Below are 230,686 nucleotides of genomic sequence, written 5' to 3'. Positions count from 1 at the left end.
CGCATCGGTCACGGTTTGCTGGTCCTGCTCGGGATCGAGACGGGCGACACGCAGGACGATCTCGAATGGCTGGCGGGCAAGGTGGCACGGATGCGGATCTTCCCGGACGCCGAGGGTGTCATGAACCTTTCGGTGCAGGAAGCCGGCGGCTCGGTGATGGTGGTCAGCCAGTTCACCCTGCTGGCCAGCACGCGCAAGGGCAACCGGCCCTCCTACAGCCGGGCCGCCCCGCCGGAAACCGCCGAGCCCCTCTACGAGGAGTTCGTCCGAAGACTTTCACAAATGCTCGGGCAACCGGTGGCCACGGGCAAGTTCGGCGCCATGATGCAGGTTCATTTGGTCAACGACGGACCGGTCACCCTGATCATGGACAGCCGACTCCGGGAATGAACACCACCAGCCCGGCAGCCCTCTGCACGGCAGCCCCCTGCCGGAGGCGACCGGCGCAGGTGATCGGCAGAGTCTTCAGCCCCATGCATGAACCCTGAATCCCCTTCCCCCGCAATGACCGAACGACTCACCGTGCAACGCTGCCGGGAACTCCTGGCTCGACGCGAGGTCTCCGCCCGTGAACTCACGCAACACTTCCTGGCACGCATCGAACGGCTCGAACCGCGCCTGCACTGCTTCATCGAATGGGATGCGGCCGATGCCCTGGCCCAGGCAGACGCAGCCGACGCCGCTCTGAAGGACGGCGTCACCCATGACCGCCGTCCCCTGCTGGGTGTGCCGGTGGGCATCAAGGACAACATTGCCGTGCGGGGGCAGGCGCTCCGCTGTGCCTCACGGATCCTCGGCGACTTTCGTTCGCCCTACGACGCCACCGTGGTGGAGCGGCTCCGAGCGGCGGGCGCCATTCTTTTGGGGCGTTTGAACATGGACGAATTCGCCATGGGCAGTTCCACCGAGAACTCCGCCTTCGGTCCCACGCGGAACCCGTGGGATCCGGATCGAACGCCGGGCGGCTCCTCGGGTGGATCGGCGGCTGCGGTTGCCGCCGGGGAATGTCCCGCAGCGCTGGGCTCCGACACCGGCGGTTCCATTCGCCAGCCGGCCGCCTTCTGCGGTTGTGTAGGTTTGAAACCCACTTACGGGCGCGTTTCCCGATATGGTCTGGTGGCCTTTGCATCCTCACTGGATCAGATCGGCCCGCTGGCCACCACCGTGGAGGACGCGGCCCTTTTGCTGAAGGTGATCGCCGGTCACGACCCCCGCGACGCCACCAGCCTGCCGGATCCCGTTCCGGACTACACAGCTCCGACCGAGCCCGATCTGCGCGGGGTGCGGCTCGGCCTGCCACGCGAGTATTTCGGCAGCGGACTGGCTCCCGAGGTGGAACAGTCGGTGCGAAAGGCCATCGAGCACCTTCGAGGCCTGGGCGCGGAGATCCTGGAGGTCTCGTTGCCCCACACGCCTCATGCGCTGGCCACCTACCACGTCATCGCCACGGCGGAAGCCTCGGCGAACCTTGCCCGGTTCGACGGCATCCGCTACGGCCTGCGCGTGGAGGGGCAGGACCCCATCGAACTTTACGAGCGGACGCGCGGCCGGGGCTTCGGTCCGGAGGTAAAACGGCGCATCATCCTGGGGACATTCGTCCTCAGCAGCGGTTACTACGACGCCTACTACCTGCGCGCGCAGAAGGTCCGCACGCTGATTCGCAGGGACTTCCTGGAGGCGTTCACCCGGGTGGATGCGCTGGTCGCGCCCGTCACACCCACGGTGGCCTTTCGGCTGGGTGAAAAGATCTCCGATCCGCTCCAGATGTACCTCACCGACGTGTTCACCCTATCGTGCAATCTGGCGGGTATTTGTGGCCTGAGCATCCCCTGCGGCTGGACAGCATCCCCGTGCCTGCCGATCGGATTGCAGCTCCTGGGGCCCCCGCTGGGTGAACATACGCTGCTGCGCGTGGCCCGGGCCTATCAACTGACGACCGATTGGCACCGGCGCCAACCCCCGCTGGCAACGGACGGCTTCTGAGGGCTGCCGGCGCTGGCGCGGCCGGCCGATGGCCGGCGCCGCTGCCGATCCCCGGCGTCCGTGCCTGCCGTGGACGGTCCGATCTTCGATCGGGCTTACTCGACGCGTTGACGCGCCCGCCGGCCCGGGTCGTCGCCCGGCTCCAACGGTTCCAGCCGGAAGCGGTATTCACGCGGCTGACAGGGGATCAGATACTGGCGATGCGGCCAGGCGCCCCAACTGTTGTCGCCACCCACACCCTGCTGCATCAGGTCAAGATTCAGCACGACAAACTCGCGGAATGGCAGTTGGAAGGGATGCTCCGCGGACTGCAGGTCGTCGGTCGTGTGATGCAGGGCATTGACGCTCAGGAGCGGTTCGGCCACCACCAGCAGGCCGCGGCCGCGCCGATCCGTCAGGGCCACCCAGCGCACGTCCACCTTGTTTCCACTCTCGCCGGGCTCGGAGTAATCGTAACAGAACTGCTCGCGGACCCGTCCCCGGTAGCGGCCCACGCGGGCGTCCTTGCGATCGCAGTAGGTCTCGTGGGGGCCGGGGCCCAGCCACTCGATCCGGTCGAAGCCCTCGGGCAGGGTCATCTGCATCCCCAGGCGCGGCAGGGGCGGCAGGTTGGTCCGACCGGGTTCGAAGGCCGCCCGGACCTCGACCACTCCGGCGGGATGCACCTCGCAGGTCATGTTCCAGTGCGCCTCGACTGACGGGAGGAACCAGCGCACGGCAATCTCGACCTTCCCGTCTGCCGCCGGCTGGTGAACTTCGAACGCCTCCAACCGGGCGTTTTCATGTGCCCGGCGCCATACCCCCTGCGCCCGCTCCATGTTGCGGCCGCGATCGTTGTCGGTCGGCGCCCGCCAGAAGTCCGGGCGCAAGGGCGTGCGGATCCGTTCCACACCGCGATGCTGCCAGGAGACCCACTGTCCCGTGGTGCGATCGAAAGCAAGCGTGAAATCGCGGCCGCGGATGCGGACCTGACCGCCTTCCTCGGTCACGGTCAGCGGCGCCACGGGATCCGACCGGCGCAGCACGGGCGGCGCCGCATCCGGCAGGCGGAACTGGTCCCATGCAACCTCATGTCCGCGCGGCCCCCACGGAGTGTCCTTTTTCAGGGTGAAGCGGATATCCAGAAAGTACTCGAGTCCGGGTGCAGGCTCGAACGGTTTGACCGGGATCCGGAGTGTCGTCGCGGCCCCGGGCGCCAGGTCCAGCTCGGGCAACCGACCCGACTGCAGGGGTTTGCCGTCGGCGCTCAATGTCCACTCGGCGCGCAGCAGGTCGTTGAGGTTCAGGAAATCGTAGCCGTTGCGAATCTCCACGGTCCGCTCTGCGCCGTCCACGAGCCGGGTCCGCACCGGCTGATAGACGTGTTTGACCTCGAACAACGTCGGGTGAGGCCGGCGATCCGGCGTCACCAGCCCGTTGCAACAGAAGTTCTGGTCGGAGGGCGTGCCCGGCGGGCCGAAATCTCCACCGAAGGCCCAGAACGTGGGCCGGCCCTTGCGGACCGGTTCGAACCGCGGCTTCGGCAGAGGCCCTTGTTCCTGGCGCAGGCCCTGATCCACCCAATCCCAGATGAATCCCCCCTGCAGGTGCGGGCGAGAATAGATGAGGTCCCAGTAAAGCCAGAGGTTGCCGCAACTGTTGCCCATGGCATGGGCGTACTCGCACATGATGAAGGGCCGGGTCTGCGGCTGCTCCGAGTACTGCGCCAGTTCGGACGGGGGCGGGTACATGGGACAGACAATGTCCGTATGGGGCCGGCGCCCGGCCTGCTCATAGTGCACGGGCCGGGATGGATCGCGCTGTTTGATCCAGGCAGAGGTGGCCTCGAAATTCGGTCCGTCACCCGCCTCGTTGCCCAGGGACCAGATGATCACCGCAGGATGGTTCTTGTCCCGCTCGACCATCCGCCGGGTCCGGTCCAGGTGCGCATCTTTCCACTCCGGCCGCCGCGCCAGGGTGCGCGCTCCATAACCCATGCCGTGACTTTCGATATTGGCCTCGTCAATCAGGTACAGCCCGTAGCGGTCGCACAGATCGTACCAGGCGGGCTGGTTGGGATAGTGGCTGGTGCGAACCGCGTTGATGTTGTGCTGCTTCATGAGCCGGATGTCGCGGATCATGCTCTCCACGGTGATGGCCTGACCGCGGTCCGGGTCGTGTTCGTGGCGGTTGACGCCCTTGATGAGGATTCGCCGCCCGTTGACCAGGAGGTTCCCGTCCCGGATTTCCACTTCGCGGAAGCCGACGTTCGCAGGGATGACCTCCAGCACCTTGCCGTTCCGATCCTTCAGGGTGAGCAACAGCTTGTAGAGGTGGGGCGTTTCCGCCGACCACAGACGGGGCTGCCGGATCTTCTGGGTGAGCGTGGCTTGAGCGTTGCGGCCGTCCGGCTCCACGGCGAGGTTGATACTTCCCCCCGCCACGGTGCGGCCGTCCGGATCCAGCAGTTCCAGCTCGGCAGTGACCGGTGCGGTGCGGTCGGTGTGGTTCTCGACCTCGACCGCGACGGTCAGTATCGCGTCGCGGTAGGCCTCGTCCAGGTCGGTGCGCACCTCGAAGTCGCGGATGTGCACCTTCGGCGGCGACCAGAGATAGACGTCACGAAAGATGCCGCTCAGCCGCCAGAAGTCCTGGTCCTCGAGATAGGAAGCGTCGCACCAACGATAATTCTCGACGGCCAACAGGTTGCGTCCCGGCTTCACGTAGGGCGTGATGTCGAATTCCACCGGAGTCCGGCTGTCCTTGCCCAAGCCCACCCAATGTCCGTTCACCCAGACTTGGAACGCGCTGTTGACCCCGTCAAAGGTCAGCAACACGCGTCGTCCCTCCCACGACCGCGGCACGGTGAATTCCAGCCGGTATTGGTTGACGGTGTTGTTCGGGTCGTCTCTCGGGACCTCCGGCGGATTCCACGGCTCCGGCCAGGGATAGCGAATGTTCACGTAGATCGGGATGCCGTGGCCGTGCATTTCGACATTCGACGGCACCGGCAGTTCCACCCAATCGCGATCGTCAAAGTCCGGCCGCCAAAAGTCCGGGACACTGGCCAGGTGATTGGACGCATAATGGTACTTCCATCTGCCGTTGAGCGAACGGTACCAGGGTGACTTGACCCGTTCCTGGTTGCAGACCGGGCCAATGGAGAGGGCCGTCCGCCGGTCGGGACAGATCACCATCGTCACGTGCGGAGCCAGATGATTCCGACCGGTCACCCGGGGATTCTGGAAATCCGCCCAGTCCGCCCGCCCCTGGGATGAAGCAGGCACCAAACCCAACAGCATCCCGACAACCCACCACCACCCGCCTGCAGCTCCGATGCAGCGCGTTTTCATCACGAGTTCGATCCCTTTGAGGGTTGGTTGTTCGACCGGTTCCCGGACGGTTCGGCCGTGACGGACCCGGCTTCACTCTGCCTCCGTTTATAGTGCACATCGGGCAGCGCGCGCAATCTTGCCGCCGCCTGTTCGGGCGTGAGGTCCCGTTGCGGTTCGGCCAGCATCTCGTAACCGACCATGAATTTCCTTACCGTGGCCGAGCGCAGCAGGGGCGGATAAAAATGCGCGTGCAACTGCCAGTGCGGTTGCGGCCGGTCCCGATCAGGTCCCGTGGGTGCGCCGTGCCAGCCCATGGAGTACGGGAACGAAACCTCGAAGAGGTTGTCGTACCGGACGAGCAGCTTTTGGAGGATTTCCGCCAGCGCCACGCGTTCCACGGGCGTGAGCTCGGGCAACCGGCCGACGGGACGCAACGGCATCAGCAGGACCTCGAACGGCCAGACCGCCCACCACGGGACCACCGCCAGCCAGTGGGCATTGGCTGTGACGACCCGTTCCCCCGCATCGAGCTCCCGGCGGGCATAATCCAGCAGCAAGGGCCGGCCGTGCGTCCGGTACCACCAATCCTGCTGTTCGTCCTCTGCCGCGGCTTCCCGCGGCAGAAAATCACCGGCCCAGACCTGCCCGTGCGGATGCGGGTTGGAACAACCCATGATGGCGCCCTTGTTCTCGAACACCTGCACCCAGCGGTGGCAGGTGCCCAGGTCGGTCACCTGGTCTGCCCACATCTCCACCACTGCGGCGATCCCTTTGACGGGCATCTCAGCCAGGGTCAGATCATGCCGCGGAGAAAAGCACAACACGCGACATTCTCCGCGGACCGGCGCCGCGCGAAGCAACGGATCCGTGGTTGCGCCTGTTTGCGGCGCGTCCGGCAGCAAGGCGGCGAAGTCGTTGGTGAAGGCGTAGGTGCCCGTGTAGGCGGGGTTCACCTGCCCCGAGGCACGCCGGTTGCCGGGGCAGAGGTAGCAGTTCGGATCGTAGGCAGGGCGCTGCTCCGGAGCCGGTTTCTCGGTCTGTCCCAGCCAGGGACGCCGTGTCCGATGCGGCGAGACCAGGATCCACCGTCCCTGTAACAGGTCAAAGCGGCGATGCGGCCAGTCGGCCCAGTTCGCTTCGATCATCTCCCCCATAACCCCCGACATCGAACCAGGAACCGTGCGAGCGGCCGGAAGATCTAGCGTTGAACCACCCGTGCGCCCTGCCCGGCCCTCGTCACGAACAGCGTCGGTTCGATCCCGGTGCGGGCACGGTACGCCGCCTGGATGTGCGCCTGCACGGCCGGCACCGCACCGGTCCGGACCAGGGCAACGGCGCATCCACCGAAGCCGCCGCCGGTCATGCGGCACCCGAACACCCCACCCTCCACACCGCGTTCACGGGCCAGTTCCACCACCAGGTCGAGTTCGGGGCAACTGACCTCGTAATCGTCCCGCAGCGAGGCGTGGCTGGCGTACATCAGTTCGCCGGCCCGGACCCAGTCGCGGTTCCGGAAGGCCTCCGCGGCCTGCAACGTGCGGGCGATCTCGCCGATGACGTGTCGGGCGCGGCGATAGACGACCGGATCCAACTTCGATCGAGCGGTCTCAAGCTGATCCGGGGTGGCGTCGCGCAGGGCGGGCACCCCCAGAGTGGCAGCGGCCTGTTCGCACTGTTTGCGCCGGGTGGGATACTCGCTGCCGGTCAGCTCGTGCTTCACCTGCGTGTTGATGACCAGAACGGCGACGTCCGGATCCTGCATGGGCACGTGCTCGAAGTTGCGCGAACGGCAATCGAGAAGCAGCGCGTGGTCGGCCCGACCCAGCACGGCAATGAACTGGTCCATGATCCCGCACGGCATGCCGGCAAAGCGGTGCTCGGCCTCCTGGCAGAGCAATGCCTTTTCCACGGGATCCAGTTCGATGCCCAGCGCAGCCTCGCACAAGGTGGCGATGGCGACTTCGAGTGCCGCGCTGCTGGATAACCCGCCGCCCAACGGCACCGACGAGTGAATCCACACGTTCATGCCCGGCAACCGGTGACCGCGCCGGGCAAAGCCCGCCAGAACACCCAGCGGATAGTTGCCCCAGGAACCTTTGGGCAGTGGCTGCGGCTGCTCCCCGGCCGGCAGTTCGACCACCGAGGCATCCGCCGAGCTGGCCAGGCAGATTCGGCCGTCGTTCCGGGGCGCCCCAAGCGCCACGGTGTACCGTTCCAGGGCCATCGGGAAAACATACCCGTCATTGTAATCGGTGTGCTCGCCGATGAGGTTGACGCGACCCGGCGCCGCCGCGATCCACGTCGGAGCCGTTCCGTACCGCGTTTCGAATGCGTTTGCGCCCTCTCTCAACAAGTCGTCCCACTGCATAAAGTGACTCGTACCTCCTTGCGCCGATGCGGATGGTCCTGCGACCGTGCGCGTGTGCCACGCGGAATCCTCACAGGGTTCCGAACCGGTAAAAGGTCGTCTGCCGGTAGACCTGTCCCGGCCGAAGGATCACGCTCGGGAAATGCGGTATGTTCACCGCGTTGGGAAAGTGTTGCGTTTCCAAGCAGAGCCCCGCATGACGCTCGTACCGCCAGCCGCCCTTCCCGACCAAACTACCATCCAGCCAGTTGCCGGTGTACAATTGCACCCCCGGTTCGGTGGTCCAAACTTCCATGAACCGACCGCTCCGCGGCTCTTCCACCCGCGCGCAAAAGGCCGGGCGCCCCGGGCGCCCGCGGCAGACCTCCGTCTGGTTCCAACCCCCGGCGTCCCCGCGAAGCACGAAATTGTGATCGTAACCCGGCGGATCCTCCCCAGCCTCCGTCAGCCGGGTGCCGATCCAGCTCATCTTCCGGAAGTCCAGGGGCGTGCCGGCCACCAGCCGGATCTCTCCCGTGGGTACGTTGTCGGGTCCCTTCGGCGTGTAAAAATCGGCGGCGATCTGCAGACGGTGCCGGTGGATGGTCCCTTCACCGGCAAGGTTGAAATACCCGTGATGCGACAAGTTGACCGGCGTGGGGCGATCCGTCCGCGCCTGGTAGTCGAACCAGAGCTCGTTGTCCGGAGTCAGGCTGACGGTCAGCGTCACCACCAATCTGCCCGGAAACCCCTGGTCGCCATCGGGACTGACGTGCCGAAACCGAACGGACGCGGGTCCGACCACCCGCGCCTGCCAGAGGGCCTTGTCAAAGCCGTTCGGCCCACCGTGCAGACAATTCGTACCGTCGTTGGCGGGCAGTTGGTGGGTCTGACCGTCCAGGACGAACCGCGCCCTCGCGATCCGATTGGCCACCCGTCCTACCGTGCACCCAAAATACGGGTGCCCCTGGAGGTACGGCTCCAGCCGGTCAAAGCCCAGCACCACGTCCGTCAGCCGGCCCCGCCGATCTGCAACGTGCAACTCCGTCACGATCGTGCCGTAGTTGGTGATCCGAGCCACCGTTCCCTGCCGGTTCCGGAGCGTGAACAGACGTGCCTTCCGGCCGTCCGGCAACGTGCCGAACGTACGCACCTCCACCCCGCGCCCCTCCGCCGCGACGCCGCTTTCGCAACCGGCCCGACTTACAGAAGGCCCCACTGCCCTTGCTGCCATGCCACCTCCCTGTTTGGTCGTGCAGATGCGGGCCCGCACCTCAGCGGGCCACGCCCCACGGACTGAAGATCGCGTAGAGTGAGAGCGTGATCACGATGACAACCAACCCGGCCAGTTTGGCCCCCTGCGAACTTTCGAGTGCGATGGCGGACTGCTGCTTGAACTCCACCGGCTGGGGCAACGGCCGCGCCAGCGTGATCGCGCCCATGACCAGGAGGCAGAGCCCGAAACAGACCGCCATCCGGTTGAGGAACTGCAGCTCGGGAACCAGCAGCTTCAACGTGCCGTAGGCCACCATGTTGGTTAGCAGACCGGCCACGCCACAGATCGCCGGACCCCGCCGCACAATCAGACCGAACACGAACACGGCCAGAATGCCGGGCGAAATGAAGCCCTGACTTTCCTGGATGATCGTGAAAATGCTGTTGCTGATCTTCGGGTTCCCCAACTGCGGTGCCAGAAAGACGGCGAGCGCGGTGAATGCGACCACGGAAACGCGGCCCACCCACACGATCCGCTCCTGGGACGCCTGCGGATTGAGGAACTTCTTGAAAACGTCCATGGCGAAGATGGTGGACGCGGCGTTGAGCATGGCCGCCAGTGAGCTCACCACCGCGCCCAGCAGGGCTGCCATCACAAACCCCACCACGCCCACGCCCTGGGGCAACACGTGACCCAGCAGTTGCGCCAGCGCCGTGTCGTACTTGAAGGCAATCAGCTTCTCCACCGCAGGTCGTTCACCCGCCTGCCGGGCCGCCTCTTCCACACGGGCATTGTAGGTGTCCAACTCCTCGGCCAGCCCGGGATGCACCGCACGCCAGGAATGATCCTCCGTCGTGAAAACCTGGAACCGGGCCGGTTGAAGGGAGTCGTACACGCCCCGCGGAATCGGCAGGACCCACGGATTGTGGACCTTCACAGCCCGCACGGCCGCTTCATCCGGGTAAACCGCCAGCAAATAACGGCCCTCCGGCCAGGTCTTCAACTGCTCGTCAGAAGGTGCCTCGGCCAGTTCCACGAACCGGGTGCCGGGATTGGCCTTGAAATACAGGGCCATGCTTTTGGCCGTGTCCTGGACCGCCGCCAGCCGCATCTGGTTGCTGTAAAGGTTGAACGCAATGATCCCGGGGATCACGATCACAAAGGGAATCAAAAGCTTCATGAACGCGGCGAACACGATGCCTTTCTGTCCCTGGGCCAGTGAGGCCGACCCGAGCGTCCGCTGCGTGATGTACTGATTCAGGCCCCAGTAGTAGAAATTCGGAATCCACAATCCCAACAGAAGGGCCGTCCAGGGCAGGATCGTGTCCGTGGCCGGCAGGAACATGTTCATCCGCGGCCGGTTCAGTTCCCAGAACCGCTCGACGGCTCCGGCGTCGGGCGACAGCGTCACCATGGCCACGGCACCCGTCTCCGGACTCACCACGGTGGCCGCCTCCGTTGCCGCACCCAGCTTCTGGAACGCGAAGATCATGATCACCGCGCCGCCCAGTATGAGTGCGCTTCCCTGGATCAGGTCGGCCCAGGCACAGGCCTTCAAACCACCGGCCGTCACATACAGCATCGCAATCAGACCGATGATCAGCGCACCCGCGGCCAGCGAAAGATGGTGCCCCGCCTGGCCCGCCAACGTGCTCAAGGTGAGCGCCCCCGAGTAGGTCACCGCGCCCAGCAGCAGGAGGTAGATGAAGATGGTGGCCACGGCCATGATGGTCCGGGCCGCGCTGCTATACCGGTATTCCAGGAACTCCGGCATCGTGTAGATCCCCGCCCGCAGAAAGTACGGCAGAAACCCGAAAGCCACGACCACCAGCGTGATGGCGGCCATCCATTCATAGCTGGCGATGGCCAGGCCGACGTGCATGGCGGCGTTGCCGCTCATGCCCACGAATTGTTCGGTGGAAATGTTCGCCGCGATGAGCGAGAACCCGATCAACCACCAGCGGAGACCGCGCCCGGCCAGGAAGTAATCCTCGCTGCCCTTCTCGTCGCGGCTTTTCCACAAACCCACCGCCACCACGGAGATGACAAAGAGGACGAAAATGGCGATGTCCGCCCACGTGAACTGGAAGGAACCGTTCATAAGCTGCGCTGTATGGCCGCAAAGGCTTGTGTATCGGCCGGCCGTTCGGGTTTGCCACCCGGCGCTTTGCCCATCCTCCAGCCGCCGGCCCGGCTGTCCGCCCGACGTGCGTCGTTAAAGTGAGCGGGGGCGCCCGAAGGGGTGGACGCCCCCGCCGAACCAGTTAGTCCTCAACCATTAACCTCCTTGGCAAAGCCGTCAGGCCCTGGCCCTCTGCCCCGCAAGAGTTGCCGGGCCCTACCGCGGACCCCGGCATTCCGGCGCCTCGGGCGGTCTCGAGCTTCCGGAACCCACGTCCGCAGTTCCATCAACCGCGGGCATTGTACCGCAACCACCCACCCCTGCAAGGTCATGATCGTGCTTTTTTTTGAAGAAATTCGGTCGGACGCGATGCCGGGACCAGGGCCGGCCGGGGTGACCCGCCCCGAGGTCCGGTCCCCGGAGTGGGCAGCGAATCACCCCGCCTCTGCAATGAGCTGATGACGAACGGGTTGTGGCGCCGGATGTCCCGCCCACCGGCAGGCCCGCGGTAGGGGGCCGGTTCCACGGCGGGAGTTCCCGCCGGGCCGGCAGGTAGCGGAACCTCGCTCCGGGTGGGGTGAAAGCGAGCCCTGGCTTTGTGGGATGGCCGACAGCGGATTGGGCGGGCACCACGGCACATGACGCCCCTGCAGGCGATTGCTCACCCCGCGGGGTGCCGCTTGACAGATGGGTACGGGGCTGCGAGGTAGTCCGAAGTTCATGGATCCGGTTTTGAAACTGTCCGCACCAGCCAGTCGGGGGTTTTGGGAAATCCGCGTCCTCTACGAGGACGAGCACCTGCTGGCGTTGGACAAGCCGGCGGGCCTGCTGAGCTCGCCTGACCGGTACGATCCGAGCCGCCCCAATCTCATGCGTCTGCTCCAGGAAGGGATCGCCCAGGGCAGGCAATGGGCAGTGGCCCGCGGGTTGACCTACCTGGCCAATGTGCATCGCCTGGATTTCGAGACCAGCGGTGTGCTGCTCCTGACGAAAGACAAGGAGTCGCTCACGCATCTGATGCGGCAGTTCGAATCGGGTCAGACGGAAAAACGCTACGTTGTGTTGGTGGAGGGGGCGGTCACCGAGGGCGAATTCCGTGTTGCAGCGCGGTTGGCGCCTGATCCGGCCCGGCCCGAACGAATGTGCGTGGTGCGGAAGCGGGGCAGGGAATCCGTGACGGATTTTCGTGTCCTGGAGCGGTTCCTGGGTTACACGCTGCTGGAATGCCGGCCGCGGACGGGCCGGACCCATCAGATTCGTGTGCATCTGGCGCATCGGGGGTGGCCGGTGGTGGCCGACAAACTGTATGGCGGGTCGCCGCTGTGGTTGTCTCGCATCAAATCCGGTTACCGCCTGGCCAGGGGCGGGCAGGAGCGCCCGTTGTTGGACCGGCTCGCCCTGCACGCCGAGGCCCTGGGGGTGACCCATCCGGTCACGGGCCGGTGGGTGGAGATTCGGTCGCCCTGGCCCAAGGACCTGCAGGCGGCGGTGAAACAGTTGCGCCGGCATGCGGCGGTGCCGGGCGCCTCGGGTCCCGCCGGCGCCACCGGCGCGGCCGGCTCCGGTGGCTGAGCGCCGGACTCCCGGCCGGGCCTGCGGCCTCATGGTGCGGACGGGAGCAACGCCTCCAAGATCGGGCGGACCCATTGGTCGCGCTGCATGTCCCACACGATGAAGTCCCCGTCGAACTGCCAGTAGGCCCAGCTCCAGCCGCGTGCCTCGGCCTCGCGGGCGACCGTTCGGATGTAGCGCACGCGCGCCTCCAAGGGCGCGCGATCATAGGCGCCGAATTCGCCGAGGAAGACGGGGCGTTGATGTTTCCGTGACCAGTCGGCGACCTTGTCGAAGTCCTGTCGGATGGCGTTCACCTCCTCAGCGGTACCGCGCCAGTCTATGCCCACCTTGTCCTGCTGCCCGGTCCAGGAGGCGCCCTGATGGGTGAAGGCCATCGGCTTGTAGTAGTGCACGGTGACGATGATGTGCCGATCGTCCGCAGGCAGGTCCAGTTCCTCCAGATGATCGACGGAGTTCCAGAATGCCGGTCCTATGATCACCGGCCGTTGCGGATGCTGCTGGCGGACGATCGCCAGGGCTTCGCGCAGCCACTGGTTCCAGAGCGCAGGGGTCAACTTTTTGCAGGGCTCGTTCAACAGCTCGAAACAGACCGTGTCCGGCCATGACCGGGCCGCGATCTGGCGCCAAAAGGCCAGGAACCGGTCCTTGTGGCCTTCCGGGTCCTCGCCGATGGCATTGAACTCGTGCAGGTCGAGTATGACGTTCAAGCCGCTGGCGGCGGCGTTGCTGACGGCCCAGTTCAGCGTGGCCCACCATTCCGGGCGCAGCGCCCGGTCCGGGTCAGGGCTCATGTGCCGGAACGGGTGGAGGTTGATCCGCACGGTTTGAAATCCGGCCTCGCGGATCAGGCGGAAATGTCGTTCCTGGAAACGCGCCCGGGTTCGATCCCGCCAAATGGGGTCGTATCCCAGGATGTTCACTCCCCTGCCCAACCGCCGGTTTTGTTCGAAGATATCGGCCCCGGTGGCCGGTCCGGTCGCCACCAGCACCAGCGCCGCAACGCTCCACAGCCAGCTCGTTCTCATACCAGCGGCTGACGGTCCGGTGCGTCTGGCTATTCAAAGCCGGCGGGCAAGGTGTCCACACGACCCGGGCCGGTCCGGGACAGCGGGTGCAGCGCGGGTGATGGTCCGGCCAACCAGGCAGTGGGCGGCGGCTCGGCGGCCGTCTCTGGATCGGCGCATTGCCTCGAGGCGGCCGGGTGCTCATGTTGGAGCCCGGAAGCTGATCAAGTCATGGCTACGTTTTACGACACGCATGTGCATCTGGCGGACCGGGTGTTCGAAGCGGATCTGGAAGCGGTGCTGGAACGGGCCCGCTCGGCCGGGGTGACGCGGATGGTGGTTGTCGCCACCGACTTTGATGACAGCCGCCGTTGCATCGAGCTGGCCGAACGGTACCCGGAGCTGTTTGCGGTGGTTGGCTGGCATCCCAACGAAGCAGCCCGGGCACCGGAAGACCTGCGCCCCGTCCTGCGTGAACTGGCGCAGCATCCGAAGGTGGTGGCCCTCGGCGAAACCGGGATGGACGCCTTCCGCCTTCCGGCGGATCCGGCCCGCCGGGAACCCGTTCTCCAGCTTCAGGAGCGGCTGTTTCGCCAGCACCTCGAGGTGGCGGCCGAGACCGGCTTGGGCTGCGTCATCCATCAACGTGCGATCTTCGACCGTACCCTGGCCGTGTATGTCGACTATGCGCCGCATGTGCGCGGCGTGTTTCACTGTTTTGCTGAAACGCCGGTGCACCTCGACCGGGTGTTGGCCACCGGGGCCATCGTCAGTTTCACCGGGCTGGTGACCTTCCGAAACGGTCAGGCCGTTCGTGAGACGGTGGCGGCCACGCCCCCGGCAAGTTTCATGTTGGAGACGGACGCCCCCTACCTGGCGCCCGAGCCGCACCGCGGACGGCGCTGCGAACCGGCGCACCTGGTGGAGACGGCCAAGGTCATTGCGGCGGTGAAACAGCTCACTCTGGAGGAGCTGAGCCACCATACCTGTCGCGTGGCGGAGCGGTTCTTCCCGAAGCTCCAAGCCGGTGCCTGAGCGGATCTGCATCGGACGGATCTGCTCGCGGAACCGGGCAGGGCCGCTCGTCCCGGGAGCGGTGCCGGGCCCACCATCGGTAAACGCGCGCCGCCATGCCACGGATGCCGGGCAATTCCAGCCACACACCCAGCGGCCACAGCCAACCCACCCTGCGACACAGCCACGCAACCGCTGCCGCCCCTCCCAGCGATCGCCCGTCAGGCAAAAAGAGTTTCATTTCTTCCGGTACAGCCGTCTGTTGCGGGTCGATCAGCTTTCGTGCCCGGGGACCGTCGAAAGGGACGAAGCGAAAGCCGCGTCGTTCCCACAACCAGCCCCATCGTGAGACCCAGCGCCGACAGCTCCCGCACCGGCCGTCGTAAACGATCCATCCGCGGCAGACTGCCTCGTTCCCGGCGCCGACCGGTTGGACAGCCTCGTTCTGCACGGAGGTAAAATGGCAGAAGCCGCGCATGCTGCAAACGGGTCGTGCTTTTTCCGCCGGGGATTGTCCGCGCCGGTGCGTCTGCGGCGGGTCGAAACCGGTCCGGGCGGTCGGTAGCCCCGTTCTGGCGAGCCGGCGGCGGTTTACAAGGGAAAATCGGGATCGCTCGCAGGCGCGGTCTCCCGCCGGGTGCCTTCACGAGGAAAGCGGGAACCTTCAAGCGGAGCCGCCCCGGCCGCGCCAGAAGGTGTCTCCCCGGATTCCGCGGGCTGGGGCTGTGTCCCAGCCGGTTTGTCCGGGGATTCTCCCCCCGGGCCGGTTGGGCCGGGCTCTGCTGTTTGTTCGACCCATGCGCGCGGCTGCGCAGGTGCCGGGGAGGCGGCTGTGCAGACGGTGGCCGCAGCGTGCAACTGCCCGGTCTCCGGCGCGGTCACCTGCGGGTACGCTCTCATCCGGGCCACGAGTTCGCGCAAGGTGACGGCGGAGGCCACCTGTTCCTCCGCAGCCAGGACGCGGGCGTACTGACTCCACACCTCGCGGGTGGGGTCCGACTCTGCGCCGTCCCAATCCGTTCCGTTTCGACTTCGCATGGCCCGTAAAACGTCGTGGAGGGTGATGCTCTCCAAGGGGCGCGCCGGCATGTAGGCGGGCGGCTCCCCGACCAGCTCCAAAACCAGCCCTGCCCCCTTCAACCGGTCCAGCACGTCCAGGCAGAGCCGGGGCACGGCACCGGAAGCGACGGAGAGGTCTTCCACGGAAGGGGGTCTTTCGGCGTTCTGGAAGGCGCGTCCCACCTCGGCCATCAACCGGAGCGCCAGCAGCTCACGGCCGCGCTGGTCCAACTGGACGGTCAGGTGCGCCTGCGCCGCGTGAACGCGGTGCTGCCATGTGTACGATACCTGCGCGCCCAGCAGCACGATCACCCAGGCAATGTACAGACCGACCATGAAGACCGGCACCAGTCCCAGGCTTCCGTAGATCTTGAAGTTCGTGACCACGCGGGAGACGTAGAGCACGTTCAGCAGGTTGTTCAGGTGCCACAACAAAGCGGCGAACCCGCCCCCCACCAGTGCCGCAGACCATTCGACCCGCGTGTTGGGCACCAGGCGGTAGAGTCCGGCAAACAGCATCCAGAGCAGCAGCAGGGGCAACGCGCGGAACAACAGGCCGCCCACCAACGGCATGCGGGCCAGCCACTCCCGGGGGGTTTCCCAGTAGGGTCCGGAGGCCAGCGCCACCGCACCCACCACCAACAGCGGTGCGAGTGTGAGGCAGGCCCAGTAGAGCACCACCCGCATGAACCACGGCCGCCCCTCCGGCACACCCCAGATGTCGTTCATGGTGTTCTCCACCCTGGCCAGCAGCAGAATCGCCATCAGCAACAACGCAATGCTGCCGGTGACGCCCAGCTCCGCACTGCGGGTGTGTTGAATGAACTCGCGCAGCCTCTGGGCCACCACGCGGCGCAGGTCCTGCGCCGTCGTGGGCGCCACTTCGGGCCGGCCTGCGGACCCCGCGGCCGCCGTGGTCTCCTTGTCCGGCGGTTCCGAGGCATGCTGGTCCGGCGGGGCGGTCCCATCCGGCCGCGACTGGCCGGGCAACGCCAGCGTCAGCCCCGGCGCCCACCACCGGGCATGCAGCTCGGTCGTCCAGAACTCCGCCTGCAATGCCGGTGGAAGGTTGGTGGAGGTGGCCGGGGGCATGACCGCCTGAACCAGCCGGTCCACGAACGCCTCGATTTGCGCCTCGCTGCGTCCTTTGAGCAGGGTGCTGGTGACCCCGAGCACCAGGGCCAGGAGCGGCACCAGCGAAAGCAGCGTGGCATAGGACAGGGCTGCTGCGCGGACGAAACCGCGGTTGCGATTGAATTCACGCAGGACGGCGCCGCAGAAGCGCACTGCTTGGAGCCAGCGCGATTCGGAAGCGCCCGCGCCCAACGTGGCGCCGCTCCATGCCGCCCACAACCGGGTGCGCCAGTCGGAAGGACGGTTTTCTTTCGCAGCCGGGCTCCGCACAACGCGACGCTAACAAACGCCCCCGGAGTGTCAACGGCGGGGCCCATCGGCCCGGCTCCGGCGCATCGGCACGCTCTCTGGCATCTCTCCAAGCCGCCAGATGATCGATAGGGGCCGATCGAGTAAACTTGAGGAAATCCCGCCGGTGTGGAACGCTACGGCCGGAACCCGTGCCAGGTCTCATGGATCCGGATTTGGCCCAGGCCGGATGGATTCGAGTCGCGCCGGACCCCTTTGCCCGGAGTTTGATTTCGCGTCGGTGGCGTCGGTGGTGGGAGGCGTGGTGGGGGTTGCTGTATCCGCGAGTGTGCCAGTTGTGCCGGAGCGAACCGGCCACGCCGCGCTGGGGATGGGTGGGACGGCGGTGTCGCAGGCTGGTGCAGCCGCTGCGTCCGCCCTGGTGCGAACGTTGCGGGTTGCCGATCCCGGGCGAGGCCACCGTGCAGTTCGAGTGCGCCAACTGTCGCGGGCGCGATCTGCCGTTCTCCACGGCGCGGGCGGCCGTGGTGGCCGAAGGCCCCGTCCTCGAGGCGATCCACCGTTACAAGTATCAGGGCGCACTCTGGTTCGAGCCTTTCCTGGCACGGCTGCTGGTGCGGGCGGCCGCCGACGCCGTACGGGAGGGGGGATGGGACGCCATCGTGCCCGTGCCGTTGCATCCGGTGCGGGAACGGGAGCGCGAGTTCAACCAGGCCGCCCGCCTGGCGCGCCACCTGGCACGGGCCACCGGTCTTCCACTCGAAACCGGCTGGTTGCGGCGGGTGCGCCCCACCAAGATGCAGGCCCTGCTGAGTCGCGACGAGCGGCTGCGCAACGTGCGGCGGGCCTTCCAGCTTCGCGCGGGTGCGGTGGTGCGCGGGCGCCGGCTGGTTTTGGTGGACGACGTGTTCACCACCGGCGCCACCACCGGAGCCTGTGCAGGGGTGCTGCGTCAGGCAGGCGCGGCGGAGGTGTGTGTTTGGACAGTTGCACGCGGGCTTTGATCCGTTAGAATGCCGCCAAACGCGAGGATCCCAGCGTCGTGTCAAAAGCAAAACCGAAAGCGTCCATGACAGACACCTCGTCCACGCGCACATCCGGCACCGCGCCGGCCGGTGCACCGCAGGCGGCGCCGGCTCCGGCGTCCGATCCGGGCACGTCCTTCGTGAAGAAGCCGAAGCTGGCCGGGCGCTCGCGCAAACGGGACATTCCCGAAGGCTTGTGGACCAAATGCCCGAAATGCGCGGTGATGGTCTTCGACAAGGAACTGGACGAGAACCTCAAGGTCTGTCCCAAGTGCGGCCATCATTTCCCGATGAGCGCCCGCGAGCGGATCCACTCGCTGGTCGAGACCTGCACGTTCGAGGAGATGGACGCCGATCTGGTGAGCGTGGACGTGTTGGGGTTCACGGGAGTGGCCAGTTACACCGCCAAATTGGACGAGTACCAACGGGCCACCGGGCTGAAGGACGCCATCGTGACGGGACTGTGTCGGATCGGCCCTCATTATTGCGGCCTGGGCGTGATGGACTTCGGTTTTCTGGGCGGGTCCATGGGCTCGGTGGTGGGGGAAAAGGTGACCCGCTTGGTGGAGGTGTGCACGGACCGCGAACTGCCGGTGATCCTGATCTCCAGCAGCGGCGGGGCCCGGATGTACGAGGGCCTTTTCAGTCTCATGCAGATGGCCAAGACCTGCGGCGCCCTGGCGTACCACGCGCGGGCCCGCCTCCCCTTCATCAGCGTGCTGACCCATCCGACCACCGCAGGTGTCATGGCCAGCTTCGCCAGTGTGGGCGATCTCATCCTGGCCGAGCCCGGCGCCATGATCGGCTTTGCCGGTCCGCGGGTCATCAAGGACACCACGCAAAGCGAGCTGCCGCCCGGTTTTCAGACCGCCGAATTCCTCCTGGAACATGGTTTGATTGACGCCATCGTCCCGCGACCTCAGCTCCGCTCCAGGCTGATCACGTACCTCAACTATCTGACCGCAGGCCGCCGTACCGTCTCACGGGCTGTTTGATCCGGGTCCACACGATGTTTTACCGCCGCTTTGGCCGCACCGGTTTGTCCATGCCCGTGCTTTCCTGCGGTGGCATGCGCTTCCAACATTCCTGGAAGGATGCCGATGCGCCGGGCATCCCCGCGGAGAATCAGCGGAACCTGGAGGCGTGTGTCTGGCGGGCGTACGAACTGGGGATTGTCCACTTCGAAACGGCCCGCGGGTACGGCACTTCCGAACTGCAGTTGGGCCGGATCCTGCCCCGACTGCCGCGTGACCGGATCCTGGTTCAGACCAAGGTGGCTCCCCGGGCGTCGGCCGAACTGTTCCTGCGGGACTTCGACACCTCGCTGCGCAACCTTGGCCTGGATTACGTGGATCTGCTGGCCATCCACGGGATCAACAACCGGCAGTTGTTCGAGTGGACCATGCGACCACGCGGTTGCCTGGCTGCCGCCCGCCAGCTCCAGCGAGAGGGCCGCGTCCGGTTCATCGGTTTCTCCACCCACGCACCCACCGACCTGATTGTGGAAACAATTGAGACGGGCGAGTTCGACTACGTCAACCTGCACTGGTACTTCGTCAATCCGCTGACCTGGCCGGCGGTACGCGCCGCGGCCGAGCACGACATGGGGGTGTTCATCATCAGTCCCAACGACAAGGGGGGCAAACTCTACGACGCCTCGGCCCGGATGCGGGCCCTTTGCGCGCCGCTGACGCCCATGCAATTCAACGACCTGTACTGTCTGGCGCGCCCGGAGGTCCACACGCTCAGTTGCGGGGTGGCGCGCCCTGCCGATTTCGACGAGCACGTGGAGGCGCTGCAACACCTGCCCCGCGCTGCGGAGGTCATCGCGCCGATCGAGGCCAGGCTTCGGGCCGTGATGAAAAACGAGCTGGGCGCCGACTGGTGCGCCCGCTGGTTCGAGGGCATCCCCGAGTACACCGAGGTGCCCGGCCAGATCAACATCCTGGAAATCCTCCGCCTTTGGACCTATGCCAAGCCGCTGGATCTGCTCGCCTGGGCGCGCATGCGTTACAACCTTTTGGGCCAGGCCGACCACTGGTTCCCCGGGCAGAATGCCGCGCGGGTGGACGAGGTGGATCTGGGTCCCTGCCTGGCCGGCAGCCCGTTCGCCGATCGGGTTCCGGACATCCTGCGGGAGGCGCACCGGCTGTTTGCCGATCGCCCGGCTCAACGCCTCGGCAATCATTGAGGGAACCGCTCAACTGCGCTCTGGATTGCTTTCCCAAGACATCCTTCTATAGTGCCAGCCATTTTTGAGCGAGACGACCAAATGAGCCAGCCGACCGATGCAAGGCAGTCCTGGGACATCGCCCGAGCCCGGGAGCTCTATCACATTGATCGTTGGGGCGCGAAGTACTTCGACATCAACGAGGAGGGGCACGTCGTGGTCCGCCCCCTCCAGGAGGCGGGTGCCACGGTGGACCTGACCGACGTGGTTGAAGAAGCACGCGCACGGGGGCTGAAGTTCCCGTTGTTGATTCGTTTTCAGGACATCCTGCGGCACCGGGTCGAGGCCCTCAACAAGGCCTTCCAACAATCCATCCATGAGTTCAACTATCAGGGACGTTACCGCGGGGTCTTTCCGGTGAAGGTCAACCAGTTGCGGGAGGTGGTGGAGGAGATCCTCGACGCGGGGCGCCCGTACGACTTCGGCCTCGAGGTGGGCAGCAAACCCGAGTTGTACGCCGGTCTGGCCTTGCAGCCGGCGGTGGGCAGTCTGATCGTCTGCAACGGGTACAAGGACGCCGGTTTCATCCGGATGGCCCTGCTGGGGACCAAGCTTGGCAAGACGGTGATCCTGGTGGTCGAAAAGCTCGAGGAGCTCCGCCACATCATCGCCCAGTCACGGCAGGCCGGCGTGGAGCCGATCATCGGGCTGCGGGTCCGGCTGCTGGCCAAGGGATCCGGCCGCTGGGCAGGCAGCGGCGGTGAAAACGCCAAGTTCGGTCTCAGCACCGCCGAGATCCTGGCCGCGTGCGAGATCCTCCGGTCCGAAGGGCTCGCCCACTGCCTGAAACTGATTCACTTTCACATCGGTTCCCAGGTGACGGACATCCTCACCATCAAACGGGCCGTGCAGGAGGCGGCCCGCTACTACGCCAAACTCCGCAAGATGGGATTCCCGTTGCAGTACCTTGACGTCGGCGGCGGTCTGGGCGTGGACTACGACGGGAGCCGTTCCACCTTCGAGAGCTCCACCAACTACACCCTGCAGGAGTATACGAACGACGTGGTGTACTACATCGCCGACGTGTGCGACGCCGAGGGGGTGCCGCACCCGGATATCATCAGCGAGAGCGGCCGGGCCATTGTGGCCCATCACAGCGTGCTGGTCGTCGAAGTGTTCGGGTCCATCGAGAAGTGCCCCCCGGAGGCGCGGTTCGAATTCGGCGAAAAGGAGCATCCCCTGGTGCACGAATTGCTCGACATCCGGCAAAACCTGGAGCGACTGAACAAGCTGGAGGCCTACCACGACGCCCAGGAACGGCGCGAAGACGCCCATCACATGTTCATCCTTGGCCTGATGGACCTGCCCGACAAGGCGAAGATCGAGACGCTCTACTGGGACATCAGCCGCGCCGTGGTGGCCCATTACAAGGGGCGCCCGCACGTTCCCGAGGAAATCCGCAAACTCGAGGACAGTTTGAGCGATCAGTACCTCTGCAACTTTTCGGTGTTCCAGTCCCTGCTGGATCACTGGGCGCTCGGGCATCTGTTCCCCATCATGCCCATCAGCCGGCTGAACGAGCCGCCCACACGCGAGGCCACGCTGGTGGACATCACCTGTGATTCGGACGGGCAGGTCAACCAGTTCATCGATCTGGAGGACGTCCGGGACACCCTCCCTCTGCACGCGCTGCAACGCCGCAACAATGGCAACGGCCGGCCGGGCGCCGTGGAGCCCTATTACCTCGGCTTTTTCCTCATGGGCGCCTACCAGGACATCATGGGCGATCTGCACAACCTGTTCGGCCGCGTCAACGAGGTGCACGTGTTCCTCGACCCCGACGAGCCGGCCGGCTACTACATCGAGGAGATCATCGAGGGCACAACCATCGTGCAATCCCTGGCAGCCGTGCAGTACGACGAGAACGAACTCAAACGCCAGATGAAGGCCCAGGTGGACGAGGCCATCCGGTCCGACCGCATGAAACCCTCCGAAGCCATGCGGTTGCTGGATGAATACGAGCGGGGCCTCCGCGAGTACACCTATCTGTCTTTTTGAGGACCCGACCGGCCCGGAACGCGGCCGGTCTCCCCGGCAACCCGGTCACAGATGGACGTGTCCCACGCCCCTTCCCAACTTCCGGCCCGGGCCCTGCCGGGGTTGATCCAGGGTTTGGCCGGTCTGGCTTGGGCCCTGCCGCTGGGCATGGTGGTTTGCGTGCAGACGGCCCGGCAGATCGGTTTCTGGAGCCTGGGGCCCTGGCCGGCGGTTGCCGTCACCGGCTGGCTCTATCTCTGCACGCTGCGCCTTCCATCCTCCTTCAACCCGGGCAGCTCCTGGGATGGCTCGCTCCGGCGCAGTCGTTCCCTGGCACTGTTGCTGTGGGGCTTGAGCCCGTTCCTCTACTGGCACGCGCGCTTGCCCGATCATCCGTGGTTCACCCTGATGACCGGAATCACCGGCGTGGCGGGGTGGTGGCTCCTCATCGAGGTCAATCGGTTCCTGCCTGCGGCGGCCGCGTCTTTCGAAGATCCCCGCCTGACCCATGAGGTACGTGGCCTCTGTCACGTGAACCGTGTGATCTTCGTGCTGGGGGGGCTGGTCTGGCTGATGGTACGGGTTCTGGCACAGGCCGACTCCCTCCCGGCGCCGGCGGAACGATACGGCCTGTTGCTGCTCCGATTGGAGGCGCCGCTCTGGATGTTCTTTCTGGTGGCGCCGCTGGCCCTGACGCTCGCCTGCCTCTGGAAGACCCGCGAGGCCGCCTGGCGGGAGCTGTTGCGCCGGGCCGGCCTGCAATAGGCGATCTGCCCACCCTTACTGGCGTTCGTATTCGCCCTTGCCAATCCGTTTGAAGACGGTAAAGCCGGCTTTTTTGGCGTCGGAGATCGAGAGCGGCTTGAGTTTCTGGGGCGTGTTGAAGGTGCTGATGACCTTCCGCACCGGCCGCTTGCAGGCCGGACAACGCGTCAGCTCCGGCGCGTTCACCGGCCGCATGAGCGTGAAGCGGCCCCCGCAAACCGCGCAGTCGCCTTCGCACAATTCGTACTCGTAGAGCGGCATGGTTCCCCTTCCTCCCGTTGCCTCCCAGAGTTTCCACCAGCGCACGGAACTTTGCAACCGCCCCTGCCGGCCCGGCGCTTTTTCGCCGCGGCGCCGGGCGCGGTTGGAAAGGCGGCTCCGGGGCTGCGGGTGTTCAGCCGCCGCTCTTGCGTTGGTTGAAGACGTTGAAGAGTTCCAGCGGCAGCGGCACAAACGTGGTGGTGCTGTGCTCGCTGGCGATCTCCCGCATGGTCTGCAGATAGCGCAGCTGGAGCGCGATCGGTTCCTTGGCAATCATCTGCGCGGCCTGGACCATTTTCTCGGCCGCTTGGAACTCGCCTTCGGCGTTGACGATCTTGGCCCGCCGTTCCCGCTCCGCCTCGGCCTGTTTGGCCATGGCGCGTTTCATGCCGTCGGGCAGCGCCACGTCCTTGACCTCCACGGCGGTCACCTTGACTCCCCAGGGATCCGTCTGGCGGTCAATGATTTCCTGGAGTTTCTGGTTGATCTTTTCTCGGTGGGCGAGCAGTTCATCCAGCTCGGCCTGCCCCAGCACGCTGCGCAGTGTGGTCTGGCCGAGCAGCGCGGTTGCCTTCCAAAAATTCTCCACCTTGACCACCGCCGCCACCGGGTCCACCACCCGGAAGTACAGGACGGCGTCCACCGTCACGGGCACGTTGTCACGCGTCATGATCTCCTGGCGGGCCACGTCAATCGTCACCACGCGCAGGTCCATCTTGACCATGCGATCGATGATGGGGATCAGGATCACCAGGCCCGGCCCCTTGGCGCCGATCAGCTTGCCGAGCCGAAAGATCACGCCCCGCTCGTACTCGCGGAGCACGCGGAACATCTGCGGCAGGGCCAGGGCGCCCACAATGATGATGGGCACCACCCACGATCCCAGGTTCAACAGTTGCAGGATGAGCTTTTCCATGTCTGTTCTCCTTTCTTCCGAGCAGAGTCGAAAAACCCGTGCTGGCGACGGCTCACACCGGTTTCTGGCCGGGGAGCGGCCGGACCTTCAAGGTCAAACCCTCCACGGCCACCACCTCCACACGGGCGCCTTCCTGTACCGGTTCGTCGCTGACGGCGTTCCAGTACTCGCCCTCCACGAACACCCTTCCACCATGTGCGTCAATGGGGGTGAGCGCCGTGGTTTGCAGACCGATCATGCTCTCGCGGCCCACCCGCACGGGTAACCATTGCGCGCGAAGGCCCTTGGCCACCACCCATACGAAAAAGGCCGTCGTGACCACCGCCCCCGGGAGGATATAGGCCCACGAGAGGCGAAAACCGGGTTCCACCCCCTTGAACAACATCAGGGACCCCAGCAGAAACGAGACCACACCCCCGACCGTCAGCACCCCGTGGGAGGGGGCAAACACGTCGGCTATGAACAGAATCACCGCCAGCACGATCAACGCCACGCCTGCCAAATTGATGGGCAGCACCGACGCCATGTACAAGACCAGAATCAGGGCGATCGCCCCGACCACCCCGGGGAAGATCGCCCCGGGATTGCTCAGTTCACCGATGATGCCGTAAATGGCCACCAGCATCAGGATGAAGATCACCTCCGGCCGCCAGAGCCGCTGAAACAAGCGTTCCCGGAGGATCATCGGGATTTCCCGGACCTCCGCACCGGCCGTTTCCAACGTGCGCCCTTCCACGCTGCGCCCGTCCAACTGCTGCAGCAGATCTGCCAGGTCCCTGGCAATGATCTCGATGACGTTCAGTTCCCGCGCCTTTTCGGAGGTGATGGAGGCACTTTCCCGGACGGCGGCGCGGGCCCATTCCACGTTGCGTCCCCGTTTCCGGGCAATGGCTTCGATGTAGCTGGCCGCGAAGTTCTCCAGCTTCTGCTTCATGACGTCGTCGGTTTGCTGTCCCCCGCCCATCGGGTTGAGCGCCACCGGATGAGCCGCCCCGATGCTCGTGTTGGGTGCCATCGCAGCCACGTGGGCCGCCAGGGTGATGAAACAGCCCGCGCTTCCGGCATTGGCGCCCTCCGGCGCCACATAAACGACCACGGGAACCTTCGACGCGTAGAAGGCTTGAACGATCTCCTTGGTGGACTCCAGCAACCCGCCGGGCGTGTCCAACTGCACGACCAGACATTCGTCCCCGGCCTCCTGCGCCTCGCCGATGGCGCGCTCGATGTAGCTGGCCGTGGCGGGCCCGATGGGACCGTCAATCCGGATCAGGCCCACCGTGGCCGCCATCGCGGCCATGGTGCCCGCCCACCAGGCGGCACACATGGCCCAAGCACCCCGCCGATGCGTCCTCCCTCTCATGTGCCGTTGTTTTCAAGCCAACGATACCGCCCCGGGCGGCCCGGGCAAGGTGATTCGATTCGCCCAAGCGGGTCGGCGCGCCGGCCTGGCGGGCCCCTGCCATCCGTCATGGACTTTTGCAGCGCCAAGCCGCACAGTTGCAACCCGCCATGCAGTTGGGTCCTCCTATCCGCGGGATGCAATCGGCAACGCCCGCCACAGGATCGCCCGGGGAAACGGTGCCGGCCGGGGTCGCCCGGTCAGGGTTCCGCCCACCCGCCACCGGCCGGTGTCGCCTTCCCTCCCACGGAGCCGCCCTGCTCCTGCTGTTGGCGTCAGGACGCACTCCTTGCGCGGGCGAACCTCCCCCCGTCGCCGGCACCGAGGCGTTCCTGGACTCGCTTGGCGTGGTCAGCGCCGTCTCACGCCGCGGGGAACGGCTGGATCGGACGGCCGAGGCGCTGCGTTTTCTCGGACTGCGCTGGGTCCGCTCCGGCTACGAAAGCGGCGTGTCCGTGGGCGATCTGCTGGAGCTGCACCGCCTGACCGGCGTGCGGTTCAGTTACGGCCTGCTCAGCGGTGGCAACGACCTTGACCGTTTGCTGACCGGGGCGCGCAAACTCGCCGAAGCCGGCGCGCTTCTGGCACTGGAGGGCAACAACGAACCCAACAACTGGCCGGTCACCTACCAGGGACGCAAGGGCGGCGGTACGAATTCCTGGGTGCCCGTTGCCCTGCTCCAGCGCGATCTCTATCGAGCCGTGAAGGCCGATCCCGTGTTGAGGCGCTTTCCCGTCTGGACCGTGTCGGAACCCGGCGCGCAGACGGACAATGCCGGGCTGCAATATCTCACCATTCCACCCGGCGCCGGCACCCTCCTGCCCGCAGGGACACGTTTTGCGGATTTTGCCAACGTGCACAACTACATCTATCACCCGGCCGCCCCGCGGCTGGAAGACAACAAGACCTGGAAGGCCGCCGATCCGTCTCCGGCCTGTCCCGTGGACGGCCTCTACAAGAATTTCGGTCGCACCTGGCTGAAGGGCTTTGCCGGCCACCCACCCGAGGCGCTCGAACGACTCCCCCGCGTCACCACCGAAACCGGAGTGACCGTGGGCGGCGAAGTGGACGAGGAAATCCACGGCTGGCACCTGCTGACGATGTACCTGGCCCAGTTCAAACGCGGCTGGCGTCACACCGCCGTTTATCTCTTGCGGGATCGAACGGACGAGGCGGGGAACCAGCGGTTCGGGTTTTACCGGCCCGATTACACGCCCCGGCCGGCGGCGTGGTATCTGCACCGTTTGACCGGGTTGTTGCAACCGGCCGGACCCGCCGCATCGGATCCGCAACCGCGCCCGCCGGCTTATCGAGCGGATCCCGCACCCTCCACGCTGCACGATCTCCTGCTCCACCGCCCCGATGGCGTCTGGATCCTGATCCTTTGGAACGAACGGGTTCACGGTACCGACCGGGTGACGGTTCACTTCGACCGGACTCACTCACAAATCCACGTGCACGATCCGATGGCAGACCCGACCCTGCTGCAGACGTTCAGCCAGGCTTCCGAAATGGTCCTGGACCTGGGTCGCCATCCGCGGGTGCTCTGCATCGCCGAGTGATGGTTGCCGACGCGGTCTCGACCGGCCCTCGGGAGGTCCGCTGCGTGCGACCGCCCCCGCTTGCGTTCATTCCTCCGACCTGACATGTTTCGTCGCGGCTGGTCGCAGACCCTTTTCGCCTGCGGCCGGCGCGGTGGGAGGAGAGATTCTTCGATGCCCGAACGACCGCTACGGATCCTGGTCGTCGAACACGACGCGGTCACTGCCGAAACGTTGGTCACCCAACTTCGGCAGGCTTGGGAGACTGCGCCGGAGGTCGTGCTTGTGCCGTCGCTGGCGGAGGCGGTCCAACGGTTGGGCAAAGAACCGTTCGACGTGGTGTTGCTGGAGTTCGGCCTGCCGGACGGAGCCGGCCTGGGCAACCTGCCTCTGCTGAAGGGCGCGGCCCCCCGCGTGCCGGTGGTGGTGCTGGGCAGTGCCGACGAGGAGGCCCTGGCCGTCGAAGCGGTGCACGCCGGCGCCCAGGATTACCTGGTGAAATCGCAGTTGGACGTCCGCTGGCTGCGCCGTTCCATCCGCTACGCCATGGAGCGGCACGCCGCCGAGATGGCCCTTCTGGACGCCGAGGCCCGGTACCGCGAGGTCTTCGATCACCTCACCGAGGGCATCTTTCGCACCACCCCGGAGGGACGGTACCTCATGGCCAACAAGGCCCTGGCCCGCATCTACGGCTATTCCAGTCCGGAAGAGCTCATGCGGTCCATCACCGACATCGGTTCCACCCTTTACGTCCAGCCCGGCCGGCGCGAGGAATTCATGCGTTTGATGGAGCAGCACGACGTGCTGACCAATTTCGAGTCGCCGGTCTTCCGGCGGGATGGCCGGATCATCTGGATCAGCGAGAACTGCCGCGCGGTGCGGGATGCCTCCGGCAAACTGCTCTACTACGAGGGGACCGTTCGCGACATCACCGAACGGCGCGCGGCCGAGGAGCGCCTCCGGAACTCGGAGGCCCTCTACCACTCGCTGGTCGAGACGCTCCCGCAGAACATTTTCCGCAAAGACATCCAGGGCCGCTTCACCTTCGCCAATCAACAGTTCTGCCGCACCCTGGGCAGACCGTTGGAGGCGATTCTGGGCAAGACCGACTTCGATTTCTACCCGCCCGAACTGGCCAGCAAGTATCAGCGTGACGATGCCCGGGTCATAGCCACCGGCCAGACCCTGAATTTGGTGGAGGAACATCGCCTGCCGGACGGCCGCACACTGTATGTGCAGGTCGTGAAGACCCCCCTGCGCGGTGCTCACAACCAGATCATCGGGCTGCAGGGCATCTTCTGGGACATCACCGAACAGCGCCTGGCCGAACAACGCATCCGCCAGGCCAACGAGGAACTGGCCCGCAGTCAGGCCGAGCTCCAGCGGAAGAACGCGCAAATGGCGGAGGAACTCCGGATGGCCCGCGAGATTCAGATGTGCCTCCTGCCCCAGCACGCGCCGGTCTTCCCGCCGGAGGCCGGGCCGGGGCACGGCGCCTTTGCCTTCACGCAGCGTTACCTGCCCACCGGCGAGGTCGGCGGCGATTTTTACCACGTGGCCGCCCTGTCCGAGACGGAGGCGTCCGTCTTTCTCTGCGACGTGGCGGGGCACGGGGTCCGGTCGGCCCTGGTAACCGCAGTGATCCGGGCCTTGTTGGAAGAGCTCAAACCCCTGGCCCGGGATCCGGGAGCGCTGCTGACCCGACTCAATCAGGAGCTGCTGAGCATTCTTCGCCACGCCGACGCCAGCATCCTGACCACGGCCTGTTGCCTTGTGGCCAACGCCGTCACCGGCGTGCTCCGATACGCCAACGCCGGTCATCCCCGACCGTTCCACGTGCGCCGCAGCACCGGCGAGGTGACCCCCCTGCCGCGGCCCACGCCACGGCCCCAGCCCGCCCTGGGTCTCATCGAAACCGTCGCCTACCAGAACGCTGAAATCACCCTTGCCCCGTCCGACCTGGTGATGCTCTACACCGACGGCCTCTACGAGGTCCACAACGCCAGCCAGGAACTCTACTCCACCGAACAACTCGAGGAGGCCGTCCGGGCCCGGTTGCAGGAGCCCACACCCGACCTCTTCGACGCCCTCCTGGCGGAGGTGCGCAGCTTCTCCGGAACGGCACAATTCGAAGACGACGTCTGTCTGCTGGGGGTGGATTTCCTCCAGCCGCTGCACGAACCATGAGCGGCGGGGGCGCACCTCGACAACCCGCCTACCCGGTTTTATCGTTTCCCCGATGAGCCACGCAACCGACACGACCGAAAAGGTGCAACCCACACCGGACGTCTCCGACCGTCCCGCCCCGGAGACCGACCCGGGCTGGTTGGTGGTCTGTTGGAACGATCCGGTCAATTACATGGACTACGTCACCCACGTCTTCCAGCGGGTCTTCGGCTGGCCCCGGCACAAGGCCGAGTACCACATGCTCCAGGTGCATCATCAGGGACGCAGCGTTCTGACCCGCGAAACGTTGGAGAAGGCGGAGCACTACGTCCACCAGCTCCAGAGCTACAACCTCCACGCCACCCTCGAACGCGCCGAATGAAACTCCTCGAGGCGGACGGCGATCGGTTCAGTTTTTACCTCACCCCCACCGAACGAGCGGTGCTGGCCGAACTGCTCGAGGCCTACCCCTGCGTGCCGCCGGCCCACGCACGGCACCGGGCGCTGACCCCGGAAACGCCCGACGGCACCAGCATCCAACAACTGCTCGACGAGGCACTGGCGGAACAGCGCCAGGCCACGCGCCGGCAGATCCGGCAGTGGATGCGCCAGCCGGACACCCTCCAGCGGCACGGGCATGGCTGGAAACTCCAACTCCGGCCGGGCGAGGTCGAAATGCTGCTGCAGGTGCTCAACGACGTCCGCGTGGGCAGCTGGATCGCCCTGGGCAGCCCGGATCCGTTGCCCCAGGAACTGCCGCGGGACCCCGAGCGCGCCCATGCACTGGCCACCATGGAACTGGCCGGCTGGTTCGAGATGAGCCTGCTCCAACAACTGCACGAACCTCCCCCGCAGGCGTGATGCGCCCGCGGCATCGTTCCTGCCATGCGCGCATCCCCGCACGTGCCCGCCCTGCTCAGCCACCGGCTGTGGTTTCCCGACCCCCGTCTGGCCGACGCAGACGGGCTGGTGGCCATCGGCGGAGATTTCTCCCCGCAACGCCTGCTTCTGGCCTATCGATCGGGCATCTTTCCCTGGACGGACAACCCCATCACCTGGTGGTCGCCCGACCCGCGCGCCATCTTTGAGTTCGATCGCGTCCACATCCCCCGCAGCCTGCGCCGTCTGCTGCGCAAGAACCCGTTCCGCATCACATACGACCGCGCCTTTCGCGCCGTGATGGAGGGTTGTGCCCAACCGGCCCCCGGCCGCGAGGAAAGTTGGGTCACACCGGCCTTCATCCAGGCCTACACGCGTCTGCACGAGCTCGGTCACGCCCACAGCGTGGAGGTCTGGCAGGGCCACGCATTGGTGGGCGGCGTCTACGGCGTGGCCATCGGCGGCTTCTTCGCCGGTGAATCCATGTTCCACCGTGTCAGCGACGCCTCCAAGGTGGCGCTTGTCCACCTGCTGGAGCACCTGCGCGGCCGCGGCTTCGTGCTGTTTGACACGCAGATGCTGACTCCCGTGACCCGACTTCTGGGCGCCGTGGAAATCCCGCGCGACGAGTACCTGCGCCGACTGGCCGAAGCCCTCCCCCTGGATCGCCGGTTCTGATGCGGACGGATCGGGATCCCGCGCCCGATACGAAGAGCCGGCTGCTTGGAGTTCTCTTTCAACCCGGGCCCGGCCTGCCGGGTCGGCCTGCCGGGCGCAGCGGCCGTGCGAATGTCGCCCGGCCCGATCCCATGGTCGTGCGCGCCCGAATCCGGGGGCCGCGCATGGGGCTCTGGATCCAGGTCACCGGCCGGAAAAGGAAAACGGGCCGTTCCACGCTAAGGAACGGCCCGTGTCGTTGGGTTTTCAACCCGACGACCAACCCTGTTTCCCTACCCTCGCCTGCGGAACCAAAGCATCAAGCCGCCACCCAGCAGCAAAGCCAGCGCGTCGGGCTCGGGCACTGCGTACAAGCGCACGTTGTCGAAATAGAAGTTCACCGGCATGTTGTCGGGGGAGTTGGCGCCGGTCCACAACTGGAACCATGTGTCTCCGGGCTCCCAGCCCAGCCACGAAAACGGCTGGTCGATGTGCAGGGTGTAAAGATTGTTGTCGCTGGCGTCGTGCCAGCCCGTGACGGTGAACTGGTTCTCGCGCTGGGTCCAACCGGCGGCTCCATCGCTGTTGCCCACGATGGTGAGCTGGAACCAACCCGAGGTGTTCGGCGGAAAACTGCCGCCGTCCACCATGACGTCAAAGCTGATTCGAGCCAGGTCACCCAGGTTGGCCAGCTCTTGCATGGCCAGTTGCTGGTTCTCCACGCCGCCGCCCGGTCCCCACGAAAACTCCTTGGTCAACAAGTTTTGCCATCCGCCGGCGGTATGGTTCTGCTGGATGGTGGCGCCACCGCCCCATCCGGCAGGCGCGTCCGCCTTCCGTACCACGTTCTGGAAGCCTTCGACGTCCGAATCGAAGGTGAACAACAATTGAGGTTGGGCCTGCAGGCCCCCGGCCGCCAGACACAGGGCCGCACCGATCCATGCTCGCGCTTTCATGGTATGCATGGCCGCCATGGGTTTCGTCCAACGATGTTGCGACCCCAGTCTCGGCCGTAAAACGGCCGATGTCATGTCATCAAAACGCACGACAGGGCCCCGCCCTGCCTCAATCGCGCAACCGCCGGATGGCCTCCAGACAGGCCCGCGCAGAGTGGTAGGGAGCCTTCCACTCGCTGGACTTCGGGAGGGACCGATCCGGCTGACCCTGTTCGTTTACGCGCCAGAACCAGTCCCCGTGCACCGGGTCGGCCACCCGGGTTTGGATGAATTCCCAAACCCGCCGGGCGGCCTGCAGAAACCTCTCGCGACCGGTCAACCGCCAGGCGTGCAGAAAACCGACCAATGCCTCGGCCTGAACCCACCAGTCGCGATCCGTCCGGGTCACTTTGCCATCCCTGCCTTCGTAGGCCACGCCCCCGTCGGGGGCCATCGCCTCGGCCAGGACCGCCCCGGCCATCTGCACGGCCGTGCGCTCGACGCGGCGCTTCAGATCCGGTTCGCCCAGCGCCTCCGCAGCCTCGCACAGCAGCCAGGCCGCCTCGATGTCGTGTCCGTATGTGTAGCTGGCGTCGCCCACCGGCTGCCAGTCGGGCCGGAAAAAGGCCCGCAGGTGATGCGTGGAAGGGTCCACGATCCTGTCCAGGAAAAGCTCCAGCAGCTCCCGCACGCGCCGGCGCAGGTCTTCGTCCGGCCAGGCGCAGTACAGCGTGGCCCAGGCCTCCAGGACATGGAGGTGGGTGTTCATCGATTTGACAGTGCCCAGGTGGCTTCCCCCCACCAGCGATGGCGCGGGTCGGGACCAGTCACGCACGAAGGCCTCGCCATAGCCGCCGTGTCCCGCATCTCGCGCCCGGGAGTCCACCGTCCGGTACCAAGAGCGGGCCCGGTCCAGAACCTCCGGTGCGCCAAAGGCCAGGTGATACTGTGCCAGGGCGTAAACCCCGAATGCCTGCCCGTACACCTGCTTGGTATCGTTGCGAACGCGGCCGGAACGATCCAAGTGCCAGTACCCGCCCCTGTAGTCGGCATCCCAGAACCGGTCGCGAACCCATTCCAGCGCCCGGTCCGCCAGTGCGTGGAATTCGGCTTCCTGGCGCAGGTCGGTCACCGCGGCAAACGTCCACAGGATGCGCGTGTTCTGCACCAGGCCGCGGGGCCGGGTGGGATCCGGTTCACCCGTGACCGAGAGCCACCCGTGAAAACCACCGGCCTCCCGGTCCACGGCGGGTCCGGCCCAAAAGGGCAGGATGTGCCCGAACAGGTGCCGTTCAATCTCCTCCGCCCAGGCGATGCGTTCCTTTGCTTCCATGGTGGTGACAAGCGGGCCGGCCACCGGCGGCCACCGGCCGTCCGGTCGTCACGCGACTCTTTCCGGGCCCCGCAGTCAAGTCCGGAAACTCGAGCCGTGCGAAGCCGCGCGAACGGAAGCCATGCTTTGCCGTTGCCCGGGACCGGGGCGTTTTGCAGTTTGGTCTGGCCCATGATCGAGCGCGACGCCGAACTCGGAACGTTGCTGCGGGTCACCCGGCAGTTTCAGGTCCACGGCGACCTGGTGCACGCCGAGCCATGCGGGATCGGCCACATCAACCGGACCTACATCGCCACCTACAACCAGGGCGGCGCGCGGGTCCGGTACGTGCATCAAAAGATCAACCGGCGTGTGTTCCGCGATCCCGGGGCGGTGATGACGAATCTGGAGCGTGTGTGCGCTCATCTGCGCCGGAAGCTGGAGGAACGCGGTGAAAGCGACATCAGCCGGCGCTGCCTGACCATCGTGCCCACGCGGGACGGCCGCTCGCATTACGTGGACGACGATGGCGAGTACTGGCGCACCTACGTCTGCATCGAAGGGGTCCGCTCCTGCCAGGCGGTCACCGATCCCGACCTCGCCTGGGAGGCCGGTCGCGCTTTCGGCGAATTCCAGGCCCTGTTGGCGGATCTGCCCGGGCCCCGCCTGCACGATACCATCCCGGACTTTCACCACACCCGGAAGCGTTTCGCGGCGTTCGCCGAGGCGGTGCAGAGGGACCCTCTCAACCGGGCCCGCCACGCCCGGGCGGAGATTGAATTCGCGCTCCGGCATGAACCGCTCGCCGGCGTGGTCCTCGACGCCCTGGCGTCCGGACGCATCCCGGAGCGGATCACCCACAACGACACCAAGTTCAACAACGTCCTGCTGGACGAACGAACGAACCGCGCGCTGGCTGTGGTGGATCTGGACACGGTGATGACCGGCAGCGTGCTGTACGATTTCGGCGACATGGTCCGCACCGTCACCAGCCCCACTGCCGAGGACGAACGCGATCTGAGCCGTGTCCGGGTCAGTCTGCCGCTCTTCGAAAAGCTGGTCCAAGGGTACCTGGGGAGCGCCGGTTCGTTCCTGACCCCGGCGGAGCGCGAGTTGCTGGTGCCGGCGGGGAAATTGATCACGTTCGAGACCGGCCTGCGGTTCCTCACCGATTATCTGCTCGGCGACACCTACTTCCGCATCCACCGCCCGGGTCACAACCTCGACCGGTGCCGGACGCAGTTCCGGCTGGTGGCCTCGCTGGAAGAACATCAGGATGCACTCGAAGAGATCGTCCGCCGCGCCAATCATCACGCTCCGGCACCCGTCCGCTAGTCCGGCCGGTCCGCGACACGAACCCGCGGAGAGAAGCCGGCCTCCTCCACCCGAATCAACCAGCGGCTCCGGATGGCCCGCTCTCCGGCCAAAGCACGGTCACCACCGTACCCCGCTCCGGCCGGCTATCCAGCGACAGACCGCCGCCATGCACCTCGGCCAACCGCCGGCAGATGGTCAGGCCCAGCCCGAGCCCTTGTTGCTCGCGCACCTTCCGGTTGAACTGCACGTAGGCGCCCATGCGCGAGAGTTGTTCGGGCGTCATACCGCACCCGTGATCCCGGACGCGGAGCCGGATGCCGGTGGCATCCCGGCCCAGCTCCACTTCCACCGGGGTCCCCGCCGGCGAGAACTTGAACGCGTTCCCGGCCAGTTCCTCCACCATGCGGGCCAGGTACTCCTCGGCCATGGGCACCGTCACCGGCTGCAGCCGGAGCTGCAAATCCGCCGGACGCCCGGCCTGCGCCGCCACCTCGCGCGCCCGCGCCTCCACCACCTCGCGGGCATGCGGCGTTTGCTTCTGCCGCAGTGCGGCCATCCGGTCCGAATCGGCACTCAGCAGTTCCAATTGCGCGTAGATCAGGAAATTCTCCACCAGGCGGGTCAGTCGCCGCCCCGATTCGAGGATCACCTGCCCCATCTCGGCCACCTCTTCCGGTTGCAGGGACTCCGCGTCGGTCGCCAGGAGTTCGGCATAGGCGAGGATGCCGTTCAATGGCGTACGCAGTTCGTGGGGGAGGGCCAGGCTGATGCTGTCGCGCAGGTCGGCCAGTTTGCGTTCGGCGGCCTCGCGGATTTGCTGCGCCTTCCGGAGGCGGGCCTCCACCGCGGCATGCAACTGCTCGGGGGTGAACGGCTTGGGCAGGTAGTCGTCCGCGCCCAGTTCCATCCCGTGGCGCATCCCGGCCGGGTCGGCGTATCCGGTCATGAGGATGAACGGAATGGCAGCGGTGGCGGGATCGTCGCGCAGCGCCGCCAGGGTCAGATACCCGTTCATGTGCTGCATGTTGATGTCGCACAGGATCAGGTCCGGGTGTTGCTGGCGCGCCAATTCCACCCCCTCCCGCCCGTCGGGTGCCTCGATCACCGCGTACCCTCGCCGGGTCAACACCGCGTTGACCATTTCCCGCAGGCCGGGTTCGTCGTCTATGACCAGAATCTTCTTCATCCTCCACTTGGCGCCGCCCCGACCAGTAGACCCGGGGGTGCCCTGCCCGCAGAGCCGAACCACTTCTTCGATCTGAGGGACAGGACCCGCCTTGCCAAGGCTATCCACGGGGCCCCGGCGCGGCAACTCGAAGCACACGCCGGAACTCCCTTTCCGGTTCAAACGGTCGGCCGGCCCCCGCATCAGGATCGGCCACAATCCCTTCCATGTATCGGCACCAATGCCGGGTCTCCCAAGTACAAATTCCGTCTGCCCCTGCCTCCACGACCCGCGCCGCCGCTCCCGGTACGCTTTCGACCAGGCAGAGGCCCGCAACGGGCCCCAACACACTGACCGCCGTGGAGAGCGCGTCCGCGGTCATCCCGCGTCTGGCGATCACGAACACCAGACTCCGGTTGGTCAGCCCGACGCCGGTCCGCGGATCCACAATGTGGGAATACCGAACCCCGCCCAGCTCGACGTACTGGTACAGGTCTCCGGACGTCGCCAACGCTCGTTCCCGCAGGACGACGGATGCGTCTGCACCGGAATCGGCGGGCTTCAAATCCGTGAGGCGGACCCGCCAACCCGGGCGCCCCGGCGGCGGTTCGCCCACCGCCAGGTCACCGCCCGCCTCCACCATGGCCCGGCGGACCCCAAGCGCGCGCAGCGTGTCGAGGGCTTCGTCCAGGACAAAACCCTTGGCCAACCCGCCGAGGTCGAGCCGCATGCCCGGCTTGGCCAGCCGCACGGCGCGTCGGGAACGATCAAGCTCCACGCCGCCCCAGCCCACCGCCGCTCGTGCCCGTTCCAGCCGGACCGGATCCGGCAGTTCCCTCTGCCGGCGGGCGCGGCGCCACAATTGCACGACCGGCCCCACCGTGACATCGAAGGCACCATCCGTGCGGGCGGCCATCTGCTGCGCGTACTGCAGCACCTCCCACAGCTCGGTGCTCACCTGCACCCAGCGCCCGCTGCCGGCGCTGCGGTTCAGGAGGGTCAATTCACTGTCCTCTTCATAATCGCTGAGGATCCCGTTGAGCTGTCGCACCCGGGCGAAGACTGCACTGGCCGCCTCTCTCGCCGCGGCTTCGCTCGGCGCATAGAGGACCATCCGGAATTCCATCCCCATCTCGGGCCGGGCAAACTCATACCGGGCCAGGTCCCGTTCCGGCAGGCGAGTAGCACAGCCCGGGCCGGCCGCCAGACAAACTGCCACGCCCGCCACGGCAGAGACTCCGACGAACCGTGGCATGCACCCGAACCTGTTCCTTGCGCGCGATCTCACAGGGTCAGTTTCCCCAAAAAGCCGCGTTCCAACAACCCGGATCCCGACCCGGCAAAGGACCGGCGCGATTGCATCTTTCCGAGGCGTACAGCCGGACCGACCGGGAGGAGCCTGCCCCTCTGGCCGGCAGGATCGATGTGTCCGGGCCGGGGCGGGCTTGACCCGTGGGCGCGGGACGGGAAGTCTGCGGGGCAGTCAAGGACAGCGGCGAGGGTTCGTTATGACCGACGCGGCGCCAACCCAACATGAACAGGATCGCTGTGCCCTGGTGCTGGGCGTGGGCAGTTTTGCCCAGAGCACGGCCACGATATTGCGCGACAACGGTGTCCGGGTGCTCACGTACCTGACGCGGGACTACGGTCATTGGCCGCCGCGGCTTGCCGGCCCTGCCTTCGCGGCCGACGAACTCCCCAGCCCCGTGCCGCTGCTGCAGCGGGAAAACGTCGGTCTGGTGATCCCGCAGTCCATTGACTGGGCGCGCGCGCCGTGGGCGGAGGAACTGATCCGATCCGGTGTGCCGGTGTTGTGTCCCACGGGCGAGGGGCTGCGCCTGGAACGGGAGCGGGATTATGCCCGGGCACTGTGCGAGCGGTTCGGCATCCCGTTTCCGAGATCGGTTGCCGTCCGGGACCGACGCGAGGCCTTGAGCTGGCTGGAGGCCCATCCGGGCCCGTACGTGATCAAGAATCCCCTGTGCGGCCCGTTCAGTCCGGTGCACACCATCGTTTGTGAGAGTGCCGGTGCCACACGGGCCTGGTTGGAGCGGGTGGACGATCGCGAGGGCCTGTTCCTGCAGAAGTACATGGGCCGGGCCGAGGTCGGACACATCGTGCTGGTCAGTGCGGGCGAGATCTGGTCGCTGGTCACCAATCAAGAATACAAACGGGCCTTCACGGGCAACCTGGGGATCGTGGCCGGTGCGCCGTTGGGCGGCATTGTGGAGGCCGATCCGGAGGACCGCTACGGGCTGGCCCGGTCGCTGGTGCACCCGCTGTTGCCCTGGTTGCGCGAGGTGGGCTTTCACGGCCCGCTCCAGGTGACCGCCGCACGTGCCCGGGACCGGTGGTGGGTTCTGGAGTACAACGTGCGAATCGGCGTGACCTCGGGAGCGATGTTTCTGCGGATGTTGGCCGATCCGTGGGAAACCTTGCATCGCGCGGCGCGAAACCTGAAACTGGAACCGCGCCTAGTTCCGGAACGGCGGTACGGTTGCTCGATCACCCTGGCCGGTTACGGGTATCCGTATGTCCAATTGAACGGTCCCGAAGTGCCAGTGGAGCTGACCGAGCCCCTGGAGCAGGAGGAGGCCGATCTCTGGTGGAACGAGGTGCGCCAGGACGAACAGGGCCGGCTCTGGGCCACCGGACACCGTCTGGCGGATGTCATCGGGTTCGGCACCACCTTGGAAACGGCCGTGGCCCGCGCCTACCGGAACATCCGGCGTCTGCGCAGTCCGGGCAGCTATTATCGGACGGACATCGGACAATGCCTCTGGCCGCCGGGTTGCGAGTAGGCCGCAGGGGATGTGCACCCGCACGAGGATGGACCGGCGGCAGGGAGGGGTCGCATGGGCGCGACGACACACATGGCGACAGAACGAGAAGTCCTGACCGGCCCGGCAAGGGCCGAAGACCGATCGGTGACCGCCGGAACCGGTGCGCCGGTGCGGACCTCCCCGGCCGGGCCGCCCCGCCCGGCGTGGGTCGAAGTGGACCTCGGCGCGGTGGCGCGGAATTATGCGCGCATCCGGCAGGAGGCACCGTCAGGGCTCGGGTTGCTGGCCGTGGTCAAGGACGATGCCTACGGACACGGTGCCGTGCCGATCGCGCGTCAGGCCATCCGCGCGGGAGCGCAGTTCCTGGCCGTGGCCACCCTGGCCGAGGGGATTCAACTTCGCGATGCCGGCATCCAGACACCCATCCTCCTGCTGGGCGAACGCCACCCGAGCGAGTTCTCGTGGGCCGTGCGTTACAACCTGACCTGTGTGCTGGGCGAACCACGCCTGGTGCCTCACCTGGCCCGGGCGGCCGAGGAGGCGCAGAAGCGGGTGCCCGTCCATGTCAAGATCAACACCGGGATGAACCGCTACGGCGTGCGCTGGGACGAAATGCGCGTCATGATCGAAGCCCTGAAGCAGGAGCGGGCCCTGCAGTGGGAGGGCGTGCTAAGCCATTTCGCCCAGTCGGACGAGACGGACAAGTCCTTCGCGCGCGAACAGCTCCGGCGGTTCCGAGAGGCTTTGGACGAACTCGAACGGTGCGGGATCCGGCCCCGCTGGCGGCACCTGTGCAACACGGGCGGGTACCTGGACCTGCCGGAGGCGCATTTCGACATGGTCCGGCTCGGCCTGCTGCCGTTGGGCGTCTATCCCTCGCGCGTGTGCCGGAGAATCGCCGGGTTGGAACCGGCCCTGTCGGTGAAGGCCCGCATCGTGGCCCTGCAACGGCTGCGCCCCGGCGACACCGTGGGCTATGGCATGCACTACCGGGCCCCCACACCCCGGCGCATCGCCGTGTTGCCGGTGGGATACGGCGATGGATTCCCCAGGGTCCGCAACGCGGGACACGTGCTCATCCGTGGCCGGCGGGCGCCCATCGTGGGCGGGGTCGCCATGGACGCCTTTGCCGTGGACATCACCGAGATTCCCGAAGCCGATCTGGGCGAGGAAGCGGTCCTGCTGGGACGCCAAGGGACGGAAACGATCACCGCGCTGGATCTGGCCGCACTGCGGCAGTCGGTGGTTTACGAGGCCCTGGTATGCTGGCAGCCTCGGCTGCCCCGACACTACCTCGACAGCGCGCCCGCGTCATGAAACTGCTCTTCTCGGAGGCCCGACCCGATTACGATCACTACATCTTCCCCTACGCCGTCTGGGCGTTTCCCGAACCGGGCGAAACACCCGCCGCCTTTTTCGCCGCCGGTTTTCTGCCCTCCTCCCGCCAGTTGGACCGCTTCTACCTCTGCCGCCAGATCCGGGTGGACCTGACCCGGTACCGTCCCTCCTCGGAAAACCGTCGCATCCTGCGGCGGGCCGAGCTCTTCGACGCCGAACTGCTGCCGCGCAGCCGGTTCGACTGGACGCCCGGCCACCGGGAACTCTGCCGCCGCTACGCGGAGACCCGTTTCGGGCCGGGCCGCATGACCCCGGAACGGCTGGACGAGCTCTTTCACTGCCCGATGACCACCCATGTGCTGCACGTGCGCCTGCGGAACGGGCAGCAGACCGTGGGACTGGCCACCCTCTACCTCGAGCCGCCACTGGTGGCGTACTACTCCTACGCCTTCTACGAATGGGAATGGCGCAAAGCCCAGCTCGGGATGTTCATGATGACCCACGCCGTGGACACACTGGCCCGGGCCGGCCTCCGCCACCTCCACCTGGGCACCTGCTACTCGGCCCGCGCCCTCTACAAAACCCAGTTCGCAGGGGTGCAGTTCTTCAACGGGTTCCGCTGGTCGGACAACCTCGACGAGCTGCACCATCTGCTCGAGCGGGACCGGCGCCCCGTGTTGGAAGGGCATCTGCTGGAAAGTCCGGATTATCGCGAACGATTCGGCCCGGACACATTGGCGGATCTGGCCGAGCGGTGGGGGATCACTGTCCGCTCCGTCCCGGCGGCAGCCGGTTACGATTCAGCGACCGAGCCCGCCCCGCATTGACGCTGCCCGCACGGGCCCACTAGGATGTTGGCCGGGGCAACGTCATGCTGGAAGCTCTGGAACAACTGTTGATCCTTCAGGATCGGGACCGCCAACTGCTGCGGGTGCGCGAGGAATTGGCCCAATTGGAACCCCAACGGGCCGCCCTGCGCGAGAGGCTCGAAACCGCCCGCCAGACACTCGAGGAGGCCCGGCAACGATTCCGCCAACTCGAAAACGAGCGCAGGCAATTGGAACTGGACGTCGCAGGCAAACAACAGCTCATCGAGCGCTACAGCCAGCAACAGTTGCAGACCCGGAAAAACGAGGAATACCAGGCGCTCACCTTGGAGATCAACCGGCTGAAGGAAGCGATCCGCCAGATCGAGGATCGCGAGCTGGACCTGATGGAACAGGCCGAGCAGGTCCAGAAAGAGATCCAATCCGCCCAGGACGCCCTGCGGGAAACCGAGGCCCGGGTGCGTGAGGAGGAAAACCTGCTGCAGCAACGGGAAAAGAACCTGAAGGCCGAGGGCGAACGTCTCCAGGCCGAGCGCACGCGTCTGGCCGAGGCACTGGACCCCGCCCTGCGGCAACGTTACGAACGTCTCCTGCGGACCCGCGGCGGCAATGTGGTGGTGGGCATCGCCCACGGTGTGTGCGGCGGCTGTCACATGCGGCTACCCCCGCAGGTGGTGGTGGACTGTCGGTCCGATCAGGACATCGTCACCTGCACCCACTGTGGCCGGATCCTTTACTACAGCCGCGAGATGAACATGGAGGTGGTGGACTGAGCGCAGGGGCGCCCGCGCCTCGCGCCGGGAGTGCCCGCGGCCGGGTGGCACGACCCGCCGCAGCACGAACCCGGGCCAGGCCGGCCCTTTCCCCCCGGACCGCCCACCTCCGCCCTTCGAACATGAGCCGCAAATCGCCAAGCCGTCGCCCAGCCGTCTCCACAAACAGCGGCGCCGAGTCAAAGGGCGCGCCGGCCGAGCCGGCCCGCGCGGCCCGTCCCCTGCAGGGCGAACCGGTCGTGTTCGGCCCCGAACATTTCATCAACCGGGAACTGAGCTGGCTGGAATTCAATCATCGCGTGCTGGAAGAGGCGATCCGCCCCGACAATCCGTTGCTGGAACGGCTGAAATTCTTCTGCATCGTCAGCAGCAACCTGGACGAGTTCTTCGAAATCCGGGTGGCAGGGCTCAAACAACAGATGGAGACCGGGTCCATCGAAACCGGCCCGGACGGGTTGACCCCGCGGCAGACCCTGCTGGCGATCCGGCGCCGCGTCCTGCGCATGGTCCGGGAGCACAACGCCTGCTGGCGCAACCAACTGGTGCCCGGGCTGGCCCGGCAGGGCATCCGTTTCCTGGGCCCGAAGGAATGGACCGACGCGGACCGTGCCTGGCTCGAGCAGTATTATCAAACAGTAATCCGACCCGTGCTCACGCCCCTGGCCATAGACCCGGCCCACCCTTTTCCGCTTCTGCTGAACCGGGCGTTGAACCTGGTGGTGCGGCTCGGGCGGACCGGGCGGCAGCCCACGGGGCCCCGCCTGGCGGTTCTGGAGGTGCCGCGGGTCCTGCCCCGGTTGCTCCGATTGCCGGGACGTGAAGGCCGGGCCGATTACGCGTTCCTCGGCGAGGTTGTGGGGCATTTCCTGACCGACTTGTTCCCCGAGCGGACGGTGCAGGGCTGGTGGCCCTTCCGCGTCACCCGCAACAGCGAGCTCTACATCGACGAGGAAGAAGTGGCCAACCTCCTGGCCGCCGTGGAGCAGGAATTGCAACGCCGGCGGCGCGGTGCAGCCGTGCGTCTCGAGGTGGCTCGCAACTGCCCGGCCGAGGTGCGCAGCGAGCTGCTGGAAAAACTCGGCCTGGGCCCGGAGGACCTCTACCTCGTGGACGGTCCGTTGAACCCCGCCCGGCTGATGGTCTTGTACGACGAACATCCCCGGCCGGAACTCCGCCACCCCACCTGGGTGGCGCCCGTGGCCCGCGCGCTTCAGGGTCGCGACGACCTCTTCGCCGCCATCCGGGAACGCGACATCCTGCTCCATCACCCCTATGAATCCTTCGAGAGCATCGTCACGCTGCTCCAGCAGGCCGCCCAGGATCCGGACGTGCTGGCCATCAAACAGACGCTCTACCGCACCGGGGGCGATCCCCGGATCGGCGCGGCCCTCATCGAGGCCGTCCGCAACGGCAAGACGGTCGCAGCCGTCGTCGAACTGCGTGCCCGCTTCGACGAGGCCAACAACATCCGGTGGGCCCGCCAACTCGAAGAGGCCGGCGTCCACGTCGTCTACGGTCTGGTGGGCTACAAGATCCACTGCAAGGCCACGCTCATCGTCCGCCGCGATCCCGACGGCATCCGGCGCTATGTCCACCTGGCCACCGGCAATTACAACCCCACCACCGCCCGGCAATACACCGACATCGGCCTGCTCACCTGCCGGCCCGACATCGGGGAAGACGTCACCGACCTTTTCAATCTCCTGACCGGCATGACGCAGTTCCAACCGCTGCGCCAGCTCTGGGTGGCGCCATTCGACCTGAAGACGCGGCTACTGTCCCTGATCGAACGCGAAAGCCGGCACGCCGGGGCCGGACTGCCCGCACGCATCATCGCCAAGATGAACTCCCTCGTGGACCGCGAGGTGATCGAGGCACTGTATCGGGCCTCCGGACAAGGCGTGTCCATCGACCTCATCGTTCGCGGCATCTGCTGTCTGCGTCCCGGACTGCGCAGGATCAGCGAGAACATTCGCGTCCGCAGCATCGTCGACCGATTCCTGGAGCACAGCCGCATTCTGTACTTCGAAAACGGCGGGCAGCCCGAGGTGTACCTCAGCAGCGCAGATTGGATGCCCCGTAACTTCCATCGCCGCATCGAAACCACCTTTCCCATCCTCGACGGCAACCTGCGCGACCGGATCATCCATGAGTTGTTGGCCCTCCCCCTGGCCGACAACACCCGCGCGCGGCTGTTGCAACCGGACGGCACCTACCGCCATGCGCGTCCCGCACCCGGCGAGCGTCCGCGCCGCAGCCAGTTCGAATTCCTCGAACGAGCCCGTTCCGGCCAAACCGGCCCCGGCCCGGGGCATCCATCGGGCTGGCCCAAAGTGCAGCTCCGGCCCCGGCCGTTCTAGCCTTCGGCCACCCCCCACCGCAAAGCCCGCGGCGCGCCCCGTTCTCGCTCAGCAACCGCCCTCGTCCTCGTCGAATTCCGACCGGACGATTGCTGCAAACACCAGGGCCGCCGTCTCGCTCCGCAACACTCTCGGCCCCAGCCCCACCGGTTCCACCCCGGCCGCCTCCAACGCCGCGCATTCCTCCGGCGAGAAATCCCCCTCCGGCCCCACATACGCAGCCACCGTCTCCGGAGGACGTTCCTGGTGCGCGGCGCGGTAGCGAAGGAGCCGGTGGCGCAAGGTCGCACCGACACGCCCCAGCGCACCGTACATCTCCAGGTCGAACGCCGGTCGCTGTTCCAGCCAGAGGCGCAGCGGCATCGGCCTGCCGATCTCGGGCAGCCAGGGACCCCCGCACTGCTTCAGCGCGTCCACCGTCACCCAACGCCATTTTTCCAGGCGCGCCTCCATCTCAGCCGGCCGGATGTGCACCACCGTGCGGGCGGTGAACACCGGCTGCACCCGGGCCACGCCCAGCTCGGTGGCCTTTTCCAGGATCTGTTCGAACGCACCCCCCTTCACCAACCCCACCACCAGCGTCAGCCGCCCGCGCGGGCGCGCATGCCGTCGCCGCTGCCGCACCCGGAGTCGAACCTCGCGCCGGCCGGTGCCGATCACCTCGGCCAGGGCGACCTGTCCCATCCCGTCCAGCAACTCGACCTGCTCCGATGACCGGACGCGCAGCACGTGCAGGGCATGATGCGTCTCCCGCGGACACAACGTCACCGTTTCGTCCGCCAGTTGCTCCGTTGCCACGTAGAATCGGTGCATGATGAACGAACCCGGCCCGATTGTTGAACCTGCCGGCCTCGCGCCGGATCTGCGGGAACGCCGCCCCGTTCTTTCGCACGGGCGCGCAGCCCGGCCGGGTCAGCGGAAGAATCGTTTGGCCTTTTCGAAGAACCGCTGCACGCCGGGAGTTTCCTGTCCGCTGCACAGGGCGGCGAACTCCTCCAGCTTGGCGCGCTGGGCCGCGGTGAGTTTCGTGGGCACCTCCACCGTCACGCGCACATGGAGGTCTCCACGACCCAGGCCCTGGACGCTGGGCACTCCCTTGCCCTTGAGCCGGAAAACCGTGCCCGGCTGGGTGCCCGGCGGAATCTTGATGGTCGCCTTCCCGTTGAGCGTGGGCACCTCGATCTCTCCCCCCAGCGCCGCCTGCACAAAGCTGATCGGCACCTCGCACAGGAGGTCGTCGCCCTCCCGATGGAAGATCTCGTGCGGCCGGACGTGTACGAACACGTACAGGTCGCCGGGCGGCCCGCCGCGCCAACCGGCCTCGCCGTTGCCCGCCGATCGCAACCGCGCCCCGGTGTCCACCCCCGGCGGGATCCGCAGTTTGATCCGCGTGGTGCGCTCCCGCCGGCCCGTGCCGCGGCAGGCCCGGCAGGGCCGCTCCACAACCACGCCCGCCCCCTGACAATGCGGACAGGTCTGGGCGATGCTGAAGATGCCACGGCTGGTGAAGACCTGGCCGCGCCCGCGACAGGTCTCGCAGGTGCGGGTGCGGGACCCGGGTTCCCTCCCCAGCCCGCGACAGGCCTCGCACCGTTCGGGCTTGGTCAGGGTGATCTCCTTCTCACACCCGTGAACGGCCTCCTCGAAGTCCAGCTCCAGATCGTAGCGCAGGTCGTCCCCGCGCTCGGGGGCCAGCGGATCGGCCCGCATGCCGCCTCCGAAGAACTCGTCGAAAATTGTCCCACCGGCCGACCCGAACACCTCGCGGAAGATCTCGAACGGATCGTGGAAACCGCCGCTCCAACCGGCCCCCGCCCCGGCAGCCCGTGCGCGGGGATCGAACGCCGCATGACCCATCTGGTCATAGGCGGCCCGCTTCTGCGGATCGCTCAGGACCTCGTAAGCCTCCGCGATCTCCTTGAACTTTTCCTCGGCCGTTTTGTCCCCGGGGTTCCGGTCGGGGTGGTACTTCAAGGCCAGCTTCCGGTACGCCTTCTTGATCTCTTCGACCGAGGCGTTCCGATCCACCCCGAGGACCTCGTAGTAATCCCGCTTGGCCATGGTTCAGCGGAACTCGGTTCAGTTGGCGGAAGCCGTGCCGGGTTGCTCCTTCTTGGGCGCCTGCGCCACCACCACACTGGCCGGGCGCAGCAGTCGGTTCCGCAGCTTGTAGCCCTTGCGGATTTGCCGGACCACGTGATGGTCCGGCACATCGGTTCGCTCCTCCACAGCCACCGCCTCGTGAAGGGACGGATCGAAAGGCTGCCCCGTGGCGTCAACCTCGGTCAGACCCGCCTCCTGCAAAACCGATCTCAGTTGTTGCCAAACCAACCGAACACCCTCCTCGAGCTTGTCCTGGGCCGGTTTCTCCGGCGAGCCCAACGCCGCCAGGGCCGCTTCGAAGCTGTCCAGGACCGGAATCAACTTCGTCAGCAGCGCCTGATGCGCATGGTCCAGAACCTCCTGCTTCTCGCGGGCGGTCCGTTTCCGGTAATTGTCGAAATCCGCCGCCGTCCGCAGCAGCCGGTCGCGAAATTCCTCGGCCTGGTCCGCTCGCCGGCGCAGGTCCTCGAACTCCTGCGCCGTCAGCGTGACCGGTTGGCCGTCCCCCGAAGAAGACGCGCCCACCGCCTGCACCTCCTCTCCGGCCGGGGCAGCCGGAGCGGTCTCCCGGGGACCTTCCCCCTGCGCCGCCGCCGCGGCAGTTTGCGACTCCTTGTCCTGATCGGGTTTCGATTGTGGGTCCTGCATCGCCATCTTCCAAAAACGCTTCCAGTTCAAACACTGAGAGAATAGGCCATCCACGCCCGGGGGGCAACCGCCGGTGCCGCCCGCCTCACGCGGCCGTTTCCACGCGCACGGACGGAACGGCTTGCATCGGCCGCATTTATCCACATCTTTTGACCCGTTTGTGCTATGGAGGAAAGCCTCATCAGCTCGTGCGTCATCGGACAGGGGCAACAGCCGGTTCAACCCTGTTCCATCGTCCTGTTTGGAGCCAGCGGCGATCTGACCCGCCGCAAACTCATGCCCGCACTTTTTCACCTCTTCCAAGCCGGGCAGTTGCCGGACCCCTTCCGTATCATTGGCGTGGCCCGCCGTCCCTACACCGACGACTCGTGGCGCGAGGAACTGCGTGCGGCAGTCCAAAAACACGGCCGCCCGCCGGGGCCGTCCGACCAGGAGTGGGAACGTTTCGCCGCGCGCATTTTCTACTGCCGGGGCGACCTCGACGAGCCCGAGACGTATCGTCTCCTGGCCGGACGCCTGCAGGAGGCCGAGTCCGACGAACTCCGACACAACATCCTCTTCTACCTGGCCACCCGCCCCAGCCAGTTCGCCGAAGTGGTGGAGCACCTGCACCGGCAGGGCCTGGTTCAGTCCCGCCCCGACAAGGGTTGGCAACGCATCGTCGTGGAGAAACCGTTCGGACATGATCTGGCCTCGGCGCGCGCGCTGAACGAGACCCTGGCCCGCTTCGTTTCGGAGGAACAACTCTTCCGCATTGACCACTACCTGGGCAAGGAGACCGTCCAGAACATCATGATGTTCCGGTTCTCCAACGCGGCGTTCGAACGGTTGTGGAACCGCGACGCCATCGAACAGATCCAGATCACCGTCAGCGAGACCGCCGGCGTGGGCGACCGCGCCGGTTACTACGAGGAGGCCGGCGCCCTCCGCGACATGCTGCAAAACCACCTCCTCCAGGTCCTGGCCCTCGTCACCATGGAACCGCCCGTCTCCCTGGAGGCCGAATCCATCCGCGACGAAAAGGTCAAGCTCCTGCGTTCCGTGCGGCGTTACACGCCCGACCAGGCCGCCCGACACGTCGTCCGTGGCCAGTACACCGCCGGCCAGGTGGACGGCCGGGCGGTGCCCGCCTACCGGGAGGAACCGCGCGTCCGACCCGATTCCTGCGTGGAAACCTATGTCGCCGCGAGGCTGTTCCTGGACAACTGGCGCTGGAGTGGTGTGCCCATCTACCTCCGGACCGGCAAACGCCTGGCCCGCACCGTCAGCGAGGTGCGCATCCAGTTCCGGCCCACGCCGCACGTCCTCTTCGCCGCCCAATGCTCCCCCACACCGGCCCCCAACGCCGTCACCCTGCGGCTCCAGCCGCGTGAAGGAATCTCCCTCCGCTTCAACGGCAAGGTCCCCGGACTGGACCTGCGCGCCCGGCCCGTGCGCATGCATTTCGATTACAACGCAGAGTTCGGCGCCTACACGCCGGAGGCCTATGAACGACTCCTCCGCGACGCCCTGGCCGGCGACGCCACGCTCTTCCTCCGTCGCGACGAAATCGAGGCCGCCTGGGCCATCGCCGACTGCCTCCGCGCCGGGTGGGAAGACCGGCCCCTCACAGACTCCGAGTTCTACCCGGCCGGCAGCTGGGGACCGCCGGCCGCCGACACCATGATCGCCGCCATGGGCCACACCTGGCACGAACCCCTCTGGATCCCGTGAAATCATCGTACGATCTGGCCACGTTTCCCGACGCCGCCGCCCTGGCCGCCACCGTGGCCGGTGAGTTGACCGCCCGGCTCCGTCACCTCCACACCACCGGATCCCGCGTGGCAGTGGCGCTCTCCGGCGGGCGGATTGCCGTCCCTCTCTTCAACACCTTGCGATCGCACCTGGAAATGGAGACCGGCTGGCGCGACACCGTGCATTGGTTCTGGGCAGACGAACGGCTCCTGCCACATGACGATCCCCGGAGCAATTACCGGCTCGCGCGCCTCCACCTCCTGGATCCATTGAACGTGCCCGCTGAGCGGCGGCACCCGGTCCCCTGTGCCCGCGATCCCGTCGCCGCCGCCCGTCAGGCGGACGAAGAACTGCGGCAGGCCCTCGGGTTCGGACAACCGGACGTCCCGGTCCTGGACCTGGTCCTTCTGGGCATGGGTGAGGACGGACACATAGCCTCGTTGTTTCCCGGTGTGCCGGTTGAGGTTCCCCGTCCACACGCGGCATTCGCCGGTGTCCGAGGCGCGCCCAAGCCACCACCGGACCGGGTCACGCTTACCTGGGAGGCTCTCGCCGCGGCACAAACGGTATGGGTCCTGGTCTCCGGGCCGGGCAAGGGTGCGGCGCTCCAACGGGCGTTGAAGGGCGACGACGAGGTGCCCTTGGGACGACTGCTGCAGCTTCGGTCCGGCACCCGCCTCTTCGTGGAGAAGGCAGCCCTGCCCTCCTGAGCCACCCGCCGCACCACGCAGGTCGGCCCTGCCAGCAGGGGCTGTCAGCACGCGGTGACCCCGGGTATGGCGGAAGCCAGCCGGGAAAGTCCCGCACGAAACACGATGCAGAAGGCAACGTGGCGGTTTCGCCCGGCCGAATCACCATTCCACAATGGCCGCCGCCCAGGTCAGGCCGGCTCCAAAGGCCACCAGCATCACCAGGTCGCCCTTCCGGATGCGTCCGGCCTGCACCGCCTCGTCCAGGGCGATGACCACCGAAGCAGCCGAGGTGTTGCCGTAGCGGTCCAGGTTCACGAACATCTGCTCGGGCCGGGCTCCGAGCCGTTCGGCCACCGCGTCAATGATCCGGCGGTTGGCCTGATGGGGAATGATGCACCTCAGATCCTCCACGCGCAGTCCGCAACGGTCCAGGGCCGCTTGCGCCGCCTTGTGCATGGCGGTGACGGCGTTCTTGAAGGTCTCGCGGCCGTCCATGCGGAGGTAATGAAGCCGCGCGGCCACGGACTGTGCGGTGGCCGGGCATCGGCTGCCCCCGCCCGGCATGCAGAGGGCGTCGGCCCGGCTTCCGTCGGCTCCCATCACGGTGGTCAACAGTCCGTGGGAGTGGGGTCGGTGTTGGAGCACCACCGCACCGGCACCGTCGCCGAACAGCACGCACGTGTTCCGATCCGTCCAGTCAATGATGGACGAAAGCTTTTCGGCGCCGATGACCAGGACCGTGTCGCAGGTCCGGGAGATCACGAACTGCTGTCCGACCTCCAGACCGTAGAGGAAACCGGAGCAGGCCGCCTCGAGATCAAACGCCGCCGCGCGTGTGGCGCCGATGCGCGCCTGCACCAGACAGGCCGTGGCGGGAAAGGGCATGTCCGGTGTGATGGTGCAGACGATGATGAGGTCCACCGCCTCGGCGGGCACGCCGGCGTTTTGAAGGGCGCGCCGGGCGGCCTCGGTGGCCATGTCGCTGGTGAATTCGTTCTCGGCCGCCAGGCGCCTTTCCTTGATGCCTGTCCGGGTGGTGATCCACTGGTCGGTGGTCTCCACCATTTTTTCGAGGTCCGCGTTCGTCAGCACGCGGGCAGGCACGTAGCTGCCCACCCCGGTGATGGAACAGGTGCGGCCGAGAAACTGATGCTGCGCGCGCGGGTGGCGGACCCGACCGGCGGTGGGCGGTGTCATGGCAGGCTGGGGGCGGATGGGGCCGGCCGATCCTCCAACAGTGCGTTGGTGGCGGCGATCTGCTCGGCGATGGTTTCACGGACGTGATGGCGGAGGGTCTGGGCGGTGATCAGCAGGGCGCTGCACCAGGCCCGTTCGCGAGCCGAACCATGGACTTTCAACACCGTGCCCCGGAAGCCGAGCAGCGGCGCGCCGCCGTAGGCTTCCGGGTCCAATCGCCGCCGCAGCGTGCGGAACGCGTTGCCGGCCAGCATGGCCCCCAACCGCCGCTTCAAATTGCGGTTCAACTCCCGCTTGAGCATGCCGAACATCGCCAGGGCCAGACTTTCACAGGTTTTCAGGATCACATTCCCCACGAACCCGTCGCACACCACCACATCCACCCGGTCGGCAAACAGATCGTGTCCCTCGATGTTGCCCACGAAATTCAGCGGGGTCCGCTTCAGCAACTTGAACGCCTCCTGGGTCAGTTCGTTGCCTTTGCCGTCCTCGCGGCCCACGTTCATGAGCCCCACACGCGGAGAGGCCACCTGCAGCACCTCCCGGGCATAGACGCTGCCCATCACCGCGTACTGGACCAGATGCAGCGGCTTGCACTCGATGTTCGCCCCGGCGTCCACCAGGACGAACGCCCGTTCGGGGGTGGGTATCACCGCCGCAATCGCGCCCCGGTCCACACCCGGCAATCGACCCAGCTTGAAGGTCGCCGCGGCAAAGATCCCGCCGGTGTTGCCCATGGAAATGGCCGCATCCGCCTCTCCGGCTGCCACCAGCTCCAGGGCGCGAATGATGGAACAATCCGGCTTGCGGCGCAGCGCCTGAACCGGACGGTCGTCCATGGTGAGGACCTCCGCCGCGTGGACCACCCGGAGACAGTCATCCTGCAGCCCCTGATCCCGCAGCTCCTGCTCGATCCGGTCCTGCTGCCCCACCAGAAACACCACGCCCGGCCGGAACCCGGACCGAAGCGCCATCCGCAGTCCTCCGATCACCACACCGGGGCCGTGGTCGCCCCCCATGACATCGACCGCAATCCGCATAAAGCGACGGCGGCGGTAACCACCGCTACCGCCGCCCTCTCCGCCCGCCAGCCGCTCAATCGCCGGCGGTGACACTCACAATCTGACGGCCCTTGTAATATCCGCACGCGGGGCAGACCCGGTGCGGCCGCGTCGGTTCCCCGCACTGAGGGCAGGGATTCAACTGCGGCAGCCTCATCACACTGTTGTAAGCCCGGCGCATCCGCTGCCGGCTGCGCGACGGTTTGCGTTTCGGTACACCCATAAGCCTTCCTTTATTCCAAATTCAACTCGTCCAGCTTGGACCAGACCGAGGGCGCGGCCCATCCTTTCCAAGGATCCGCAAGGGCAGCCCTCCCCGGCTCCGAATGCAACAGTCCGGGGCATCCCGGCTCGCACAACGGATGGAGCGGAAACGCCAGCAGAATATCGTCGCGCACGTAGGGGGTCAAGTCCACCAGGTCACCCTCCGGAATCGCCCGTTCCGGCCCGGTCAGCGGCACCACGCAGCGCCACTGTTCCAGCAGCACCCGATGCCGCACCGGACGCAAACAGCGCACACATGTACAGTCCAGTTCCAACTCCAGCCGGCCTTCCAGCAACAGGTCGTGGGAAACCCGGCTCACCTGAAGCGCATATCGCAGGGGCCCGCCCACGGCAATCATCGCGTCCCGGGTCTCCAGCTCGAGTTCCTCGGCCGTGAGGGTGCCCGCCAGACGGATGTCCTCCCGGACCAGCCGTTCCAGACTCACCTGCAGCGGTTTCATGACTCGTTCCTCCGAACCTGCAGTTTCTGCCGCAAGGCCCGCTCCACCACCGGCGGCACGAACGGACGGATCTCACCTCCCAACGCGGCAATCTCCTTGACCATCCGCGAGCTCAGAAAGGTGTAGCTCTCGTTCGGCATCATGAAAATGGTCTCGAACGCCTCGTTCAATTTCCGGTTCATCAACGCCAGCTGGAATTCCCACTCGAAGTCCGAGACCGCCCGCAACCCGCGCACGACCGCCTGCGCTCCGCGCCGCCGCACATAATCGGCCAGCAACCCGCCAAACGCATCGGCCTCGGCATTGGGAATGTGCGCAATGGCCTCCCGCACCAGCGCCAGCCGCTCCTCGATGGTGAAGAGGGGGTTCTTGCCGTCATTCCGCGCCACCGCCACCACGACCCGGTCGAACAGGCGGGCCGCACGCTCCGCCACGTCCACATGGCCGTTGGTGATGGGGTCGAAACTCCCCGCATAGACCACCAGTCGCATGCGCCGCAATGTAGCACGCCCCCGGCGGCTTCCCAACGACAAAGGCAGACGGACCCCGGCCCCGCAAACTGCCCCGGCTCCGCCCGCACCAAGCCGGGCAGCCCGCAGTTCCCGGGTCGAGCTCCGGATGCCCGGTCCCGTGCCTTGGCCCCGCTGCTTCACGCCCGGCCCCTGCCATGCCCCGGGCCGCGGCACACCGCAGCCACCCGGACGGCCGGACCGGGCGCCGGGCTTCAGCCCTGGGGCAACTCCTGCTTCAGCAGCTCCAGGAAATGCTTCATCGCGGGTGAGAGCACCTTGTTCTTCTTGATGATCGCCGCCATGGGCCGTTCGATCCGGCCGTCCTCCAGCGGAATGGCCACCAGCGTCTTGTTGGCGACCTCCTGGGACACGGTGGTCCGGGGCACGATGGAGATGCCGGCGCCGATCTCCACGGCCCGCTTCACCGTCTCGATGTTGTCAAACTCCATCACGTACCGAACCGAGACCCCCTGCTCGCGCATCGCACGGTCCAACGCCTTGCGCGTGGGAATGTCCGGGCGGAATCCCACGAACCGTTCCCCCTCCAGCGCCTTCAGTTTGAGGTTCTTCGCCTTCGCCAGCGGATGATCCGGCGCGCAGATGACCACCATTGGCGTTTTCCGCAGCGGAATGATCTCCAGCTTGTTGTCCCGCCACGGATACGCCACCAGCCCCATGTCCACCACGTTGCCCTGCACGTCCTCGTACACCTGATCGGCGTGGCGGTAGTCCACCTGCACCGTCACCGTGGGATAGGTCTTCATGAACTGCTTGATGTACGGCGGCAGGTCGTGCAGGCCGATGCTGTAAATCGTGGACACCCGGACCGTGCCGGAAATGATGTCCTTCAGCTCCTGCAGCTTGTGATGGAGCGCCTCGTAGGTGGCAATGATCTGTTTGCTGTACTGATAAAGGACCTCCCCTTCCCGCGTCAGCCGGAACCGCTTCTTGCTCCGCTCGATCAACAGCGACTTGAACTGCCGCTCCAGCGAGCTGATCTGCTGGCTGACCGCCGACTGCGTCACGCCGTTGATCTGAGCCGCCTTCGTGAAGCTCTCCGTCTCCGCCAAATCACAGAAAACTTTCAAACTTTCGATTTGCATAAGGAAAGTAGAGGCTAATTGAGGCAATCAGTCAATCATGTTATTTAATGATCCGGGCGGTCTCCGGAAAGGAGCAGGCCTGCCCTAAGCCGGGCGCCCGGTGCCCGGGGCGGCGGGCGAAAACCCCGGTTCAAAGCGTCCGAAGGGCCGCCTCGTAGGCCCTTCGGAGTTCGGAGAATCCCCGCCATCGCGGGAGGGGGCGGCCATCCAGTTCGCAAGCCTCCACCGGGCCCAGGCTGCTCAGGGTGAAGAAGAGACCCTGTGCATCCCGCACCTGCTCGAGCGGGAGCGTCCCCTCCCGCACCGTCCAACCCAGCTTTCTGCAGTGGTCCGCCACCCAACGTCGTGTGATGCCGTCCAGGGCGCCCTCGTGCGGTCCCGGTGACCAGAGCTCCTCGCCCCTGACCCAGAATACGTTGGCACTGGCCCCCTCCACCACCCGGCCTGCCTCGTCCAGAATCAACGCCTCGTCGGCCCCCGCGGCGTCCGCGTCGGCCCGGGCCAGGATCTGCGGAAGCCGGTTGCAAACCTTGTAGGGGGCGAGCATCCGGGGGCCGGTTCCCCGGATGCGCGAAGTGACCACGCGCCAGCCCGCGGGTGCACCCGTTGCCGGGGGCGCGGGATGAAGCGTGACCAGCAAGGTGGGCGGTCCCGCTCCACGCGGCGAGTACCCGCGTGGTCCGGGGCCGCGCGACAGCGTCATTCGCAACACGCCGTCCCGGGCGTGGTTCAGCCGGAAAAGTTCCTGCCACACCCCGGCCAGCTCCGCGTCGGACCATGCCAGCGGGATCCCCAGAAAAGCCGCCCCGGCCCGAAAGCGCCGCAGGTGTTCGGCAGCCAGAAACGGCCGCCCGTCCACCACCCGCAACGTTTCGAAGATGCCGTCCCCGTACAGGAATCCGCGGTCCAGGGCCGGCACCCTTGCCTCCCCGACAGGAAGGAACCGCCCGTTCAGAAAGACCATCATGGTACGCGCGCCCCGGTGAGATTCACCAGGTCTCGATCCCGTGCCGCACCCGCCTGCAGCGCCTCCCACCATCCACGCGCCTTGGCGAGCGTCTCCTCGTATTCGGCTTCCGGGTCCGAATCGGCGACGATCCCGGCCCCCACCGGATGATGGATCCGCCCCCCTTCGCAGCATGCCGTGCGGATGATCATCTGCAGGCGGCTCTCCCTGTTGAATCCCAGAGCGCCGAGGGCGCCGGTGAAGAAGCTCCGGTGCACCGGCTCCAGCTCCTCGATGATCTGCCTGGCCCGCACCTTCGGCGCGCCCGTGACGCTGCCGCCCGGGAACACGGCCGCCAACGCCTCCAGATGCGACACTTCAGGCCGCAGTCGTCCTTCCACCGTGGAGACCAGGTGATGCACCTGCGGATGACTCTCCACACAGGCCAGTTCCGGCACGCACACCGATCCGAATTCGCAGATCCGGCCCAGATCGTTCCGCAGCAGATCGGTGATCATCACCAGCTCGGCGTTCTCCTTGGGACTGGACCGAAGTTCCCGCATTCGGGCCTGGTCCGACTCCGGGTCGTCGCCCCGCGGGCGGGTGCCCTTGATGGGGCGCGTGACGATGTGCGCGCCGCTCATGCGAAGAAACAGTTCCGGCGAGGCGGAGACCAATTGAAACGATCCGCCGTTCAAATACGCCGAACCCGGTGCCGGCGTAACGGAGCGCATCCGGCGGTACAGGGTCCAAGCCCGGACCCTCCCGCATACCGTCAACCGATGCGAAAGGTTCACCTGGTAGATGTGCCCCAGTCGGATGTACTCGAGTGCCCGCCGGACCGACCGCACGAATCCCTGCCGGCCCAGGCTGGACCGGACCGGACCGCAGGGTGCCGGTTCCCCTTCCGGCTCCCCCGGGACACGTTCCTCAGCGATCGCCTGCCAGCCGGCGATCTGTTCCCGCGCCCGCCGGCTCGAGCGCGAACCGTCCGGTCCCAGTCCCGTGGCCACCACCCAGGTCTTGCCCAGCAGATGGTCCCAACAGACCAGGCTCTCGTACAAGCCGACCCATGCATCCGGCAGCTCCAGATCCCTGCAGGCACGCGGGACGACCGACGGTTCCACGAACCGGCCCAGTCCATACCCCCAGAACCCGAACATCCCGCCCAAGGGAAACGGCAGGTCCGGCTCGTCAGGCAGCTCGTATCGGGACCACAATGCCTGCAGCCATTGCCAGGGGTTTCCATAAACCACCCCCGCCGGTCCGCAGCGGCTGCCGGCATCGCGGCCGCACCATTCGATCCGCGATCCCCAGACCGACACGCTCAGAAAAGGCCGGGTGACCAGGAAGGAAAACCGGGCCTGCCGGGCATCAGGCCAGCCGCCCTGCAACAGAATCGTCCCCGGCTCGTCCACGACCCGGGCAGCCAGCTCCTCCGGGGTCGGCGCCCCCTTCCAATCGAGGATGCGCACCTGCATCGGCATGCTATCTTTGTCCCTTGACGCCGGTCAGGCAAAGGCCTTCGAGGCACGCCGCGGGACGCCCTTCTCCTCCCGATAGGCGAGGATGGCCTCGACCGCCTCTTCCACACTGTCGGTGACCAGGAAGAGGTCGAGGTCCTCCGGCGAGATGAACTGGCGGCCCAGCATCTGCCTGCGCATCCAGTCGAGCAAACCCCGCCAGAACGGGCGTCCGAACAGGATCAGGGGAAATCGCGGAATCCGTTCCGTCTGCACCAGCGTGGAGATCTCGGCAAACTCATCCAGGGTGCCGAACCCGCCCGGCATGAACACAAACCCGCAACTGTACTTCACGAAGCAGACCTTGCGGGCAAAGAAATAGTGAAAATGCAACGGCACGTTGGCGTACCGGTTGCCCTTCTGTTCCCGGGGCAGCTCGATGTTCAATCCGACGGACCTGCCCCTGGCCAGGGCCGCCCCCTTGTTGGCCGCCTCCATGATGCCCGGGCCGCCACCGGTGATGACGGCAAACCCGTGACGGGCCAGTTGCCGGGCCAGCTCCACAGCCGCCTGGTAATAGGGGTCGGAGCGTTTCATGCGCGCCGACCCGAACACCGAAACCGCGGGGCCGATCCGTGACATGACCTCGAAAGATTCCACGAACTCCGCCATGATGCGGAAGATCCGCCACGGGTCCTCCTTGAAGAAGTGGTTCTGCTGATTGTCGCTCGGCTGTACGTCCGTTGCCATGGCCGGGAGCATAGAGGGGAACGGGGCCGTTGCAACCTCCGGAAACAGTGCCCGCCCGGACCGGCCGCAGCCGGACTCAATCGCCATCGAGCATCCGGCCCAGTCCGCCCAACACGGATCCCTCCTCCCGGCCGCCCCTGCCCGGCCCGGGCACAGCAGCCGCCAGGCGATCCGCCATGCGACTGAGCGGCAGTGATTGCAACCAGACCCGGCCCGGACCCTTCAGCACCGCAAAAAAGAGGCCCTCGCCACCGAACAGCGCCGATTTGATCCCGCGAGCGAACTGGATGTCAAAGTCCACGGTCGGTTGAAAAGCCACCACACAACCGGTGTCGATCCGCAGGACCTCCCCCGGTAGCAGCGTGCGCTCGGCCACACTCCCGCCGGCATGCAGGAACACCCAGCCGTCGCCCTGGAGCCGTTGCATGATGAAGCCCTCGCCGCCGAACAGACCGGTACCGATGCGACGGTTGAAGGCAATCCCCAGGCTCACGCCCCGCGCAGCGCACAAAAAGGAGTCCTTCTGCGCCCACAGCTCGCCGCCCACCTCGGCCAGATGCACCGGAATGATCGTGCCCGGATACGGTGCCGCAAACGCCACGCGCCGCTTCTGCTGCGCCTGGTTGTAAAACACCGTCGTGAAGAGTGACTCCCCCGTGAGCAACCGTTTGCCCGCACTGACCAGCGCGCCCAGGAACCCGCTCCTGTCACCGGAACCGTCGCCGAACACGGTTTCCATCCCGATGCCATCCTCCATGTACATCATGCCCCCGGGCTCGGCCACCACCGCCTCGCCCGGATCGAGTTCCACCTCCACGTACTGGGTCGTGTGCCCGTGGATCTGGTAGTCAATCTCATGCATCTTCGCCATGCGTTGCCTCCTGCCTGTTTGTGGCCGCCGGGCCGTGACTGCGGGTGCCGCTTTCAGGGGTTGGCCGGACCCAAAACCCGCACCCGACTCCCGGCCACCTCGTGCCGACAGTCTGGGCCCTCGCGTCCTTCCGCACAAGTGTCGGGCCCCGTGAACATGCCGGGGAACGGTTGCGCGGGCCCGTCCCTTTCCCCACACTGCCGGTCCTGATGCAGAGGAGACTGACGCATGCCCGCCATTCAGAGACGTTGAGCCGGGCAGACGGGCCGGCCGCCCGCTGCGTCGCGCGCCCGGCAGGAAGGGCTTCGGACAGGAACGGCCCATGAGCAGTCACCCCGGCTTTGGCGCGCACACCGACCCGAGCTTCCGGTCCGCCCCGCGCCCGACCCGGGAGGTCGTCCGGCGCGTGTCCGTTTACCTGAAACCCTACTGGTACATGGCGGTGGGCACCGTGGGGTGTGCCCTGGTGTCGCTGGCGGCCGGACTGGCTTATCCCAAACTGACCCGGCTGCTGATCGACGAGGTCATCGTGGCCGGCCGCCGCGAATGGTTGACACCGGCGGCGCTGGGTCTGCTGGGAGCCTTCTTCGTTCGCGAGGCGTTCAACAGCCTCCGCATCCGCATCAACAACCGGCTCGAACAAAACGTCATCTTCGACATGCGTTGCCAGCTGTACGCCAGGCTGCAACGCCTGCCGGTCAGCTGGTTCGATCAACGCGCCACCGGCGACGTGATGACCCGCGTGATCGAGGACGTGAACCAGGTGGAGCGCCTCCTGATTGACGGGACCGAGCAGGGCTCGGTCGCGCTGCTGAGCATTGCGGGCGCACTGGTCTTCATGTGGCTCTACAGTCCCACCCTGACCTTGGTGGCCCTGGCTCCGGCCCCGTTTCTGGTCGCCGGCGCCCTCTGGTACACGCTGACGGCCCACCGGCGCTACCGGCGCCAGCGCGAAGCCGCCAGCGCACTGAACGCGCTTCTGATGGACAACCTCCAGGGCATCCGTGAGGTCAAGGCCTTCGGACGCGAGGCTTACGAGGACCAGCGGTTCGCCCTCCGGGCCGATGCACTCCGGCGGGGAACCCTCACGGTCATGCTGGCCTGGGCCTGGTACGGTCCGGCCATGCAGTTCCTGGGCGCGCTGGGGATCGGCCTCATCCTCTGGGTCGGTGGCGGCCAGGTCCTGGAAGGCCGCATGGAAGTGGGTCAGCTCGTGGCCTTCATGCTGTATGCGGGCATGTTTTTCTACGAACCGATCGGCCGGCTGCACGGCCTGAACCAGATGCTCCAGGCCGCCCGCGCCGCGGCGGCCCGCGTGTTCGACATACTCGACACGGAGCCCGAACGTCCCCATCGCACAAAAACCTTGCGGGTGCCCGTGCGGGGCGAGGTTGTTTACGAGGACGTCTCCTTCGCCTATCCCGTCCACGACGACCCGGGCCGGCCCCGGCCGGGCCGGCCCGTCCTCCGGCACATTTCCCTGCGGGCCGTGCCCGGCCAGATGATCGCCCTCGTGGGCCCCACCGGCGCGGGCAAATCCACGCTGGTCCAGCTCCTGCCCGCGTTTTACGAGCCCACCGGCGGCCGGATCTTGATTGACGGACAGGACATCCGGGATGTCCGGCTCGATTCCCTGCGCGCCCACATCAGCATCGTCAATCAGGAACCCTTCCTCTTCAACGGCACGGTGCGCGAAAACATCCTCTACGGCCGGCTCGACGCCACGGAGGAGGAACTCCTGGCCGCGGCGCGCGCGGCCAATTGTCACGAGTTCATCCTCCGGCTGCCCGAGGGGTACGACTCCCGCGTCGGCGAACGGGGGGTCAAACTCAGTGTGGGCGAAAAACAGCGCATCAGCATCGCCCGGGCCCTCCTCAAAAACGCACCCATCCTGATCCTCGACGAAGCCACGGCCAGCGTGGACACCGCCACCGAACGCCTGATCCAGGAGGCGCTGGAACGGCTGATGGCCGGCCGCACCAGCTTCGTCATCGCCCACCGGCTCAGCACCGTCCGGCGAGCCGACCAAATCCTGGTGCTCCGGCAGGGCGAAATCGTCGAACGCGGCACGCACGAAGAACTGCTGGCCGCGGGCGGATTGTACGCGCGCCTGGCCCGAATCCAGGACACACGCTCCATCGAGGAGGGCTTCCTCCGGCTCGGTCTGGCGTAGGCAGGTTCACAGGGAACCGGGATTTGCCGGTCCGTGGCCGGCCGCACAGCCGGGCTGTCGGCCCGGCAGTGCCGCCCTGCTTTTCCGTGTGACGAGGCAGGCCGTGGCGGTATGCTCCCCGTCGTGCAAACGTTGGTGGAAGATTTCCTGGTGCACCTCCGCCACGAGCGCGGCCAGAGCGAGGCCACCCAGCGCACTTACGCTCATGCCCTCGGCCGGTTCGTCCAATGGGCGGCCGAACAGGGCGTGAAGGACTGGCGCGAGGTGACCCTTCACCACCTGGTATCCTTCCTCCAGCACGAGCATCATCGGCCGCTCAAGATCCCGCACGCCGAGCCGGGTCGCCGGCTCAGCAGCGAAAGTCTCTACCTGACGATCGCCGCCCTGCGCGCGTTCTACCGCTACGCCGTGCGGGAAAGGCTCCTGCCGATGAATGTGGCCGAAAACCTCAGCCTGCCCCGCCGTTGGCTGCGCCTGCCCAAGGCGCTCTCGCTCGACGAGGTCCGCCGCTTGCTCGAACCGCCGCCGGTCCCCGAAACACCCGGGTCGCTCTGCGATCAGGCCGTCCTCGAACTGGCCTATGCCTCGGGATTGCGTTTGAGTGAACTGTGCCGGCTCCGGCTCGAACAACTTCACCTGGAAAGCGGCTTCGTCACCGTCATCGGCAAGGGCAACAAGGAACGGGTCGTGCCCGTCGGCAGGAAGGCGGTCGCCGCCCTGCAGGCCTGGTTGACGCGCGGCCGACCACGGACCGTCCGACCCCGTTCACCGGGCACGGTCTTCCTCACCAGCCGGGGCACGGCCTTTCACCCGACCACCCTGTGGCGGCGGATCAAGAAACGGGCGCGCCTGGCGGGATTGGACAGGCCTCTCACACCCCACATGCTGCGCCACAGCTTTGCCACCCACCTGCTGGAACACGGCGCGGACCTGCGGGTCATCCAGGAGTTGCTCGGACACGCCAGCATCCAAACCACCGAGATCTACACCCACGTCGGCACCGCGCGACTCCGCGAAATCCATCGCCGGTACCATCCCCGTGCATGATGCCGCACACCGGCGCGCTCCGACCCACTCAGTCCAGCCGGCCGACCACCCTTTCGAGAATCTCGATCCCTTCGCGAGCCTCGGCCTCGCTCAGGTTCAACGGCGGCAGCAACCGGATCACATGCGTGCCGGCGGGAATGACCAGCAGACCCTCTTCCAGCAAAAGCTGCGTCAACCGCACGGCCGGGCTCTGACCGGCCCCGGTCAGCCCCGCCGGTTCGGGCTGAAGCTGCAGGCCGATCATCATCCCCATACCACGCACACCGGCCCACACGCGCGGATGACGCTCCACCTGACGCCCGAGCTCCATCAACAGCCGGTCACCCAGGCGTCGCGCGTGCCCGGCCCAATCCTCCTTTTCGATCACTTCCAACACCGCCAACGCCGCCGCACAAGCCAGCGGCGTGCCGCCAAACGTCGTGCCGTGACTGCCCGGGCCGAGCAGGTCCGCGTACGGTTCGCGCACCCAGAACGCCCCGATGGGGAAACCGCCGCCCAACGATTTGGCCAGCGCCACCCCGTCCGGAAGAAAGCCCTCCCCACCCGGCGCGCCCTCCAGAATCCGCTGCCAGCTGGCGAACCGTCCGGTGCGGAAGCAACCGCATTGAACCTCGTCCATCAACAGCAGCAACCGCCGCTCCTCGCACAGGCGTCGCAAGCCCATCAGGTACTCCGGCCGGGCCGGATTCACCCCTCCCTCGCCCTGAATACCCTCGATCAAAACCGCAACTGTCGCCGGCGAGATCGCCTTCTCCAAGGCTCCCAGGTCGTTGAACGGCACGTGGCGAAACCCGGGAACCAAGGGGTCGAACCCCTGTTTGACCTTTTCCTGGCCGGTGGCCGAAATCCCGGCCAGCGTCCGGCCATGGAACGACTGCAACGCGGTGAGGATCTCGAAACGCCCCTCGCTGTGCCCGAACCGCCGGGCCAGTTTGAACAGGCCTTCATTGGCCTCCGCACCACTGTTGCAAAAGAACACCTTGCCCGGACCGATGAGCCGGACCAGCTCGCGCGCCAGCCGCCCCTGGGGCTCGGAATAGTAATAGTTGGAGCAGTGAATCAACCGCCGCGCCTGTTGTTCGATCGCCGACACCAGCGCCGGGTGCGCGTGCCCCAGGGCGTTCACCGCGATCCCACCGCCCAAATCCAGGTACCGTCGCCCCCGCTCGTCAAAGACATGACTGCCGGTCCCGTGCGTCAGGACCACACCCATGCGGGCATACGTGGGGATCACATACCGCTCATACAGAGCCCGGACGCCGTCTGCCTCCGGCACGGGACCGCACCCGGCCGCGGGACCCGCCGCCCCTGAAACTCGTTCAACCATATCGGCCCGCCATCATGGCCTCGGACGCCTGTCGTGCAAGGGGAATCCTGCCCTTCACCCGGGCCGAAATCGCCACACCTCAACTTGTCCGCTCAAGGCGCCCAGACTGCTCGGAACCGCGCGGCCGGTTCAACCCAGCCAGACAAGCCGCCTACGCACAGGAAACCCCGGGTGCATCAGGCGCACCGATGACCCGACCGGACTGCGTCAGCCCCGGCAGACCGGCCACGGGATCCACAATCCTGACTGGCGAACCCTGCCCACAAGGGAAAGTGGAAAACCTTCCGACACAGCGTCGGAAACGTTTACACTTTCCCAATCAGCTCTGAGGGCGAGCCGAACGACAGACAAGTGACTTGTAGAGAGCAACTTGACCACAGCGTGCGGGTCGGGTCCCGACCCGATCCCGGGATCGGGCGACCTACGGATCGTCGGCCGACTTTACACTTTCGCAAGGCCGTGGTGTCTGTACCGTTGACGAGCCGGCGGGGGCGCAGGAGGTGAAGATTCTTTGTCTGACATGCAACATGCTGGTGTATAGCAGGATACACTCTCGCTGGGAACCGGCGGGGCTGGGTGGGTCGAGTGTTTTCGGTTTTGCTGGTCCAAATCCTGCTTGTTGCGGCGAAGAAACCAAACCGAAAGGAAGTTCTATGAAGCGAACCAGTTGGATCTTGGGATTGGGCATGACCGTGGCAGCAGCGGCTCTGCAAGCCGGGCCGATCGTTCCGACCTACACGACGTTTGGGACCTTGTCAGGTGCCACCTTCGGCGGCAGTGGCATTCCGAACGATGCGGTGGCCATCACCACCATCGGCAACGTCACGCTGGGCCTCACGGCGCATCAGCGCTACAGCAACCCGGCGGTGGGCAACAACGGCGCCGGGGATTTTTATGCTGTGAACGGTCCGGATCTTTATTCATCCCCCCCGCAGCCGACGTACGCACGTTGGAACTTTGCATTCTATGTCAAAAACGCGGGAAGTACCTGGTATACGCTCGAACTGTTGTACGACTTCGATCCGGGCGCCGGGACCGACGAGGGAGATCACGGAAAGCTCAGCACTCTCCTGCCCGGGTATACCACATGGCAGGACTCTTGGAACCTTGGCATGAGTTTCCTCGGGACGGCCGCCAGTGGCATGGGTTGGTCCCTCACACCGCCCACCTATTCCGGCTTCGATCCGAATGCGACTGGCGAGTACACCTTCGCGCTGATCCTCCGGGACGGCAGCGGTGCTGAAATCGGTCGTTCGGCCATCCGGGTCAACGTCGTGCCCGATGCCGGGGCCACGGTAACCTTGCTGGGTCTGGGCTTGGCGGGTTTGTCCTTGGCTCGACGTCGGTCGTAATCGGCGTCCTTTCGAAGGTCAGGGTTCCTCCGAAGTCCGCGGGCCGCTCCTGACATGGAGCGGCCCCTCTCTTTTCAGCCGCCCCGCGGATTCTCAACCGGCCGCCCCACGCTGTTGCCGTGCTGTTCCTGCCGTACTGTTCCCACCGACATGGCGGTTCGTTCGGCCGTCTCAAAGAAGATGCGATGCCCGCCCCGGGGGACCGGTGCGAAGCCGATTGCCGGTCTGCCGGCCGCCGGACATCCCAAGGCCGCCCGGTCCTTTCAGCCCATCGGCTCGGGCCTTTGCCTATGGTGCCTGCGAGATTGTCGTGCGTCTTTTTCAGCCGAATGCCGATGGCAGGGCGGGTTGACATGGGAAACTGTTGAAAAGCGGCGTGAGGTGCATATGAACAGCGGCGATCCAGCAACCCCCACAGTCACCCAGAGCTTCAAAACCGTGCTGTTGTACGACGACGTGGCGTGGGCGCGCGTGGCGCGGGCCGCCGTCAGTCGGATTGCCTTCGAATGTGGTCAGACCCGGACCTCCGTGGTGCCGTGGCGGGCCGATCTGCTGGAGCAAACGCGGTTCGCTGAGGCGGCCCTTGCGGAGGCGGTGGACGCCGATCTGATCCTGCTGGCGCCCGCGCGGACGCTGTTCCTGCCGGTCTGGCTCAACCGATGGCTGGACGTGTGGGCCACGTGCCGGACCGTTCCCGACGCGGCGGTGGGCCTGTTGGTCCCGCCCGGGGTATCGGATGCGGTCCTGCGGGCGGAGCTTGAACCGTGGGCGCGGCGAAACGGCCTGACCTGGCTGGGCGATCTCGGATCGGACGACGCCACGGTGGCGGAAGCCGATGCGCTCGCCATGAAAAGTGACCTCGCCTGGCGCGAACGCGCAGTGAGCCCGGTGCTGCGAGAGATCATGGCCGGACCGGCCCCCTACCGGTTCTTCGGATTGAACGAGTGATCCCGGCACGCGCGGTCCCGCCCCGCGACCGGGCGCTCGTCCACCTGTCCCGGCCTTACCCAGCACACCGGCACTTGCGAATCCGCGTCGGGGGGTCTCCGGCCCAGCCGGCGGCCGGGAGCGGACCCCTACGCGTCCCTTCGAGTCCGACCCGGCCGGCGCACGCCGTCGGCGCGCTCCGTCACGGCCCTTTCTCCTACGGCCGCTTCCGCCTCGGCGGGGACGCACGCCTTTCGATGGCGCGGGGGCCGGCGAGAGGCCTGCAAGGATCTTCGGTCCGTGCAACCGCTGACTTGACAGGTCTGTGGAAACGCAGATCGTCTGCGACCGTGAGACGACAAGCTCGCTCAGCCGGCCGTTTGCGGATGGTCTTTCAGGTCTGCGTCGCCTGCATCCCGGGCCTGGCGGGGATTCCGAACGCACAGGCGAACACCGCCTCGGTTCGGTTTGCCTGTCTTTCGCTCCGGTTCCACCAGGGGAGTGAACCGTTCGACCTCTTCAAGTTGGACCTTTCGTCGCTGCCCGCCGGCATCAATGGTGAGCTGTTCCCGATCTTCCAAGCCGCGCCGTACACCCATGCGGCCGTGTTGAGGCTCACGGATACCACTTTTTTCGAGGAAGTCCCCGGCAACCTGCTTTTGGAGCTTCCATTGGCTGACGGCGACACCAATGGGATCCCGGATTTCTTTCAGGTGGAAATGAGCGTACAGGCGACGAGTCCTGGGACATACGCGATTCAAGGCTACGGATCGGGAGCCGTCGAGGCACGGTGGTCGCGCGCCGCCGGCAGCGCGGTCGGCACCTGTGTGCTGGACTTCAAGATGAATGCGTTCCAATCCCTGGCGGTGTTCACCCATTCGTTCGAGTTGTGGGAATATCGTGGGACCATCCGGTATGAAACCGCCGCGTCGAACGTGTGGTTCTCCCTGGAGGCCGAACGCACGGGGTCCGCACCCGCCCGATGGGAGGGGCACGGCTCCCTGGTCCGCGCGCCCTCGGAGCCGCAGAATCACCTGGTGCTGTTGCCGGGCAGTTGGACCAACCAGACCGGCGAGGCATGGTCGTTCTCCACGAACCATCTTTTTCGCATGGAACACTCCCCTGAGACCTATGCCGCCTTCTTCGAATTCGCTGACGGCGATCCTTCCACGACGGAACCCGACTATTTCACCTGGGCCTGGTCCGTGTACGACGCCAACGATGCGGATCAGGACGGGATTCCGGACCTGAGCGACGACCCCGCCGCACTGCAACCGTCCCTCCGCCTGTGGATCCGCCGGCCCGGCAATGCATTGGAAATTGGCGTGGAAGGGCCTGCCGGCGCCCGGTGCCGGCTCCTAACCACGACCCACCTGGCCGGCGGTCCCTGGGCGGAGGTCTTGGCCGTCACCCTTACCAACTCGACGCAGTTGCTGCTCCGCCAGGCACCCGACGAAGCAAGCCGTTTCTGGCGGGTGCTCCTGCAGTAGATCCCCATGTCACAGAATGCCTCGGGATCGGCTTCTCCCCGGTTGACCCCGGCCCAGCAACAGGCCGTCACCGCCACGGGCAATGTCCTGGTGATGGCCGGGGCCGGCACCGGCAAGACGCGCACCCTCGTGGAAAGGGTTCTGCGCCTGTTGCTGCCCGACCGCACCCCGCACGAGAGGGCAAGGCAACCGGCGCGGGTGACCGATCTGCTGGTGGTCACGTTCACGGAAGCGGCTGCGGCGGAGCTGCGGGAACGAATCCGACACCGCCTGGAGGAAACCGCCCGGCAGGAGGATTCGCCCTTCTGGCACGAACAACTGGCCCTCTTGGACACGGCGGCCATCGGCACCCTGCACAGTTTCTGTTACCGCCTCATTCGAGAACATTTCGCCGAACTGGACCTGGACCCGCGCCTGACCGTCCTGGAGGAAGGGCAGGCCCGGCTGCTCCAGCACGAGGTGTTCGATGAAGTGCTGGAAGCGGTCCTGGGTGAACCCGGCCGGGAATCCGACCAGTTACGGGCGCTATTCACCGACACTTTTGCCGCCGACGTACGCCGGCTGCGCGAGCGGGTGCTCGAAATCCATGATTACATCCGCAGCCTCCCCGATCCGGACCAATGGTTGGCTGAGCAATCGAGCTACCTGGACGATCCGAATCCCACGAAATGGCAGGAATGGCTGCCGGAAGCCTTCGAGTTCTGGCGCGAACGCTGGCAGGCGCGGATCGAAGCCCTCGCCAACGCAGGCAATCCGGCGGCGCGGCTGCTGCTCTCCGGCCTGCCGGGCCCCCAACCGGACCGGCCCGCACCCGCCGCAGGTCTGGACGCATGGCGCCGCTACACGCGGAACGCCCTCCGATCCCTAGAGGAAGGCCTCTCCAACCGCAGCATCCTCAAAAAGCATCAAGAGGAGCTTCGGCACTGCATCAGAGACCTCCAGCTCCTGGCCCGATGGGCCGGCGAATCCGGAACCGCCACGGGCCCGCAGGGCAGCGCATCCGCGCTGGCAACCGATTGGCAACAGATGCGGGTGCCCATGCGGGCCCTGCTCGAGCTGACGCGCAGATTCGCCCGGGCACTGGCAGAACGGAAACGCGAACGCGGTTGGCTGGACTTCTCCGATCTCGAACAGTTCGCGCTCGACCTCCTCTGGGACCGGGAGAAAGGCCGGCCGACCGACCTGGCTGGACGCCTGCGTGCGCGTTTCCGTTGGGTATTCGTGGACGAGTACCAGGACATCAACCCGGCCCAGGACCTCATTCTTCAGGCCCTCAGCTCCGAGCCGGGAAACCGTTTCCTCGTGGGCGACGTCAAGCAGAGCATCTACCGGTTCCGACGTGCCGACCCGGCCATCTTCCGAAGCTACGCCAGGCGCTGGGCTGGAGAAAGGAGCGCACGGGTCATCCCCCTTCAGGAAAACTTTCGCAGCCTTCCCCTCCTGCTGAAGTTCGTCAACGCCGTGTTCGAGAGGATCATGCAAGAGGCCGTGGGAGGAGTCGGTTACGGACAGGACGCGCAGCTGCTGCCCGGCACCCCCGTCGCCGACGGGTCCACGGCCCCCGGTCCGGGCGAATCATCATCGGGGGGCGAGCCGCCCGTCGAGATCTGCCTGTGGCAACCGCCCGGGGCCAACGTTCCTCGAAATCCGGCCTCAGGAAACTCCGGGGAAACCGCAGAAGACTCCGATGCAATTGCTGAACTGAGCCGGGCCGAGGAAGAGGCACTCTGGCTGGCCCGGCGCCTGCGCGAGCTGCGCGAGCAGGGGTTCCAGGTCCGGGATCCGCAAACCGGCCGGCCCCGGCCCATCCGGTACGCCGACATGGCCGTGCTGCTGCGATCGCCCGGACCGAAAAGCGAGATTTACCTGCAGCAGTTCGAGGCTGCCGGTGTCCCGTTGGAAGTGTCTCGCAAGGAATTCTTCGGCGCCCTGGAGGTCAGTGATCTTCTGAATCTGCTCCGGCTGCTGGACAATCCCCTGCAGGACCTGCCGTTGCTGGCCGTGTTGCGATCGCCCATCGTCGGACTAACCCTCGACGAGATGGCCTGGGTTTGCGCCCACCGCCGCGATCTGCCCGTATGGCAGCGACTGCGGCGCTGGCTGGAGGAGGACGGGACCGGCCCCGCCGGCGGCCCGGTTGGAGACAGCCTGCGCCGGAAACTTCAGCATTTCCTACAACAGCACGCCCGCTGGCGCCAGTGGGCCCGGCTGGGGTCGGTCAGCCGCTGTCTGGAAGTCATCCTCAGCGACACCCGGTACCTCGCATGGGTCGAATCCCAACCGGCAGGGCGTTTCCGCCGCCTGAACGTGGATCGCTGTCTCGAACTGGCCCGCGACTTCGACCGCATCCACGGCGAGGGCCTGACCGGTTTTCTCCGGCGGATCGAGGCCTGGGAAGAGACGGAGACCGAGCCCGAAGTTGCTCCCGAGCCGGGCACGGACGCCGTTCGTCTGCTGAGCATCCACCAGAGCAAGGGGCTGGAATTCCCCCTGGTGGCCGTGGCCGACCTCGGCAAGCCCTTCAACGTGCAGGACCTCCACGCGCAGGTGATCGTGGACGAGCGTTACGGCCCGGCCTCGCGCATCCTCACCCCCGACGGCCGGTGGTCCTATCCCAGTCTCGCATCCTGGCTGGCCCAACAACGCCAGCACAAGGAAAACCTTGGCGAGGAAATCCGGCTGCTCTACGTGGCATTCACCCGTGCCCGGGATTATCTGCTGCTGGTGGGCCAACCGCAGAGCCGCACCGCACCGCAAACCGGTCCGCAGCCCCCGCCCGCGCACCTGCTCGAGGCGCGCTCGCCGCTGGACTGGCTCCTGCCGGTCTTCACGGAACTCGGGCTGGCGCCCGCACGGACCTCTCCACAAGGCCGGGCACCGCTTTTCCGCTGGCGCTGGATCACCCCCGAAGAAAGGAGCACCCTGAAGGCTTCACCCGCCGCAGAACCCACGGGTCCGGCGGCCCGCGGCGAGGCCACGGAGAGCCCGGAAAGGGCCGAGGCTCCGGCGGAAAACCTCTGGAGCGAGATCACCCGCCTCCGCCAGCTCGATTACCCCCACCGACGTGCCACGGTCGAACCGGCCAAAACCTCCGTCACGGCCGCCCAACGGCGATGGACGGAAGAGGAACCTCCGGCCGTGCTCTTCCGCACCGCGGGTCCTCGTGAACGCCGTTTCCCCGTCCCGCCCCTCACCGCGGTGGAACGCGGGGCCGCGCACCACCGGTTCCTGCGATTCTTCAACCTCGACACTGCCTCCACCCCCGACCTGCTTCGGGCCGAGGCCGACCGACTCGTCCGGGCCGGGCGCCTCACGAGGGAAGAGGCCGGGGCACTGGACTTTCCGGCCCTGGGCCGGTTCTGGCAGTCGGATGTGGGCCGTCGGATCCTCCAGCACCGCCACGCCGTCCGGCGCGAGCTGGAATTCACCCTCCGGCTGCAAGTCAACGAACTGCGCCAGATCGCCGGCGGCCAACCCGTTCCCGACCTGGCGGAGGAATTCGTCGTGCTCCAGGGCGCTGTGGATCTGGCGGTGATCCTGCCCGGTGAACTCTGGCTGCTGGATTTCAAGACCGACGACGTTCGTGACGATGAGCTGGACGCGAAGGTGCGAACGTATGCAACTCAACTGCGTCTGTACGGTTTGGCGCTCGAACGGATCTACCGGCGCCCTGTCCGACATCGGTGGTTGCATTTCCTCCGGCCGGGGCGAACGGTCGAGGTCACCGGTCGCTGATCCCTCCGGCCGCTGTTCCCCGACCTTGACCTGCCTCCGACCCTGCGGGCCCGGACGGTCGGACCTTCCGCCATCCGGGTCGTGAGAGGGCACGAAGCGGCGCCCGCACGGGCCGGCGTGGATTCGGCGGTCCCCGGACCGGGTCCGCGGTCACCCGGTCAAGACCCTCACGCGCTCGGCGTGGCGAAGTACTGATCGCGCAGCGGACGGAGGTAGCGGTCGCTCAACGTGGTCAGAATCTCGCGCGCCAGGGTGAACTGTTCGGCCAGCCGTTCCAGCACCGCCACCGGTGCAGCCGGTTCAGCCTGTTGGGCCGCCAAGCGGTAGAAGTAGCGTCCTTCCCGTTCGTAGTCGGCCAACGTCCGCCGGTCGCGGAGCTGCCGCCGGACACCCCGCCAAAGCCGGGTAAGGTGGTCGGGAAACACCCCGCTCAGGAACAGTGCAATGTCACCGATCCGACGATACAGGCGCGGGCGCCATTCCGGCGCCACCAGGTGGCACAATGCCACCATGTCGTCGAGGTCCATGTCACTGAACTTTCGTTTGCGCCAAAGCCCGCGTTCCTTCCAATAAACCGTGCCACTGTGGATCCGAACGAAGGAACAGAGCAGGTCCACGAGATAATCGAACATGCCGGGCTCGTCCAGAAGGTCCCGGGCCTGTGAACCGGCGAAGACGGGCAACCGATACTCCCCCTCGCGTTCGTACACGATGCCCTGATCGGCGAGGTCCAGCCGGAGGCGCCGGAGAAGGATCGTGAACAACAGGCGCGGACTGATCCGGGCCAGGGATTCTTTTTCGTCCCGCAGCCGTTCGCTCAGGCGCGGGTCGTCCAGCAAAGGCGCCACCAGGTCAGGCTTGTCCCGCACCAATTCCACGATCCGGTCGCGGTCCCGGCGCCGGGTGACCACCGTTTCGACGACGAACCTCAAATCTGTGTCGTTCCACTGCATGGCTCGGGATGAGTGGACCTCCCACAGGTCGGTCTGCCGCTCCCCACCTTACCACCGGCGCGCGGCCGCCCGCAACCGGTCCAGGGGTTTGCCCCGCCCTGCCCCGCCGCGACAGCTCTGCTGGCTTCCACTCGCAAGGCCCGTTGCGCATGCTGAGGCTCATGCTGAATCCGCACACGTCCCTGGTGGCGCTGATTGATGTACAGGAGCGGCTGGCACAGGTGATGTCCGACCGCGAACGGCTCGTGGAAAACCTGCGGCGACTGATCCGGGGCGCACAGGTCCTGAACCTGCCGGTGGTCTGGGCGGAACAAAACCCGGAACGACTCGGCCCCACCGTGCCCGAACTGCGTGCCCTGCTGGAGGGGCATCGGCCGGTGGCCAAGATGACCTTCAATTGCTGGGCCGACCCCGGCTTTCGCCGCGCCATCGAGGCCACGGGCCGTCACCAGGTCCTGTTGGCCGGCATCGAAACGCACGTCTGCATCTATCAAACCGCCGTGGCCATGCAGGCAGAGGGATGCGAGGTTGAAGTCGTGGCCGACGCGGTCTCCTCACGGTCGCCCGAGCACAAGCAGCTCGCGCTGACGAAGCTCCTGTCCCTGGGCGTCCGCCCCACCTGTGTGGAGATGGCACTGTTCGAGCTGCTGCAGACCGCCGAAGCGCCCGCTTTCAGGGAGATTCTCTCCCTCGTGAAATAGCCGGCAACCCGCCGCCGCGGGCTTCCGTGGAAGGGGCTGGGCGCCCCCTCACCGACTGCGGGCATTCAATCGGCGCCCGCCCGGACTGCGCAGGGAAGCAAGTCCCGCAGGGGACACGCCTCGCAACGCGGTTGGCGTGCACGGCAGTAGTGTTTACCGATCATGACCAGTTGGGCGTGGTAATCCTGCCAGTAATCGAGTCGCGCCGGACCGCGCTTGTGGTTGAGCACCTGCTGGCAGAGCGCCTGCAGGGCCTCGTAACTCAGGGCGGGTTCGGCCCGGTCCGGCAGCGGCAGCGGTGCGCGGGCGGACCCCGGGCCGGCAGGAGACGCCGCCCCGCGCAGGCCCTGGAGCCACACCGGGCTACCGGCGTACCATCCATGCCGACCGAAGATGCGGCGCGTGTAGGCGTCCACCACGAACACCTCGTGTCCTCCGGCGTACAACAGCATGCTGTCGGCCGTTTCCGGGCCCACGCCGGGGATCTCCAACAGCCGCGCCCGGACTGCCGGCGTGGGGCCGCACCAGAGCCGTTCCAAATCCCCGGCGCATTCCTCCACCACAACCCGGAGAAAGGCCCGCAACCGGCGCGCCTTCACACGGAAATACCCGGCCGGGCGGATCAACTCCGCCAGGTCGGCCTCGGGAAGGGCGAAAAGCCGGCGCGGATCCAGCAGCCCGGCCCGCTTCAGGTTTGCCAGTGCCCGCTCCACGTTCGACCAGGCCGTGTTCTGCGTGAGGATGGCGCCCACGCAAACCTCGAACGGTGTCTCCGCCGGCCACCAGTGCTGGTGACCGAACCGCGCGCGGGCCCGGCGGTACGCCTCGCGCAGATCGCGCACAATGGCGGGCGGCGGGCACTCCGACACCCGTGTCTCCCTCACGCCCACGGTTTGCCGTCGGCACGCGTGCCGCAGAGATGCACGCGAATCCCCAACGCGGAGGCCATGCTGGCCTTGGTCAACAGCGCCAGGTCCGCCGCCTCCGCATTGTGGGCGTAGGCCACCTGGATGTGATTCGATTTGTGCCGGGCCATCATCTGGTCGCGGGTGACGCCGTACGTCACGGCGTGCATGATGGGCCATTGCGGCGTGGTCGCCTGCCAGCGCCGTTCGGTTTCCGATCGGGGCAGGGCCACCACCTTGGCGCGGCCCAGGTCCATGTGCAACGCGTCCTCGGCGATGTAGATCCGCGACCAGACGATTTCGCCCGGTTTGGAGATCCCGCGGAGGGTGCTGCCGCCCTTGGGAAAATACATGGGCGGCTGGCGAAAGCCCTCGGCACCCTTCCACCCACCGATGAAATGGGCCGGGGGCGCCGCCCCGCTGATCTCGAACACCCAGACATAATCCTCCACCGTTCCGGAACGGTCCCAGTCGCCCCAGCGCACATCGTGCAGGGTCGTCTCGACCGGCTGGGCCAGCGCGGCATGCACACGCGCGGTCATCAGACCGTCCAACCCCGCGCATTCGTCCACCTCGTTGAAATGGACCAGCGGACGACCGGCAAACAACACGCGGCGGCCGTCCCGGGACCGGACCGGCGGCCGCTGCGTGTTGTTGAGCGTGCCCTCCACCAGATCGCTGGCGGGCAGGAGGTCCTTGAGCCCCTGCTGGTACTGGATCCCGATGGCGTCGCAGCCGAAGTCATCCGCCATGCGCACGGCGGCGATGTACATCTTGCACTGCCAGAGGATCTGCTGGTCCGTCAGATCGGTCGCCTCGTCCGGTCCGGTGTGGAATTTCATCCCTCGTTTCTCCATCCAGTCGCGGACGGCCCGGGCCTCTTCGTCACGGACCTGCAGGGTCTCGTAGTAAAGGGCGGACTGGCTGAGCCGTTCCTTGAACACCCCGGTGGCGTGCAGCAGGTCGTCCGGGACGATGGCGTTGAACATCCCCATGCAACCCTCGTCGAACACGCCCAGGATCGCCTTGTTCCGGATCAGCTCGGCGGCGAGCTTTTCCCCGATCCGGCGTGCCTGTTGCGGGACCTTCACCCGGTCCCATTCCACCACGTGTGAGGTGTCGTGCTCGCAGCGGCCGGTGGTCAGCCAGGCTCGCAGCCGGGTCCGGAAATAGTCGTCCTGGAAATCCTCGCTCCACAGGGTGGAATACTTCACGCCGGCCTTGGTCAGCGATCCGTTGAGGTTCAGCATGCCCACCAGACCCGGCCACTGGCCCGACCAGTTCGCCACGGTCAGGATCGGTCCTCGATGGGTCGTGAGTCCCGGCAGCACATGATGGGAATACTGCCAGACCGCCTCGGCCACAATGAGCGGTGCGTCCGGGTCAATCTGCCGGAACACCTCCAGCCCTTCGCGTTGCGAGGCGATGAAGCCGTGTTTCAACTGCCGTTTGTACGGATGGCCGCGCACGACCCGGTATCCCTCGGCCTCGATGGCGGTGGTGAGCGCCTTTTCCATGGCCGCCTGGGCGGGCCAACAGACCTGATTAGCCGACAGCCGCAGATCTCCGCTGGCCACCAGCACCACCGTCCGGTCCCGACTGGACCCGGTTCCGATCCGTTTGACACGCTTGGTTTTCATGGTCTCCAAACAGGTCTTTGCAGGTTTCGTTCTTCCGGGCGCGGGGTGCCTCCCGTCAGGGCAACGGGTCACCCCCGCGCTCCACGTTGGTCCGGTCGAAAACCCGCGATCCCAGCACGATGCGTTTCGGCACCGGTTCACCCCGCAGGATGCGCAGGGCGGTTTCGACTGCTTGCTCGCCGCCCGTTGGGTATTGGAACGTGGCGTCCAGGATCCCCTGGCGCACATAAGCCACGCCCTCGTGCGGGAGGGCGTCAATGCCCACGAACAGCATCTCCTTTTCCCGACCGGCGGCCCGCGCCGCCAACCACGCACCGTGCGCGCCGGGATCGTTGTGCGCATACACAAGGTCAATCTTCGGAAACCGGGCCAGGGCAGATTCCATCTCCCGCCGCGCCTCCGGTTCCAGCCATTTCATGTCCGCCTCGAAGACCACTTCGATCTCCGTGCCTGCGAGGGCCTCGCGAAACCCGCGGTGCCGGTCCTGGGCGGGGATCGAGGTCATGAGGCCCTTCAGTTCCACCACGCGTCCCCGGCCGCCCAACCGCCGTTTGATCCATTCACCGGCGGCCCGGCCGATCCTCACGTTGTCGGCTCCGATGAAACACGTATAGCGGTCGCCCAACACCGCCCGGTCCAGCACGATCACCGGAATCCCGGCCTCCATCGCCCGGGCAACCGGTTCCGTCAGCGGCGCCGCTTCCTTCGGGCTGATGATCAACAGGTCCACCCGCACGTTGATGAACTCTTCCACGTGTGCGCGCTGGCGCAGCGTATCGTTCTGGGCATCCTTGAAGATGACCCGCAACTCCGGATGTCGGGCCGCCGCGGCCTGAATGTCGGCGTTCATCTGCACGCGCCAGGGTTCACCCAGATTGCACTGGCTCATGCCGATGGTGAACACGCGGGGCGCGGCGCGGTTCTCTCCGGTGTCTGTGGGAGAAACGGACGCCGGCCGGTCACAACCCGCCCACGCCACCAGCAGAAGGACAACGGCAAGACCACGAGCTGCCCGCAATCCAGTCTCATGATTCATGGCTCGTATGGATTCGCTCGGGAGCCGGCTCGGGAGGCCCGCCCCGCCGTGATTCAACGTCTGCCCAACCCCTGGGTCAACACCGCAAGCACAATGAGGACCCCCATCAACATCAGCCGGCCGGACTCCGGAACGGCATGAATGCTCAGAATCTTCTCCAGGTAACCGACTGTCAGCACACCCAGCAAAGTCCGCCCGATCCCGCCCTCGCCGCCGGTGAGTTTCGTCCCTCCCATGACCACCATGGCAATGGCGATCAGTTCGTACCCCGCGCCCGTTTCGGGGTCCCCCTGTTGCTCCTGCGCAGCCTGGCAGATGCCCGCCACGGCAGCCAACAAACCGCTCAGGACGTACGCCCCCGCCTTCATCCGCTCCACCGGCACGCCCGAGCGTCGGGCCGCTTCCTCGTTCCCGCCGATGGCGGACCACCACCGGCCCCAGGCATGCCGGCCCAGCAACATCCCGCAAAGCACCGCGCAAGCGAGAAAAAGGATCGTGACCACCGAAAGATTGCCCCCCAACACGCGCGTGTCGATCCATCGGAACAGCGCCGGCACTTCCAGGTACCGAAAGGAACCGTCCGGCTCCGGCACCGCGGTGGACACCTTCATCCCGCCCGAACTCCACTTGGCCAGTCCGCGCGCGAAGACCATCGTCGCCAGCGTGGCAATGAACGGCTGCAGTCCCAGTCGCGCAGTCAGCCATCCGTTCACACCACCCAGCAACGCGCCCACCGCCAGAGCGGTCGTCACCACCAGCCACGCGGGCCAGCCGAGGTGGATCGCCAGCCGCGCCGTCACCACGGCCACCAGCGCCAGCACGCTGCCCACCGAAAGGTCAATGCCCCCGCTCAGGATCACCACCGTGAGGCCACAGGCCAGAATGCCGTAAACCGAACTTTGCCGGAGCGCATCCCGGTGGGTCGCCCACTGATGGAAGGCGCCGTCGGCCGGAAACACCAGGCCCAGCGCCAACACCAGCACCAGCGCCAGCCAGGCACGCCCGGCAGCGCCATGCCACCCGGCCTGCCACCGGCCCGCTTTTTCACCCGCCGCGCCTGGATGTTCGCCTCGCACGCGCCAACTTTCCCCGCCAACCCGGTCCACCGGCAAATGCGCCACGCCGGCGTTTCCAGAAGACTTCCGCAGATTGAAAGACCCGCCGCGCTCCGCGCAATGGCAAAACCGGTCCGCCCGACTCAAACGGCGCCGGCAGGGCAGGCTGCGGCGCCGTGATCAGCCTTCCGGCCCTTTGCTGAACGGGGCCCGGCCGCCCGTTCGGAACAACCCTGATTCGCCGTGCCCGCACGCCTCGGCCCGGATGAGATGCACCGCCGGGGCCTTGATCCATGCCTGCACCGACTGTCCAGGCGCCAGACCGAGTTCCTCGCACGCCGGCCGTGTGACAAGGGCCGTCAGGGGGAAACCGGCGTCCAGTTCCACCCGCCAGAGCGGATGCCCCGGGTCCACCCGCAGCACACGCGCCGGCAACCGGTTGCGGGCGCTCGATCCGCCCCCGGCCTCGCCGGTCAGCAGGACATCCTCGGCCCGGATGCTCACCAGGACCGACTCGCCCGGTTGGGCGTCGCCCAGCGCCTGCAGCCTCGCCCGGCCCACCTCCACCGTCACCAGGCCCTGACCGGCCGCGAGCACCCTCCCTGGTTGCAGCGTCTCCACCCCGAGGAACTGTGCCACCGCGGGTGCTGCCGGCCGGCCATACACAGCCGCCTTGTCACCCTGCTGGATCACGCGGCCTTCCAGAAGCACGGTCACCCGGTCGGCAAGCACATATGCCTCGGCCAGGTCATGCGTCACCAGCAGCACGGTCAGCCCGTGCCGATGTTGCAGCGTCCGCAACAGCCACCACAATTCGCGCCGCAGACTCTCGTTCAAAGCCGCAAAGGGTTCGTCCAGCAGCACCAGCTTCGGTCGGAATGCCAATGCCCGCGCCAGGGCCACCCGCTGCCGTTCGCCTCCGGAAAGTTGGTTCGGCCGCCGCTCCAGCAGGCCGCCCAGACCGGTGACGTCAACCAGCTCCTCCACCCACCTTTCCCACTCCGCTCCCCGGCAGCCCCTGGCTTCCAACCCATACCGGATGTTTTCGCGAACGGTCAGGTGGGGAAACACTCGCAACTCCTGCGGCACGTAACCCATGCCCCTGCGCTCCACAGGCCAGCGGGTGATCTCCTGCCCGTTCAGGGTCACCGAACCCGATTCCACCGGACGCAGGCCCAGCACGCCATGCAGCAGGGTCGTCTTGCCGCAGCCGGACGGGCCCAGCACCGCGTGGCACCGGCCGGGTTCCACCCTCAGGGAAACTTCCCGGAGACGAAACGTTCCCGCGCGAACGGTCAGCTCCCGCACCTCAAGCATGCGACCTCCCGCCCGACAACCACCGCACACAGATCAAAGCCCCCAGCCCCGCGATCACCAGCAACACGATCAGCGCCGCCGCACCCGGCAGGTCGGCCGCTGACAACCGCAGGTACACCGCAATCGGGAGCGTCTCGGTCCGCATCGCCATGGTGCCGGCGATCATGATCGTGGCTCCGAACTCGCCCAGTGCCTTGGCCCAGCCCAGCACCAGCGCAGCCGCCAGGCCCCGGCGCGCCAACGGCAGCGTAACGGTCCGAAACACGCGCGCCGGCGAGGCGCCGAGGGTGCGGGCCACCGTTTCCAATTCGACCGGTACGCCGTCGAACGCCGTCTGGGCCAGCCGCACCATCATGCCCAGCACCGTCACGAACTGGGCCAGAACCACGCCGGCCACGGTGAACACAAAACGCACCGCGTGCTCCTGCAACCACTGGCCGGCAGGATGACTCAACGCCATGAGCAGCATCGCACCCAGCGCCGCTGGTGAAACCACCATGGGCAGCTCCAGCACCGTTTCCACCCAGCCCCGTCCGCGAAAGCGGTAACGCGACAGCGCATAACCCGCCGGCAGTGCGCACAGCAGGCCCAGGACCGACGCGGCCGTGGCCGCCCCCAGGGACAGACGCACCGAATACCAGGTTCGGGAAGAACTCAGAACCGACAGCAGCCCGCCAGGCTCCACGAACGTCAGCGCGGCCGCGATCAAACCGGCGTAAACCACCAGCACGGCCCAGGCCGCCACCACGGTCGGCGCAAACGAGCGCCACCCGAGCCTGCCGGGCCGTTCCCGGTCCGCGGCGCTCCCACCGATGCCGGCGTCGTTCATCCTTTCACGGAGCCAGCCAGGACCGCGGCACTTCATACTCACCGCCCACCGGTCGTTCCGCCCCCAACCAACGCCACGCCGCCTCCGGGCTCTCGAAATAGCCGTACTTCCGCCATACCGGCCGGGCCTCGGGCCCGGTGAGGTACCGGAGGAAATCCTCCGCCTCGGCCAGACGCACGCTGTACCGCCCCACGGCCCCGGCCAGATACCCCACCCTGCGCACCTGCACGGCCGGCAGCCGGACCGTCTCAAGGCGGCCCGGCAACCAGTGTTCGAACACGTGCCATCCGATGGTGGCGTCGGCCAGCTTCAAGGCCACCGCGGTGGCCGTGCGCTCGCAGGAGTCGGTGTAATTCACGATGTTCCGGCGTAACGCGGCGCACTGCGCCGGGGAGAGCGAGTGCTCGAAGATCTCCACCGCGTACGCCCCCAAGCAGACCGTCTCCGGTTGAGCCAGCAGGACCCGGACGCCGGGTCGCGTCAGGTCCTCCAAGGTCCGGATGCCGGCAGGATTGCCCTTGGGCAGCGTCAATACGGGAACGAGCCACGCGATCTGACGCTCGGTCTCCGGCCGGACCAACCCCTCGCGCCGCGCGCGAATCATGTAGTCGGACGAGCCCGGCAGATACACATCGCCCTCACGCGCCAGTCGCATCTGCGCAAGGACCGTGCCGGACCCGCCCAACACCAGCTCCACCTCCACCCCGGTCTTCTTTTCATACAGGCGGGCGATCTCCTCGAGGGGCGGCTTGGCCGCCGCGCCGGCGAACACACGGAGCGTTGTCCCCTCCGCGCCCACGACCCCTGCCAGCATCGCCACCACGACGACGATCCACCCTGGGGAAGGGCCGCTGTCCGTTCGTTTGCCGAACCGTCCGTTCATGGTGAGGCCCTTTCCGCACGGTCCCCGGGGCGCTCCCCCGCGGCGCCGGCCTCGCCGGAGCCGGCCTCGTAGTGGATCACCTTGACCTTTTCCAGCGTCACCAGCCCGCCCTGCATCATCGGTTCCAAAACAGGCAGGAAGTCGCGGATCTTCTCTTCCCCGTCCACGATCTCAATAACCACGGGCAGGTCCATGGACAACCTCAGGATCTTCGCCGTGTGCAACCGACTGGACTTGCCGAAACCCATCGGCCCGCGCAGGACCGTGGCACCGGCCAGATGCATCTCCCGCGCCTTCAGCACAATCGCCTCGTACAGCGGACGGTGTTCCCACCGATCGCTTTCCCCCACGAAGATCCTCAACAAAACAGCGTCCTCGGGCAGTTGCATGGTTCTCAACCCCTCCAGGTTTGCAGCCACACACCCAGGGCATGGCCGATCCACACGCCCACCAGACAGAGCCCCACCGACAACACCACGTTGCCGGCCGCGTCCCACCACTGGCCGTCCTGCAACAGTGTCAGCGTCTGCAGACTGAACGACGAAAACGTGGTGTACCCACCGCAAAAGCCCAGGATCAGAAAGGCCCGCACCTCGGGCGGGGCCCACCATCGTCCTTCGGGACTCAACAGGCCCGCCAGGAAACCCACGAAAAGCGACCCGGTGACGTTCACCACCATCGTCCCCCAGGGAAACGTCTCTCCCACACGCGCCGCCACCCAACCGGACACCCACCAGCGGCAAAGCGCGCCCAGTCCCCCTCCCACGAACACGCACAAGCCCTGTGTCATAGCTCGCCCCCAAATTAGACTGCCTCCCGCCACAGCGCAGCCGCAATTCAGCCCATCCCTTCCCCCCTTGCACGCCGTGACGGCACCGCGGCCGACCCGACGGCGGATCCGAACCCGCCGAAAGGGCCCGTCCGGAGGTCCCGCCCACTTCAACGCCAGCGGCGCAACTCGATCCTGGTCACCCCTTGCACGGAAAGAACCAGCCGCCCGCCGTTTGGTTCCCAGTTTTCACCGGCCGCCAGCACGCAGGGTTCTCCGTTGGACCGGACTTCCGGCAGACGCCGACAACCGTGTATCAGCACCCAACACCGTTCCTCCGGCCACGGCTCGATCCGCAACAGGAGTCGCTCCGGTTCATCCCCTTCCACGAAAAGCCGGCCGGGCACGTGCACGCGCAATCCCGCCGGGCGCAAGACCTCACGCGTGTACGGAACGGGCGCATCATACGCGCGAATGGCCGGCAGCAACACAGTGGCCGGGTTGATGGCCGGTCCGTCCCGGAGCTGCTCCTTCAAGAGGAAGAAATCCGGAAGCAACCCGCCGCGGGCGCGCTCGTTCTCCGGCCAGGTCTGCTGCACGCCGCTGAAACTGATCCCCCGGGCCAGACGCTCCCACGGACCTGCCGGATCCCACCTGGCCAGTTGCCACAGGGCATCCGCATAGACCAGCCCGCACCACTGAACCGGCCGGCCCAACCAGACCGGTGCGCGCCAGCCGGTCGCTCCGTAGACGGGGATGGTGGCGTACAAACCCACGCGGCCCGGGCAGGGTTGCGCCAGATAGACAAACGGCACACCGGTCCAGGCCCAGTAACGCGCGCGCTCCAGCCACCGTTGTTCCCCGCTGAGCTCGTATCCCAGCACGAAAGCCCGAACCAGATGGGCCGCGGCCAGGATGTCGGGTGTGTGCAGCGGGATTTCCCATGTCTGCGCCCCGCGCGGCACGCCATCAGCGAATTTGCGGTCCAACACCTCCAACTTCTCCAGAGCGGCTGGAATCAGATCCGGGTCGCCCGTCCACAGGGCCGCCTCCAAGACCGCCGCCACCCGTTCGGCCATCAACCCGCTCGCCTCCCGGGAGGTGTGCGTCCGACCCAGGTCCGGTCCACCCGCCTGGGGCCGGTAGGGGAGCGAACCATCGGGTTCGAACTCCCGCAACCAGGCCCGCGCCTGTTCGGCCGCGTTGAGAACCTCGGCCATCACGTCTCCGAACACGAGCGCCGGCAACGGCCAGCGCACATGACCGATCTGGTGCTGATTGCGTCGCCCCGCCGGCACGCGCGCCACCGCCCCGCGGGCTGCCTCTTTCAACCGCCGCGCCAGCTCCGGATCGTCCACCCGGCCGGCCAGCCATTTCATCGTCCACGCCGCGTCGGCCGCCGGCTGCGGCGGGAACCCCGGCCAGACAGCGTGCCGGTAAAGGTCGCCCACCCGGATGTCCGACTCCAACCAGCCGCGGGCAACCAGCCGAAAGTACTCCCCGGCTGCCAACCCCGGCTCGGGCGGGGCCGGCCAACCCATCACACCCATCGCATGCCGAAGCGCCGGCACGACCGTGGAAGCCTCTCCCCCCAGAATCCATCCCCGCCATTCCACCGGCCGGCCCGCGCGCAGTTCCACCGGGCCGTATGGAAGCAGGCTGGACTCATCCCGAATCCGCCCGTCCGAGCCCGGGTGGATCCACCCCATCAAATGGCCGCCGCTGCCGAAGAACCGGTCCGGGGAATCGAACACCGCAGCAACCTCGTCGCCCGCCCGCTCCCACAGGACGCCCAGGTACCGGTCCCGGGCGACCACCACCGCCAGAGGGATCGTCCATTTCACCGCGTCGGGCACCTGACGATCCGACGCCGGAGGCAACAGGTCTGCCGTGGAACTGCTGGGTTCGTCCTCCAGATACTCCAGCCCCGCAAACAACCCCTGTTGTTTGTGCGTGCCGAAGGCGCCGGGACCGGCCACGATCCACAGCAGCGGCAGGTGCAGTACCTGCCGGTCCCGATCACACGCCACGCGCACCGCCACGCGTATCGTTCCCTCCCCCACGCCCACGAGGGTCTGCTCCATCGTCCATGTCCCGCCATCCGGATCCCGAAACCGCGCCTGCAGTCTCAGCCCCTTCCCGCCTCCGACGGGCAGCAGCGAAACGGTCGAACGGTTCGATGACCCCGCAGCGTCCGAGGAAGCCGCCCCAGCATCGGAGGACCAAGAAAACCACCGCGTCCGACCTCCGACCTCACAGCCCACCAGGGCACGGGTATGACCGAAACCCATCCGCAGCCCGTTCACCCACAGCTCGAAATCTCCCGGGCCGGCCTGACCGTGCCGCAGCCGCAAGGGACCCTGCCCGATCTCCCGGACCGGTGGGGCCAAGCGCGGTTCCTCCGGGACCGGCCATTCCGGCGCCTGCGGGACCCGCCGCTGCCGGACCTTCAGGTACGCCAACACGCAGCGGCCCGTGGTGCCGGGCGGATCGAACCGGAACCGCGTCTCCGGCGCCAGCGGCGGCAGGGGCAACCGCGCCTCGTGCCAGCGCCCGGCCGGCACCTCGAACCGCACGGAATCCTCTTCCCGCGCCTGGTCCGTGAAGTAAAAGACCTGCGCGGTCCCACCCTGTTCGGACCACAACCGCACCTCCAGCCACACGGGGGTGGTGCGCGGCAGTCGCAATCGCGGCCCGGCACAATACGGATCAGACCCCGTGATCTGCATCTCCATCCCCCCGGCCACGTGTCGCAACGGCGCCAGATCGTGCGTCGGTTCCCATTCACTCACGACCGCCGGATCCTGAAAATCGAACCCGGCCAGGAGATCGCGCTCTTCCCCGGCGGCAAGCCTCCCCACCCAGATTGCAAGTCCCAAGGTCAGCAGCCGCTCCACGACCCGGAACAGCCTCGAGCCGGGTCTGCACCGATCCTCGTTCATGGTCCATCCCCTGGTTGGCTTCCCACCGCTTCGCCTGCCCCGGACAAAGCCGCACGGATCCGGCCCAACACGCCGTCCGGTTCACACACCGTCGAAGTCCGTGTCTGCAGATCCCGGACCTGCGCCCGGATCGTGCCATCCGGGTCGCGCGCCAGGCTCACCACGAATCTTGCACCGGCATCCCGCGCGCGTTTGAACTGCTTGTCCGGTTTCTCGGGCCCCAGCGGATGATCGACCGCCAAACCCGCGTCGCGAAGCTGCTGCACCAGGGGCAGGGTCGGGGCACGGAGCGATTCGTCCTCCACGAGGCAGAAGACCTGCACCCGCGGCGGCGGCGCGGGCGCCAGGCCGCGGGCCCGGATCAGTTCCGCCAGCACCACGTCGCCCATGCCGAAACCGAGCGCCGGCAGATCCACGCGGCCGCCGCTGATCAACCGGATCAGATGATCGTATCGTCCGCCGCCGGCGATCGCCCGGAACCGGCCTTGCCGATCGAACGCCTCGAATACTATGCCGGTGTAATAGGCCAGCCCGCGGATCACCCGGTAGTCCACCTGCACGTACTCCGACAACCCGCGCGCACGCAGGTTCTCCAGGACAGCCGTCAGTTCCTGCGTGGGCACCGACTCCTGCAAAAACCTCTCCACGCTCTCCCAGCCGATGCCGAGCTCCATCAGCTTCTTGCGCGTTTCCTCAGGAGACGTGCGTTCCCATTTGTCAATCACCTGGTAAAACGCATACTCCCGCTCCGGACCCTGAAGCTCCGCGGGCGTGTGCCGGCGATAAAACTCCTGCCAGGCTTGCCGGCTGCTGATCCGCACCACCACGTCGGCCGGTTGAAAACCGAACGCCCGCAACGTGTCCACCAGCAGGGCGATCACCTCCGCATCGGCGGCCGGGTCCGACTCCCCCACAATGTCTGCATTGAACTGGAAGTGCTCCCGCAACCGCCCTTTCTGCTGCCGTTCGTACCGGAACAACTGGGGGATGGCGAACCACTTCAGCGGCTTCTTGTACTGCCGCGCCTGACTGGCGACCATCCGCGCCAACGTGGGGGTCATCTCCGGCCGCAGCGCCACCTCCCGATCCCCCTTGTCCACGAAATGATAAAGCTGCTGAACGATCTCCTCGCCGCTCTTGACCTTGTACAGCTCCAAAGGCTCCAACGGCGGCCCGTCGTACTCCGCAAAACCGTACCGCTGCGCCACCCGGCGCCAGGTCGAGTGGATGTGCCCGCGCAAACTGGCGCTCCAGGCAAGCGCGTCCCCGGACGGAACCGGTTCCGGATAAAAATCACGAAATCCCGGCAATCGTTCCATAGCGAGCGCAGAGCTTACGACCAGGCCGGTCCCGCGGGAATCGAAAACACCCTGCCCCCCGCCCGAACAACGGTGCATGGGATCATGCTCCCCCGATCCGGCCCGGCCGCGACACCGGAAAACCGGCCGGGCTCACCGCCGCTCCGGGGACTCCGTCCGTCCGTCCGATGCACGGCCCGCCCTGACCGGTGGCGCAAAATCGCCCGCCGCCCACCGGCCCGACCCCGGGCAATGAAACAAGACACCCCCGTGCCGGGGACCAGACGACTACCCCGCACCCGTGCCCGGCTGCCCGCCAAGCAGGCTCGAAACCCTCTCCTGAATCCCCGCCGGAGACCGCTCCCCGACAACCACCACCGGCCAGGACGTCATGTCGCGGCGCAAGGTCAATCAGTAGAGGGACTTGCCTGGCCCGGCGTAAGCTTGAGCACCGCTTCTCGCAGGTCCTTGCCCGGTTTGAACCGGACCACGGCGCGGGCCGGAATGGGGATGTCCCGCTCCGGCTGGTGAGGGTTGCGGCCGACGCGTGCCTTGCGAATCTTCACTTCGAACACGCCGAATCCCCGCAACTCGATTTTGTCCCCGCGCGCGAGGGCCTCGAACATTTGATCGAGGACCGCTTGGACCACGTCCTGCACCTCCTGCTGGTGCCTGTCCAGCTTGTCGGAAATGGCAAGGACAAGATCCCGTTTGGTAACAGTCATAAGTGTGTGTTCCCGGCCGCTTGCGTTTGGTGCATCGCCCTTTTAGTCCCGATGAACCGACGCGGTCAAGTGCTTTTCGAACAATCGTCAAGCCCATTTTCCCGGGCCCGCCCTGCCCCCGCGCGGTTGCCCGGCCACCAGCGGCTCCACGGAGGGGCCGACATAACAAGCCGCGCATCACCTCCACACCAGCCCAGCAAACACGTGAGCAGAGTCCCTCGCTCTTCCAGACCAAAAGACTCATCGGGTGGACCCTGGCACCCCGGACGGCCCAACCGGCTGACGCAGAAAGGATTGTGACCGTGTCCAGCTGCCGGCGTCACGGTCTGTGCATGCACCCACCACGGTGGGCAACCGTATGGCACATGCCGCCCCAACTGCCGGGGTCGGTCACCAGTCGTTTGTACCCGCCCGTGTCCCGACCGCGGTGCAAACAAACCCCGCCGCAGGGGAGGCCGCATGCACCGTCCAACGCACCCGGCGGGACCGGTGTCCGCACGCCGCAGGCCAGTTCAAGGTTGCAGCAGGTGCGGTCGGCTCTATAGTTGGCTTCACGTGAACCGAAAGGGCCTCTTGAAGATCATTTTGCCGGGGCTGTGCCTCGTGCTCTGGGTGGGAACGGGCTGCGGCGGGTTCAACGCCAACGTGCCCGTCTCGCCGATGTGGTTCATCCGGCAGGAGGCGCCCGTCCATCCTGCGCCGGACACACCCCCGGACGCCAACGCCGACAAGGTGGCATCCCTGAGCTGATTCCTACTCATGCGTTTCCCTCTTGCACTCACCCTGAAAATCGCCGGGCACATCCTGAAGCACAAACTGAAGCGGACCCCGCGCTTCGCGATGGTGCTCCAGCTCGAACCGCTGCACACCTGCAATCTCACCTGCACCGGCTGCGGCCGCATCCGTGAGTACTCCACCAGTCTCAAGGACATGGTCCCGCTGGAACGTTGCCTGGCCGCGGCCGCCGAGTGTGACGCCCCCATGGTCTCCATCTGCGGCGGGGAACCGCTGATCTATCCCCGGATCGAGGAACTCGTGGAAGGGCTGCTGCGGCAGGGGCGAATCGTCTACCTGTGCACAAACGGCGTCTTCATGCGACGCAAACTCTGCGATTACCTGGCCGCCACCCACAGCCCGGCCCGGGAACCGCTCCTCGAACAACTGGTGGCCGAAGAGCTGATCACGCCCGCACAGCGGGACACCATCCGCAAGGGCAAGAGCGACAACCGCCCCGTCATCCGGCCGACCAAATGGTTTTACTGGAACGTTCACATTGACGGCCTGGAGTACACCCACGACCTGATCGTGGAACGCGAAGGGGTGTTCCGCGAATGCGTGGCCGCCATCCGACTGGCCAAACGACTCGGTTTCCAAGTGGCCACCAACACCACGGTCTACCGGGAAACCGACGTCCAGGAAATCGAGGACATGTTCAAGTTCTTCTCCTGGCTGGGCGTGGACGGACACACCATCTCGCCCGGCTACGACTACGACGCCGCGAAGAAGGACATGATCCGCCGCCTGGGCAAGAACCCCGCCGATTTCTTCCTCACCCGCGACGCGACCCGGCAAAAGTTCGCCCGCATTTTGGATTGGGGCCGCCGTTTCAACCTCCTGGGCACGCCCGTCTACCAGGAATTCCTGGCCGGCCTGCGCGAACTGACCTGCACCGCCTGGGCCATCCCCACCTACAACATCAAGGGCTGGAAGGCCCCCTGTTACCTCATCACCGACGCCCACTACCCCACCTACGCCGAAATGCTCGAAAAGGTGGACTGGGAAAAGTACGGCGTCGTGAACGGCGTGGCCCGCGACCCTCGCTGCGAAAACTGCATGGTCCATTGCGGGTACGATCCCAGCGGCGCCCTGGGCACCAGCTACCAACCGGGCGATCACTGGAAGAATCTCGTCTACAATCTCCGGCCCCGCCCCAAACCGTGCCCGGACGGCGCAAAGGTCCGGGCGTTCAACGGCTGTTCCATCGGCCGTGGACATCTCTCGGCCGCACGCAAGGCCGCAGACTCGGCGGCGAACGCGCCCGGCAACAACGGGGCCTCCACACCCGCGTCGGCCCCGTGCTGCGCCTCGCCCGCTCCGTCCACCAACCCCGTCACACGCACCTCCTCCAAGCCGGCCTGAGGCCCGCGCCGGCAACCGGCCATGACGCCGCGGCACCGGTGGATTTGCACCGCGCCGGTTCTTGTGCCAAAATCGGGGTCCTGCAGCCGCCCGAAACCGGCCGTGGACCCGGCTGATCGGGACGTGCGCAGAAGCAGCAAGCTGAATCAGATGGGAAACAACCGCCCGGCGGTTCCCACCGGCCCGTTCCAACAGACAGGGGCCGCAACGGAAAGGCACCGGGCAAAGCGAGACAACCATGGCTGGAGAACCGATTCTGGAAATCGTTGACCTGAAGGCAGGTGTCGAGGGCAGACAGATCCTCAAAGGCGTGAACCTCACCATTCGCGCCGGTGAAGTGCACGCCATCATGGGGCCCAACGGCAGCGGCAAAAGCACACTGGCCGCCATCCTCGCCGGCCGCGAAGGTTATGAAATCACCGGCGGCGAGGTCCGTTACTGCGGCCGGGACCTACTGGAGATGGACCCCGAGGAACGTGCCCGCGAGGGCCTGTTTCTGGCCTTTCAATACCCCGTGGAGATTCCGGGGGTGAACACCACCTACTTCCTCAAGGCCGCCCTGAACGAGATCCGCAAACACAAGGGCCTGCCCGAACTTGACGCCATGGAGTTCCTCGCCCTGGTCAAGGAAAGGGTCAAGCTGCTCGACCTGCCCGAGGAACTGCTGAAACGCTCCGTCAACGAAGGGTTCTCCGGAGGCGAAAAGAAACGGGCCGAGATCTTTCAAATGGCCGTGCTGGATCCGAAGCTGGCCATCCTGGACGAAACCGACTCCGGCCTGGACATCGACGCGCTGAAGATCGTGGCCAACGGCGTCAACAAGCTCAAACGGCCCGACAATGCCCAGTTGGTCATCACGCACTACCAGCGCCTGCTCAACTACATCATCCCCGACTACGTCCACGTCCTCGTCGACGGGCGCATCGTCCGATCGGGCGATCGTCAACTGGCCCTGGACCTCGAAGCCAGGGGCTACGACTGGATCATCAAGGAAACCGCGGTTCCCGCCTAAGGCCCTCACCGCCCGGCCCTGCCACGGGAGGACCGGCCCTTCCGGCCCGTCGCAGGGCCGGTTCGTGTTCCGACCGGCGGCCCGTTCGTCACCCGACGCGCCGGTTTCTGCCTCTCCTTGCCGGAAGCCGGCCGGGTTCTCCCGGACTTTCCCCGGTGCCAATCCCGTGTTTACCCTCCACACCGTCAAATGCGCGTGGAAGATTTTCACTACGACCTGCCCCCGGAACTGATCGCCCAGCGGCCGGCCGACCGCCGCGATGCCTCCCGTCTGCTGGTCCTTCACCGGCAGACCGGCCGGCGCGAACACCGGCGGTTCACAGACCTGCCCGAGTACATCCGGCCCGGCGACGTGCTCGTCCTGAACGACAGCCGCGTCATCCCCGCGCGCCTCCACGGTCGGAACCGGCGCACCGGCGGGGCGTTCGAGATCCTGCTGTTGGAAGAAACCCAGCCCAACCTCTGGCGCGCCCTGCTCCGCCCGGGCAAACGCGCCCGGCGCGGCACCGGCATCACCGTGCTGGATCTCCAAGGGCAACCCACCTCCATCTGGGCCGAGGTCTTGGACAAGGGAGACGGATTCGAACACACCCTTCGCTTCCACGGCACCGATCAACTGTTGCAGGACCTGGACCGGCTCGGTCACATGCCCCTGCCTCCCTACATCCAACGAGCCGACGGCGCCGAGGAGGTCCTCGACCGCGACCGCTACCAGACCGTTTACGCACGGGTGCCCGGGTCCGCCGCCGCACCCACGGCCGGACTCCATTTCACCCCCGAGCTCCTGGATACGCTCCGGTCGCGCGGAGTCCAAATCACGTTTGTCACGCTGCACGTGGGGCTCGGGACCTTTGCCCCCGTGCGCGTCAGCCGCGTCGAAGACCACGTCATGCACGAAGAGCGCTTCGAGCTCTCCGAGGAAACCGCCCGCATCCTGCAAGCCGCCCGGGATGAAGGACGCCGCATCCTCGCCGTGGGCACGACCACCGTCCGCGTCCTCGAAACCGTGGCCTCCTGGTACGACGGGCGAATCCAGCCCGTTCGCGGGCGCACGCGGCTGTTCATCTACCCCCCCTACCGGTTCCGCGTGGTCCAGGGCCTCATCACCAATTTCCACCTGCCCGGTTCCACCCTGCTGATGCTCGTCAGCGCCTTCGCCGCCCCCGGCGAAACCCGGGGACGCGAGCTCATCCTCGAGACCTACGCCGAGGCCGTGCGCGAACGCTACCGCTTCTTCAGCTACGGGGATGCCATGCTCGTCCTATGAAGGCCGTGCGCCCGGTCCCGATCCCCTCCCAAGCCGCCGGCTCGCGCTTGCGGGTCATGGTGAACATGGCCATCACCGCCGACGGCAAGATCGCCACCGCCAACCGACGCATCGCCACCTTCGGCAGCCGCACCGATCACGAACATCTGCTGACCCTCCGCGCCACCGCGGACGCCGTGCTGGCCGGCGCCCGCACGGTGGAGTCCGGCCCCATGGACCTCGGTCCCGGTCCCGAGCGGTTCCGCCGGCTCCGCCTCCGGCGCGGACTCGCCGAATACAACCTGCGGATCATCGTCAGCGGCTCCGGCTCGATCGCCCCGGACGCCCACATTTTCCGCAAGCGATTCTCCCCCATCCTCATCCTGACCACCGGGCGCGTCCCGGCCCGCCGGCTTGACCGCCTCCGCCGTCTGGCCGACGCAGTCGGAATCTTCGGAACGGACGAACTCGACTGGCCGGCCGCCCTCACCTGGTTGTACCGAGACTGGGGCGTACGCCGCCTGGTCTGCGAGGGAGGCGGGACCGTCAACGACAGCCTCTTCCGAGCCGGCTTGGTGGACGAACTGCACCTCACCGTCTGCCCCTTCGTGGTCGGCGGCCGCCACGCACCCACCATCGCCGACGGAAGAGGGTTCCCCAACCTCGCTGCGGCCGCCCGCTTCCAACTCGTCCGGCGCCGCAGAATCGGAGACGAAATCTTTCTCCACTTCACCGCACAACGCCCGTGAGCCCGGCCGGCCGGCCGCCGCGGAGAAGCTTTCCAGCGGCGTTTGACCCGCCTTGACCCCGGGCATCAGCTTGCCCCGGCCGGGGACCCTCCGGAACAATGGCCCCGCTATGAGCGACCACACCGGCCGATTGCGCCGTTGCGTACAGAGACTTCAGGCGGTCTGGTGGTGGCTCCCCGACCAACTCTGGAAATGGGAGGCCCGCCTCCGGGGCATCGAGCTGGCCCCGGACGTGCGGTTTCGGGGGCGCCCCTGCCTCGCCCGCGCACCGGGTTCGCGCATCGTGCTCGGACCCGGCGTCCGCCTGAACAGCAGCTTGCGTAGCAATCCGCTCGGGTGCAGTCGGCCGGCCACGTTGCGCACGCTCCACCCGGGAGCGGAAATCCGGCTGGAGGCCGGCAGCGGCCTCAGCGCCGCCGTGATCTGTGCCGCCCGATCGGTCATCGTGGGCGAAGCCACCCTCATCGGCGCGGAGGTCATGATCATGGACACGGATTTTCACGTCCGGGCGGACGACGGCACCTGGGCGGTGGCCACCGCCGAGCACGCCCGACCGGTTCGGATCGGCCGGGGCGTGTTCGTGGGCGCCCGGGCCATCGTCTTGAAGGGCGTGACCATCGGCGACGGCGCGGTCATCGGTGCGGGCGCGGTTGTCACCTGCGATGTTCCGCCGGGTGCCCTGGCCGTGGGGAATCCCGCCATCGTCCGACCCGCCAGCGCACCTCGCCGGGCCTGAGCCGGTCTCACCGCCTCTTCGCACGCGGGTGCGTGAGACCCGGGCGCCCCATTCTTCAACGCAAGCCCGACCCGTCGAAAACGGTTATCTCCGGCTCCAAACGCACCGGGATGCCGCGCCCGGCCAGATAGTGTTTGACCTGGCCCACGGTGTAATCGCCGTAGTGAAACACGCTGGCCGCCAGGACCGCGTCAGCCTTCCCCTCCAACAGCACCTCGGCCATGTGCTCCAGCGAACCGGCCCCACCACTGGCCACCACGGGCACCCCCACCGCTTCGCTCACCCGGCGCGTGATCTGCAGGTCGTAACCGGCCCGGGTCCCGTCGGCATCAATGCTGTTGAGGACGATTTCTCCGGCGCCCAGGCGCACGGCCTCCCTGGCCCATGCAACGGCTTCCCAATCGGTCGGCCGCCGGCCGCCGTGGGAAAACACCTGCCACCGGTCCGGCCCCACCCGCTTGCAGTCGATCGAGACCACGATGCACTGGCTGCCGAATTTCTCCGCACCCGCGCGTATCAAGCGGGGGTTCGCCAGCGCCGCGGTGTTGATGCTGACCTTGTCGGCTCCGGCACGCAGCATCACCTGCATGTCCTCCACCGTCCGGATCCCGCCACCCACCGTCAGCGGCATGAAACACTGCTCCGCCGTCCGTTCGATCACCTGAACCATCGCCGCGCGTCCCTCGGCACTGGCCGTGATGTCGAAAAACACCAGCTCGTCGGCTCCCTGTTCATTGTAGCGCAGGGCCAGTTCCACCGGATCGCCCACGTTCCGCAGCTCGCCGGCCTCGGCCCGCCCGAACCGCACACCGCGGGTCACCTGACCCTGGTGAACGTCCAGGCAGGGAATGACTCGTTTCGCCAACATGCCTCCATTCAATCCGCTGCCCGGCGATGGGGCAATCCGGTTTCCCAGCCCGCCCCCAAGCCCCCCGCCGGCTCACGGGACCCGAACCCGCCAGGCCCAGGGCGGCGCGATGGATGAAAAATTTTGAACTTTGCGCACGGGGACTTGTCTTCCCTTTAAAAGGTCGTAGGATAGCAACGACCGCTTGGTCCGAAATGGAGATGATGTACCATGGACCTGCACCATCCGATCCTCAAGGAGTTCCCCGAATACCGCGACACCATCCGCTACCTCAAGGGAAGTGACGAGCACTTCCGGAAGATGTACGACGAGTATCATCGGCTGGATGACGCGGTGTACCGGATCGAGGAGGAAATCGACTTCGCCACTGATCAGGAGCTCGAAGAGCTCAAGATGCGGCGGGCCAAATTGAAGGATCACATCTATCACATGCTGCGCCGCGCACGGCACGTCTGGCCCGCTGCCCACGGTTCCGCTCCTTCGGAATCCGGCACACCGGCGGCCTGAAAACCGCCGGACGCGCCGCGCACGCGTGTGCCCGGCGCTCCATTTCTGGCCGGATTTCGGCCGGGCGCCTTCGTCCCAAGACCGGCCCGGTATCGTCCCCTGCAGCACCCGCCGTGCACGGCGGGGTCGCCGGGTCCCGACCGAGCCCTCGGTCCTCTTCCCGGCACGGGAAAGGCCCCTACCCTGTCGCCTGTGCCTCGGGCGAACCCCTCCCGAGAGGGCCGACCCAACCCGCGTGCTCCTGCGCCCTCCGCGGCCCGCCCGTGCCCGGCCGCCCAGCCGTAGCACCGCCCCAGCTCGGCCGGTCGTTTGCCGTCCGACCTGTCCAGACACGCCAACCGCTGACCCGGAGCCCTCCCGCGGGTCGGATTACAGATGTGACGGGAGCACCAAGGCGAAACCTCCAACGGCCGGTCGGCAAGTCTTCCTGCCTCCCGCTTCCGGCGGCTGCTTCCGCCCGGCTTTCTGGCTCGGCTGCCGGAGGAAGTTCTTTTCCTTCGTCCATCAGCCCGCTTAAATGCCCGGCCATGAAGGATGAACCACGTTCGGTCCCGACCGTGCGGCCTCGCCAGTTTGCCAGCGACAATTACGCCGGCGTCTGCCCCGAGGCATGGGCCGCCATGGTGGAAGCCAATCAGGGACACGAACCCAGCTACGGCGAGGATCGTTGGACGCAGAAAGTCTCCGACCGGTTGCGCGAGCTGTTCGAAACCGATTGTGAGGTGTTCTTCGTCTTCAACGGCACTTCGGCCAATTCGCTCGCCCTGGCCACGCTCTGCCAACCCTATCACAGCATCCTCTGCCACGAGCTGGCCCACGTGGAGACCTCCGAGTGCGGCGCCCCTGAATTCTTTGCCAACGGAAGCAAGATCCTTCTTCTGCCGGGCGCGCACGGCAAGGTCCGTCCCGAGGCCGTCGTGGACGCCGTCACCCGGCGCAGCGACATCCACTATCCCAAACCACGCGCGCTGAGCCTCACCCAGGTGACCGAACTGGGCACGGCCTACACCGTCGAAGAGCTGGGCGTGCTGTGCCAGACCGCCCGCCGCCACGGACTGCGGGTGCACATGGACGGCGCGCGTTTTGCCAATGCAGTGGCGCATCTCGGCGTGGCCCCGGCCGACCTCACCTGGCGGGTGGGTGTGGACGTCCTCTGCTTCGGCGGGACGAAAAACGGCCTGGCCGTCGGCGAGGCCGTGGTGTTTTTCGACCGGGAACTGGCGCGTGAGTTCGATTACCGCTGCAAACAGGGTGGACAACTGGCCTCCAAGATGCGGTTTCTTTCCGCCCCATGGCTCGGCCTGCTGGACAATGACGTCTGGCTCCGCAACGCACGCCACAGCAACGCCATGGCCCGGCGGCTGGCCCGGGGTCTCCAGGGCCTGCCCGGCGTGGAGATCTGTTATCCGGTCGAGTCCAACGCCGTTTTCGTGCGTCTGCCGGCGGGCGTGCCCGAGGCGATGCACGAACGCGGCTGGCATTTCTACACGGGCGTGATCTCGCCGGGCGAATCCCGCCTGATGTGCAGCTGGGACACCACCCCGGAAGATGTGGACGCCTTTCTGGCGGATCTGGGCGAGGTCCTTCGGCAGACTGCGCCGCCGCCCCCGTCGGCCCCCGCTTCGACGGCCCGCGGCCCGCATCCGGTCCACCGGTCGCCTTCCAGCCCCACCGGCCCGCTGAAATGATCCCTCAGATCACCGTCCCGTGCGGGATCACCGCGTCCTTGGGAATCACCACGATCCCGTCCCGAATGTAGTACAGCTCGTGATCGAGGTTGGGCGGCTTGCCCGACGGCGAGATGACCACGTTGTCGCCAATCCGGGCGTTCTTGTCGATGATCGCGTTCTCGATCCGGGTGTTCCGGCCGATGCCAATCCGTGGGATGCCCGCCTGTTCGTGCGCCCGGACGGATTCATCCGACTCGTAGTAGTCGCAGCCCAACAGAACCACCCGGCGCAATTCGCAACCCTCCGAAATGACGCTCCGCATCCCCACCACGCTGTGCGAAATGCGCGAATGATCAATGATGCAACCGTCCGCCACCACCGCGTGGTCCACGTGGGCACTGTTGAGCTTCGAGGCCGGCAAAAATCGGGGCCGGCTGAAGATCGGTGCCGTCATGTCAAAGAAGTTGAACTTGGGCAGGTCGGTGGTCAGATCCAGGTTCGCCTCGAAAAAGGCCCGGATGGTTCCGATGTCCTCCCAGTAGCCCTTGTGCAGAAAGGCAAACACACGACACTGCCCGATCATCGCCGGAATCACTTCCTTGCCAAAATCCACCAGCGTGTTGTCCAGGGCCTTGCGGATCATGTCGCGGTTGAACACGTAGATGCCCATCGAGGCCAGCACCACCTCGCTCGGCACGGTCAGCCCCAGCCGGGCCTGCCACGCAGGATCCAGCTTCAACGAATCCTGCACGGCGGGGTCCTTGGGCTTTTCGACGAAACGGTGAATCCGCCAGTCCTCGGTGACCTGCAACACCCCGAAATGCACGGACTCCTCCTTGGGCACCGCCACCACACCCAGCGTGATGTCCGCCTGCCGCTCCACGTGATGGGCGATCAGTTCACGGAAGTCCATCCGATAAAGCTGATCGCCGCTGAGGATCAGGAGGTAATCCCATTCGTGGTTCATGAAATGCACGAGGTTCTTCCGCACCGCGTCGGCCGTCCCTTGGTACCATGAACTGTCGGTCAGGGTCTGCTGGGCCGCCAACACCTCCACGAACCCCGCCGAAAACTGGTCGAACTTGTACGTCTGCGACAGATGCCGGTGCAACGAAGTGGAATTGAACTGGGTCAACACATAGATCCTGCGAATCCCTGAATTGATGCAGTTGGAGATCGGGATGTCCACGATCCGGTACTTTCCCGCCAGCGGCACCGCCGGTTTCGCCCGATACTTGGTCAGCGGAAACAGGCGCGTGCCCTGTCCTCCGCCCATGACGACCGCCAGAACGTTGCTCCCGTGGTAGGACTGCTTGGAAGTGTAGGGTGCCATAAGAATGCCCTCGAACGCGGTTTCCGCGCTCACTCTAGGGGAATCCCGGAAGGCGCACAAGAGGAGACACCCTTCTCGCAGGCGCCCGGTCCCTGACGTCCAGCCGTGACAACTCACATGGTCTTTTTTCTCTCCCGGTCTCCCTGCGCACCCTTCAGGAACCGCACGTTCGGTCCCGGGCGGTTCCGGTTCCTCCGGACTTGACGAACGGACGCAGCGGTTTCGATATGTGTGGAGGCATGGAACCGCGGCATCAGCAAGGGTTCACTCTTCCGTCCACCGCCGCTACCACCTGTCCGGAGCCGGGCCGTTCCGGCGCGCGTGGCACCCGGGCAACGAGACCGCGGGAGTCGCCCCGCCGTCATGTGAGCGGCCTCCCCTGGACCACCATCCCATGACCAGTTGCCGACCCAGTCTGAAGTGGACCACCTCCCCGCGCGTGGCGCGGGAGCTCCAGCTCCAGTTGGCTGCGCAGGTCAGACTCACTCCGTTGCCGCGGGACGTCCGGTGGGTCGCCGGATTGGACGCCACGGTCAGCCCAAACGGCCGGTGGATGATCGGCGTGGCCACGCTCTGGGACCTTCAAGAACAGTGCGTGGCCGAGGGAAGATCCGCCTGGCTTCGGCTGCGGTTCCCTTACGTGCCCGGACTGCTGTCCTTCCGGGAGGCCCCGGTTTTGCTGGCCGCGCTGCGCAAACTGCGGAAAAAGCCCGATCTGCTCCTGTGTGACGGTCAGGGACGGGCCCATCCCCGGAGGTTCGGCCTGGCCTGTCACCTGGGCGTGCTGTGCGACCTCCCCTCGGTCGGCTGTGCCAAAACCCGGCTCGTCGGAGAGGCAACCGAACCCGGTCCGGCGCCCGGTGACTGGGTGCCTCTCCTCGACCAAGGAGAAGTCGTCGGTGCAGTGGTCCGAACCCGTCCGAGGTCCAAACCGGTGTACGTGAGTGTCGGTCATCGGTGCACCTTGGAGGACGCCATTCGCGTGGTCCTGGCCTGCTGCCGGGGGCACCGGCTTCCGGAGCCGACCCGGCGTTCCGATCGGACGGCCCGGCTCGTGCGCCGGTTCCTGCCGGCCGGGCGGTTGACCTCCTGAGGAACCACCCGGTGCCCGGAGCTACACGGGAATCAGCCGGCTCCGGCTTCTCATCCTCTCGGAGGGGACCAAGCCCGCCGGCGCTTCCCCCGCGACGGGCCCCGCCCCGTGTTGCAGGATTGATCAGGATTTTGCGCGTGCACCCGACACGCCGGTTTCCATAATGTTGCCCGCATGACGATCTGGATTCTGGTCGTGGTGTTGATGGCGAGCGTCACCGCGCTGGGATACCGGCAGGGCGCCGTGCGGGTGGCCTTTTCCCTGGTCGGCATTCTCCTGGGTATGTGGCTGGCGCTGCCCCTGTCACCCTGGGTGGGCAAAGTGCTGGACTGGGTGGGCGTGAAACATCCGTTCTGGGCCTGGATCCTGCCGTCGGTGATCGTCTTCTGGATCATCAACGGACTCTTCAAAGCGATCGCCTTCCAAGTGCATCGCAAGGTGGACGTGTTCTTCAAGTACCATGCGGGCGATCTTCATCGCGCCCTTTTCGAACGGTTGAACGCCCGGCTGGGCGCCTGCCTGGGCTTGGTCAATGGCACCCTTTACACCGTTCTGGTCTGTCTCGGCATCTACGTCTTCGGCTACTGGACCACGCAGCTGGGGAGCGAGGAGGGCGACCCGTGGACCATGCGGCTGTTCAATCGGCTGGCCCGGGATTTGGAGGCCACCCGATTGCATCGTGCCGTGGCCGCGCTCGATCCGCTGCCGGACATTTATTATCAGGCGGCTGATTTCGTGGGTCTCGTCTTCCACAATCCCATGCTCGAAGGCCGATTGGCGCGTTACCCGGCCCTGCTCGAGATCGCGGAGAGGCAGGAGTTCCAGGGCTTCGCCCGGGACACCTCGTGGGCCCAGCTCCGTCAGGCACGCGCCCCTTTGCGGGAGGTCCTGGCTCATCCCCAGGTGACCACGATCATGCAGAACCTCGATCTGTTGCGCGAAATCTGGGGGATCGTGGAGCCGGACCTGATTGATCTGATGGCCTACCTGGAGACCGGTCGCTCGCCGAAGTACGAGAAGGAACCCATCCTGGGCGCCTGGGCCTTTGATTTTCGCAGCGCGTTCATCCTTTACCGGAAAGCCAATCCGCGCATGACCGCCCTCCAGTTGCGCGAAGCCCGCAAGTACCTGTCGGGCATCTTCCTGAACACCTCGTTGATCGCCGCGCCGTCCGGTTTTGTGGCCCTCAAGAATTATCCGGTCTCCCGGCCGCCTCGCCCGGGTGAAACCGGACCGGTCATCGAACACCGCAAGCTGACCGGCCGTTGGAAGTCGGAAAACGGTCAGTACATCATCGAGGTTGAACAGGACGGCCAGACGCTGCAGTGGCCGGCGGAAGTTTCAGGAGACAAACTGCAGATCCCATCCGCAAATCCGCCCCTGGCCTTCGAGCGCGATACCGTCTGATCGCGGAAACGGCATTGCGCTTCCCCGCGCAGCCTACTCGGCGAACCGGTAGGTGCGCGGTCCCCAGCCGCCCGCGGTCGCCAGACCCCGCGCGAAGCCGATGTAGGCCGCCAGGGTCAATCCCCCGCACACCAGCCAGGCCAGTGCGGGTCCCGGCACGAACCGCCACAACACCGCACTCACCAGGTTCACCAACGTCAGGGGCAGCAAAAACTTCCATGCCAAACCCATGAGCTGGTCCACGCGCAGTCGTGGCCAGGAACCGCGCACCCAGATCGCCACGCCGATCAGGACCAGCAGCTTGGCAAAAAACCAGAACCACGAGGGCATCCACGCCAGGCTGCCCACCGGTGCCTGCCAACCTCCCAAAAACAACGTGATCGCCAATCCCAGCGCGGCAAACAACCCGAGGTACTCGCCCAGGAAAAACAGCGCGAACTTGAACCCCGAGTATTCGATGAAATAGCCGGCCACGATTTCGGATTCACCTTCCGGAAGGTCGAACGGAGACCGGTTTGCCTCCGCCAACGCCGCCGCCAGAAACAGCAGAAAGCCGGCCAGGCCCCAGGGCGTGGCGATGAACCAGCCGGTCCAATTCCCCACGGCAGCCTGGGCCTCCACGATCCGGACCAACGACAGCGATCCCGCGGCCATCACCACCGGCACCACCGCCAGCACCAGCGGCACCTCGTAGCTCAACATCTGGGCAATGCCCCGCATCGCCCCCAGGAGCGAGTACTTGTTCCGGCTGGACCACCCCGCCATGAACACCGCAAGCTCCGTGGCCGCCCCCACGGCGAAGAAGAACAACAGGCCCGCCTCGAAGTCCACCGGCACACAATGACGTCCGTAGGGCAGCACCGCCAGGGCCAGCAGCGCCGGAATCACCATCACCACCGGGGCAAGGAAATGGACCACGCGATCAGCCGCGCGCGGAACCACGTCCTCCTTGGTCAACGCCTTGATGCCGTCGGCCAGGAACTGGCCAAACCCCGCCAGCCGCACCGAAGTCAGCGGAATCCCCACCCGGTTCGGCCCGTAGCGGTTCTGCATGCGGCCCAGTCCCTTCCGCTCCAGCACGGTCACGACGCCGAACAACAGCCCGAACACGGCCACAACCCCCGCAGCAGACAGCAAACCCGAAATCCACGGTTCGGCCCATGCGGGCAGAAAGCGCATCAGCACCTGCAACAACAGCTCCTTCAGGGCCACCGGCAGATTCTCCAACATGGCATCTCCCCCCTCCCGTCCGGGTCACCCTTTGACGGCAGCCGGCGCAGCCGGCTTTGCGGCCCCACCGGCCCTGGCTGCGGCAGCTTTGGCCCGCGCAGCCGCAAGCCGGGCGTCCACCTCGGCCGCTTCCGTGGGATGGATCTTGTGATAGTAACTGTTCGGTTTGCTCAGTTGTTCCTTGTGCAGCAGCAGCCCTTCGAAACGGTCGTGCGTGCTCCATTCGTAGGCCACGTCCATTTTGATGGCGTCGAACGGGCACACCTCCACGCAGATCTGGCAGCTCATGCAGACCGAGATGTCAATGTCGAAAATCAGCGGCTGGTTTTGCAGTTTGCCGGTGTGATCGGGTTTCTTGGCCTTGTCCTTCACGATGTAGATGCACTGCGGCGGGCATTCCGTCTCGCAGATCTTGCAGGCCACACAGCGCAAGCCGGCCACCGGATCGTCCCCGTCGTACACCAGGAAAGGGAACGACCGCGCCGCCTCCGGCAGCGGACGGCGTTCCTCCGGGTACTGCACCGTCACCAGCCGTTCCCGTGACACGTAGCTGCCGACGAAGTTCTTCGCCGTCGTCAGGAGCCCCTTCGCCAGACCCTCACCCAGCATGCCGTCACCATACCAAAGCGCCGGACCAAATCCAGTCCCGGGGAAGCCGGCCGGGCACGACCCGTCTCCGCTCCCAAGCTACTCCCGAACCATGGATCCTCACACGGCGGGTCGGCAGCCCAGCCGCCAAAAAGGAGAGCCGCCCTCTCAGAGGGTCCAGCCTTCCCGATAGGGCGTGCGCAGGTACTGGTTGGCCTCAGTCACGTTCGTGAACCGCATTTGTGCGGCATCCCATTCCAGTTTCACCCCCGGCATCTTGATCGCCACGATCCCCAGCATGGCCAGCTCCGTCAGCGGACCGCCGTAGGCCGCGAAATCCGAGCCGGCTTTCCGCCCCTGCCGGATCGCCTCGATCCAATCGCGGTGATGCTCCAATCCGCGCGGCAACCGACGCGGCGGGGGCTGAAACTCCTTCATCAATTTGTCCGGGACCAGATGCACATGCGACGCCCCGTGCGAACCGTACACCAGCATGCCACGGTCCCCCACCACGATCGCGCCCGTGCGCACATCGGGTTCCTCCGGATCGAACCCTTCCGGCCGGGGAATCCTTTCGGTGCCGCTGTACCAGTGCAGGGTGACCGGCCCGCGATCCCCCTTGGCCGGGAACTCGAAGGTCACCACGTCCCCCTTGGGATACGCCTCCCCCTGCGTCCGCGGATCCCAGTCCCGGACCTTCGCCACCACCGACCGCGGCGCTCCCAGGTCCAGCGCCCAAAACACCGGGTCCACCACGTGGCAAACCCAGTCCCCAATGGTGCCGCTGCCGAAGGCAGTCCACCCGCGCCACGCCCCCGGCAGATAAGCGGAATGATACGGCCGCCACGGCACCGGCCCCAGCCAGAGGTCCCAATCCAACGTGGGCGGCACCGGTTGGCCCTGCTTCACCTCGGGCAGGCGGTCCAAACCCGAGTTCACAGCCTCGCAACCACAGTAAATCGTGTGCACCCGGCCGATGGCACCCGCCTGCAGCCATTCCACACAATCCCGGATCGAATCAAAGGAATGTCCCTGGTTGCCCAGCTGCGTGACCACGCCCGCCTCGGCCGCCGCCCGCATCAGGGCGCGCACCTCGTAAACCGAATGCGCCAATGGCTTCTCGCAATAGACATGTTTCCGATGCCGAATGGCCATCATGCTGGCCACCGCATGCGTGTGATCCGGCGTCGCCACCATGACGGCATCGAACTTGTCGGACATCTCCTCGAACATCCGGCGGAAATCCTTGAACCGCCGTGCCGAGGGATAACGCGCGAAAGTCTCGGCTGCCCGCCGCTCGTCCACGTCGCACAATGCAACGATGTCGCAGTACGGTGCCAACGCTTGAAGATTTGCCGCCCCCATGCCCCCCACACCGATCCCGGCCAACCGAATCTTGTCGTTGGGCGGCGTCCGCCCCGCCCCACCCAACACCCGCGCCGGCACCACCATCGGCACAGCCGCGGCGGCCGCGCCCGCGGCCAACCGTTCCAAAAAGCCTCGCCGGGTCAGTCCCGAATGCAAACGGCGTCCTGCAGAGCCACGGACTGTGTCGCCACCGCCGTCCGGCCTGAACTTCGATGTGGAGGTCTTTCGGAAGGTTTTCATCGTTCGTCGGTTGAGGCGCATGGTTGTTGTGGGCACAGCCCGCCCGGGGCGTTTCCGGGGTTCCGCCCGCCCCGGCCGCTCTTCCGGCTGCGCGGGCAACCGCCGGCCACGGATCAGGAGCGCCCCGCGGCATCAGCCAGTCGAGGCCATTCTGCTCCCCGGCCGCCCACCGTGTCCAGCCCGGATCCGGGCGCACACAGCCGTGCCGACCCCCGCCATGACCCGCCCGCCGCTCCCCGCACCTCCCGAGCGGTCGCCGGTGCCCGGCGGCCCCTTTGTTCCGGCGCCTTGGCCGGAGAGCAGACTCCCCACCGGCGCGATGCCCCTGCCAGGAAGTCCCGGAGCCACCGGGGGACCGGGCCACCTCAGGCGCCCCGACCTCTTCCCCATCTGGCCAAGCCCGGGATGGGCTTCGCGGCCGGGCACTCGAGTCAATCGGCAGGCAAGGTTCCATCCACCTCCAATTCCTCGATCAGACTGCAGTACTCTGCCGAAAGGCACCGCTCGGGAGTTCGTTCGCGCTTCCAACGTGCGAGTTGCCGGCGCAGGGCATCCCGTGCGGCGGTCAGTTCGGCCAGCTGACGTTCGATCTGTTCCAAGTGCTGCTCAACGAACCGCAACACCGAACTGCACGGCAACTCTCCCCGGCCGCGTTGACCCAGAATCGAGCGGATCTCCCCCAAAGACAGCCCCAGTCGCCGGGCTTTCCGGATGAAGCGCACGCGGGAGACCATGGATTCGCCATAGAGCCGGTAACCCGCTGCCGTTCTCGGAGGCGCCGGCAACAAACCCAGCCGTTCGTAGTACCGCAGTGTGTCGGGGGTCGTGCCGGCAACCCGCGCCAGCTCGCCAATCCGCATCGTCCTACTCTCCCCAAAGCCGGATTCTGACATGCCAACCTGAGGTTGCCCCCGACCGTACCGATGTGCAAGCCGCCGCCTGGCGCCCGACCGATGGCCGGGCCATGCCCCCTAGGCCGTCGAGCCCCGCGCGGCCCGCCCGGGCCGCACCCACGCCCGGCAACCCGGCCGCAAAAGTCCTTGCCGGCTGCTTGACCTTGGAGCGAGCTCCAGGGTGTAGAGTGGCTGCATGAACGCGAGCATGGTCCATCCCCACAGCGGGCATTGTCCCGTCTGCGGTCAGCCGGGCAAACCGGTCAAACCGATCACGCTGGAGTCGCTCCTCCGCCCCTCAGCACGCGCCCGCATGCCGGCCGGGACCCACTGGCATTTTTGCGCCAACCCGGACTGCGCCGCCGTGTATTTCGCGGGATCGGACGCACCGGTGTTCACCAAGGCCGACCTCACCGTCCGCGTGGGCATCAAGGAACGCGAGGCACCCCGCCCGGTCTGTTACTGTTTCAACCACACCATCGAAGAGATCGAGGACGAGATCCGGCGCACCGGCCGGACCACCGTGCAGCAGGACATCCAGACCCGGATGAAAGAGGCGTGCTGGTGCGAAATCAAAAGCCCCTTGGGCTCCTGCTGTCTTCCCACCGTGACCCGACACATAAAGGCCGCGCTGGAAAAATACGGCCGGCCCGCGCTCCCCACACCGGGACCTCGGGCGGAGGGCTGCGCTGCGGGCGCAAACGGTGAAGAAAATCCCGGAACGCGGCCGTCAGACCCATCAGGCGTGGGACCGACCGGGACCGCAACACCTGGTTGCAGGCATCAGGCGCGCAGCGTTTCCGGAACGCATCGAGCGGGCACGCTCCCGCTCATCGGCGGTTTGCTGGCTGCGGTTCTCGCTTCGGCATGCTGCTGGCTACCGCTGTTGCTGTTGGCCCTCGGAGTGTCCGGCGTGGCCGTTTCAGCGACGTTTGAAAAGTATCGCCCGCTGTTCACGACGTTGACCTTCATCCTTCTGGCCGCTGCCTTTTACTTCGCCCACCGGCCGCTGCCCCGGGAGGTCGGTGACGCGGCGGAACAAGAGGGCGTTCGTGGCGCCGTGCCCGCCCCCGGTGAAGCCTGCTGTCCACCGGCGGACGGACGCCGCCGGACCTCCCGGAGCTCCCGTCGCGTCCTTCTCTGGCTGGTCATGGCCGCCGCGCTCCTGCTCGTTTTCCTCCCGAACTGGATCGGCCCGCTGGTGGGCAGAAGCAGCGGGGCCGGTTTCGGCCCGAACGTGGACTCCTACATCGTGGCCGTGCAAGGGATGGATTGCCCCGCCTGCGCGGCCGGACTTGAAGCGCAGCTCAGGGCTGTTCCGGGCGTCGTCGCTGCGAAGGTCAACCACCAAAAGCAGCAGGCGGTCATCGCGGTTCCCAAGGGCGTCCCTCCGCCCCGCGAGGCGATCCTGCGGGTCATCACCCGGGCAGGTTTCACCGGGCACTGGCCTCCCGGCTGAGCAATCCCATGCGGACTACCCGGGGTTCCGGGGCCGCCACCCACGCATCAGATGCGCCACTTGTTGCGTCCTCCATCCCACACGAACGGCGCAAAACCTGGGACACGGAAAGCGCACTTTCCGCCACGGCCCCGGATGAGCATGGGTCATTCCCACCTGCCCGTCCCCGCCGGACTGCCACACTCGGGTCGACTCAACCGCCCCACCCACCCGATGACGAGACGCAGATTCGTAACAGAAAACCGCTTGGGCGCACGCTGCACTCCCGGTGTAATAAGGGCATGTCGGCACCGCGCCTGGCAGCCATAGACGTGGGCACCAATTCGGTGAAGCTTCTGGTGGCCGAAGTCGGCCCTCACCTTCGACCCATCCTCGAGACGGGCATCCAAACCCGACTGGGCGAAGGTTTTTACCCGGCCCGCCGACTCCAACCGCACGCCATTGCCCGCACCGTGGACGCCGTGCGCCAACTGGTGGAACGCGCCCGGTCCCTGGGCGCCACCCGGTTTCGGCTCTTCGCCACCAGCGCGGCACGCGAGGCGGCAAACCGGGAAGAGCTCCGTGAATCCTTGGAAAATGCCACCGGCCTGCCGCTGGAAATCATCTCCGGCCTGCAGGAAGCCGAGTGGGCCTACCTGGGGGTCCGGTCCCATCCCCGGCTGGCCAGGGGCATGGTCACCGTGGTCGAAGTCGGCGGCGGTAGCACACAACTCGTGTGGGGTCGGGACCTGCAGATCCTGCTCTCCCTCAGTCTGCCGTGGGGCGCCGTGCGTTTGTGGGAACTGTCGAGGCTGTCGGATCCGCCCGGCCCGACCCAGCTGGGTGACCTCCGCCGGAATCTCCGGCAGGAAATGGAAACGCACCTGGTTCCCGCGTTCCGGCAAGTCCTCTCCTCCTCATCCGCGTCGCCGGACGAGGGCCGGCAGCTCGTGGCTGTGGCTGTGGGCGGTACGGCCCTCACGCTCGCCCGCATTCACCTGCGCGCGGAATCCTGGGACCGCGAAGCCCTCGAACACCTGCGGCTCACTCGCGAGGAATTGAAGGCTCTGGTGGATCGGTTGGCGGCCCTTCCGTTGACCGAACGGCGCCAACTCCCCGGGCTGCCGTCCGAACGAGCTGACATCATCCTCACCGGCGGTCTGATTTACGAGCAGATCACCGACACCCTCGGTCTCGAAGCATGGCGGTTCAGCACGCGTGGCCTCCGGTATGGCGCTTTACTTTCGCTTCTGAAGGACCGGCCGCCCCGGTCACCCGAAACATGCACTGACACCACCCTGCGCCACGACTGACAAGGCCCTTGTCGGGTCGGCTGAGGCCGGACCGGCACCGCCCATGCAGTGGGACGCCGAAAGGTGCTTCAAAAAAGCGGGGAAGTAAAGGCCCGTCACTTAGCGCTGGATGCCCAGGGTCTTCTCGAACTCGGCAGAGAACTCCGCCATGGCCCTGGAGATGCGCGCGGGCTGGTCGGCGAGGGTGGCCAACCGCCGTGGCGCGTCCTCCGGTTTCAACCGGATCATCTCCACCGCCGCCATCATCAGCGAAAGGTAGTTGTTGATGTCGTGGCGCATCGTGGAGAGCTTTCGATTCAGCTCCGCGATTTGCTCCGGCGTCAACGTCACGGGTTGCTCGGGCAGTACCATGCAGGGCGCCAGAATGATCCAGCCACCCTGCCTGCGGCAAGGGCTTTTGTCAGTCGCCCGGTGCCGCTCGGCGGATGGTCCGCCCCGCCCACGAGAGATTCGCACGCTGCCGCAGGCCTTCAGCCCTGCGCCCCGGCCGGCCGCCCGAGGCCGACAACCACCGGCAAGCTCCGCGCGGGCAGCCCCGGCCCACGGACACCTTTACGGGACCCCGTCCTGTCGGATCAAACGAACCCCGAAGATGCCGGCCACGATCTGGCCCTCGGGCGCCTCGAATCGGAGGACCAAACTTTGCCGGCCCTCCAGGAGAGAGGCCGGGACCTCGTAAATCACGTCCTCGAACCGTACGACCTCTTCGGGACTGCGCCTCCGGACCGACTGTTCACCCACTTTCCGGCCGTTGATCAGGACATTGAATGTCGTGTGGCGCGGTGTGTCGTTGGCGTAGGTGACCACGACCGCCCATCGCCCCGGCCCCAACACCGGCAGTTCATAAGAGAACCATCGCTCCGCCTGGCGACCGGGCCGACCCTCCGTCCGGACCACACTCGCTCCCCCGCCCTCGAACCGGTACGGTTTTTCGCTCTCCGGATCGCCGGGCCGGATATGGACCACCGTGGCCGCCTCCAGGCGCCTTTGGGCCGCCTGACGCTCCTCATGCGCGGCGCGTACCCGGGCCCACTCCCCGGGGGTGTACCGGTCCCAGTACACGGCGTAACGGCGGCGGGCCAGGAGGTACAGCGGCCGGAAGGTCACCTCCGTCTCGGTGGCTGTGTGGGTCGTGCGGAACGTGCCGGGTTCACCCTCCACCGTGCGCAACCATTGCGTAAGCGGATCGGACACCACCAAAGCAAACCGGGCCGGATCCACCGCCTCGGGCCCCTGCTCACGCCGGCGCCGTTCGGCCGCCGGCCCGAGGTCGGCCGCCAACACCAGGGGTCCCCACAACAGGGCGAGGCGATGGGGATTGTCCGGCAGCGCTTCCTCGCGCAAGGTCTTGGGCAACGTCAGCCTCACCGTGTCACCGTCCCGCCACGTGCGCTCCAGGCGGACGTACGTGCCGGGCTTGGCCGTGGCTTCTGCCGGTTGCCCGTTTACCCGGATGGCAAAACCGGGCCCGGCCCACAAAGGCCGGCGGATCGCCAGTGTCAGCCGCTTGGGTTCGTTAAGCCTCAGCCTCACCGTGGCCGTCTCGCCCAGGGGGAAGTCGGTCTCCATCTGCACCTGCACCCCCTGACGCACCCAATCCGCTTCAGAAGGGGCAAAAAAGTTGATCCAGAGCGTGTCGCCGGACTCGTAATACAGCCCGTGAGCGTGCAGGGCGTGACTTTCCATCCCCGTCCCCACGCAGCAGGTGAAACTCCGAAACATGTCCTGGTACTCGTGCTGCACGTCCCGGCCCACCGGGACCATGTAGCAAACCCGGCCGTCCTCTGGGTCCATTGAGGCCAGGATGTGATTGAACAGGGCGCGCTCGAGAAACTCCGCATACCGCGCGTCCGGCTCCACCGCAAACAGCCCCCGCGTCAGCTTCAACATGTTGTACACGTTGCAGGTCTCGGCCGTCCGCCCCTCGATCATGTCGTTGAGCCGGTCCGGCGCACCAAAGTACTCGTTCCGGCCGTGGCCCCCCGTCACAAAGCTGTGATGCAAGGCCACCTGTTCCCAAAAGAACCGCGCCGCCCTCAGATGAAACGGGTCGCCCGTGTAGAGGTATCGCACCAGGTGCCCGTTCAGCTTGGGCACCTGCGTGTTGCCATGCAGATGCTGCAGGATGTCTCTCCCCTCGGCCAGCGGATCCACCACCGTCCGGTGATGAAACTTGTCCGCCAGGCGCAGCCAGCGCTCGTCTCCGGTGTCGGCGTACAAATCCACCAACACCTCGTTCATCCCGCCGAATTCCGTCCGCAACATCGTCTGGATCTGCTCCTCGTTCAGCGGGGCCAACACCCGTTCGACCCAACCGGCATAGGCCTTTTCCACCTCCAGCGCCGTGCGATTCCCCGTCAGCCGATAGGCATCCCGCAACCCGGCAAACAACTTGTGATGCACATACCAGGGAGACCACAGTCCGTTCAGGTCGAACCCCGCGGCCCGGATGCGGCCCTGCGCCAGTTCTTCCAGCAACCGCTTGCCCGGTGTGCCGTCCCGATCCGTCTGCGCGCCCAGGTAGCCGTCCCCGTGCGCCTGTTGAATCTCCCGCAATTCCGCCACCAGGTAATCCGCCCGTTCCTTGAATCGTGGGTCACCCGTGGCGGCGTACATGAGGCTGACCGCTGAGAGGTAGTGCCCGGCAATGTGACCACTCAGCTGGCGTCCACGACCGTCCCAGCCATCGTAAGGGTCCGCCTTGGCCTTCAATCCGGCGGCCTCCCGCAGGAGGGCCAGCATCCGATCCGGCTCCAGCTCCAATAAGTACCGCGCATCCAGTTCCTGGGCCCGTTTCAACGGACCGCCCGTCAGCCGGACCCGGTTGAGTGGCAGCGGGTAGGCTCGACAAGTGATGTTGGATACCACCGGCCGGCACTCATCGGACAGGTACAGAGCCTGCACCGGCAGCAAGTCGGCGAGAAACCATCCCAGCAGGAGGCATCCTGCCCAACGGATCGAACTTCGGCGGAACGCGTTCATGGCGCGTGATCAAGCAGGGGTTCGGGGCTGTACCGTTTCGCCCCCCAAATTACGTCCGGCCGCCCCGGCCGTCAAAGCCGCGCGCACCGCGCACCGGGCCCCTGCTGTCCGTGCCAACCCACCCGCCGGCTCGAGGGACCGTTGCCATCCCGACACGCCGCGCTGCAATTCCAGCAGCCGAGGCTCGGTGGAAAGCATTGCCCGGGCCCCCGGGCGCCACACCGGGCGGGCACCCAGCGCGGCATTCCCATCCACCGGGGGAACCGGGCGCGAAAGAAGGGCGCCTCACCAGCAAGTTGCGCACCCGGCCGATCTGCGGGATATTGGTCCGGAGCCTGCCATGAAATGGTCCTGGACATTGCTGGCCGACATTGCGATCGCCCTTCTGCTGTTGGCCGGTTTCGCGGGAGTCCTCAAAGCTTGGCTGCGCCGATCCCGGGACGATCCAGCCGTCCTGATCCTGAAATGGTGCGCCACCGGGCTGTGCGTTCTCGCCATCCTTTATGCGACCGCTTTTGCATTGCCATATGCCCCTCTGGTCGCTGCCGTCTGCGGGGTTTTCCTCTCCATGCTCTGGACCCCCAACATCGTGGAAACGCTTTTCAAACCGCTCTGGCACGCTTGGACGGGCGCGGACGAGCCGCCCGAGCCGAAACCGTTTTATGCCATCGCACGCGCCAAACGCCAGCGCGGTCAGTACGCCGCTGCCCTGGCCGACGTGCGCGCGCAACTGGCGAAATTTCCCAACGATTTCGAGGGCCACATGCTGGCCGCGGAAATCCTGGCGGAGAACATGCTCGATCTGGACGGAGCCGAGCTGACCGTGAACCGACTCTGCCACATCCCCGCCATCACCCCGCAACAAAAGGCCTACGCCCTCTCGACACTCGCCGACTGGTACCTCCGCATCGGCCAGGACCCCGAAAACGCCGAACGCATCCTCCGGCAACTGGTGGAAAACTACCCGGACACCGACCTCGCCACCACCGCCCGGCAGCGATTGGCCCGTCTCCCGACCGCCGAACACCTGGCTGACCGGCGTGAACCCGCCCGTATCAAGCTGCGCAAGGGCATCGAGAATATCGGACTGCAACGAACCCCGGTCACCCTCGAACCGCCGCCCGAACCTCCGCAAAAACTCGCCGCCCGCTACGTCGAACAACTCGAAAAACACCCGGACGATTTCGACACCCGGGAAAAACTGGCGGTCCTCTACGCGGACGCCTTCCAGCGGCTGGACCTGGCCGAGGATCAGCTTGAACAATTGATTCAGCACCCCGCCGCCAACCCCGGTCAGGTCGTCCACTGGATCAACCTGCTGGCTGACCTCCAGATCCGGCACGGCAGGGACCGGGACACCGTCCGCGCCACGCTCGAACGCATCCTCGAGCTCTTCCCGGGCTCGCCCTACGCGGAACAGGCCGAACGCCGCATCAACCTCCTGGCCCTGGAGTTCAAACGAAGGGAGATCGCCCCCACCGTGAAGTTGGGGGTTTACGAGCAAAACCTCGGCCTCAAAGGCCGGCTACCGCGTTAGCTGGAGGGCGATCTGCTTTTCCAGTTCGTGCGCCAGGTCGAGGTCCTTGCCCCCCGCAGGCGTGCGCACCTGCACCACCACACGCGTCACTTTCGGATCCAGCGGTTCCACACGCACCCAGACCGAGCGCTGGTTCACCTTGCCCTCCAAAACCCGCACCGTGTTGGTCTCTCCGTGCTGGGTGCTCTCCCGGATCAACGTGCCGTTGTAGCGGATCACCTCCCGCGCAGCCGAATACACGCGTTCCACCGGACGCTCGTACCGGCCCTCGACGGAGTCCTTCACAAACGGCACACCCGCTCGGTGGCGGCCGTCCAATGTCCCGACACACCCGCTGACCACCAAAGCCAAACCCAGCAACCCAGCCCACATCGCGCTTCTCATGCCCGCCATCCAAGTCGCCGCCCAAAGCGCAGTCAAGCCCGGACTGGGCTCGCTGCAACCGCCCTCGGCCGGGACGACCCTGGTGCCCATGGCCCGACCGGGCCCCGGTTCCTCTGCCCGTGGAGCCCCGGCTTCGCCCATCGACACCCCGGAGGTTGCCTCAACAAGCCGTTCCCTTGAGACATCCCGCAGGGGATCCGGGAGGCCATCCAGCACGGGACCTGTTCGCGCTCGCGCACGGCAACGGCCGGTCCATGCTCCAAAAATGCCCAAAAATCGCGCAGAAAGGTGTTGCACTACCAACCCGGAGCCTGTAAACAAGCGGCCGAATTGCACCGAGTTCGTGCAGAGCCGGTCGCGAGCAAACCAGCGGCCGGATCTGCAGTGCGATCGGAACCATTGAAACCAAACCTGAGACGGAGGAACTACATGAAACTGAATCAGTGGACGTTGGGATTGGCGGCTGTGGGGGTGATCAGCCTCCCTTCGGCCCTGCAAGCTGAAGAGGCGGCCGTGCCCCTGATGACGGCTCTCTCTTCAACCACCATCAGCGGTTACGTGGACACCTCGGCCCAGTGGAATCCGGGCACGGGCACGGGCGGCAGCCTGATGCCCACCCTGTTCGGCGGGCAGGACAAGGTCGACGGGTTCAACCTGAACGTCGTCCAGCTCTCCATTTCCAAGCCCCTGGACGAGACCGACTGGGCGGCCGGCTACCGCGTGGATCTGTGGCTGGGCCCGGACGCCAACACGCTGGGCACCCAGTCCACCCTGAGCACCGGCAGCAGCGACCTCGCAATTCGCCAGGCCTATGTGGCCACCCGCGTGCCGGTCGGGACAGGCTTGGACCTGAAGATGGGCGTGTTCGACAGTGTCATCGGCTACGAGTCCATCGCAGCCGTGGACAACCCGAACTTCACCCGCTCGTACGGCCGCACCATCGAGCCCACCACCCACACCGGTCTGCTGGCCTCCTACCGGCCCCACGAGCTGGTGAGCGTTGCCGCAGGCGTGGCCGACACGGTCGGGCCCCAGATCAACAGCCGGGCCTGGCCCGTGAAGGCCGAGTCCTACAAGACTTACATGGGCGCCGTGGCCATCACGGCACCTGATTCCTGGGGCTGGCTGGCAGGTTCGACCCTCTACGGCGGCGTCGTCAACGGCTTCAGCGGCGCAATTACCGACAACCAGACCAGTTGGTACGTCGGCGCGACCGTCGCCACGCCGGTCGAAGGTTTGCGGCTCGGCGCCAGCTGGGACGTGCTGGACCTGCATGATCAGACGGGTGACCTCTGGGCGGTCAGTGTCTACGGCTCCTACGCCGCCACCGACCGGCTCAGCTTCCACGCCCGTGGCGAGCTGCTCACCAGCGTCGCCGACGCCGGTGGCAAGGACAACATGCAGATCTGGGCCCTGACCGGAACGGTCCAGTACGATCTCTGGCAGAACGTGCTGACCCGTGCCGAGGTCCGCTGGGATCACGCCGACGAGGGCACCTACTTCAGCTCCGACAGCGGCTGGAACCGCCGGAACTCCCTGCTCTTCGCGGCCAACGTGATCTACAAGTTCTAAGGAGCTGAGGCAGCTTCTTCACAACCCTCCCGGGCAACCGACCCGGGAGGGTTTTTTCGTTTGCGACCGCAACGGCCGAAGCAGGCCCGACCCCCCGGACGCCCCAAGAAGAAGGCTTCAACGCCAGAAATCCAATGCGCATGCCGCGATCGAACACCTGCGATCCTCAAGCCCACGTCACGGCGCCACGGGCAGAATCCAAAATCCAAGGCCCCACACCCGCCTCCCTACTGCCGGGCCGGCTGACGTGCAAAGGCATTGACCATCCGGATCCCGGCCTCCCTGGCGGCGTCCATCACCCTGATGATCTGGCCGAACGGGGCTTTCTCATCGGCACTCAGAGCCAGACGGAGGTTCGGTTGCCGGGCGGCCTCGGCCTTCAGCCGGGCCGCCAGCGTGGCCGGGTCAATGGGTGTACCCTCCGTCCCCCACCACAACCGACCCTCCGCATCCACCGCGATCACCAGCGGCGTCTCCTCGTGGGCCTCGGTGCGCCGCGCCTGTGAAGATTCCGGCAACGCCAGTCGCACAGCCGGCTGCTGTTTGAACGTGGTGGTGACCATCAGGAAGATGATCAGCACGATCAACACATCAATCAGCGCCACGATGATGATCGTGGGCGGACGACGCTGGTATCGAACGCGGAATTGCATGGCTGCCGTTCCGACGAAGCTTCAACCGGGCCGGCCCGACGCCCGTCCCGCCGGGGACGCAGCCCCGGCCACCGCCTCGCCCGGCAAGACCCGTTCCCGTGTCACCCGGTATTGACGCCGCAGAAACTCCTCGCAGATCGCCTCCATCTCCACCGCCAGTGTCTCCACTTTCCGGTTGAAATAGCTCCAGGCGATCAACGAAGGAATCGCGATCATCAGTCCCAACAGCGTTGCATTGAGGATCAGCGCAATCCCCTGCGCCAACCGGGCTGCATCACCCAGGCCCGCCTGGCCGATGTTCCCGAACAGTGTGATCATGCCCACGATGGTGCCCACCAGTCCCAGCAGGGGCGCCACCCCCACCGCAACCTCCAGCACCACCAGCCCCCGTTCCAACTGCACGACCTCGTGCCGGGCCCGTGTCTCCAAAGCCGACACCGTCTCCTCCCGCGGCAGTGCCAGGTGCTCGATGGCCAGCAAAAGCAGTCGGCTCAACGGCGAGGGATGTTGTTCGCACACCCGCCGCAGCATGGGCACGTCCTCACGGCCCTGGCAGGACTCCACGGCCGCCTCCACCTCCGGCGGCACGACCCTGCGCCAACGCAGCGCAAATCCTCGTTCAATGATGAAGGTCAGACTGACCAGCGAGGTCAGCACCAACAACACGTACACAACCGTTTCCATAAAACTCCGCCAGGCCCCGCGCACCTTCCTCGCCAGGGTACCGAATCCTCAACCTTCAATTGTAATAAAAGGTGAACTGAACCTTTCGCACCCCGCCCTGCACCAGGCGACGGAGTTCGATCGGCCAGGGAGCATACGGCGCCGGATCCAACACCGCCATCTCACACAGCAGGGAAAGGTCCAGCCCCACGGTGGACTCCACCACTTCCAGGTCGGTCACCCGCCCGTCGCTGTGCAGGAGGAACCGCACCACCACCTTGCCACGCTGATAGCCGGCGTACCGCTTGGCGTCCAACAGCGCGTACCACCGATCCGCCACCGCCCGCACAAACGCCGCATCGTAATCCCCGAAAGGCGTCGCCTTCACGTCCAGCGATTCAAATTCGAGTCGGGCGCGGACACCCCCCTCCTGCCTCATCCGTTCCCCGGGCAACGCGTCCAATCCCCGGCGGGCGCGAGCCTCCGCCAGGGTCCGGGGCCGGGATGGCGCTTGCGGTCCCTCCCCCACCACGGGCGGTTTCGCCTCCGGCTGAACGACGGCGACGTCGCCCTCGGGCCGCGGTTCGGCCGGCACCTGCAACGGGGGCGAAGGCGGCGGCGCCTCTGCAGGCACGGGCCGCGCCACGGCCGGTCGGAGCGGCTCGTACTCATCCTTCGCCTCCGGCTGTCCACCCTCCTCGGTCTTGGGCACCACTTCCTGGACACCCGTCAGTTGCGGTTGGCCCGTCTCCCGCTCGGCCTCCCGATTCGCCGCACGCGCGTTTCTGTCCGAGTAATACGGCGTGTCCGGCGGCGGTTCCTCCACAGTCTGCCGTGGCGACACCTCCACAAAAACCAGCGGCTGTTCCGGACGGTTGAGTGATTCCTCCTTTTCCGCAAGGGCACGCTTCAGCTGATGAACGTAGCGAAGCTTCCGAGGAAGCAACCAGTCGGAGGGCAGGTCCCAATGGCGCGCCGCGCGGTACCCGGCGTAAAGGAGCAGATGCAACAACAGCGACAGCGCAAACGCCCGGCCCAGCCGGGACCATTCCCGGCCGTTGCCGCGCAAGCCCGAGATCCTTGCCGTCACCGCGCCGTCCATTCCGTCCTAGCTTGCCCGACCCGTGCCCGGGGCGCAACCGGCGCGGCCTCACCGAGCCCTGAAGGCGGTTCTCATTTCGTCGGAAACGTCACAAGCCGGAATCGCGACAGCTCGGGCGTGCCTTCTGCAGGGGTCGTTCACCTTTGCAGGGCACAATCCAAAAGGTCCATCCATTCACCGAACCCTGCCCTCAGACTTCGCCACCCTGTGGCAACCGCCCGGGCGTGGGGGCCACGTAACCTTTGACAGGCGGTTGCTGTGGCGTGGGTGGACGACATCCCCTGGATGGATCCGATGCGTGTCCCGGCATCCGCTCCCCGAAAGCATCCCCGGGACAAACCAGCACCGGACGGTCCTGCCCGCAACCGGCCCCGTCCCGGCGCACGGTGTTCATCCAGACCGGTTGCGCCAGCCAGAAGGCCATCCACAGGCCCATCGCCCAATGGCTTCGCTCGGTCACAGGCGCCTCCTTTGAGCTCGGACCGATGAATGAAACCTTGCGTTCGGACGGACGAGAGGGTCCCTGGCAGGTCCGGACCGGACGAAGCCGGACAAACCCATTCGAACGGAATGAAGCCGTTCGCGCCTCGGGTTTTGTGCTTGCGGCCCGGGGGTGGATCTGGGAAAAAGGCCTGGGAGGCATATGCAAACCCCTTTTCCAGTTCTCAACCACTGCTGTGGCGTGGTTTGCCGGCTCCAACATCGAGTTTTCGCGGTCATTTTCGTCGTCGTTGCGCTGCTGCATTCGCAAGCAGACGGTGCCACAGGAATCATAAGGTCCTGGGGACGGAACCTTGAGGGTCAAAGCCTGCCGCCTGCGGGTTTGAGTGACGTGACGGCTGTGGCAGGCGGCAGCCTGCACAGTGTGGCCCTGCGCGCGAACGGGAAGGTCGTCGCGTGGGGATGGAACCTCCTGGGAGAAACGAATGTGCCGCCGTCGCTCGGCCCTGTGCATGCCCTGGCTGCCAATGCGAGTTACACGCTCGCACTCCTGGACAATGGCACGGTGAAGGCTTGGGGAAGCGGCCCGCCCACTGCTGTGCCGGACGGCTTGACAGGCGTCAGCGCCCTTGCCGCCGGGTATGCCCACGCTGCCGCCGTTCGGCAGGACGGCACGCTCGTGACCTGGGGTGAGGCACCGCAACCGCCACCCTCCCTTGCCGACGTGGTGGCCGTGGCCGCCGGTCGCGGACACACTTTGGCGTTGCTGCCGAACAGCATGGTCGCCGTCTGGGGCGACAACACAGGCGACAAACTCGTCCTGCCGCTCAACCTGAACGAGGTCATCGCGGTCGCAGCCGGGGACCATCACAATCTTGCCCTGCGCGGCGACGGGACGGTCGTCGCCTGGGGCGCCAACGACCATGGCCAGTCCGTCGTACCGGCCGGTCTTTCCAACGTGGTCGCCATCGCGGCCGGCAGCTCCCACAGTCTGGCCCTCCGAGCCGACGGCACCGTGGTGGCCTGGGGCCGCAACGACTTCGGTCAGAGCACACCCCCACCCGGCCTGACAAACGTCATCGGCATATCCGGCGGTGGATACCACAGCCTGGCCATCATCGGAGACGGCCGACCCGTCATCACCGTGCCACCCCGGAAACGGGATGTCGTCCTCGGCAGCACAGCCAGGTTGTATGTCAAGGCTGTGGGGTTGCAGCCACTCGGCTATCAATGGTTCAAAGACGGTGTCCCGCTGGACGGCCAGACCGCGGCCATGCTCGTGATCCCGGAGGCCGACACCAATCACGCAGGCCTCTACACCGTGCAGGTCTCCAACAACCTGGGAAGGGCCGTCAGTCCACCCGCCGAATTGCGGGTGCGCCCCCTGCCGCCCTGGATCACCTCCGAACCGGCCGACGTCACCGTCAGTTGCGGAGACCCGTTTGAACTGTCCGGAGCTGCAGCGGGGAGCGGGAGCCTCAGCTATCAGTGGTTTTTCGAGGGCATTCCCCTGCCGGAGGCAACCCGGCCGATCCTCGCCTTCCCCGTCGCCACGCCGGATCTCGCCGGTTCGTACACCCTGGTCGTCTCCAGCGAGTTTGGCGCGGTCACCAGCCGCGTCGCCACCGTCCGCGTCCAAGTGGACCCGCCCACGATCACCGGCCCTCAATCGGCCCGCGCCAAACAGGGACAGCCGTTCCTCTCCACCATCCGTGCAGAGCATTCGCCTCTGGCCTTCGCGGCGTGGGGGCTGCCGCCCGGACTGACGCTGGACACCACCAACGGCGTGATTTCCGGCGTCCCCACACAGGCGGGCGCATTTTCCGTCCTCCTGGCCGCCAGCAACATCTGCACGTTTGCCTCTGCAATCCTCCAACTGCAGGTGGATCCTTCCGTGCCCGTGATCAACGCCCCTCCAACTGTCCAGGGTGTCGAGGATGTCCCTCTCCTGTTCGCCATCGTCGCGAGCGAGACGCCCACCCGGTACGATGCTCGGAATCTGCCGGCCGGGCTGGCGGTGGACCGCAACACCGGCATCATCAGCGGCACACCTGCGCAGGCGGGCGAGTTCGATGTGGTCCTGCTCGCCGCCAACGAATGGGGTGAAGCCCGCGCCACCGTCCGGTTCAGCATCGCCCCGCGGCCCTTGACCAACCTCACCATCGCCAACGTCACCTACACCTATACCGCGCCCTACCTGCTGGACTTTCAGTTTTCCCTGTACGACAGCGACGACCCGGCCGTGGCGCGCCCGGTGGTCGTCAACCCGGCCAACCTGCTGGTGGTGGCCAGGGAGAACGACCGCCCCATCAGCACCAATGAAACCGCCTGGTTACTTTCGCCGGGGGCCGGTGTCGGCAAACTCATCAAGGCTGTGCTGGTGCTCGACTTCAGTTGGAGCGTGGCGTCACTGGTCAACGGCGACAGCAACACCAACGGGATCTCCGACGCCGTTGAATCCATGGTCACCGCGGCACAGGACTTTGTCTCCCGGTTGCCCGCAGGCTCCCAGGTGGGTGTGGTGGAGTTTCACCGGGAAGATCAGGACCCCGTGATCGTGCAGGATCTCAGCGCCGACGTACCGGCCGTGCAGACGGCCATTGCCGGGATCTGGACGAATCATGTCCGGGGGTTCCCCGCCGGATCGCGTGTCTGGGATGCCCTGAGTACGGCCATCAACATGCTCGGCTCCTCCAACGCCGATGAACAACATTACATCGTCTTCGTCTCCGACGGGCGGGACGAATCCAGCACCACCACCATCGAAGACCTCGTCAATGCCGCCACCAACGCCAACATCCGCATCTACGGAGTCGGGTTCGGCGTCGAGCTCGACGCGCAACCGCTCCAGGCCCTGACCACCGCCACCTCCGGACGGCTCGTGCAGGCGCAGACGTCCGCGGACCTGGCCGCCCAGCTCGGTCAACTCACCCAGGACGTCGCCGGGCAGTACGTCCTCCGGTGGGCCACCCTGCGTCGCGGCGACAACGCCTTCATGCCCTCTTTCGAGGTGCACTACCAGGATCTCATCGCCTATTCGCCCACCAACCCGGTCTGGACCAACTTCGATGACCCGATCATCGACACCAACTCCGAACCGCCAACCACCAACTATCCACTCGTCACCAATTACATCATCGGCTGGTACAACCCCGCCGATTACGCCGGTGACGTCACTCTCGGACTGCTCCGGCTGGTGCCGGACGATCGGCACGGCAACGCAGCCCTGGCGCTTCGTGCCCGTTACATCCCGAGGTTCATCCGCCGCATCCAGCTGCGTTACCGCGCCAACTGGCCCTGCGAGGTCCGGTTGCTCTCCGATGCCCCGGGCGAACTGCTCCACGGATGGTCGCTCAGCGAAACCAACGAGGCCGACGGCACGCGCGTCGTGCTGCTCCAGAGTCCCGATCCCGAGGATCCGATGACCAGCCTGCCCTACGGAGCCTTCGGTAGCCTGCTGCTGTTCACCTTCCGCGATCTGGACACCCTCTCCAATGCCTTTGCCCAAATCGAAGCGGACAACACCATCTACACCGGTCCCCAGCGCTGGACCATCGAGAACACCAACGAATTCGTCCGTGTCTTCCCGCCCCTGCCTTTCGGCACGCCGGGGCCCTGGCTCGAACAACACGGTTTCACCGGCGATCTGGCTGCAGCTGAAACGAGTGACCCCGATCAAGACGGCGTGCCCACGTGGCAGGAATACCGCGCCGATACGGATCCCCGCGATCCCGGGTCGCGCCTGGTGCTGACGTTCCTGCCGGCCATCCCCTGGAGCACGTTCAACCAGGTGGCCTTCCCCACTTCCACCCGCCGGACGTACCGGGTGGAGCGGTCCACCGACCTGCAATCCTGGGAGGCCATTGGGCCGGATCTACCCGGCACCGGCGGCGTCTTGATTGTCACGGATCCGCAGCCCCCTTGGACCCTCCAGCGGGCGTTTTACCGGGTCCGGGTGTGGTAACCGAAGTATCCCCGTGCGCGGGTGTGCCGGCGGTGGCCGGGCCGGATTCGGCCCCGGCCGGCGCCATCCTGTTTCGCACCCACGCCAGCGCCTGCTCACGCGTGGTGAGTTCCTCGGCCAACTGTTTCTCGCGCACTTCGGCCAGCAACCGGCCCAATGCCGGTCCCGGCCGCATCCCGAGGGCCAGCAAATCCCGCCCCGTCAGCAGGGGCGGCACCAGCTCCGGCCGGCTTTCCAAAGCCGCCCGTTCCTTCACCAGGAGATCGTAAATCTCCAACCGGCCGTGAGAACCCAGACAGTCCAACCGGTGCAGCTCCAGCTCCAGCGGGAAGGTCGGACGCAGCAGCATTCGGCGTAGTGTGGACTTTCGCATCTGCGGCACGTCCTTGAATTGCATGTGGTGCCGCACCACGAACGCCAGCGTCTCGATGTCTTTGCGCGGAAAACGGAGCCGTTCCAGGATCCGACGCGTCATTTCCTCGCCCACCTTCTCATGGTCAAAAAACCGGATCCGACCCGTCTCCGCCTCCCGGCTGGCGGTCACCGGCTTGCCCACGTCATGGAGAAGCACCGCCCACGGCAGCAGACGATCGGCATCCGGTGGCATCTGCTCCAGCATCCGCACCACGTGCTCCGAGACCGTCCCCTCGGGATGGTAGTCCGGCGATTGCTCGCACATCTCGAATGCCGCCACCTCGGGCAGGACAACCTCCAACAGCCCGCTCTCCCGCAGCAGGCGCAACCCCCGGGCGGCATGCGGCGGTGCAAACAACTTCAACAGCTCGTCCCGTACCCGTTCGGCACTGATCCGTTCCAGCAACCGCGCGTGTTGTCGAATGGCCGCCAGCGTCCGTGCCTCGATCGCGAAATCCAACTCCGCCGCAAACCGCACCGCCCGCAGCATCCGAAGATGGTCCTCGGCAAACCGCTGCTCCGGCGGACCGATCGTCCGAATCAACCGCCCCTCCAGATCCGCACGACCCCCGACCCAGTCATGGAGCTCGCCCCTGACCGGATCATAAAACAGGCCGTTGATCGTGAAATCCCGGCGCCACGCATCCGCACGCGCATCCGCAAAGCGCACATCGGAAGGATGCCGCCCGTCGGCGTACCCCGCCTCCGCACGGAACGTGGCCACCTCGATCGTCCACCTGCCCTCGATCACCCGCACCACGCCGAAGGACTTTCCCACCGCCACCGTCCGCGGGAACAGCCGTTCCACCTCCTCCGGGCGGGCCGACGTGGCGACGTCATAGTCCTGCGGTTCCTTCCCCAACAGCATGTCCCGCACACATCCACCCACCCAGAAAGCCTCGTGCCCCGCCTTCTGCAGGCGCGCCACAATCCGAAAGGCCACTTCACGCAGGCCGGGTTCCATCGCCCCCCCACCTTGCCGCAGTACCGACCCCCAAGTCGAGCCGCCCATCCACCTCACAGCCGGCCACCGCCCGGCCCGCTCCCGGCCGGAATCCCCGACTCCGCCGGGCTGGGTCTCCCGCCGTCGCCCCGGTGGCCCGCGTCGTCCCGCGCCCGGGACGTAACCCCCTTTTGCCCCGGCCGGTTGCCTACGGACCCAGCCGAACCCGATAAAAACGGGCCGGCGCCGGCGTGGCATCCGTCTCCCTCCATATCCACGGCCACGCCACCGGGTTCGTCCAGGTGACGTCGCGCCAGCTCTTGAGATCCTCGGATACCTGCAGCAGATAATCCGGGCCGGACACGCCCTGGATGCTCAAAAGCCAGCCGCCATCCGTGTCGCGCACGAAACGCAAAGTTGGCCGGGGTACAGGTTGCACCACCACCTTCACCATCTGCGTGGAGGAAAGTGACGGTTCGCCGTCGTCGGTCACCACCGCCGCAAGCTCCACCGTGGTGCCTCCCAAAGCGACCGGTGCGCGCCACCGCAACAGGCCCGAGTCCGGTTCCACGCTGGCGCCCCAGGTCTCCCCCACGAGTGCGAACCGCAACCGCTGTGCCGGCAAATCCGCATCGCTTGCCCGCAACGCCAGCACCAACATGCCTCCGGCCAGGATCTCCTGCACCGGCACATCCTCCCAAACCGGAGGATGATTCGGCGCGTTGGTCACACTGACCAAAACGGCCACCGTCTCGGGCCCCACCGTCCAGCCGCTGACCGGATCCGACACTGTCACACCAAAACTTGCCAGGCCGCTGTAGCCGTGCGCCGCCACGAAACGCACCCTGTGTCCACCCTCCAGAAGCTCCACCGATCCGTTCGTCCCGCTCTCCACCTGATAACTCAGGCCCGGCCAGCCCTGCACCAGCTCGTCGAGGTCAATCTCGATGGAGCCATTGCGAGGACAAACCCGGTGCCAGCCGGCCCGCCAGTTCAGGTAATCTTCCAGGGCCGTGTAACCCTCCGGACCGGCCAGGTTTCGATCGCGCGCGTCCATGGGATTCAGACCCATGGCCAACTCCCAAAAGTCCGGCATCCCGTCGCGGTCGGTGTCCACAGGGGCCTCGCCTCCCTGCAAATCCGGCCAGCCCCGCACGAACACCAGGTCCGTTCCGTCCACGTTGCGCACCTCATAGTCCCCGGCCTGCGTCGGTTCCCCCACCGCGTCCACGAGTCGTCCGCCCTGCTCCCGCAGCGTCCACAGGATCCGCAGGTCCACCGCGTCGCGGACCAGCGATGCGCCCCCACGCGTCACCACCCGGAGGAAGGCGGCTCCGGGGTCCGACACCGGCACCTCCCACGGCCAGGGCCACTCGTTGAGCCGGGTGTACGCCCCACCGAACATTCCCCAGCCGGTGTCCGACCCGTCCAGCCGGCCGTTCCGATTGGCATCCAGCCAGTTGCCCGATTGAAAGATCCAGGTGTTCGTGTCCCCACCCTGAAACGCCGTGGTCGGCGTGCGCGTGGACGGTCCCGCGACCAGCACGTTACCCGCGTACCCCAGCCAGTTGGTAAACCCACCCGGGTTGTCGCCGTAATCCGCACCCGAATAACCGGCCCGGCTGCCCCAGTTGTAGATGACATTGTTGACGAACTCCAACCGCAGCCGGTCGCCCAGCCGCGGATTCCGACTGTTGTGATGCGCGTACAGATTGCCGTGAAAACTGAGCACCCCGGCCCCGTACCGCAGCAAGGAACCGTACCCGTGCACGCCCTTGTCATGCTGCGAAATGTTCAAACTCTCCGTGATCCAGCAGTTCTGAACCGTCACCTGCGTCGAATGCGTCACCGACAAACACTCGTCTACGCTCCATGAGGCCGAAAGATGGTCCAGGACCACATTGGTCGCCCGCAAGACCGAAACTGCATCACCTTGAAACGTGGGGTCCATGTCACCCGGCCGGATGCGCAGGTACCGCACCACCACGTCGCGCGCATCCCGGATCACCAGTGACCGCCGCCGCAAGCTGATCCCCTCGCCGGGCGCCGTCTGCCCCGCAATGGTCAGATAACTCTTGTTCACCGGCAGATCGTTGCTCAGCGTAATCGTGCCCGAAACGGCGAATACGATGGTGCGCGGCCCGGTGGCGGAGGCAATGCCGTGGCGGAGTGTGCCGAACCGCCGCGGATCGTTGGAACTTACATAATCGGCCAGGTTCGTCACATAGTACACGTCACCGCCGTGCCCGCCCCGCGCACCCGCACCGGCACCCACCGCACCCGGAAACGCCGGCTGCGCCCAAACCGCACTCACCCAGCCCGACAACGCCAACGCATACAAAACCGGCGCCCACTTCCCATGGCCCGCACACCACCCGGGCGCACGAAAAAACCCAGCCTTGGTCGCGACCCTCTTCATCTCCGCACGACCGCACGGGGCCGGGACATCCCACCCGGGCAGTTGCCCTCCCGGGCCTCTTCTCATTGACCGCTTCGACACCGCCGGATCCATGGCTCTTGGAAAAACCCTCGCTTCCACTTTGTCCGTGTGGATGCGGCGCCCGACCGATCCGCCGCCGCCAGCCCGGTCTGCGCCGTCCTCCAACACTCCCTTCCACCATGCCCGCGAACGCCGCCCCGCCCAAGCCCTCGTTTGTGCATCGTACCCTCAAATTCAGGCACCCATCGGTCCCACGGACGATTCGGGCGGCCCGGCAGCGCCGTACCGTCCTGCCGGTCGGTCGGAGGCCGGATCCCGATCGCCCTCCGTTCGGAGGCCTACCTTCGCTGTCCTTCCGCACCCGCTGCTGCCGCGTGAAAGTTCCCATGAACCGGATCCGTCCTTGTCAAAAGCACCACTCCGGCCAAACTCGGTCTCATGAAGCCCGGCAAAGGATCCATGTCGCACGGCGCAACCCTCGGAACGGCCATCCTGCTGTTCACCGGTACGATCCGCCTGCCGGCACAGGTCGAACTCGTCCCACCCGTTCGCGCGACCAGGGGACTGCAGCTTCGGTGGACCGATCCGGGCACAAACCACGTCTACACCCTCCAGGCACGCGACCGCCTCCGGGGCGGTCTCTGGCTTCTACCCTCCACGCCGGAAGACTGGCCCATCGCCTCGCCCTCTTGGACGGATCCGGACCTCCACGCGCCCGCCCGGTTCTACCGCGTGCTCGCCCTGCCGCCGGTGCAGCGGGGCCACCTGCTCGAAGCCACGTATCGAACCAACTTTTCCACCTTCCAGATCGCCCTCCTCCTTGCCCTGGCAGGTGTGAACCTCGTCCCCGCGCACGCCGTGCAGGTTTACAAGCTGGAGTATGAAACCATCGGGCCCTGGGGCGAGCCCACGCATGCCTCGGCCGCGTTCGTCCTGCCCAACGGGCCGGGGCCCTGGCCCCTCCTGAGTTATCAACACGGCACGATCCTTCGCACCAACGACGCCCCATCAGCCACCGACGTCACTGGTGAACTCGGCATCGGCGTGGTGTTCGCTTCGCAGGGCTATGCCACCGTTCTGCCCGACTACCTCGGCTTGGGCGATTCCCCGGGCCTTCACCCCTATCACCACGCCCGCTCGGAAGCGACCGCCTGTCTCGACGCCCTCCGCGCCGCGCGGTCCTGGTGCGCCCGGCTCGGCGTTCCGTTGAACGGACAGGTCTTCCTCGCCGGTTATTCCCAGGGCGGCCACGCCACCATGGCCCTGGCCCGGGAAATCGAACGGTTCCACCTCGGGGAATTCGACCTCACCGCCTCGGCACCCATGGCCGGCGCCTACGACCTCTCCGGCGCCACCGCCGACGACTTCCTCACCGGCCGACCCCAACCCAATCCCTATTACTTCGCCTATCTCCTGGCCGCCTATCAATCGGTCTACCACCTCACCAACTCGCTGGCTGATCTGCTGGCGCCGCCCTACAACACACTCCTGCCACCGCTGTTCCACGGTCATGTGAGCGGCGGGTCCATCAACGCCCTCATGCCCTCCAACCCCCTGCTCATCCTTCAGCCGGCCGTTCTGGAGGCCTTTCGCAACGAACGCGACCATCCCCTGCGCCAAGCACTGAAAGAAAACGATGTCCATCGCTGGCGCCCCACGCGGCCCATGCGCCTGTATCACTGCTCCGGCGACACGGACGTCACCATCGCCAACGCTCAATCGGCCCTCGCGTCTTTCCATCAACAGGGCGCCACTCACGTGCAGCTGGTCGAACCCCTGCCCGGAGGCACCCACGCCACCTGCGCCTACCCATCCCTGCTGCAGGCTCTCCAATGGTTCGAAACCCTGCGCCGCTGAGCGCCCGCCCCGCCGGGAACGGCGTCCCGGCAGCCGCGGCCCGCAATCAAAACAGACGGTCCAAACCGGTCGGCGGAGGCGATTTCTGCCAGTACGAGTCCGCATCAGGGGCCCGTCGCAACCACAACGGGTCCCACCCGAAGCACCGGAGCACCAGTCCCATCGGCACCACCATCAGCCAAAAGATCACCATCAGAACCGCAAACCCCAACAGGCGCGCCAGGTGAAAACTCGTCCATACCAGCGCCCGGTAATACCCGCGGAACCATTCCGGCCGTGTCCACACGCCGGCCGCCAGCAAACCGACAGACAGCGCCACCGCCAGAACCACCGGCCAGCCGATCCAACCGCGCCACCAGCAAAAGCCCGCCAGCAATACCGGCCCGCCCAAACTGGCCAGCGCCAGCCGGCGCCATTCCCGTGGATCTTCGCGATACTCCAGACGCATACCCTCAATCCGGCACGAGCGTGCCCCGCCGTTCCACCCGCCGTTTCGGTTGTTCGGACCGCTCCAGCACGAAGCTGCCGATCACCAGCGTGTCCATCTCCGTGTTCACAAAACACCGATACGCATCGTCCGGCGTGCAAACGATCGGTTCGCCACGCACGTTGAACGACGTGTTCACCAGCACCGGACAGCCCGTCGCACGTTCCCACCGTTCCAACAGCGCATCAAACAACGGGAACCGCCGGGCGTCCACGGTCTGGATCCGCGCCGACCCGTCCACGTGTGTGACCGCCGGCAACACCGACCGCTCCGCCTTCAACAGATCCAGACCCGTCAGCCCCTCCGGAACCGGCAACCGCCATTCCGGCCGGATCGGCGCCACCAACAGCATGTACGGAGATTCACAATCCAATTCGAAAAACTCCGACACGCGCTGCCGCCGCACCGCAGGTGCAAAGGGCCGGAACGACTCCCGGAACTTCACCTTCAGGTTCATCACCGACTGCATCCGCGGCGACCTCGGATCGCCCAGGATCGACCGGTTCCCCAACGCCCGCGGCCCGAACTCCATCCGCCCCTGGAACCATCCCACCACCCTCTCCCGCCGCAGATGATCCACCGTGACATCCAGGAGCGTTTCACGATCGTACCGCCGGTACACCGCGCCATGCGCCCGCAGGACCGCCTCGATCTCCTCATCCGTAAAAGCCGGCCCAAGCAACGCCCCCTCCATCGCGTCCGTTTCACCGCCGTCTCCACCCGCCCCCGCCTCGCGGTCCAGCCAACGATCGCCCTGACACTCGTGCCACGCCTGCAACGCCGCGCCCAGGGCGCCACCCGCATCGCCCGCAGCCGGTTGCACCCACAACCGCTCGAACCCCGATTCCCGCAGGATCCGCCCGTTGGCCACACAGTTCAGTGCCACCCCGCCCGCCATGCACAAACAACGCTGCCCCGTCCGCTCCCGCACCCGCCGCGCCAACCGCAGCATCACCTCCTCGGTCACCGCCTGAACCGACCGCGCCACGTCCATGTGCCGCGGCTCGATCGGTCCCTCGGGCGTCCGCGGCGGTCCACCGAACAACCGGTGGAACCGCTCGTTCGTCATCGTCGTGCCCCGCAGGAAGTCGAAGTACTCCAGATTCAGCCGGAACGAGCCGTCCGCCTTCAGATCCATCAACTCCCGAAGGATCACCTCCACGAAGCGCGGCTGCCCGTACGGCGCCAGCCCCATCAGCTTGTACTCACCCGAATTGATCCGAAACCCGCAGTAGGCGGTGAATGCCGAGTACAACAACCCCAGTGAATGCGGAAACCGCAGCTCTTCCCACAGCTCGATCCGCCGGCCGCGCCCCACACCAATGGTCGTGGTCGCCCATTCGCCCACGCCATCCACCGTCAGAATCGCCGCCTCCCGAAACGGCGAGGGATAGAAGGCACTGGCCGCATGCGACTGATGATGCCCGGTGAACCAGATCGGCGTCTCCTGCCGCAGACCCGGCAACGCGCGCCGGATCGTCCGCCGCAGATCCAGCTTTTCACCCAGCCAGTTCGACAGCACCGCCGGAAACGTCCGCCACCCGCCCGGTGCCACCGCCAGATACGTCTCGAGCAGCCGGGCGAACTTCAAAACCGGCTTGTCATAGAACACCACCAGGTCCAGATCCGCCTCCCCGATCCCGGCCTCCCGCAGGCAGTACGCGATCGCCCCGCGGGGAAAATCCGGATCGTGTTTCTTCCGGCTGAACCGCTCCTCCTGTGCGGCGGCCACGATTCGTCCCTCACACAGCAACGCCGCCGCCGCGTCATGGTAGTAGGCGGAGATGCCGAGAATGTAGCGAGGTCGCGCCTTCACCATGAGGGATGTCTCGCGCACCCGGCCCACGCCGGACGACGTGCTTTCCGCCTCCGCGTCACATGAAGGGATACAACGCCCACACGATCCCGCCGCTCGACGTGAAGATCAACACCGCACCCAGCACCAGCAACACCACCACCAGCGGGATCAACCACCACTTTTTCTCCCGCCGCGCAAACGCCCAGAACTCTTTCAACACCGACCACATGCCTGCGCCGCGCGCCAACATAGGCCCGGCCCCCGCCCGTGACAACCGCCAAACGCGCCCGCCCGCGTACGAACCAGGGCTATTTCATCCATGTGGGCCACAGGGGGCCGAGAGCGCCGGGCGCTCCGGTCAAAAACCCCTGCTGAACCCCGGCGCGCCGGAAAACCGCATGTCCCGGCGTCGCAAGCCCGGCCGGAGGCGGCCGTCCGGCCGGTTGGCTCCCCGGTCCGCAAGCAGCCATCCCCAAAAGCCCCACCAGCAGCCCGTTCCACCCCAGCCTCCCCCCTTAAAGCGCCCTTGCCATGCGGCTGGTGGATGATCAGCCCGATCATCCGACCCCCAGTCAGCCGGCGCGTTTGCTCGGAAACCACCGCGCCCGCGTCCAGCCAGGGTGACTCCCGCAATTGGAACCGCCGCGGCAGCGTGCCACGAAACTCGGTGCGCATGGCCAGGGTTTCCAGTCGGTGCGCGCTGCCCTCGAACACCCATCTGCCGAAGTCGGGCGACATCGCGCACAGGCCGTTGCTGACGGCCACGGCGGTGTTGGTCAGCGTCGGCCCCCACTGGTTGCCGCCGCTCGCCGCGTCGTGGAGGGCGAACTGGAAATCAAAACTTCCGTTGGCCGGGCTCCCGCCGCTGTCCAGCCGGCCCTGGCAGGTGAAGGTGGTGCCCCGGGCATGAGCAGTAGCGCCTTGGCCCATGCAAGCCATCAGGACGAGGAAGAGCGTCTCCGGTCTGATCGATGGTTGAGTTTTCATGGATCTGGTCTCGTTCGGTGGTTTTCTTTGGGATTTCGGGACCTTCACGGTTTGAACAAGCGATGGGACCCGGTGGGTGTTGTGGGCGGGACGAGGGCTTGGGCTGCCAGGCCGTCGGGCACGTCGACGCAGAGGGTTCGGCCGATGGGATGGGTCAACCCCGCCCTTGCGGTGAAGAGTTTGTCGCAGCCGAGGTGAGCCGATCGCCGACCGTTTCGACAGTGTCCGAACTGAGGTTGGTCGCGACCAGGTGGGTGGTCTGGGTAAGGTCAAACACGACATTGGTGACAGCGCGGGCGGGCTGAAGGAACACCATCAGCGCCGGGAAAAACCCGCACCTGACGAGCAGGGCGGAGGGCAGCCGTGCTCGAGGACTGTGTGGCTGTAAGGGCACGAAGGGCCCGGCGGAATGGTGCCGTGCTGACGGCTTCGGGCCGCCCGCAGACAGCCGCCCGGCCGGCTGTGGCGGAGGCGCTCACCGACCGCCTCCGTTCGACGGCCGTGCTGCGCAGCGCGCAACGGCAAGCGTCGAACGGAGCATGGCTTGGCAGGTTGAATGTTTCATGGTTGTGCGGCTTGTACGGTCACACGCAGGAACTGCCGCGGCTGCGTGCCGGAGAAATCGGTGCGGAGGGTCAGGGTTTCCAAGTTGCCGTTTCGAGCGAGATTCACCAGCGCGGTCGCGCCCGGTCCGCTCTGCCACGGGCCGGCCAAGTTGGTTGCCGAGGCAAAGGCGAGGACGACTCCGGCTCGGTCCAGCGGATGGGTGAGAGTGAGTGTGAGCCGGCCGAGTTCGTCACGGAATGGGAACACGCTTCCATCAGGACGGCGCGGGTCGAGGCCGAGCGCGAACTCGGTGGTGTTGTTCCAGCCGTCGCCGTCCGGATCGGCCAACGGCCCGCCGAGGGTTTCGTTCGTGGACGATGCGCCGAATTGTTCCGCAGCCCAACTGGCGTAGTCGTAGGGCGTGGTGAACGTGACGTCCTGGCCGAGGGTTGTGCCCTGGCTGTTTTGGGCGCTGACGCGGCAGTGGTAGGTGGTGTGGGGCTGAAGGTTCGTCAGCAGGCAGGTCACGATGACGGGCGCCGTGCCGGTGAGCGCGGCACCGGCGGCGGGGTTGGTGGCGGTGTAGAGCCCGGCGATTCCCCAGTGAAAAGCGGCAGTGGTGGTCAGGGCGCAGGCGTTGACCTGGGCGCGCAATACGGCGCTGGTGGGCATGAGCCTGGCGGGCGGCAGGGTGACGACCGTGGGCGGCGGGAGGACATCGGGCGTGAGCAGCAGCGTGCGCGGCTCTTGTTGCGGTGTGTCCAGATGCGCCGCCACGATGAGGTGTCCGGCGTCGTTGGCGGCGATGACGCGGTCCAGGATGTACTCGCCCGGGTCCACAACCTCGTTGAGGTCTTGCGCCACCCAGTTGCCGTTGGCATCAGCGAACCAGCGAATGGCGGTGGTTTCGTAAGGTGTGGCCAATTTGTTGGCCCAGCCGACGAGAAGACCGTGGTTGTTCAAGTCGGTGAAGTTACAGGTGTCCGGATTGCCCTGGGACGGCAGCGGGATGGGCGTCATCACGGTGGTGTTGCTGGCGATCCAGGGCATGACGATGCGGTTCGAAACAGTGTACGTGGTGTGGATGCCGGCAACCAATCCGGCGTTGTTGACTACCATCGGTTGCACGGTGGCTGCCGGATGCAGGAAATGATGCATCGTCCCGTCGGCCTCGCGCCGGAAGGCGAAGAAGTTCGACGGCCCTGAGTAATTACCGATGACGACGCCGAGGTCGTTGAGGCGAAAGGCGCGGGCGTAGCCCGTGCCGTCGGGCGTGAGGTCGGTCTTCAATCCGGTGACCGGGTCGAAGAGGTAGGCGTGCTCGATGTAATCGAAAGGGTTGCTGTTGTGCGGGGTCTCGATGGTGGCGTGGCCGGCAATGAGACCGAGCGCGTTGACATCCATGGCGGGGCTGTGCTCGACGCGGCCCCAGTAGTAATGGCAGTCCTCACCGTCGCAGCTCCAGTAACTCCACGAGTGGCCACCCCAGGCAGGGATGAGGATGTTCGTGCCGCTCTGGACGTAAACGCCCTGGCTCGGGATGGGGTAAAAGCCGGGCCGGTCGCCGGCCACCATGCCCGAACCATTGCGGGCCGCGGGGCTGAAGCCGGCGGGCGCGCCGGGAGGTTGAAGCGGAATCCAGTGGGCAAACCACGGAAGTGCGGCCAGTTGGTTGTCGGACCAGCCTGTGACGTCGGTGATGGAGTAGGTCTGCGCAACCTGGGCAGCAGTTTGGAGGACGGCTCCGCACCACACCGCCCACAACACCCTGAACCGCGGGCTCATTTGCTTCTCGACGGCCTCCCGGCCGGCACCCGTTTCGCCCACGGACCCCCTGCCGGTGGCAAGTCCGCGGCACGCCCGGAACAAGCAACTCTGACATACCGTTCAGAGCGGCAGCCGCACATCGCTGTCACACGCGTATGTCCACACCCATCCGGCTGCCTTCACACCGAGCGGAAAGATGGGAGGAACCGCACCTCGCCGGACAGTATGAATGCTAATGTGCGTCGTCAGGCCTCTTGTAGTCGTTCTTTCTGCCCCGTCAACAACTTTCCGCCCAGCCCTTTTGTCGCGCGGACGCCACACGAACCCATCCCTCTGAAAGCCGCCCGGGCAGGGCCATCCAAGATCGTGCCGGGAAAGAGTCCGTTGACACTGGCCCCGACAGGCAGACACCGCGTGGTCAAACCGCCTCCATTGAAAAGTCTTCGAATCGAGCGGATGGACCGGCCGCGCCACGTTCCGTTCGGAGCACCGCCGCGCCCATCATCAAAGCTTCCGCGCATAGAGAGATGTCCGCCGAGCAGGCGTCTGCACCGCCCCAAACGAGGTACCAACCCCGGCGTACCGCCGGGGCCGAAACATGCAGCCCTTCTTAAACAACCCGCCCGCGACCCTCGATCCAGGTAATCGGCCCCAAGGGGACGCGGACATCATTCCGTACATGCGGCCAACCACCCCGATGCAGGCCCGGTCAACCGGGAGATGGCCCACGCGGAGTCCCGGCCCTGGCAGCGCCCGGCCGGTCAGGCGCCCGCTCCGGCCGTTGCCGCCTCGGAACAGCACAGATCCGACCTCGCGTGCCATGCATGCTCGATGCCCCGCATCAGCAGGGCACAATCGAAGCCGATGGAGCCCCGGGGAAACAGCGACTCGTTCTCGAAAAAGCTGGACTGCACCTCCTCAACCTCCAGCGGTTCGACCGCCCAGTGGAAGCAATGCAGTTCCACCCCGTGAAAACGGGAGGGTTCCGATGTCGCCGACTACCCGACCGAACCGCCCTGGAAAAAGGCCGAGGCTTCCGCAGAGGATTCGAACACGGACGATGGCGGCAACCTGTTCGTCCGTCGTGCACGCACCGTCAGCCGGGTCTCGCCGTCGTCGCTGCACAGGACCACGGCATAACGGCCCGCTGTCTCCCGGACCACGAACCGTGCATGGTGGTGGATGCCGGGAAAGACCCGGCCACCAGCCAGGCAATGGAGCCGCGAATTGGTGTCACGCCGCCAGACATACACACCCTCACGAACCGTCCCGTGCTCGTCCCATTCGACGGCCGCGCGATGCGCGGCATTCTCGGACGAGACGCCGAGCCACCACGGCAGACCGATGGGGCGGAGATGCCGGAGCCGGATCAGACAGATCCCCACCATCGCGAATCCACGAATGATCTTGGGCCGGAAGGGAGCGGGCAACAGTGACCCCAGCGCGTCCGGATCCACGTGGTAATTCACCAGGCTCCGGCGATCCATCACACCGTGCACAACCGGCATTCTCATGGCACTTCCACCCGGCAACGCCCCACTCTACACCAGCAACCGCCACTCGGCCAGTAGACCCCCACATGCCCGAGCAAGCGGTCACTGCCCAACCGATCGAGCGCCGCATCCGGCCCCGTGCGTCGTGTGGCACGCAGGCCGGTCCGACAGGTTCCTCCCGATCCGCAGTCCCGTCACCTTGTGAGCCGGGCCTCAACTTAGCCTGCGGCATTCCGGCCGAAACCCCGCCCTGGCAAATCGCATCCCCGAGACCATGAAAACCATTCCGGACAGCCCGGGCCCGGCCCGGCAGGTCGGTCGGTCGCAAATGCCGAACCGCGGCCCTTCCGGCGCCCCCATGCAACGAGAGAAGCTTTTGTTCAGACAGGCCGTACCCGGCGCTGTTCAACCCCCTCGAATGGCCGGCCGCAGCCGGCCCGGCGCAAGGCCTGTGAGCCGGCAACGAAAGTCCGGCTCAGGCCCGATCGTTACCTCCGGCCCAAGCGCCCGGTTCCTACGGCTCCAGGCAGATCAAACGCCGTTCGAAACGCTCGTGGGGCACCGCTGGGTGTTTCAAGTCCCGCTTGCTGGCATCGTTTCTCATGCTCATTCTCGCCGGGAGATGGCGCGGGCGTTCGGGACCTTTCTGATCGGGATGCTGGCCCTCGGCGCAGCAGGGGGCGGCACGGTCACCCTCTTCGGCCAGGAGCTCCTGCCGGATCCGGCCCTGACGATCGGCGGGGATCGGCCCGTCCACTGGCACTTGGGAGCCGGCAGCGGACAGTGGCGGTCAGAAGGTGATCCGCCCGGTGTCCTGGCCCTTACCGGAACGGGTCGGGACAGCGGGTGGTGGAGGTCGGATCCCATCGAACTGGTCCCGGGCGGACTGTACGAAATCACCTTCCGCGCGCGTCGGACCACCGGAACCACCGGCGGTGTGGCGTTCGTCGGCACGAGCCGGATCCACCGCGATTTCCGGGTGGGTGAAGGATGGGCGGAGTTCCGGTTTGTGTTCCGCCAGCCGGACGACGTCCGCACGGATTACGTCCGGCTCGGGCAGTGGAACGTGAACGGAACGCTCGAGTTCGATCAGGTCAACCTGATGCCCGCACGCATCGCCGGAACGGACCCCCATTCAGATCCCTCGCTCGGCGAAGGCGAGAGTTTGCGGGGTGAGTGGTACCGTTTCCGCCCCGTTTACGCATGGGAAGGGGCCAATTACCACCGCCCGCTGATGCGGGCAACGGCGCGGTTTAACACGGATCGCTGGGTGTTCACAGGGGGAGCGGAAGTCATCTACCGCTTCGAAGTCCCGCAAGGCACTCAACGGGAGGCGCAACTGTTGGTGTTCGTGAACTACCACGTCGCCGGTCCTCTGCACGTGGAGGCTGCGTCCCGGCCCGGTCGCTGGATACCGGTGGCCAAGCTGGACGGGGACCGGAATCTTTACCGCGGGCCGTTGCCCCCTGCCCTTTTCCCTGCGCGCACGATCTGGATTCGGCTTCGGACACCGGATCCCGGCTCGGAGCTGCAGGTCAACCGCTGCGACTACGAGGCACGCCTCGATGCACCGGCTGCCGTTCCCCGGCACGGTCGCACACATTTCTACTCGGTCCTTCGCTCATCCCCGGTGCTGGACCTGGAATCGCTCAGCCTTGAACCGGCGCCCGGCAGGGGTCGAACCCGCCTGTACCTCCGGCTCCGTAACGACACGGACCGGCCCCTGCCGATCGGCATCGCAGTCACGTGCGACGGTTCGCGTGTCCACCCGGAAGCCGCAACCGAAACCGATCCGCCCCCCGGGCGGGCGGTCACGGCATCCTGGACCATCGAGTGGCCCGAGCCGGGCCGGTTTCCCCTGTGCATCTCCGCCACCAACCAAACCGGCAGAACCCTGCTCGAGCTACGAACCCTGTTGCACGTGCCGCCGCTGGAGGATCCCCGGCCCGGTTATCCACTCCCCTGCGATGCACCACTGGACCTGTGGTGGTGCGAAAGCGGCTGGAAGATCTCCCGCCAATTGCCTCCGCCTCCTGCGCTCATCGCGTCCCGGCCGGTGACAGTCCGATTGGCACGCCGGGAATTCGAGGCCGTTCAATTGGTACTGCGACCGCACGCGCCCGCCAGACTGGCCTCGGGCCGGATCCGGTGGACCTCCACACCCGCCGGCGCGGTCCCGAAACTCCAGACCGAACTTTTCGAAGTGGCCTATGTGCCGGTGGACATCCCCAGCGACACCACAGGTGCGCCCGGACTCCACCCCGATCCACTGCCGCCGCTCCGGTTGCCCCTGGAACTCCGCCCCGGACTCAACCAGCCGCTCTGGATCGAGTTTTACATGCCGCCGGAGGGTCTGCCCGGCGTGTACGAGGGCCGCATCGAGCTTGAGATGCAGACCGCGTCCGCAAAGCACGAGCTCCACGTCCCGCTCCGGATCGAGATCTATGATTTCGAGCTGCCCCCCGTCAGCCACCTGAGGAGCGCCATGGGACTGAATCGCAGCCTGATCGAGCAGTACCACCAACTGGAACGGCCCGAGGACAAGATCGCGGTTTACGGCAGCTACCTGCGCAATTTCGCGGAACATCGGATCAGCCCCTACAGCTTTTTCGACTACGCGCCGATTCGGGTGAGGTTTGCAGGGCCGCCCGATCAGAGGCGCGCCGAGGTGGACTTCGATGAGTTCGATCGCTGGGCCGAGTGCTGGCTGGCCCGGCCGGCACCGGGAGAAACGAATGCTCCATCCGCGGACGGACAGGAAAAGCCACCCGACACGACCGTACCCGGACCGAGCCCGCGCGGTGTCCGGTTCAACAGCTTTCGCCTGCCCCTGCAGGGCATGGGCGGCGGCACTTTCTACGGCCGGCAGATCGGCCGGCTGGACGGCCATGAGGCCGGAACACCCGAACACGCACGATTGTTTCAAGACTACCTCGGCCAGGTCGCCGCGCATCTGCGCCGCCGCGGTTGGCTGCCCCTGGCCTACACCTACTGGTTCGACGAACCCGATCCCAAGGACTACGCGTTCGTTGTGGAAGGACAGAAGAGAATTCACGCAGCGGCGCCCGACCTCAAACGCCTGCTGACCGAACAGCCGGAGCCGGAACTGCTCGGACACGTGGACATCTGGTGCGCGTTGACACCGAACTGGAGCCGGAAATCCATCGCCGAACGAAAAGCCGCCGGGGAAGAAGTCTGGTGGTACATCTGCACCGTCCCGAAGGCTCCCTACATCACCCCGTTCATCGATCACCCGGGTGTCGAGCTCCGATTGTGGCCCTGGCAGGCGTGGCAATACGGCGTGGACGGAATCCTCATCTGGTCCACCACGTACTGGACAAGCCCCACCGCCTACCCCGATTCGCTGCAGAACCCCTGGGAAGACCCGATGTCGTGGGTCAGCGGCTACGGCACACCTAGAGGGGTTCGCCAACCCTGGGGCAATGGCGACGGCCGGCTCCTCTACCCGCCCCGGCACGATCCCCACGCGGCCCGCCAACCTTGTTTGGATGGACCCATCAACTCCCTGCGCTGGCAAAACCTGCGCGACGGCATGGAAGACTACGAATACTTCTGGCTGTTGCGCGCCGAACTCGAACGGCTGACTTCCGGTCGCCAGCCGGAACCCCACGACGAATTGCTCCGAGAAGCCCGCGCCCTGCTGGAGGTGCCCGCCGAAATCTCCAGCGATCTCACCCGGTTCACCACCGATCCGCGACTCCTGCTCGAGCACCGCCACCGCATCGCACGCATGCTGGAACAACTGCGCTCGCTCAACGGCACCGGCAGATCGCGACACGCGCGACATGTGACCGACTCCCCACCAATCCGCCCCGGACCTTCCCGCTCGCTCGAGAACTCTCCCCGGCGACCGACTCTTCGTGACGAGCAAGGCGACAAATCGTCCCATCCCCATCCGAGGGCACGGCCGGCCCGATCGGCCGGCTCGCAAACCGTTCCACTTGAGCCGGGAACGACCCCCTCCTAACCTCCGGCCGGTGAAGATGGAAAGAGGAGGCAGAGCCCCCCAACCAACAGCCGCGCCAGGAACCCCTCTGTCCCACGCCCGTCACGGAAACCTGCCCGGGTGCCATCGTCCGGAGCATCGGTCGCCCGCGCAAACCATGAAGAAGCATTTCTCTCCCGGCGCGCCGTTCAGAACTCCGAGGTGCATCCGCATGTATCTGGCGGCCTGGCTCGCGGCAGTGGCCGGGACACCGCATCTTCAGGCACAGATCCCCGCCTTCCCCGGCGCGGAGGGATTCGGAGCCTACGCGCGCGGCGGCCGGGGCGGCGACGTGTATTACGTGACCAATCTGAACAGCAGCGGCCCCGGTTCGTTCGCCGACGCCGTGGCCACCGCACCGCCCGCCGGCCGGACCATCGTGTTCGGCGTCAGCGGCTACATACGCATCAACAAGTTCAACCTGAACAAATCCCGCATCACCATCGCCGGCCAGACGGCTCCCGGCGACGGGATCGGATTCGAATTCGGCCCGCTCATGATCAACGGGAGCGACATCGTCATCCGGCACGTGCGCTTCCGCTACGGCCAGCGCGAGGCAGGCGGCGATTGCATTGACCTGGGCAACGGCGTAACCAACATCATGCTGGACCATCTCAGCGTGATGTTTTCAACGGACGAAAACATCTCCAGCTTTTCACAAAACCCGCGACCCGACCTCGTCACCTTCCAATGGTCCCTCAATGCATGGGGGTTGGAAAGTCATTCGGCCGGCGGCCTCTGGGATCTCAACCGCGTGACCACGCACCATACACTCTGGGCCCACAACCACACGCGCAATCCCAAGGCACGACCCGACGGCCTCCTGGACTGGATCAACAACGTGACCTACGACTGGGACATCGGCTTCATCATGGGTGACTCGTCCACCCCTGCGGACTGGAAGGCCAACGTGATCGGCAATTACTTCATCTGCCCGCCCGGCAATCTCCGCAGCGTGGCGCTGGAAAAGGCGAGTCTCGACCGCAACGGCAACCACAACTTCACCCTCCATGTCTCAAACAACCTTTTCGACAACAACGGAAACACCGTGCTCGACGGCACCGACCGCGGCTTCGCCATCGCCTCCGGCAATTACCGGGCGTCCCCGTCCCGGATCGCGGTTGCCGGGTCCCAGGTACCCGTGGCGGTGGATCCGCCCCTGACCGCCTGGAAAAAAATCGTCTCCCAGGCCGGCGCACTGCGGCTCGACGCCCGGGCCGGCATCCCCCTGCGTGACGAGGTGGACACCATCCTGATCGAGAACCTCCTTTCGTGGCGCCGCATGCACGTCAGCCACGAAAGCCAGACCGGGGCCGGCAACAACGGCCGGGGCCGGCTCAACTCCGCTCCACCGCACCCCGACACCGACCGCGACGGCATGCCGGATGACTGGGAACTGACCCTGGGCTGGAACCCCGATCTGCCGGATCCCAACATTCCCCTGCCATCCAACGGCGGCGTACTGGTGGAGCCCACCTTTTTCCCGCCCGGCACACCGGCCGGCTACACAAGATTGGAAGAGTACCTCCATTTCAAAGCCATCCCGCACGCCATCATTCCGCGCAGCACATCGGACAACCCCACTTCCCTGCAGGTGGACCTGCGTCGTTACACGCTCGGCTTTTCCACCCCGCCCGTACGCTTCCAGTTCGGCCAGGTGATCGGAGGTTCCGTCCAGCTCCTGCCGGACGGATCCACCGCGGTTTTCTCGCCCCATCCCGGTTACACCGGACGGGCACGATTCGATTTCACGGTCACCGACGGCGATGGCAGCACCTGGACCCAGACATTCGCCATCCTCATCAGCGCTGCCCGCGTGCCGCGCGACCTCCGGTGGCAGGGCGACGGCGTGCGCAACCTCTGGGACACCGAAACACCCAACTTCCGCGACAGCACCAGCCCCACCGCATTTCAGGACGGTGACCATGTCCGGTTCGACGACTCGGGTTCGAACCAACCACCGGTGACACTCGTGGAGGCTCTCCGTCCCGGATCGGTCGAGATCAACGCCTCGCAGAACTACACGTTCACGGGCCCGGGCTCACTCCAGGGCACGATGAGCCTGGTCAAACGCGGCCCGGGCGAACTCGTCCTTGCGACAACCAACTCCTACACCGGCGGCACCCTCCTGGCCGGCGGCCTCCTCGTCCTGAGCAACAGCACGGCGGGCGCTGGAACCGGCCCCATCCAGATGGAAGGCGGCGACCTCCTGCTGGCCGCGCCCGGTGGTCCGGCCGTGTACAACCAACCCCTCGAAGTGCGGGCCCCCGGCACCCTGCACGTACCCGGCTCGGGAAACGCCAACCAGGCCTGGGGCGCACCACTAACCGGCCCGGCCGCCCTGTACGTGAATGTGGCTGCCGGAGGCACCTTCTCCGCCCGCAGCGGCATGGACCTGTCCGGTTACACCGGGGTCATCACGCTGACCGGCCCCGGGTGGTTCCGCTGGCAGGGCGGAACCGGCAGCAGCACGGCTGGATTCGATCTGGGTCCGGCAGGGGCCATGATTACCCGCGACGGCGGCACCATCACGCTCGGTGCCCTCTGGGGCGGCCCCGCCAGCTCGCTCGGCGGCGCATCGGTGTCTGCCAACCCCACGACCTACCTCGTCGGCCAACGCGGCAGCAGCACGTTCGAAGGCACCCTCCGCGACGGCGCCGCCGCTACCACCCTTGTCAAACTGGGGGACAGCGAACTGGTCCTGACCGGCACGAACCTCCACACCGGAGGTACGCGCATCGGTGCGGGCACGTTGCGCGTGGACGGCCGGCACGGCCCCGCTCCCGTGATCGTCTCCAACAACGCCACCCTCGCCGGAACGGGCGTCATCGAAGGCCCGGTGACTGTCCTCCCGGGTGGCAGAATCGAGCCGGGCGGATCCGCCGTGGGAACCCTGACCCTCGCAGGCGGTTTGACCCTTCAGTCCCCCACTCTGGAGTTCGACCTGGGCCCCTCCCCGGACGCGCCAGGCGACCGGATCCATCTGCAAGGCGGCCTTCTTACCATGAACAGCCTGCAAACCTACCGGTTCCGGCTGGTGGATGGCCGCTTGGAAGCAGGCACCTACAGCTTGATCGAGGGCGGCGACAACTCCGCAGCCAGCGGCGCCGTCTTCACCCACAACCTGCCGGGCGGCACCCGACAAAGATTTCTGCTCCAGCGTCCGCCGGCCGGCAACGGCCAGTGCTACGTCCGGCTCGTCGTGGAAGGCAACCCCGCCACCCTTATCTGGCGCGGCTTCACAAACAACGTGTGGGACCTCGCAACGAGTAACTGGTGGAATGATGGGCAACCGGACCGGTTTTACCCACTGGACACCGTTGTCGTGGACGACAGCAGCGGGACCGCCCCGGAACTCCAGCTCGCCACCGCCATCAACGCCGCTTCTGTGCTAGTGGACATCTCAACGGACCGCACCTTCAGCGGACCCGGGTCGCTGGTCGGCGTCGGAACCCTCACCAAGTCGGGCCCGGCCGCGCTTCACATCCTCACCACCAACGCCGCCTTTCAGGGCACCGTCCACGTGGCCGGCGGCACGCTCGACCTGGCCGCCGCGGGCACCACCCTCGGCCAGGGGCCACTCGTCCTGAGCGGCGCCGGCACCTTCCGGATGCCGCCCACGACGGTCCAGTACCTGTTCCCGGGAACGATCACCGTGCCGGCAGGCCACAGCGGCACGCTGTACTCGCCCGGGCTGTTCAATCAGATCCTCGGACCCGTCGTGTCCGGCGACACCAACAGCGTGCTGCGCATCACCGGCGGCGTCAGTTTCGGCGGCACGGATTCGACCCAATTCGATCTCTTCACCGGCACGATCCATGTTCTCCCCGGCGCCACCCTCCGGTTCGCCGCAGCCAGCAGCGGGAACACCTTCGGGTCGCTCGCCTCCACCTTCCGCGTGGACGGCTCCCTCCGCCCGCGCAACGCCGGCAACACCATCCGGCTGGGCGCGGTCACCGGCTCCGGCGCCCTGGAAGGCCCCCAGTCCAACGCCGGCAGCGGCGACACCCTCTACATCATCGGCGGTGACGACACCCACACGACCTTCAGCGGCAACATCAGCAGCAACAGCGCCGTGCCCGGTAGCCGCGTGCTGGTGCGCAAGGTGGGTTCCGGACGATTGACCCTACGCGGCGCCAGCACCTTCACCGGCGGCATCACCGTCGAAGCCGGCACCCTCCTCGTAAACAACACCACCGGCAGCGGCACCGGCACCGGCCCCGTCCAAGTCCAGAGCGGCGCCACCTTGGGCGGCACGGGAACTCTCGCCGGTCCGGTCACCATCGAAGACCATGGGCGACTCGCTCCCGGCGACGGCGGACCGGGCACGTTGACTTTCCTCGGCGACCTCGAACTGAACGAGTTCAGCGAGCTCGAGTGGGACCTCGGCACCGCAAGCGACCAGATCATGGTGGAGGGTTCGTTCACCCTGGCGGGCCGGTTGCACATCGTGGCCGGACCCGGGTTCGGCCCCGGGACCTACATCCTGGTGCGATACAATCCCGCACGGCCGTACCACGACAGCGGTTTGGAGATCCTCGACCCCACGCGCGGCTACCAGTACGCCGTGGAAACCGGTTCGGGCGAGGTCCGCCTTGTCGTCAGCCCTTTCTCCCCACCGCGATTCACCGCCCTGCAGGTGAACGCAGGGACCCTCACCCTCGCCGGCGAGGGCGGCGTCCCTTCGGCAACATACGTGATCCTCTCCACCACCAACCTGGCCGTTCCCCTGACGGAATGGACGCCCGTGGCCACGAACCGGTTCGATTCCAACGGCCACTTCGACTGGAGTCAGCCATTTGATCCTGCCACACCAGAAACCTATTTCCGGGTGCTGATGCGGTGATGGCACACGGCATCCCCTCACGCCGGCCGAGCTCATGAATGGACCGCATTGCTCCGGTGGGCGTTGCATGGCATAACGACGGCCGTGAAAAGTCTGACCGAGTACCTGTGGTTCGAACTGCCGCGACGGCGCGGATTCGTCAACATCACCGACACGGTCGAGGACCTCGTCCGTAAAAGCGGCGTGCAGGAGGGGCTCTGCCTGGTCAACGCCATGCACATCACCGCCAGCGTGTTCATCAACGATGCGGAGGAAGGGCTCCTGCAGGATTTCGATGACTGGCTCGAAAAACTGGCACCTCACGAACCGATCGGTCAGTACCGCCACAACCGCACCGGCGAAGACAATGCGGACGCGCATCTGAAACGCCAGGTCATGGGCCGTGAAGTGGTGGTGGCCATCACCAAGGGACGGCTCGACCTCGGCCCGTGGGAACAGATCTTCTACGGGGAATTCGACGGCCGCCGGCGGAAACGCGTGTTGGTCAAGATCATCGGCGAATAAACCCGGGCAACCCTCCGCCGGTTCGCACCGCACCCCCGTCTCACCCCTGGAAACGAGGTCATCATGGCCATCCCCCAACTGACCCCCGAACAGATCCGCACCTGGACGCTGGAACAGAAGGACCGCTGGTGGCTGGAAAACGTCTGGCGGGGCGACATGCCCCAGCTGACGTGGCGCTCGGCGCTGACCGGCATGTTCCTGGGTGGCATGCTGTCGCTCACCAACCTCTACGTGGGGGCCAAGACCGGCTGGACGCTCGGCGTGGGGATCACCTCGGTCATCCTGGCCTTCGCGCTGTTCAAGGCGCTGGCCAAACTCCGTCTCACCAGCGAGTTCACCATCCTCGAAAACAACTGCATGCAATCCATCGCCACGGCCGCCGGTTACATGACCGCGCCGCTGATCTCGAGTCTGGCCGCCTACATGATGGTGACCGGGGAGGTGATCCCCATGCCGGTGACGGTGGCATGGATGGTGGCCGTCTCGGTGCTGGGTGTGCTGTTTGCCTTCCCTCTCAAACGCCGGTTCATCAACGACGAACAGCATCCCTTCCCGGAAGGCCGTGCCGCGGGCATCGTGATGGACGCCCTCCACAGCAGCGGAGCCCGCGAAGGATTGTTCAAGGCGCGCGTGTTGGTGGGGGCCGGCGCGCTCTCCGCACTGGCCAAACTGATGCAGAGCCAGCCGATCATGGAGAAACTGGACCTGGCCCGGCTCACCATCCCCGAGTACCTCGACGAATGGATCCACGAACGCTGGGGCGCCTTGCAGGTGCGCGGCGTGGACCTGCGCGAGCTGACGGTTCGGCTCGACACCGACTTCGTGATGATGGCCGCCGGTGGCCTGATGGGCATTCGTGTGGGCGTGTCCCTCCTGGTGGGCGCGGTTGTCAACTACCTGATCCTCGTGCCCTGGGCCATTCAGGCCGGCATCATCCAGGGCACGGCAGGCACCGACGGCGTCCTGCACTACGGCTTCCGCACCATCACCGCCTGGGCCTTGTGGGGCGGCGTGGCCATGATGACCACCGCGTCGTTGCTGGCCTTCTTCTCCAAACCGCAGATTCTGGTCAGTGCCTTCCGCGGCATGTTCCGCCGCCGGCCGACGGGAAACGATGTGCTGGCCCACATCGAGCTGCCGATGTGGGTGTTCGCCGCGGGCATCCCGATCGTGGGCTTCGCAGTGGTATGGATCGGGCACGCATTTTTCGGAGTGAAATGGTGGTTGGGCGCGCTGGCCATTCCGTTGGTCTTCGTTTTCACCCTGATCGCCGTGCATTCCACCGCCCTGACCTCCATCACACCCACCGGCGCGATGGGCAAACTGACCCAGCTGACCTACGGACTGCTGGACCCCGGCAACATCAAAAGCAACCTCATGACCGCCGGGATCACCGCCGAAGTGGCCAGCAACGCCTCGAACCTGCTCATGGACATCAAACCGGGCTACATGCTCGGGGCCAAACCCCGCCAGCAGGCCATCGGCCACGTCCTGGGGATTCTGGCGGGTGCACTGGTCTCGGTACCGGTTTTTTACGCCGTCTTTCTCCGGGGTGGGCCGTCCGAGCTGGTCCAGGAACAGTATCCCATGCCGGCGGCCACGATTTGGAAGGCCGTTGCCGAGGCGTTGACCCAGGGGCTGGATCAGTTGCCGGTCTCGGCCCGGTGGGCGGCGCTGGCGGGCGCGGTGCTGGGGATCGTGCTCGAGGGCGTCCGCATCGCCACCCGCGGTCGGTTCGTACTGTCCCCGGTCGGTTTGGGACTGGCCACGGTGATTCCGTTTAACACCTGTCTGACCATGTTTCTGGGCTCGTTCTTCTTCTGGCTGGCAGGGCGGGTTGTCCACCGTCCGGATCATCCGGCGCATCGGTTGCTGGTCCAAAACCAGGAACCCATCTGCGGCGGCGTCATCGCCGGTGGCGCGCTCATGGGCATCGCAGTGATCCTGGTGGAGAATTTCGTCCTGGCCCGCTGATCGGGTCGGATACCAACCGGCTGCCCGGAAAAAGGAACGGCGCGGGCCGGGGCCCGCGCCGTTGTGTCACTCCTCCACGACAACGGAGCACACCCGTCTCAGACGTCGTAGTAGAGGAAGAATTCGTACGGATGCGGCCGGAGCCGGATGGCGTCGTGTTCCTTCCGCTTGGCCGCAGCCCACATCTCCAGGAACTCGCGGCTGAACACGTCGCCCTTGAGCAGGAACTCGTGGTCCTGCTCCAGGCACTCCACCGCTTCCAGGAGGCTGCCGGCCACCTGCGGGACCCGCTTCAACTCCTCCGGCGGCAGTTCATAGATGTTTTTGTCCAGCGGTTCGCCCGGATGGATCTTGTTCTGGATGCCGTCCAGACCGGCCATCAGCAGTGCCGCGAAGGCCAGGTACGGATTCGCCGACGGATCGGGCGGACGGTATTCCAGGCGGCGGGCCTTGGGGTTCTGGCTGTAGGTCGGGATGCGCACCGCCGCTGAACGATTCCGGGCGCTGTAAGCCAGGTTCACCGGCGCCTCGTAACCCGGGACCAGGCGTTTGTAGCTGTTGGTGGTCGGGTTGCAGATTGCGCACAGGGCCCGGGCATGCTTGAGCAGTCCGCCGATGAAGTAGAGGGCCGTCTCGCTCAGCCCGGCGTACTCGTTGCCGGCGAACAGGGGTTTGCCCTTCTTCCACAAGCTGATGTGGGTGTGCATCCCGCTGCCGTTGTCACCGAACAACGGCTTGGGCATGAAGGTGGCGGTCTTGCCATGTTTGCGGGCCACGTTCTTCACCACGTACTTGTAGACCATCATGGCATCGGCGGTCCGCACCAGCGTGCCGAACCGGTAGTCAATCTCGGCCTGGCCGGCGGTGGCCACCTCGTGATGTTGCCGCTCCACCTGCACGCCGAGCTGGATCATCATCAGGGTCATCTCGTTGCGGATGTCCTGCTGCGTGTCCGCCGGGGGCACGGGGAAATACCCTTCCTTGTGCCGGATCTTGTACCCAAGGTTGGGATGTTCCTCCCGGCCGGTGTTCCAGATGCCCTCGATGGATTCGACCGTGTAGAAGCAGCCGTTGGCACGGCTGTCGTACTGTACGTTGTCGAAGATGAAGAACTCCGCCTCGGGACCGAAATAGGCCGTGTCGCCGATGCCCGTGGCCTCCAAGTACCGCTCGGCCCGCTGGGCAATGCCGCGCGGATCCCGCACGTACGGCTCCCGCGTGCCGGTCTCGTGAATCGTGCACGTCAGGGACAGCGTCGGCACGGCGTTGAACGGATCAATGAACGCCGTGGCCGGATCGGGCAGCGCCAGCATGTCGCTGGCCTCGATGCTCTTCCACCCGCGAATGCTGGAGCCGTCGAACCCGAGACCTTCGGTGAAGACCTCCTCGCTCAGCTCCTCGATCGGGCAGGTGAAGTGCTGCCAGGTCCCGAACGTGTCCACGAACTTGATGTCCACCATCTTGGCCCCGGCTTTCCGGGCCATTTCCATCACTTGTTTGGGTGTGCTCATGACTTCCTGTTGTCGTTGATCGTTGTCTGCACGTTTCGTTGTTGTTTGCGCTCCCCGCGTCTGCCGCCCGCCTCACTCCGGCGGGCAGCAGACTGGGCGGGGAGAAACCCCTTGTCCAGTGGTTTTCCGGTCCGCCGCTCAGGCGCGAACCGATGGATATCCCTCCTCGCCGTGCTCGGCCAGGTCCAGACCCGAGTGCTCCACCTCCGGCGCCACCCGCAGGCCCACGATGGCCCGGGCCAGCAGAAGCGCCACGACCGACACCGCCGCGCTCCAGGCAATGGTCACCAGCACGCTCTTGAGCTGCGTGAAGACCTGCCCGGGCACACTCACGCCCTCGGCCAGGCCGGCCCCGCCCAGGGCACTGCTGGCGCACACGCCGGTGAGCAGGGCGCCGATGATCCCGCCCACACCGTGCACGCCGAACACGTCGAGGCTGTCATCGTAACCGAAAGTCCGCTTCACACTGGTTGCGGCGAAGTAACAGCCCGTGCCGGCCACCAAACCGATGATGAGCGCACCGATCGGACCGGCCGTGCCGCTGGCAGGCGTGATGGCCACCAGACCGGCCACCGCACCCGTGGCCAAACCCACCGCGGTCGGCTTGCCGCTGCGGATCCACTCCAGGAACATCCACGTGGCGGCAGCCGTGCCGGTGGCCACCTGGGTCACCAGCATGGCCATGCCCGCGGTGTTGTTGGCCGCCAGCGCGCTGCCGGCGTTGAATCCAAACCAGCCCACCCACAGCATGGCCGCACCCATCACGGTCATCGGCACATTGTGCGGCGGCAGCGGCTCCTTGCCGAAGCCCATCCGCTTCCCCACCATGAGGCAGGCCACCAGACCGGCAATCCCGGCATTGATGTGCACCACCGTGCCGCCCGCAAAATCCAGCACGCCCCAGTCCCAGAACAACGCCCCGTCGCCCGACCAGGCCATGTGGCAGATCGGCAAATAGCAGAGCGTGAACCATGTCAGCGTGAAAATGAGCATCGCACTGAATTTCATGCGCTCGGCAAAGGCCCCCACGATCAGCGCCGGCGTGATGATCGCGAACGTGAGCTGGAACGTCGCAAAAACCGTCTCCGGAATCGTCCCGGTGAGACTGTCCAGACCCACACCCCGGAGGAAGCACTTGCCCAACCCCCCGATGAAGGAGTGCAGATTGGTCGTCCCGGCGCTCATGCCGGTGGTGTCAAACGCCAGGCTGTAACCATACACCACCCACAGCACCGTGATGATGCTGGCCAGGGCGAAACACTGCACCAGCACGGTCAAGACGTTCCTGGCCCGCACCAGACCCCCGTAAAACAGCGCCAGGCCCGGCAGGGTCATGAACAACACCAGGGCCGTGGCCGTGAGCATCCAGGCCGTGTCACCGGCAGACAGCTCCGGTTTGGCCGCCTCCTCGGCCCAGGCCGACCACGGCACGGCAAACAGCCCGCATGCGGCCAGTCCCCCACCCAATCGTCGCAACAGCTTCTTCATATGCCGAAAACTCGTTGTTCGTTCAGACTCGTTTGTTCCCAAGGTTCAACCTTCCAAGCCTCGACAGCCCCTCATGCCTGTATTAAACGGCCGCCTCGTCCCGTTCCTCGGTTCGAATCCGGATGGCTTGTTCCACCGGCACGACGAAGATCTTGCCGTCGCCGATCTTCCCGGTGCGCGCCGCCTTGAGAATCGCCTGCACCGCGGCGTCCAACTGCGCCTCCGTCACCACCACTTCGATCTTGATCTTGGGGAGAAAATCCACGGTGTACTCGCTGCCCCGGTAGATCTCGGTGTGGCCCCGCTGGCGGCCGAACCCCTTGACCTCGGTCACGGTCATGCCGGCGATGCCCACCTCCCCAAGCGCCTCCTTCACATCCTCGAGTTTGAACGGTTTGATAATGGCCTCGATTTTCTTCATGGCATTGGCGTTCCTCGTTCTTTGGTTTTTGAGCGCCGGGTCCGTTCCCGCTGGTACCCATCCCCGCCACAGGAGATCCGGCCCGGTTCCGTTGCCGCCCCTGAAGCACCCGGGGTGCCAACCCATCCGGGAGCCCGAGCGCAAACGGGTTTACCTCCTTTCCATCAAAGGCTTGGCCGATCGCAAACCGAGGCCCAACCTCCACGCCCCGGCCTAATGTGCAAATCGCTCCTGTTGCGATTTATCCACTCGGACCAAGTCCGGACAGCCAACCCGGCCTTGTCGCACGGCCCCAGCCGCCCGACACTTCACCTGCGCAATGGCAGAATCGTCGTGGAAACGCAGCTGACATTCTGGCCGATGGCCGAGGCGAGGCCGCTGCGTGCCGTGCTGGGTCTGGCGCGGCTCCGCTGTGTGCCGCGGTCGCCAGGTGTGTACTGGTTGGTGGGCCCCTCCCCCGCCGGTCTGGTGACCGTGCTGTACATTGGACGCACCGTCAACCTCCGACGGCGTCTGGCCGATTATCGCAACCTTCGACTCGCCGACGCCCCGCCCGCCCTGGCCCGCGTGTTGCCCCGGGTCCGGGAAGTCCACTGGCAGGCGTGCCCGGACCTGTACGCCGCCGGCCTGCTCGAGACCGACCTGATCCAGCGCTACCGGCCGCGAGGGAACCATGTCGGAACGCATCCGAACAGCCGATGGTTTGCCGGCATGATACGGGACAGGCACCGGTTGAAACTCCTCCGTCGTTCCCGCCCCGAAGGTACCGGCTCATGGTTCGGTGCGTTCCGTCGGCGCAGCGCGTTCGGCGCCCTCGTCCGTTGCCTCCGGCTCACCCTGCACGGCCCGGACGTCGCCTGGCCGGTGGGTTGGTGGGAGGGAAGTGGTCCGGCGGAGGCCGAGTTTGATTTTCCACCGGGTCGCCGGGGAGAAGCCGCCGCAGCGGCGTGGATGGAGCTCCTGGGAGCATACTGGGCCGGCGAGTCGGATGCACTGGTGCACCGGCTCCGGGAGCAGTGCGAACAGGCCGCCCCAAGCGGCACTCCCTGGCACACATTGTGTGCCCGTGACCTCGCCGCCGTGGCGGCCTTCTACTCCCATGTTTCGCGGCCCCTGTGCGAACTCCGCAGGCGATTCGGCATCACCGATCCCTGCCTCCCGGCGGCAAAAACCGAACAGCTCCTTGCGCTGCGCCGGCTGACCGCCGAGCAGATCAGACGCTGGAGCAGACGTTGACTCGCACGTCGTCCGGCCATGCCCAGCAACCGCAAAAAGCCGCCGCACCGCAAAAGCCGCCCGGTTCGACACCGCCCGGCGGCAAAGAACCCCGCCAAGGAACCCGTGCCCGGCCGGAGCCGGGCTGCGCTGGCTGGAACGACCACCTCAATGCGAACCGCGCAGGTGCATCTCGACCTGGGCCAGGTAGTTGCTGACCAGCGGATTGCCGGGAGCCTGCTTGTGGGCCAGCTTGAGTTGCTCCGCGGCAGCCTCCCATTCACCCAATCGCACCAGGGCCACGCCGAGATTGATCCGCGCCAGGAGGTGCCCGGGCTCCCGCGCCAACACTTGCTCGAAGAGTTCCCGTGCCTCGGCGGTGTGCCCGAGAAATGCAAGGGCCTCGGCCAATCGATACCGGGGTTCCACAGCACGTTCATTGAGACGAACCGCCTCCCGAAAGGCCTCCACCGCGTCCGACAGCCGGTCCAGTTTCACCAGGGCACGGCCCTCGTGATAAGCCGCCCGCCAGTCTTGCGGCAACAGAGACCGCGCCCGCACAAAGCAGACCAACGCCTCTTCTGCCCGGTCCCGCTGCATCAACACCTGGCCCAGCTCCAGCCATCCCTCGCTCAGTTCGGGCCGGATCGTCACCGCCCGCCGCAGCAACCGCTCCGCCTCCTCCCACCGGCCCAGACGCGCCAGCAGCCGCCCTTGCTGAAACCACCCAAGGTGGTGATGCGGGATCAGCCGGGCCACGGCCGACCACGCCCCGGCTGCGCCCTGCTCATCGCCGGTTGCCTCCAGAAACAGCGCCTGCTGCTCGCGCACCCGGAAATCATGCGGCCGCCGCGCCACGGCTCGTTCAAGTGTCCGGCGCGCCTGCTCGGCAGCCGCCGCCGTAAGACGCTGCCGCACCTCCTGCATCTCCTGCTCCACCGGCGAGCGCAATCGTGCGGTGTGCCCGGGCCCGGTGAAGGGAGGCTGGCCCAGCCGGCGACGAACATTGTCGAGGATCTCGAGTCTCGCCCAATCCGTCAGCCCCAGCCGCTCGCCGCATTCGGTTTCCGACAACCACCCGGCGGCCGCCTGCCAGCCACGGTCCCGCAACCAGGGTTCCACAGCCTCCGCCAGCGCACGCGCCAGTGCGTAGTTCCCGCCCGGCCGAAGGTGGACGTGCTCGTAGAAACTCTCCCGCCCAGGCACACCATCGGGCGCACGCCCGGCCAGGACCGCCGCGGCATCCAGGAAACCAACCCGCGCACGCGGGAATGGCTCCGCAACTTCCTGCGCAAGCGATCGAATGCGCGAATCCGCGCGGAACGGGAGCGCGTCCAGGTCGCACGCCCGCTGCAACGACGCCCGCGCAAGCGTGGTGCGGCCCAGCTGCAGGGCCACCCAGCCCAGACGATAGTGAGCCTCGGCATGTTCCGGCGCCAGGGCCACAGCCGCCTGATAGGCCTCCAGCGCTGCCTCGTCGTCACCGTTCTGTTCGGCCTCCCAACCGCGGCGCAGCCAGAGGTCCAACGCCTCCAGTGTTCCCCCCGCCGCCAACCGCCCCGGAACGGACGCAAACGGCGGGCAATCCCGGAGGTTGACGGCCGCGGGCGCCACCACCACGCGCGCCCCGCTGCGAAGCCCCAGGGCCACCAGGTCCCGCAGGTTGCGGCGGAAATTCTCGTAAGCCTGCAGGCGCCGCGGATCGTCCGGTGCCAATCGCTGCCCGGCGAACATTTCCATGCCCGCCCAGCCGCCGGGCGGCCCCGCACGACCGCGCAACCGTTCCACCAGATCCTGGGCCGCCTGCCCCAGGGCCGTGCGTTGCAATGCCAGTCGGAACCGGACCATCGGCCACGGAGGTGAGGCCGGCCCGAATACGTTCAGGGCTCCGAAGGGCCCCACCATCTCGTTGTTGCCAAGGTAGAAGATCCAGATGTCTCCGCCATGCCGCGCGCAGTCCCTTGCCATCGGTAACAAGGCATGGGAGTTGATGGCCGTCATCGCAACGGTCACCACCTCCACCGCATGCTCCGGATAACGAGCCTGCAGAAGGACCTCCAGGTATCGTCCCATGCTGAACCCCGGACACGGATCCCCCATGGCCGCCGATTCACCCAGGAGAAAAATCCGGCATCCGCCCGGGGGCGCCGCCATGGACATGACCGTGGGCGGTGGATAACGCAGCAGACCTGCCGGAAAAAAGCGCCGACCGAAATGCTCGTTCTCCACCCAGCAGGCCTTTCCCTCCGACTCCCCGCGCACGAAATAGGTCGTGGGCCAACCGTAACCCGCCAGCCGTGCCACACCCTCCAGCACGACCAGCACCAGCAAAGGCGTCCCCACCGCCAGCGCCACGCGCGCCCATCCCAAGCGGCGCCCCGCTCCACCCGCGCCTGCAGCATCGCCCGGCGAACACCCGCGCGGCGAACGGGTCCTGGACGAACGGGATGTCACAAGCCCACCGACTACCCTGCCGCGCCGGCACCGGCAAGTTCGGAAAAAAACGGATCGGCCGCGCTTGAAACCGGCGGCTCCGCCAACGAGGCCCCCGTGCACCGGTTGATTGCGCCACCGGCTCGCTTCGGGCCAAACTACCTGCCATGAACCGCAAATTGCGCGTCGGAGTCGTGGGGACCGGCGCCCTGGGCCGCCATCATGCCCGCATTTACGCCGAGCTGGCCGCCGCGGGCGATGTGGAGTTCGTCGGCGTCCACGACCTGGACCCCTCGGTCTGCGCAGCCGTGGCACGGGAACACGGCGTGCAGGCATTCCCGACGCTCGAAGCCCTCGTGGAGGCGTGCGACGCGCTCAGCGTGGTGACCCCCACCGTCACGCACTTCGAAATCGCCCGCACCTGCCTCCGGCAGGGCCGCCACGTCCTGGTGGAAAAACCGATGACCGAACGATCCGACCAGGCTGCAGCCCTCGTGGATCTGGCCCGCCGGCAGGGTTGCGTGCTCCAGGTCGGCCACGTGGAACGGTTCAACCCCGTGTTCAGCTACCTCCAGAGTGTGGCCCGCCATCCCCGCTTCATCGAAGTGCACCGGCTCTCGCCCTATCCCGCCCGGTCCACGGACGTGGGCGTGGTGCTCGACCTGATGATTCATGACCTCGACGTGGTGCTGGCCTTCGTCGCGGCACCGGTGGTCGCTGTGGACGCCGTCGGTACGCCGGTTCTGAGCTCGTCGGAAGACATCGCCAACGCCCGCCTCCGTTTCGCCAACGGTTGCGTGGCCAACCTCACCGCCAGCCGCGTCAGCCCGGAACGAATGCGCAAAATCCGCGTCTTCAGTGCAGGCCCCGAGCCGTGTTACATCTCCCTCGATTACCGGGCCCAGAGCGGCTTCATCTATCGGCTGGCGCCCGACGATCAGCCCACCAGTCCGGCCTGGACCCGTTTGCTCGCACTTGCGGGGCGGGACACGACCGTGGTGACCTCGTTCGCCGGCCGGAAAATCGTGCGCCAACCGGTCCCCATCCATCCGGAAGAACCCCTGAAACTGGAACTGCGCCACTTCGTGGATTGCGTACGCGCACGCCGCACCCCCCTGGTGGACGGTGAAACGGGGCGTGCGGCCCTGGACCTGGCGCTGGAAATCACGCGCCAGATCCAGACCAGCCTCTCATCAATCGTCTGAAGGAGAACGTCCCATGCGACCCATTTCCGTCCTGTTGATCGCCGGTGAGCCCAGCGGAGACCGCTTGGGCGCCGACCTCGTCCGAGCCCTGCGCCAGCTCCTGCTGGAACTCGAACTGACCCCGCAGCCCGATGTCCAACCCCTCCGGACCGCCCTGCCACCGGAGTTTTTCGGCGCGGGCGGACCCGCCATGCGTGAAGCCGGTGTCGAGATCGTCAGCGACCCGACCGCGTGGGCCACCATCGGATTGTTCGACGTCTTGCGCCGTCTGCACCTCTACCACCGGGCCTTCCGGACTTTGCAGGACGAGGCCCGCCGACGCCAGCCGGACCTGGTGATCGGGATCGATTCCGGCGGGTTCAACCTCCGCTTCGCCGCCGCCATCCGGCGGCACCTGCGCAAACGGCGCGACTGGTTTCACCCCTGGCGGCCCGTGCTCGTCCAGTATGTCTCGCCCCAAGTGTGGGCCTCCCGCCCCGGCCGCGCACACCTCATGGAGGAAAACCTGGACCTGCTGCTGAGCATCCTGCCGTTCGAGCCCGAATGGTTCGCCCGCCACGCGCCCCGGTTGACGGTGCGCTACGTGGGACACCCGCTGGTGGACCGGTGGTCGGAGGCCCCCGCCCAACCGCACCGGAGAAACACCTCCGGCCCGCCGCGACTGGCACTGCTGCCGGGAAGCCGCCCCGACGAAATCCGCCGGCACGGTCCCCTGCTGGCAGAGACCTGGAACATCCTGAAGCAGAAGTGGCCCGGCCTCCAGGGACGTTGCGCCGTTCCCGACCGTGCCCTCGCCGAGGCGCTGCGCCAGCAGGGCTGGCCCGCCGAAATCCCCGTGGACGTCGGGCCCGCCCGTCCGGTGCTCGAATGGGCCGACCTGGCCCTCACCAAGTCCGGCACCATCACCCTCGAATGCGCCCTGGCGGACCTGCCGGCGGTCGTGTTCTACAGGACCGCCCCGCCGACCTATTGGGTGGGCCGGCATCTCGTTCACGTACGCCATCTGGCCATGCCCAACCTGCTGCTCGGCCGCCCGGTTTATCCCGAGTTGATACAAGGCCAGGCCGAGCCCCGGCGCCTGGCCGCAGCGAGTGTGGAGCTGTGGGAAAACGCCGCCCGGAGGGACGAATTGCACCGGGCCCTGGCAGAGGTCCGGAAACGGCTCGGCCCGCCCGGCGCAAGCCTGCGCGCCGCCCGGCTCCTGGCCGGATGCCTGAGCCGCAAACCCTCCGCCCTGCCGGTCGAGCTGCCGCTCCCCGTCGGGAGCGCCTGGGATCCGGCAACCGCCACTGCCTGAACCCGCGGCACCGGGGTGGCCGGTGCCGGCCTCACGCCCGCCCGGCATGCCCTCGGCTTCTCCTCAGCGCGACTTCAACAGCCGCTCCAACAACGGGCGGAGCCGCCGCACCGTCTGCGGCGGCCACAATTTGCGATCCGTCAGAATCGCGTTCTCCAGGGCCGAATGACACGAACAACCCGGCTTTTCCGGAATCTTCGGGATCACCCGCCGGATCAACTTTCGCGCCGTCTCGGCGTTCCGCTGGAGATTGTCCAACACCATCTCCACGGTCACGTGTTCCTGCTCGTCGCTCCAGGCGTCATGGTCCGTGACGAATGCCATCGTCGCATAGGCGATCTCCGCCTCCCGCGCGCACCGTGCCTCGCCCAGGTTGGTCATGCCCACCACATCGTAACCCAGACGATGATGGGTGACCGACTCGGCCCGCGTGCTGAAGGTGGGGCCTTCGATGCAGACATAGGCACCACCGTCGTGGACCCGGAGCCGCGCCGCGCGGGCCTCCTTCAAAATGATTCGCCGCAGTTCCTCACAAACCGGATGGGCAAAGGCCACGTGCGCAACGATGCCACCGCCGAAAAACGTGTGTTCCAGCCCCTTCTTGGTCCGGTCCACAAACTGGTCCACCAACACCAGGTCACACGGGCGATACCGCTTCTGCAACGCGCCCACGGCGCTGACGCTCAGGATCCACGCCACCCCGAGCTTTTTCAGCGCCCAGATGTTGGCCCGGTGGTTCAGTTCCCCCGGCAGCCACCGGTGTCCCCGCCCGTGGCGCGCCAGAAACACCACCGGCCGGCCCTCCAACCGGCCCTCCAACAGCGCATCCGAGGGATCGCCAAACGGTGTGCGCACCCGCACCCAGCGTGGCTCGGTCAAACCCTCGATCTGGTACAGCCCCGTGCCTCCAATAATCCCGATCCGCGGTTCGTTCATGCCCCTTCTTATGGCTCCGACCCGGCTCCGGGGCCAGCCCATTCCCCGCGCCGGTACCCGAAGCCGACACGAAACCGGACGGTTCCCGTCGCCAGCCCGTTGCCCTGCCGCCTGAGGCCGTGCCGCCGGGGCAGCCGGGCCCGCCCCGGTTTGACACCACCCCGCCGCCCCACCATATTCCGCCCCATGAAACGATTTCTCCTCCTCACGCCCCTGATGTTGAGCGCACTGGCGCTCGGCGCCGGCCAGGGTCCGGCCTCCCACCCTTACGACATCAAGCTCGTGGACATTGACGGCAGGGAAACCACCCTCGGCGCCTACCGCGGCAAGTTGCTCCTGATCGTCAACGTCGCCTCCAAATGCGGGTTCACCCCGCAGTACGAGGCCCTCGAACAGCTCTATCGGAAGTACAAGGAGCGCGGCTTGGTGGTGCTGGGATTCCCCTGCAACCAGTTCGGCAACCAGGAACCCGGCAGCAACGAGGAAATCAAACAGTTCTGCACCTCCCGCTACGACGTCACCTTCCCGATGTTCAGCAAGATCGAGGTCAACGGACCCGGACGCCACCCGCTGTACCAATGGCTGGCCGGGCCCGATTCGCCCTTCGCCGGCGACATCAAGTGGAATTTCACGAAGTTCCTCGTGAGTCGTGACGGACGCATCCTCCGCCGCTTCGAATCCCGTGTGCGACCCGACTCCGATGAAATGATCCAAGCGGTGGAAGAAGCCCTGGCCGCCCGGTAGCCCCCTCCCCCGCAATCCAACCGGACGTTGGCCGCACTCGGCCGGCGGCTCTCCAGAGCAGGCTCGAAAAGGGATCGTCTCACCGGCCGGGCCGTTCCCCCTCACCCGGACCGGGGCCTCCGCGCCCTCTCCGGGAGCAGCCGAGTCTCACACCTTGCCCATCTTTTGCAGGGCGGCAAACGCCCGGCGAATGGCGTCCATGGGGTCCTTACTGGTCTCGTGTTCGACCACGTACCACTGCGTGCCGCCCCGGGTCTCGCACCATTCGAACACCGCCGGCCAGTTGACCTTGTCCTCGCCGAAAACCGCCTCCGGACCGCCCCCATGCGACTTGATGTGGATGGTCAGCGCACGCCCCGGGTACCGACGCAGCACCTCCACCGGGTCCGCCCCGCCGGCCATGCAATTGCTCGTGTCCAGCTGCATCACCACGTCGGGGTGCGTGTTGCCGAAAAACAGGTCCCACGCCGTCTGACCATCGAATTTCTGAAAATCATGCGCATGAGCGTGATAGCCGACGTACATCCCGCGGGAACGCACCTTGTCAGCCACCTCGTTGAACAGCCGCGCCTTTTCCAACCATTCCTCCCGTGACCGGCCCTCCATCCAGGGCACGATCAAAAACCGGTTGCCCAGGATCTGGTTGAACTCGATCGTCGCCTCCAGCTTGTCCGGCAGGATGCTTTCGTAGGGTGTGTGCGTCCCGCACGTGACCAGGCCGAGATCATCCAGCATCTTCCGCAGTTCCCTTGCAGAACGATTGTGGTACCCGGCCCACTCCACACCCTTGTAACCGATTCGAGCGACTTGGGCGAGCGTACCGGCCAAGTCCTTCGCGCAAAGTTCCCGCACCGAGTAAAGTTGCACGCCCACCGGGATCTTGGGCCGGCCGGCATCCGCCGCCCTCACCAACCGGCCGGCGGCCACGGTGAACCCCACCGAAAAGGCCGTCGCCTGATGCAAAAACGCCCGCCGGGTCATGCCACCGTTACCGTTCGCATTCATGGTCTCACCTGTGTCTTTCTGATTTGTGTGCCGGACTCCTGGTTCAAGTTCCGCCCATATCGTGACACCCCGCCCTGACCCGGGTCAACCCGCCGGCAGCCGTCCGTGACCCCGCCGCCGCAAACCCGCCCCGGCTGTCCGGCCTGATGTTCCGCGACCAATCCCCCCTCGCACGCATCGTCCTTCCGCCACCACCCGGACCGCGTTGCCTGCTCACCTGTTCATCCCGGACAAGGGACCAACCCGGCCAGGCGAAGATACGGACCCTTCACACCGAACCCGACGCACGTCAGCCGGCCGGCCTCAAAGAAGGACCAGGTTGTCCCGATGCACCACCTCCACCCCACGAAGCTGGCGCGAGCGGATCTGTTCGGCACTGAAGGACGCAAGTCCCCGGGCGAATTCCGTCCCGTCCAGGTCGCAGATCCTGACGACCTCGCCGGCATCGAAATCTCCCTCGCACCGTGCAACCCCCGGAGGAAGCAAACTCTTGCCCTTCTCGCGCAGGGCGGCGCGGGCACCGTCGTCCACGTACAACGTACCCTTGGGATGATGAAAGAACGCGATCCAACGCTTCCGCCCGCGCAGGCGGGTCGGTCCCGGCACGAACAGCGTCCCCTCGGTCTCTCCCGAAAGAATGCGCTGCAGCACGTTCTTCTTGCGACCCGAAGCGATCACCATGGGAATGCCGGCACGCATCACGATCCTGGCGGCCTCGAGTTTGGAAGCCATGCCACCGACCGCCGTGGGACTCTGTGTCCCCCGGGCGATCCGTTCCAACGCGGCGTCAATCTTCTCGACCACAGGGATGGTCCGCGGATCGGCCTTGCCAAAGTTCTCGATGACCCCGTCCACCGTGGTCAGGATGACCAGCAGATCCGCCGGCAGCAGCACGGTGACCAGGGCGGATAGACGATCGTTGTCGCCGAACTTGATCTCCGCGAAAGATACGGCGTCGTTTTCGTTGATGATCGGCACCACCCCGTGGCGAAGCAGCGTCACGAGCGTATTGCGCGCGTTGAGATGCCGCTCGTGATGTTCCAGATCGTCGTGGGTCAGAAGGACCTGCGCCACTACCAGTCCGTGGGCCGCAAAAAGCCTCTCGTACACGGCCATCAGGCGCGACTGCCCCACGGCGGCGCAGGCCTGCAGTTCGCTGAGGTCGGTCGGCCGCTTTTCGTACCCGAGCACACCCATCCCGGCGCCCACGGCGCCGCTGGTCACCAGCAGGACCTCCCGCCCGGCCTTGCGCTGCTCGGCAATCTGGGCCACGAGCTGCTCCATCTGGGCCGGGTCCGGCTGCCGCCGGCTGTCGGTCAACACCCCGGTGCCCACTTTGACCACCATCCGCGTGACGTCCTTGAGTTGCTCCCGTTGCACAGTCTGCCAGAGAAAGCCAAATCGAACCCCGGCAAAAGATCAAAGTGACCCCGGCCGCGCCGGCAGCCCGTGCCGCGAAGGCGCCCAAACAAACCGTCCGACGCCGAAAACCGGTCGGCGGAAAGCGGGTTCCCTCACCCGTCGGGCTGTACGGCCGGGCCCTCCCCTCGCCGCCACCATTGCCGCGTCTGCCCCTTGTCCCTGCCCCCACCAGCAACCCTGCGCTCCCGTGCCCCTGTGCCGGTTCCGTCAACACCTCGCTTCCCGACCGATCCGACCGGCCAAGCCGTCCCCAACTCCTCTCCGCCCGGGACGCACCGCCGTGGAACCGACCGCCTTCCGCCATTGGCCCGCGACAAGCCGTTGACAACCGGTTGCCGCACGGTAGGCTGGTGGAACTCGAAACTTGGACAACTGAGGAGAGATCCAACCTGATATGGCGAATACCAAATCCGCAGCAAGAGCGGTACGAGTGAGCGAACGGCGGCGACGCCGCAACCTGGTCTACAAGAAGCGCATCAAGCGCCTCCAGAAGGCGTATCTGGCGGCATTGAACAGCGGCGATCGGAAGGCCGCCGAGGGGGCCTGGCGTGCTTGCGTCTCCGCCGTGGACAAGGCGGTCCAGGCGGGCGTCATCCCCCTCCGCCGCGCCGCCCGGGTCAAGTCGCGCTTGAGCACGCGGCTGAACGCTCTGCCGGCGGCCTGATCCCGTTCTCCGTCTCATTGCCCCGGCCCGATCGCGTCGTGAAGGCGCCGGATCGGGCCGTTTCGTTGCACGGCTTCCTCCACCCTGTCGCCGGGACCCGCGAGAGCCGGGTCAGCGTCCGGAAGATCCAGCCCGTGGACCGGTCATCGGCACGAACAGAACCGGCAGCACGGCGCGACGTTCCAGTTTCCCCTCCCTCTTGCGCAGCACCACCAGCTCCTGCATCCCGGGCGGGCCCACGGGAATGATCATCCGGCCCCCGTCCTTGAGCTGTTCGATCAACGGCTCCGGCACGTGATCGGGCGCGCACGTGACGAGAATCGCATCGAACGGGCCCGCCTCCGGCCAACCCAGGTAACCGTCCCCGGCTCGCACGTGCACGTTGGTGTAGCCGAGCCGCTCCAAAGTGGCCCGCGCACGTTCCGCCAACGGCTCGATGATCTCGATCGTGTACACCTCGGCACCCATCTCGGCCAGCACAGCCGCCTGATAACCGGAACCCGTGCCCACCTCCAACACCTTCTCACCGGGTTGCGGATCCACCTGCTCCGTCATGAAGGCAACGATGAACGGCTGGGAGATCGTCTGGCCGAACCCGATCGGCAGGGGCCGGTCCTCATAGGCATGCGCCCGCACGGATTCGGGCACGAATTCGTGCCTCGGGACCTTCTCCATCGCGCGCAACACCCGGGGATTCCGGATGTCCCGGCCCGGCGCCTTCAGTTGTTCCACCACCATCCGGCGGCGCAGCTCCGCCTGCGACGGTGGTTCGTCCAGAGGCGCGCAACCCACGAATGAAACACTCATGACCCAGCCCACCAGCGCCCGGATGGGAACGCCAAGCATCCGCATACACTCCAACCATACCCCCGAAGGGACCAAATGTCAGGAAGTCGAACGGTCCCGGCAGGGCGAACCCGTAGGCTTCAGGTTCGCAGACCGGCCCTCCGAAGCCGCTCCCCCGCCGGCCTTGCGGGCAGCCGACCCGGCTCGCAACCCAGACACACCGCCGCCGTGTCCAAACCGCCACGGAGCCACCTTTCCGGCCCTTCCCCGGCCACGATCGACCGGCATACGCCCGCCACCAGGGCATCGCCGGCACCCAATCGGTTGCGCAATCGGACCTCCGGAGGCCGCGCCCGGTGGGCCGCCGAAGGTTCGGCCCGGATCAACCACGCCGGGTCCGGACCACGGCTCACCAGCACCCAACCGCCCGAAACCTTCGACATCGCCCGGGCTGCGCGCACCACGCCCTGCTCCGTGCGAAACCGCCTTCCCCACCACGCTGCCAGCTCCTCCCCGTTCGGTTTCACCAGAAACGGCCCGGCCGCCAGCGCGTTCCGCAGGGCCTCACCGTCGCAGTCCAGCACGGTGTGCACGCCCACCCTGCGCGCATGGCCGAGGAGGACGGCGTATCCGTCCGCGGGTGCACCCGGTGGCAGGCTCCCCGACAACACCGCCAGCGCAGCACCCTCCAGCGCAGCTTCGAACCTTTCCACGACCGCCCGCCACTCGCGCGCACGGAGCTCCGGACCCGACCGGTTGAATCGCCACTGCCGGCCCGAGGGGTCCGTAACCAGCACGTTGACCCGGGTCGCGGCCCCCACCTCGACAACCTCGCAGGGAATGCCCTCCCGGCGCAGGGCACCGGCCAGTTCCCGTCCTTCCGCACCTCCCGCAGGTAGCACGAGACGGACCCGCAGACCCAGCCACCGTAGCCACCGGGCCACGTTCACCCCCTTCCCGCCCGCCCAGCAGCGCTCTTCCAGGATCCGGTTCTTTTCCTCCGGACGAACACCGTCCACGCGCCATTCCACGTCGAGAGCGGGATTGGCGCAAAGAACCGCAATGTGCTTCCGGCTCATCTGCCCGCGCAGGAGAATCCTCAGGGTTCCACCCGGATCCCATCCACCACGCGGAAGAAATGATACGCCGACGGCAGCGGGATGCACCAAATGGCCGGCGTGTTGGTCGGTGTCAGGTTCGGCGATACCGGAAACCAGATCGGTGCCTCCAGATTCTCACTGCCCTCCACGTGGTACCGGACACCCGGCAAGGCGGACCATGAGAGACAGAGGTTGGTGCCCACAAGCGCCGCCCCCGTGATCGTCACCGGCCGGCCCGTCTCCGGCCACGCGCTCGCCCGCACCGCGTAAGAGACGGGCGAACCAGGGCCATTGATGACCGACAGGTACCACTCACCGGGCGTCAACGGCACGGGATCCGAATCCTCGAACACCACGATCATCTCATCGCTCCGACCCGGGTTCAGACTCAGATAATCGAAGTTGTCGAACGTGGCCGGCGGCCAGCCCTTCCGGGCGACCAGGACCACGTCCCCGGTGGGATCCATCACGTCGAACTGAGCGCGCCGCGCATCCGGCGGGACCACGAACCGGAAGTAGTCCGTGCCGTCCGCGGCCACCGTGCCCAGGTAGGGAATGCCGTTGGTCAGCGTGACGATCGGCGCGGTCCACGCCTGCTCGAGTGCCACAAGTGTGTAGGAAGCCGGTGCCGTGTCCCGATTGTACACGCCGATGAGCCACGTGCCCGGCGTCAATGGCACGGGAACCGAATTGGTCAAAATCACGACCTCCTCATCGGTGTAACCGGGCTGAAAACTGCCGTAGTCATACGCCGACAAGGTCGGGAACAGCGGGGCCCGGCGCACCACCAGGTCCGCATTGGCCGTCAGTTCCGTCATCCGGACCAACAAAGCCGCCGCAGCCGCTGATACATTGAAACTGAAATACCTCGGGCCCATGCCCGGACTTTCCGTTCCAAACAGCGGCACGCCGTTCGTCAACGGGGTCACGTTGAAGTCCACTCGCAACGAGTAGGAGACCGGGGTGGCATTCGTGTTCTCCACACCCAGGAAGTACCGCCGGCCCGGCACCAGGGGCGGTGTGCTTCCGGCCGTGAGCGTGAAGGCGCCGCCGGTGCTCTGCGAGAGCAACAGAATGTCGCCGGCGTTGGTGCCGTAGGGAACCTCGTTCTGGTTGAACCACAGGTTCACCGGCGCCGAGGCCGTCACCAATGTGTTGGTGGCCGCCAATGCCCATCCCGGCACCTCCACCACGTGGAACATCATCTGGCTGGCGGGGAGCGTGTTCGTCACCGCTTCGTTGTTCACCAGCCGCCTAGGGACAGCGAAGTCGCTCAAGTATACAAACCGCAGTTGCCAGCTCCGCAGCACCGGCGCCGGATTGGTCGCACCCGCGCGCATGTCCCAGACCTCCAACCGCCACTCACCCGACGCCTCCTCCCCCGTCAGGGCACGCAACGATTCCTCCGGTTGAGCATACAGCGGGCTCGGAAATTCGGTCAGGGAGACGGTGTCCAACCAGACCTGCGAACCCTCCGGGGGACTCTGAAGCACAACCGTGGTGGCCGGGCCCGTGGCCGTAAAGGCCAGTGTGTTGGTCACCCAGTTGGTGCTCGCACTCCAGACCGTGTTGGTCACGGCGCCCGCGACCGCCGCCGACAGAACCGGAACACCGGGACAGACCTCCGGCGGCATCGGCAGCGCGCATTTCCCTCTCGGTCCCGCCTCATAAATCAACCGGATCTCCTCCGGCGTCAGCGCACGGTTGTACAACGCCGGTTCGTCAATCAACCCGGCAAACAGAGATGCCAGTTGAGTCCCGTCCGCCTCTCCGCCGATCACCAGGTCATTGTTCCCGGGCCACAAGCTGCCCGGCTGGTACGTCTCGGCAGCCAGGCCTCCATTCACATACAATCGAATGTATGTCCCGTCGTAGGTGCCCGCCACATGAGTCCATGCGTTCAAGGGAACCGGACTGCCCGAGCGGGCCATGCATGGAGAGGAACAGTCAAACCCGTCGAAACTGATGGCCAGATACGGACGCCCCATCGGATCCAGCGAAAGCCCGAAGCTCCGGTCATTGCTGCCAAGCGCACCCCACCGCGTCAGGATGTCGTCAAACGTCCCACGGGACGTCGGATAAACCCAAGCCTCTGCCGTCAGCCCCGTCCGTACCTGGAAAGCCGGCCGGAACGGGACCCGAACCGCGTCCGCAACGCCGTCGAACCCGAAGGCCGTCCCCGTCATGCCGTTTGTGAAGCGCGATGCCGCAGCTCCGAGATAGACACCGTCGAATCCGTTCACCACGTCCCGTGCGTCGCCCTCCCCCGGCCACCAACTGATGATGCCCGTGAGCGGGGACGCCCGCCGGGTGACGAACTGCAACAGGTAATTGCGGCCCGTGACCGTCGGCAGCGTTCGAACCAGGGTGCCCCCCTGCAGGCTCAGAAACTGATTGCCCGTGTGCGCCCACGCGGCATTGCTCACCACCATCACCGCGCCCGGACCGGCATTCGTCCAGCCATCCACCGCCCGACCGCGATCATACCAGCCCGGCGGATCGGTTTCGAACCCCCCCAGGAACGTCACCAGCCGGTTCGTCGGCGGCGCGAACGGCGGACTCAAAAACTTGATCGGCACCGGGGCAAGATTCGTGTTCTCGGTCAAAATCAAATAATTGTGGATCTCGCGGATCGAACTGAGCGTGTACCGCCATTCGGTGTTGGTCTGCAGATTGCCGGTCTCGTTGACGGTAACCGTGACCAGGGTCGAGGTTCCCGGACCGAATTCCAGATTCAACCGGCCCGTGCCACCGACCAATCCGGTGTCGGCAAGCAATTCACCTTCGTAATACACCCGCATCCGATCCGGCAGCGTGAAGAAATCATAGTCAATCGTCACGGAGCCATGGTTGACCCCCGTGTCCACGATGTTGGTCACCGGATCCGGCCCGCCGCTGTACTCCACGGGCACCACATTGGTGATCCAGTAGGTCGAGCCCATGCCGGCCGTGCTGGCCCAACCCCGGGCCTCACTCAGCAGGACCCTCGTACCGCTGGGACTGACCAGCGTGATCGCCAGGTCGGACACCCGCGGATGATCCACACGCAACCCCACCTCCACCGACGCGATGCGCCCCCGGTTCGTCACCACAAGCGTCCCATACGCCACCGCATCATCGGGCAACGGAACCTCCTCGTCCGAGGTGAACAGAACCGGCCGGATGCCCGCCGGGTCACGGTCCACCCGGACCGCGATCTGCACATACTGCGCAAACGGCTGCGGATTGTAGACGCCAATGTAATACCGCCCCGGGCGCAGCGGCGGCGTGCTGCTGCGGTCCACACTCAGACAGGCACCCGGAACCGGGATCGGCAGGTAATGATCGTACTCCGTCCGGCTCGGGAAGTCGCCGTGCCGCAGATACAATTCGACGGGCGCGTTGGTCGTCGTGACACACACCGTCAGATTCGTGGCGTCTTCGGGCACATCCACGACCTCATACCGGAAACTGAAGGGCTGGATCCCGCGCCACGCATTGGTTTCATCCAACCGCAGGGGCTCGATCCGCAACGAGAGATGATCCACCCGCCCCGTCTGGGTGAGCGCGTCGTCGAGTACCTGCAACACCCACAAACCGGCGGCTTCCTCGCCCACGAACTCGCGCAGGCTGCCCGGCCCGTCGGAGAGTGTCGCACCGGGGATGTCCCCCTCCTGCAGGTCCTCGTAAATCGTCAGCGCCGTCAGGGGCGGCGGAATCGCGGGATAAGTGTGGTTCCGCAACACCGCGAACCGGTTGTTGTGGCTGAGGCTCACCACCAGGTCTCCGAAGTTCTGATGGGTCAGCACGTTGGTCACAATGACCCGGCGCGCCTGCATCGGCAGGGTGGCCACGCCGAACACCAGAGCCGCTCCGGGCGCCGCCGGTGAACCGTCCGGCACCACCGCCGGCACCGGAAAACCACGGACGATCTGGTTCCCATCCTCCAGCGTGCTGAACGGCAGCAGACTGAACACGCCGAGGAACCCGTAGTCGGACGCCATCTGATCCTCCGCCTTCACACCCACGTAATACACACCGCCCGGCACGGCGTTGGAATACACGATCAGCTCCGTCCCGCCCCGTCCGCGCGAACGATCGGCCGTGGCCAAGGCCACCGGATCCAGATTCGTCAAGGCCGGGTTCAGCGACACATAGAGATCAATGTCGGCCTCCAATCGCGTGGCGTTTTCCACCTCCGCCTCATGCACGCCCATCCGCGGAATCGAGAGCGTGTGAGGCAGGAAGGTCACGAAGGCCGCGTTGGTGTAGTTCTGCGTGTTGGTCAACACGTAGAACCTCCACTGCGATGCCAGTCCGTTGGTGATGCCGAGCAGGGGCGGGTTCGCGCCCAACCGCTCGCCCAGCAGAAGCACGCCGGCATACCCGGGCGTGGTGTCCGGGTTGAAGGTGTTCGTGGTCTGGCGCAACGTGGCCGCTGCGGAGGCACTCGCCGTCAGATCGGACACCGTGAACGCGTCCTCCAGGTCGCCGTCCCCGCTGGAGATCACCAGGGCATAGTCCTGGGCGATGTTGTTCGTATGTTCACTGACGGCGTTCACATTGACGCGCCGGCCCACGACCGTCACACTGTAGTTCGTCCCCAACGGCGGCGGCAGAAAGACGTTCTCCACGTTGTTGACCACGTCCATCCGCGGCGGTTCGTTCGTGCTCCATGGCTGGGTGAAATCGCTGCCGCCCGGAATGTCGTTGCCAAAATACACCTCGCCGGTGTCGAGGTTGGTCACCACCAGGTCCAGGTCGTTGACCAGTTTGACCCCCGCGGCCGGATTGCCCGGCGGGTCGGTCCAGACCAACGTGATCCGCAACGGCAATGCCCGCGCCTCCTCGGTGAGGGTCAGCAGGCGCACGTGCCGGTCACCGGTCACCAACGCGTTCGTGGGACTCTGATCGAAGAAGACCAGCGGCCCCTGTCGGGACGGCAGTCCGTTGGTCAGGACCGGAGGCAGGGTCGTGGGGAGGTTGACCCTGCCCCAGCCCTGGTAATTGTGGAGCGTCCGCACCTCAAGGTCATAAATGGGATTGACCGAGCGGGCACCGTTGATGAGCAGCGCCTTCATCAGGGCCGGGCTGGGCCGGAATCCGCGCTGCTCGAAATACTCCTGCATCAGGGCCAGCGTGCCCGCCACATGCGCCGCCGCCATGCTGCTGCCGCTTTCATAACGGTACCAGGGGCCGAGGGCATCGTTCAGTTCCCGGCGCACATCGAGTTCGTTGCCCAGGTCGTTGGTGGTCGAGACCCGGATCCGCAGGTTGAATGTCACGTAGGCACCCGTCGGATTGCCCACCCCGATGTTCCAACTGGTGTCCCGGGGCGAAAGATCGGGGGTCAGGTCCGGAGGAATCGTCACCCGGTTCGTCCCCGCCACGTCAGCCGGCGTGGGGAAATCACCCGCACGCACGAACAGTGGCAGATCGGGAAACGGCACGGGCGAGTCCGGATGCGGCAGGACCTCGATCTCCAACTGCACGGCATTGTAAGGGACCCAGACGGCGTACCGGTTGATGGCCCCCGGCGCAATCGTCAGACCGGTAAACTCGTCCTGGTAAACATTCGTGGGATTGTAATACTCGTCTTCGTTCCACTGCCCGGAGCGCGTCGAGACCACCCACTCGCCCGGCGCCACCACGTCGGGCTTGAACCGGCCGAACTCACCCTCGACACCCACCCCGGTGTTCCCCCGACTGGACGAGGCCGCCACCTGATCGTCGCTGTCGGTGTCCTCCCTCCAGGGCGCGTTGGTCACGCAGAGCTCGATCGTGTTGGTGCCGGTGTCAAACGGCTGGCAGATGACAACCTCGTTGGTGATGTTGCGCGGTTGCTCCAGCGACCCCACCGTGATCACGTTCTTGGCCGTGCCCGGCGACCGGATGGAGTCCGCCTCACCCCCGAGTCCGGAACCGTTTCCCCCGCCGTAGTTGCCGGCCGCGAAGACAAACAACAGCGGTTGCGCGCCCGGCTCCAGCGGCAGCGCATCGCGCGTGGCCGCATCGTATCGCGCGGCCGCCAGGTCGTAACCGGTCCGCCCGGCGTAATGCCAGCTGTTGTTGGAGACGAAAGCGTTGGTCCGTGCCGCCGTCTCCTGAAGGACCGAATCCGGCAGGATGGGCGTCCCGCCGGCACGACCCGGCCGTTCCTCGATCCCCACCGGCTGCACGAAGACCCGCGCCGCCGGCGCCACCCCGCGGAACTGACCGGTCACGCCCGGCATCGGTGAACCGCTGGCATTCGTCACGGTTGACGACATGACGCCGCTGCCGGCAATGGTGCCGATCACATGCGTCCCGTGCCCGTTGGTGTCCGTCAACACCGCGGGAATGGCCGCCAGCATCCGACCCGCCAGATCCGGATGCGAGGCATCCACGCCCGAATCATTGACGTTGATCAACACGTTGGTCCCGGTCAGTCCCATCCACGATTCCGGCGCCACGGGTGTCTCCGCCACACCGATGCGAACCCGTCCCAGGTCATTGGCCGGCACCCGGTACGTGGCCGACTCAACCAGTTGCACCTCCGGCAGCCGCACCACATCGAGCCACCGCTCCGGCGGGGGTTCGACCGTCCACACCGGTCCGAACGGCGAGGGTTCCTCCGCCAGCACGCGGGCTCCGATCTGCGCAAGCGCCCGCCGGGCCTCCGCACTCGCATCCTCGAACACCGCCACCTCGAGCCGATCCCCCAATCCCAGCGGCACCTGCGCCACCGCCCGCGGCAGCAGGTCACCACGCAACTTGTAATAGGGCTCGTAAGGCAGAATGGCGCGCACGTCCGGGTGTCCCCGCAGTTTGTCCACCACCTGCGCCGTGGCCCGCACCAGGTAGGCGTTGTTGGGGATGTAGGCCACCACGCGGGCACCGGCTATCCGCAGGGCGGCCTGTACAACCGCCGGATTCTCCGCACGATGTTGCACAATGTAGGCACCGGGATCTCCGTCAGCCCGCAGATGCCGCGGCGGTTCCGGAGCCGGGCCGGCCGCCGTGTCCACCAGGGCGTTTTCCAACAAGATGGCCGTGGGAAGCCGGAGCCACTCGCCAGCGGCATGCGCGGCATTGGTCAGACGAAGCAATGCCCGGTTGGTCACCATCCCGGCGACCAATGCCCGCCGGGCCCAGACAGCCTCCCCCAGCTCGGGCCGCAAGGCGCGCGGAGTCACGTCCAGAACCGCGCCGGAGCCGCTCTCCACTGAAGCTGGCGCGGAGCGATCCATCAAAACTCGTCTTTGCTCGGCCCATTGCCACAGGACGGCAGACAGCCCGAACAGAAACAGGCTGAGCAAGAACCGGAAGGATGGTCGCTTGGACATACAACACTCCTCAAGCCAACGTCATCTCAAACTCCCACAACCACCGCCAATTGCAAGCCACGATTGACCATCCCGTGCCCGACCTCAGTTCGGATCGAGCCAGTTGAACTGTTCCACCACCGCGCGCGGATGCTCGGGCGCGTCCTCGACCCGGATGACCGCCCGCACGGCGCTCTCGGCGGTGATCGCATAGTTCTCGAACATCCCCAGGAACGGCCCGCTCCGGATCAGGGAGTTGGGCGCCGGTTGCAACGCCTGCCCGTAGGCGTACACCACGAAACGGGGTTGCTCGTCGGCCTTCAACAAACCCAGGACCAGCTCGGGCAACCGTTCCACCGCTCCATCCGTCAGGCCGTATTGCAATTGCAGACCCGAAGTGTTCAGGAACGGAGAAGCCTCCGTCAGCTCCGGCACCGCAAGGATGTCACCCGTATGCTCGAACACCTGCCGCGGGAAAAGGTTGGTCAATGACCGCGTGCGGTTGATCCCGTTGACCAGACGCACGACGGGCGACCAGGTGTTCGTGTCATACGGATCATGGATCCCGGCGGGCGGGATCGGAACCGGCCGCAGATGTTCGCTCAACCAGGTGCGCTGCGGATCCCGCAACCAACGCAGGCGCACCTCCGAATCCGGCAGGGCGTTGGTCAGGGCCAGCGCACCGCTGAACACCGCCGACCACGCGGCCAGGTTCGTCTGGTTCACCGACAGCCGCCCCCTGGAGGAAACCTCGTCATAGGCCGTGGTGAAAAGGTCGAACAACAGCCGGTCCTGCGGCGGGGACATGTTCAGGGCGTCGAAAAGATTGGTGTTCCCCGTCCAGTCACGCGCCCAGTAACCCAGGCCGGCCGCCCCGGCGGCGATCTGCGCGGCCTTCAAATACACCGTCTGCCAGGGCGTGCCGCGGTGCACCCGGCCGACCCATCCGATGGTAGGAAACGCATTGGTGGGAAAGACCCAGTCGTCCGACGACCAAACCCCGGGATCCTTGACCGACATGTCGAACGCGTGCGGATCGGTGCTTCCGAGCGGGTTGCCGCCCCAGGGACGGAACCGCTTGTTGAGCCGGCCGATGTTCTCGAGCAGTTGCACCGGCACGCCCGGCTTGACCGACTCGTCGCGCAGCTCCTCCTCGGACGGCCAGTACCGCAGATCACTCGCCAGATAATGCACCAGCGGATCGTTCGCCTGCCAGGTATGATGCCGCGATATCCGGCGGGACGGCGTGAACGGCACCTGATGCTCCAGATTCGTATTGACCATGTTCGCAAACCGGAGCGGAGAAAGACCCAGAAAGGCCCGGAACGCGTCAATCTCCCAGTCCCGACTCATCCCGGGCGGCAACCCGTAACTGGTCCAGTCCACGGTGTTGCCGCCGTATTCACCAAGGGCGATCCGGATCTGATAGACGATCCCCCGCGTCACATGGTTGACCGTGTTGCCGCCCACGCGGTTGGTGTCCCAGAGCAGTCCCCAGGCAAGTCCGTTCGGATCGTCCGTGCGCGTCCGGCTGAACTCGGCCGCCAGGTCGCGGAACTCCTCCAGGCGGTCGAGCTGGACATAGTCCAGGAGCGGCCCGGAGGGACCGTCCGCCTGGATGACCGCCCGCAACCGGGCGCGCACCACCAGCCCGAATCGCGGCACCGGGAACCCGGGCATCTCCGGAAAGCGCAGCAGGTTGGTGTCGAGGTTGGGCGTGTTGTGATACCAGAAGGCCGGCGGGACAAAGGTGATGTTCGTGTAAATCGGCACCACGAACGAGGCTGGGTCCGGGCTCTGCAGACTCCGGTAGCCGGGCCAACGGGTGAGATTCGTCAACGCGCTGAAGAGGATCCGGTTGGTCAGGGAAAACCCGGGCGTGATCTGCATGGGGCCGAACTCATTGGTGAGCACCATCGTCACGTCCCCGGAAATCCGCACCAGCACCGGATTGGTGAAATCGGCACGGTACGAGTTCCAGAACTCGGCCGCCAGCACGTTCGTCAGGCTGATGATGTACAGCTGGTTGGTCTGGAACTGGTCCGGCCGGGCCTGCAGCGAGGGCTTGCGGATCTTCACCTTCCGCGTGACGTCGAAAACGGTCTGCATGGCGAATTCGTTGAAGTTCGGCAGGCCCGATTTCACCCCCACCACCCATGGCACACCGTAAACGTTGATCCTCTGGTCGGGCCCCTGCCCCACCTCCTGAATGTCCACCGGCGGCCGCAGATACGCGCGGGGATCGCCCGCAACCATTTCATAACCGGTGATCCACACGTCCGGTCCCTGCCGGCTGAACACCGGCCGGAACACCGTGGGCCACCGGTTCGTGTTCTGCGCGTCATACAAATTCGCGGCCAGTTGCAGCAACCGATGCACCGACGGCGTGTAAACGAACCGGTTGCTCACCCACACCGGAATGTTGGTGATGCCGAACGGCTGGTTGGTGCCGAACGTCAGCAGATAGTCCGCCGGACTGCTCCGCAGCCATTCGGCCGTGTAGGCCCGCAACATCCGATCAGCCGCGTTGGTGAAAAAGGCCGGCGGATGCCAGGGATAGAAATTCGTGGGACTGAGCACCCCCGTGGTGGGATTCCGAAGCGTCAGATTGTCGAAGGTCAGATGCATGCGGTCCGACGGCACCGGGGCCGAATCGGTCCCCAACTGCGCCAGCAGCCGGTAGAATGTGTAGCGGTCGTAGGTGTTGGTCTTGGTCCCGGCCTGCAGCAGCCGGTCGCTCAACGATACCGTGCCCGCCGGTCCGGCCCGGGTCTTGTTGGGATCGAACAGGTCCTGCGTGTCGAAAAAGGCCTGCGGACTCTCCGCGCCGGGCCAGCCAAAGGAAACCCGCAATCCGTCGTTGTCCACCGGCGGCAGAAACAACCCCGTCAGCAGCGGCCCGTTGAGCATGTCGTCCACCCGGTTCGTGCTGAACACCAGCACGCCCGCCGGACCGAACAACTGCGCCACGGTGCGCAGATTGTTGTAACTGCCCCGGTACCGGTACGACAGCAGCGCAACCGCGTCGTCAAACGCCGTTCCCCGACTCGGCTGCGTCAGGTTCGTGTTGTACAGATACGGCACCGAGGGCGGATACGGCGGTTCCGCCCCGGAGAGATTGCCCAGATTCCACAGGTTCGTGTTCAGATCCGCCAGGAACGCCGCCAGGTTCATCTCGAACGGTGCCACACCCATGTTCCGGATGTACCCGTCCCAGCGCGGATTCAGCATCTTGGCCTGGTTGTGAATGGCGTTCAGATCCAGTGTCTTTCCCGCAGGCACGGCGATCCAGGCGTACCGCGCCACGAAACGGTTCGTGGGCGAGTGCGGCAGGTCGGGCCGTTCCAACACCCCCACCCACTCGGGATCGCCGATCATGTACTGGAAAACCGCGTTGCTCAGGCTGGTCGTCTCCGCGCCGTCCACGGCCAGATACCGGCCCGAAGGCAGGATGACCGGTTGCCAGCCGTTGGTGTCGTACCGGCCGTTCCGGTTCAGGTCCAGGTAATACCGGAAATCCACCGTGCCGTCCTCGTTGGTGATGAACACCGGCGGCCTCGGTGCATACAACAGGTTCGCCAGGTTCTGACGGTAATCGTCCTGGTTCAGAGGGCGGCCGTCGGCATACACGTAACTTACATTGGTCGCCCAGCTGCGCAGCGCCGGCGTGAGCGGGCCCGTCCGCTGCGCGGGGTTGAATCCGAGCGGGTTGATGTAATTGGTGGACACCCGCAGGTCATATGCGGAGAGATTGGTAAAGGCCAGGATCGGCGCCAGCAGTTCCGCTTGGGCACGCTGCAACGCCATCTCGGCCGCCTGCCGGGCCACCGCCTGCTGGGCCGTCGTGCTTACCGCCCCGCGCTCCCGCTGCGTCAACACCAGGAACGCCACCGCCAGAAAGGTGATCACGGAAATCAGGATCACCGTCACCACCAGCGCCACGCCGCGGTTCCCGGCCCGCGACCACCCCACCCGTGAACCCGGCACCAGCCGGGGGCCGGCACCGGCGCCCGCCCCGCAACCTTCCAGCGGGTCCGCATTCCAAGGACTCGGTTTCATCGTGTCTCCCAATCCCAGTAGGCCGAGGGATCGACCAGGGGAAGTTTCACCCATTGCCGGAACAGATGCGTGCGACCCGCCTGCTGCCTCAGAAACTCGCGCCGCGCCGCCGGATCGGGAATGGAGGCGGCGCGTTCCCACGTTCGTCGCTCCACCACGCCCAGTTCCACCTCCACCGCCGCCGGGATGGCATTGCTCTTGAACAGATACAGGCCCACCTCACCCGGAACCACCCCCGAAAGCCGGACATCGCTCCTGATGTGGTTGGGGTCGTTGGGCAGATCCTCTCGAATCCACACGCCGTTCGTGTCGAACGCGCGCACGCGGAAATGCACCACGCCGTCGGCCACGCGGTTCAGATTCGTCAGCGGCGTCTTCAAAAACGCCAACAACTGCGCGCGCAACTCTTCCGGCGCCAGGTTGGTGGCCGCGTAACGGTACAACACCCCGCCCCCGGCGTCCGGACTGCCCACACGGTAACCGATGGCGTTCCACCGCCGGTTCTCCCGGGTCAGAAAGAAGAGGTCCATCAGGACGTTCGTCCGCTGCTCCCCTCCCGGCAGGTCCTGCAACAACGGCTGGTATACGAAAGGCGGCGGTATCTCGGCATAGAAATTGGCCACATTCGGCAGGCCCGAGGGCGTCACCAGAACCAGCTCCCGCCGCAACAGGTCGCCGACCAGCCGGCCCGACTCCAGCACGTCCGTCTGCGCCAGACCCGTGCGGAACGCCCGCTGGGTCTGCCCGAACATTGCCACCAAACCCAGGATGATGACCGACAACAGCCCCGCCACCACCAGGATTTCGATCAGCGAAAAGGCCCGAACCCGGGCCCCACCCGTCCGGCCCCACATCCTGTTCTCATCAGTGGCGTGCCACACGTTCATGGGTACCTCGCGAACATGCCCGGTTCATAGAAATGCAGCGGCCCCAGATTGGTCCGCACCCCGCCGATCACGCCGCGAAACACCAGGCGCCCGTTCCCCGTCTCGCCGTTGGGCCGCACGGGCCAGCGGAAAAGCAGACGGACCTCGTGCAGGTTGACGTGCAGATTGCGGACCACCCACCAGTAATTGGACCGCTGCACCGCCTCCGCCGGCGGCAACCCCTGGAGGTCGAACGCGACCCAGTTGGTGTCCCATTCCCGGTACGGCACCACCTCGGTCACCATGCGGTACCGGAACGCCAGTTCGTTCACCGCCGGATCGTCCTGCGGCGGCTTCTCCACCGCCGGGCCGCTGAAAGCCCGCACATACGCCACCACATGGTTGCTGCGGAAACCGGCCGGACGATGGACGTCCGGCACGTAAATGTACCGGGGCGTCCCCAGCACGCCCACAATGGTCGCACCGTTGGTCAACGGCAGAAACGGCGGCGCATCCACGCTCGTGATGTCCGAGTTCGTCGGTGTGTACAGGTCCCGACCCTGGCCCAGAAGCCGGCCGTTCATGTCCCAATCCGCCCAGTGAACCTCGATCCGCTCCACCCAGTTGGTCAGGTCGTCGTACCCGCGCGCACCGCCCTGCAAGGCTGTCAGCCACACCTGCGCATCCTGCAGAACGATCGTCTCCTCCCGGTTTTCCTGCTGCGTCTGCAGCCCGACGGGCAGCACCCCCACGATCGCCACCAGCGCAAACCCGATGATCGCCAGGCTGAGGGCGATCTCCACCATCGTGAAGCCCTGCCGGCGCAGCCGCCCCTGCCCTGCGCCATTGCTTCCCCCCCGGCCCGGCAAGCCTGTCCACCGCGTCCTCATCGCACCTCCTGTCGGATGACCCGCGCCCGCCCGGTCAGCCATTCCACATGAACCAGGTTGAAGGCGTTGGTGCTGTTTCCCGGCGGTCTCTCGGTCACCGAGGGCGGCTGCTGCAACGGCAGCCCGTCCGGACCATACGCCGCCGTCACACTCCCGCGGGCCAGCGGGATGGAAGCGTCCTGGAACCCGCCCGGACCCTCCTCGGAGACCAGTTGCCCCAGATGGTTGAACGCCAGATAGGGAAGCCGGAAGGAGGTCGAGCCCCGGGCCGTCGGAAACGGAACGCCCAGTTCCGGCCGCGTCCATCGGAAGGGTTGCACCACATGGTACCGTTCGGCGGGCAGAGGCGGCGCCGGATCGGCAATCCGCATCGGCGGCCCGTTGTAAGTGAATTTCCACGGCGGAATGAACACGCCATCCGGCAGGATCCGCCAGTCGGACAAATAACGCGGATGCCGCGCCCCCGGCTGATCCCCGACACTGCGCACCGTGACGAAGTTGTAAGCCCTCAGTTGCTTGTCGAACAATTTGACCGCCTGCTCCCGTTGATCCGCCGACAGCGCGTTCCACGCCGCACCGTTCCCGGGCGCGCTGGCGTCCAACCAAAACGACGCCGGTAGAAACACCACATACACCGTGGTCCGCTGGCTGATGGCCACCTGCCGGGCACGGGCCAGATCGTCCAACAGCTGCCGGGTGCCGGCAACCTGCGCCTCCGCCTGCCCGAAATTCTTCAGCGCCGGCACCGTCAGAGCCGCCAGAATGCCCATGATCACCAGCACCGTCAGCAGCTCCAGCAACGTAAACGCCCGGTGGCACGGCCCGGGAACCCCTCCCGGCCCGCGCGCAACGGCAAATGGGCAAAGGCAGCGCATCAGCCTCATTCTTTCCAACTCAGGATGTTGTCCGCGTTGGCCCCCTCATTGGCCCTGCGCGTCGGATCCACCATCCCGTCCGGCCCGGCCGACCATACCATGATGGGATCGTGCGACTCGTAAAACGTCTGTCCCCCCACGGTCTTGCGCACCAGGCCGTACAGACCGCGACCCGGATTGGCCGGATCGGCCGAGACCTGCGGCGAGCGGTAAAACGCGTCGCGCGCACTCTCATCATAATTCAGGTCCAGCGTGATCACGTACGGGTTGCCCCACGGATCCCGGTACACACCGTCCGGGCCCACGCCCGGGTCACCCGGATTGCTCACCACCCGCGGATTCAACAGCTTCTGCCGTTGTGGATTCCGGCGATGTCCCTGGTTGACCTGGTTGACCACCGCCGTGCCGGAAGGAAATCCTTCCACATCCATCAGAATCGCAATCACCTCGGCATTCTGCGCCACGCCGGGAAAACCGGCCGTGTAACCCGGTGTGCCCACGTTCAAGGGCGGGCCGTTGGGACGCCGGAACTGGCCGCCATAGGTGAAATCGTCGGCAGGCGTCAGTTTGGCCGCCGCCTGCTGGGCCTCCGTGGAAACCGGGAAGCGGCTGTAAAGCGATTCATACTGGCGGATGGCCTGAACCAGGTCGGTGATCTCCACCTGCGCCCGTTTGACCAGCGCCTTCCGCTTGGCGGCCCCCAGGGTGGGGAGCAACAACCCGGCAAGAATCGCGATGATTCCGATCACCACCAGCAATTCCACCAGTGTGAACCCGGCGCAGGTTCGCGCCCGCCCGCCGTGTCCGATCGTCCGCCGGCGCCGGCACCTCGGGCCCGAACGCCGGCGCAAGCGATCCGAAACCATCCGCAACGCCGGTCGAAAAACCGTCTCCTCCCAGGCCACCGCCAGCTCGCGGCCCGGCTTCCGTCCGAGGGTTGGCTTCACAATTTGCATCTGTCGTTCCAGGTTGGGCATCGCACGGTCAGGGGACAATCTGCACCTTCGGCCCCCAGTTGGCGATGCGGTTGGTCTTGCCACCGATGATCACGTCCACCCAGAGATCGAACCCGCCCGGGTTGTTGGTCGGGTTGCTGGAAACGTAACGCCACGGATTCACGCCCGGGGCGGCCGGAATCGGTTGAAACGGATGATTCTGCGGCCAGTTCACCGAGCAGGTCAACAAACGCACCGTCTGACCGTTCAACGTCACCTCCCGCATCTGCGCCGGCTTCAGCCCGGTCAGAAACGCCCGCGCCGGAGGTGCATCGTCCACGTTGGCCGTGCGCGTGCAATTCAGGAACCCACGCACCGCCGCCCGGCCTCCCACCGTGCCGAAAACGGCCCCAAACGCCTGATCGGTGTCCCGAATGCGCACCGTCCCGTCCAGCGTCTCGTACACCCGCACGTCCGGCAGATACCGCGTGCCCGTCAGTTCGAAATACAACGGGTTCACATACGGCCACACCGGCGAGTTGGTCGGCGTGTCGGGCGGATACTGGCCGTAATGCTCCCGGTAGTTCTCGATGGCCACCGCGATTTGGGAGAGTTCCGACTGGACCTTGGCCCGCACGGCCCGCGCCTTGATCGCACCGGTCAGCGGAAACAACAAACCCGCCAGCACACCGATGATCGCGATCACCACCAACAGTTCAATCAGACTGAAGGCACGAACAGTCCGACTTCCACCCACAACAACGCTCACGTTCATGGCATCCGGTTCGTTGGGCGGTCGCGCAGCTCCTGCTCCAACCGCTCGCTCAACCACTGTTTGATCATGCTCTGGTAATTCAGGTACCGCGACCGGGCCAGCCGCTTGATCCGCGCCAGCATCCGCGGATCCATCCGCAACGTGATCGTCACCGAGTCGGTCCACTGCTGGCTGCTCACCAATGCCGCCTCCATCAGTCGCACGTCCGGACGGTTCTCCATCCAGAACTCGGCCTCGGCCGACTCGCTGTCGAACAACGGCACTTCCTCCCAGGACTGAAACGTCCGCATGACACCGGTCCTCACACCGCCCCGCCGGTCCTTGGTCCGGCGGAACCTCAGAGGTTCAAACTCTCATGCATCTTGCGCCGGTAAAACACCTCTTCCTCCGGCTCGAACGGGCGCGCGCAAATCACCCGGATCAACTTCCCGTTCGTCCGGTACACACTGAAAATCCCACGACCCGCCGCCGACATCCCCAGATTGAAATACCGCGCCTGCGCGGCAAACCGATTCGAATCCGGCATCAACCGAACGGCAAAAGGATCCTCGAACGATTCTTCGATCTCCTGCTGGGTCAAAGAACGGTTCAACTCGAAGGGCGGATTGGACCAATCGAACTCCATTCCGGTTCAATCGTCATGCCATCGCCCATGCATTGTCACTACTTTGTATTTACCTCCGACAGTGCGAAGTGTCAACCGCCTTCCTTCCGCGCGGCGCCGTCGAGGCCGGTCAGGCCGTCAACTGCCGGTCCCCACCGACAGGGAACGGACCCCGCCACGCACGACCTCCCGGAACCATGACCAGGCCCGCCGCCACACGGTGTCCCGAACACCGTCCAATCGGTAGAACCGGCAGAGGTCGGCTTCATGACCTCGGCACCTGGGCGGCCACCAGCCCACCGACCGAGCCTCGTCGCCCTGCAGACGCAGAAGCTCCGGAAACACCAGCCCACGGCCCACTTCGTACCTCCCCTCCGGCAGCGGCACCTCCCGGCAAGGTCCCAGGCCCCACGGCCGGTAGCGGAACAACCAACCGCCACTGTCCGTTCGCACCAGCCGTCCCGCCGTCCGGACCGGCACCCCGCCCACGCGTTGGGCAAGGAAAAGGATCGGCCCCGGTTCCTTCACCGTGAAACGTGTGCGCGCGCCGCTCAGCAGGTCCCACGACAGCACCGTGCCCAGGATGGTCAGTCGGAAGGCCCAACCAGCCACCCACCAGCAGACCAGCACGATGACCAACGACCACAGCGCCCCCAGCCAGGGATGGACCCAGGCGGCGGCCACCACCGTGCCCAGCAGCCCCGCCCGCGCGATCTTCAACATCAGGTCCACCACGCCGAACGGACTCAGGACAATCAGGACCTGGATCGCATGAAACACCAGAAAGACCCCGGCGAACATCACCCACAGCACGACCAGCAGAGCCGCATTTCCCGCCCACGACAGCGGCTCGATCCACGCCAGGGGCCCCATTCCCGCGGACAGGCTGCTGTCCGGCGCTCCCGCCGGCGTGAGCAACAACAGCGGAACAATCGCGCCCCCGACCAACAGGCCACTCAACTGGTTCTCCAGCAGCTCGGCCACGTCCAGGGGTTTTTTCAAAATCGCCGGTGTGCCGGTGCCCCAGAGGTCTTTCAAGGCCGCCAGTCCGACCAACAACAACGCCGGAACCCAGAACCACGGCCGGGCGTACCAGGGAAGCCGGTCTCGCAACTCCGGCGCAGTACGCCAATACCGGTAGGCCCCGTACGCGCCCGCCCCCAACAGCGGCGAAATCGCCAGCCCGGTCGTCTCGGAAACCGCCCTGGCCAGGGCCACACCCGGCAGTGGCGCCGACTCCGCAGGCCGCTCTGGCGCGGCTCCGGACGCCGCCGCCCCCGCAAGCAGCAAGGCACAAAGGATGGCCCGCACCGCCCTCATCCTGCCCGAACCCTGCCACACCCGGTGGCCCGCTGCCAGCCGGTATCGGTGATTCACCATCATGCCCACCGCGTGCCGGCTCCGGGGCAAGGACCCCGCCCATCATTCGGCCGAGCCCGCAGCCCGGTTCACCAGGCCCAGCTCCGCGGCCACCTGTTGGAGCGCGGCCGTCACTTCGGCAATGTGCTCGTCCAGGGGCAGCCCCAGACAGGCCGCGCCCTGTTCGATGTCCTCCCGGCTCACCCCCGCGGCAAACGACTTCTGCTTGAGCTTCTTGCGAACGCTGGAAGGCTGCAGTCCCTCCAGGCGCTCCGGCCGGACATGGGCCACGGCCATGAGAAACCCGCACAATTCGTCCACGGCGAACAACGCCCGTCGGATCGGCCGGTCCAACGGGTATTCCTCCCGGTTCCAGCTGGCGTGAGACAAGATCGCGCCCACGATCTCCTCGTCCACGCCCCGCTCCCTTAGGAACCGCGCCGCCTCGCGCGTGTGCGCGGGTGGTTCAGGAAAACGCTCATAGTCCAGGTCATGCAGCAGCCCGGCCAGGCCCCAGACTTCCGCATCACCCCCGAACCGTGCCGCATAACGACGCATCGCGGCCTCCACCGCCAGTGCGTGTTTCCGCAACGACTCCGATTGCACCCACTCGCACAACCACGCCCATGCCTGTTCCCGCGTCATGACGCCTCCTTTCGAGTCAGGCCGAGGTTTTCGAGGATCCGGCGCGTGGACCGCACCCGGTTGAGCGTGTAAAAGTGCAGTCCGGGCACGCCCCCTCGCAGCAACTCCTCGCACTGCCGGGTGGCGTACTCGATGCCGTAGGCCACCGACGCCTCCTCGTCATGGGCCAGTTCCTCCAACCGGCGGTGCAACGCCTCCGGCACACGCGCCCCGCAAAGCCGCGTCAACCGTTCCACTTGTTGCAGGCCCAGAATGGGCAGGATCCCCGGGATCAACGGAACGCGCACGCCCGCCTTCACCAGATAGTCCCGGAACTCCCAGAAATCCGCGTTGTCGAAAAACAACTGCGTGATCACGAAGTCGGCGCCGGCCTCGATCTTGGCCTTCAAATGGTCCCAGTCGGCGTGTTTGCCGGCCTTGCACTCCGGATGCCCCTCGGGAAACCCGGCCACGCCCACGCAAAAATCATCCATCTCCCGCAACAGTCGCACCAACTGCCAGGCATGCGTGAAACCGTCCGGAGGCGGGCTGAAGCCCGACTCGCCCCGGGGAGGGTCGCCCCGCAACGCCAGGATGTTCCGAATCCCGCGCCGCCGCGCCAGCTCGATGATCTCCCGCAATTGCGCCACCGAGGAACCCACACAGGTCAGGTGCGCCATGCTCGGCAGCCCGTGCCGGGACTGGATCGCCTCCACGATGGCCAGCGTCTTGTCACGCGTGCTCCCGCCGGCCCCGTATGTGACCGAGCAAAAATCCGGGGCCAGCTCCGCCAACCGGGGCAACACCTCCCGGAAGAACTGGTTCTCGCCCGCCTCGTTCCTGGGCGGGAAGAACTCGAACGAGATCGCCGGACGCCCCTGCGCCGCGCACCGCTTCAAGACATCCCGAATCAGCACCGGGCCCTGCATGAGCTTTGCCACACTGAAAGGACCGGGCGGCCCTCCAACCCGCCCGGTCCCCGAATCGAGAACCCACACACGTCCGCACCGTCCCCGGGCCAGCGCACCGGCAACGGTGGCCACCAATCCAGCGGTGGACCGTGCCTCAGTTGCTGGCGCGACCCGAGATGCCCTTGACGTTCCTGCCCAGCTTGCGCGCCGGCTCCTTGGGCCGCAACGCACGCACGGCCGCGCCCGCACGCCACATCTCCGAATCGCGCATCGCGTTCAACTCCGCCTGCAACTGCTTCTGATAATCCGGCTTCCCGCAGGCCTGAAGCACCCGCCGGGCCTCCTTGCCGGTCCGCACCCGTTCATACAATTCCTTGAACACGGGCAGCACCGCCTTTTTGAACCGCGGTTTCCAGTCCAGCGCACCCCGCTGCGCCGTGGCCGAGCAGTTGGCGTACATCCAGTCCATGCCCTTCTCGTCCACCAGCCGGATCAGCGACTGGGTCAGCTCCTCCACCGTCTCGTTGAACGCCTCGCTCGGCGTGTGACCGTGCGCACGCAGCACCTCGTACTGCGCCTCCATGATCCCCGCCAACGCACCCATCAACACACCGCGTTCCCCGGTCAGATCACTGAACACCTCGTGCTCGAACGTGGTCGGGAACAGATAACCCGAGCCGATGCCGATCCCGATCGCCAGACAGCGTTCGCGCGCCCGACCCGTGTAATCCTGGGCCACGGCAAAACTCGAGTTGATGCCCGCACCGGTCAGAAAGTTGCGGCGCACGGAGGTGCCCGATCCCTTCGGCGCCACCATGATCACGTCCACAAACGGCGGCGGCACCACGCCGGTCAGTTTCTGATAGGCAATGGCAAAGCCGTGGGAGAAATAGAGCGCATCGCCCTCCTTCAGTCGCGGTTTCACCACCGGCCAGATCTCCTTCTGCACCGCATCGGCCACCAGAAGCATCACAATCGTCCCCCGCTCCACCGCCTCCGGAATGTCGAACAGGGTCTTGCCGGGTTTCCAACCGTCCTCGACCGCCCGTTGCCACCCCTTGCCGTCCGGCCGGCTCCCCACAATCACCCGAAAGCCGTTGTCCTTCAAATTCAGGGCCTGCGCCGGCCCCTGCACACCATAGCCGATCACCGCAATCGTCTCGTCCTTGAGCACCCTGCGGGCCTTGGACATCGGAAACTCCTTGCGCGTGATCACCTCTTCGATCGTGCCGCCAAAATCAATCTTTGCCATGACTCCTTCTCCTTCCTTGCCAGAACGTTTGTCCTGTTTCTTCCACCGACGGATCCCGCCGACGGGCACCCGCCCCCGGGGGGCGGTCCCTCAGTTCCGCGGCATCGCCACCCGGCCCGTCCGGGTCAGATCCAGAATCCCGAACGGTTCCATCAGCTCGACGAATTTCTCCACCTTGCTTTCGTCGCCCGTGACCTCGATCGTGAGGCTCTTGGGTTGTACATCCACGATCTTGGCCCGGAAGATGTCCGTGATCTGCATCACCTCGGCGCGCGTGGACGAGTCCACCTTCACCTTCACCAGGACCAGTTCGCGGTCCACATACTCCCCCTCGCGAAAGTCCCGCACCTCGATCACGTCGGGCAACTTCTGCAGTTGCTTGACGATCTGTTCCAACGTGGCGTCGTCACCCCGGGTCACGATGGTCATCCGCGAGGCGGTCGCGTCATGCGTCGGCGCCACGTTCAGGCTGTCAATGTTGTAACCCCGGCCGCTGAACAGGCCGGCCACGCGCGTCAACACGCCAAACCGATTCTCCACCAACACAGATATCGTGTGCCTCATATGAGCGGTCGGTTCCCCAACCGGCCGCCCAGCTTACGCAGCCCGATTCCCACGGTCAAATGATGTTTCCTCCCACGTCACGCGTCCGCGCGCCCTCCACCACGGATCCCCACCGCACGCTGCAAAAACCTTCCCCGCCGCCCCTTCGCCGCCGGGCCCTTTCCCCCGCGGCCCGCCTGCAGCATCTTGTTCCCCATGATGCGCGCCATGCTCCTGCAGACACCGCGCCAGCCGCTGCAACCGGTCCGGATGCCCCGGCCCGAACCGGGCCCCGGCCAGGTCCTGGTCCGCGTCCGGGCCTGCGCCGTCTGCCGAACCGATCTGCACGTCGTGGACGGTGAACTGCCCGAACCCAGGTTGCCTCTCATCCCCGGACACGAAATCGTCGGGGAGATCGTCGCCACCGGCCCGGACGTCGACGAACTCCGGCCCGGCCAACGGGTGGGCATCCCCTGGTTGGCCGGCACCTGCGGCTGCTGCCCTTACTGCTCCACCGGCCACGAAAACCTCTGTGACCGGGCCCGTTTCACCGGCTATACCGTGGACGGCGGCTACGCGGAGTACACCGTGGCCGACGCACGGTTTTGCCTGCCCATGCCGGAGGGACTCGACCCCGTCCGGTCCGCCCCCTTTCTTTGCGCCGGGCTCATCGGATACCGCTGCCTGCGCAAGGCCGGCGAGGCCGCAACCCTCGGGATCTACGGCTTCGGCGCCGCCGCCCACCTCATCACCCAGGTCGCCCGGCACCAGGGACGCCGCGTCTTCGCCTTCACCCGGCCCGGCGACCGCGCCGGCCAGGACTTCGCCCTTCGCTGCGGCGCCGTCTGGGCCGGGGATTCCGACCAGCTCCCGCCCGAACCTCTCGACGCCGCACTGATCTTCGCCCCCGTCGGGTCCCTGGTCCCCCGGGCACTCCGCGCCGTGCGCAAAGGCGGCACCGTCGTATGCGGCGGCATCCACATGTCCGACATCCCCGCCTTCCCGTACCGCGACCTCTGGGGCGAACGAACCCTCTGTTCCGTGGCCAATCTCACACGCCGCGACGGCATCGAGTTCCTCCGGCTCGCCGCCACCGTGCCCATCGAAGTCACCGTCACAACCTACCCGCTCGAGGAAGCCAATCGCGCACTGGACGACCTCCGCGCCGGACGCCTCCACGGCGCCGCCGTGCTCGTACCATGAACGCCGCACGGTCCATGAACCCATCACCCGGGCCTGTCCGCGGCAGCCTGACCGACCCGCACCGAACCTCCGGGTCCACGGCCCTCCTCCACGTCCACCTCAAACCCGCCGCGGAAGAGGCCGTCCGCACCGGACATCCCTGGGTCTTCGACCAGGGCATCCGCAAACAGAACCGGCCGGGCACAGCCGGTGAACTGGCCGCACTCTACGACCGACGCAACCGTTTCCTGGGATTGGGACTCTACGACCCTCACTCGCCCCTGCGCGTTCGACTGCTGCATCAGGGCACTCCCGTGCGCGTGGACGACGCCTGGTGGCGCGAGCGCCTTCAGAAGGCCGCCACACGACGTGCCGCCCTGTTCGACTCACAAACCACCGGTTACCGGCTCGTCCACGGCGAAAGCGACGGTTGGCCCGGGCTCGTGCTCGACCGCTACGGCCCCGTCCTCGTACTCAAACTCTACACCACAGCGTGGCTCCCCTGGCTCGAGTCCCTGCAATCCTGGATCACCGGCCTGTTCCATCCACGGAACCTCGTGCTGCGCCTCAGCCGGAACATCCAATCACTGGCAGCTCAACGCGGGGCTCCCGCCGACGGAACCGTCCTCCACGGACCGCCCCTGGACCAACCGGTCCCCTTCCTGGAATCCGGTCTGACCTTCGAGGCCGACGTGCTCCGGGGCCAGAAAACCGGCTTTTTCCTCGATCAACGCGAAAACCGCCGCAAGGTCGAGTCCCTCGCCGCGGGACGGGCCGTCCTCAACCTGTTCAGCTATTCCGGCGGCTTTTCCATCTACGCGGCCCGCGGCGGCGCAGTGTCTGTGACCGACCTCGACCTCAACCCCCACGCCCTCGAAGCAGCCCGTCACCACTTCGCCCTCAACCGCCCGCAGTTCCCCAACCCCCGGACCACCCACCACACCATCCGCGCCGACGCCTTCGAGTGGTTGAACCGCGCACCCGCAGCCAGCCACGACCTCGTCGTGGTGGATCCACCCGCCCTGGCCCGGCAGGCAGCCGAACGCACGGCCGCCCTCCGCGCCTACCGCCATCTCGTCCGGCAGGCGGCACGTCTGGTCCGCGCAGGCGGCATCCTCGTGGCCTGTTCCTGCACCGCACACCTCCGGCCCGCGGAATTTTTCGAGCTCGTCCGTGAAACGCTGCGCCACACGCGCACGCGCTGGCGGGAGCTCTGCCTCACCACCCAGCCCCCCGACCACCCCGCCGCATTCCCGGAGGCCGAGTACCTCAAGGCCATCTACCTGCAGGCGGCAAACCAACCGGCGAAACCCTGAACGCGACCTGCCCGGAACGCCCGCCGCTCACGGCAGCACCAGCCGGTAATACCGTTGCCCGGCCGATCGCGGCTCGCTGAACTCCAGCGACTCGCCCGGCGCCACCACGTCCGCCACGGGCCGCCACCGGGGCGCCGTCAGATCATCCGCAGCCTCCAACACGTAGCGCACACCGGGTTGCGTCGGCCACACGAACTCCAACCGGCCCCCGTCCGGCGTCAGCCGCGCTTCCAATCGTGGAACGGCCATCGCCGCGTTCGGCCGACCCGGCGTCGGCTCCGACAAGATCGCGCGGTCCAGCCCCTGGCCGTCCGGCATCGAACCGCGGGTCTGGTCCGGCCCCAAAACCGGGATGCGCACGTAGTCCGCCACGGCCGGACCGCCCGGTTGCTCGCGCACCAGCGCCAGGAACCCCGGCTGGGCAATCCGGAAATTCGCATGCGGCGAGTCCAACGTGCCCTCCTGCGCTTCGCCGTCCATCCACACCAGCGGCAGCCCGAACGCCGGCACCGTGTAGCCCGAGGGGAACGCCCACCGCGTCAGATCGGTCAGCGAGTCCGTCAGGTACCAGCCGTCCATCGCCACCGGCCATGGCGCCGCCTGATAAAGTTCCACCCACGGCTCGTGCTCGCCCGCCGCATCCACCGGACCGGTCACATTCACCACGCCGACCTCGTTCAGGTATAGCGGCGGGAACGTCGGCAACGCGGTGGCCACCGAGTTGGTCCGGCCGGGCGTGGTGGGCTCGGCCACCGGCACCAGCTCGAGTTCCATCCCCCAGACGATGTCGCTGCTGTTGGGACTGACCTGGTGCACCTCCGCCGCGACCACGTTGACGCCGCGCCGCAGATACCGGCTGTCCAACTCGAACGTCTCGACGGTGGCATTGCCCACGGTTCGCTCGGCCAGCGTATCGTAGAAGATGGGAACCCCGCCCGGCAGTCCCACACGCAGCACCTCCTGCCCGTTCAGATAGACCACCGCCGCATCGTCCACCGCCAGGCGCGCCACCAGACGTGTGCCCAGCACCGGCCCGGGATGGTTGAACGACGTCCGGAAGTAATAGGTGAGCCGGCCCAACGTCAGCGGCGTGCTCTTGGGCGCCGGCAGATCGCTGTCCTCCACGTACAACAGACCCGGCCCGGCCGGCCAGGCACGGTCGTCGTACCCGGGCGCACGCCACGCCTCGCCCAGGTCCACTCCGGACTGATCATAGCGCCACAACTGCGTCCAGGTGAACAGGATCCACGGCTGCGCCGGCGCGGGCGGCACGGCCTCCCAGTTGCCCACACGCCAGGAATCCTGCGCCGCATCCACCAACTGCAGCGAGGCCCCGCCACCATTGGCCGCCTGCGGCCACGGCAACGCCGCCTCGTACGTCACCTCGTTCAGGATCTCCCAGCTTCCGTCGCCCCGCCGCCGCACCAGTTGCAACCGGTCGCCAGCCGCACCCAGTGAGCCCGTCCACGCGCCCGACACCGGCAACCCGGTGCCGTAGGACGACTCGAACGCCGCCCGATTCCGCACCACCAACACCGTCTGGCCCGGGGCGAGCCGGCTGCCGGCCGGAAACCGATACACCAGATTGCTGCCCAACAACCACACGTCGTCCAGCGCCTCGGTCCGCAACGCCGACCGGTTCAAGACCTCCACAAATTCCGTCCCCGGTTGCGCGGGACGATAGTGGATCTCGTTCAGCACCAGGTTGGGACGCGATTCGATCCGGAGCGACCACGCCTGCGTGGCGCTGAGCGCGCCGGGCCCGTCGTCGAACACGCGCAACACCGCCAGCACCTGGGTCAAACCCGAGTCGTAGGGCACCGCCCCTGCAATCCAGCCGGAAACCGGATCCAATGCCACACCCGGCGGCGGCGCGCCGAGCCAGTCGAACCGCAGGTTCTGGGGCGGATCATCCGCGTCCTGGGCCAGCGCACGCACCGCAAAGGGCTCGCCCTCGCGCACCCGCAGCGCCGGCAGCGGCAGCAGCCGCGGCGGTTGGTTCACCTCGTTCACCCACACACCGAACGTCCGCGTGGAGCTCATGTAAGGCGGGGTCTCCTCCGTCACGCGCACCACGAAGACGTGATTGGCCGGTCCGTCCGCCTCGCCGGTCGGCCACACGATCCGCCCGCTGCCCGGATCCATCGTCGCGCCGGGCGGCGCCACATCCAAACTGAACCGCAACGGCGCCGCTGGATCGTCCGGATCCCACGCCGTCACCACGTACTCGAACACCGTCCCCTCATCCACCTGCTGCGGGGGTATGAACGGGATCTCCGGCGGATTCGGCACCTCCCGCACATGCACCTGGAAGGTCGTCTCCGCCCGCAGTGGCGGCAGGCCGTCGTCGCTCACCGCCACCGTCACCGCAAAGGTCTGATCCCCCAGCCCCGCGGGCACCGACCACACCAACGACCCGCCCGGAGAGACGGTCATGCCCTCCGGCCCGCTCACCAGGGCGAATGTCAGCCGGTTGGCCGGCCGATCCGGGTCCGTGGCCTCCAGATCCAACACCAACAGACCACCCTCGTCCACCGTTACATCCGCCACCGGCGCCAGTTGCGGCGGCTGATTCACCTCCCGCACCGTGACGTTCACCCACAACACCGCGCTCCGCGAGGGATTCCCATCGTCCCGCGCCACAATGGCAAACCGGTATTGGCCGGGCCCGTCGTTCTCGTCCGGCGTCCAGCGAAACTCCCCGCCCACCGGATCCAACGTGGCCGCAGGCGGCATCCCCTCACCGGGTTCGTACCGGACCGTCTGACCCGCATCCGGCTCGGTCGCGTGCACCACGAACCGAAGTTCAGTCCCCTCGTCCACCACCTGGTCCGGGATCGGATCGAAGTACGGCGGCCGGTTCCCGCCCGCCAGTTCGTTCGGACCGCCCGGGGTCGGCCGCGTCAATTCCACCAACGGCAGCTCCGCACCGTCCGGGTACCGACCCTGACTCACGTCCTCGCTCTGCGGGCCGAATACGAAGCTGTCCACCACCGAACCGTCCGGCGCAAACAGGCCCAGTTCCTCGCCGCCCAGGCTCAGTTTGAAGTTCACATGCAGGCCCGGTCCCAGCCCGTTCTGGCCCGTTTCCTCATCCGCCCACACCAACAGGAACCCGCCCGCCGGGATCCGCACCCCGGCCGGAATCCGGTACTTCGTCGGATCCGACAAATTGTCCGTCAGATAATACCCGGACAAATCCACCTCGTTGGTCCCCGCGTTGTACAACTCGAACCAGTCATCGTAATCACCGTCGGCCGGATCGGCGATCGTTCGGCTGTTGCCGGCCATGAACTCGTTGATCCGCACCTGCACGGCCGGCATCTCCGGATTGTTCGGCCCACCGGGCGTCAGATGCACGAACGGCTGGCGCCGCCGCGGCTCGCCATCCGGGTAACTTCCGTAACTCCGATCCGCCGAAAGCTGCTCGTACTCCACATGGTCCACAACGGCGGGTGTCTGAGCCGAACCCTGACGCCGCGTCAGCGCCACCCGACCCGTGCCCGGCGCCAGACGGAAGGGCGCATGAGGTTCGCCCGGCCGACTCTCGCCCGGCTCCCCATCGCACCAGATCACCAGGAACGAACGCGGAGCGATGGTCGTCCCAGCCGGCAGCGCCCATTTCAACAGGTTCCCGTAATCGTCGGTCAGGTACAGCCCGCCCAGATCCACAGGTTCCTCGCCCGCGTTGTACAGCTCGATCCAGGGATCCCGGTCGCCCGCGCCATCGGCCGGCCCGGTCAGGTTCACCGGCATCACCTCGTTAATCCAGACGTCCGGGAACGGCGCCAGCGATTCCACACCCGCGTTGGGCCGACCCGGCGTGGCGCGGTCGGCGTGATTCGTGGGCGGTGCCCACCAGTTGCCCACACGCCAGCTCCCTTGCGCGGCGTCAATCAACTGCAGCGAGGAACCGCCCCCGGCCGCGTTCGTCGGCCACGGCGGCACGTTCCGATACCGGACGTCCGTGATCAGCTCCTCCACGCCCGGCTCCGCACCCGGCCGCCACAACGCAATCCGCTCGCCATCGTCGTCCAAACCGCCCGGATACACGTCAAAGATGGGTACACCCCCACCATAAACGGCCTCGAACCGGGCCCGATCCCCCACCAACACCCAGTACGCCCCCGGCGGCATCACCGACCCGGCCGGGAACGTGTAACCCACCCCCTGCAGCCGATAACCGCTCAGGTCGAAGCTCGCCGTGTCCGACCGATTGTACAGTTCCAGAAACGCCGAACCTTCCTCCCCGGGCCGCGGCCGGTAATGAATCTCGTTGATCACCACGTAATCCTCCGGCCGCGGCACCTCGCCCGGATAATAGATCGTGATGCTCGTCTCCGCCCCCGGCACCGGCCGCCCCAGCCGGTCCAATCCCACCACACGCAGTTCATTGGTCACACCGGTCAGGGGCACCACCATCCGGAACGTCCGCACACCCGTCCAGGTCACCGGCTGCGGCACGCCGTTGACCATCAGCGTCGCCACCGCGATCGGCGCCACGCCGTCCAGCGTCACCGTGGGCACCGTGGAGGTGAAATTGTTCCCGCCATTGGACGTGATGGCCAACACCGGACTGTCCACCACGTTGAGCTGGCTCTGGATGAAGGTCCGGCGCGTGTTGATCCAGGAGGTGATCACCGACGGATGCGCCAGCCCGGTAACCCCGTTCTTCAACAGGATCGAACGCCGCGCATCGATCTGCGGCTGGAACCGTTCGGGCCGGAACGGACCGTTGATGGTGTCCTGGTAGGCGCGCCAGTTCATCCGCTGGAAGGTCGCGTTCGCGTAGGCGCGGTTCATCGTGTTGTCGTGCCCGCCCCGCAACGGCGCCGTCGTCCCGTCCCCCAAACCGAACGTGAAATCGATGTCCCACGGAATCAGCACCCATCTGCCCCCCACCGGCCGGTAGAGATACATGTTCTGGCCGATCCGGTAGGTCCAGGCGTCCCAGTTGCCCATCGCAAAGTCGTAGCACAACACCCGCATCCACTGTTCCATGTCGGCCAGATTCAGGATCCCGGCGGTGTAGTTGGTGCTGGTGTCGTTCAGGGCGGTCACCAGATCGAAGAACTGCCGGTAATTGTTGGCGTCGCCGTCGCGGGTGCGCCGCTGCCAGTTCCACCGATACCGCGCCAGCTTGTACTGGTTGTTCAGCGTCACGAACCGTTCGATCGTCGCACTGGTCGCGTTGAAGTCCCGGTTGTTGTCCTGAAACTCGAACCACACGGCGATCTTGTACAAATCGCCCGTGCCGTCGGCCGGGAACCACCGCTCCGCGTACTCGTGATCCGGCTCCTCCAAATCCTCCATGATGTCCGGCCGGAACAAACTCCCGTTGAAATACAGCCGCATGTAATGCGCGTGCAGGTATGGAATGCCCAACTGCTGCGCATACCACGCGGCCAACTGACTCCGAATGCCCGTCGCTTCCGACCCGCCGTTGCCCGTCGAGGCAAACACCCGGCGTTGCACCCCGAGCAACGGTTCGTCGGCCGGGGTGTTGGCCGCAATGTCACCCTGCCCAGCGTGATACGGACTGCCCTTGTCACGGAAACCGGTGTTGTAAATGATCCGATGGTTCCCGTACACCAGCGTCGAATCCCGCCAGGTGTTGTCCAGACCGGCCGTCCGCGCCGAGGCTGTCGCCGCCGTGAACCAGAGATGATAATGCGCAAACGTCCCGAACGGCACCGGATCCCCCCACCGAATCAGACACTCCTCCTCCGGCGCGCGCGCCGGAAAGGTGCTCGTCGCCCCGTTGCGGTCGGTCGCCGTGATCCGAAACGCCACCAGCGTGCCCGCACTGCGACCCGTCAACTGCGCCGTGTACACACCGTCGCCCGCCACCTCGTCCCCCCGCGTCCCGTCGTCCACCATCGTCAACGTACTCAACGACGAGGACGGATCCACCCGGTACCGCAGCCGCACCAACGACACGCCGTCGGGATCGTCCACCCGGCAGGTCACCCGCACCGGTTCGTTCGCGTCCGGCAAGGGCGGATCGTGCCGGACGTCGTAAATGGCCGGGCCCGCGTTCGACACCCGCCGGCTGTTGGGCAGACCGGGTGTCCCCAGATTCGGCGGCACGTTCAAATCCCCCGCCAGTTCCAGCCCGTTGCCCCGCACCCGCAACAGGATCTGTCGCGACCCGGCCAGCCAGCGCGCCTTGACCCGGATCACATGGGTGGCGTTGGCAGTGAGGGCCGAACTCAGAGAAGTGCGAATCGCATTGGGCCCCGTGTCCAGATCCCCGCTGGCGCGGACATACAGGCAGTTGGCCCCGCTCACCGCCCCTGTCGAGACGACCAGCGATGTGCTGTGGTTGCCACTGAACAACCAGCCCGTGCTGCCATTCTCGAACCCCCCGTTGGCCACCAGATTGTTCTGCCCGTTGGCCAGCACTTCCACGTCGTCCACCAGGCATTCGCCCGCCTCCAACAACCCGAGATACAACCGGTTTGCCGCCACGTTGGCATTGGCGTTGTCCCACCGGCCCGTCACCGACAGCGTCGTCCAGGACGCCTTGCCCCTCTCGTCACTGTCCGCCCAGTTCGACGGCGACATCGGATCCGCCCGCGGATCCACCAGCTCCAGACTCGATCCGCCCCCGTCGGCGTACTGCCCCCAACGACCTCCGTCCCAGTACCGTACCTCCCCCACCGTGATCCAAATCCGGTTCGTGCTCACCTCCCCCAGGGCATTGGTCGTCATCACCCAATCCGGCTTCTGCAGCACCAGCCGTTCACCCCCGTTGCTCAGCCGGCCTGTGTAATCCCCCACGCTGTTCCCAGCGTTCAACTGCGGGTACCGCGACCGCAACCGTTCCACATTCCGCCCCACCACCAAATACCCGCCCGCCGGAATCACCGTCCCCGCCGGGATCGTGAACTCCACCCCCTCCCGCAACCGCCAGCCGCCCACGTCCACGGCTTGCCCGGAGGCATTGTGCAGCTCGATGTACTCGTCGTCGTCCTCTTCCGTGATCGGATGGTACATGATCTCGTTGATCACCACCGGTTCCACCCGCCGGGGCGCATTGGCACTGCCCGGTGTCGGCCACGCCAGCCGGCGTATCCACGGACTGCCATCCGGCGTCCGACCACTGGCCACACCGTTCTCCTGCCCGCCAAAGCGCACCGCGTCCAACACCCGCAGCCCGTTCGACGAAATCAAATACACCGTCTCACCACCCGCATTCAGCGCGAACCCCAACTGGTTCTGGTCCCATGTCAAAAACCCGCGCGCCTCGATGAACGTCCCGTCCGGGATCCGAAACCGGTTCGTCGTCGGATCATCTGTCAAAATGCACCCGGACAAGTCCACCCGCTGGTTCGAATGATTGTACAACTCGATGAAGTCCAGCTGCGGATCGTCCGTGTGCGCCAGGATCTCGTTGATCACCACCGCCTTTTCCGGCGCCGGCACCACCGGATCCATCTCGCCGGGCGAACCACCCCGCAATTCGCTGGCCGCCCACGCCCGCTCGTCCATCTCCCCGTAACTCGGCCGCGCCAACACCAGTGAATGCCCCGCGCCATCGGCCGCCGCCGGCCAGGGCGGCTCGTCCGAATACTCCACCGCCAGCCGGATCGCCCCCGCATTGTTCAACAGCACCACACGCCCCCGGTCGTTCGGCAGCCGACCCGTGTACGGGCCGAGGACATTCGTGATTCCGTACACGGTTCGAATCGCCTCCGGATCCGCCGCCACCACCACGGTCTCGCCCGCCTGCAACGTGAACCCGTCCGGAAACGTGTACGCAATGTCCCCGGCCAGCCGCCAACCCGTCAGCTCCTCGAACACCGACCGCGCATTGTGCAGCTCCACAAACTCCAGATTCCGCCCGTCCGGACGGTTCGTCGGATGATACATGATCTCACTGATGATCAGACCCGTCGTGCGGCTCGACGGTCCCACCGGTTCCCGATCCCGCCTCACCGTCCCGGTCAACAGGCTGCGCGTCGGACCGAAATCACGAAACCGCGCCAGCGCAACCGCATTGGTCGTGTCACTGCAAACCGCCAGGCCCACGTACAACCGGTTCGACAGCCCACTCAACGCCACCGTGCCCAGCTGGGTCCAAACCTGGCCGTCCCACGAGGCATAACCCGTCAGCACCGTCCCCTCCCGGCGCAACCGCAACCACGTGTACGGATAATTCACCGGAAAACCGCCCCGCGGGGCCGTCACCGTCGCCGTGCCCCCCTGGGCCGACCGCGCCTGAAAGAAACATCCCAACTGCACCGACGAGGCAAAAACCGCACCAAACCGCGCACGGGCATCCAACGTCTCGCGCGCCATCAACCCCGCCCGCACATACGGATCCGGCACGCTCAAACCGGCCACGCGCACCTCCAGGTCGAAATCCCCCTGCCGCTCGTCCCACCCAAAGTGAAACTGGTCCGACGTCCCGCCGATGGTCGCACCGCTGCCCCGCACATCCACCCCGCCCGGCACACTCACCGTCTCACCGGCCAACGCCGGATTCCCCACGTCCTGCGGCACGAACTCATAGGCCGTGAACACCACCTGCGACCCCGCCGGCAGCGGGTTCGGCGTCGCCGCCTGATCCGTCAAATTGCTCACCGTCAGCGTGTACGTCTGCCCGTAGGTCAGCTCCGAGGTCGTCAACACCACCTCCGCTGCCGTCGCACCGAACTCGGCCGTCAACACCGACCGCCCACGGTCCAGCCGGTAATGCGCCGCGTTCGTCGCCCCCGGCGCCGCCATCGGTTCGCTGAACCACACCCGCACCCGCGTCCGACCCTCATTCCGCGCCCCCAGCAACGCCGGCGGTACCGTGTCCGGCGTCACCGTCAACACGGCCACCGTACTGGTCACACTTCCCTCGCTGTTGCTGGCTATCACCCGGAACTGCGCCCCGTGATCGCCCAACCGCACCGGCCCGTACTCCAACACCGGTCCCCGGGCCTCCGGCAGATCCACGAAATTCCGCTGCCACCGGTACGTCACCATCTCCGGATTCGCCAGCTCCACCACGAAAACCGCCGTCCCACCCTCCGTCACCGTCGTGTTCGTCGGTTGCCTGACGATCTCCGGCGCACGCAGCGCAATCCCGTACGGAAGCAGGTACTGCGCGGGAATCGGCCCCTGATCCACACCGTCCGGCCGCAACCACCGCACCGCCAGGTTGTCGCCGCCCCCGCCCTCCTTCTGCAGCGCCGCGATGTAATAAGCCCGACCCGCCTCCAACCGCACCGGCGCCGATTGCTGGTTCGGCTCCTTGCCCCACTCCCTCGATCCCGTCCAGACCGACACCCACGCGATCAAACGCCGGTTCGCAGGCGATTCATTCGTGCTCAGCCACAACTCCCCCTGATCGTCACTGGCAATCCAAAACGTGTAATCCCCGGTCACCGGCGGGATCAGATAGCCGTGCATCCGCTGCCCATAGTTGTCCAGCACGTCCACCGGCGCCTCGAAATAATCCGTCACCAGATTCGTGGATGTGGGCTGATTCGGAAATGCCGGCGAATTCGTCAGGTCCGCCACGGCCGTACCGCCAATCCCCTCCCATACCTCGCGCAAGATGCCCTGCACCGCACCCGCCGTCCCCAAACCGTGTCCCCCGCACAAAACGACCAACCACCACCCGAGCTCGATCCACCGTGCCCGACGGAACCAGGGCTTCTTGATCATGTGCATTCGTTTCCCTTCACGCGAAGGAGCGTCGCAGCCCCCTTGATCGCCCACGTCAACGGCCGGTCCACCCACGGCGCCCGACCGATCCCTCGCCACAGACCGGCCATGCCGTGCGGTTCCCTTCGTTCCGGCCGCAGCGCACCCAATCTAACCCAACCCGCCCAAGCCGAGCAAGAACCCGTCCCCACGCCCCCACCGCGGAGATGTCAACACACGCCCATCAGGCCCGCGCCGTCCCCGGCCGGCACCGCGTGCCTCACCGTTCGCCCTCCCCTTCGACCGGTTTGCCTCCCCGCTTCAAAAACGGTACGTTCCCCCCGAGATGCTCGACGACAGGGACTACATGCGCACCACGCCGGCTTACCGATCCGGCTGGCCCGCCGCGGTGTGGCTCGTCATCGCCAACGCCGTCGCCTTCCTGCTGCAGAACATCCTGTACCGCGCATTCCCGCGATTCCCCACCGACGCCCTCTTCGCCCTCAGCCTCGAAGGGCTGGCCCAGGGCTACCTCTGGCAGCTCCTCACCTTCCAGTTCATGCATGGCGGGCTGCTCCATCTGCTGCTCAACGCCTTCGTCATCTACGTCTTCGGCCGTGCCCTGGAGGAAGAACTCGGGCCCCGCCGCTTTCTCACACTCTACTTCCTGGGCGGTTTCCTCGGCGGACTGCTGCAGGTGTTGGCCGCGCTGATCTCCCCGCGCTGGTTCGGCGGCGCCGTCCTCGGTGCCTCCGCCGGGGCCTTCTGCCTGATGGCCGCCTTCGCCACCATCCATCCCGAGCGCCCCCTCACCCTCCTGCTCTTTTTCGTCCTGCCCCTCACCCTCCGCGCCAAATACCTCCTGCTCATCAGCGCACTCCTGGCCGGATTCGGACTCCTCTTCCCCGGCGACGGCATCGCGCACGCCGCGCATCTGGGTGGCATGTTCGCCGGCATCGCCTACATCCGGTGGGGGCTTTATGATTCCTTACCGCGTCTTCGCCTTCGATGGCATCGCAGGTCGGTCCCACGACCCACCTACCGCGTGGCCGGCCCGCTCCGGACTGCGGGACGCAGCGGCGAACCCGACCTCCCGGACGACTTAACCTCCGACGAGTTCCTGAGTCGGGAGGTGGATCCCATCCTGGACAAAATCTCCGCCCACGGCATCCACAGCCTCACCCCGCGCGAGCGGAAGATCCTCGAAGCCGCCCGCCGCCGCATGGAACGCCGCTGAACCACGGAGGACACAGACAACACCTTCTCACAAACCACGGAGACCACCCAGAGCAAATAAGAACAACGAATCCAACTCCGTGCCTCTGTGGTTCACGACCCACGAAACAGTGCGAAGAGATGAAAACCCCTGAGACACAGAGGTCACCGAGGAAAAGGAAAACGATTCTGTGTCTCCTCTGTGTTCTCCGTGTCTCCGTGGGGTAAAAAAGGAAAATCTCCGTGGTCTCCGAGTTCGATTCGCTGTAGCGTGCCTGTGTTTAGGGAGCCATCTGCGCCCTTCGCGGAGGCGGAACACGTCCCTGCCTGTCTCCGCGGTGCATGGGTCCCCTCGGGCGCTCTCGGTGGTTCCCCACACACCGGCCCGCCGGCCGTGACCCCCTCCCCAAGGGGGTTTACAACCGGCGCAGAATGTGTATGATCACGATCGTCAGGGTGCCGATGTGGCGGAATTGGCAGACGCGCTAGACTCAAAATCTGGTGCCCGAAAGGGCGTGGGGGTTCGACTCCCTCCATCGGCACCAATTTCCTTTTCTGACAGCCCCTCTCCCGGGGCCGTCGCACACGAAGGCCGTCGGCGCCCGCCTCGCCCCAACGGCTTCACGCCTTGGAAACGGCCCTTGACAACGAAGGCAACTGCATTACAAAGGCGGTTGTCAACTGGCATGGCAAACGGATTTGCATCAATGGCAGGCGCGTTGGCTCTGCTGCTGTTCACCACCACAGGCCGGGCAGGGGTTCCCATCGCCGACAGCCTGCACCAACCCTTCGCTGCCTCGATCGGCCTCAGCGAAAGCACTTGGGCCGGACAAGCCTTCTCCAGCGGTTCCTATACCGCCCTGGAAGCCGTCCACCTGAACCTTTACGGCGGCAACAACGGAACGTTCAGCGTCCAACTCTGGGACGCCAACGGCTCGGGTGGCACGCCCGGTTCCATTGTGGAGACCCTGGCCAGCGGATGGGCCAATCCCACGACGCCCGACACCGACAACGTCGTCAGCATCACCGGGCTGAACGTCTCCATAACTCCGTTCACCACGTACTACGTGGTGGTCCGACCCGATGCCCGCAGCACCCTCCGCTGGGGCTATACCGACTCCGAATCCGGCACGGGTTTCCCCAGCGAATTCACCTTCACCGTCAACAGCGGCGGGGCATGGAGCAGCCCGGACCTGAACGATCCCCAACGCATGCGAGTCGAGGCTGTGCCCGAGCCCTCCACATGGGCCATCGGGGTTTTGGCCGGCTTGACTTTGGCTTTTGCCCGGCGAAAATTGACGGTGACGAATTGCCGTACCGGGACCCAAACCTGACGATTTTCCTCCCAGTTCCACCACCCCCACCCTCGGGGATGGCCGCAATGGCCATCCCTTTTTTGTGCTCCCGACCCGCCGCCTCCCGCGCGATCCATCCCCCGTGCCCGCCAAGCCGAAGGAGTTTTAAAAACCACGGAGACACGGAATTCAAGACAGAGCCTTCGAAAGGATCTCAACCATGAACCACAGAGGCACGGAGAACACAGAGATCCTCACAGAGGAAAAAACGTCTCAAGAAACCAACCCCGTCGGGCCGGGCAAGTAACCGGTCGGCACAACAGACCCGCAATGCTGACCATGCCAGCAACACCCACATGCGCCCCGCATGAAATGCCCTGCAAGAGGATGCAGCGCATGGTCCACTTGTAACATCCAGACAACGTCTCTGTGTTTTGTCTCTGTCTCCTCCTTGCCTTGTATCCTTCTTGGTGAAGTCCCGGGCTGCAAGGTGGGCGGTGTGGACTTTGCCCGGGTCCCGGGTGGGGACAGGGCGTTGGGGTGCCGGCTGCTGCCGGCATCCCAACCGGCAGCGGCCAGTTCCACCTGTGCCTCAGCTCCGGGACCAGCCGGCCCCGGAAGCCTGTACAGAGCAGGAACCACCGCTGCCCCGTTGCTTGGCTCGAACCGTTGACAGAGCGGCCCGCCGCAGGCAGGCCGGCCCGCATCTACAAGAACGAGTCGCAATGAACGCCACCCACATTACCTGCGTCGGCCTCGACATTGCAAAGGATTCCCTGCTGCTGCACCTGCAAGGTCGTCTCCACCCGCTGCCCCACAGCCCCGCAGGTCTGCGCCGGCTGGCCCGCCTCCTCCAGGCCACAGGCCAGCCCCTGCAGGTCGTCTGCGAGGGCACCGGAGGCTACGAACAACCCGTCCTGCGCACCCTCCACACCGCAGCCATCCCCGTCTCCGTCGTCCAGCCCGCACGCGTCCGCCAGTTCGCCAGGGCCGAAGGCCTGCTGGCCAAAACCGACACCATTGACGCCCAGCTGCTCAGCCGCTGAAAAAATCAGAAGAAAGCCCTCTGTGTATGCCTCCGTGTCCTCTGTGCCTCTGTGGTCTATTCATATCACTTATCGTCCGTGCCTCGGTGGTTTCCTCACCACCGGCCCTCTGTGACCTCCCGCCACCTCCGTGATCTCTGCCCGCACCTTGGCCCTCCCCTGGATCTCGCCCCCTCCGCGCGTCCTGCTTCCGGCTCTGTGCCCTCTCGGGAAAAAGCAGAAAAAAAGCTCTCTGCGCATTCCTCCGTGTCCTCTGTGCCTCTGTGGTTTATTGATATCACTTATGCTCTGTGCCTCGGTGGTTCCGCCCCCACCAGCCCTCCGCGTCCTCCCTCCCCTCTGTGACCTCCCGCCACCTCCGTGTCCTCCCCACGGGGCGTTCACGATTTTTGTTCATTTCCGCTTGAACTTTTTCCGGCCTTTCCTAGCGTGGACCGCGTGTGGGTGACACGTCGAACGGGGGCTGAACCGCGGTCGCATACCGCTGTCCGACGCGATCGCAACGGCCTGAGCCCGCTGGAGCGGGAGGTGGTGGACTTTTTCGTCCGGCTCTCCCGTCTGCTGGGTCAGCCCGCCTCCTTCGGCCAGATCTACGGGCTGCTGTTCATCGCGCCACGCCCGATGCCGATGGACGAACTGGTGCAACGACTCGGCATCAGCAAGGGCTCGGCCAGTCAGGGACTCCGGTTCCTCCACGCCATCGGCGCCGTGCGCAAGATCGAGTCGCCCGACGACCGCCGCGTCCATTACGAGGCCGTGGCCGAACTGCGCCGCATGGCCGGCCGGTTCCTCCGCGAACGGGTCGAACCCCGGCTTCGCGACGGTGAGGAGCGACTCGACCGCATCAGCGCCCTGGCGGAATCCCTGCCGGAGGAGCAGCGCAATCACGCACGCAACCGGATCCGGCTCCTCCGCAGTTGGAGCCGGAACGGCCGGCGGCTGCTGCCGCTGATCCAGCGGGTCCTGGCCGGTTGAACCGGCACGCAGGCGGCACCCGCACGAAACGATGGTGGTGCCCGGCCATCCCCAACACGGGGGCCGGGACCGATCAAGCGACGGGTCCGAAAGCCCGTTGCACCCGGTCCATGCCGGGTACAGGCAACACCGACGGCCAGACGGTCTTTGCCGGAAAAAGCGGCAAAACGACCAAGGGCGGCAGCCTGTCCCTGCACCACCGAGACACGGAGAAGACGTCACAAGAAACCACAGAGACAGAAAAACCATTGTAGAACCACAGAGACACAGAGTTCACAGAGAAAGAACAACAGAAAAGCTTTTCGTGCCCTCTGTGCTTCTGCGGGTCATATAAACAAGAACATCTCTGGGTTTTTCTCTGTGTCCTCCGTGTCTCCGTGGTTGAAAGAAAGAAAACATCTCCGGGGTCTCTCCGTGGCCTCGGTGCCTCTGTGGTGAAGAGAATCGGAGAACCTTCCTGTCTCCGAGGTGAACATCGAAGAGATCAATCAGTTGACCGAACAGGTCATCGGCGCGGCCATCGAGGTTCACCGCGTCCTCGGCCCCGGCCTCCTGGAGTCCGCCTACGAAACCTGTCTGGCCCACGAACTGGACCTGCGCCAGATCCCTTACGTCCGACAATACGTGCTGCCTGTCCGGTACAAGGACGTCCGGCTCGACTGCGGCTACCGACCCGACCTGGTGATCCGCGACGCCCTCGTCGTGGAGATCAAGGCCGTGACCGGGATGGAACCGATCCACGAAGCCCAATTGCTCACCTACATGAAACTGGGCGGCTGGAAACTCGGCCTGCTCATCAACTTCAACGTGCCCGTGCTGAAGGACGGCATCCGCCGCCGTATCCTCTGAACCACGGAGCCACGGAGACGACATTCTGAAAACCACAAAGACGCGGAGAAGAAGTGAAAAGAACCACAGAGACACAGAGTCCACGGAGAAGGGAAAAAGAGCAGAAAAGCCCCTTGTGCCCTCCGTGCGTGCGTGGCTCGCATAAAAAGAACATCTCTGTGTTCTTCTCTGTGTCCTCCGTGTCTCCGTGGTTGAAAAAAAGAAAACATCTCCGTGGTCTCTTCGTGTCCTCGGTGCCTCCGTGGTTGCCCATCACGAGGACGGAAAAAGGAAGCCAAAAACCACAGAGACACAGAGTTCACAGAGAAAGAACAACAGAAAAGCTCTCTGTACCCTCCGTGCCTGTGCGGGTCGTAGAAAGAACAACATCTCTGTGGTTTTCTCTGTGCTCTCCGTGTCTTTGTGGTTGAAAGAAAGAAAACATCTCCGGGGTCTCTTCGTGTCCTCGGTGCCTCCGTGGTGAACAGAATCGGAGAATCTTCGTGTCTCAGTGGTGAACCATGCGAGCGGAGACGGATCGGGCGAAACTCGAGGCCTTTGTCATCGCCCTGGGCCGGGCCGTGCGTGGTCCGGGCCGGATCTACCTCGCCGGCGGTGCCACCGCCGTATGGTACGGCTGGCGTCAAACCACGGTCGACGTGGATCTCAAGGCCGACCCCGAACCGGCCGGTTTCTACGAGGCACTGGCCGAACTGAAGGACCGACTGGGCCTGAACGTCGAGCTGGCGGCTCCCGACCAGTTCCTGCCTCCCCTCCCCGGCTGGCAGGACCGTTCGCTTTGGATCGCCCAGCACGGACCCATCCAGTTCTACCACTACGATCCCTATGCCCAGGCCCTCGCCAAGCTGCATCGCCGTCATCAGCGGGATCTGCAGGACATCGAGGCCATGCGCAGGCACGGGTGGATCCAGCCCCAACGTTTGCACGAGCTTTTCCGGCAGATCGAACCGCAACTGATCCGTTACCCGGCCGTGGACATCCCCACGCTGCGCCGGATCGTCGAGGAGTACTGTCGTGGTGCGACTTGAGGACCTCGAGGATCTCCCGGCATTCGATCACATTCGCCGCGGTCTGGAGGACCTGCGGGCGCGCCGACCCTCTGCCTCGGCCTGGCTCTGTCAGATCGCACGGCCCCGGCTGCAACAGGCCGGTCTCTGGCCCGCCGATCTCCAGCCCCTGCCGGGTGAATCCGAACTGGAGCTGTACCGACTCCTCTGCCGCACGGAGGCCGATCCCTACGGCCGGTACAATGCCCTGCTGCGCGAGTTGATCAGCTTCGAACAGATCCTCGACCACCACCTCCGTCGCCTGCACCACCGGGACACCGGGAACACGATACAAGAAACCACAGAGACAGAAAAACCACTGTAAAACCACAGAGACACAGAGGTCACAGAGAAAGAAGGAACAACAGAAAACCTTTCTGTACCCTCCGTGCCATTGCGGGTCATAGAAGAAAGAACATCTCTGTGGTTTTCTCCGTGTTCTCCGTGTCTCTGTGGTTCAAAATGAAAACATCTCCGTGGTCTCTCCGTGTCCTCGGTGCCTCCGAGGTTGCCCATCACGAAGACGGAAAAAGGAAGCTAAAAACCACAGAGACACAGAGGTCACAGAGAAAAAACAACAACAGAAAAGCTCTTGGTACTCTCCGTGCCATTGCGGGTCATAGAAGAAAGAACATCTCTGTGGTTTTCTCCGTGTTCTCCGTGTCTCCGGGGTTGAAAAAAAGAAAACATCTCCGTGGTCTCCCCGTGTCCGTGGTGAGTAAAAAGACAGAATCTCCGGGGTTCTCTCTGTCCTCCCTCGATGAGCACGCGCACACTGGACTGGTGGCGCCAGGCCGAAAGGGATCTGAACCTGGCCCGCCTGGCCCGCGACGCTGCATGTCATGAGTGGGCCTGTTTCGCCGCTCATCAGGCGGCTGAGAAGGCGGTCAACGCCCTGCATCTGGCCCACGGACAGGAGGCCTGGGGCCATGTCGTGGCACGTCTGATCCAGGAGCTTCCGGAGCCCCTTCGACCGGGGCCCGATCTGCTGGAAAAGGCGCGTGTCCTTGACGGTTACTACGTTCCCACGCGCTATCCCAATGGCCATCCGGAAGGGCCGCCATTTGAGCATTACGGTCCCCTGCAAAGCGAACTGGCCCTGCAATATGCCGGTGAGATCCTTGCATTCGTCCGTGATCGTCTGGCCTGACCCGCAGACGGTCCGCACCGCCGTTCGCGACTGGGCGGATCAGCAGGCCCGGACGCATCCCGAGCTTCTGGCCGTCGCCTGTTTCGGGTCGCTCGCCACAGGGCGTTTCGGTGTGGGCAGCGATGCGGACCTCCTGCTCATCGTGGAGCACGCACACGCCGATCCGGCGGAACGGCATCGTCCCTGGCCGGTCGAGACCCTCCCCGTCCCGGTGGACCTCGTTGTCCTCACCCCGGAGGAATGGAATGCCCTGGATCCCGAGACACGATTCGGGCGCATGTTGCTGCACGACGCCGTCTGGATCTGGCACCGACCGCGTTGGCGTCCGCCCTCTTCAACGCCCCAAGCGCCCTGATAAATCAACCGCCACCGCCTCCGTCGCCTGGACCACCGGGACACCGGGAACACGATACAAGGAACCACAGAGACAGAAAAACCACTGTAGAACCACAGAGACACAGAGTTCACAGAGAAAGAAGGAACAACAGAAAAGCTCTCTGTACCCTCCGTGCCTCTGCGGGTCATATAAACAAGATCATCTCTGTGTTTCTCTCTGTGTTCTCCGTGTCTCTGTGGTTGAAAAATGAGAACATCTCCGTTGTCTCGGTGGTTTCCGTACCTCTGTGGTGATTCCCATGCAATTCATTGATCTCCAGGCACAGTACCGGGCCTATCGCGACGAAATCCAGCGGCGCATCCAGACCGTGCTCGAGCACGGCCAGTTCATCCTCGGCCCGGAGGTCAGGGAACTGGAAACCGAGCTGGCCCGGTACGTCGGCGTCCGACACTGCATCACCGCCGCCAGCGGGACCGACAGCCTGGAAATCGCCCTGCGTGCCCTCGGCATCGGCCCCGGGGACGAGGTCATCACCACCCCCTTCACCTGGATCAGCACCGCCGAAACCATCGCGTTGGTCGGCGCCCGACCCGTCTTCGTGGACATCCAACCCGACACTTACAACATCGATCCCGACCTCATCGAACCGGCCATCACACCCCGCACACGCGCCCTCATGCCGGTCAGTCTCTTCGGTCAGATGCCCGACATCGAACGGATCAACGAGATCGCCGCCCGACATGGCCTGGCGGTCATCGAGGACGCGGCACAAAGCTTCGGCGCCACCCGACACGGCCGCCGCAGCTGCGGCGTCACCACCGTCGGCAGCACGAGCTTTTTCCCCGCCAAGCCGCTCGGTTGCTACGGCGACGGCGGCGCACTGTTCACCAACGACGACGCGCTGGCCGACCGCATGCGCGCCATCCGCAACCACGGGGGACTCCAACGCCACCACCACACCCTGGTCGGAATGAACGGCCGATTCGACACCCTCCAGGCCGCCGTTGTTCTGGCCAAACTGCCGCATTTCGACGAGGAACTCCGCAATCGGGAACGCATCGCCCGTCGGTACGATGCCGCACTGCGGCCTTTGCTGAACCTGCCCCATGCCGTGCCGGCGGTGGCGCCCGGTAACACCCACGTGTACGCCCAGTACACCATCCGCGTCCCCAACCGCGACCAGGTGACCGCCAAACTCAAACAACAGGGCATTCCCACGGCGGTTTACTATCCCAAGTGCCTGCATGAACAGCCCGTGTTCCGAGATCTGGGCTATCGGTGGGGCGACTTTCCCGTGGCCGAGCAGGCCTCGCGCGAGGTGCTCAGCCTGCCGATGCATCCGTTCCTGAGCGAGGCCGACCAGGACCGTGTCGTTCACGCCCTCGCCACCGCCCTTTGAACCACGGAGACACGGAGAGTTGAACACCACGCAGACTCTGAGGGAGATTTATAGATAAACCACAGAGGCACAGAGGACACGGAGGAATACACTGAGGCTTTTCCCCGATTTTCTTTCCAACAGCAATGCCACAGAGGGTTTTGCAGGAGATAGAGGGCCAGGATCGCACACAGGGAAAGGGAGTCCACAGAGGCCCGGTGGAACACCACCAAGACACAGAGAGAGATTCATGAATAAACCACAGGGGCACAGAGGACACGGAGATATTTCACTGAGAAGAACTCAAGGGGATTTCCGGCGAATGGAGGCCGATTTTGAACGCTTCGCGCACACCGACCGACCAGGAGGCCCCCCGGGACGATGCAGTTTGTCGGCGGGCACTTTTAGAATGCGACGGTCCCAAGCAGCCAATGGGCACGACATTCAGAAAAAAAGAGATGAGCAGGCTTGCTTGTGGTCATGCCTGCGCCGTTCCCTTTGCTTCCGCGACATCTCGAAAAGAAATCAGAAAACATTTCTGTGTTTTTCCTCTGTGTCCTCTCTGACCCTGTGGTTTTATAAAACCAAAAACCTATCCCAAAACTGTTGACACATCTGCGTGACACGGGTAAGGTGGTGTCGTCCCGAAGCTTACAGCCAGGCGGCTTGAGTGGTTCTGCGCACGCATTCCGGATTGTCCCGGGAACCCAGGAGCGGCCGAGGACGAGAAAGGGCCCCAAGCCCCGTCTCTCAGTGGTCCTGGCCCTGGTCACCCTGGGAAGCGAGACCGCTTCCGGGTCCTGCCCGCAGAAAGCCCCTCTCTCCTGGTTCCAAGCGTAGTGGCCTCTCCGCCCCTTTGGATGCGCCGGGCCTTCCGCATACGGGTGGCCGGGGACGCGGCATATAAGTTAAACCTGGCGGCGTGACTCGCGCCGCCTGGTTCCTTTTCGGGGTGAAGGGTTCGGGTTTTGAAGCGGTGGTGAGGATGCGGCAGGACAGCAGGCTGCGGGGAGCGGGAGGCTTGCGGCCTCAGGTGTCAGGGAAGCCGGGTCCACTTTTGGAGCTTTCCTTTCCGGTTCGGGTGGCCTAGTATCGCTATCCCTTGCCCCAAAGGGGCTGCGAGCGCCGGTACGTGGTGGCCACGTTTCCTGCCAAGCTCCGGAGCCTGCTTGTGTCGGCGAGCAGGCGCCTCACTTTAAAGCATTTCTTCCGCGGCATCAAAAGCCACTTCTTCCTGGGGCAGTTCGCGCAACGCACGCCTTTGGGGCTGCACCGTTTTCTGGCGCTCTGCCTTCTGACCTACCTGCTGGCACACTGCGTGAGGATGGACGGGAAGGGAAGCTGGCGGGAGGCCAGGGAGCGGGCGAGCTAAGCTTCTCTTGCCTGAGTTCGTGGCGCAGGTCGCCCTGCTGGAGCCCCACCCCCTGGGTCTGTGGCCGCAGGGGGAGGGGGTCAGCGTTTATGCGGGACATGCGGCAGGTGCAAGTTTTGAGTTTTGCCAGATTCTTCCTCTCCGCCACAGGAGAACAAACCATTTTTGCTTTTGCCAGCTTTGCAGGCCAAGTTTTTTTGGCCAGGCATCTGACCCAGGATCAATATGGCTTGTTCGCTTTGGCCAGCACTTTCCTCGCCGTAGCAGCCAGCTTGCACGTCACCCTCTGGGGTGAACCCGTGGTTGTCTACGGCAAAAGTCGTTTCCAGGGACTCACGCTTGGCTACTTCCGAAGGGTTTTTCAGCTGCAACTTTATTTTGGGGCAGCTCTTGCAACAGCGGCATTTGCACTGGCGCTCTTAATACTGAGAGCCAAGGAATGGCTTTACACCAGCTTAGCGATAGCTCTCGCCCTTCCGTCCTGGCTCACGCTGACCTTTTACCGCCGGGCTGTTTACGTCTTCCCCGCTCCGCATTTGGCAGCACTGGGCGGTGTCCTGTATACCGGAATTTTTCTTCCAACCCTTTTCTTGCTTCACAAATGCTCCCTTCTTCAAAGCGATACCGCTTTTTTGGCTGTGTTTCTGGGCTCACTGGGGAGCCTTCTCGTTGTACGTCATTTCAAGCCGTTCTGTATACGACAAAACATGGCTCTCAACAAAAAAGACATCTTTCTTCTTCATTTTTCCTATGGAAGGTGGGTCATTCCCGCACTTGCCCTCTCTGGCTTGGCCGGCAATCTGCCATACTGGACACTTGCATCTGCGCACAGTATTGAGGACGTTGCACGTCTACGAGTGCTGGCGTTGCTCTATACGCCTATAAACCTGATCGCCGCAGCCCTTAGCCAACTGGCTCTATCCTCGCTTGCGCCGGTAAGCGTTCAACCTCGCGCTTTCGTGTTTCGCCTAAAAGCGGCTACAGGCCTGGCAATTGCCTTCACCGCACCGTTCTCGTTGGCAACAGTCATCTGGGGGCAACCTGCTCTGCAAGCTCTTTTCGATAATCAATACGCAAGCATCCCACCCTTGTACCTTTCTTTGTTGGCTCCCATTCCCGTTTTGTTGGGGATAGCAGGGATGATGGGCACAGCTTTGAGAGCCCTAAATCGACCACAACGCGTACTTGCCCTTCACCTTTCATCCTCTGCTTTGGTACTCTTCCTCGCCACCATTCTACCGATAAAAATGGGGCTTCCTGGAGCACTGCTCAGCTTGACATTGCTCTTTCTTTTACAAGCCATATCGGGTGCCTATCTAGTGATAGGTACCATCAAACAGATTAGAAACGGGGGATAAACATGTTAAAGGCTTTGTTAATGGCCCAGACAAGCAATCTCGGGGACGATATCCAGGCCTGGCCTGTTTGGAAATTTTGGGGAACGGTCGACGCCGTCCTTGACCGGGATACCTTTGACTGGTGGTACCCTCAGACATTCCGCCTTGACCCTGGGCAAAGAGTTGCTGTAGTGGTAAATGGGTGGTACACTTACAATCCCACGCGTTGGCTTCCCCCTTCAACCCTGGTTCCCTTTTTCATTTCTGTCCATATCTCTCCCGAAATAGCTGACAAGTTTTTTCGTCCAGAAGTGGTGGAGTACCTTTCCCGGTTTGAAATAGGCGCGCGGGATTTAAAAACGGTGGAATTGCTAAAGCATGCTGGGCTCAAAGCTTACTTTTCCGGGTGCCTCACTTTAACGGTTTCCAACTGGCTCACCCGGGATTGCAAGCCGGATAAGTTTCGACCGCTCATCATTGACTTACACGAGAACGCTTTCAAGTATGTGCCAAGGGAAATCATCCGGAGCGCATCAACCTTAAGCCAGGAAATCTCTCCGATAGCCACAACCCTGACCCGGGTTCGGACCCTCCTCGCCCGCACGCCAATTTTCGGCATACTTAAAATGCTGCTTTCAAAAAACCGCGCTGATAAAATGTTGCTAGCACTCCACAGGCCGTTTGTTCCAAGTTCACCATTATTGCGGCTCACCCTTGCTGAAATGCGATTACAGGCGATGGCCAGCGCCTCTGTTATCCTGACCTCTAGGCTTCATGTGGCTCTTCCTGCAGCTTCTCTGGGAGTCCCTGTGGTCCTTGTGCATCCCAGACTCCATGAAGATCCGCGCTTTAGCGGTTTAAGTGACCTTGTCATAAGCTACGATCTGAATGAATTTAAAGATGTGGGTCTTGCTCTTGCCTATGATCAGCTAAGTAATCCCAACGCTCAACTACTAGAACAAATGAAAAGATCGCTTTTAAGCCGCCTAGACGTCTTTCGTGTGCAGATTTCCTACCCAAATGGAGGATGATAATATGAAAGCATCTGTGGATCACCCATTCCTTCGCGGCGGCAGCCCAGTCATCGTCGCTGCGCGGAGACTGGGTGTGGTAAAAGGTTTTGACATTGTCCTACGCGCGTTATCGTTGGTGCTTAAAGAGAGATGAGTGCGGTTGATTTTTTAGGACCAAGGCTCCGAAAGAGCAAAGCTGGAAAGGTTAGCTCAGGACTTAGTATCGTCACACACGTGACTATGCCTGGATTTACGCGCAACCTTCCTGCACACGTAGCACAAGGTGGCCTGTTTGTTTTGAGAGCCGCTGGGAAGGCTTACCAACCCTGCTTATTGACGCTTTAGCTGCAGTGCTACCTGTCGTCGCTACCGACTGTCCCTCTGGCCCGCGGAAAATTCTAGAAGGGGCAAAATGGGGTAAGCTGGTTCCGGCAGAGGATTGTCACGCACTTGCCCGAGGCATTCTTGAAGAATTAAAAACTCCGCTGCTCCCTCCACCGGGTTCCTAGGCACGTTTATCAGAGGAGGTTATTGCCAACCAGTGGTTTTTGCTGTTGGGCGAGGTGCTGGCGTCAACATGTGCATGACTCGTTAAGTGAGATAACATAGAGCCCGTGCCCATGGTCAGCATCGGTATACCTTTTCTCAACCCAGGGCCTTACCTGGACCTCGCCGTACGTTCGGTTTTCGCCCAGACCTATCCGGACTGGGAGCTGATCTTGATAGACGACGGATCCACAGATGGCAGTTACGAGCGAGCCATGGCAATTCAGGACCCCCGGGTCGGCGTCTTTCGCGATAGCCAGAACAAAGGTTTGCCCGCCCGGCTGAACGAGATCGTGCGTCTGGCGAATGGCGAACTGGTGGCGCGGATGGACGCGGACGACGCCATCCACCCCTTCCGCCTGGAAAAACAGATAGCCTTTTTGCAAGCGAACCCAGAGGTGGACGGGGTGACCTCGGGGGCGTACCTCATTGACACCGAAGACAAGCCCATAGCCCTCTTACCGGGTCGCCAGCCCTCGGCGCGGGAGGCCCTGGCGCGGGGTGGGTTTCTGCATGCCTCGCTTCTCGCCCGCAAGGCTTGGTTTGAAGCCCATCCTTACTCCCTGGACTACCCTCGGGCCGAAGACCGGGAACTCTTCGTGCGGACGTTTAGGACCTCGAAGGTCCACGTGCTCCCCGAGCCTCTTTATTTCTACCGCTGGTTCGGGGTGCCTCGAGGGCAGACCCTCAGGACCGGTTACCGTAGTGAAAGAAAAGTGATGTGCAAGTACGGGCCCAGCCTTGTGGGATGGGGACCCAGTTTACACCTTATCATCCTTTCTTATGGAAAGGAGCTAGTAACATGGTTTCTTGAGCGGACCCGCTTGGAAAAGGGTTTCCAAACCAGACGAGCATTCCAGCCCTTGCTAGAAAGGGACCGGAGAGAAGCGCTAAAGATTTTGAAGGCCATAAGGGAAACTCCCGTTCCGGGGTGGGACTGAGAAGAGCCGGATATGTCAACAATACTGATCGCTCTCTTCTACCATACTCTTATCGCCTCTCCCCTCTACGTGTTGGAAAGCGGCCTTCCGCAACCCTTTCATGTTCTGCGCCTTCCCTTGATTCTTGGAAACGCCTTTCGCCCAAATTTCCGCTGGTTTGGTAATGTACTTGAAGCGCTTGTTGGGTCTGCGGTTTATGCTGCAGTTGTGAACGTCTTAACGTACATGCGGTATTTGGATACACACTCACTTTTAAGTGCCTAATACTACATATTTGACGTCGGCATACTCTGGGCAACACAAAACACTCTGATAAACAGCCCTCAAGTCGCCCTGAAGCAGACTAGGCACATCCTTATTGTTCTTGTAAGTCTTAAGCTGCTCCTCTTGATCTCAGGCAAAGGCAGATACTTTGACGGCGTGCGTTTTGCAGGCACTCTCAACGACCCCGATCAGTCAGCGCACTGGACTTTGTGGGTGCTTATCAACATTATCACGACCGAGTACGCTATAAGACGGCAACTGGCGGTCTCAACGTTGATGGCCGTGATCCTCGGCGGTGTAGTCTTGCTGGCTACAGAGTCTCGCTCAGGTCTACTGGGCTTTTTATTGATTTTAGCACGCATCTCTTTGGTCTACACGAGGGATCTGGTTCGGCCCCGGATTCTTTCAAATTCATGGCCATAGGCTTGGGGTTAATCGGTAGCGTGGTCTTAACACGCCTGTCGTTAGGCCTCGTAGAGAACGAAGCAACTCAATGAGCAAACAAGGTGATTAACCAAGCTCAGTTCTATATGGACCGCATCAACGAAGGCATCCTTGAGGGGGCAGGCAATCTGGAGCAGCGCGGCTACGATCGCATGTGGAAATATCCGGATTACTTAATTCTGCGGGCAGGCGAAGGGGCCAACGACCGTTGGGCTGAAAAATGCTCCTTTTTAGCAGAGATACATTCCACACCTGCAGGAGTGGCCTTCTATTATGGAATTCCCGGGGCTGCATTACTCCTGATTGGTTTGATTAGGGCAAGGAGAACGCTGCCGTACTTTTGGATGCGACTGCTGTTTCTCGCGCCACTTCTTTACAGCGTCGGCATTTACAACCTGCGCAACGCACACTTTTGGATGGGCGTGGCAGTCATTTGGTCTGTGGGAGCGCGGCTCCGCAGCTCCTCTCAGCAGTGTCCGAAACCTCCCAGCCAAGCCAAGGGGCTTCGGTGATGAAGATTGCGATTGTCACCCCATATGCTCCCACGTTTCTCCACTTTCGTGGTCCCCTGGTAAAGTACCTAAGGGAACAAGGGCATGATCTTGCCCTGTTCGCTCCGGACTGGACACCCGAGCTACGGCGGACCGTGGAGGGTTTTTCCCAAGGAAAAGTGGAGAGCTACCCCTTGGACCGAACGGGCGTGAACCCTCTTGGAGACCTCAGAACTCTGGCTGCCTTAAGCTTCTCTTTCCTCTACTTAAGTCCCCAGGTGGTTTTGACTTTCCAGCCCAAGCCCAACGTCTACGGCATCCTGGCGGCGGGCCTAGCGCGGGTGCCTCTGCGGGCGGCTGTGGTAGAGGGTCTGGGCTTCGCCTTCACCCCGGGGAGGAAACGCTGAAGAAACGGGTCGTCAGGACGGCCCTCAAAACCCTCTATCGCTTAAGCTTCGCATTCGCCCACAAGGTGTTCTTCCTCAATCCGGACGACCTCAAGGAGTTCGTCTCCCAAGGTCTGGTGCGGCCGGAAAAGGGGGTCCTTCTGGGGGGCATTGGGGTCCCCCTGGAGGCCTGGCCCCCCGCTCCTCCACCAATTGCCCGGCCTACTGCAACAGCTCATCGAATACACCCTCCCGCACCAGACGCTGGAGCAATCGCAGCACGCCGCTTTTGGAGCCAAACCGTCGCGCGAGCTCGTTCCATTTGGCTAGGTTGCCAACGACCATAAGATGCCCACCAGTACCCTGCCCTTGCCGGTCCGAGGGCGGCCGCGCCTCGGGCTCTCGGCAGGGTCGCGATTACGCGGACAGAACCACTCCAACGGTGTATCCATAACTTAACGCACAACTGCCTAATGACGAACACGCGAAAGCTCGTCAACGGCTTTACCAAGGATTTTACTACACGCTAAGTACGTTCTCCCGCATCACTTGACGCATGATCACACAAATACTGTTGGCCCTTGCAATCGCCATCAGCCCGCTTTATCTCTGGCAAAGCGGCCTGCCTCAAATAGGTCACGCCATCGCCGCCCTGCCGGCAGCGCTCCTGTTTTTCCGGGCTAAACCGTGGCGATTTAAACCACACTTATTCGGTTTGGCTTTCGCCGCATATGCTGTCGTTGTCAATCTGGTTGTCTTCGCTCTCTATCGTGACACAAAGACACTTCTCTCCGCTTTTTACTACCCGTTCAATTTCCTTGTATGGAATGCTACAGTGTGGACTCTTGTCGACCAGAACGGCCAAGCGCACACGAAGAAGTTCCTGCTGTTATTGAGGCTGGCACTATGGCTGTTTCTACTAATGGAAACCGCAATGGTTACCACGGGATGGTATACAGGCTGGAAAGCCCAACGCCCCACCGGCACCTTCAATGACCCCAACCAACTTTCTCACTGGGTGGTATGGACGGTCGTCGTCATCACATCTGAAGCGTGGTTGAACCGTCGCAGCCTCGTTGATGGCTTCGCAGCCTTGGTAGCTGGCTCGATTTGTGTGTTTTACGCCGCTTCTCGGTCCGGTGCCATCGGGATGGCAACAGCCATTCTCGGGTACGGTTTCCTCGCTGCCTCATCCCTGAGATTCGCAGCCGCGCTCACGCGCATTTACGCCATTGTCGCGGTTGCAGCAGCGACGTTGATCGTCACAGCGGCCGCTTACGATTCCATCCGGAGCGTCCTTGCCGATGTCCCTCTTAATGCCCTTGCGCGTCTCCAGGAAACAGACTGGCGCCTCGAGCTCGAGAAGCGCGGGTACGACCGGCTCTACAAGTACCCGTTCCTGTGCATAACGGGAGCCGGCGAGGGCGCAGAATGGCGGTGGTACATGCGATGCTGGTTCACCGGTGAGATTCATTCCACACCAGCAAACCTTCTTTTCTCGTACGGCTTACCAGGATCCCTGTTCTTTTTGCTGTTCTGGCTCAAGCAGTGGCTCCGACTCCCAGGGCCGGGCCTCAAGATAATGGCGATTGCCCCACTTGTGTACAGCCTCGGCACCTACAGCTTGAGGAACTGGACACTGTGGATCGGGATGGGTCTGCTTTACGGTCTGGCCCGGTTTGCAGAAGATCGGTACCATCCATTGTGCGACTGTTCCGCCGCCGCAAGTCCCAAACGACCCAACCTCTTAAAGGCTCGTGTAGGTCAAAGTCCTCCCCTTGGTCTGCAGGCATAGAACTGACTCGTGAACATTTTGTACACATTGAGCCAACGCGCAATGCGCACGTCTTCCTTCGGAACATGCAAAAGAAAGCGGCCAGTTAGAACGCTGTGCCTCAACACGTATGTGGACACTAACTACCTTAGGCCGCTCGAGCACGAGAAAAGTGCTAATCTCGCGCTGACCACAACAGCCGGCCTCCACCAAGGCACTGTGTGGGAGCGGTCTGTCGCCCACCCCGTCTTCCCCTGGTGCAGAGAAATGAACACGAGGGCTTTTCCCACCGGATGCACAGCTGCCGAGAATGCCGCAGCGAGGCCACCGTGCGCTCGATCACCCATCGCCGAAGACACCGCCGCAGCGACCGGCCGTCCTGCGTGCGATTCTCCGGCCGACGACTGCTCCGGTGCGGCGCCATCAGCTCCATGCCTCGCGCCGCAAACGCCCGGTCCAGTGCATCGCTCTCCCAAGCCTTCTCGCCCACCACCCGCTCCGCGACCTCCTTCGTCAGCATGAAATCGAACCACCCCTGCGCCAGAGTCGACTCATGCGGCCGGGCCGAACAGCCCTGCACCGCAATCGGCAATCCCCGGCCGTCCACGGCAATGAGGATCTTCACCCCCTTGCCCACCTTCGTGCGCCCGATCCCGTCGCCTCCACCACGTGCCGGACAGAACGCAGCATCCGGAAAGCATTCCTACAGCCGATACTCTCCGCGCTCCTCCACCAATTGCCCGGCCTCCTGCAACAGCTGTTCGAATACACCCTCCCGCACCAGACTCTGGAAGAAGCGGTGCACGCCTATTTTTGGAACCGAAGTCTCGGCGCAGGTCCTTCCCTTTGGCCCCGTCGTCCAGCAACGCAATGGTTCCCGCCAGTGACTTGTGCTTCTCCGGTGGCTGCCGTCCCTGACGCTTGTCGGAGCCTTTGCAATGGCTGGGCAAACGCTGCTTCCCCAGAGATCAGCTCGGCATATGGTAGCAGGTAGTGGCCTGTAGTGTTCCAGTCATAGATTGGGCTGGCCTGTTCTCGGTTCGTAGAAGCGAACTCGGAGGCGGTCCTCATAACACCTTGCCGGCCTCTGGAGCTGGAGTGGAGTCGGCCTGGTACGGTGAGACGTGCACTACGTGAGCAGTGCTCCGACCGATTATCCGAATGCACGGGTCCGGCATGAGAGTCTGTCAAGTCATCACACGAACCGAGGCCGGTGGGGCGCAGGTTCATCTGCGGGATCTGGCGCGTGGTTTCAGAGGGCTGCTGGATATTCAGGTGCTTGCCGGCGGCGATGACGGCCCTGGCTGGCTGCGCAGCGAGCTCGCGGAACTAGGGATTCCGCTCATCCTCCTTCCGCCGCTCACGCAACCGATCCGGCCCTTGCACGACCTGCGCGCCCTGTTCATATGCAGGCGTGTGTTGCGCTCGTTGAAGCCGGATCTGCTGCACTGTCATTCGTCGAAGGCCGGCCTGATCGGACGTCTGGCGGCCAAATCGCTGGGGATTCCGTCTGTTTTCACGGCCCACGGTTTCGCCTTCACTCCTGGTACGCCTCTCGCGCGGCGGTGGCTGGCGCTGGGGTTTGAGTGGATTGGTGGGTGGGTGGGCGACGGGATCATCACCGTCTCTGAATACGATAAAAGGCTTGCGCTGCGTCACGGGGTGGCGCACGGGGCGCCGGTGTGGACCGTGCACAACGGGGTCCCGGATGTGAGCGTCAGAGCCTGTCCAGCCAGGGAACCGCCAGTGATTGTCATGGTCGGGCGTTTCTCGCGGCCGAAAGACCAAAGGCTGCTTGTAGAAGCCCTGACTGCGCTCAGGGAGCTTTCGTGGGAATGCTGGTTCGTGGGCGAAGGCCCCACGGAAGGCGCCTGTCGGACGTACGTAGAGCAAAGGCGGCTCGAGGGCAAGGTGCGGTTCCTCGGAACCCGCCGGGACGTGCCCGATGTGTTGGCAAAGTGTCAGATCTTCGTCCTGGCCAGCAATTGGGAGGGGTTGCCTTTGAGTGTCCTCGAGGCCATGCGGGCAGGATTGCCGGTCGTGGCATCGGACGTCGGGGGAACCCGCGAGGCCATTGCCGACGGTGAAACAGGCTTTCTCGTCCCCCGTGGGGACGCAGTCGCACTCCGAGACCGACTTTTGCAGTTAATCCAAAATCCGTCGTTGCGATTGCAGATGGGTAGAGCTGGACGGGCAAGATACGAGCGGTTTTTCACCGTGGATCGGATGCTCCAAAGGACCTGGGAGGTGTACCGATTGGTCCTCGCCAAGCACGGCAAGGCGCTCCCCCGGTGGGAGGAAGCCGCCGAGCGCAGCCTGGCACGTCAAGGTTTATGAGCGTTTTACTCACTGGAGGAAACGGTTTCATTGGCCGGCGGCTGGTCGAACTGCTGAAGGCGGAAGGGCGTGCGGTTCGCATCCTCGACCGGCGTCCCGAACCGGGTCCGGCGGTCCAAGGGGATCTGGCGGATTCCGAGCAGCTGACACGAGCCGTCGCGGGTGCCGACGCCGTGGTGCACCTGGCAGCGGAGCATCGCGACGACGTGCGGCCCGTGCAGCGGTACTACGACGTGAACGTGCGGGGCACGGAGAATCTGCTCCGAGCGATGGAAGAAGCGGGGTGTAAACGCATCGTGTTCACCAGCACGGTGGCGGTTTATCCGCTTGACGTGCGCGAGCCCGACGAGGACTACCCGCCGGCTCCGTTCAACGAATACGGACGCAGCAAGCTGGAGGCCGAACGATTGATCGAGGCCTGGGCTTCGGCAGCGCCCGATCGATGCGCCGTTGTCGTCCGGCTGTGCGTGGTTTTCGGTGAGGGCAATCGCGGCAATGTTTACAATCTGCTTCGCCAGATTGCCGATGGGCGTTTTGTGATGGTGGGCAGGGGCCGGAATCGGAAGTCCATGGCCTACGTGGGGAACGTGGCGGCTTTCCTGCGTTGGTGCCTGGACCTACCCCCAGGCCTGCACCGGTTCAACTACGCCGACAAGCCGGATCTCACGACCGCCGAGCTGGTGGGACTGGCACGGCGGGCACTGGGACGCGATCGTCACTGGACGGCCCGCATTCACCTCCCTTACGCAGTGGGGTTGGGACTGGGCTATCTGGCGGACGGGCTCGCCCGGGTGCTCGGCAGGCCGCTGCCATGGAGCAGCATCCGGGTCCGAAAATTCTGCGCGGAAACGACCGTCAACACCGCGCGGGTGGAACGGACGGGATTCGTGCGGCCGTTCACCCTGCAGGAAGGTCTCGAACGGATGATCCAACACGATTTTTCGGACAGACGGAACGAGACCCGCGCAATCGGTGCCCCGGAAGCAAAGAGTTCATGAAGGACGGAACAGGTTCCGGTTTGGAAGAGGCCGCCTTTGGCGGCCTTTTTCGTCTGCAGACGCGGCGCGCACGCAGGACATCCACATAGCGAAACCACGGATGTTGTTGCACCCGCCCTGTGCCGGACGAGTGCTCGGGCACGCTGCTGTAGTGGGCAGGTTGACGGTTTCTGCACTCACCGAGTTTTCTATTGATCACCGGTCTGCCGCTGCGGTAGAAGGGGCTTCGGAAGATCCAGCTCGAACCGGAGTCGCCAAAGGCGGCTGAGTGGTTCAGCCGTGGGAATGTCCATGTCGGAGGTGGAATCGTACAAGCTCGGTGCGTGGGCGGTGTGGTTGTACGCGGGCGCGGGTCTGGCCGTGGCGTGGCCGGTTTACCCGCTCGTAATCCGCTGGTTCCGTCCGTGGGCGGAACGGCGGGGGATTTCCTTTCACCAGACCCACGTGACGCCGGTTCCCCGTGCGGGCGGGGTGGTGCTGGCGCTGCTTTTTTTCCTGGCCGCGTGCTCGGCCCACGTGTGGCTACCGGTTCACCCGGATCGGATTGCCGAGAACTGGGGCATCGTGGTGACGAGTCTGGCCATGTTCGGACTCGGCTTTTGGGATGATTTGCGTCCGCTCGGGGCACGGAAGAAGTTGCTGGGACAGGTGGTAATCAGCTTGGCAGCGTGTTTTCTGGTGGGACGCATCGAACTGTTCCGCATCCCCTTCGGTCAGGATGTGGTGTCGCTTGGCTGGTGGGGCATCCCTCTCACCGTGCTCTGGTTGGTGGCATTCACGAACTTGATCAACCTGATTGACGGGTTGGACGGGTTGGCGGGTGGCCTTTCGCTGATGTTGCTGGCCCTGCTGGCCTACGTGGGGTGGAGTACGGGGGCGGTCTTTCCCACCGTGGAGGCGGCGGCGCTGGCAGGCGGGCTCGTCGCGTTCCTGAGGTATAATTTCCCGCCGGCGCGGATCTATCTGGGCGACGGTGGCGCCTACTTCCTGGGTTTCCTGACCGGTCTGCTGGCCATGCGCCTTTCTCACAAGGGAACCGTGGCGGCCGCGCTCGTGGCGCCCCTCTTTGCGCTGGCCCTGCCGATCATCGACACTTCGCTGGCCATCCTGCGGCGCGGCCTCAAGGGCCTGCCCCTCTTCCGGCCCGATCGGCAACACATCCACCACAAACTGCTCGGCGAGGGGTTCAATCAGCGGCAAACCGTTCTGGTGCTCTACGGGTTTTCCCTCGTGGCGCTCTTGATGGCCTTCGGCGTGTTCTGGGCCGGGGAACGAACCGCACCGCTGTTTCTGGGGGTGCTGGTCCTTTTGGTGATTCTGGCGGCCAGCCGACTTCAGTTCGCTCGCGAATGGTTTGCCCTGGGCCGCTTCCTCGGCTCGACGTTGGAAGTACGCAAGGCCGCGCGATATGCACTGGCCCTCAGTCAGTGGTTCGAGCTGGAAGCCGAACGGACACGGTGTCCGGAGCGGATGTGGGAGGAATTCGGCTTTCTCCTCCGCAAGCTGGGTTATACCCGTGTGCGTCTGCGGAGTCCCGCAGGCCGGGAACACGTCTGGACAGCACCGGCTACGCCGGCCGTGCCCGTCCGCAGGGCCGTGGTCCGGCTGCCGCACCAGGGCGGTTTGGAGCTCGAGTTCGAGGCGCCGGAATCGATACCCGAGCGCATCTTCGATTTGCAGACCGAACTGGCGGCAGAGGCCTGGGCCAAGGCACTGGAAAAGTGCGGCCCGGTCCAGCCCCGGCCCGTGGCCCGCACCACCCAACCGGACCCGCTCCACGAACGTTCACGCGCAACAGCCGCTCCCCGCTGCTGACCACGGAGAACCCCACGCAGGTTTTTCCCGTTCCTCCACCACGGAGCCACGGAGAAGCATCACGGAGGAGTTGTGCGAAGAGGGGCCGCCTTTCGGCGGCCCTTTTTCTTCAACCACCGAGACACCGAGACCACAAAGTTCGTTTTTCTTTTACCCACGACAGAGGGACAGAGGACACGGAGACACCTTGAACATGTTTTTTCTTTTCCCTTTTTGCATTCCCCGTGATCTCCATGTCTCTGTGGTTTTTCTTTCTTCCGCTGTGTTGTCTTGTCACCACCGAGGTGCGGAGGACACGGACAAGACAGAAGGTTTTCTTTCCATCTCTTTTTTCTCTCTGTGAACTCTGTGCCTCCGTGGTTTTCAGATCTCTCTTTTTCGGATCTCCGTGGTTCACAACCACGGAGGCACGGAGCACACAGGATACACAGAGCTCTTCTTTTTCTTCTTGACCACGGAGCAACGCGAACGACACGGAAATATTGTTTTTCCTCTTAACCACAGAGCACGGAGGACACGGAGATGTACTTTCTTTATCCGCCACGGCGGAACGCAGAACGCAGAGATGCCACAGAGATGTTCTTGTGTTTTCTCTCTGTGAACTCTGTGCCTCCGTGGTTTTGACAACTTCTCCGTGGTTTTTACCCGCGCTTCTCCGCGTCCCGGTGGCGGTCTCCGTGGCTCCGTGGCTTGGCGCCGGTCAGTCGTTGAGGGTGATGACCTCGATGCGGGTGGGGTCGCTGATGCCCAGTTCCAACAGCGCCGCGTTGTCGTAAAGCTCCCGGCTCACGGGAGGATGTGCGATGCCCAGGATCCGCCGCTGGCGCTCGATCTCGCGCAGGGACAGTACGTCCAGCGCCACAGGATCGCGTCCGACCCGGATTTCGTTCAGTTCGCTGGAGTAGTGCAGCAACCCCCGGTTGCCCCCCAGGTACTGGCACAACAATCCGTCCACCACGCACAGTGCGAGGTGATCGGCCAGCGGCGGCAGGGCGCAGATCTCCGGCACGGCCCGGGCCAGCCGGGCCGATTCACCCTCGAACCGCTGGAAATTGTCCACACTGCCCCGCGCCAGCGTGTACAACAACCCGGTCACCCCGGCCTCCGGATGCGCCATCATCGGACTGACCACGATCAGCCGCGTGATCCGCCGTGTCAGCAGCAGGGTGACGTGGGATTTTCGGCCCGCACCGGGCTGGTGCTGGCCGTACTCGAGGTCGCCCCAGACCAGCGTGCCCAGCAGGGGCGATTCATAAAAGACGGCCGGGTCGTAGCCGGCATCGGCCGCGCCGGCCAGCTCCACGCCGTGGCGCCGGGCCAGGTCGTCAAACCCGGCCTTTTCCAGATCGCGCAGGTACTTGTCCCATACAACGATGTTGGTGGGCGGCACGCCGGACTCGATGAGGCCGCGCACCAGGGCCTCCACCACGGCGGGGCGTGTGCCGAAGATGGGGCCGGGGACGGAATGGACCTTGATGCCGACGACGTCGCCGGTGGCGACGAGGCTGCGCCAGGCGGCGGCAAGGTCCGGTGCGCCGGTCCAGCGGATCACGGCCCGATCCATCATCCGGCGGACCAGATCGGGTCGCGGCACGTAAGCGTCCTGTGCGCGGGGGTCGTGAACGACGACGATGCGGGTCAAGGGCGCGGACCCGGACGGGGTCGGTGCGCCGCGGGCCGTCCGCCCGGCAATCATCGCGGTGGCGATCAGGAGGAGGATCGAACCGATCGCTGTCAAAAGCTGGCCTGCGTTTCTTGACACTTCGAAGGCGGGGATGTTACCACCGGCGGAGATGGCGGCCACGAAAAATCGGTCGGCGCCCGGGTGCCTCCTGCTGGTCGGCTTGATGGTCTGGTTTCTGGGGGCGGGGTGCACACCGGGCGGGGTGAAGGCGCTTCGGGAAGGGCAACAGGCCCTGGCCGCAGACGATTTGTCGCGTGCACTGGCGCGGTTGGAACAGGCGGTTGCCCGGTTGCCCACCAACGCGGTGGCATGGAACGAGTACGGCGTGGCGTGTCACCGGGCCGGCCGGCTGACCAACGCCGCCATGGCATACGTGCGTGCGTTGCAGTTGAATCCGGACCTCCTGGAGGCTCGGTACAACCTGGGTTGCCTGTACCTCGAGGCGGGCCAGTTCGAATCCGCGCGTTCGGCGTTCCTGGCCTGCACGCTCCGCGATCCGGGTCGGATCGAGGCCTGGTGGCGACTGGGCCTGGCCTCGCTGCAACTGCGGCAGACGAGCGAGGCCGAACGGGCCTTCCGGGAAATGCAAAAGCTGGCGCCGACAGATCCGCGGCCGTGGAACGGACTGGGTTTGTGCGCGCTGCAGCGCAACCGGGTTCAAGAGGCCGTACGCGCCTTCACCGCGGCGCTGCAGGTCCGGTCCAACGATCCTGTGGCCCGACTCAACCTCGCCGTGACGCTGCACCGCTACGCGCAAAACCCGGCGGCGGCACTGGAACAGTACCGGCAGTACCTGGCGCTCCAACCGCCCCCGCCCGATTACGCAGAGGTGCTGGAGGTTGCACACGCGCTGGAACAGAGTCTGGCCGCCGCCGCAGCGCGCCAGCCACTCCAGCCGGCGGTCCCGACGAACGTCACCCGGGCGCAGGCGGAGTCGGAACCGCCGGAAAGCCGTCCCGGGACCGTCTCCGAACCGGCCCGTGCCCAGCCATGGGCCGGCGCGGGCGGCCCGCCCGGGACCGGAACGGCGGCTGCGGGTGGCCAGGCAGCGACGGGGCGGGAGCGGACGCGGACGAGCCCGGTGGCCGGAACGCAGCCCGAACAGGAACGGGCGGTCGCCCGTAAAGAATCCCAGCCCGGCCGTCCCGGCGCGGAAACGCCTCCAACGCCGGGTCCGGGGGCATCGGGTGGGCAGCCGGGCCGGACCGAACCGGTGGCGCGTGAGGTGGTCCGGTTGCCGCCCGCCACTCCGGTGGTCCCGGCCCCACCGCCCACGACGCCCAGCACGCCTGCCACGCCTGCAGGAGAGCCGCGGCCGACAACGTCCGAGCCGGTGGTGGAGGTGGTCGGCCCGGCGCAGAACGCCGGGCGGGAGACGGTCCAACGCGGCCCGGCCCATTGGTGGGAACGTCTGAACCCGACACGCTGGCTCCGCAGTACCGAGGAGCGCAGTCCAAGGCCCACGCCCCTGCCCGATACCGCCGGTTCCGTCGCATCCGGGACGGTAGCCCAGGCCGCAAGGGTCGCAGAAAGCGCCTCCGCCGCGCGACCTTCGACGGATTCCGCACGCGGGCCCCAGGTCGCCGTCCCGGCACGGTCGGATCGTACGCAGGCAGGGCCGGCGCCTGCGACCGGCGCCATCCCGAGGTACACGTACCTCCGGCCGGCCCGGCCTCAACCCGGGGACGCCAACACGGGGAACGCCTGGTTCGCCAAGGGACTCGAGGCCCAGCGGGACGACCGGCTGATGGACGCGTTGCAGGCCTATCAGATGGCTCTGGAGGCGAATCCCGCATTTTTCGAGGCATACTACAATTTCGCCCTGGCGGCCCTGCGCGTGGGTCGGTTGCGGGATGCGCTGCGGGCGTCGGAGTTCGCCCTGGCGCTGCGGCCCGATTCGCGCGATGCACGCTACAATTTCGCGCTGGCGCTGCGCCAGGGAGGTTATCTGCTCGACGCGGCGGAGGAACTCGAGACCTTGCTGCGCCGTCATCCCAACGACACGCGCGCCTGGCTGGCCCTGGGGAATCTTTATGCACAACAACTGAACCGGCCGGACCGGGCCCGGGAATGTTACGAACGTCTGCTGGCGCTGGAACCGGGCCACCCCGACGCGGAGGCGATCCGGTACTGGCTCGCTGAACACCCGCGCTAATTCACCACGGAGGACACGGAGAGACCACGGAGAGGTTTTCTTTTTTCAACCACAGAGACACGGAGGACACGGAGAACGACACAGAGATGTTCCTTTTTCTACGAGCCGCGGAGGCACAGAGGGCATAAACAGGTCTTCGATTGTTTTTTCTCTCTCCGTGACCTCTGTGTCTCCGTGGTTTTTTAATTCTCTTTTTCCGTCTTCGTGGTCGACAACCACAGACACACGGAGAACAAAGAGGAAGCACAGAGCTTCTGACTTGTTCATCCACCACAGAGAGACCGGGGACACGGAGAGACCACGGAGAGGTTTTCTTTTTTCAACCACGGAGACACGGAGAACACGGAGAACAACACAGGGATGTTCCTTTTTCTACGAGCCGCGGAGGCACAGAGGGCATAAACAGGTCTTCGGTTGTTTTTTCTTTCTCCGTGACCTCTGTGTCTCCGTGGTTTTTTAATTCTCTTTTTCCGTCTTCGTGGTCGACAACCACAGACACACGGAGAACAAAGAGGAAGCACAGAGCTTCTGACTTGTTCATCCACCAAAGAGAGACCGGGGACACGGAGAGACCACGGAGAGGTTTTCTTTTTTCAACCACAGAGACACGGAGAACACGGAGAACAACACAGGGATCTTCCCTTCTGTACGAGCCGCAGAGGCACGAAGGGCATAAAGAGCTCTGCTGTTGTTTTTTCTTTCTCCGTGATCTCTGTGTCTCTGTGGTTTTTTACAACTTCCTCCGTGGTAGTCTCCGTGTCCCGGTGGTTACGGACGGAGGAGGCGGAAGAATAGGGTCTGATTCTGGATCGGCAGGGTGACCCGGTAACGGTCGCCCACCAGCTCCGGTTGCACCTCGCTGCGTGTCCAGAGGGCTTCGGGCCCGATGGAGGCGCTCTGCCAGAGCTCGCATCCGGTGCAGGGTGCCAACCACTCGATGGTGACCTGAGCGCCCTCCTGCCGGATGGTCAACAGCGGGATCGCCTCACCCACGCGCACCCGGTAGAACCCGCTCGGAGCCTGCAGGGGTTGCGTGTCCAGGAGGGTCCGCAGGCCGGTCGGTGTCACGGTGAGGACCGGACGCCATGATCCACCGCGGAGGCGATCGGTCTGTTCCACGGTGTAGAGGTTGCCCGGCAGGGCATAGAGGGCAAGGGTCCCCTGCCCTGTCCCTGCACGTTGCAGGTCGAGGATCGGCTCGGTGCCGACGATGAAGACCCGTCCCACGCCGGCGCGGCCGTTGGCCGCGGGTGCGGCGGGTCGGGCGCCGACGAGTTCCTGTCCGGAAATCCAGACGACAGCGGAATGCTCGTTGGTGGTGGCGTCGAAGGCCAGGTCGGCCAGTCGCACGTGGCCGGTGAGTGACTGATCGGGACGTGGCTGGATTTCGAGCCGGTAGCGGTTGCCATCGAGCGGCAGGAGGGCGGTGGCGCCCACGACCGGGGCCAGGTTGGTGAGGCGCAGGTTGGTGATGCGGCCGGGTGTGACGGTGAAGGTCCAGGTGAGCCGTGACAGGGGTGTGCCGGACTGCAGGGTCAGCGGGATGGCGCCGCCGGTGTTGGTGAGCACGGCAGTTTCACCCACATGCAGGAGGAAGTCGGCCCGGGTGTTCACCACGGTGACCACGAAGCTCTGGGTGGCGCTGAGGCTGGGAATGCCACTGTCGGTGACGATGACGCGGATGAGATAGTTGGTGCCGCCCTGGAACTCGGTGGGCCGCCATCGGAACAGGCCGTTGGTGGGGTCGATGGTGGCCCCGGCCGGCGCACCGGCGTCAAGGCTGTACCGCAGGAGTTGGGCCGGCAGGTCGTCGTCGGTGGCGGTCACAGTGAAACTCAGGAGCGAGCCTTCGCTGATGACGGCGTTGGTGAGCGGGGCCAGCACAGGCGGTGTGTTGGACTCGAGCACGATGACGGTGAAGCTCTGCGTGGCCGAGAGCGACGGTGTGCCGCTGTCGGTGGCGATGACCGTGAGGAGGTTGGTGCTGGGTCCCTGGGGTTCTGCCGTGATCCAGGTCAACAAACCGGTGTTGGGCTGGAGGACGACGCCGGCGGGCGCGCCCGGGCCGAGTTGGTAGGTGAGGGCGTCGCCGTCGGGATCGGTGGCGTTGAGGGTGAGGTTGAGCGTCTGGCCCTCCCAGAGGGTGACGTTGGTCTGGGCGGTGAAGACCGGCGGCCGGTTTTCGAGGGCCACGACGGTTTCGGCGTCCGGCGCGGCGGGGAGCGGTTCGCGATTGCCGGCGGCGTCCACGGCCACGCTGTAGAAGGCGTACCGCCTGCCGAGTTGGCCCTGGAAGATGGCGCCGGTGGTGGGGGTGACAGTGAGCCACCGTTGGAACGGTCCGCCGTCCTCGCTGTAGTAGATGTCGTAACCGACGATGCCGGAGCCGCCCTCGTTGTCCTGGCCGCTCCAACGGACCAGGAAGGCCGAGCGGCTTTGGGCGGGCAGGGCTTCGACGGTGCTGGTGGGCGGCTCGGTGTCCCGGACGGGCAAGGGCTCGTAGATGAGGGTGTATTCACCCGTGCTGTCGTGATCGAGCAGGTGCAGCACGTTCTCCCATTTGGGTCGTTTGCCCATGCCGAAGAAGGTTCGGTCGGTGACCCAGACGTTGGGGAACGCGTTGGTGGCGGGCAGCAACACGCCGTCGGACCGCCGAGCGGCCACGAGCCGGTAGGCGCCGTCGGCGGGATCGGGCACGCGGAGGTAGGCCCAACCCGGCGGCAGATTGGCGGTGAGGGTGACCTGGAGATTGCCGGGTCCGAGTGTGCCGGTAACGGTGGCGTTGGTGACCACGGCCACGGCGTTGGACGAGCCGTCACTCAACCAGAGGGTGTCGGGCAGGTCGCGGCTGTCCACGATGTCATTGACGAGGAAATCGGGTTGGCCGTCCTCGAACGCACCGCCGGCCTGGACCATGCGGATCATTTCGTGGATGCGGACCTCGTCGATGATCGAGAGGCGCGGGTTCCCCTGACCGTCGAGGTGTTCGAAGGTGGCGCTGTAGTTGACGAAGAGGCCCTGGAGGGTGGAGGTGAGGAGCCAACGGGCGATCCTGCGGCCGCCGGGTGGGATGTCGCCGAAGTTGGCGGTGAGTGTGGGGGTCATGGATTGGCCGGCCACCTCGGTGGCGATGATCTTGAAGTCGATGAGCAGGCCCTTTTCGTTTTCGACGATTTCGGGCTGGGCGGAGGTGATGCGGAAGTTGCGTGCGGCACCGGCGCCCCAGTTGTGGACCATGACGGCCAGGCTGAAGGGGATGCTGGGCTCGACGACGTCGGTGAACGGGTCGTCGGCGTAGACATCGCGTTGGTGGAAGTAATCGAGGGTCAGCCGCGCCGTTGGATTGACGGTGATGGGGACGGGGGTGAGCGGTACGTTGACCTGGGCACCGTTGAACTCGTAGCGGAACTCACCGGTGACGTAGTAGACGGTGGGTTCGGTGGGCGCGGCGTCCACGGTGGGCACGATGACCCAGCGGGCCGTGCCCTTGCTGCCGCCGGGGACGCGGCCGTTGCCGTCCACGTCGCTGAGCCCGGTGAGTTCGGGGGGTCGGATGCCGAACAGGTCGGTGGCGTCGTTGCCCCGGGCGTCCGTGAGCCGGATGATGACCCGGATTTTGTCGACGGCAAAGCCGGTGGAGTTGTCGATGTCCAGGGTGGCGCGGAAGGCTTCGCGGCTGAGCACGGCCTCCTGGTCGAGTTTGATTTTGACCTTGGCACACACGCCGCCGCCCTCGGTTTCCTGGAGCCGCTGCCGAACGGTTTCGACGAGGGCATCCAGGGGATCGGCGAATCCGCGATTGACCGCTTCTTGTTGATACGTGCCGACGACCTGGACGCGGCCGTAGAGGATCTCGGCGTCGATGAAGTCGAGGTTGGCGCCGGGCGGGGCGTCGGCGGGTCGCCAGATACCCTGGGTCCAGTTGTCCACGCTGCGGTTCCACCGGTCGAGGACGCGCTGGATTTCCGGCAAGGGGACGCCCGGCGGCAGGACACCGGTGAGGAGGTCCTGACGTTCGGACTCGCTGACGCGGCGGCCCTCTTCGGAGCCCTCTGCCGCGGCCGCCATGAACCGGGCCCACCATTCCGCGAGCCGTTGATCGGTCTGGTCGTTGATCCAGACGTCGGAGGTGGTGCCGACGATTTCCTCGAACAGGCGGAGGTTCGCCTCGACACCGCGGAGGAAGAAGGTTGCCTGGTCCTGCGGCCCGTTGGCGGCGGCCACTTCGGGAGCGAGCCCGAGGCTGCCTTGGATGCACCTTAACAGTGAGTAGACGCATGAGACGGCGCTTCCGATCGGACCGCCAAAGCAACCGACCAGATTCATGGCGCAATCCGCCGCGGCCCAAGCGGTTTCTCCGGGTGTATATGCATTACCGAATCCCACACTGCAGTTGAACCCGGCGAAGAAGCATCCGACGGGACCGGGCACGCATCCCGCGATGGCCAGCACGTAGCAGAGCGCATCGCATGGCACCTTGACGTTGATGGACGGCGCGCTGTAGCTGCTGCTCCCGCCGCCGCCGCCGCCACCGCCGCCACCGCCGCCCCAACCGCCCCAGCCGCCGCCACCGCCGCCGCCACCGCCGCCACCACCACCACAATCGCCCTGCACGCCGCTGACACCCACCGGCGCCCCACCGGGGACCTTGAAGGGACCGCATTCGAAGGCGTACGTGACCTGGCCGTTCATGCCGCACGGCACACCTGCGGCGGCACGGATTCCGGCCGGTGCCGGGTTGGTGAAATCGCCGATGCGCCGGAGCGTGACCGGAATGGTGAGGGCGGATTTGGCCGGCAGGCGCCCCAGATCGCTGATGAGTGGCTCGATGGAGTAGAAGGGATGGTCGCTGAAGGAGAGCTTCACGTCGTCGGCGGCGATGAGGCCGTGGTTGCGGATGGTCAGGTTGACCTGTTTGGTCTGGCCGACGATGCGCAGGTCGCTCACGTCGAGCGAGCCGGGTTCGATCGTGACGACCGGTTTGGGCACCACGGTTTCAAACTCGGTCTCGATGGTGATGCGGTAGTGATCTTCGATTTCGATGCGTTCGACGGTCCAGGTGTAACGGACGGCCTGGTAGGAAAGGAAGGCCGTCACCTCGTTGGTGATCCCGGGTTCGACGAAAATGGTGCTGCGGTGCGGGTTGTGTTGCTGCGCGTCCAGTTCGAGGTCGTAGTAACCCTCCTGGAGTGCGGGTACGAAGAACCGGCCCTGCAGATCCGTAACTCCGTTGGTGACCAGGGCGCGGCTGACGGCGTCGTAGACGCGCACCGTGGCGTTGGTAAGGGGCGGCGAGCCCTCGGCATAGTAGGTGAATTCATCGGCGGCGTGGATGAGCAGGTCGCCCCTGGCCTCGGAGAGTGCGCGGAAGGCAAAAGGCACGGAGATGCCGTGGGTGGGTCCGTTGATGGCCAGGCTGCCCTGGTGCATGGTCAGCTCGATGTTTTCCGGCGGGTTCAGCTGCAGGATCACCACGTTGGTCTGGCCGGGGGCCAACGACGGCATGGGATTGGGGGAGAGCACGCGCATCCAGGGCACCGGAGGGAGCGAAACGGTGAGGGGGCCGGTTTCCAGTCCGCCCTGGTTGACGATCTGGAAGCTGACGTTCCGGCTGGTTCCGCGTTTCATGCCGCCCTCCAGGCGGCCCGGGTAGGCGACCAGGCGCGGTACCAGCGGATCAATGTCCACGCGGAGCGGGAGGTCGAGCGAGACACCTTCCGCGCTGGTGATGCGGATCTGGACGTATCCCCACGTGTAAGAGGCGTCCAGGGCGGAGACGCCGTATCCGAGGGGAACTGTGCCGCCGCCGGCCAGGTAGTTGGTCTGCAAGGTGAGGTTGACCTCCACGTTGGGCGGCTGACTGAGGATGGTGGCGGTGAGGCCGGTCAAGGGCACGTCACTGAGGTTTTGCAAGGTGACCGCGCCGCCGCCGCTGCTGCCCTCGCTGAGCCGGATGGAGGGCCGTTCGGGCGAGGCTTTCAGACCCAGCAGGTAGAAGCTGTCCTGGGCGGGCGGCATGGGCTCGCCCGGATGCCCGGCCGAGATCTCGTAGAAGCCGGCTTCTCCGGGCAGGGGTTCCCAGGTGGTACTGAACCGACCCAGCACATCCGTCAGGGCGGCGATGGTGCGGACGGTATCCCGGACCTTGATATGGATGCTGACCAGGGCATAGGGGGCCGGCTGGCCGTCCGGTCGGCGGGCTTCGCCTGTCAAGGGCACGGGCGTGCCGGCCGGGGCAACCTCGAGCGGGGTGGAGACGGTGGCGCTGTAGGCCGGGCGCACCTGGATGGGCGTGCTCGAGAGGGTGAGGTTGTTGTCCTCGATCACCTCGACCACGCCGTCCTGCGCATCGGCCACGACGATGACCCAGTACGGTCCGGACGTTTGAGGCAAGCGAATCGGCAGGGTTTGGGTGAACCCGGAGCCGGCCGGGATCCCGCCGTTGAAGGTGTATTGGGAGACCAGCACGTCATCGCCCGGGACGGGATCGGAGGAGAGGTAGACCCTTTGGACGATGGCGTTGGAGGGGGCATCCACGTCACCTTGATTGCGCAAGGTGTAGGTGATGTCCACGTAAGATTCGGTTTCCGCCACGGCGGGCACCTGCACTTCGGAGATCACCAGATCGGGCAGGTTGACGTCTGAGACGATCAGGGTGGCGGAACCGGCGGTGAACCCGGGTGCGGTGGCGGTGAGGGTGACGGTTTGGTTCCCGTCGGTCACGCCGTCTTCGACGCTGTCCACGGGGACGGCAACCTCGGTCCGGCCCGCCGGGATGGTAACCTGGTCGGGCACGACGGCCTCGTTGGTGTGGCTGGAGGTGAGGGTGACGGCGAGGTCGGTGTTGGTGCCCGCGTTGCGACGGACGATGAGGTTGGCCACGTGGGTGCGCCCCTCGGGGACGAGTTGGCGATCCAGTTCGAGTCGGAGCGTGGGCCCGTCATCGTCGGTGACGGTCACGACGGCGGGCACGCCCTCGGCGAGTCGGGTTCGGCTGCCGGTGGCCAGGATCCAGTGTCGGAGGGTCACCTCGCGGTTACCGTCCACCAGGTCGTTGTCGTGGGCGGCGATCCAGAAGGTGAGGTTGGTTTCGCCGGCCGGGATGGTGACGCGGGTGGGCACGGTGAGGTACTCGGGATGACTCGATTCGAGTTCGATTTCCACGGCCCGGGGAGCGAGCGGCATTCGGATGAGCCGGGCCCTGGCGGCCTGCGGACCGGCGCCCTCACTGACCGGGTTGGGCGTGACTTCGAGCGTGATCAAGGGCCAGTCGTCGTCGAGCACGGTCACCTCTGCGGTGGCGCCGAAATAGCCCGGTGCCGAGGCGCTCACCGCGATGGTCATGGGTGGTTCGAGCGCGGTGTCGTCCAGGCCGGAGACGTCGAAGGTGACGCTGTTTTGACCGGCGGCCAGGGTCAGGGTGGCGGGAACGCCGAGCTGGGCCGGGCTGGAGCTGGCCAGGCTGACGGTGAGCGGTTCGTCTGCGACATCGCGCGAGAGCACACCCCGGAGGGTGGTCCCTTCCCAGACCTGGTTGGTGGTGAAGCTCAAGAAGAGCCGCGGCCGGTCGATGTCCAGCACGGTGAGTTGGGCCTGGGCCGGCTGGTACCCGGGTGCCGATACTCCCACGGTGACGGTCTGCGGTCCGTCGACCACGCCGTCCACGAGGGCTGAGAGGGAGAAGGTGACCGAGGCCAGCCCGGCGGGAATGGTAACCTGAGCCGGGGCCGTGATCTCGGAGGGATCGCCATTCTGGATGGTCACCTCCAGGGGTGCGGCGCGACTGCCGTTGCGGGTGACGGTGGCCGTGACCGGCTGGGAGGCGCCCTCGCTGACGCGGGTTGCGCTCAACCGAAGGCTCAGCGTGGCCGGGAATTCGGTGGGTTGAGCCGGCACGCCGACGTTGTTGGTCTCCACCGACTCGATGATCTCCTCCCGGCTGTCGGCCCAGACAAGGAACCATAGCGGGCCCACCGCGCCGCCGGGGGGCACGACCACGGACTGGGTGCGCACCAGGGCCGAACCAGCGGCCAGGGTGTTTGTGTACGCGCGGGTGGCGAGCTCCACGGCCCCCGCGCCGGCCGGGTCGGTGGCGAGGTACACCGTCTCGGACCAGCCGGGACCGGCAGCGGCGGCGCCGCGGTTGGTGACGGTGTAGATCAGGGTCACGGTGTCGCCCGGCAGGGCGTTGGTGGGGGCCACGACCTGTTCGACAGCCAGGTCGGGCAACGGAGGCAGAGTGAGCGCCAGGGCGGCCGAACCCCGGTTGTTATTCTCGCTTGCCTCGGGCACGGCGTTGTCGTGGTCGGCGTGCACGACAAGGTAGTAGTTGCCGGGAACGGCGTTGGGCTGGAGCGGAAGGGTGACCTGAATCGTGTTGGTGTAGCTGCCGCCGGCCGGCAACGGCACCGTTTGTGCCGGGGCGGTGGCGAGTCGTGTCCCGGGTGCGTTGACGGCAGCGGACAGATCCACGCGATCGGCCCAGGTGACCCGGGCCGGGGCACTACCGGCGTTGGTGACGACGTAGGTGATCGCGATGGTCTGGCCGAAGGCTGCGGTGGCCGGTGCCTCCACACGGGTCACCCGCAGGTCGGTGGCGACGATGTTCAGTGCGTTGGAGGCGAAGGCGACGTTGTTCGCCTCGTTGACCTCGTAGAGGACATCGGCGCTGTCGAGCTGAATGCCGAACCAACGCGGGCCGGTGCCGACGTCGGGCACGATCACCTGCTGCGTGACGGTGAGGGAGGCGCCGGCCGCCAGTCCGTTGGGACCGGGATCGAAGCGTACCGCGCCCAGGGGCGCGGCACCGGATCCATCCGGATTCGGGGACAGCAACACGAGGTTGTGCCAGGGGCCAAGGGCGGTGCCGGGACCCAGGTTGGTCACGTTGAAGACCATGGCAATCATGCTGCCGGCCTGGGCGCTGTCCGGCACGGTCACCTGACCCGGCACCAGGTCGGGCGGGCTCAGCGTGGTGAAGGTACGGTCCGCGGAGGTCGTGCGGTTGCCCGCCGCGTCGGTCACCGTGATGAGATAATGATAGGTTGTGGCCGGGTTCAGACCGGTGAGGACGAAACTGTGCTGGGTCCGCAACTGGGCGACGCTGTTGGTCAGGCCGTAGGTCGTGTTGGTACCGTAGGCCACGCGGGCCGTGACGGGTTCGCTGTTGGTCCAGGTGATCGTGGCGGTGACCACGCCGGGCGTGACGGTGACGGGCCCGAGCACGGGCGGTGTGGCATCCACCTTCTCGTAAACGGCCACCAGGAGGATGTTGGTGGGATCGGTGGTGGCAAAGGTTTTTTGGAAGGTGGCGTTGGTACCGTATGGCGTTCCGTTCATCAGGAAGCGCCGGAAGACGTAGTAATCGGGGGGTTCGTTGGTCACGGCAGGCGGTGCACTGAAGGTGCCGGTCTGGCCGTTTGTGTAGATGCCGGCGCCGGTGACCGTGGCCAACCCGGCGGGCGAGGTTTCGGTCGTGACGACATGGACGAGGTGCGCCTCGGCATAGTGGGCGGTGAAGAACCGGTTGCTGTACAGGACCACGGTCAACACCGGGTTGGTGCCCACGGTAAGCCCGTTTTCGGTCCAGTGACTGAACCGGTATCCGTAGGCCGGCACGGCGGTCAGGGTGTTGGTCGAACCCCAGGCGTAGGTCCCGGTGCCCTGGACGGAACCGGCATCCGGAGGCTCGTTGGTGGCGGAGAGCTCGAACCGGGGCAGGCCGAACACGGCGGTGAGGGTGACGTCGCCGTTCAGGTTGAACGAGTACTCGGGGCTCGTACTGCGGATGATGCCGCCCTCGGCCCAGTGACGGAAGATGTACGGGGCCTCGTTGGTGATGGGGGTGGCACGGACCGTCACGAGGGTGCCGGCCGGATAACTGCCGCCGCCGGTGACGGTGCCGGCCCCGGCGGGCACGACCGTCAGCGTGAGCGTGTAAACCCGGGTGATGGCAAAGCCGGTCTGGGCCACGTTGTTGGCTTCGGCCGATTCATGGCTGGTGCCGTCGAATTCGTACACCTCGCGTTCGGCATCGGTCATGACCTCGACGAGGTAGGTACCCGGTGCGGTGGCGGTGAAACCGATCTGGCGTTCCACCGTGGCGCCGGGAGGCAGGTTGGTCTCCACGGTGTAGGACTGTTCGAACACGGTGGTGGCCGTCGACTGGTTCCGCACGCGCACGCGGTCCCTGAACCCGGCCGGGGCCGTGCCGGAGCCGCGGTTGGCGGTGGTCCAGCGCAGCGTGCGCGTCCCGGACGGATCGGGCTCACCGAGCTGCAGGTCTTCCACCCGTAGATCCGGATAGTCGGCCAGGGCGATCTCGATGGGTTGTTCGCTGGCCGTGACGTTGTCGCCCTCCAACAGGAATTCATTGACCGTGTCGGTGTCGTCGGTCTTGACCACCAGGTACCAGGAACCGCTGATACCGTGCGGCAGGTTGACCGTGGTGGAGACGACGTAACCTTCACCCGGCTGCAGGGCGCCCGTGTGCGGGATCAGACCCAACGTCAGATCGGTCTCGTCCAGACCGGGATCGGTCGAGAGGACGACCCGATCGTACCATATGCCGACCGCGGTGGCCTGCGATCCGATGTTGGTCACCGCGAAGGCGAACGAGAACGGATCTCCACTGCGCAATCCGCTGGTGACCGGGATGTCCAGGGCCGTGACCTGCAGGTTGGGATACACCACTTCGGCGGTGGGCACCACCAGCACATCCAAGATGTACTCGCTCATGACGCCGGCCGAACCGACCTGCGATCGGACCAATGCATAATATCGTGCGGTTTGTTCGATGCGTACCTCGGCCACGCCATCGCCGGGCCGTCCACCGGGTGCCTCGGTCATGTACGAGCCGTCCTGCCGGTAGACGCTGACCACGGGCAGCAACGGACTGCCGAGCGGTTGGCGGGTACGGACGAAGACCGTCTGCCCCGCCTCGATGGTGCCGAGGTCGAAGTAATCGAGGTCGGCGTCCGTGGTAACGGAGCCGGCCATTCTGGCCGTGCGGCTCGTACCGTTGGTGCTGAAGGCGAGCGTGGAAGCCTGGGCCTGCGAATCGTTGGGTTCGATTTCCACCGGCAACCCGTTCCGATAGAGAGAGACCCGGATTCTGTATTCGCCATAATAACTCCAGTTGTAGGTCACCCGCAGTCGGTAAGTGCCATCGTTGGTCAGGGTGATCGGCGGCGTCAGCAACAGTCCGTTGTTGGCGGCGTACCAGCCCGCCAGCGAGCTGCCGTCGGGCCGGTACAGGGTGTAGTAGAGTCCGCTCCCGCCGGGGTTCCCGGGAGTATGGGCCGCGATCACCAGGATGTCCCCTGCCAGGGCCTCGAACTGCCAGAAATCGGCATCACTGCTGTTGAGCAGGAACCCGCGTCCGCCACCGGAGAACAGGTCGGGCTGCGCATTGGTCAGGACCAACGGCGTGGCCGAAGCCGAATCTCCGTTGGGTTCGATTTCGGTGGTGAACCCGGCGACCTGGGCGATGCGGAACTGGCGCGTCCAGGGTGCCTCCAGGGGCCGGCCTGCGCGGTCCTGCAGGGCCGTCCTCGCGGTGAACCGGTAGAGGTCCGGCCCCAACGGCCCGTTTACGACCCGATACGCAATGGTCGAGCCGCTGTTGTAGGTCGTCGTCGGAGTCACGGTAAAGAGGCGGTCGTCCGTGGTGTTGAGCTGCCCGTCCGGACCCGCGCCGCGCAGTTCGTAACTCTCCGGGTCGTTGGCCGTGGCGGGATCGAGATCTTCCGAGAAGACGAGGGTGAAGCCATGGAACAGGTTGGTTATTGTCGTTCCTTCCGCGGGCAGCGTATCACTCAGGATCTGCGGAGGTGCGGCATCGGCCAGCTCCAACAGGAGGAGGTACTGGGCGTCCAATCCGGGTCCTCCGGCGTCCGAGGGCCCCAGGCCGGCCCGGGTCACGCCATTCTGCAACGTGCCGTTCCGGCCCTGCGGACCACTGTCGGTTGCCACCGTGCCCTGCCCTTCGTTGAACCGCCAGTATCCGGCCAGGCCCGGCTCACCTCCTGTGAGCGGCCCTGCGAGACGTGCCTGGATTTCCTCACCGGTCAGGGGCCGGTCCCAGATGGCCACTTCGTCAATGTAACCCGGGAAGTACTCGCCGCAGCAGATGTCTCCGCCGATGCGCGTTCCCTGTGCGGTGGCCACGTAGTTGGAATCCACGGGTGCCGCCGCGACAAACTGTCCGTTGATGTAGAGTCGGGCCGCCAGCCCATCACAGGTGGCCGCCACGTGATACCACGTCCCCGGCACGGCCTGCGTATCTGCGGTGACCGTCTGGCTGCAGCCTCCGGGCGGCCTCAGCACCACGCCCAGCCGGCCGTCCTGCATGACCAGGCCCCAGTCACGACACTGTGCCAGGCCGCCGGCAATGGCCCTTCGACCGCCCGGCAAACTGTTCGGTCGCACCCAAGCCTCGACCGTCCACTGACTTCCGGGCGACCAGGCCCCGAGGTCCACATAATCGTTGCTTCCGTCGAACAGGAGTGCGTGCTCACCATCCCCGCGGTAACCGGCGGGTCCGGCCTGGATCCGGGCGTAATAGCTTCCTCCGGCGTCGGGCGGAACCACGTATTCGACGTTGGTCACGCCGGGCAGCCCGCTGGCCAGGACGCTCCCGTCACCGTCCAGGATACCGAGCACGCCGGCCAATCCGCTGCTCATGGGCCTGGCGTAGCCCACGCGGATCAAGGTTCCGGCGGCGATGTTCCCCAGGGCGAACACGTCTCCCGGG

At 65.7% G+C, this 230,686-nt stretch carries 168 protein-coding genes and 1 tRNA gene (1 of these 169 cut by a window edge); 79 read left to right on the top strand and 90 right to left on the bottom strand.

The window, feature by feature from the left end; genetic code table 11:
- Both dtd and gatA read left to right on the top strand, forming a co-directional pair.
- Window positions 1–390, top strand: the 3' portion of a protein-coding gene (gene dtd, locus ACPDIX_RS00845; RefSeq protein ID WP_423429873.1) for a D-aminoacyl-tRNA deacylase. The gene continues 63 nt to the left of window position 1, outside the view; only the last 390 of its 453 coding nucleotides appear in the window; the start codon falls outside the window, past its left edge; the stop codon is at window positions 388–390.
- Window positions 391–504: 114 nt separating this feature from the next.
- Window positions 505–1,983, top strand: a complete 1,479-nt coding sequence (gene gatA / locus ACPDIX_RS00840; protein WP_423430167.1) for an Asp-tRNA(Asn)/Glu-tRNA(Gln) amidotransferase subunit GatA — start codon at window positions 505–507, stop codon at window positions 1,981–1,983.
- A 95-nt stretch (window positions 1,984–2,078) separates the two neighbouring features.
- Here gatA and ACPDIX_RS00835 read toward each other — a convergent pair whose 3' ends face one another.
- The 5 genes from ACPDIX_RS00835 to ACPDIX_RS00815 all read right to left on the bottom strand — a co-directional run bounded on the left by ACPDIX_RS00835 (window position 2,079) and on the right by ACPDIX_RS00815 (window position 10,961).
- Window positions 2,079–5,315: a glycoside hydrolase family 2 TIM barrel-domain containing protein gene (locus ACPDIX_RS00835; protein WP_423429872.1), complete on the bottom strand. Its 3,237-nt coding sequence runs from the start codon at window positions 5,313–5,315 to the stop codon at window positions 2,079–2,081.
- A complete protein-coding gene (locus tag ACPDIX_RS00830; protein WP_423429871.1) occupies window positions 5,315–6,442 on the bottom strand; it encodes a UDP-glucose--hexose-1-phosphate uridylyltransferase in 1,128 nt (375 codons plus the stop codon). Before ACPDIX_RS00830 ends, ACPDIX_RS00835 begins: the two co-directional genes overlap by 1 nt.
- Before the next feature lie 53 nt (window positions 6,443–6,495).
- Complete coding sequence (galK, locus tag ACPDIX_RS00825) at window positions 6,496–7,665, bottom strand: galactokinase (protein WP_423429870.1); 1,170 nt, start codon at window positions 7,663–7,665, stop codon at window positions 6,496–6,498.
- A gap of 70 nt (window positions 7,666–7,735) precedes the next feature.
- A complete protein-coding gene (locus ACPDIX_RS00820; protein WP_423429869.1) occupies window positions 7,736–8,878 on the bottom strand; it encodes an aldose epimerase family protein in 1,143 nt (380 codons plus the stop codon).
- 40 nt (window positions 8,879–8,918) lie between these two features.
- Window positions 8,919–10,961, bottom strand: coding sequence for a sodium:solute symporter family transporter (locus tag ACPDIX_RS00815; protein ID WP_423429868.1), 2,043 nt, complete (start codon window positions 10,959–10,961; stop codon window positions 8,919–8,921).
- Window positions 10,962–11,702: 741 nt separating this feature from the next.
- On the opposite strand from ACPDIX_RS00815, the gene ACPDIX_RS00810 reads away from it, so the two are divergent.
- Window positions 11,703–12,554: an RluA family pseudouridine synthase gene (locus tag ACPDIX_RS00810; RefSeq protein ID WP_423429867.1), complete on the top strand. Its 852-nt coding sequence runs from the start codon at window positions 11,703–11,705 to the stop codon at window positions 12,552–12,554.
- 29 nt (window positions 12,555–12,583) lie between these two features.
- On the opposite strand, the gene ACPDIX_RS00805 is transcribed toward ACPDIX_RS00810, so the two are convergent.
- Window positions 12,584–13,582 carry a glycoside hydrolase family 5 protein gene (locus ACPDIX_RS00805; RefSeq protein WP_423429866.1) on the bottom strand — a complete coding sequence of 333 codons (999 nt, stop codon included), beginning with the start codon at window positions 13,580–13,582 and terminating at the stop codon, window positions 12,584–12,586.
- 210 nt (window positions 13,583–13,792) lie between these two features.
- Between ACPDIX_RS00805 and ACPDIX_RS00800 the strand changes: the two genes are divergently transcribed.
- A complete protein-coding gene (locus ACPDIX_RS00800; protein ID WP_423429865.1) occupies window positions 13,793–14,596 on the top strand; it encodes a TatD family hydrolase in 804 nt (267 codons plus the stop codon).
- Here the strand turns inward: ACPDIX_RS00800 and ACPDIX_RS00795 are convergent.
- On the bottom strand, window positions 14,520–15,053 hold the full coding sequence (locus ACPDIX_RS00795) for a thiol-disulfide oxidoreductase DCC family protein (protein WP_423429864.1): 534 nt from the start codon (window positions 15,051–15,053) through the stop codon (window positions 14,520–14,522). The two genes, ACPDIX_RS00800 and ACPDIX_RS00795, sit on opposite strands and share 77 nt — an antisense overlap.
- Before the next feature lie 113 nt (window positions 15,054–15,166).
- A complete protein-coding gene (locus tag ACPDIX_RS00790; protein WP_423429863.1) occupies window positions 15,167–17,038 on the bottom strand; it encodes a YhjD/YihY/BrkB family envelope integrity protein in 1,872 nt (623 codons plus the stop codon).
- A gap of 182 nt (window positions 17,039–17,220) precedes the next feature.
- Here ACPDIX_RS00790 and ACPDIX_RS00785 point away from each other — a divergent pair, with 182 nt between their 5' ends.
- From ACPDIX_RS00785 to ACPDIX_RS00765, 5 genes are all read left to right on the top strand, one after another.
- The gene (locus ACPDIX_RS00785; RefSeq protein ID WP_423429862.1) at window positions 17,221–18,021 is read left to right on the top strand and encodes a ComF family protein; all 801 of its coding nucleotides are present in this window, start codon (window positions 17,221–17,223) and stop codon (window positions 18,019–18,021) included.
- 65 nt (window positions 18,022–18,086) lie between these two features.
- A complete protein-coding gene (gene accD, locus ACPDIX_RS00780) occupies window positions 18,087–19,037 on the top strand; it encodes an acetyl-CoA carboxylase, carboxyltransferase subunit beta (RefSeq protein ID WP_423429861.1) in 951 nt (316 codons plus the stop codon).
- A 14-nt stretch (window positions 19,038–19,051) separates the two neighbouring features.
- Window positions 19,052–20,233, top strand: a complete 1,182-nt coding sequence (locus ACPDIX_RS00775; protein WP_423429860.1) for an aldo/keto reductase — start codon at window positions 19,052–19,054, stop codon at window positions 20,231–20,233.
- A gap of 81 nt (window positions 20,234–20,314) precedes the next feature.
- Entirely contained in the window at window positions 20,315–22,270 is a 1,956-nt protein-coding gene (gene speA, locus ACPDIX_RS00770; RefSeq protein WP_423429859.1) for a biosynthetic arginine decarboxylase, read from the top strand.
- A gap of 51 nt (window positions 22,271–22,321) precedes the next feature.
- Complete coding sequence (locus ACPDIX_RS00765; RefSeq protein ID WP_423429858.1) at window positions 22,322–23,014, top strand: hypothetical protein; 693 nt, start codon at window positions 22,322–22,324, stop codon at window positions 23,012–23,014.
- A gap of 15 nt (window positions 23,015–23,029) precedes the next feature.
- Here ACPDIX_RS00765 and ACPDIX_RS00760 read toward each other — a convergent pair whose 3' ends face one another.
- The 3 genes from ACPDIX_RS00760 to ACPDIX_RS00750 form a co-directional block, all read right to left on the bottom strand.
- Window positions 23,030–23,275 carry an FmdB family zinc ribbon protein gene (locus ACPDIX_RS00760; protein ID WP_423429857.1) on the bottom strand — a complete coding sequence of 82 codons (246 nt, stop codon included), beginning with the start codon at window positions 23,273–23,275 and terminating at the stop codon, window positions 23,030–23,032.
- 133 nt (window positions 23,276–23,408) lie between these two features.
- Window positions 23,409–24,191 carry an SPFH domain-containing protein gene (locus tag ACPDIX_RS00755; RefSeq protein ID WP_423429856.1) on the bottom strand — a complete coding sequence of 261 codons (783 nt, stop codon included), beginning with the start codon at window positions 24,189–24,191 and terminating at the stop codon, window positions 23,409–23,411.
- A 52-nt stretch (window positions 24,192–24,243) separates the two neighbouring features.
- Window positions 24,244–25,515: an NfeD family protein gene (locus ACPDIX_RS00750; protein WP_423429855.1), complete on the bottom strand. Its 1,272-nt coding sequence runs from the start codon at window positions 25,513–25,515 to the stop codon at window positions 24,244–24,246.
- 422 nt (window positions 25,516–25,937) lie between these two features.
- Between ACPDIX_RS00750 and ACPDIX_RS00745 the strand changes: the two genes are divergently transcribed.
- From ACPDIX_RS00745 to aat, 5 genes are all read left to right on the top strand, one after another.
- A complete protein-coding gene (locus ACPDIX_RS00745; protein ID WP_423429854.1) occupies window positions 25,938–27,152 on the top strand; it encodes a glycosyl hydrolase in 1,215 nt (404 codons plus the stop codon).
- A gap of 153 nt (window positions 27,153–27,305) precedes the next feature.
- A complete protein-coding gene (locus tag ACPDIX_RS00740; protein WP_423429853.1) occupies window positions 27,306–29,318 on the top strand; it encodes a SpoIIE family protein phosphatase in 2,013 nt (670 codons plus the stop codon).
- 52 nt (window positions 29,319–29,370) lie between these two features.
- Complete coding sequence (gene clpS, locus ACPDIX_RS00735; RefSeq protein ID WP_423429852.1) at window positions 29,371–29,679, top strand: ATP-dependent Clp protease adapter ClpS; 309 nt, start codon at window positions 29,371–29,373, stop codon at window positions 29,677–29,679.
- The gene (locus tag ACPDIX_RS00730) at window positions 29,676–30,158 is read left to right on the top strand and encodes a hypothetical protein (RefSeq protein WP_423429851.1); all 483 of its coding nucleotides are present in this window, start codon (window positions 29,676–29,678) and stop codon (window positions 30,156–30,158) included. The genes clpS and ACPDIX_RS00730 overlap by 4 nt, the downstream gene beginning before the upstream one ends.
- Window positions 30,159–30,182: 24 nt before the next feature.
- Window positions 30,183–30,854, top strand: coding sequence for a leucyl/phenylalanyl-tRNA--protein transferase (aat, locus tag ACPDIX_RS00725; RefSeq protein ID WP_423429850.1), 672 nt, complete (start codon window positions 30,183–30,185; stop codon window positions 30,852–30,854).
- A gap of 272 nt (window positions 30,855–31,126) precedes the next feature.
- Here aat and ACPDIX_RS00720 read toward each other — a convergent pair whose 3' ends face one another.
- Both ACPDIX_RS00720 and ACPDIX_RS00715 read right to left on the bottom strand, forming a co-directional pair.
- The gene (locus ACPDIX_RS00720) at window positions 31,127–31,789 is read right to left on the bottom strand and encodes a PEP-CTERM sorting domain-containing protein (protein WP_423429849.1); all 663 of its coding nucleotides are present in this window, start codon (window positions 31,787–31,789) and stop codon (window positions 31,127–31,129) included.
- A 109-nt stretch (window positions 31,790–31,898) separates the two neighbouring features.
- Complete coding sequence (locus tag ACPDIX_RS00715) at window positions 31,899–33,101, bottom strand: AGE family epimerase/isomerase (protein WP_423429848.1); 1,203 nt, start codon at window positions 33,099–33,101, stop codon at window positions 31,899–31,901.
- Between the two features lie 171 nt (window positions 33,102–33,272).
- Between ACPDIX_RS00715 and ACPDIX_RS00710 the strand changes: the two genes are divergently transcribed.
- The gene (locus tag ACPDIX_RS00710; RefSeq protein ID WP_423429847.1) at window positions 33,273–34,415 is read left to right on the top strand and encodes a phosphotransferase enzyme family protein; all 1,143 of its coding nucleotides are present in this window, start codon (window positions 33,273–33,275) and stop codon (window positions 34,413–34,415) included.
- Window positions 34,416–34,470: 55 nt separating this feature from the next.
- Here ACPDIX_RS00710 and ACPDIX_RS00705 read toward each other — a convergent pair whose 3' ends face one another.
- Window positions 34,471–35,583 carry a response regulator gene (locus ACPDIX_RS00705; protein WP_423429846.1) on the bottom strand — a complete coding sequence of 371 codons (1,113 nt, stop codon included), beginning with the start codon at window positions 35,581–35,583 and terminating at the stop codon, window positions 34,471–34,473.
- A 100-nt stretch (window positions 35,584–35,683) separates the two neighbouring features.
- Window positions 35,684–36,817 (bottom strand): FAD:protein FMN transferase, encoded by a 1,134-nt coding sequence (locus ACPDIX_RS00700; RefSeq protein ID WP_423429845.1) that lies wholly within the window; start codon window positions 36,815–36,817, stop codon window positions 35,684–35,686.
- Between the two features lie 253 nt (window positions 36,818–37,070).
- Here ACPDIX_RS00700 and ACPDIX_RS00695 point away from each other — a divergent pair, with 253 nt between their 5' ends.
- The 5 genes from ACPDIX_RS00695 (at window position 37,071) to ppk1 (ending at window position 43,643) form a co-directional block, all read left to right on the top strand.
- Window positions 37,071–38,363: a phosphoribosylglycinamide synthetase C domain-containing protein gene (locus ACPDIX_RS00695; RefSeq protein ID WP_423429844.1), complete on the top strand. Its 1,293-nt coding sequence runs from the start codon at window positions 37,071–37,073 to the stop codon at window positions 38,361–38,363.
- Between the two features lie 54 nt (window positions 38,364–38,417).
- Window positions 38,418–39,662, top strand: a complete 1,245-nt coding sequence (alr, locus tag ACPDIX_RS00690; protein WP_423429843.1) for an alanine racemase — start codon at window positions 38,418–38,420, stop codon at window positions 39,660–39,662.
- Window positions 39,659–40,510: a hypothetical protein gene (locus ACPDIX_RS00685; RefSeq protein ID WP_423429842.1), complete on the top strand. Its 852-nt coding sequence runs from the start codon at window positions 39,659–39,661 to the stop codon at window positions 40,508–40,510. The genes alr and ACPDIX_RS00685 overlap by 4 nt, the downstream gene beginning before the upstream one ends.
- A gap of 44 nt (window positions 40,511–40,554) precedes the next feature.
- A complete protein-coding gene (locus ACPDIX_RS00680) occupies window positions 40,555–41,283 on the top strand; it encodes a zinc ribbon domain-containing protein (protein WP_423429841.1) in 729 nt (242 codons plus the stop codon).
- Between the two features lie 122 nt (window positions 41,284–41,405).
- Entirely contained in the window at window positions 41,406–43,643 is a 2,238-nt protein-coding gene (gene ppk1 / locus ACPDIX_RS00675) for a polyphosphate kinase 1 (RefSeq protein ID WP_423429840.1), read from the top strand.
- 48 nt (window positions 43,644–43,691) lie between these two features.
- Here the strand turns inward: ppk1 and ACPDIX_RS00670 are convergent, their stop codons facing one another.
- The 3 genes from ACPDIX_RS00670 to ACPDIX_RS00660 all read right to left on the bottom strand — a co-directional run bounded on the left by ACPDIX_RS00670 (window position 43,692) and on the right by ACPDIX_RS00660 (window position 46,394).
- Complete coding sequence (locus ACPDIX_RS00670) at window positions 43,692–44,456, bottom strand: RsmE family RNA methyltransferase (RefSeq protein ID WP_423429839.1); 765 nt, start codon at window positions 44,454–44,456, stop codon at window positions 43,692–43,694.
- Between the two features lie 99 nt (window positions 44,457–44,555).
- Complete coding sequence (dnaJ, locus tag ACPDIX_RS00665) at window positions 44,556–45,704, bottom strand: molecular chaperone DnaJ (RefSeq protein ID WP_423429838.1); 1,149 nt, start codon at window positions 45,702–45,704, stop codon at window positions 44,556–44,558.
- 18 nt (window positions 45,705–45,722) lie between these two features.
- On the bottom strand, window positions 45,723–46,394 hold the full coding sequence (locus tag ACPDIX_RS00660; RefSeq protein ID WP_423429837.1) for a nucleotide exchange factor GrpE: 672 nt from the start codon (window positions 46,392–46,394) through the stop codon (window positions 45,723–45,725).
- A gap of 165 nt (window positions 46,395–46,559) precedes the next feature.
- Between ACPDIX_RS00660 and zwf the strand changes: the two genes are divergently transcribed.
- Together zwf and pgl are read left to right on the top strand one after the other, a co-directional pair.
- Complete coding sequence (gene zwf / locus ACPDIX_RS00655; RefSeq protein ID WP_423429836.1) at window positions 46,560–48,107, top strand: glucose-6-phosphate dehydrogenase; 1,548 nt, start codon at window positions 46,560–46,562, stop codon at window positions 48,105–48,107.
- Window positions 48,104–48,838 carry a 6-phosphogluconolactonase gene (gene pgl, locus ACPDIX_RS00650; RefSeq protein ID WP_423429835.1) on the top strand — a complete coding sequence of 245 codons (735 nt, stop codon included), beginning with the start codon at window positions 48,104–48,106 and terminating at the stop codon, window positions 48,836–48,838. The genes zwf and pgl overlap by 4 nt, the downstream gene beginning before the upstream one ends.
- 141 nt (window positions 48,839–48,979) lie before the next feature.
- Here the strand turns inward: pgl and ACPDIX_RS00645 are convergent, their stop codons facing one another.
- The 10 genes from ACPDIX_RS00645 to ACPDIX_RS00600 form a co-directional block, all read right to left on the bottom strand.
- On the bottom strand, window positions 48,980–50,017 hold the full coding sequence (locus ACPDIX_RS00645; protein WP_423429834.1) for a beta-ketoacyl-ACP synthase III: 1,038 nt from the start codon (window positions 50,015–50,017) through the stop codon (window positions 48,980–48,982).
- Entirely contained in the window at window positions 50,014–51,057 is a 1,044-nt protein-coding gene (gene plsX / locus ACPDIX_RS00640; RefSeq protein ID WP_423429833.1) for a phosphate acyltransferase PlsX, read from the bottom strand. The genes ACPDIX_RS00645 and plsX overlap by 4 nt, the downstream gene beginning before the upstream one ends.
- Before the next feature lie 55 nt (window positions 51,058–51,112).
- Window positions 51,113–51,301 carry a 50S ribosomal protein L32 gene (gene rpmF, locus ACPDIX_RS00635; RefSeq protein WP_423429832.1) on the bottom strand — a complete coding sequence of 63 codons (189 nt, stop codon included), beginning with the start codon at window positions 51,299–51,301 and terminating at the stop codon, window positions 51,113–51,115.
- Between the two features lie 10 nt (window positions 51,302–51,311).
- Complete coding sequence (locus ACPDIX_RS00630) at window positions 51,312–51,803, bottom strand: YceD family protein (RefSeq protein ID WP_423429831.1); 492 nt, start codon at window positions 51,801–51,803, stop codon at window positions 51,312–51,314.
- Window positions 51,800–52,294 (bottom strand): pantetheine-phosphate adenylyltransferase, encoded by a 495-nt coding sequence (gene coaD / locus ACPDIX_RS00625; RefSeq protein ID WP_423429830.1) that lies wholly within the window; start codon window positions 52,292–52,294, stop codon window positions 51,800–51,802. The genes ACPDIX_RS00630 and coaD overlap by 4 nt, the downstream gene beginning before the upstream one ends.
- Window positions 52,295–52,527: 233 nt before the next feature.
- Entirely contained in the window at window positions 52,528–53,403 is an 876-nt protein-coding gene (locus ACPDIX_RS00620) for a LysR family transcriptional regulator (protein ID WP_423429829.1), read from the bottom strand.
- A gap of 145 nt (window positions 53,404–53,548) precedes the next feature.
- On the bottom strand, window positions 53,549–54,385 hold the full coding sequence (locus tag ACPDIX_RS00615; RefSeq protein WP_423429828.1) for an aminotransferase class IV: 837 nt from the start codon (window positions 54,383–54,385) through the stop codon (window positions 53,549–53,551).
- Window positions 54,382–55,851 carry an anthranilate synthase component I family protein gene (locus tag ACPDIX_RS00610; RefSeq protein WP_423429827.1) on the bottom strand — a complete coding sequence of 490 codons (1,470 nt, stop codon included), beginning with the start codon at window positions 55,849–55,851 and terminating at the stop codon, window positions 54,382–54,384. The genes ACPDIX_RS00615 and ACPDIX_RS00610 overlap by 4 nt, the downstream gene beginning before the upstream one ends.
- 24 nt (window positions 55,852–55,875) lie before the next feature.
- Window positions 55,876–56,577: a TIGR00730 family Rossman fold protein gene (locus ACPDIX_RS00605; RefSeq protein ID WP_423429826.1), complete on the bottom strand. Its 702-nt coding sequence runs from the start codon at window positions 56,575–56,577 to the stop codon at window positions 55,876–55,878.
- 76 nt (window positions 56,578–56,653) lie between these two features.
- Complete coding sequence (locus ACPDIX_RS00600) at window positions 56,654–57,448, bottom strand: TIGR00266 family protein (RefSeq protein WP_423429825.1); 795 nt, start codon at window positions 57,446–57,448, stop codon at window positions 56,654–56,656.
- Between the two features lie 322 nt (window positions 57,449–57,770).
- Between ACPDIX_RS00600 and ACPDIX_RS00595 the strand changes: the two genes are divergently transcribed.
- Window positions 57,771–59,621: an ABC transporter ATP-binding protein gene (locus tag ACPDIX_RS00595; RefSeq protein WP_423429824.1), complete on the top strand. Its 1,851-nt coding sequence runs from the start codon at window positions 57,771–57,773 to the stop codon at window positions 59,619–59,621.
- Between the two features lie 123 nt (window positions 59,622–59,744).
- Window positions 59,745–60,668 carry a tyrosine recombinase gene (locus tag ACPDIX_RS00590; RefSeq protein WP_423429823.1) on the top strand — a complete coding sequence of 308 codons (924 nt, stop codon included), beginning with the start codon at window positions 59,745–59,747 and terminating at the stop codon, window positions 60,666–60,668.
- A 28-nt stretch (window positions 60,669–60,696) separates the two neighbouring features.
- Here the strand turns inward: ACPDIX_RS00590 and ACPDIX_RS00585 are convergent, their stop codons facing one another.
- On the bottom strand, window positions 60,697–61,995 hold the full coding sequence (locus ACPDIX_RS00585; protein ID WP_423429822.1) for an acetylornithine/succinylornithine family transaminase: 1,299 nt from the start codon (window positions 61,993–61,995) through the stop codon (window positions 60,697–60,699).
- 653 nt (window positions 61,996–62,648) lie between these two features.
- Here ACPDIX_RS00585 and ACPDIX_RS00580 point away from each other — a divergent pair.
- From ACPDIX_RS00580 to ACPDIX_RS00565, 4 genes are all read left to right on the top strand, one after another.
- Window positions 62,649–63,347 (top strand): VPDSG-CTERM sorting domain-containing protein, encoded by a 699-nt coding sequence (locus ACPDIX_RS00580; RefSeq protein WP_423429821.1) that lies wholly within the window; start codon window positions 62,649–62,651, stop codon window positions 63,345–63,347.
- 387 nt (window positions 63,348–63,734) lie between these two features.
- Entirely contained in the window at window positions 63,735–64,295 is a 561-nt protein-coding gene (locus ACPDIX_RS00575; protein WP_423429820.1) for a hypothetical protein, read from the top strand.
- A 329-nt stretch (window positions 64,296–64,624) separates the two neighbouring features.
- Window positions 64,625–65,764 (top strand): hypothetical protein, encoded by a 1,140-nt coding sequence (locus ACPDIX_RS00570; protein WP_423429819.1) that lies wholly within the window; start codon window positions 64,625–64,627, stop codon window positions 65,762–65,764.
- 6 nt (window positions 65,765–65,770) lie between these two features.
- Window positions 65,771–69,499 (top strand): UvrD-helicase domain-containing protein, encoded by a 3,729-nt coding sequence (locus ACPDIX_RS00565; protein WP_423429818.1) that lies wholly within the window; start codon window positions 65,771–65,773, stop codon window positions 69,497–69,499.
- Between the two features lie 167 nt (window positions 69,500–69,666).
- Here ACPDIX_RS00565 and ACPDIX_RS00560 read toward each other — a convergent pair whose 3' ends face one another.
- Window positions 69,667–70,452, bottom strand: a complete 786-nt coding sequence (locus ACPDIX_RS00560) for a hypothetical protein (RefSeq protein ID WP_423429817.1) — start codon at window positions 70,450–70,452, stop codon at window positions 69,667–69,669.
- A 161-nt stretch (window positions 70,453–70,613) separates the two neighbouring features.
- On the opposite strand from ACPDIX_RS00560, the gene ACPDIX_RS00555 reads away from it, so the two are divergent.
- The gene (locus ACPDIX_RS00555) at window positions 70,614–71,153 is read left to right on the top strand and encodes a hydrolase (RefSeq protein WP_423429816.1); all 540 of its coding nucleotides are present in this window, start codon (window positions 70,614–70,616) and stop codon (window positions 71,151–71,153) included.
- A gap of 65 nt (window positions 71,154–71,218) precedes the next feature.
- Here the strand turns inward: ACPDIX_RS00555 and ACPDIX_RS00550 are convergent, their stop codons facing one another.
- From ACPDIX_RS00550 to ACPDIX_RS00495, 12 genes are all read right to left on the bottom strand, one after another.
- Window positions 71,219–72,037: an endonuclease III domain-containing protein gene (locus ACPDIX_RS00550; protein ID WP_423429815.1), complete on the bottom strand. Its 819-nt coding sequence runs from the start codon at window positions 72,035–72,037 to the stop codon at window positions 71,219–71,221.
- Window positions 72,034–73,698, bottom strand: a complete 1,665-nt coding sequence (locus ACPDIX_RS00545) for an L-fucose/L-arabinose isomerase family protein (protein ID WP_423429814.1) — start codon at window positions 73,696–73,698, stop codon at window positions 72,034–72,036. Before ACPDIX_RS00545 ends, ACPDIX_RS00550 begins: the two co-directional genes overlap by 4 nt.
- Window positions 73,699–73,753: 55 nt before the next feature.
- Window positions 73,754–74,734, bottom strand: a complete 981-nt coding sequence (locus tag ACPDIX_RS00540; RefSeq protein WP_423429813.1) for a substrate-binding domain-containing protein — start codon at window positions 74,732–74,734, stop codon at window positions 73,754–73,756.
- Between the two features lie 53 nt (window positions 74,735–74,787).
- Window positions 74,788–75,810: an ABC transporter permease gene (locus ACPDIX_RS00535; protein ID WP_423429812.1), complete on the bottom strand. Its 1,023-nt coding sequence runs from the start codon at window positions 75,808–75,810 to the stop codon at window positions 74,788–74,790.
- Between the two features lie 159 nt (window positions 75,811–75,969).
- Complete coding sequence (locus ACPDIX_RS00530) at window positions 75,970–77,106, bottom strand: ABC transporter ATP-binding protein (RefSeq protein ID WP_423429811.1); 1,137 nt, start codon at window positions 77,104–77,106, stop codon at window positions 75,970–75,972.
- Complete coding sequence (locus ACPDIX_RS00525; protein ID WP_423429810.1) at window positions 77,099–77,935, bottom strand: molybdate ABC transporter permease subunit; 837 nt, start codon at window positions 77,933–77,935, stop codon at window positions 77,099–77,101. The genes ACPDIX_RS00530 and ACPDIX_RS00525 overlap by 8 nt, the downstream gene beginning before the upstream one ends.
- Before the next feature lie 4 nt (window positions 77,936–77,939).
- The gene (locus ACPDIX_RS00520) at window positions 77,940–78,818 is read right to left on the bottom strand and encodes a molybdate ABC transporter substrate-binding protein (RefSeq protein WP_423429809.1); all 879 of its coding nucleotides are present in this window, start codon (window positions 78,816–78,818) and stop codon (window positions 77,940–77,942) included.
- The gene (locus tag ACPDIX_RS00515; RefSeq protein ID WP_423429808.1) at window positions 78,815–79,207 is read right to left on the bottom strand and encodes a DUF190 domain-containing protein; all 393 of its coding nucleotides are present in this window, start codon (window positions 79,205–79,207) and stop codon (window positions 78,815–78,817) included. Before ACPDIX_RS00515 ends, ACPDIX_RS00520 begins: the two co-directional genes overlap by 4 nt.
- A 5-nt stretch (window positions 79,208–79,212) precedes the next feature.
- Window positions 79,213–79,608 carry a fluoride efflux transporter CrcB gene (gene crcB, locus ACPDIX_RS00510; RefSeq protein ID WP_423429807.1) on the bottom strand — a complete coding sequence of 132 codons (396 nt, stop codon included), beginning with the start codon at window positions 79,606–79,608 and terminating at the stop codon, window positions 79,213–79,215.
- 149 nt (window positions 79,609–79,757) lie between these two features.
- A complete protein-coding gene (locus ACPDIX_RS00505; RefSeq protein WP_423429806.1) occupies window positions 79,758–82,529 on the bottom strand; it encodes a hypothetical protein in 2,772 nt (923 codons plus the stop codon).
- Complete coding sequence (gene hisS, locus ACPDIX_RS00500) at window positions 82,526–83,848, bottom strand: histidine--tRNA ligase (RefSeq protein ID WP_423429805.1); 1,323 nt, start codon at window positions 83,846–83,848, stop codon at window positions 82,526–82,528. Before hisS ends, ACPDIX_RS00505 begins: the two co-directional genes overlap by 4 nt.
- Before the next feature lie 386 nt (window positions 83,849–84,234).
- A complete protein-coding gene (locus ACPDIX_RS00495; protein ID WP_423429804.1) occupies window positions 84,235–84,552 on the bottom strand; it encodes an HU family DNA-binding protein in 318 nt (105 codons plus the stop codon).
- A 555-nt stretch (window positions 84,553–85,107) separates the two neighbouring features.
- Here ACPDIX_RS00495 and ACPDIX_RS00490 point away from each other — a divergent pair.
- From ACPDIX_RS00490 to ACPDIX_RS00465, 6 genes are all read left to right on the top strand, one after another.
- The gene (locus ACPDIX_RS00490; protein ID WP_423429803.1) at window positions 85,108–85,302 is read left to right on the top strand and encodes a hypothetical protein; all 195 of its coding nucleotides are present in this window, start codon (window positions 85,108–85,110) and stop codon (window positions 85,300–85,302) included.
- Between the two features lie 9 nt (window positions 85,303–85,311).
- On the top strand, window positions 85,312–86,691 hold the full coding sequence (gene hpnH, locus ACPDIX_RS00485; RefSeq protein ID WP_423429802.1) for an adenosyl-hopene transferase HpnH: 1,380 nt from the start codon (window positions 85,312–85,314) through the stop codon (window positions 86,689–86,691).
- A 238-nt stretch (window positions 86,692–86,929) separates the two neighbouring features.
- Window positions 86,930–87,703, top strand: coding sequence for a Fe-S cluster assembly ATPase SufC (gene sufC, locus ACPDIX_RS00480; protein ID WP_423429801.1), 774 nt, complete (start codon window positions 86,930–86,932; stop codon window positions 87,701–87,703).
- Window positions 87,704–87,892: 189 nt separating this feature from the next.
- Window positions 87,893–88,969, top strand: a complete 1,077-nt coding sequence (gene queA, locus ACPDIX_RS00475) for a tRNA preQ1(34) S-adenosylmethionine ribosyltransferase-isomerase QueA (RefSeq protein ID WP_423429800.1) — start codon at window positions 87,893–87,895, stop codon at window positions 88,967–88,969.
- Window positions 88,966–89,697: a RibD family protein gene (locus tag ACPDIX_RS00470; RefSeq protein WP_423429799.1), complete on the top strand. Its 732-nt coding sequence runs from the start codon at window positions 88,966–88,968 to the stop codon at window positions 89,695–89,697. The genes queA and ACPDIX_RS00470 overlap by 4 nt, the downstream gene beginning before the upstream one ends.
- A gap of 109 nt (window positions 89,698–89,806) precedes the next feature.
- Window positions 89,807–90,433, top strand: a complete 627-nt coding sequence (locus ACPDIX_RS00465) for an acyltransferase (protein ID WP_423429798.1) — start codon at window positions 89,807–89,809, stop codon at window positions 90,431–90,433.
- A 55-nt stretch (window positions 90,434–90,488) separates the two neighbouring features.
- On the opposite strand, the gene hisF is transcribed toward ACPDIX_RS00465, so the two are convergent.
- A complete protein-coding gene (gene hisF, locus ACPDIX_RS00460; RefSeq protein ID WP_423429797.1) occupies window positions 90,489–91,301 on the bottom strand; it encodes an imidazole glycerol phosphate synthase subunit HisF in 813 nt (270 codons plus the stop codon).
- Window positions 91,302–91,511: 210 nt separating this feature from the next.
- On the opposite strand from hisF, the gene ACPDIX_RS00455 reads away from it, so the two are divergent.
- Together ACPDIX_RS00455 and ACPDIX_RS00450 are read left to right on the top strand one after the other, a co-directional pair.
- On the top strand, window positions 91,512–91,808 hold the full coding sequence (locus ACPDIX_RS00455; protein WP_423429796.1) for a YdcH family protein: 297 nt from the start codon (window positions 91,512–91,514) through the stop codon (window positions 91,806–91,808).
- 527 nt (window positions 91,809–92,335) lie between these two features.
- Window positions 92,336–93,496: a threonine aldolase family protein gene (locus tag ACPDIX_RS00450; RefSeq protein WP_423429795.1), complete on the top strand. Its 1,161-nt coding sequence runs from the start codon at window positions 92,336–92,338 to the stop codon at window positions 93,494–93,496.
- 4 nt (window positions 93,497–93,500) lie between these two features.
- Here the strand turns inward: ACPDIX_RS00450 and ACPDIX_RS00445 are convergent, their stop codons facing one another.
- A complete protein-coding gene (locus ACPDIX_RS00445) occupies window positions 93,501–94,811 on the bottom strand; it encodes a glucose-1-phosphate adenylyltransferase (protein WP_423429794.1) in 1,311 nt (436 codons plus the stop codon).
- Between the two features lie 394 nt (window positions 94,812–95,205).
- On the opposite strand from ACPDIX_RS00445, the gene ACPDIX_RS00440 reads away from it, so the two are divergent.
- Window positions 95,206–95,904, top strand: coding sequence for an endonuclease V (locus ACPDIX_RS00440; RefSeq protein ID WP_423429793.1), 699 nt, complete (start codon window positions 95,206–95,208; stop codon window positions 95,902–95,904).
- A gap of 174 nt (window positions 95,905–96,078) precedes the next feature.
- The gene (locus tag ACPDIX_RS00435) at window positions 96,079–97,311 is read left to right on the top strand and encodes a CvpA family protein (protein WP_423429792.1); all 1,233 of its coding nucleotides are present in this window, start codon (window positions 96,079–96,081) and stop codon (window positions 97,309–97,311) included.
- Window positions 97,312–97,344: 33 nt separating this feature from the next.
- Here ACPDIX_RS00435 and nuoH read toward each other — a convergent pair whose 3' ends face one another.
- The 4 genes from nuoH to ACPDIX_RS00415 form a co-directional block, all read right to left on the bottom strand.
- Window positions 97,345–98,541: an NADH-quinone oxidoreductase subunit NuoH gene (gene nuoH, locus ACPDIX_RS00430; protein WP_423429791.1), complete on the bottom strand. Its 1,197-nt coding sequence runs from the start codon at window positions 98,539–98,541 to the stop codon at window positions 97,345–97,347.
- A gap of 24 nt (window positions 98,542–98,565) precedes the next feature.
- Window positions 98,566–99,150 carry a 4Fe-4S dicluster domain-containing protein gene (locus tag ACPDIX_RS00425; RefSeq protein WP_423429790.1) on the bottom strand — a complete coding sequence of 195 codons (585 nt, stop codon included), beginning with the start codon at window positions 99,148–99,150 and terminating at the stop codon, window positions 98,566–98,568.
- A gap of 147 nt (window positions 99,151–99,297) precedes the next feature.
- Complete coding sequence (locus ACPDIX_RS00420; protein ID WP_423429789.1) at window positions 99,298–100,737, bottom strand: Gfo/Idh/MocA family oxidoreductase; 1,440 nt, start codon at window positions 100,735–100,737, stop codon at window positions 99,298–99,300.
- A gap of 431 nt (window positions 100,738–101,168) precedes the next feature.
- Window positions 101,169–101,597: a heavy metal-responsive transcriptional regulator gene (locus tag ACPDIX_RS00415; protein ID WP_423429788.1), complete on the bottom strand. Its 429-nt coding sequence runs from the start codon at window positions 101,595–101,597 to the stop codon at window positions 101,169–101,171.
- Between the two features lie 229 nt (window positions 101,598–101,826).
- Here ACPDIX_RS00415 and ACPDIX_RS00410 point away from each other — a divergent pair, with 229 nt between their 5' ends.
- Together ACPDIX_RS00410 and ACPDIX_RS00405 are read left to right on the top strand one after the other, a co-directional pair.
- Entirely contained in the window at window positions 101,827–103,089 is a 1,263-nt protein-coding gene (locus ACPDIX_RS00410) for a putative iron-sulfur cluster-binding metallochaperone (protein WP_423429787.1), read from the top strand.
- Between the two features lie 281 nt (window positions 103,090–103,370).
- The gene (locus ACPDIX_RS00405) at window positions 103,371–104,381 is read left to right on the top strand and encodes a hypothetical protein (RefSeq protein ID WP_423429786.1); all 1,011 of its coding nucleotides are present in this window, start codon (window positions 103,371–103,373) and stop codon (window positions 104,379–104,381) included.
- 99 nt (window positions 104,382–104,480) lie between these two features.
- Here ACPDIX_RS00405 and ACPDIX_RS00400 read toward each other — a convergent pair whose 3' ends face one another.
- Both ACPDIX_RS00400 and ACPDIX_RS00395 read right to left on the bottom strand, forming a co-directional pair.
- A complete protein-coding gene (locus ACPDIX_RS00400) occupies window positions 104,481–104,732 on the bottom strand; it encodes a hypothetical protein (RefSeq protein WP_423429785.1) in 252 nt (83 codons plus the stop codon).
- Window positions 104,733–104,933: 201 nt separating this feature from the next.
- Window positions 104,934–107,363 carry a beta-L-arabinofuranosidase domain-containing protein gene (locus ACPDIX_RS00395; protein WP_423429784.1) on the bottom strand — a complete coding sequence of 810 codons (2,430 nt, stop codon included), beginning with the start codon at window positions 107,361–107,363 and terminating at the stop codon, window positions 104,934–104,936.
- A gap of 340 nt (window positions 107,364–107,703) precedes the next feature.
- On the opposite strand from ACPDIX_RS00395, the gene ACPDIX_RS00390 reads away from it, so the two are divergent.
- Window positions 107,704–108,900: a tetratricopeptide repeat protein gene (locus ACPDIX_RS00390; protein WP_423429783.1), complete on the top strand. Its 1,197-nt coding sequence runs from the start codon at window positions 107,704–107,706 to the stop codon at window positions 108,898–108,900.
- On the opposite strand, the gene ACPDIX_RS00385 is transcribed toward ACPDIX_RS00390, so the two are convergent.
- Window positions 108,889–109,284, bottom strand: a complete 396-nt coding sequence (locus ACPDIX_RS00385) for a DUF3568 family protein (RefSeq protein WP_423429782.1) — start codon at window positions 109,282–109,284, stop codon at window positions 108,889–108,891. The two genes, ACPDIX_RS00390 and ACPDIX_RS00385, sit on opposite strands and share 12 nt — an antisense overlap.
- Window positions 109,285–109,713: 429 nt before the next feature.
- On the opposite strand from ACPDIX_RS00385, the gene ACPDIX_RS00380 reads away from it, so the two are divergent.
- Window positions 109,714–110,856, top strand: coding sequence for an outer membrane beta-barrel protein (locus ACPDIX_RS00380; protein ID WP_423429781.1), 1,143 nt, complete (start codon window positions 109,714–109,716; stop codon window positions 110,854–110,856).
- Between the two features lie 227 nt (window positions 110,857–111,083).
- Here ACPDIX_RS00380 and ACPDIX_RS00375 read toward each other — a convergent pair whose 3' ends face one another.
- From ACPDIX_RS00375 to ACPDIX_RS00365, 3 genes are read right to left on the bottom strand one after another with little or no spacing between them, the layout of a single operon-like run.
- Window positions 111,084–111,509 carry an ExbD/TolR family protein gene (locus ACPDIX_RS00375; RefSeq protein WP_423429780.1) on the bottom strand — a complete coding sequence of 142 codons (426 nt, stop codon included), beginning with the start codon at window positions 111,507–111,509 and terminating at the stop codon, window positions 111,084–111,086.
- Window positions 111,510–111,530: 21 nt separating this feature from the next.
- On the bottom strand, window positions 111,531–112,193 hold the full coding sequence (locus tag ACPDIX_RS00370; RefSeq protein WP_423429779.1) for a MotA/TolQ/ExbB proton channel family protein: 663 nt from the start codon (window positions 112,191–112,193) through the stop codon (window positions 111,531–111,533).
- Between the two features lie 55 nt (window positions 112,194–112,248).
- A complete protein-coding gene (locus ACPDIX_RS00365; protein WP_423429778.1) occupies window positions 112,249–113,274 on the bottom strand; it encodes a hypothetical protein in 1,026 nt (341 codons plus the stop codon).
- A gap of 832 nt (window positions 113,275–114,106) precedes the next feature.
- Here ACPDIX_RS00365 and ACPDIX_RS00360 point away from each other — a divergent pair.
- Window positions 114,107–117,679, top strand: a complete 3,573-nt coding sequence (locus ACPDIX_RS00360; protein WP_423429777.1) for a putative Ig domain-containing protein — start codon at window positions 114,107–114,109, stop codon at window positions 117,677–117,679.
- Here ACPDIX_RS00360 and ACPDIX_RS00355 read toward each other — a convergent pair.
- Both ACPDIX_RS00355 and ACPDIX_RS00350 read right to left on the bottom strand, forming a co-directional pair.
- On the bottom strand, window positions 117,618–119,057 hold the full coding sequence (locus ACPDIX_RS00355) for a CCA tRNA nucleotidyltransferase (protein ID WP_423429776.1): 1,440 nt from the start codon (window positions 119,055–119,057) through the stop codon (window positions 117,618–117,620). The two genes, ACPDIX_RS00360 and ACPDIX_RS00355, sit on opposite strands and share 62 nt — an antisense overlap.
- 187 nt (window positions 119,058–119,244) lie before the next feature.
- Complete coding sequence (locus tag ACPDIX_RS00350; RefSeq protein WP_423429775.1) at window positions 119,245–121,350, bottom strand: hypothetical protein; 2,106 nt, start codon at window positions 121,348–121,350, stop codon at window positions 119,245–119,247.
- A gap of 585 nt (window positions 121,351–121,935) precedes the next feature.
- Between ACPDIX_RS00350 and ACPDIX_RS00345 the strand changes: the two genes are divergently transcribed.
- Window positions 121,936–123,333 (top strand): alpha/beta hydrolase, encoded by a 1,398-nt coding sequence (locus tag ACPDIX_RS00345; RefSeq protein WP_423429774.1) that lies wholly within the window; start codon window positions 121,936–121,938, stop codon window positions 123,331–123,333.
- Between the two features lie 46 nt (window positions 123,334–123,379).
- Here the strand turns inward: ACPDIX_RS00345 and ACPDIX_RS00340 are convergent, their stop codons facing one another.
- The 6 genes from ACPDIX_RS00340 to ACPDIX_RS00315 all read right to left on the bottom strand — a co-directional run bounded on the left by ACPDIX_RS00340 (window position 123,380) and on the right by ACPDIX_RS00315 (window position 130,432).
- Window positions 123,380–123,781: a hypothetical protein gene (locus ACPDIX_RS00340; protein ID WP_423429773.1), complete on the bottom strand. Its 402-nt coding sequence runs from the start codon at window positions 123,779–123,781 to the stop codon at window positions 123,380–123,382.
- Between the two features lie 4 nt (window positions 123,782–123,785).
- Complete coding sequence (locus ACPDIX_RS00335) at window positions 123,786–125,636, bottom strand: carbamoyltransferase (RefSeq protein WP_423429772.1); 1,851 nt, start codon at window positions 125,634–125,636, stop codon at window positions 123,786–123,788.
- A gap of 58 nt (window positions 125,637–125,694) precedes the next feature.
- Window positions 125,695–125,868, bottom strand: coding sequence for a DUF5989 family protein (locus tag ACPDIX_RS00330; RefSeq protein WP_423429771.1), 174 nt, complete (start codon window positions 125,866–125,868; stop codon window positions 125,695–125,697).
- Window positions 125,869–127,166: 1,298 nt separating this feature from the next.
- Window positions 127,167–128,936, bottom strand: a complete 1,770-nt coding sequence (locus ACPDIX_RS00325; protein WP_423429770.1) for a hypothetical protein — start codon at window positions 128,934–128,936, stop codon at window positions 127,167–127,169.
- A 743-nt stretch (window positions 128,937–129,679) separates the two neighbouring features.
- A complete protein-coding gene (locus tag ACPDIX_RS00320; RefSeq protein ID WP_423429769.1) occupies window positions 129,680–129,883 on the bottom strand; it encodes a hypothetical protein in 204 nt (67 codons plus the stop codon).
- A 33-nt stretch (window positions 129,884–129,916) separates the two neighbouring features.
- The gene (locus ACPDIX_RS00315; RefSeq protein WP_423429768.1) at window positions 129,917–130,432 is read right to left on the bottom strand and encodes a DUF2071 domain-containing protein; all 516 of its coding nucleotides are present in this window, start codon (window positions 130,430–130,432) and stop codon (window positions 129,917–129,919) included.
- Window positions 130,433–131,033: 601 nt separating this feature from the next.
- Here ACPDIX_RS00315 and ACPDIX_RS00310 point away from each other — a divergent pair.
- The 4 genes from ACPDIX_RS00310 to ACPDIX_RS00295 all read left to right on the top strand — a co-directional run bounded on the left by ACPDIX_RS00310 (window position 131,034) and on the right by ACPDIX_RS00295 (window position 141,741).
- The gene (locus ACPDIX_RS00310; protein ID WP_423429767.1) at window positions 131,034–134,399 is read left to right on the top strand and encodes a DUF4091 domain-containing protein; all 3,366 of its coding nucleotides are present in this window, start codon (window positions 131,034–131,036) and stop codon (window positions 134,397–134,399) included.
- A 136-nt stretch (window positions 134,400–134,535) separates the two neighbouring features.
- Window positions 134,536–139,263 (top strand): autotransporter-associated beta strand repeat-containing protein, encoded by a 4,728-nt coding sequence (locus ACPDIX_RS00305; RefSeq protein WP_423429766.1) that lies wholly within the window; start codon window positions 134,536–134,538, stop codon window positions 139,261–139,263.
- Between the two features lie 84 nt (window positions 139,264–139,347).
- Complete coding sequence (locus ACPDIX_RS00300) at window positions 139,348–139,767, top strand: secondary thiamine-phosphate synthase enzyme YjbQ (protein ID WP_423429765.1); 420 nt, start codon at window positions 139,348–139,350, stop codon at window positions 139,765–139,767.
- A gap of 63 nt (window positions 139,768–139,830) precedes the next feature.
- Window positions 139,831–141,741: an OPT family oligopeptide transporter gene (locus tag ACPDIX_RS00295; protein WP_423429764.1), complete on the top strand. Its 1,911-nt coding sequence runs from the start codon at window positions 139,831–139,833 to the stop codon at window positions 141,739–141,741.
- A gap of 98 nt (window positions 141,742–141,839) precedes the next feature.
- Here ACPDIX_RS00295 and glnA read toward each other — a convergent pair whose 3' ends face one another.
- From glnA to ACPDIX_RS00280, 3 genes are all read right to left on the bottom strand, one after another.
- The gene (gene glnA / locus ACPDIX_RS00290) at window positions 141,840–143,252 is read right to left on the bottom strand and encodes a type I glutamate--ammonia ligase (RefSeq protein ID WP_423429763.1); all 1,413 of its coding nucleotides are present in this window, start codon (window positions 143,250–143,252) and stop codon (window positions 141,840–141,842) included.
- A gap of 138 nt (window positions 143,253–143,390) precedes the next feature.
- Complete coding sequence (locus ACPDIX_RS00285; protein WP_423429762.1) at window positions 143,391–144,740, bottom strand: ammonium transporter; 1,350 nt, start codon at window positions 144,738–144,740, stop codon at window positions 143,391–143,393.
- A gap of 82 nt (window positions 144,741–144,822) precedes the next feature.
- Window positions 144,823–145,161, bottom strand: coding sequence for a P-II family nitrogen regulator (locus ACPDIX_RS00280; RefSeq protein WP_423429761.1), 339 nt, complete (start codon window positions 145,159–145,161; stop codon window positions 144,823–144,825).
- A gap of 333 nt (window positions 145,162–145,494) precedes the next feature.
- Between ACPDIX_RS00280 and ACPDIX_RS00275 the strand changes: the two genes are divergently transcribed.
- Window positions 145,495–146,397: a nucleotide excision repair endonuclease gene (locus ACPDIX_RS00275; RefSeq protein WP_423429760.1), complete on the top strand. Its 903-nt coding sequence runs from the start codon at window positions 145,495–145,497 to the stop codon at window positions 146,395–146,397.
- Between the two features lie 147 nt (window positions 146,398–146,544).
- Here the strand turns inward: ACPDIX_RS00275 and ACPDIX_RS00270 are convergent, their stop codons facing one another.
- A complete protein-coding gene (locus ACPDIX_RS00270; RefSeq protein ID WP_423429759.1) occupies window positions 146,545–148,731 on the bottom strand; it encodes a tetratricopeptide repeat protein in 2,187 nt (728 codons plus the stop codon).
- 245 nt (window positions 148,732–148,976) lie between these two features.
- Between ACPDIX_RS00270 and ACPDIX_RS00265 the strand changes: the two genes are divergently transcribed.
- Both ACPDIX_RS00265 and lpxB read left to right on the top strand, forming a co-directional pair.
- Window positions 148,977–150,014 (top strand): Gfo/Idh/MocA family oxidoreductase, encoded by a 1,038-nt coding sequence (locus ACPDIX_RS00265; protein ID WP_423429758.1) that lies wholly within the window; start codon window positions 148,977–148,979, stop codon window positions 150,012–150,014.
- A 13-nt stretch (window positions 150,015–150,027) separates the two neighbouring features.
- Window positions 150,028–151,311, top strand: coding sequence for a lipid-A-disaccharide synthase (lpxB, locus tag ACPDIX_RS00260; protein WP_423429757.1), 1,284 nt, complete (start codon window positions 150,028–150,030; stop codon window positions 151,309–151,311).
- 63 nt (window positions 151,312–151,374) lie between these two features.
- On the opposite strand, the gene mtnP is transcribed toward lpxB, so the two are convergent.
- On the bottom strand, window positions 151,375–152,247 hold the full coding sequence (gene mtnP, locus ACPDIX_RS00255) for an S-methyl-5'-thioadenosine phosphorylase (protein ID WP_423429756.1): 873 nt from the start codon (window positions 152,245–152,247) through the stop codon (window positions 151,375–151,377).
- A gap of 186 nt (window positions 152,248–152,433) precedes the next feature.
- Here mtnP and ACPDIX_RS00250 point away from each other — a divergent pair, with 186 nt between their 5' ends.
- The gene (locus ACPDIX_RS00250) at window positions 152,434–152,991 is read left to right on the top strand and encodes a glutathione peroxidase (RefSeq protein ID WP_423429755.1); all 558 of its coding nucleotides are present in this window, start codon (window positions 152,434–152,436) and stop codon (window positions 152,989–152,991) included.
- A 147-nt stretch (window positions 152,992–153,138) separates the two neighbouring features.
- On the opposite strand, the gene ACPDIX_RS00245 is transcribed toward ACPDIX_RS00250, so the two are convergent.
- A complete protein-coding gene (locus tag ACPDIX_RS00245) occupies window positions 153,139–153,996 on the bottom strand; it encodes a sugar phosphate isomerase/epimerase family protein (protein ID WP_423429754.1) in 858 nt (285 codons plus the stop codon).
- A gap of 303 nt (window positions 153,997–154,299) precedes the next feature.
- On the bottom strand, window positions 154,300–155,376 hold the full coding sequence (gene proB, locus ACPDIX_RS00240; RefSeq protein ID WP_423429753.1) for a glutamate 5-kinase: 1,077 nt from the start codon (window positions 155,374–155,376) through the stop codon (window positions 154,300–154,302).
- Window positions 155,377–155,812: 436 nt separating this feature from the next.
- On the opposite strand from proB, the gene rpsT reads away from it, so the two are divergent.
- The gene (gene rpsT / locus ACPDIX_RS00235) at window positions 155,813–156,082 is read left to right on the top strand and encodes a 30S ribosomal protein S20 (RefSeq protein WP_423429752.1); all 270 of its coding nucleotides are present in this window, start codon (window positions 155,813–155,815) and stop codon (window positions 156,080–156,082) included.
- A gap of 111 nt (window positions 156,083–156,193) precedes the next feature.
- Here the strand turns inward: rpsT and ACPDIX_RS00230 are convergent, their stop codons facing one another.
- The 16 genes from ACPDIX_RS00230 to ilvN all read right to left on the bottom strand — a co-directional run bounded on the left by ACPDIX_RS00230 (window position 156,194) and on the right by ilvN (window position 178,965).
- Window positions 156,194–156,889: a protein-L-isoaspartate(D-aspartate) O-methyltransferase gene (locus ACPDIX_RS00230; RefSeq protein WP_423429751.1), complete on the bottom strand. Its 696-nt coding sequence runs from the start codon at window positions 156,887–156,889 to the stop codon at window positions 156,194–156,196.
- A 119-nt stretch (window positions 156,890–157,008) separates the two neighbouring features.
- Window positions 157,009–157,947, bottom strand: coding sequence for a 1-phosphofructokinase family hexose kinase (locus ACPDIX_RS00225; protein WP_423429750.1), 939 nt, complete (start codon window positions 157,945–157,947; stop codon window positions 157,009–157,011).
- Between the two features lie 20 nt (window positions 157,948–157,967).
- Window positions 157,968–165,272 carry a S8 family serine peptidase gene (locus tag ACPDIX_RS00220; RefSeq protein WP_423429749.1) on the bottom strand — a complete coding sequence of 2,435 codons (7,305 nt, stop codon included), beginning with the start codon at window positions 165,270–165,272 and terminating at the stop codon, window positions 157,968–157,970.
- An 84-nt stretch (window positions 165,273–165,356) separates the two neighbouring features.
- Window positions 165,357–169,310, bottom strand: coding sequence for a hypothetical protein (locus ACPDIX_RS00215; protein ID WP_423429748.1), 3,954 nt, complete (start codon window positions 169,308–169,310; stop codon window positions 165,357–165,359).
- The gene (locus ACPDIX_RS00210; RefSeq protein ID WP_423429747.1) at window positions 169,307–170,197 is read right to left on the bottom strand and encodes a PilW family protein; all 891 of its coding nucleotides are present in this window, start codon (window positions 170,195–170,197) and stop codon (window positions 169,307–169,309) included. Before ACPDIX_RS00210 ends, ACPDIX_RS00215 begins: the two co-directional genes overlap by 4 nt.
- Window positions 170,194–171,066, bottom strand: a complete 873-nt coding sequence (locus ACPDIX_RS00205) for a type II secretion system protein (protein WP_423429746.1) — start codon at window positions 171,064–171,066, stop codon at window positions 170,194–170,196. Before ACPDIX_RS00205 ends, ACPDIX_RS00210 begins: the two co-directional genes overlap by 4 nt.
- Window positions 171,063–171,950, bottom strand: a complete 888-nt coding sequence (locus tag ACPDIX_RS00200) for a pilus assembly FimT family protein (RefSeq protein ID WP_423429745.1) — start codon at window positions 171,948–171,950, stop codon at window positions 171,063–171,065. The genes ACPDIX_RS00205 and ACPDIX_RS00200 overlap by 4 nt, the downstream gene beginning before the upstream one ends.
- Window positions 171,947–172,897, bottom strand: coding sequence for a type II secretion system protein (locus tag ACPDIX_RS00195; protein WP_423429744.1), 951 nt, complete (start codon window positions 172,895–172,897; stop codon window positions 171,947–171,949). The genes ACPDIX_RS00200 and ACPDIX_RS00195 overlap by 4 nt, the downstream gene beginning before the upstream one ends.
- 28 nt (window positions 172,898–172,925) lie before the next feature.
- Window positions 172,926–173,651, bottom strand: coding sequence for a type II secretion system protein (locus ACPDIX_RS00190; RefSeq protein ID WP_423429743.1), 726 nt, complete (start codon window positions 173,649–173,651; stop codon window positions 172,926–172,928).
- The gene (locus ACPDIX_RS00185) at window positions 173,648–173,941 is read right to left on the bottom strand and encodes a CopG family antitoxin (RefSeq protein WP_423429742.1); all 294 of its coding nucleotides are present in this window, start codon (window positions 173,939–173,941) and stop codon (window positions 173,648–173,650) included. The genes ACPDIX_RS00190 and ACPDIX_RS00185 overlap by 4 nt, the downstream gene beginning before the upstream one ends.
- 47 nt (window positions 173,942–173,988) lie before the next feature.
- Window positions 173,989–174,276, bottom strand: a complete 288-nt coding sequence (locus ACPDIX_RS00180) for a hypothetical protein (RefSeq protein WP_423429741.1) — start codon at window positions 174,274–174,276, stop codon at window positions 173,989–173,991.
- Window positions 174,277–174,393: 117 nt separating this feature from the next.
- Complete coding sequence (locus ACPDIX_RS00175; RefSeq protein ID WP_423429740.1) at window positions 174,394–175,638, bottom strand: hypothetical protein; 1,245 nt, start codon at window positions 175,636–175,638, stop codon at window positions 174,394–174,396.
- A gap of 39 nt (window positions 175,639–175,677) precedes the next feature.
- Window positions 175,678–176,259, bottom strand: coding sequence for an HDIG domain-containing metalloprotein (locus tag ACPDIX_RS00170; RefSeq protein WP_423429739.1), 582 nt, complete (start codon window positions 176,257–176,259; stop codon window positions 175,678–175,680).
- The gene (gene metF, locus ACPDIX_RS00165; RefSeq protein ID WP_423429738.1) at window positions 176,256–177,167 is read right to left on the bottom strand and encodes a methylenetetrahydrofolate reductase [NAD(P)H]; all 912 of its coding nucleotides are present in this window, start codon (window positions 177,165–177,167) and stop codon (window positions 176,256–176,258) included. Before metF ends, ACPDIX_RS00170 begins: the two co-directional genes overlap by 4 nt.
- A 136-nt stretch (window positions 177,168–177,303) precedes the next feature.
- Complete coding sequence (gene ilvC / locus ACPDIX_RS00160; RefSeq protein WP_423429737.1) at window positions 177,304–178,401, bottom strand: ketol-acid reductoisomerase; 1,098 nt, start codon at window positions 178,399–178,401, stop codon at window positions 177,304–177,306.
- 90 nt (window positions 178,402–178,491) lie between these two features.
- Window positions 178,492–178,965: an acetolactate synthase small subunit gene (gene ilvN / locus ACPDIX_RS00155; RefSeq protein ID WP_423429736.1), complete on the bottom strand. Its 474-nt coding sequence runs from the start codon at window positions 178,963–178,965 to the stop codon at window positions 178,492–178,494.
- A 198-nt stretch (window positions 178,966–179,163) separates the two neighbouring features.
- On the opposite strand from ilvN, the gene ACPDIX_RS00150 reads away from it, so the two are divergent.
- Both ACPDIX_RS00150 and ACPDIX_RS00145 read left to right on the top strand, forming a co-directional pair.
- On the top strand, window positions 179,164–180,147 hold the full coding sequence (locus tag ACPDIX_RS00150) for a zinc-dependent alcohol dehydrogenase family protein (protein ID WP_423430166.1): 984 nt from the start codon (window positions 179,164–179,166) through the stop codon (window positions 180,145–180,147).
- A 14-nt stretch (window positions 180,148–180,161) separates the two neighbouring features.
- Window positions 180,162–181,442, top strand: coding sequence for a class I SAM-dependent methyltransferase (locus ACPDIX_RS00145; RefSeq protein ID WP_423429735.1), 1,281 nt, complete (start codon window positions 180,162–180,164; stop codon window positions 181,440–181,442).
- Window positions 181,443–181,469: 27 nt separating this feature from the next.
- On the opposite strand, the gene ACPDIX_RS00140 is transcribed toward ACPDIX_RS00145, so the two are convergent.
- Window positions 181,470–191,105: a lamin tail domain-containing protein gene (locus ACPDIX_RS00140; protein ID WP_423429734.1), complete on the bottom strand. Its 9,636-nt coding sequence runs from the start codon at window positions 191,103–191,105 to the stop codon at window positions 181,470–181,472.
- A 325-nt stretch (window positions 191,106–191,430) separates the two neighbouring features.
- Here ACPDIX_RS00140 and ACPDIX_RS00135 point away from each other — a divergent pair, with 325 nt between their 5' ends.
- The 18 genes from ACPDIX_RS00135 (at window position 191,431) to ACPDIX_RS00050 (ending at window position 207,190) form a co-directional block, all read left to right on the top strand.
- Entirely contained in the window at window positions 191,431–192,321 is an 891-nt protein-coding gene (locus ACPDIX_RS00135) for a rhomboid family intramembrane serine protease (protein WP_423429733.1), read from the top strand.
- Window positions 192,322–192,757: 436 nt separating this feature from the next.
- Window positions 192,758–192,844 (top strand) — tRNA-Leu (locus ACPDIX_RS00130).
- Window positions 192,845–193,006: 162 nt separating this feature from the next.
- Entirely contained in the window at window positions 193,007–193,633 is a 627-nt protein-coding gene (locus ACPDIX_RS00125; RefSeq protein ID WP_423429732.1) for a hypothetical protein, read from the top strand.
- Between the two features lie 686 nt (window positions 193,634–194,319).
- A complete protein-coding gene (locus ACPDIX_RS00120; RefSeq protein WP_423429731.1) occupies window positions 194,320–194,640 on the top strand; it encodes an IS110 family transposase in 321 nt (106 codons plus the stop codon).
- Between the two features lie 444 nt (window positions 194,641–195,084).
- Complete coding sequence (locus ACPDIX_RS00115) at window positions 195,085–195,615, top strand: GbsR/MarR family transcriptional regulator (RefSeq protein WP_423429730.1); 531 nt, start codon at window positions 195,085–195,087, stop codon at window positions 195,613–195,615.
- Between the two features lie 474 nt (window positions 195,616–196,089).
- Entirely contained in the window at window positions 196,090–196,464 is a 375-nt protein-coding gene (locus ACPDIX_RS00110; RefSeq protein WP_423430165.1) for a GxxExxY protein, read from the top strand.
- A 500-nt stretch (window positions 196,465–196,964) separates the two neighbouring features.
- Window positions 196,965–197,492, top strand: coding sequence for a DUF6036 family nucleotidyltransferase (locus ACPDIX_RS00105; protein WP_423429729.1), 528 nt, complete (start codon window positions 196,965–196,967; stop codon window positions 197,490–197,492).
- Window positions 197,479–197,835, top strand: coding sequence for a hypothetical protein (locus tag ACPDIX_RS00100; RefSeq protein ID WP_423429728.1), 357 nt, complete (start codon window positions 197,479–197,481; stop codon window positions 197,833–197,835). Before ACPDIX_RS00105 ends, ACPDIX_RS00100 begins: the two co-directional genes overlap by 14 nt.
- Before the next feature lie 435 nt (window positions 197,836–198,270).
- Window positions 198,271–198,660, top strand: coding sequence for a HEPN domain-containing protein (locus ACPDIX_RS00095; protein WP_423429727.1), 390 nt, complete (start codon window positions 198,271–198,273; stop codon window positions 198,658–198,660).
- Window positions 198,644–199,015: a nucleotidyltransferase domain-containing protein gene (locus tag ACPDIX_RS00090; protein WP_423429726.1), complete on the top strand. Its 372-nt coding sequence runs from the start codon at window positions 198,644–198,646 to the stop codon at window positions 199,013–199,015. Before ACPDIX_RS00095 ends, ACPDIX_RS00090 begins: the two co-directional genes overlap by 17 nt.
- Before the next feature lie 280 nt (window positions 199,016–199,295).
- Window positions 199,296–200,396, top strand: coding sequence for a DegT/DnrJ/EryC1/StrS family aminotransferase (locus ACPDIX_RS00085; RefSeq protein WP_423429725.1), 1,101 nt, complete (start codon window positions 199,296–199,298; stop codon window positions 200,394–200,396).
- Window positions 200,397–201,546: 1,150 nt separating this feature from the next.
- Window positions 201,547–201,747, top strand: coding sequence for a hypothetical protein (locus ACPDIX_RS00080; RefSeq protein ID WP_423429724.1), 201 nt, complete (start codon window positions 201,547–201,549; stop codon window positions 201,745–201,747).
- 98 nt (window positions 201,748–201,845) lie between these two features.
- A complete protein-coding gene (locus ACPDIX_RS00075) occupies window positions 201,846–203,105 on the top strand; it encodes a lipopolysaccharide biosynthesis protein (RefSeq protein ID WP_423429723.1) in 1,260 nt (419 codons plus the stop codon).
- A gap of 2 nt (window positions 203,106–203,107) precedes the next feature.
- Window positions 203,108–204,115 carry a polysaccharide pyruvyl transferase family protein gene (locus ACPDIX_RS00070; protein ID WP_423429722.1) on the top strand — a complete coding sequence of 336 codons (1,008 nt, stop codon included), beginning with the start codon at window positions 203,108–203,110 and terminating at the stop codon, window positions 204,113–204,115.
- Between the two features lie 230 nt (window positions 204,116–204,345).
- Window positions 204,346–204,606 (top strand): glycosyltransferase, encoded by a 261-nt coding sequence (locus ACPDIX_RS00065; RefSeq protein ID WP_423430164.1) that lies wholly within the window; start codon window positions 204,346–204,348, stop codon window positions 204,604–204,606.
- Window positions 204,607–204,717: 111 nt separating this feature from the next.
- Entirely contained in the window at window positions 204,718–205,584 is an 867-nt protein-coding gene (locus tag ACPDIX_RS00060; protein WP_423429721.1) for a glycosyltransferase family 2 protein, read from the top strand.
- Between the two features lie 770 nt (window positions 205,585–206,354).
- Window positions 206,355–206,804 carry a hypothetical protein gene (locus ACPDIX_RS00055; RefSeq protein WP_423429720.1) on the top strand — a complete coding sequence of 150 codons (450 nt, stop codon included), beginning with the start codon at window positions 206,355–206,357 and terminating at the stop codon, window positions 206,802–206,804.
- Window positions 206,804–207,190 (top strand): hypothetical protein, encoded by a 387-nt coding sequence (locus tag ACPDIX_RS00050; protein ID WP_423429719.1) that lies wholly within the window; start codon window positions 206,804–206,806, stop codon window positions 207,188–207,190. Before ACPDIX_RS00055 ends, ACPDIX_RS00050 begins: the two co-directional genes overlap by 1 nt.
- A gap of 201 nt (window positions 207,191–207,391) precedes the next feature.
- Here ACPDIX_RS00050 and ACPDIX_RS00045 read toward each other — a convergent pair whose 3' ends face one another.
- A complete protein-coding gene (locus tag ACPDIX_RS00045; RefSeq protein ID WP_423429718.1) occupies window positions 207,392–207,514 on the bottom strand; it encodes a hypothetical protein in 123 nt (40 codons plus the stop codon).
- Between the two features lie 211 nt (window positions 207,515–207,725).
- Between ACPDIX_RS00045 and ACPDIX_RS00040 the strand changes: the two genes are divergently transcribed.
- The 4 genes from ACPDIX_RS00040 (at window position 207,726) to ACPDIX_RS00025 (ending at window position 214,093) form a co-directional block, all read left to right on the top strand.
- Window positions 207,726–208,964 (top strand): hypothetical protein, encoded by a 1,239-nt coding sequence (locus ACPDIX_RS00040; protein ID WP_423429717.1) that lies wholly within the window; start codon window positions 207,726–207,728, stop codon window positions 208,962–208,964.
- A gap of 1,155 nt (window positions 208,965–210,119) precedes the next feature.
- Window positions 210,120–211,280, top strand: a complete 1,161-nt coding sequence (locus ACPDIX_RS00035) for a glycosyltransferase family 4 protein (RefSeq protein WP_423429716.1) — start codon at window positions 210,120–210,122, stop codon at window positions 211,278–211,280.
- On the top strand, window positions 211,277–212,278 hold the full coding sequence (locus tag ACPDIX_RS00030) for an NAD-dependent epimerase/dehydratase family protein (RefSeq protein WP_423429715.1): 1,002 nt from the start codon (window positions 211,277–211,279) through the stop codon (window positions 212,276–212,278). The genes ACPDIX_RS00035 and ACPDIX_RS00030 overlap by 4 nt, the downstream gene beginning before the upstream one ends.
- 291 nt (window positions 212,279–212,569) lie before the next feature.
- Window positions 212,570–214,093, top strand: coding sequence for an MraY family glycosyltransferase (locus ACPDIX_RS00025; RefSeq protein ID WP_423429714.1), 1,524 nt, complete (start codon window positions 212,570–212,572; stop codon window positions 214,091–214,093).
- Between the two features lie 109 nt (window positions 214,094–214,202).
- On the opposite strand, the gene ACPDIX_RS00020 is transcribed toward ACPDIX_RS00025, so the two are convergent.
- Entirely contained in the window at window positions 214,203–214,568 is a 366-nt protein-coding gene (locus ACPDIX_RS00020; protein ID WP_423429713.1) for a hypothetical protein, read from the bottom strand.
- 225 nt (window positions 214,569–214,793) lie between these two features.
- The gene (locus ACPDIX_RS00015; RefSeq protein ID WP_423429712.1) at window positions 214,794–215,831 is read right to left on the bottom strand and encodes a hypothetical protein; all 1,038 of its coding nucleotides are present in this window, start codon (window positions 215,829–215,831) and stop codon (window positions 214,794–214,796) included.
- 55 nt (window positions 215,832–215,886) lie between these two features.
- Here ACPDIX_RS00015 and ACPDIX_RS00010 point away from each other — a divergent pair, with 55 nt between their 5' ends.
- A complete protein-coding gene (locus ACPDIX_RS00010) occupies window positions 215,887–217,932 on the top strand; it encodes a tetratricopeptide repeat protein (protein ID WP_423429711.1) in 2,046 nt (681 codons plus the stop codon).
- A gap of 768 nt (window positions 217,933–218,700) precedes the next feature.
- Here ACPDIX_RS00010 and ACPDIX_RS00005 read toward each other — a convergent pair.
- Complete coding sequence (locus tag ACPDIX_RS00005) at window positions 218,701–230,616, bottom strand: CARDB domain-containing protein (protein WP_423429710.1); 11,916 nt, start codon at window positions 230,614–230,616, stop codon at window positions 218,701–218,703.
- Between the last annotated feature and the right edge of the window lie 70 nt (window positions 230,617–230,686).

The sequence above is a fragment of the Limisphaera sp. 4302-co genome (assembly GCF_049537155.1).
GTDB lineage: Bacteria > Verrucomicrobiota > Verrucomicrobiia > Limisphaerales > Limisphaeraceae > Limisphaera.
The sequence above is the reverse complement of the archived record's forward strand: the minus strand, read 5'-3'. Positions and strand labels throughout refer to the sequence as shown.

Excerpts from the sequence above, each read along its gene's own strand:
- gatA (WP_423430167.1), top strand. The coding sequence starts at position 505 with ATGACCGAACGACTCACCGTGCAACGCTGCCGGGAACTCCTGGCTCGA.
- ACPDIX_RS00835 (WP_423429872.1), bottom strand. The coding sequence starts at position 5,315 with ATGAAAACGCGCTGCATCGGAGCTGCAGGCGGGTGGTGGTGGGTTGTC.
- ACPDIX_RS00830 (WP_423429871.1), bottom strand. The coding sequence starts at position 6,442 with ATGATCGAAGCGAACTGGGCCGACTGGCCGCATCGCCGCTTTGACCTG.
- galK (WP_423429870.1), bottom strand. The coding sequence starts at position 7,665 with ATGCAGTGGGACGACTTGTTGAGAGAGGGCGCAAACGCATTCGAAACG.
- ACPDIX_RS00820 (WP_423429869.1), bottom strand. The coding sequence starts at position 8,878 with ATGGCAGCAAGGGCAGTGGGGCCTTCTGTAAGTCGGGCCGGTTGCGAA.
- ACPDIX_RS00815 (WP_423429868.1), bottom strand. The coding sequence starts at position 10,961 with ATGAACGGTTCCTTCCAGTTCACGTGGGCGGACATCGCCATTTTCGTC.
- ACPDIX_RS00810 (WP_423429867.1), top strand. The coding sequence starts at position 11,703 with ATGGATCCGGTTTTGAAACTGTCCGCACCAGCCAGTCGGGGGTTTTGG.
- ACPDIX_RS00805 (WP_423429866.1), bottom strand. The coding sequence starts at position 13,582 with ATGAGAACGAGCTGGCTGTGGAGCGTTGCGGCGCTGGTGCTGGTGGCG.
- ACPDIX_RS00800 (WP_423429865.1), top strand. The coding sequence starts at position 13,793 with ATGGCTACGTTTTACGACACGCATGTGCATCTGGCGGACCGGGTGTTC.
- ACPDIX_RS00795 (WP_423429864.1), bottom strand. The coding sequence starts at position 15,053 with ATGCGCGGCTTCTGCCATTTTACCTCCGTGCAGAACGAGGCTGTCCAA.
- ACPDIX_RS00785 (WP_423429862.1), top strand. The coding sequence starts at position 17,221 with ATGGATCCGGATTTGGCCCAGGCCGGATGGATTCGAGTCGCGCCGGAC.
- accD (WP_423429861.1), top strand. The coding sequence starts at position 18,087 with ATGACAGACACCTCGTCCACGCGCACATCCGGCACCGCGCCGGCCGGT.
- ACPDIX_RS00775 (WP_423429860.1), top strand. The coding sequence starts at position 19,052 with ATGTTTTACCGCCGCTTTGGCCGCACCGGTTTGTCCATGCCCGTGCTT.
- speA (WP_423429859.1), top strand. The coding sequence starts at position 20,315 with ATGAGCCAGCCGACCGATGCAAGGCAGTCCTGGGACATCGCCCGAGCC.
- ACPDIX_RS00765 (WP_423429858.1), top strand. The coding sequence starts at position 22,322 with ATGGACGTGTCCCACGCCCCTTCCCAACTTCCGGCCCGGGCCCTGCCG.
- ACPDIX_RS00760 (WP_423429857.1), bottom strand. The coding sequence starts at position 23,275 with ATGCCGCTCTACGAGTACGAATTGTGCGAAGGCGACTGCGCGGTTTGC.
- ACPDIX_RS00755 (WP_423429856.1), bottom strand. The coding sequence starts at position 24,191 with ATGGAAAAGCTCATCCTGCAACTGTTGAACCTGGGATCGTGGGTGGTG.
- ACPDIX_RS00750 (WP_423429855.1), bottom strand. The coding sequence starts at position 25,515 with ATGTGTGCCGCCTGGTGGGCGGGCACCATGGCCGCGATGGCGGCCACG.
- ACPDIX_RS00740 (WP_423429853.1), top strand. The coding sequence starts at position 27,306 with ATGCCCGAACGACCGCTACGGATCCTGGTCGTCGAACACGACGCGGTC.
- clpS (WP_423429852.1), top strand. The coding sequence starts at position 29,371 with ATGAGCCACGCAACCGACACGACCGAAAAGGTGCAACCCACACCGGAC.
- ACPDIX_RS00730 (WP_423429851.1), top strand. The coding sequence starts at position 29,676 with ATGAAACTCCTCGAGGCGGACGGCGATCGGTTCAGTTTTTACCTCACC.
- aat (WP_423429850.1), top strand. The coding sequence starts at position 30,183 with ATGCGCGCATCCCCGCACGTGCCCGCCCTGCTCAGCCACCGGCTGTGG.
- ACPDIX_RS00720 (WP_423429849.1), bottom strand. The coding sequence starts at position 31,789 with ATGAAAGCGCGAGCATGGATCGGTGCGGCCCTGTGTCTGGCGGCCGGG.
- ACPDIX_RS00715 (WP_423429848.1), bottom strand. The coding sequence starts at position 33,101 with ATGGAAGCAAAGGAACGCATCGCCTGGGCGGAGGAGATTGAACGGCAC.
- ACPDIX_RS00710 (WP_423429847.1), top strand. The coding sequence starts at position 33,273 with ATGATCGAGCGCGACGCCGAACTCGGAACGTTGCTGCGGGTCACCCGG.
- ACPDIX_RS00705 (WP_423429846.1), bottom strand. The coding sequence starts at position 35,583 with ATGAAGAAGATTCTGGTCATAGACGACGAACCCGGCCTGCGGGAAATG.
- ACPDIX_RS00700 (WP_423429845.1), bottom strand. The coding sequence starts at position 36,817 with ATGCCACGGTTCGTCGGAGTCTCTGCCGTGGCGGGCGTGGCAGTTTGT.
- ACPDIX_RS00695 (WP_423429844.1), top strand. The coding sequence starts at position 37,071 with ATGACCGACGCGGCGCCAACCCAACATGAACAGGATCGCTGTGCCCTG.
- alr (WP_423429843.1), top strand. The coding sequence starts at position 38,418 with ATGGGCGCGACGACACACATGGCGACAGAACGAGAAGTCCTGACCGGC.
- ACPDIX_RS00685 (WP_423429842.1), top strand. The coding sequence starts at position 39,659 with ATGAAACTGCTCTTCTCGGAGGCCCGACCCGATTACGATCACTACATC.
- ACPDIX_RS00680 (WP_423429841.1), top strand. The coding sequence starts at position 40,555 with ATGCTGGAAGCTCTGGAACAACTGTTGATCCTTCAGGATCGGGACCGC.
- ppk1 (WP_423429840.1), top strand. The coding sequence starts at position 41,406 with ATGAGCCGCAAATCGCCAAGCCGTCGCCCAGCCGTCTCCACAAACAGC.
- ACPDIX_RS00670 (WP_423429839.1), bottom strand. The coding sequence starts at position 44,456 with ATGCACCGATTCTACGTGGCAACGGAGCAACTGGCGGACGAAACGGTG.
- dnaJ (WP_423429838.1), bottom strand. The coding sequence starts at position 45,704 with ATGGCCAAGCGGGATTACTACGAGGTCCTCGGGGTGGATCGGAACGCC.
- ACPDIX_RS00660 (WP_423429837.1), bottom strand. The coding sequence starts at position 46,394 with ATGCAGGACCCACAATCGAAACCCGATCAGGACAAGGAGTCGCAAACT.
- zwf (WP_423429836.1), top strand. The coding sequence starts at position 46,560 with ATGGAGGAAAGCCTCATCAGCTCGTGCGTCATCGGACAGGGGCAACAG.
- ACPDIX_RS00645 (WP_423429834.1), bottom strand. The coding sequence starts at position 50,017 with ATGACACCGCCCACCGCCGGTCGGGTCCGCCACCCGCGCGCGCAGCAT.
- plsX (WP_423429833.1), bottom strand. The coding sequence starts at position 51,057 with ATGCGGATTGCGGTCGATGTCATGGGGGGCGACCACGGCCCCGGTGTG.
- rpmF (WP_423429832.1), bottom strand. The coding sequence starts at position 51,301 with ATGGGTGTACCGAAACGCAAACCGTCGCGCAGCCGGCAGCGGATGCGC.
- ACPDIX_RS00630 (WP_423429831.1), bottom strand. The coding sequence starts at position 51,803 with ATGAAACCGCTGCAGGTGAGTCTGGAACGGCTGGTCCGGGAGGACATC.
- coaD (WP_423429830.1), bottom strand. The coding sequence starts at position 52,294 with ATGCGACTGGTGGTCTATGCGGGGAGTTTCGACCCCATCACCAACGGC.
- ACPDIX_RS00615 (WP_423429828.1), bottom strand. The coding sequence starts at position 54,385 with ATGATGGTCTTTCTGAACGGGCGGTTCCTTCCTGTCGGGGAGGCAAGG.
- ACPDIX_RS00610 (WP_423429827.1), bottom strand. The coding sequence starts at position 55,851 with ATGCCGATGCAGGTGCGCATCCTCGATTGGAAGGGGGCGCCGACCCCG.
- ACPDIX_RS00605 (WP_423429826.1), bottom strand. The coding sequence starts at position 56,577 with ATGGCAACGGACGTACAGCCGAGCGACAATCAGCAGAACCACTTCTTC.
- ACPDIX_RS00600 (WP_423429825.1), bottom strand. The coding sequence starts at position 57,448 with ATGGCGAAGATGCATGAGATTGACTACCAGATCCACGGGCACACGACC.
- ACPDIX_RS00595 (WP_423429824.1), top strand. The coding sequence starts at position 57,771 with ATGAGCAGTCACCCCGGCTTTGGCGCGCACACCGACCCGAGCTTCCGG.
- ACPDIX_RS00585 (WP_423429822.1), bottom strand. The coding sequence starts at position 61,995 with ATGGTTGAACGAGTTTCAGGGGCGGCGGGTCCCGCGGCCGGGTGCGGT.
- ACPDIX_RS00580 (WP_423429821.1), top strand. The coding sequence starts at position 62,649 with ATGAAGCGAACCAGTTGGATCTTGGGATTGGGCATGACCGTGGCAGCA.
- ACPDIX_RS00575 (WP_423429820.1), top strand. The coding sequence starts at position 63,735 with ATGAACAGCGGCGATCCAGCAACCCCCACAGTCACCCAGAGCTTCAAA.
- ACPDIX_RS00565 (WP_423429818.1), top strand. The coding sequence starts at position 65,771 with ATGTCACAGAATGCCTCGGGATCGGCTTCTCCCCGGTTGACCCCGGCC.
- ACPDIX_RS00560 (WP_423429817.1), bottom strand. The coding sequence starts at position 70,452 with ATGCAGTGGAACGACACAGATTTGAGGTTCGTCGTCGAAACGGTGGTC.
- ACPDIX_RS00555 (WP_423429816.1), top strand. The coding sequence starts at position 70,614 with ATGCTGAATCCGCACACGTCCCTGGTGGCGCTGATTGATGTACAGGAG.
- ACPDIX_RS00545 (WP_423429814.1), bottom strand. The coding sequence starts at position 73,698 with ATGAAAACCAAGCGTGTCAAACGGATCGGAACCGGGTCCAGTCGGGAC.
- ACPDIX_RS00540 (WP_423429813.1), bottom strand. The coding sequence starts at position 74,734 with ATGAATCATGAGACTGGATTGCGGGCAGCTCGTGGTCTTGCCGTTGTC.
- ACPDIX_RS00530 (WP_423429811.1), bottom strand. The coding sequence starts at position 77,106 with ATGCTTGAGGTGCGGGAGCTGACCGTTCGCGCGGGAACGTTTCGTCTC.
- ACPDIX_RS00525 (WP_423429810.1), bottom strand. The coding sequence starts at position 77,935 with ATGAACGACGCCGGCATCGGTGGGAGCGCCGCGGACCGGGAACGGCCC.
- ACPDIX_RS00520 (WP_423429809.1), bottom strand. The coding sequence starts at position 78,818 with ATGAACGGACGGTTCGGCAAACGAACGGACAGCGGCCCTTCCCCAGGG.
- ACPDIX_RS00515 (WP_423429808.1), bottom strand. The coding sequence starts at position 79,207 with ATGCAACTGCCCGAGGACGCTGTTTTGTTGAGGATCTTCGTGGGGGAA.
- crcB (WP_423429807.1), bottom strand. The coding sequence starts at position 79,608 with ATGACACAGGGCTTGTGCGTGTTCGTGGGAGGGGGACTGGGCGCGCTT.
- ACPDIX_RS00505 (WP_423429806.1), bottom strand. The coding sequence starts at position 82,529 with ATGAACGAGGATCGGTGCAGACCCGGCTCGAGGCTGTTCCGGGTCGTG.
- hisS (WP_423429805.1), bottom strand. The coding sequence starts at position 83,848 with ATGGAACGATTGCCGGGATTTCGTGATTTTTATCCGGAACCGGTTCCG.
- ACPDIX_RS00495 (WP_423429804.1), bottom strand. The coding sequence starts at position 84,552 with ATGACTGTTACCAAACGGGATCTTGTCCTTGCCATTTCCGACAAGCTG.
- hpnH (WP_423429802.1), top strand. The coding sequence starts at position 85,312 with ATGCGTTTCCCTCTTGCACTCACCCTGAAAATCGCCGGGCACATCCTG.
- sufC (WP_423429801.1), top strand. The coding sequence starts at position 86,930 with ATGGCTGGAGAACCGATTCTGGAAATCGTTGACCTGAAGGCAGGTGTC.
- queA (WP_423429800.1), top strand. The coding sequence starts at position 87,893 with ATGCGCGTGGAAGATTTTCACTACGACCTGCCCCCGGAACTGATCGCC.
- ACPDIX_RS00470 (WP_423429799.1), top strand. The coding sequence starts at position 88,966 with ATGAAGGCCGTGCGCCCGGTCCCGATCCCCTCCCAAGCCGCCGGCTCG.
- ACPDIX_RS00465 (WP_423429798.1), top strand. The coding sequence starts at position 89,807 with ATGAGCGACCACACCGGCCGATTGCGCCGTTGCGTACAGAGACTTCAG.
- hisF (WP_423429797.1), bottom strand. The coding sequence starts at position 91,301 with ATGTTGGCGAAACGAGTCATTCCCTGCCTGGACGTTCACCAGGGTCAG.
- ACPDIX_RS00455 (WP_423429796.1), top strand. The coding sequence starts at position 91,512 with ATGGACCTGCACCATCCGATCCTCAAGGAGTTCCCCGAATACCGCGAC.
- ACPDIX_RS00450 (WP_423429795.1), top strand. The coding sequence starts at position 92,336 with ATGAAGGATGAACCACGTTCGGTCCCGACCGTGCGGCCTCGCCAGTTT.
- ACPDIX_RS00445 (WP_423429794.1), bottom strand. The coding sequence starts at position 94,811 with ATGGCACCCTACACTTCCAAGCAGTCCTACCACGGGAGCAACGTTCTG.
- ACPDIX_RS00440 (WP_423429793.1), top strand. The coding sequence starts at position 95,206 with ATGACCAGTTGCCGACCCAGTCTGAAGTGGACCACCTCCCCGCGCGTG.
- ACPDIX_RS00435 (WP_423429792.1), top strand. The coding sequence starts at position 96,079 with ATGACGATCTGGATTCTGGTCGTGGTGTTGATGGCGAGCGTCACCGCG.
- nuoH (WP_423429791.1), bottom strand. The coding sequence starts at position 98,541 with ATGTTGGAGAATCTGCCGGTGGCCCTGAAGGAGCTGTTGTTGCAGGTG.
- ACPDIX_RS00425 (WP_423429790.1), bottom strand. The coding sequence starts at position 99,150 with ATGCTGGGTGAGGGTCTGGCGAAGGGGCTCCTGACGACGGCGAAGAAC.
- ACPDIX_RS00420 (WP_423429789.1), bottom strand. The coding sequence starts at position 100,737 with ATGAAAACCTTCCGAAAGACCTCCACATCGAAGTTCAGGCCGGACGGC.
- ACPDIX_RS00415 (WP_423429788.1), bottom strand. The coding sequence starts at position 101,597 with ATGCGGATTGGCGAGCTGGCGCGGGTTGCCGGCACGACCCCCGACACA.
- ACPDIX_RS00410 (WP_423429787.1), top strand. The coding sequence starts at position 101,827 with ATGAACGCGAGCATGGTCCATCCCCACAGCGGGCATTGTCCCGTCTGC.
- ACPDIX_RS00405 (WP_423429786.1), top strand. The coding sequence starts at position 103,371 with ATGTCGGCACCGCGCCTGGCAGCCATAGACGTGGGCACCAATTCGGTG.
- ACPDIX_RS00400 (WP_423429785.1), bottom strand. The coding sequence starts at position 104,732 with ATGGTACTGCCCGAGCAACCCGTGACGTTGACGCCGGAGCAAATCGCG.
- ACPDIX_RS00395 (WP_423429784.1), bottom strand. The coding sequence starts at position 107,363 with ATGAACGCGTTCCGCCGAAGTTCGATCCGTTGGGCAGGATGCCTCCTG.
- ACPDIX_RS00390 (WP_423429783.1), top strand. The coding sequence starts at position 107,704 with ATGAAATGGTCCTGGACATTGCTGGCCGACATTGCGATCGCCCTTCTG.
- ACPDIX_RS00385 (WP_423429782.1), bottom strand. The coding sequence starts at position 109,284 with ATGAGAAGCGCGATGTGGGCTGGGTTGCTGGGTTTGGCTTTGGTGGTC.
- ACPDIX_RS00380 (WP_423429781.1), top strand. The coding sequence starts at position 109,714 with ATGAAACTGAATCAGTGGACGTTGGGATTGGCGGCTGTGGGGGTGATC.
- ACPDIX_RS00375 (WP_423429780.1), bottom strand. The coding sequence starts at position 111,509 with ATGCAATTCCGCGTTCGATACCAGCGTCGTCCGCCCACGATCATCATC.
- ACPDIX_RS00370 (WP_423429779.1), bottom strand. The coding sequence starts at position 112,193 with ATGGAAACGGTTGTGTACGTGTTGTTGGTGCTGACCTCGCTGGTCAGT.
- ACPDIX_RS00365 (WP_423429778.1), bottom strand. The coding sequence starts at position 113,274 with ATGGACGGCGCGGTGACGGCAAGGATCTCGGGCTTGCGCGGCAACGGC.
- ACPDIX_RS00355 (WP_423429776.1), bottom strand. The coding sequence starts at position 119,057 with ATGGAACCCGGCCTGCGTGAAGTGGCCTTTCGGATTGTGGCGCGCCTG.
- ACPDIX_RS00345 (WP_423429774.1), top strand. The coding sequence starts at position 121,936 with ATGTCGCACGGCGCAACCCTCGGAACGGCCATCCTGCTGTTCACCGGT.
- ACPDIX_RS00340 (WP_423429773.1), bottom strand. The coding sequence starts at position 123,781 with ATGCGTCTGGAGTATCGCGAAGATCCACGGGAATGGCGCCGGCTGGCG.
- ACPDIX_RS00330 (WP_423429771.1), bottom strand. The coding sequence starts at position 125,868 with ATGTTGGCGCGCGGCGCAGGCATGTGGTCGGTGTTGAAAGAGTTCTGG.
- ACPDIX_RS00325 (WP_423429770.1), bottom strand. The coding sequence starts at position 128,936 with ATGAGCCCGCGGTTCAGGGTGTTGTGGGCGGTGTGGTGCGGAGCCGTC.
- ACPDIX_RS00315 (WP_423429768.1), bottom strand. The coding sequence starts at position 130,432 with ATGAGAATGCCGGTTGTGCACGGTGTGATGGATCGCCGGAGCCTGGTG.
- ACPDIX_RS00310 (WP_423429767.1), top strand. The coding sequence starts at position 131,034 with ATGGCGCGGGCGTTCGGGACCTTTCTGATCGGGATGCTGGCCCTCGGC.
- ACPDIX_RS00305 (WP_423429766.1), top strand. The coding sequence starts at position 134,536 with ATGAAGAAGCATTTCTCTCCCGGCGCGCCGTTCAGAACTCCGAGGTGC.
- ACPDIX_RS00295 (WP_423429764.1), top strand. The coding sequence starts at position 139,831 with ATGGCCATCCCCCAACTGACCCCCGAACAGATCCGCACCTGGACGCTG.
- glnA (WP_423429763.1), bottom strand. The coding sequence starts at position 143,252 with ATGAGCACACCCAAACAAGTGATGGAAATGGCCCGGAAAGCCGGGGCC.
- ACPDIX_RS00285 (WP_423429762.1), bottom strand. The coding sequence starts at position 144,740 with ATGAAGAAGCTGTTGCGACGATTGGGTGGGGGACTGGCCGCATGCGGG.
- ACPDIX_RS00280 (WP_423429761.1), bottom strand. The coding sequence starts at position 145,161 with ATGAAGAAAATCGAGGCCATTATCAAACCGTTCAAACTCGAGGATGTG.
- ACPDIX_RS00265 (WP_423429758.1), top strand. The coding sequence starts at position 148,977 with ATGAACCGCAAATTGCGCGTCGGAGTCGTGGGGACCGGCGCCCTGGGC.
- lpxB (WP_423429757.1), top strand. The coding sequence starts at position 150,028 with ATGCGACCCATTTCCGTCCTGTTGATCGCCGGTGAGCCCAGCGGAGAC.
- mtnP (WP_423429756.1), bottom strand. The coding sequence starts at position 152,247 with ATGAACGAACCGCGGATCGGGATTATTGGAGGCACGGGGCTGTACCAG.
- ACPDIX_RS00250 (WP_423429755.1), top strand. The coding sequence starts at position 152,434 with ATGAAACGATTTCTCCTCCTCACGCCCCTGATGTTGAGCGCACTGGCG.
- ACPDIX_RS00245 (WP_423429754.1), bottom strand. The coding sequence starts at position 153,996 with ATGAATGCGAACGGTAACGGTGGCATGACCCGGCGGGCGTTTTTGCAT.
- rpsT (WP_423429752.1), top strand. The coding sequence starts at position 155,813 with ATGGCGAATACCAAATCCGCAGCAAGAGCGGTACGAGTGAGCGAACGG.
- ACPDIX_RS00230 (WP_423429751.1), bottom strand. The coding sequence starts at position 156,889 with ATGAGTGTTTCATTCGTGGGTTGCGCGCCTCTGGACGAACCACCGTCG.
- ACPDIX_RS00225 (WP_423429750.1), bottom strand. The coding sequence starts at position 157,947 with ATGAGCCGGAAGCACATTGCGGTTCTTTGCGCCAATCCCGCTCTCGAC.
- ACPDIX_RS00220 (WP_423429749.1), bottom strand. The coding sequence starts at position 165,272 with ATGTCCAAGCGACCATCCTTCCGGTTCTTGCTCAGCCTGTTTCTGTTC.
- ACPDIX_RS00215 (WP_423429748.1), bottom strand. The coding sequence starts at position 169,310 with ATGAAACCGAGTCCTTGGAATGCGGACCCGCTGGAAGGTTGCGGGGCG.
- ACPDIX_RS00210 (WP_423429747.1), bottom strand. The coding sequence starts at position 170,197 with ATGAACGTGTGGCACGCCACTGATGAGAACAGGATGTGGGGCCGGACG.
- ACPDIX_RS00205 (WP_423429746.1), bottom strand. The coding sequence starts at position 171,066 with ATGAGGACGCGGTGGACAGGCTTGCCGGGCCGGGGGGGAAGCAATGGC.
- ACPDIX_RS00200 (WP_423429745.1), bottom strand. The coding sequence starts at position 171,950 with ATGAGGCTGATGCGCTGCCTTTGCCCATTTGCCGTTGCGCGCGGGCCG.
- ACPDIX_RS00195 (WP_423429744.1), bottom strand. The coding sequence starts at position 172,897 with ATGCAAATTGTGAAGCCAACCCTCGGACGGAAGCCGGGCCGCGAGCTG.
- ACPDIX_RS00190 (WP_423429743.1), bottom strand. The coding sequence starts at position 173,651 with ATGAACGTGAGCGTTGTTGTGGGTGGAAGTCGGACTGTTCGTGCCTTC.
- ACPDIX_RS00185 (WP_423429742.1), bottom strand. The coding sequence starts at position 173,941 with ATGCGGACGTTTCAGTCCTGGGAGGAAGTGCCGTTGTTCGACAGCGAG.
- ACPDIX_RS00180 (WP_423429741.1), bottom strand. The coding sequence starts at position 174,276 with ATGGAGTTCGATTGGTCCAATCCGCCCTTCGAGTTGAACCGTTCTTTG.
- ACPDIX_RS00175 (WP_423429740.1), bottom strand. The coding sequence starts at position 175,638 with ATGATGGTGAATCACCGATACCGGCTGGCAGCGGGCCACCGGGTGTGG.
- ACPDIX_RS00170 (WP_423429739.1), bottom strand. The coding sequence starts at position 176,259 with ATGACGCGGGAACAGGCATGGGCGTGGTTGTGCGAGTGGGTGCAATCG.
- metF (WP_423429738.1), bottom strand. The coding sequence starts at position 177,167 with ATGCAGGGCCCGGTGCTGATTCGGGATGTCTTGAAGCGGTGCGCGGCG.
- ilvC (WP_423429737.1), bottom strand. The coding sequence starts at position 178,401 with ATGGCAAAGATTGATTTTGGCGGCACGATCGAAGAGGTGATCACGCGC.
- ilvN (WP_423429736.1), bottom strand. The coding sequence starts at position 178,965 with ATGAGGCACACGATATCTGTGTTGGTGGAGAATCGGTTTGGCGTGTTG.
- ACPDIX_RS00150 (WP_423430166.1), top strand. The coding sequence starts at position 179,164 with ATGCGCGCCATGCTCCTGCAGACACCGCGCCAGCCGCTGCAACCGGTC.
- ACPDIX_RS00145 (WP_423429735.1), top strand. The coding sequence starts at position 180,162 with ATGAACCCATCACCCGGGCCTGTCCGCGGCAGCCTGACCGACCCGCAC.
- ACPDIX_RS00140 (WP_423429734.1), bottom strand. The coding sequence starts at position 191,105 with ATGATCAAGAAGCCCTGGTTCCGTCGGGCACGGTGGATCGAGCTCGGG.
- ACPDIX_RS00135 (WP_423429733.1), top strand. The coding sequence starts at position 191,431 with ATGCTCGACGACAGGGACTACATGCGCACCACGCCGGCTTACCGATCC.
- ACPDIX_RS00125 (WP_423429732.1), top strand. The coding sequence starts at position 193,007 with ATGGCAGGCGCGTTGGCTCTGCTGCTGTTCACCACCACAGGCCGGGCA.
- ACPDIX_RS00120 (WP_423429731.1), top strand. The coding sequence starts at position 194,320 with ATGAACGCCACCCACATTACCTGCGTCGGCCTCGACATTGCAAAGGAT.
- ACPDIX_RS00105 (WP_423429729.1), top strand. The coding sequence starts at position 196,965 with ATGCGAGCGGAGACGGATCGGGCGAAACTCGAGGCCTTTGTCATCGCC.
- ACPDIX_RS00095 (WP_423429727.1), top strand. The coding sequence starts at position 198,271 with ATGAGCACGCGCACACTGGACTGGTGGCGCCAGGCCGAAAGGGATCTG.
- ACPDIX_RS00085 (WP_423429725.1), top strand. The coding sequence starts at position 199,296 with ATGCAATTCATTGATCTCCAGGCACAGTACCGGGCCTATCGCGACGAA.
- ACPDIX_RS00075 (WP_423429723.1), top strand. The coding sequence starts at position 201,846 with ATGCGGCAGGTGCAAGTTTTGAGTTTTGCCAGATTCTTCCTCTCCGCC.
- ACPDIX_RS00070 (WP_423429722.1), top strand. The coding sequence starts at position 203,108 with ATGTTAAAGGCTTTGTTAATGGCCCAGACAAGCAATCTCGGGGACGAT.
- ACPDIX_RS00060 (WP_423429721.1), top strand. The coding sequence starts at position 204,718 with ATGGTCAGCATCGGTATACCTTTTCTCAACCCAGGGCCTTACCTGGAC.
- ACPDIX_RS00050 (WP_423429719.1), top strand. The coding sequence starts at position 206,804 with ATGAAGATTGCGATTGTCACCCCATATGCTCCCACGTTTCTCCACTTT.
- ACPDIX_RS00045 (WP_423429718.1), bottom strand. The coding sequence starts at position 207,514 with ATGGTCGTTGGCAACCTAGCCAAATGGAACGAGCTCGCGCGACGGTTT.
- ACPDIX_RS00040 (WP_423429717.1), top strand. The coding sequence starts at position 207,726 with ATGATCACACAAATACTGTTGGCCCTTGCAATCGCCATCAGCCCGCTT.
- ACPDIX_RS00035 (WP_423429716.1), top strand. The coding sequence starts at position 210,120 with ATGAGAGTCTGTCAAGTCATCACACGAACCGAGGCCGGTGGGGCGCAG.
- ACPDIX_RS00030 (WP_423429715.1), top strand. The coding sequence starts at position 211,277 with ATGAGCGTTTTACTCACTGGAGGAAACGGTTTCATTGGCCGGCGGCTG.
- ACPDIX_RS00025 (WP_423429714.1), top strand. The coding sequence starts at position 212,570 with ATGTCGGAGGTGGAATCGTACAAGCTCGGTGCGTGGGCGGTGTGGTTG.
- ACPDIX_RS00010 (WP_423429711.1), top strand. The coding sequence starts at position 215,887 with ATGGCGGCCACGAAAAATCGGTCGGCGCCCGGGTGCCTCCTGCTGGTC.
- ACPDIX_RS00005 (WP_423429710.1), bottom strand. The coding sequence starts at position 230,616 with ATGAGCAGCGGATTGGCCGGCGTGCTCGGTATCCTGGACGGTGACGGG.